Annotated in this window: 223 protein-coding genes, 3 tRNA genes and 1 riboswitch (1 of these 227 running past the window's edge); of the genes, 84 read left to right on the top strand and 142 right to left on the bottom strand. The window is 60.6% G+C overall.

Features of this window, described 5'->3' with window-relative positions:
• On the bottom strand, positions 1–34 hold the 5' portion of the coding sequence (locus tag RG540_RS01130) for a BaiN/RdsA family NAD(P)/FAD-dependent oxidoreductase (RefSeq protein ID WP_038583749.1). 1,148 nt of this gene lie to the left of the window's left edge; only the first 34 of its 1,182 coding nucleotides appear in the window; its start codon is at positions 32–34; its stop codon lies off the left edge, out of view.
• A 126-nt stretch (positions 35–160) separates the two neighbouring features.
• Here RG540_RS01130 and RG540_RS01125 point away from each other — a divergent pair, with 126 nt between their 5' ends.
• From RG540_RS01125 to edd, 5 genes are all read left to right on the top strand, one after another.
• Positions 161–1,600 (top strand): glutamine synthetase family protein, encoded by a 1,440-nt coding sequence (locus tag RG540_RS01125; protein WP_038583746.1) that lies wholly within the window; start codon positions 161–163, stop codon positions 1,598–1,600.
• Positions 1,601–1,610: 10 nt separating this feature from the next.
• Positions 1,611–2,912, top strand: coding sequence for an NAD(P)/FAD-dependent oxidoreductase (locus RG540_RS01120; protein WP_038583744.1), 1,302 nt, complete (start codon positions 1,611–1,613; stop codon positions 2,910–2,912).
• Positions 2,913–3,014: 102 nt separating this feature from the next.
• Positions 3,015–4,487 (top strand): glucose-6-phosphate dehydrogenase, encoded by a 1,473-nt coding sequence (zwf, locus tag RG540_RS01115; RefSeq protein WP_038583741.1) that lies wholly within the window; start codon positions 3,015–3,017, stop codon positions 4,485–4,487.
• A 5-nt stretch (positions 4,488–4,492) separates the two neighbouring features.
• Positions 4,493–5,191 carry a 6-phosphogluconolactonase gene (gene pgl, locus RG540_RS01110; protein WP_038583738.1) on the top strand — a complete coding sequence of 233 codons (699 nt, stop codon included), beginning with the start codon at positions 4,493–4,495 and terminating at the stop codon, positions 5,189–5,191.
• Positions 5,192–5,288: 97 nt separating this feature from the next.
• Positions 5,289–7,106 carry a phosphogluconate dehydratase gene (edd, locus tag RG540_RS01105; protein ID WP_038583735.1) on the top strand — a complete coding sequence of 606 codons (1,818 nt, stop codon included), beginning with the start codon at positions 5,289–5,291 and terminating at the stop codon, positions 7,104–7,106.
• A gap of 73 nt (positions 7,107–7,179) precedes the next feature.
• Here the strand turns inward: edd and RG540_RS01100 are convergent, their stop codons facing one another.
• The 33 genes from RG540_RS01100 to RG540_RS33415 all read right to left on the bottom strand — a co-directional run bounded on the left by RG540_RS01100 (position 7,180) and on the right by RG540_RS33415 (position 42,666).
• The gene (locus RG540_RS01100) at positions 7,180–7,536 is read right to left on the bottom strand and encodes a hypothetical protein (protein ID WP_038539838.1); all 357 of its coding nucleotides are present in this window, start codon (positions 7,534–7,536) and stop codon (positions 7,180–7,182) included.
• Between the two features lie 177 nt (positions 7,537–7,713).
• The gene (locus RG540_RS01095) at positions 7,714–8,802 is read right to left on the bottom strand and encodes an ABC transporter ATP-binding protein (RefSeq protein WP_038583732.1); all 1,089 of its coding nucleotides are present in this window, start codon (positions 8,800–8,802) and stop codon (positions 7,714–7,716) included.
• A gap of 22 nt (positions 8,803–8,824) precedes the next feature.
• Complete coding sequence (bglA, locus tag RG540_RS01090; RefSeq protein ID WP_038583729.1) at positions 8,825–10,480, bottom strand: beta-galactosidase BglA; 1,656 nt, start codon at positions 10,478–10,480, stop codon at positions 8,825–8,827.
• A gap of 28 nt (positions 10,481–10,508) precedes the next feature.
• Positions 10,509–11,666 carry a carbohydrate ABC transporter permease gene (locus RG540_RS01085; protein ID WP_038583726.1) on the bottom strand — a complete coding sequence of 386 codons (1,158 nt, stop codon included), beginning with the start codon at positions 11,664–11,666 and terminating at the stop codon, positions 10,509–10,511.
• Between the two features lies 1 nt (position 11,667).
• A complete protein-coding gene (locus RG540_RS01080) occupies positions 11,668–12,681 on the bottom strand; it encodes a carbohydrate ABC transporter permease (protein WP_038583723.1) in 1,014 nt (337 codons plus the stop codon).
• 92 nt (positions 12,682–12,773) lie between these two features.
• Positions 12,774–14,135 (bottom strand): ABC transporter substrate-binding protein, encoded by a 1,362-nt coding sequence (locus tag RG540_RS01075; RefSeq protein ID WP_038583720.1) that lies wholly within the window; start codon positions 14,133–14,135, stop codon positions 12,774–12,776.
• Positions 14,136–14,272: 137 nt separating this feature from the next.
• Positions 14,273–15,172 (bottom strand): bifunctional methylenetetrahydrofolate dehydrogenase/methenyltetrahydrofolate cyclohydrolase FolD, encoded by a 900-nt coding sequence (gene folD, locus RG540_RS01070; RefSeq protein WP_038583718.1) that lies wholly within the window; start codon positions 15,170–15,172, stop codon positions 14,273–14,275.
• 118 nt (positions 15,173–15,290) lie between these two features.
• Complete coding sequence (locus tag RG540_RS01065) at positions 15,291–17,057, bottom strand: GumC domain-containing protein (protein WP_038583715.1); 1,767 nt, start codon at positions 17,055–17,057, stop codon at positions 15,291–15,293.
• A gap of 95 nt (positions 17,058–17,152) precedes the next feature.
• Entirely contained in the window at positions 17,153–17,797 is a 645-nt protein-coding gene (locus RG540_RS01060) for a hypothetical protein (RefSeq protein WP_038583712.1), read from the bottom strand.
• Between the two features lie 189 nt (positions 17,798–17,986).
• The gene (locus RG540_RS01055; protein WP_038583709.1) at positions 17,987–18,532 is read right to left on the bottom strand and encodes a hypothetical protein; all 546 of its coding nucleotides are present in this window, start codon (positions 18,530–18,532) and stop codon (positions 17,987–17,989) included.
• On the bottom strand, positions 18,532–18,897 hold the full coding sequence (locus RG540_RS01050) for a hypothetical protein (protein WP_038592804.1): 366 nt from the start codon (positions 18,895–18,897) through the stop codon (positions 18,532–18,534). Before RG540_RS01050 ends, RG540_RS01055 begins: the two co-directional genes overlap by 1 nt.
• 25 nt (positions 18,898–18,922) lie before the next feature.
• Positions 18,923–19,474, bottom strand: coding sequence for a rod-binding protein (locus RG540_RS01045; protein WP_038592801.1), 552 nt, complete (start codon positions 19,472–19,474; stop codon positions 18,923–18,925).
• A gap of 159 nt (positions 19,475–19,633) precedes the next feature.
• Entirely contained in the window at positions 19,634–20,035 is a 402-nt protein-coding gene (locus RG540_RS01040; protein WP_038539812.1) for a hypothetical protein, read from the bottom strand.
• A gap of 9 nt (positions 20,036–20,044) precedes the next feature.
• Complete coding sequence (fliR, locus tag RG540_RS01035; protein ID WP_038539809.1) at positions 20,045–20,797, bottom strand: flagellar biosynthetic protein FliR; 753 nt, start codon at positions 20,795–20,797, stop codon at positions 20,045–20,047.
• 28 nt (positions 20,798–20,825) lie between these two features.
• A complete protein-coding gene (flhA, locus tag RG540_RS01030; RefSeq protein WP_038583706.1) occupies positions 20,826–22,913 on the bottom strand; it encodes a flagellar biosynthesis protein FlhA in 2,088 nt (695 codons plus the stop codon).
• Positions 22,914–23,036: 123 nt separating this feature from the next.
• The gene (fliQ, locus tag RG540_RS01025) at positions 23,037–23,303 is read right to left on the bottom strand and encodes a flagellar biosynthesis protein FliQ (RefSeq protein ID WP_007756098.1); all 267 of its coding nucleotides are present in this window, start codon (positions 23,301–23,303) and stop codon (positions 23,037–23,039) included.
• 54 nt (positions 23,304–23,357) lie between these two features.
• Positions 23,358–23,789, bottom strand: coding sequence for a flagellar hook assembly protein FlgD (gene flgD / locus RG540_RS01020; RefSeq protein WP_038583702.1), 432 nt, complete (start codon positions 23,787–23,789; stop codon positions 23,358–23,360).
• Positions 23,780–24,229: a flagellar biosynthesis repressor FlbT gene (flbT, locus tag RG540_RS01015; RefSeq protein WP_038583699.1), complete on the bottom strand. Its 450-nt coding sequence runs from the start codon at positions 24,227–24,229 to the stop codon at positions 23,780–23,782. Before flbT ends, flgD begins: the two co-directional genes overlap by 10 nt.
• Positions 24,226–24,573 carry a flagellar biosynthesis regulator FlaF gene (gene flaF / locus RG540_RS01010; RefSeq protein ID WP_007756114.1) on the bottom strand — a complete coding sequence of 116 codons (348 nt, stop codon included), beginning with the start codon at positions 24,571–24,573 and terminating at the stop codon, positions 24,226–24,228. The genes flbT and flaF overlap by 4 nt, the downstream gene beginning before the upstream one ends.
• 35 nt (positions 24,574–24,608) lie before the next feature.
• Positions 24,609–25,712: a flagellar hook-associated family protein gene (locus tag RG540_RS01005; protein ID WP_038583695.1), complete on the bottom strand. Its 1,104-nt coding sequence runs from the start codon at positions 25,710–25,712 to the stop codon at positions 24,609–24,611.
• 2 nt (positions 25,713–25,714) lie between these two features.
• Positions 25,715–27,184, bottom strand: coding sequence for a flagellar hook-associated protein FlgK (gene flgK, locus RG540_RS01000; protein ID WP_038583692.1), 1,470 nt, complete (start codon positions 27,182–27,184; stop codon positions 25,715–25,717).
• A gap of 45 nt (positions 27,185–27,229) precedes the next feature.
• On the bottom strand, positions 27,230–28,564 hold the full coding sequence (locus tag RG540_RS00995) for a flagellar hook protein FlgE (RefSeq protein WP_038583689.1): 1,335 nt from the start codon (positions 28,562–28,564) through the stop codon (positions 27,230–27,232).
• A gap of 107 nt (positions 28,565–28,671) precedes the next feature.
• The gene (gene rem / locus RG540_RS00990; RefSeq protein ID WP_038539784.1) at positions 28,672–29,343 is read right to left on the bottom strand and encodes a transcriptional activator Rem; all 672 of its coding nucleotides are present in this window, start codon (positions 29,341–29,343) and stop codon (positions 28,672–28,674) included.
• A gap of 280 nt (positions 29,344–29,623) precedes the next feature.
• Complete coding sequence (locus RG540_RS00985; protein WP_038592798.1) at positions 29,624–30,166, bottom strand: transglycosylase SLT domain-containing protein; 543 nt, start codon at positions 30,164–30,166, stop codon at positions 29,624–29,626.
• Positions 30,167–30,254: 88 nt separating this feature from the next.
• Positions 30,255–31,721: a flagellar hook-length control protein FliK gene (gene fliK / locus RG540_RS00980; protein WP_046599549.1), complete on the bottom strand. Its 1,467-nt coding sequence runs from the start codon at positions 31,719–31,721 to the stop codon at positions 30,255–30,257.
• Positions 31,718–32,989 carry a chemotaxis protein MotC gene (gene motC / locus RG540_RS00975; RefSeq protein ID WP_046599550.1) on the bottom strand — a complete coding sequence of 424 codons (1,272 nt, stop codon included), beginning with the start codon at positions 32,987–32,989 and terminating at the stop codon, positions 31,718–31,720. The genes fliK and motC overlap by 4 nt, the downstream gene beginning before the upstream one ends.
• A 2-nt stretch (positions 32,990–32,991) precedes the next feature.
• Positions 32,992–34,314 (bottom strand): MotB family protein, encoded by a 1,323-nt coding sequence (locus RG540_RS00970; protein ID WP_038583686.1) that lies wholly within the window; start codon positions 34,312–34,314, stop codon positions 32,992–32,994.
• On the bottom strand, positions 34,311–34,952 hold the full coding sequence (locus RG540_RS00965) for a DUF3450 domain-containing protein (RefSeq protein WP_038583684.1): 642 nt from the start codon (positions 34,950–34,952) through the stop codon (positions 34,311–34,313). The genes RG540_RS00970 and RG540_RS00965 overlap by 4 nt, the downstream gene beginning before the upstream one ends.
• Positions 34,953–35,220: 268 nt before the next feature.
• Positions 35,221–36,510, bottom strand: coding sequence for a flagellin N-terminal helical domain-containing protein (locus RG540_RS00960; protein ID WP_038583681.1), 1,290 nt, complete (start codon positions 36,508–36,510; stop codon positions 35,221–35,223).
• Between the two features lie 330 nt (positions 36,511–36,840).
• Positions 36,841–38,109, bottom strand: a complete 1,269-nt coding sequence (locus RG540_RS33430; RefSeq protein ID WP_038583678.1) for a flagellin N-terminal helical domain-containing protein — start codon at positions 38,107–38,109, stop codon at positions 36,841–36,843.
• 247 nt (positions 38,110–38,356) lie between these two features.
• Entirely contained in the window at positions 38,357–39,625 is a 1,269-nt protein-coding gene (locus tag RG540_RS33425; RefSeq protein ID WP_038583676.1) for a flagellin N-terminal helical domain-containing protein, read from the bottom strand.
• A gap of 254 nt (positions 39,626–39,879) precedes the next feature.
• Complete coding sequence (locus RG540_RS33420) at positions 39,880–41,145, bottom strand: flagellin N-terminal helical domain-containing protein (RefSeq protein ID WP_038583673.1); 1,266 nt, start codon at positions 41,143–41,145, stop codon at positions 39,880–39,882.
• Positions 41,146–41,400: 255 nt separating this feature from the next.
• Positions 41,401–42,666, bottom strand: coding sequence for a flagellin N-terminal helical domain-containing protein (locus RG540_RS33415; protein ID WP_038583671.1), 1,266 nt, complete (start codon positions 42,664–42,666; stop codon positions 41,401–41,403).
• Between the two features lie 328 nt (positions 42,667–42,994).
• On the opposite strand from RG540_RS33415, the gene RG540_RS00935 reads away from it, so the two are divergent.
• Positions 42,995–44,935 (top strand): O-linked N-acetylglucosamine transferase, SPINDLY family protein, encoded by a 1,941-nt coding sequence (locus tag RG540_RS00935; RefSeq protein WP_051909205.1) that lies wholly within the window; start codon positions 42,995–42,997, stop codon positions 44,933–44,935.
• 60 nt (positions 44,936–44,995) lie between these two features.
• Here the strand turns inward: RG540_RS00935 and fliP are convergent, their stop codons facing one another.
• Positions 44,996–45,733 (bottom strand): flagellar type III secretion system pore protein FliP, encoded by a 738-nt coding sequence (fliP, locus tag RG540_RS00930; RefSeq protein ID WP_038592789.1) that lies wholly within the window; start codon positions 45,731–45,733, stop codon positions 44,996–44,998.
• Between the two features lie 326 nt (positions 45,734–46,059).
• On the opposite strand from fliP, the gene RG540_RS00925 reads away from it, so the two are divergent.
• The 8 genes from RG540_RS00925 (at position 46,060) to RG540_RS00890 (ending at position 53,682) form a co-directional block, all read left to right on the top strand.
• Positions 46,060–47,307, top strand: a complete 1,248-nt coding sequence (locus RG540_RS00925) for a glycosyltransferase family 2 protein (RefSeq protein WP_038583668.1) — start codon at positions 46,060–46,062, stop codon at positions 47,305–47,307.
• 101 nt (positions 47,308–47,408) lie between these two features.
• A complete protein-coding gene (rfbF, locus tag RG540_RS00920) occupies positions 47,409–48,182 on the top strand; it encodes a glucose-1-phosphate cytidylyltransferase (RefSeq protein ID WP_038583665.1) in 774 nt (257 codons plus the stop codon).
• Positions 48,164–49,246: a CDP-glucose 4,6-dehydratase gene (gene rfbG / locus RG540_RS00915; protein WP_051909204.1), complete on the top strand. Its 1,083-nt coding sequence runs from the start codon at positions 48,164–48,166 to the stop codon at positions 49,244–49,246. The genes rfbF and rfbG overlap by 19 nt, the downstream gene beginning before the upstream one ends.
• Positions 49,243–49,803: a dTDP-4-dehydrorhamnose 3,5-epimerase family protein gene (locus RG540_RS00910; RefSeq protein ID WP_038583664.1), complete on the top strand. Its 561-nt coding sequence runs from the start codon at positions 49,243–49,245 to the stop codon at positions 49,801–49,803. Before rfbG ends, RG540_RS00910 begins: the two co-directional genes overlap by 4 nt.
• Positions 49,800–51,023 (top strand): class I SAM-dependent methyltransferase, encoded by a 1,224-nt coding sequence (locus RG540_RS00905; protein ID WP_038583661.1) that lies wholly within the window; start codon positions 49,800–49,802, stop codon positions 51,021–51,023. Before RG540_RS00910 ends, RG540_RS00905 begins: the two co-directional genes overlap by 4 nt.
• Positions 51,020–51,853: an NAD-dependent epimerase/dehydratase family protein gene (locus tag RG540_RS00900; protein ID WP_038583659.1), complete on the top strand. Its 834-nt coding sequence runs from the start codon at positions 51,020–51,022 to the stop codon at positions 51,851–51,853. The genes RG540_RS00905 and RG540_RS00900 overlap by 4 nt, the downstream gene beginning before the upstream one ends.
• A 4-nt stretch (positions 51,854–51,857) precedes the next feature.
• Complete coding sequence (locus tag RG540_RS00895) at positions 51,858–52,919, top strand: class I SAM-dependent methyltransferase (protein ID WP_038583657.1); 1,062 nt, start codon at positions 51,858–51,860, stop codon at positions 52,917–52,919.
• Positions 52,912–53,682, top strand: coding sequence for a cephalosporin hydroxylase family protein (locus RG540_RS00890; RefSeq protein ID WP_038583654.1), 771 nt, complete (start codon positions 52,912–52,914; stop codon positions 53,680–53,682). Before RG540_RS00895 ends, RG540_RS00890 begins: the two co-directional genes overlap by 8 nt.
• Positions 53,683–53,803: 121 nt before the next feature.
• Here the strand turns inward: RG540_RS00890 and RG540_RS00885 are convergent, their stop codons facing one another.
• Genes RG540_RS00885 through RG540_RS00825 form a run of 13 tightly spaced genes read right to left on the bottom strand, consistent with a single transcriptional unit; the run spans position 53,804 to position 62,788 of the window.
• Entirely contained in the window at positions 53,804–54,319 is a 516-nt protein-coding gene (locus tag RG540_RS00885) for a flagellar basal body-associated FliL family protein (RefSeq protein WP_038592785.1), read from the bottom strand.
• Positions 54,320–54,361: 42 nt separating this feature from the next.
• Positions 54,362–55,081, bottom strand: a complete 720-nt coding sequence (gene flgH / locus RG540_RS00880; RefSeq protein WP_038583651.1) for a flagellar basal body L-ring protein FlgH — start codon at positions 55,079–55,081, stop codon at positions 54,362–54,364.
• Complete coding sequence (locus RG540_RS00875; RefSeq protein WP_046599552.1) at positions 55,078–55,638, bottom strand: MotE family protein; 561 nt, start codon at positions 55,636–55,638, stop codon at positions 55,078–55,080. Before RG540_RS00875 ends, flgH begins: the two co-directional genes overlap by 4 nt.
• A complete protein-coding gene (locus RG540_RS00870; RefSeq protein WP_038583650.1) occupies positions 55,635–56,765 on the bottom strand; it encodes a flagellar basal body P-ring protein FlgI in 1,131 nt (376 codons plus the stop codon). Before RG540_RS00870 ends, RG540_RS00875 begins: the two co-directional genes overlap by 4 nt.
• Positions 56,762–57,244: a flagellar basal body P-ring formation chaperone FlgA gene (gene flgA, locus RG540_RS00865; RefSeq protein WP_038583648.1), complete on the bottom strand. Its 483-nt coding sequence runs from the start codon at positions 57,242–57,244 to the stop codon at positions 56,762–56,764. Before flgA ends, RG540_RS00870 begins: the two co-directional genes overlap by 4 nt.
• A 20-nt stretch (positions 57,245–57,264) precedes the next feature.
• Positions 57,265–58,053, bottom strand: coding sequence for a flagellar basal-body rod protein FlgG (gene flgG, locus RG540_RS00860; RefSeq protein ID WP_038539731.1), 789 nt, complete (start codon positions 58,051–58,053; stop codon positions 57,265–57,267).
• A gap of 17 nt (positions 58,054–58,070) precedes the next feature.
• Positions 58,071–58,409 (bottom strand): flagellar hook-basal body complex protein FliE, encoded by a 339-nt coding sequence (locus RG540_RS00855; RefSeq protein ID WP_038583646.1) that lies wholly within the window; start codon positions 58,407–58,409, stop codon positions 58,071–58,073.
• Positions 58,406–58,825, bottom strand: coding sequence for a flagellar basal body rod protein FlgC (gene flgC, locus RG540_RS00850; protein WP_038583644.1), 420 nt, complete (start codon positions 58,823–58,825; stop codon positions 58,406–58,408). The genes RG540_RS00855 and flgC overlap by 4 nt, the downstream gene beginning before the upstream one ends.
• A 4-nt stretch (positions 58,826–58,829) precedes the next feature.
• The gene (flgB, locus tag RG540_RS00845) at positions 58,830–59,216 is read right to left on the bottom strand and encodes a flagellar basal body rod protein FlgB (RefSeq protein WP_038583641.1); all 387 of its coding nucleotides are present in this window, start codon (positions 59,214–59,216) and stop codon (positions 58,830–58,832) included.
• A gap of 53 nt (positions 59,217–59,269) precedes the next feature.
• Complete coding sequence (locus RG540_RS00840) at positions 59,270–59,842, bottom strand: hypothetical protein (protein WP_038583639.1); 573 nt, start codon at positions 59,840–59,842, stop codon at positions 59,270–59,272.
• Positions 59,843–59,849: 7 nt separating this feature from the next.
• Positions 59,850–61,247, bottom strand: a complete 1,398-nt coding sequence (gene fliI / locus RG540_RS00835) for a flagellar protein export ATPase FliI (protein ID WP_407668859.1) — start codon at positions 61,245–61,247, stop codon at positions 59,850–59,852.
• 22 nt (positions 61,248–61,269) lie between these two features.
• The gene (gene flgF / locus RG540_RS00830) at positions 61,270–62,007 is read right to left on the bottom strand and encodes a flagellar basal-body rod protein FlgF (protein WP_038583637.1); all 738 of its coding nucleotides are present in this window, start codon (positions 62,005–62,007) and stop codon (positions 61,270–61,272) included.
• Between the two features lies 1 nt (position 62,008).
• A complete protein-coding gene (locus RG540_RS00825) occupies positions 62,009–62,788 on the bottom strand; it encodes a DUF1217 domain-containing protein (protein WP_038583634.1) in 780 nt (259 codons plus the stop codon).
• A 200-nt stretch (positions 62,789–62,988) separates the two neighbouring features.
• Between RG540_RS00825 and motA the strand changes: the two genes are divergently transcribed.
• The 6 genes from motA to RG540_RS00795 all read left to right on the top strand — a co-directional run bounded on the left by motA (position 62,989) and on the right by RG540_RS00795 (position 68,298).
• Positions 62,989–63,858 (top strand): flagellar motor stator protein MotA, encoded by an 870-nt coding sequence (gene motA, locus RG540_RS00820; protein WP_038583633.1) that lies wholly within the window; start codon positions 62,989–62,991, stop codon positions 63,856–63,858.
• On the top strand, positions 63,858–64,808 hold the full coding sequence (locus RG540_RS00815; RefSeq protein WP_038592776.1) for a FliM/FliN family flagellar motor switch protein: 951 nt from the start codon (positions 63,858–63,860) through the stop codon (positions 64,806–64,808). The genes motA and RG540_RS00815 overlap by 1 nt, the downstream gene beginning before the upstream one ends.
• 73 nt (positions 64,809–64,881) lie before the next feature.
• Complete coding sequence (fliN, locus tag RG540_RS00810) at positions 64,882–65,484, top strand: flagellar motor switch protein FliN (RefSeq protein WP_038583631.1); 603 nt, start codon at positions 64,882–64,884, stop codon at positions 65,482–65,484.
• A 28-nt stretch (positions 65,485–65,512) separates the two neighbouring features.
• Positions 65,513–66,565 carry a flagellar motor switch protein FliG gene (gene fliG / locus RG540_RS00805; protein ID WP_038583628.1) on the top strand — a complete coding sequence of 351 codons (1,053 nt, stop codon included), beginning with the start codon at positions 65,513–65,515 and terminating at the stop codon, positions 66,563–66,565.
• Between the two features lie 213 nt (positions 66,566–66,778).
• Positions 66,779–67,858, top strand: coding sequence for a flagellar biosynthesis protein FlhB (flhB, locus tag RG540_RS00800; RefSeq protein WP_038583626.1), 1,080 nt, complete (start codon positions 66,779–66,781; stop codon positions 67,856–67,858).
• 5 nt (positions 67,859–67,863) lie between these two features.
• Positions 67,864–68,298, top strand: coding sequence for a hypothetical protein (locus RG540_RS00795; RefSeq protein WP_038539694.1), 435 nt, complete (start codon positions 67,864–67,866; stop codon positions 68,296–68,298).
• A 43-nt stretch (positions 68,299–68,341) separates the two neighbouring features.
• Here the strand turns inward: RG540_RS00795 and visR are convergent, their stop codons facing one another.
• The 14 genes from visR to RG540_RS00720 all read right to left on the bottom strand — a co-directional run bounded on the left by visR (position 68,342) and on the right by RG540_RS00720 (position 81,436).
• Positions 68,342–69,088 carry a transcriptional regulator VisR gene (gene visR, locus RG540_RS00790; RefSeq protein ID WP_046599553.1) on the bottom strand — a complete coding sequence of 249 codons (747 nt, stop codon included), beginning with the start codon at positions 69,086–69,088 and terminating at the stop codon, positions 68,342–68,344.
• Between the two features lie 13 nt (positions 69,089–69,101).
• Positions 69,102–69,818 carry a transcriptional regulator VisN gene (gene visN / locus RG540_RS00785; protein ID WP_244446601.1) on the bottom strand — a complete coding sequence of 239 codons (717 nt, stop codon included), beginning with the start codon at positions 69,816–69,818 and terminating at the stop codon, positions 69,102–69,104.
• A 412-nt stretch (positions 69,819–70,230) separates the two neighbouring features.
• Positions 70,231–71,901: a flagellar basal-body MS-ring/collar protein FliF gene (gene fliF, locus RG540_RS00775; protein ID WP_038539686.1), complete on the bottom strand. Its 1,671-nt coding sequence runs from the start codon at positions 71,899–71,901 to the stop codon at positions 70,231–70,233.
• A gap of 163 nt (positions 71,902–72,064) precedes the next feature.
• A complete protein-coding gene (gene cheT / locus RG540_RS00770; RefSeq protein WP_038539684.1) occupies positions 72,065–72,454 on the bottom strand; it encodes a chemotaxis protein CheT in 390 nt (129 codons plus the stop codon).
• 28 nt (positions 72,455–72,482) lie between these two features.
• On the bottom strand, positions 72,483–73,040 hold the full coding sequence (gene cheD / locus RG540_RS00765) for a chemoreceptor glutamine deamidase CheD (protein ID WP_038583617.1): 558 nt from the start codon (positions 73,038–73,040) through the stop codon (positions 72,483–72,485).
• Positions 73,037–73,426 carry a response regulator gene (locus tag RG540_RS00760; RefSeq protein WP_007759259.1) on the bottom strand — a complete coding sequence of 130 codons (390 nt, stop codon included), beginning with the start codon at positions 73,424–73,426 and terminating at the stop codon, positions 73,037–73,039. Before RG540_RS00760 ends, cheD begins: the two co-directional genes overlap by 4 nt.
• Positions 73,427–74,467, bottom strand: a complete 1,041-nt coding sequence (gene cheB, locus RG540_RS00755) for a protein-glutamate O-methylesterase CheB (protein ID WP_038539676.1) — start codon at positions 74,465–74,467, stop codon at positions 73,427–73,429.
• Positions 74,464–75,372 carry a protein-glutamate O-methyltransferase CheR gene (gene cheR / locus RG540_RS00750; protein WP_038583614.1) on the bottom strand — a complete coding sequence of 303 codons (909 nt, stop codon included), beginning with the start codon at positions 75,370–75,372 and terminating at the stop codon, positions 74,464–74,466. The genes cheB and cheR overlap by 4 nt, the downstream gene beginning before the upstream one ends.
• The gene (locus RG540_RS00745) at positions 75,369–75,836 is read right to left on the bottom strand and encodes a chemotaxis protein CheW (RefSeq protein ID WP_038583612.1); all 468 of its coding nucleotides are present in this window, start codon (positions 75,834–75,836) and stop codon (positions 75,369–75,371) included. The genes cheR and RG540_RS00745 overlap by 4 nt, the downstream gene beginning before the upstream one ends.
• A 6-nt stretch (positions 75,837–75,842) precedes the next feature.
• Positions 75,843–78,119, bottom strand: a complete 2,277-nt coding sequence (locus tag RG540_RS00740) for a chemotaxis protein CheA (RefSeq protein ID WP_038583609.1) — start codon at positions 78,117–78,119, stop codon at positions 75,843–75,845.
• Positions 78,120–78,135: 16 nt separating this feature from the next.
• Positions 78,136–78,501 carry a chemotaxis response regulator CheY1 gene (gene cheY1, locus RG540_RS00735; protein ID WP_038539665.1) on the bottom strand — a complete coding sequence of 122 codons (366 nt, stop codon included), beginning with the start codon at positions 78,499–78,501 and terminating at the stop codon, positions 78,136–78,138.
• Positions 78,502–78,503: 2 nt separating this feature from the next.
• Positions 78,504–78,797, bottom strand: coding sequence for an STAS domain-containing protein (locus tag RG540_RS00730; RefSeq protein WP_038539662.1), 294 nt, complete (start codon positions 78,795–78,797; stop codon positions 78,504–78,506).
• Complete coding sequence (locus tag RG540_RS00725) at positions 78,797–80,404, bottom strand: globin-coupled sensor protein (RefSeq protein ID WP_051909203.1); 1,608 nt, start codon at positions 80,402–80,404, stop codon at positions 78,797–78,799. The genes RG540_RS00730 and RG540_RS00725 overlap by 1 nt, the downstream gene beginning before the upstream one ends.
• 465 nt (positions 80,405–80,869) lie before the next feature.
• Entirely contained in the window at positions 80,870–81,436 is a 567-nt protein-coding gene (locus tag RG540_RS00720; RefSeq protein ID WP_038583606.1) for a DNA-3-methyladenine glycosylase, read from the bottom strand.
• A 290-nt stretch (positions 81,437–81,726) separates the two neighbouring features.
• Here RG540_RS00720 and RG540_RS00715 point away from each other — a divergent pair, with 290 nt between their 5' ends.
• From RG540_RS00715 to RG540_RS31005, 6 genes are all read left to right on the top strand, one after another.
• On the top strand, positions 81,727–83,670 hold the full coding sequence (locus RG540_RS00715) for a PrkA family serine protein kinase (RefSeq protein ID WP_038583603.1): 1,944 nt from the start codon (positions 81,727–81,729) through the stop codon (positions 83,668–83,670).
• 186 nt (positions 83,671–83,856) lie between these two features.
• The gene (locus RG540_RS00710; RefSeq protein ID WP_038583599.1) at positions 83,857–85,134 is read left to right on the top strand and encodes a YeaH/YhbH family protein; all 1,278 of its coding nucleotides are present in this window, start codon (positions 83,857–83,859) and stop codon (positions 85,132–85,134) included.
• Complete coding sequence (locus RG540_RS00705) at positions 85,131–86,699, top strand: SpoVR family protein (RefSeq protein WP_038583596.1); 1,569 nt, start codon at positions 85,131–85,133, stop codon at positions 86,697–86,699. The genes RG540_RS00710 and RG540_RS00705 overlap by 4 nt, the downstream gene beginning before the upstream one ends.
• A 208-nt stretch (positions 86,700–86,907) precedes the next feature.
• Complete coding sequence (locus RG540_RS00700) at positions 86,908–87,345, top strand: hypothetical protein (RefSeq protein ID WP_038539647.1); 438 nt, start codon at positions 86,908–86,910, stop codon at positions 87,343–87,345.
• A gap of 298 nt (positions 87,346–87,643) precedes the next feature.
• Entirely contained in the window at positions 87,644–88,399 is a 756-nt protein-coding gene (locus RG540_RS00695; protein WP_244446600.1) for a glycosyltransferase family 2 protein, read from the top strand.
• Between the two features lie 131 nt (positions 88,400–88,530).
• Positions 88,531–90,204, top strand: coding sequence for a sensor histidine kinase (locus tag RG540_RS31005; RefSeq protein WP_157884553.1), 1,674 nt, complete (start codon positions 88,531–88,533; stop codon positions 90,202–90,204).
• A 25-nt stretch (positions 90,205–90,229) separates the two neighbouring features.
• On the opposite strand, the gene RG540_RS00685 is transcribed toward RG540_RS31005, so the two are convergent.
• The 3 genes from RG540_RS00685 to RG540_RS00675 all read right to left on the bottom strand — a co-directional run bounded on the left by RG540_RS00685 (position 90,230) and on the right by RG540_RS00675 (position 94,224).
• Complete coding sequence (locus RG540_RS00685) at positions 90,230–92,353, bottom strand: bifunctional diguanylate cyclase/phosphodiesterase (protein ID WP_038583590.1); 2,124 nt, start codon at positions 92,351–92,353, stop codon at positions 90,230–90,232.
• Positions 92,354–92,600: 247 nt separating this feature from the next.
• On the bottom strand, positions 92,601–93,176 hold the full coding sequence (locus tag RG540_RS00680; protein ID WP_038583587.1) for a cysteine hydrolase family protein: 576 nt from the start codon (positions 93,174–93,176) through the stop codon (positions 92,601–92,603).
• A gap of 139 nt (positions 93,177–93,315) precedes the next feature.
• Positions 93,316–94,224: a LysR family transcriptional regulator gene (locus RG540_RS00675; RefSeq protein ID WP_038583584.1), complete on the bottom strand. Its 909-nt coding sequence runs from the start codon at positions 94,222–94,224 to the stop codon at positions 93,316–93,318.
• A gap of 96 nt (positions 94,225–94,320) precedes the next feature.
• Here RG540_RS00675 and RG540_RS00670 point away from each other — a divergent pair, with 96 nt between their 5' ends.
• The 9 genes from RG540_RS00670 to RG540_RS00630 all read left to right on the top strand — a co-directional run bounded on the left by RG540_RS00670 (position 94,321) and on the right by RG540_RS00630 (position 103,714).
• Positions 94,321–95,199 carry an aldo/keto reductase family oxidoreductase gene (locus RG540_RS00670; RefSeq protein WP_038583581.1) on the top strand — a complete coding sequence of 293 codons (879 nt, stop codon included), beginning with the start codon at positions 94,321–94,323 and terminating at the stop codon, positions 95,197–95,199.
• Between the two features lie 106 nt (positions 95,200–95,305).
• Positions 95,306–96,088 carry a DeoR/GlpR family DNA-binding transcription regulator gene (locus RG540_RS00665; RefSeq protein WP_038583578.1) on the top strand — a complete coding sequence of 261 codons (783 nt, stop codon included), beginning with the start codon at positions 95,306–95,308 and terminating at the stop codon, positions 96,086–96,088.
• Positions 96,089–96,189: 101 nt separating this feature from the next.
• Positions 96,190–97,704: a glycerol-3-phosphate dehydrogenase gene (gene glpD / locus RG540_RS00660; RefSeq protein ID WP_038583576.1), complete on the top strand. Its 1,515-nt coding sequence runs from the start codon at positions 96,190–96,192 to the stop codon at positions 97,702–97,704.
• 40 nt (positions 97,705–97,744) lie between these two features.
• Entirely contained in the window at positions 97,745–98,815 is a 1,071-nt protein-coding gene (locus RG540_RS00655; RefSeq protein ID WP_038583573.1) for an ABC transporter ATP-binding protein, read from the top strand.
• 11 nt (positions 98,816–98,826) lie between these two features.
• Positions 98,827–99,897: an ABC transporter ATP-binding protein gene (locus RG540_RS00650; protein ID WP_038583570.1), complete on the top strand. Its 1,071-nt coding sequence runs from the start codon at positions 98,827–98,829 to the stop codon at positions 99,895–99,897.
• Positions 99,898–99,900: 3 nt separating this feature from the next.
• The gene (locus RG540_RS00645) at positions 99,901–100,767 is read left to right on the top strand and encodes a carbohydrate ABC transporter permease (protein ID WP_038583567.1); all 867 of its coding nucleotides are present in this window, start codon (positions 99,901–99,903) and stop codon (positions 100,765–100,767) included.
• Between the two features lie 16 nt (positions 100,768–100,783).
• Positions 100,784–101,611 (top strand): carbohydrate ABC transporter permease, encoded by an 828-nt coding sequence (locus tag RG540_RS00640; protein ID WP_038583564.1) that lies wholly within the window; start codon positions 100,784–100,786, stop codon positions 101,609–101,611.
• Between the two features lie 16 nt (positions 101,612–101,627).
• The gene (locus tag RG540_RS00635; protein ID WP_038583561.1) at positions 101,628–101,909 is read left to right on the top strand and encodes a DUF2160 domain-containing protein; all 282 of its coding nucleotides are present in this window, start codon (positions 101,628–101,630) and stop codon (positions 101,907–101,909) included.
• A gap of 74 nt (positions 101,910–101,983) precedes the next feature.
• Positions 101,984–103,714, top strand: a complete 1,731-nt coding sequence (locus RG540_RS00630; protein WP_038583558.1) for an ABC transporter substrate-binding protein — start codon at positions 101,984–101,986, stop codon at positions 103,712–103,714.
• Positions 103,715–103,810: 96 nt separating this feature from the next.
• Here RG540_RS00630 and RG540_RS00625 read toward each other — a convergent pair whose 3' ends face one another.
• The 3 genes from RG540_RS00625 to RG540_RS00615 form a co-directional block, all read right to left on the bottom strand.
• On the bottom strand, positions 103,811–105,220 hold the full coding sequence (locus tag RG540_RS00625) for a pyridoxal phosphate-dependent decarboxylase family protein (protein WP_038583555.1): 1,410 nt from the start codon (positions 105,218–105,220) through the stop codon (positions 103,811–103,813).
• A 171-nt stretch (positions 105,221–105,391) separates the two neighbouring features.
• Positions 105,392–105,465 (bottom strand) — tRNA-Gly (locus RG540_RS00620).
• 53 nt (positions 105,466–105,518) lie between these two features.
• The gene (locus RG540_RS00615; RefSeq protein WP_038583552.1) at positions 105,519–106,613 is read right to left on the bottom strand and encodes a 2'-deoxycytidine 5'-triphosphate deaminase; all 1,095 of its coding nucleotides are present in this window, start codon (positions 106,611–106,613) and stop codon (positions 105,519–105,521) included.
• Between the two features lie 73 nt (positions 106,614–106,686).
• Positions 106,687–106,765: riboswitch (SAM riboswitch) on the top strand.
• A 44-nt stretch (positions 106,766–106,809) separates the two neighbouring features.
• Here RG540_RS00615 and RG540_RS00610 point away from each other — a divergent pair.
• The 3 genes from RG540_RS00610 to RG540_RS00600 all read left to right on the top strand — a co-directional run bounded on the left by RG540_RS00610 (position 106,810) and on the right by RG540_RS00600 (position 110,249).
• Positions 106,810–107,994 carry an O-succinylhomoserine sulfhydrylase gene (locus RG540_RS00610; protein WP_038583549.1) on the top strand — a complete coding sequence of 395 codons (1,185 nt, stop codon included), beginning with the start codon at positions 106,810–106,812 and terminating at the stop codon, positions 107,992–107,994.
• Positions 107,995–108,154: 160 nt separating this feature from the next.
• The gene (gene apaG / locus RG540_RS00605; RefSeq protein WP_038583546.1) at positions 108,155–108,547 is read left to right on the top strand and encodes a Co2+/Mg2+ efflux protein ApaG; all 393 of its coding nucleotides are present in this window, start codon (positions 108,155–108,157) and stop codon (positions 108,545–108,547) included.
• Positions 108,548–108,662: 115 nt separating this feature from the next.
• Entirely contained in the window at positions 108,663–110,249 is a 1,587-nt protein-coding gene (locus RG540_RS00600) for a tannase/feruloyl esterase family alpha/beta hydrolase (protein ID WP_051909201.1), read from the top strand.
• Positions 110,250–110,286: 37 nt separating this feature from the next.
• Here RG540_RS00600 and RG540_RS00595 read toward each other — a convergent pair whose 3' ends face one another.
• From RG540_RS00595 to RG540_RS00585, 3 genes are all read right to left on the bottom strand, one after another.
• Positions 110,287–111,276: an Hsp33 family molecular chaperone gene (locus RG540_RS00595; RefSeq protein ID WP_038583543.1), complete on the bottom strand. Its 990-nt coding sequence runs from the start codon at positions 111,274–111,276 to the stop codon at positions 110,287–110,289.
• Between the two features lie 212 nt (positions 111,277–111,488).
• Positions 111,489–112,406, bottom strand: coding sequence for an ornithine carbamoyltransferase (argF, locus tag RG540_RS00590; RefSeq protein ID WP_038539447.1), 918 nt, complete (start codon positions 112,404–112,406; stop codon positions 111,489–111,491).
• Between the two features lie 54 nt (positions 112,407–112,460).
• Entirely contained in the window at positions 112,461–113,657 is a 1,197-nt protein-coding gene (locus RG540_RS00585) for an aspartate aminotransferase family protein (RefSeq protein ID WP_038539443.1), read from the bottom strand.
• 408 nt (positions 113,658–114,065) lie between these two features.
• On the opposite strand from RG540_RS00585, the gene RG540_RS00580 reads away from it, so the two are divergent.
• Together RG540_RS00580 and RG540_RS00575 are read left to right on the top strand one after the other, a co-directional pair.
• Entirely contained in the window at positions 114,066–114,602 is a 537-nt protein-coding gene (locus tag RG540_RS00580; protein ID WP_038539440.1) for a GcrA family cell cycle regulator, read from the top strand.
• Positions 114,603–114,790: 188 nt separating this feature from the next.
• Positions 114,791–115,228, top strand: a complete 438-nt coding sequence (locus RG540_RS00575) for a PACE efflux transporter (RefSeq protein WP_038583541.1) — start codon at positions 114,791–114,793, stop codon at positions 115,226–115,228.
• Between the two features lie 9 nt (positions 115,229–115,237).
• Here the strand turns inward: RG540_RS00575 and phoB are convergent, their stop codons facing one another.
• The 7 genes from phoB to phoR all read right to left on the bottom strand — a co-directional run bounded on the left by phoB (position 115,238) and on the right by phoR (position 122,994).
• On the bottom strand, positions 115,238–115,921 hold the full coding sequence (gene phoB / locus RG540_RS00570; RefSeq protein WP_038539434.1) for a phosphate regulon transcriptional regulator PhoB: 684 nt from the start codon (positions 115,919–115,921) through the stop codon (positions 115,238–115,240).
• Positions 115,922–115,942: 21 nt separating this feature from the next.
• Positions 115,943–116,656, bottom strand: coding sequence for a phosphate signaling complex protein PhoU (gene phoU / locus RG540_RS00565; RefSeq protein WP_038539431.1), 714 nt, complete (start codon positions 116,654–116,656; stop codon positions 115,943–115,945).
• Between the two features lie 45 nt (positions 116,657–116,701).
• Positions 116,702–117,517, bottom strand: coding sequence for a phosphate ABC transporter ATP-binding protein PstB (pstB, locus tag RG540_RS00560; RefSeq protein ID WP_038539427.1), 816 nt, complete (start codon positions 117,515–117,517; stop codon positions 116,702–116,704).
• 13 nt (positions 117,518–117,530) lie between these two features.
• Positions 117,531–118,850, bottom strand: coding sequence for a phosphate ABC transporter permease PstA (gene pstA / locus RG540_RS00555; protein ID WP_038583538.1), 1,320 nt, complete (start codon positions 118,848–118,850; stop codon positions 117,531–117,533).
• Positions 118,847–120,331: a phosphate ABC transporter permease subunit PstC gene (gene pstC / locus RG540_RS00550; RefSeq protein ID WP_038592761.1), complete on the bottom strand. Its 1,485-nt coding sequence runs from the start codon at positions 120,329–120,331 to the stop codon at positions 118,847–118,849. The genes pstA and pstC overlap by 4 nt, the downstream gene beginning before the upstream one ends.
• A 186-nt stretch (positions 120,332–120,517) precedes the next feature.
• Entirely contained in the window at positions 120,518–121,552 is a 1,035-nt protein-coding gene (locus RG540_RS00545; RefSeq protein WP_038583535.1) for a substrate-binding domain-containing protein, read from the bottom strand.
• Between the two features lie 194 nt (positions 121,553–121,746).
• Positions 121,747–122,994: a phosphate regulon sensor histidine kinase PhoR gene (gene phoR, locus RG540_RS00540; protein WP_038592758.1), complete on the bottom strand. Its 1,248-nt coding sequence runs from the start codon at positions 122,992–122,994 to the stop codon at positions 121,747–121,749.
• A 215-nt stretch (positions 122,995–123,209) separates the two neighbouring features.
• On the opposite strand from phoR, the gene ppk2 reads away from it, so the two are divergent.
• Entirely contained in the window at positions 123,210–124,091 is an 882-nt protein-coding gene (gene ppk2 / locus RG540_RS00535) for a polyphosphate kinase 2 (RefSeq protein WP_038583532.1), read from the top strand.
• A gap of 3 nt (positions 124,092–124,094) precedes the next feature.
• Here ppk2 and RG540_RS00530 read toward each other — a convergent pair whose 3' ends face one another.
• The gene (locus tag RG540_RS00530; protein WP_038583529.1) at positions 124,095–125,318 is read right to left on the bottom strand and encodes a hypothetical protein; all 1,224 of its coding nucleotides are present in this window, start codon (positions 125,316–125,318) and stop codon (positions 124,095–124,097) included.
• A gap of 248 nt (positions 125,319–125,566) precedes the next feature.
• On the opposite strand from RG540_RS00530, the gene RG540_RS00525 reads away from it, so the two are divergent.
• Together RG540_RS00525 and RG540_RS00520 are read left to right on the top strand one after the other, a co-directional pair.
• On the top strand, positions 125,567–126,523 hold the full coding sequence (locus RG540_RS00525; RefSeq protein ID WP_038583527.1) for an NAD(P)H-dependent flavin oxidoreductase: 957 nt from the start codon (positions 125,567–125,569) through the stop codon (positions 126,521–126,523).
• Between the two features lie 130 nt (positions 126,524–126,653).
• Positions 126,654–126,729: transfer RNA gene (locus RG540_RS00520), tRNA-Thr, on the top strand.
• Between the two features lie 65 nt (positions 126,730–126,794).
• Here RG540_RS00520 and RG540_RS00515 read toward each other — a convergent pair.
• Complete coding sequence (locus tag RG540_RS00515; RefSeq protein WP_038583524.1) at positions 126,795–127,049, bottom strand: DUF6074 family protein; 255 nt, start codon at positions 127,047–127,049, stop codon at positions 126,795–126,797.
• Positions 127,050–127,419: 370 nt separating this feature from the next.
• Between RG540_RS00515 and RG540_RS00510 the strand changes: the two genes are divergently transcribed.
• The gene (locus RG540_RS00510) at positions 127,420–128,193 is read left to right on the top strand and encodes a siderophore-interacting protein (protein WP_038583521.1); all 774 of its coding nucleotides are present in this window, start codon (positions 127,420–127,422) and stop codon (positions 128,191–128,193) included.
• A 66-nt stretch (positions 128,194–128,259) separates the two neighbouring features.
• Here the strand turns inward: RG540_RS00510 and RG540_RS00505 are convergent, their stop codons facing one another.
• From RG540_RS00505 to RG540_RS00485, 5 genes are all read right to left on the bottom strand, one after another.
• Positions 128,260–128,601: a YciI family protein gene (locus RG540_RS00505; protein WP_244446599.1), complete on the bottom strand. Its 342-nt coding sequence runs from the start codon at positions 128,599–128,601 to the stop codon at positions 128,260–128,262.
• The gene (locus tag RG540_RS00500) at positions 128,591–129,433 is read right to left on the bottom strand and encodes a class III extradiol dioxygenase family protein (protein ID WP_038583515.1); all 843 of its coding nucleotides are present in this window, start codon (positions 129,431–129,433) and stop codon (positions 128,591–128,593) included. Before RG540_RS00500 ends, RG540_RS00505 begins: the two co-directional genes overlap by 11 nt.
• The gene (locus tag RG540_RS00495) at positions 129,426–129,779 is read right to left on the bottom strand and encodes an extradiol ring-cleavage dioxygenase (RefSeq protein ID WP_038583513.1); all 354 of its coding nucleotides are present in this window, start codon (positions 129,777–129,779) and stop codon (positions 129,426–129,428) included. Before RG540_RS00495 ends, RG540_RS00500 begins: the two co-directional genes overlap by 8 nt.
• Positions 129,776–130,483: an alpha/beta fold hydrolase gene (locus tag RG540_RS00490; protein WP_038583510.1), complete on the bottom strand. Its 708-nt coding sequence runs from the start codon at positions 130,481–130,483 to the stop codon at positions 129,776–129,778. The genes RG540_RS00495 and RG540_RS00490 overlap by 4 nt, the downstream gene beginning before the upstream one ends.
• A 245-nt stretch (positions 130,484–130,728) precedes the next feature.
• Positions 130,729–131,760 (bottom strand): uroporphyrinogen decarboxylase family protein, encoded by a 1,032-nt coding sequence (locus tag RG540_RS00485; RefSeq protein WP_038583507.1) that lies wholly within the window; start codon positions 131,758–131,760, stop codon positions 130,729–130,731.
• 162 nt (positions 131,761–131,922) lie between these two features.
• Between RG540_RS00485 and RG540_RS00480 the strand changes: the two genes are divergently transcribed.
• The gene (locus RG540_RS00480; RefSeq protein WP_038583504.1) at positions 131,923–132,627 is read left to right on the top strand and encodes a ribonuclease activity regulator RraA; all 705 of its coding nucleotides are present in this window, start codon (positions 131,923–131,925) and stop codon (positions 132,625–132,627) included.
• Positions 132,627–133,553 (top strand): dihydrodipicolinate synthase family protein, encoded by a 927-nt coding sequence (locus RG540_RS00475; protein ID WP_038583501.1) that lies wholly within the window; start codon positions 132,627–132,629, stop codon positions 133,551–133,553. The genes RG540_RS00480 and RG540_RS00475 overlap by 1 nt, the downstream gene beginning before the upstream one ends.
• A gap of 18 nt (positions 133,554–133,571) precedes the next feature.
• Here the strand turns inward: RG540_RS00475 and RG540_RS00470 are convergent, their stop codons facing one another.
• On the bottom strand, positions 133,572–134,687 hold the full coding sequence (locus tag RG540_RS00470) for an NAD(P)/FAD-dependent oxidoreductase (RefSeq protein WP_038583500.1): 1,116 nt from the start codon (positions 134,685–134,687) through the stop codon (positions 133,572–133,574).
• Positions 134,688–134,813: 126 nt separating this feature from the next.
• On the opposite strand from RG540_RS00470, the gene RG540_RS00465 reads away from it, so the two are divergent.
• The 4 genes from RG540_RS00465 (at position 134,814) to nadE (ending at position 138,790) form a co-directional block, all read left to right on the top strand.
• Positions 134,814–135,764: a D-2-hydroxyacid dehydrogenase gene (locus RG540_RS00465; protein ID WP_038583499.1), complete on the top strand. Its 951-nt coding sequence runs from the start codon at positions 134,814–134,816 to the stop codon at positions 135,762–135,764.
• Between the two features lie 212 nt (positions 135,765–135,976).
• Positions 135,977–136,231 (top strand): acyl carrier protein, encoded by a 255-nt coding sequence (locus RG540_RS00460; RefSeq protein WP_038583496.1) that lies wholly within the window; start codon positions 135,977–135,979, stop codon positions 136,229–136,231.
• Positions 136,232–136,241: 10 nt separating this feature from the next.
• Positions 136,242–137,795: a class I adenylate-forming enzyme family protein gene (locus RG540_RS00455; protein ID WP_038583493.1), complete on the top strand. Its 1,554-nt coding sequence runs from the start codon at positions 136,242–136,244 to the stop codon at positions 137,793–137,795.
• Positions 137,792–138,790, top strand: a complete 999-nt coding sequence (gene nadE, locus RG540_RS00450) for an NAD(+) synthase (RefSeq protein WP_038583490.1) — start codon at positions 137,792–137,794, stop codon at positions 138,788–138,790. Before RG540_RS00455 ends, nadE begins: the two co-directional genes overlap by 4 nt.
• Before the next feature lie 6 nt (positions 138,791–138,796).
• Here nadE and RG540_RS00445 read toward each other — a convergent pair whose 3' ends face one another.
• On the bottom strand, positions 138,797–139,909 hold the full coding sequence (locus tag RG540_RS00445; RefSeq protein WP_157884552.1) for a hypothetical protein: 1,113 nt from the start codon (positions 139,907–139,909) through the stop codon (positions 138,797–138,799).
• A 98-nt stretch (positions 139,910–140,007) separates the two neighbouring features.
• Entirely contained in the window at positions 140,008–140,400 is a 393-nt protein-coding gene (locus RG540_RS00440) for a PRC-barrel domain-containing protein (protein ID WP_038583487.1), read from the bottom strand.
• Between the two features lie 266 nt (positions 140,401–140,666).
• On the opposite strand from RG540_RS00440, the gene RG540_RS00435 reads away from it, so the two are divergent.
• From RG540_RS00435 to pgi, 3 genes are all read left to right on the top strand, one after another.
• Positions 140,667–142,364, top strand: coding sequence for a long-chain fatty acid--CoA ligase (locus RG540_RS00435; RefSeq protein ID WP_038583485.1), 1,698 nt, complete (start codon positions 140,667–140,669; stop codon positions 142,362–142,364).
• Between the two features lie 137 nt (positions 142,365–142,501).
• Positions 142,502–143,746 carry an alpha/beta hydrolase gene (locus tag RG540_RS00430; protein ID WP_155414616.1) on the top strand — a complete coding sequence of 415 codons (1,245 nt, stop codon included), beginning with the start codon at positions 142,502–142,504 and terminating at the stop codon, positions 143,744–143,746.
• Positions 143,747–143,833: 87 nt separating this feature from the next.
• A complete protein-coding gene (gene pgi, locus RG540_RS00425; RefSeq protein WP_038583482.1) occupies positions 143,834–145,459 on the top strand; it encodes a glucose-6-phosphate isomerase in 1,626 nt (541 codons plus the stop codon).
• A 58-nt stretch (positions 145,460–145,517) separates the two neighbouring features.
• Here pgi and RG540_RS00420 read toward each other — a convergent pair whose 3' ends face one another.
• From RG540_RS00420 to pyrC, 4 genes are all read right to left on the bottom strand, one after another.
• Complete coding sequence (locus RG540_RS00420; RefSeq protein WP_038583479.1) at positions 145,518–146,444, bottom strand: carbohydrate kinase family protein; 927 nt, start codon at positions 146,442–146,444, stop codon at positions 145,518–145,520.
• Positions 146,445–146,520: 76 nt separating this feature from the next.
• Positions 146,521–147,216, bottom strand: a complete 696-nt coding sequence (locus RG540_RS00415; RefSeq protein ID WP_038583477.1) for an orotate phosphoribosyltransferase — start codon at positions 147,214–147,216, stop codon at positions 146,521–146,523.
• An 85-nt stretch (positions 147,217–147,301) separates the two neighbouring features.
• The gene (locus RG540_RS00410) at positions 147,302–148,480 is read right to left on the bottom strand and encodes a GGDEF domain-containing protein (RefSeq protein WP_038583474.1); all 1,179 of its coding nucleotides are present in this window, start codon (positions 148,478–148,480) and stop codon (positions 147,302–147,304) included.
• Positions 148,481–148,601: 121 nt separating this feature from the next.
• Positions 148,602–149,645 (bottom strand): dihydroorotase, encoded by a 1,044-nt coding sequence (pyrC, locus tag RG540_RS00405; protein ID WP_038583472.1) that lies wholly within the window; start codon positions 149,643–149,645, stop codon positions 148,602–148,604.
• A gap of 231 nt (positions 149,646–149,876) precedes the next feature.
• On the opposite strand from pyrC, the gene RG540_RS31000 reads away from it, so the two are divergent.
• A complete protein-coding gene (locus RG540_RS31000) occupies positions 149,877–150,803 on the top strand; it encodes a tetratricopeptide repeat protein (protein ID WP_051909198.1) in 927 nt (308 codons plus the stop codon).
• A gap of 4 nt (positions 150,804–150,807) precedes the next feature.
• Here the strand turns inward: RG540_RS31000 and RG540_RS00395 are convergent, their stop codons facing one another.
• The 6 genes from RG540_RS00395 to RG540_RS00370 form a co-directional block, all read right to left on the bottom strand.
• Positions 150,808–151,845 (bottom strand): 4-hydroxyproline epimerase, encoded by a 1,038-nt coding sequence (locus RG540_RS00395; protein ID WP_038583469.1) that lies wholly within the window; start codon positions 151,843–151,845, stop codon positions 150,808–150,810.
• A 15-nt stretch (positions 151,846–151,860) separates the two neighbouring features.
• A complete protein-coding gene (locus RG540_RS00390) occupies positions 151,861–152,568 on the bottom strand; it encodes an SDR family oxidoreductase (protein WP_038583467.1) in 708 nt (235 codons plus the stop codon).
• 81 nt (positions 152,569–152,649) lie between these two features.
• Positions 152,650–154,182, bottom strand: coding sequence for an ArnT family glycosyltransferase (locus RG540_RS00385; RefSeq protein ID WP_080724832.1), 1,533 nt, complete (start codon positions 154,180–154,182; stop codon positions 152,650–152,652).
• Positions 154,183–154,347: 165 nt separating this feature from the next.
• Positions 154,348–154,890, bottom strand: a complete 543-nt coding sequence (gene mug, locus RG540_RS00380; protein WP_038583465.1) for a G/U mismatch-specific DNA glycosylase — start codon at positions 154,888–154,890, stop codon at positions 154,348–154,350.
• A 36-nt stretch (positions 154,891–154,926) separates the two neighbouring features.
• Positions 154,927–155,397: a nuclear transport factor 2 family protein gene (locus RG540_RS00375; protein WP_038583462.1), complete on the bottom strand. Its 471-nt coding sequence runs from the start codon at positions 155,395–155,397 to the stop codon at positions 154,927–154,929.
• On the bottom strand, positions 155,394–156,026 hold the full coding sequence (locus RG540_RS00370) for a pyridoxamine 5'-phosphate oxidase family protein (RefSeq protein ID WP_038583459.1): 633 nt from the start codon (positions 156,024–156,026) through the stop codon (positions 155,394–155,396). Before RG540_RS00370 ends, RG540_RS00375 begins: the two co-directional genes overlap by 4 nt.
• Before the next feature lie 120 nt (positions 156,027–156,146).
• Between RG540_RS00370 and RG540_RS00365 the strand changes: the two genes are divergently transcribed.
• The gene (locus RG540_RS00365; protein ID WP_038583457.1) at positions 156,147–157,064 is read left to right on the top strand and encodes a LysR family transcriptional regulator; all 918 of its coding nucleotides are present in this window, start codon (positions 156,147–156,149) and stop codon (positions 157,062–157,064) included.
• A 122-nt stretch (positions 157,065–157,186) separates the two neighbouring features.
• On the opposite strand, the gene RG540_RS00360 is transcribed toward RG540_RS00365, so the two are convergent.
• The 3 genes from RG540_RS00360 to RG540_RS00350 form a co-directional block, all read right to left on the bottom strand.
• Positions 157,187–157,263 (bottom strand) — tRNA-Arg (locus RG540_RS00360).
• A gap of 138 nt (positions 157,264–157,401) precedes the next feature.
• Positions 157,402–158,898, bottom strand: a complete 1,497-nt coding sequence (locus RG540_RS00355) for a sensor histidine kinase (protein WP_174479273.1) — start codon at positions 158,896–158,898, stop codon at positions 157,402–157,404.
• A gap of 173 nt (positions 158,899–159,071) precedes the next feature.
• The gene (locus RG540_RS00350; protein WP_038583451.1) at positions 159,072–161,099 is read right to left on the bottom strand and encodes a methyl-accepting chemotaxis protein; all 2,028 of its coding nucleotides are present in this window, start codon (positions 161,097–161,099) and stop codon (positions 159,072–159,074) included.
• Between the two features lie 489 nt (positions 161,100–161,588).
• On the opposite strand from RG540_RS00350, the gene rpmH reads away from it, so the two are divergent.
• The 4 genes from rpmH to yihA all read left to right on the top strand — a co-directional run bounded on the left by rpmH (position 161,589) and on the right by yihA (position 164,749).
• Positions 161,589–161,723, top strand: a complete 135-nt coding sequence (gene rpmH, locus RG540_RS31470; protein ID WP_080719113.1) for a 50S ribosomal protein L34 — start codon at positions 161,589–161,591, stop codon at positions 161,721–161,723.
• A gap of 28 nt (positions 161,724–161,751) precedes the next feature.
• On the top strand, positions 161,752–162,144 hold the full coding sequence (gene rnpA, locus RG540_RS00345) for a ribonuclease P protein component (protein ID WP_038539293.1): 393 nt from the start codon (positions 161,752–161,754) through the stop codon (positions 162,142–162,144).
• A complete protein-coding gene (gene yidC / locus RG540_RS00340) occupies positions 162,144–163,949 on the top strand; it encodes a membrane protein insertase YidC (protein ID WP_038539288.1) in 1,806 nt (601 codons plus the stop codon). Before rnpA ends, yidC begins: the two co-directional genes overlap by 1 nt.
• 152 nt (positions 163,950–164,101) lie before the next feature.
• Complete coding sequence (yihA, locus tag RG540_RS00335; RefSeq protein WP_038592743.1) at positions 164,102–164,749, top strand: ribosome biogenesis GTP-binding protein YihA/YsxC; 648 nt, start codon at positions 164,102–164,104, stop codon at positions 164,747–164,749.
• An 85-nt stretch (positions 164,750–164,834) separates the two neighbouring features.
• On the opposite strand, the gene RG540_RS00330 is transcribed toward yihA, so the two are convergent.
• Positions 164,835–165,392 (bottom strand): fasciclin domain-containing protein, encoded by a 558-nt coding sequence (locus RG540_RS00330; RefSeq protein WP_038583448.1) that lies wholly within the window; start codon positions 165,390–165,392, stop codon positions 164,835–164,837.
• Between the two features lie 350 nt (positions 165,393–165,742).
• Here RG540_RS00330 and argB point away from each other — a divergent pair, with 350 nt between their 5' ends.
• Positions 165,743–166,630: an acetylglutamate kinase gene (argB, locus tag RG540_RS00325; protein ID WP_038539277.1), complete on the top strand. Its 888-nt coding sequence runs from the start codon at positions 165,743–165,745 to the stop codon at positions 166,628–166,630.
• 19 nt (positions 166,631–166,649) lie between these two features.
• On the opposite strand, the gene RG540_RS00320 is transcribed toward argB, so the two are convergent.
• Together RG540_RS00320 and RG540_RS00315 are read right to left on the bottom strand one after the other, a co-directional pair.
• Positions 166,650–167,423, bottom strand: coding sequence for an isocitrate lyase/PEP mutase family protein (locus tag RG540_RS00320; RefSeq protein ID WP_038583445.1), 774 nt, complete (start codon positions 167,421–167,423; stop codon positions 166,650–166,652).
• 72 nt (positions 167,424–167,495) lie between these two features.
• Positions 167,496–168,398, bottom strand: coding sequence for a DMT family transporter (locus RG540_RS00315; RefSeq protein WP_038583441.1), 903 nt, complete (start codon positions 168,396–168,398; stop codon positions 167,496–167,498).
• Positions 168,399–168,503: 105 nt separating this feature from the next.
• Between RG540_RS00315 and RG540_RS00310 the strand changes: the two genes are divergently transcribed.
• Both RG540_RS00310 and RG540_RS00305 read left to right on the top strand, forming a co-directional pair.
• Positions 168,504–169,217 carry a pyrimidine 5'-nucleotidase gene (locus RG540_RS00310; RefSeq protein ID WP_038592740.1) on the top strand — a complete coding sequence of 238 codons (714 nt, stop codon included), beginning with the start codon at positions 168,504–168,506 and terminating at the stop codon, positions 169,215–169,217.
• Between the two features lie 109 nt (positions 169,218–169,326).
• Entirely contained in the window at positions 169,327–169,983 is a 657-nt protein-coding gene (locus RG540_RS00305) for an EF-hand domain-containing protein (protein ID WP_038583438.1), read from the top strand.
• A gap of 72 nt (positions 169,984–170,055) precedes the next feature.
• Here the strand turns inward: RG540_RS00305 and RG540_RS00300 are convergent, their stop codons facing one another.
• Entirely contained in the window at positions 170,056–170,922 is an 867-nt protein-coding gene (locus tag RG540_RS00300; protein WP_038583435.1) for an LOG family protein, read from the bottom strand.
• A 136-nt stretch (positions 170,923–171,058) separates the two neighbouring features.
• Here RG540_RS00300 and dapD point away from each other — a divergent pair, with 136 nt between their 5' ends.
• From dapD to RG540_RS00280, 4 genes are read left to right on the top strand one after another with little or no spacing between them, the layout of a single operon-like run.
• Positions 171,059–171,913: a 2,3,4,5-tetrahydropyridine-2,6-dicarboxylate N-succinyltransferase gene (dapD, locus tag RG540_RS00295; protein ID WP_038583432.1), complete on the top strand. Its 855-nt coding sequence runs from the start codon at positions 171,059–171,061 to the stop codon at positions 171,911–171,913.
• Positions 171,914–171,922: 9 nt separating this feature from the next.
• A complete protein-coding gene (dapE, locus tag RG540_RS00290) occupies positions 171,923–173,119 on the top strand; it encodes a succinyl-diaminopimelate desuccinylase (RefSeq protein ID WP_038583429.1) in 1,197 nt (398 codons plus the stop codon).
• Complete coding sequence (locus RG540_RS00285) at positions 173,103–173,723, top strand: hypothetical protein (protein ID WP_038583427.1); 621 nt, start codon at positions 173,103–173,105, stop codon at positions 173,721–173,723. The genes dapE and RG540_RS00285 overlap by 17 nt, the downstream gene beginning before the upstream one ends.
• Positions 173,724–173,756: 33 nt before the next feature.
• Positions 173,757–174,353: a hypothetical protein gene (locus tag RG540_RS00280; protein WP_038592739.1), complete on the top strand. Its 597-nt coding sequence runs from the start codon at positions 173,757–173,759 to the stop codon at positions 174,351–174,353.
• A 13-nt stretch (positions 174,354–174,366) separates the two neighbouring features.
• Here the strand turns inward: RG540_RS00280 and truA are convergent, their stop codons facing one another.
• Genes truA through def form a run of 3 tightly spaced genes read right to left on the bottom strand, consistent with a single transcriptional unit; the run spans position 174,367 to position 176,640 of the window.
• The gene (gene truA / locus RG540_RS00275) at positions 174,367–175,131 is read right to left on the bottom strand and encodes a tRNA pseudouridine(38-40) synthase TruA (RefSeq protein WP_038539246.1); all 765 of its coding nucleotides are present in this window, start codon (positions 175,129–175,131) and stop codon (positions 174,367–174,369) included.
• Complete coding sequence (gene fmt, locus RG540_RS00270; RefSeq protein ID WP_038592736.1) at positions 175,131–176,066, bottom strand: methionyl-tRNA formyltransferase; 936 nt, start codon at positions 176,064–176,066, stop codon at positions 175,131–175,133. Before fmt ends, truA begins: the two co-directional genes overlap by 1 nt.
• 58 nt (positions 176,067–176,124) lie before the next feature.
• Positions 176,125–176,640: a peptide deformylase gene (gene def, locus RG540_RS00265; protein WP_038583424.1), complete on the bottom strand. Its 516-nt coding sequence runs from the start codon at positions 176,638–176,640 to the stop codon at positions 176,125–176,127.
• A 111-nt stretch (positions 176,641–176,751) separates the two neighbouring features.
• Between def and RG540_RS00260 the strand changes: the two genes are divergently transcribed.
• Entirely contained in the window at positions 176,752–177,957 is a 1,206-nt protein-coding gene (locus RG540_RS00260) for a DNA recombination protein RmuC (protein WP_046599586.1), read from the top strand.
• Positions 177,958–178,007: 50 nt separating this feature from the next.
• Positions 178,008–178,907 (top strand): ribokinase, encoded by a 900-nt coding sequence (locus RG540_RS00255; RefSeq protein WP_038583421.1) that lies wholly within the window; start codon positions 178,008–178,010, stop codon positions 178,905–178,907.
• 163 nt (positions 178,908–179,070) lie between these two features.
• On the opposite strand, the gene RG540_RS00250 is transcribed toward RG540_RS00255, so the two are convergent.
• Positions 179,071–180,012, bottom strand: a complete 942-nt coding sequence (locus RG540_RS00250) for a nucleoside hydrolase (RefSeq protein WP_038583418.1) — start codon at positions 180,010–180,012, stop codon at positions 179,071–179,073.
• A gap of 196 nt (positions 180,013–180,208) precedes the next feature.
• Between RG540_RS00250 and RG540_RS00245 the strand changes: the two genes are divergently transcribed.
• Together RG540_RS00245 and RG540_RS00240 are read left to right on the top strand one after the other, a co-directional pair.
• On the top strand, positions 180,209–180,637 hold the full coding sequence (locus RG540_RS00245; RefSeq protein WP_038583416.1) for an Hsp20 family protein: 429 nt from the start codon (positions 180,209–180,211) through the stop codon (positions 180,635–180,637).
• A gap of 44 nt (positions 180,638–180,681) precedes the next feature.
• Positions 180,682–180,939 carry a BQ00720 family protein gene (locus tag RG540_RS00240; protein WP_038539224.1) on the top strand — a complete coding sequence of 86 codons (258 nt, stop codon included), beginning with the start codon at positions 180,682–180,684 and terminating at the stop codon, positions 180,937–180,939.
• Positions 180,940–180,943: 4 nt separating this feature from the next.
• Here RG540_RS00240 and trmB read toward each other — a convergent pair whose 3' ends face one another.
• From trmB to RG540_RS00160, 16 genes are all read right to left on the bottom strand, one after another.
• The gene (trmB, locus tag RG540_RS00235) at positions 180,944–181,645 is read right to left on the bottom strand and encodes a tRNA (guanosine(46)-N7)-methyltransferase TrmB (RefSeq protein ID WP_038539221.1); all 702 of its coding nucleotides are present in this window, start codon (positions 181,643–181,645) and stop codon (positions 180,944–180,946) included.
• An 84-nt stretch (positions 181,646–181,729) separates the two neighbouring features.
• Positions 181,730–182,989 (bottom strand): methionine adenosyltransferase, encoded by a 1,260-nt coding sequence (gene metK, locus RG540_RS00230; protein WP_038583413.1) that lies wholly within the window; start codon positions 182,987–182,989, stop codon positions 181,730–181,732.
• Between the two features lie 184 nt (positions 182,990–183,173).
• The gene (locus RG540_RS00225; protein WP_037079404.1) at positions 183,174–183,590 is read right to left on the bottom strand and encodes a helix-turn-helix domain-containing protein; all 417 of its coding nucleotides are present in this window, start codon (positions 183,588–183,590) and stop codon (positions 183,174–183,176) included.
• Positions 183,591–183,742: 152 nt separating this feature from the next.
• Entirely contained in the window at positions 183,743–185,344 is a 1,602-nt protein-coding gene (lnt, locus tag RG540_RS00220) for an apolipoprotein N-acyltransferase (protein WP_038583411.1), read from the bottom strand.
• A 97-nt stretch (positions 185,345–185,441) separates the two neighbouring features.
• Entirely contained in the window at positions 185,442–186,626 is a 1,185-nt protein-coding gene (locus RG540_RS00215; RefSeq protein WP_038583408.1) for a hemolysin family protein, read from the bottom strand.
• Positions 186,627–186,635: 9 nt separating this feature from the next.
• A complete protein-coding gene (gene ybeY / locus RG540_RS00210; RefSeq protein ID WP_038583405.1) occupies positions 186,636–187,145 on the bottom strand; it encodes an rRNA maturation RNase YbeY in 510 nt (169 codons plus the stop codon).
• Positions 187,146–187,163: 18 nt separating this feature from the next.
• Entirely contained in the window at positions 187,164–188,219 is a 1,056-nt protein-coding gene (locus tag RG540_RS00205; protein WP_007756049.1) for a PhoH family protein, read from the bottom strand.
• A gap of 25 nt (positions 188,220–188,244) precedes the next feature.
• Positions 188,245–189,657, bottom strand: coding sequence for a tRNA (N6-isopentenyl adenosine(37)-C2)-methylthiotransferase MiaB (gene miaB, locus RG540_RS00200; RefSeq protein WP_046599587.1), 1,413 nt, complete (start codon positions 189,655–189,657; stop codon positions 188,245–188,247).
• 43 nt (positions 189,658–189,700) lie between these two features.
• On the bottom strand, positions 189,701–190,504 hold the full coding sequence (locus RG540_RS00195; RefSeq protein WP_155414617.1) for a lysophospholipid acyltransferase family protein: 804 nt from the start codon (positions 190,502–190,504) through the stop codon (positions 189,701–189,703).
• Positions 190,501–190,929, bottom strand: coding sequence for a Fur family transcriptional regulator (locus RG540_RS00190; RefSeq protein WP_038539194.1), 429 nt, complete (start codon positions 190,927–190,929; stop codon positions 190,501–190,503). The genes RG540_RS00195 and RG540_RS00190 overlap by 4 nt, the downstream gene beginning before the upstream one ends.
• 41 nt (positions 190,930–190,970) lie before the next feature.
• Positions 190,971–191,465 carry a GNAT family N-acetyltransferase gene (locus tag RG540_RS00185; protein ID WP_038592724.1) on the bottom strand — a complete coding sequence of 165 codons (495 nt, stop codon included), beginning with the start codon at positions 191,463–191,465 and terminating at the stop codon, positions 190,971–190,973.
• Between the two features lie 17 nt (positions 191,466–191,482).
• Complete coding sequence (gene tsaB / locus RG540_RS00180; RefSeq protein WP_038583400.1) at positions 191,483–192,148, bottom strand: tRNA (adenosine(37)-N6)-threonylcarbamoyltransferase complex dimerization subunit type 1 TsaB; 666 nt, start codon at positions 192,146–192,148, stop codon at positions 191,483–191,485.
• Positions 192,149–192,166: 18 nt separating this feature from the next.
• On the bottom strand, positions 192,167–192,733 hold the full coding sequence (locus RG540_RS00175) for a NifU family protein (RefSeq protein ID WP_038583397.1): 567 nt from the start codon (positions 192,731–192,733) through the stop codon (positions 192,167–192,169).
• 115 nt (positions 192,734–192,848) lie between these two features.
• Positions 192,849–193,328 (bottom strand): universal stress protein, encoded by a 480-nt coding sequence (locus RG540_RS00170; protein ID WP_038583394.1) that lies wholly within the window; start codon positions 193,326–193,328, stop codon positions 192,849–192,851.
• A gap of 135 nt (positions 193,329–193,463) precedes the next feature.
• Positions 193,464–194,528, bottom strand: a complete 1,065-nt coding sequence (gene trpS, locus RG540_RS00165) for a tryptophan--tRNA ligase (RefSeq protein WP_038583391.1) — start codon at positions 194,526–194,528, stop codon at positions 193,464–193,466.
• Between the two features lie 88 nt (positions 194,529–194,616).
• The gene (locus RG540_RS00160; RefSeq protein WP_038583388.1) at positions 194,617–195,024 is read right to left on the bottom strand and encodes a VOC family protein; all 408 of its coding nucleotides are present in this window, start codon (positions 195,022–195,024) and stop codon (positions 194,617–194,619) included.
• Positions 195,025–195,396: 372 nt separating this feature from the next.
• Between RG540_RS00160 and RG540_RS00155 the strand changes: the two genes are divergently transcribed.
• Positions 195,397–195,837: a DUF882 domain-containing protein gene (locus RG540_RS00155; RefSeq protein WP_038583386.1), complete on the top strand. Its 441-nt coding sequence runs from the start codon at positions 195,397–195,399 to the stop codon at positions 195,835–195,837.
• Here the strand turns inward: RG540_RS00155 and murJ are convergent.
• The 4 genes from murJ to mutS all read right to left on the bottom strand — a co-directional run bounded on the left by murJ (position 195,834) and on the right by mutS (position 204,209).
• Positions 195,834–197,402 (bottom strand): murein biosynthesis integral membrane protein MurJ, encoded by a 1,569-nt coding sequence (murJ, locus tag RG540_RS00150; protein WP_038583383.1) that lies wholly within the window; start codon positions 197,400–197,402, stop codon positions 195,834–195,836. The two genes, RG540_RS00155 and murJ, sit on opposite strands and share 4 nt — an antisense overlap.
• 24 nt (positions 197,403–197,426) lie before the next feature.
• Positions 197,427–200,264 carry a [protein-PII] uridylyltransferase gene (locus tag RG540_RS00145; protein ID WP_038583380.1) on the bottom strand — a complete coding sequence of 946 codons (2,838 nt, stop codon included), beginning with the start codon at positions 200,262–200,264 and terminating at the stop codon, positions 197,427–197,429.
• A gap of 111 nt (positions 200,265–200,375) precedes the next feature.
• Positions 200,376–201,407 carry a helix-turn-helix domain-containing protein gene (locus RG540_RS00140; RefSeq protein WP_046599588.1) on the bottom strand — a complete coding sequence of 344 codons (1,032 nt, stop codon included), beginning with the start codon at positions 201,405–201,407 and terminating at the stop codon, positions 200,376–200,378.
• 153 nt (positions 201,408–201,560) lie between these two features.
• Positions 201,561–204,209, bottom strand: coding sequence for a DNA mismatch repair protein MutS (gene mutS / locus RG540_RS00135; RefSeq protein WP_244446704.1), 2,649 nt, complete (start codon positions 204,207–204,209; stop codon positions 201,561–201,563).
• Positions 204,210–204,406: 197 nt separating this feature from the next.
• On the opposite strand from mutS, the gene RG540_RS00130 reads away from it, so the two are divergent.
• Positions 204,407–206,704 (top strand): NADP-dependent malic enzyme, encoded by a 2,298-nt coding sequence (locus RG540_RS00130; protein WP_038583376.1) that lies wholly within the window; start codon positions 204,407–204,409, stop codon positions 206,702–206,704.
• 69 nt (positions 206,705–206,773) lie between these two features.
• Complete coding sequence (locus tag RG540_RS00125) at positions 206,774–207,079, top strand: type II toxin-antitoxin system Phd/YefM family antitoxin (RefSeq protein ID WP_080724831.1); 306 nt, start codon at positions 206,774–206,776, stop codon at positions 207,077–207,079.
• Here the strand turns inward: RG540_RS00125 and RG540_RS00120 are convergent.
• The 5 genes from RG540_RS00120 to RG540_RS00100 all read right to left on the bottom strand — a co-directional run bounded on the left by RG540_RS00120 (position 207,076) and on the right by RG540_RS00100 (position 212,338).
• Complete coding sequence (locus RG540_RS00120) at positions 207,076–207,948, bottom strand: GNAT family N-acetyltransferase (protein ID WP_038583373.1); 873 nt, start codon at positions 207,946–207,948, stop codon at positions 207,076–207,078. The two genes, RG540_RS00125 and RG540_RS00120, sit on opposite strands and share 4 nt — an antisense overlap.
• A gap of 99 nt (positions 207,949–208,047) precedes the next feature.
• Positions 208,048–209,763, bottom strand: a complete 1,716-nt coding sequence (locus RG540_RS00115; protein WP_162182792.1) for a hybrid sensor histidine kinase/response regulator — start codon at positions 209,761–209,763, stop codon at positions 208,048–208,050.
• 120 nt (positions 209,764–209,883) lie between these two features.
• A complete protein-coding gene (gene lspA / locus RG540_RS00110; protein WP_038583370.1) occupies positions 209,884–210,375 on the bottom strand; it encodes a signal peptidase II in 492 nt (163 codons plus the stop codon).
• Entirely contained in the window at positions 210,372–211,232 is an 861-nt protein-coding gene (locus RG540_RS00105; RefSeq protein ID WP_038583368.1) for a TrmH family RNA methyltransferase, read from the bottom strand. Before RG540_RS00105 ends, lspA begins: the two co-directional genes overlap by 4 nt.
• Positions 211,229–212,338 (bottom strand): class I SAM-dependent methyltransferase, encoded by a 1,110-nt coding sequence (locus tag RG540_RS00100; protein WP_038592713.1) that lies wholly within the window; start codon positions 212,336–212,338, stop codon positions 211,229–211,231. Before RG540_RS00100 ends, RG540_RS00105 begins: the two co-directional genes overlap by 4 nt.
• A 175-nt stretch (positions 212,339–212,513) precedes the next feature.
• Between RG540_RS00100 and RG540_RS00095 the strand changes: the two genes are divergently transcribed.
• Complete coding sequence (locus tag RG540_RS00095) at positions 212,514–212,969, top strand: SRPBCC family protein (RefSeq protein ID WP_038583366.1); 456 nt, start codon at positions 212,514–212,516, stop codon at positions 212,967–212,969.
• Positions 212,970–212,985: 16 nt separating this feature from the next.
• Here the strand turns inward: RG540_RS00095 and RG540_RS00090 are convergent, their stop codons facing one another.
• The 3 genes from RG540_RS00090 to sppA all read right to left on the bottom strand — a co-directional run bounded on the left by RG540_RS00090 (position 212,986) and on the right by sppA (position 214,705).
• Complete coding sequence (locus RG540_RS00090) at positions 212,986–213,321, bottom strand: lipopolysaccharide assembly protein LapA domain-containing protein (protein ID WP_038583363.1); 336 nt, start codon at positions 213,319–213,321, stop codon at positions 212,986–212,988.
• A 101-nt stretch (positions 213,322–213,422) separates the two neighbouring features.
• Positions 213,423–213,722 (bottom strand): integration host factor subunit beta, encoded by a 300-nt coding sequence (locus RG540_RS00085; RefSeq protein WP_007759833.1) that lies wholly within the window; start codon positions 213,720–213,722, stop codon positions 213,423–213,425.
• A 26-nt stretch (positions 213,723–213,748) separates the two neighbouring features.
• A complete protein-coding gene (gene sppA / locus RG540_RS00080; RefSeq protein ID WP_038583359.1) occupies positions 213,749–214,705 on the bottom strand; it encodes a signal peptide peptidase SppA in 957 nt (318 codons plus the stop codon).
• Positions 214,706–214,910: 205 nt separating this feature from the next.
• Between sppA and lptC the strand changes: the two genes are divergently transcribed.
• The 6 genes from lptC to ptsN all read left to right on the top strand — a co-directional run bounded on the left by lptC (position 214,911) and on the right by ptsN (position 220,079).
• Entirely contained in the window at positions 214,911–215,579 is a 669-nt protein-coding gene (lptC, locus tag RG540_RS00075; protein ID WP_038583356.1) for an LPS export ABC transporter periplasmic protein LptC, read from the top strand.
• A 12-nt stretch (positions 215,580–215,591) separates the two neighbouring features.
• The gene (locus tag RG540_RS00070) at positions 215,592–216,146 is read left to right on the top strand and encodes an LptA/OstA family protein (protein WP_038583353.1); all 555 of its coding nucleotides are present in this window, start codon (positions 215,592–215,594) and stop codon (positions 216,144–216,146) included.
• A gap of 36 nt (positions 216,147–216,182) precedes the next feature.
• Positions 216,183–216,965, top strand: coding sequence for an LPS export ABC transporter ATP-binding protein (lptB, locus tag RG540_RS00065; RefSeq protein ID WP_080725006.1), 783 nt, complete (start codon positions 216,183–216,185; stop codon positions 216,963–216,965).
• Between the two features lie 191 nt (positions 216,966–217,156).
• The gene (gene rpoN / locus RG540_RS00060) at positions 217,157–218,713 is read left to right on the top strand and encodes an RNA polymerase factor sigma-54 (RefSeq protein WP_038583348.1); all 1,557 of its coding nucleotides are present in this window, start codon (positions 217,157–217,159) and stop codon (positions 218,711–218,713) included.
• 248 nt (positions 218,714–218,961) lie between these two features.
• Positions 218,962–219,537, top strand: coding sequence for a ribosome hibernation-promoting factor, HPF/YfiA family (gene hpf / locus RG540_RS00055; RefSeq protein ID WP_038583345.1), 576 nt, complete (start codon positions 218,962–218,964; stop codon positions 219,535–219,537).
• Positions 219,538–219,614: 77 nt separating this feature from the next.
• A complete protein-coding gene (gene ptsN, locus RG540_RS00050) occupies positions 219,615–220,079 on the top strand; it encodes a PTS IIA-like nitrogen regulatory protein PtsN (protein WP_038583342.1) in 465 nt (154 codons plus the stop codon).
• Positions 220,080–220,281: 202 nt separating this feature from the next.
• Here the strand turns inward: ptsN and grpE are convergent, their stop codons facing one another.
• Complete coding sequence (gene grpE / locus RG540_RS00045) at positions 220,282–220,923, bottom strand: nucleotide exchange factor GrpE (protein ID WP_038583340.1); 642 nt, start codon at positions 220,921–220,923, stop codon at positions 220,282–220,284.
• 117 nt (positions 220,924–221,040) lie between these two features.
• Positions 221,041–222,120 (bottom strand): heat-inducible transcriptional repressor HrcA, encoded by a 1,080-nt coding sequence (gene hrcA / locus RG540_RS00040; protein WP_038583337.1) that lies wholly within the window; start codon positions 222,118–222,120, stop codon positions 221,041–221,043.
• A gap of 176 nt (positions 222,121–222,296) precedes the next feature.
• On the opposite strand from hrcA, the gene rph reads away from it, so the two are divergent.
• From rph to hemW, 4 genes are read left to right on the top strand one after another with little or no spacing between them, the layout of a single operon-like run.
• Positions 222,297–223,013, top strand: coding sequence for a ribonuclease PH (gene rph, locus RG540_RS00035; protein ID WP_038583334.1), 717 nt, complete (start codon positions 222,297–222,299; stop codon positions 223,011–223,013).
• Positions 223,014–223,031: 18 nt separating this feature from the next.
• A complete protein-coding gene (locus tag RG540_RS00030) occupies positions 223,032–223,439 on the top strand; it encodes a VOC family protein (protein WP_038583331.1) in 408 nt (135 codons plus the stop codon).
• Positions 223,440–223,447: 8 nt separating this feature from the next.
• Positions 223,448–224,092, top strand: coding sequence for an RdgB/HAM1 family non-canonical purine NTP pyrophosphatase (rdgB, locus tag RG540_RS00025; protein WP_038583328.1), 645 nt, complete (start codon positions 223,448–223,450; stop codon positions 224,090–224,092).
• Between the two features lie 6 nt (positions 224,093–224,098).
• On the top strand, positions 224,099–225,292 hold the full coding sequence (gene hemW / locus RG540_RS00020; protein WP_038583325.1) for a radical SAM family heme chaperone HemW: 1,194 nt from the start codon (positions 224,099–224,101) through the stop codon (positions 225,290–225,292).
• Positions 225,293–225,303: 11 nt separating this feature from the next.
• Here the strand turns inward: hemW and RG540_RS00015 are convergent, their stop codons facing one another.
• Genes RG540_RS00015 through dnaA form a run of 3 tightly spaced genes read right to left on the bottom strand, consistent with a single transcriptional unit; the run spans position 225,304 to position 228,095 of the window.
• Positions 225,304–225,897 carry a class I SAM-dependent methyltransferase gene (locus RG540_RS00015; protein ID WP_038583323.1) on the bottom strand — a complete coding sequence of 198 codons (594 nt, stop codon included), beginning with the start codon at positions 225,895–225,897 and terminating at the stop codon, positions 225,304–225,306.
• Between the two features lie 9 nt (positions 225,898–225,906).
• Positions 225,907–226,524: a LysE family translocator gene (locus RG540_RS00010; protein ID WP_038583322.1), complete on the bottom strand. Its 618-nt coding sequence runs from the start codon at positions 226,522–226,524 to the stop codon at positions 225,907–225,909.
• Between the two features lie 5 nt (positions 226,525–226,529).
• Complete coding sequence (gene dnaA / locus RG540_RS00005) at positions 226,530–228,095, bottom strand: chromosomal replication initiator protein DnaA (protein WP_038583319.1); 1,566 nt, start codon at positions 228,093–228,095, stop codon at positions 226,530–226,532.

The raw sequence follows: 228,095 nt of genomic DNA, 5'->3' as shown, positions 1-228,095 counted from the left end.
CGCCCAGAACCACGACATCGAATTTCCGCGTCACCGCATGCTCCTTGTTTCAATATCTGCTGTTTTCGATCGGCAACTCAAAGTCAATGGCGTCTCCCCCTCGCCATTCGCCAATCCGTGGTTATGATGGAACATCCGATCAACCTCACCCCGATGTGTCATGCCGCGCAAAAAAAACGCTCCCGCCCTCGCAACCGGCACCGTGGCGAAAGCCGCGACTGCCCAGCCGACGCTCACTTCGCTCAGAGGTGTCGCGGACTGGCGGGAGGCCGCCGCGTGGCTTCGGGCTCGAGGGATAGAGGATATCGAGTGCATCACGCCCGATCTCGCCGGCGTGCCGCGCGGCAAGATGATGCCCTCTTCGAAGTTCACATCGAATACCTCGCTGGCACTGCCGTCCGCCCTCTACCGGCACACCATTTCCGGCGAATACCCCGAGGAGACCGGCACGTTCCGCTACGAGCCGCGCGACAGCGATTTGAAGCTGGTGCCGGATCTTTCGACGCTTTCGGTCGTGCCCTGGGAAACCGACCCGACCGCACAGGTGATTTGCGACATCGTCGATACCGAAGGCAAGGCGGTTCCCTATACGCCGCGCAACGTGCTGAAGAACATCCTCAAACTCTATGAGGAGCGTGGCTGGAAGCCGGTCGTGGCGCCGGAAATCGAATTTTATCTCGTCGCCAAGAACGATGACCCGGACTATCCGCTGCACCCGCCGAAAGGCCGGTCTGGCCGTTCCATCCTCGGCGGCCAGGGTTATTCGATCGCCGGCATCAACGAATTCGACGAGCTGATCGACGACATCTACCATTTCTCGGAAAAGCAGGGCCTCGAGATCGATACGCTGATCCACGAGGAAGGCCCGGCGCAGCTCGAAATCAACCTGCGCCATGGCGATCCGATCGAACTCGCCGACCAGGTGTTCATGTTCAAGCGCACCATCCGCGAGGCGGCCATGAAACACGGCATCTACGCCACGTTCATGGCGAAGCCGATGCAGGGCCAGGCGGGTTCGGCAATGCACATCCACCAGTCGGTGGTCGACATCAAGACCGGCAAGAACGTCTTCTCGAACCCGGACGGCTCGGCTTCCAAGGAATTTTTCCACTTCATCGGCGGCATGCAGACCTATGTGCCGAAGACGCTGGCGATGATGGCGCCCTATGTGAACTCCTACCGCCGCCTGACGCCCGATATGTCGGCGCCGGTCAACAATGCCTGGGGTTACGACAACCGGACCACCGCCTTCCGCGTGCCGGTCTCGGATGCGAATGCCCGCCGCGTCGAAAACCGCCTGCCGAGCTCGGACGCCAATCCCTATCTGGCGCTCGCGGCCTCGCTCGGCTGCGGCCTGCTCGGCATCATGAACGCGATCGAGCCGGGACCGCCGACAGAGGATACAGCCAACGAGGGGTCGATCGAACTGCCGCGCGGCCTGCTCGAAGCCGTGTCGCTGCTCGAATCCGATCCGGCGCTTGCCGGCGTCTTCAGCTCGGAATTCATCGGCCTCTATGCCGGCGTTAAGCGCGGCGAATTCGAGACTTTCATGCAGGTTATCAGCCCCTGGGAGCGGGAATTCCTGCTTCTCAACGTGTGAGGGCTGCTCCTTGGATGAATGGCAGAGCCCGATCGCGCCGGGAATTTCCTGGTATCAGGCAACAGTCGGCGAGCGGCCGACCTATCCGGCACTCGACGGATCGAAGACGGTCGACGTGGCGGTTATCGGCGGCGGCTATACCGGCCTGCAAGCAGCCTATAATCTGGCAAAGGCCGGCATCTCCGTCGCACTGATCGAGGCCAGCCGTTTCGGCGACGGCGCCTCCGGCCGCAATGGCGGGCAGATGGGAACCGGGCAGCGCTGGTGGCCGGAAGATCTCGAAAAGGAGATCGGCTACGAGCGCTCCAGGGCGCTGTTCGACATGGCCGAGAACGCCAAGCGGCATCTTCTCGACTTTGCCGAGGCCCACGGCATCGACATGGAGTACATGCCGGGACAGATGAATGTCTCCCACAAACGGGGCCACGACAAGGATTATCGGGCAACTGCCGAGATCGCAGCGGAGCGTTACGGTTATCCGCACATCTCCTTCACGGATGGCCGGGAGACCGCCGAGCGGCTCGGCACGAAAGACTATTATTGCGGGGTGCGCGATACCGGCACCGGCCATATCCATCCGCTAAAGCTGCTGGTCGGGCTTGCCAGGGTGGCGCAGACGGCCGGTGCGCAGATTTTCGAGATGACCCGAGCGACGGGCATCGAGAAAACAAGAAACGGACCGGGCGGCAAGATCCTGGTCCGGACCCCCAAGGGCACGCTGACTGCCGACCGGGTGCTGATCGCCACCAATGCCTATATCGGCGATCTCGAACCGGTTACATCCGCGCATATCATGCCGATCGGCTCCTTCATCGCCGCGACCGCGCCGCTCGACGATTTCCCCGATGTCCTCCCCGGTGGCGAGGCCGTTGCTGATTCGCGGTTCGTGGTGCGCTATTTCCGCAAGAGCCGGGACAACCGGCTGCTGTTCGGCGGGCGCGAGGTCTATACCTCAAGCAATCCGGCGGACACTGCGAACGCCATCCGCAGGCAGATCGTCGACACCTATCCGGCGCTGAAAGACGTTGAAATCACCCATGCCTGGGGCGGAAATGTCGGGATCACGATGCCGCGCCAGCCTTTCGTGCGCGAAGTCATGCCTGGCGTCACGTCGATCGGCGGTTATTCCGGCCATGGCGTCATGCTGTCAAACTATTGTGGCAAACTTTATGCTGATATGGTCGGCGGCAAGGCGACGGATCTCGACCACCTCGCCGCACTCAAAATTCCTGCCTTCCCAGGCGGGCGTCACATGCGGACCCCACTGCTTTTCCTTGCCCTCACGTGGTTTGCGCTGCGCGACAGGCTCTGACAAGCGGGGGTCCGCAACACACTTCGGAAGCCAATTCGGGCTAGCGTTTTTAAATCGATTAGAATAAGTATGCACCCAACCATGCAGGACGAAAGAACAGCGATGAGCAGCCAGATCATCCCAGTTGAACCCTTTGATTGTATCGTGTTCGGCGGTACCGGCGACCTTGCGGAACGCAAGCTCCTTCCGGCCCTCTACCACCGGCAGATCGAGGGGCAGTTCACCGAGCCAACCCGCATCATCGGCGCCTCGCGCAGTGCGCTTTCGCACGAGGATTACCGCAAGTTCGCCCAGGATGCCCTCAAAGAGCATCTGAAGCAGGGCGAATACGACGAAGCGGAAGTCCAGAAATTCCTTCAGCGGATCTATTACATCTCGGTCGACGCAAAGGCCGAAGGAGGTTGGGCGGAACTGAAGAAACTGCTCGACGACGGCAAGGAGCGTATCCGCGTCTTCTATCTCGCCGTGGCTCCGGGCATATTCGGCCCGATTTCCGAAAAGATCCGTGACCACAAGCTGATCACCAAGTCGACCCGCATCGTCGTCGAAAAGCCAATCGGCCGCGACCTCGCGTCGGCGCTGCAGCTCAACGACATGATCGGCAAGGCCTTCCACGAAGACCAGATTTTCCGCATCGACCACTATCTCGGCAAGGAGACGGTGCAGAACCTGATGGCGCTGCGTTTCGCCAACGCGCTTTATGAGCCGCTGTGGAACGCCGACCATATCGACCACGTGCAGATCACGGTCGCCGAAGCCGTCGGCCTCGAAGGCCGCGCCGGCTATTACGACACGGCGGGCGCGCTCCGCGACATGGTGCAGAACCACATTCTGCAGCTCCTCTGCCTTGTCGCCATGGAAGTGCCCTCCTCGATGAATTCGGAATCGGTGCGCGACGAAAAGCTCAAGGTGCTGCGCGCCCTGAAGCCGATCACCGAGGCCAATGTCGAGCAGATGACGGTGCGTGGCCAATACCGCGCCGGAGCATCCGCGGGCGGTCCGGTCAAGGGTTATCTCGACGAGCTCGAAGGCGGCGTTTCCAACACCGAGACCTTCGTCGCCATAAAGGCCGAGATCGGCAACTGGCGCTGGGCCGGCGTTCCCTTCTACATCCGCACCGGCAAGCGGCTTGCAGCGCGCATGTCCGAGATCGTCATCACCTTCAAGCCGATCCCGCACAATATCTTCGATGCGGCTGCCGGTCGCATTTCGGCCAACCAGCTGATCATCCGCCTGCAGCCGGACGAAGGCGTCAAGCAGTCGCTGATGATTAAGGATCCGGGCCCGGGCGGCATGCGGCTGCGCAATGTGTCGCTCGACATGAGCTTTGCGGAAGCCTTCTCGGTGCGCAATCCGGATGCCTACGAGCGCCTGCTCACCGACACGATCCGCTCCAATCAGACGCTGTTCATGCGCCGCGACGAGGTGGAAGCCGCATGGCGCTGGGTGGATCCGATACTCAAAGGCTGGGAAGCGGCCGGCCAGCAGGTGCAGGGTTATACTGCCGGCACCTGGGGTCCGAGCCAGGCCATCGCCCTCATCGAGCGCGACGGCCGGACATGGCATGAGGGTTGAGGGTCATGACCGCGAAGATGCATGAATTTGCGGATGCCGCAGCCCTCGCCGCCAGCCTGGCGGACGAGGTTGCGGCACAGCTTGAAACCGCTATCCGCGACCGGGGCACCGCCTCGATCGCGGTTTCGGGCGGCTCGACGCCGAAGAAATTCTTCGAGGCACTGGCGACCCGCGATATCGACTGGGGCAAGGTTTCGGTGACGCTGGTCGACGAACGGTTCGTGCCCGCGGACAGCCCGCGTTCCAACCACCTCCTGGTGTCGACGCATCTTCTGAAGGACAAGGCGGCAGCGGCACATTTCATCCCGCTCTACTACGAGGCGCCGTCGATCGATGAAGCGGCCGTGATCGCGACCGAAAAGACCGCCGGCATCGGCCATCCTTTCGACGTGGCGATCCTCGGCATGGGCGGCGACGGCCACACAGCCTCCTTTTTCCCGCATGGGAATAATCTTGCCCGAGCACTCGATCTTTCCAGGCCCCGCGGCGTTCTGACGATGCAGGCGGAAGGTGCCGGCGAAGAGCGACTGACCTTCTCGTTCGCCAGCCTTTCGGACGCCCGGTTCCTGGCGCTGCATATCGAAGGCCAGGGCAAGAAGGACGTGCTCGAAGCGGCAAAGGCCGGCTCCGACGAAACGGACATGCCGATCCGCGCCGTGCTTAACCGAGCCGCTTCGCCGCTGCAGATTTTCTGGGCGCCTTAAAGCGCCGACTTTTCAACGCGAGCAATCCCGGTGGCTTAGGGCCCTCCCCAAGGTCCTGCCCCTCCCGAGCCGGGGTTGAGCACAAGAGGACAAGAACATGGCCGCTCATTCCAGCATCGAGGCAATCACCGCCCGTATCGTCGAACGCTCGAAACCCCATCGTGAAGCCTATCTCGACCGCGTGCGGCGGGCGGCCTCGCAGGGTCCACACCGCTCGACGCTCTCCTGCGGCAATCTCGCCCATGGCTTTGCGGTCTGTTCCCCCGCCGAGAAGGACGCGCTCGCAGGAGACGTCGTCCCGAACCTCGGCATCATCACCGCCTATAACGACATGCTCTCGGCGCATCAGCCCTACGAGACCTTCCCGCCGATCATTCGCGAGGCGGCACGGGAAGCCGGTGGCATCGCCCAGGTCGCCGGTGGCGTGCCGGCCATGTGCGACGGCGTCACCCAAGGCCAGCCTGGCATGGAGCTTTCGCTGTTCTCGCGCGATGCGATTGCCATGGCGGCCGGCATCGGTCTGTCGCACAACATGTTCGACGCGGCCGTCTTTCTCGGCATCTGCGACAAGATCGTGCCGGGCCTCGTCATCGCGGCGCTCAGCTTCGGGCACCTTCCCTCTGTCTTCATTCCTGCCGGCCCGATGACAACAGGGCTACCGAACGACGAGAAGTCGCGCATCCGCCAGCTTTATGCGGAGGGCAAGGTGGGCCGCGCCGAACTGCTCGAGGCGGAATCCAAGTCCTATCACGGCCCCGGCACCTGTACGTTCTACGGCACCGCCAATTCCAACCAGATGCTGATGGAGATCATGGGCTTCCACATGCCCGGCGCCTCCTTCGTCAATCCCGGCACGCCGCTGCGCGAAGCGCTGACCCGCGAGGCCGCCAAGCGGGCGCTGGCGATTACGGCGCTCGGCAATGAATTCACGCCTGCCGGCGAGATGATTGACGAGCGCTCCGTGGTCAACGGCGTCGTCGGCCTGCATGCGACCGGCGGATCGACCAATCACACCCTCCACCTCGTCGCCATGGCCCGCGCTGCCGGCATCCTGCTGACCTGGCAGGATATTTCCGAGCTCTCCGACGTGGTGCCGTTGCTTGCCCGCGTCTACCCGAACGGGCTTGCCGACGTGAACCATTTCCACGCCGCCGGCGGAATGGGCTTCCTGATCAAGCAGCTCCTGAAAACCGGCATGGTGCATGATGACGTGCGCACCGTCTTCGGCCATGGGCTGGAAGCCTATACGGTCGAGGCGAAGCTGGACGCGAACGGCGCAGTCGTCCGTGAGTCCACTCCGAACGAAAGCGGCGACCTCAAGGTCCTGGCGCCGATCGAGACCCCCTTCCAGTCGAATGGCGGCCTCAAGATGCTGAAGGGCAACCTCGGCAAGGCGGTCATCAAGATTTCCGCCGTCAAGCCGGAACGCCACATCGTCGAAGCGCCGGCGATCGTCTTCCACGACCAACATGGGCTGCAGGAAGCGTTCAAGCGCGGCGAGCTCAACAAGGATTTCATCGCGGTCGTGCGCTTCCAGGGACCGAAGGCGAACGGCATGCCGGAACTGCACCGCCTCACGCCGCCGCTCGGCGTGCTCCAGGACCGCGGTTTCAAGGTGGCGCTGGTGACCGATGGGCGCATGTCCGGCGCCTCCGGCAAGGTGCCGGCGGCAATCCACATCACCCCGGAAGCCTGCGATGGCGGCCCGATCGCCAAGATCAAGGACGGCGATATGATCCGCCTCGATGCTGTCGCCGGAACGCTGGAAGTGCTGGTGGATGCCACGGAATTTTCGGCCCGCACGCCTGTCGTCGTCGATCTTTCCGACAACGAATTCGGCATGGGCCGCGAGCTCTTCGCCCCCTTCCGCCGCCATGTCGGCACCGCCGACATGGGCGCCAGCGTATTTGTGTAAACGGGCTGATTGCCGGTAGAAACGAAAACGGCGGCCAAGGAGCCGCCGTTTCCATGTCAGGCCACGAGCCGCGTTACCAGGAGCGGATATCCATCGTCCGGTCGCGATGGTTCGGATGCGTCGAGAATATGAAGATGCGGTCCAGCTCCTTCTTGGTGAGAAGAGACAGGAAACGAACCTCGATCGTGTTGTTGGCATTGGTGCGCATCAGCAGGCAACCGACCTTGGAAATGCGCGCGTCGGGAATGTCGAGATAAAACTGCTTCGGCAGATTATACTGGGTCAGGATGCCGAGAACGGCGCCGCTCATCGAGATCCGGATGACGTCGCAGCGACGCTGCGCCATGTTCATCACGCCATTTTCGGTATATTCGATACGCGCCGCATTCATCGTGTCTTCCATTTTGAACCGGGCTTCCCGGTCGTACATGAAAGACTCTTCCTTGTTCAAAAAGTGATTTTTGTTAATTGGTGCCGCGCTCACGACATCCCTCCATTTCTTTACAGGAGAAAGCTAGCCGGCGAAATTTAACAGAGCGTTTTGAAGTCCCGAATCAGGACAACTCCAAATGCAGATCGCAAAATCACAGTAAACAGACGGTTACTCCTATATGCGATAGGCCTTACCTTCTGCATCGAAGAGGTGCAGTTTCTTGAGGTCTGCTGAAAAGCGCATCGTATCGCCCTTCTTCACCTGCAGAATGCCGGGAATCTTGGCGATGATCGGTTCTTGATCAGCCAATCCTTCGATGTAAAGCAGCGTCACCTCGCCGAGCGCCTCGATGATCGCGATCTGGCCTTCGAAGAGATAATCCTCGCCTGATGCAATCGACAAATCTTCCGGCCGCACCCCGAAACTGGCGGTCTTGCCCTTTTCCGAAGCCGCCGTCGGCACCGGCATGCGCACCGATTTTCCACCCTTCAGCGACACCGTGGTCGCCTCGCCGGTCTCCGTCACGGTGGCCGGGATGATGTTCATCGCCGGCGAGCCGATGAAGCGGGCGACGAAGAGGTTCTGCGGCCGCTCGTAAAGTTCGAGCGGCGGGCCGACCTGTTCGATATGTCCGGCCGAGAGAACGACGATGCGGTCGGCGAGCGTCATCGCCTCCACCTGATCGTGGGTGACGTAGACCATCGTCGTATCCGGCATCGAATCCTTGAGCTTGGCGATCTCGATGCGGGTGGCAACGCGCAAGGCTGCGTCGAGGTTGGAGAGCGGTTCGTCGAATAGGAAGACCTTCGGATTGCGGCAGATGGCGCGGCCGATGGCAACGCGCTGGCGCTGGCCGCCAGATAACGCCTTCGGCAGGCGGTCGAGATAGGGTGTGAGCTGGAGGATGTCTCCCGCCGCACGCACGCGGCGGTCGATCTCGTCACGGCTTTCCTTGGCAATCCGCATACCGAAGGCCATGTTGTCGTAGACCGTCATATGCGGATAAAGCGCGTAGGACTGGAAGACCATGGCGATGCCGCGCCGCGACGGCGGCACGTCATTGACGAGTTGGCCGTCGATGAACATCTCGCCGCCGGTGATGCTTTCAAGGCCGGAGATCATCCGCAGCAGCGTGGACTTGCCGCAGCCTGACGGCCCGACAAACACCACGAACTCGCCCTGGGTGATCTCCAGGTCGATGCCATGCAGCACCTTCACCTGGCCATAGGCCTTGCGGATATCTTTCAGAACGACACCAGCCATGTTTTCCTCCCCTTTGTTCCCGTTATGCGTGATGGGCGAAGAACGCCCCCCAGGCCGGTAATTCGACACGCCTGCCTTCAAGCCCGCTTTCGAAGCCGTGGCCAGTCAGCACTTCCCAATCGCCGGCCGGCAGCTCGGTTGCCGTTTCCGCCGCGCTCATGTTGAACAGGCAAAGCACCGTCTCGTTTCCATATTGGCGCTTGTAGCCGAGAACGGCGCCGTCCTCGGCCAGGAATTCGATCTCGCCCTTGGCAAAAGCCGGGTGCTGCTTGCGGAAGGCGAGGAACCGTCGGTACTGTTCCAGAACAGATGCTGGATCGCCGTACTGAGCGCCCACGGCCCGAAGCTGATGCTCGACCGGGATAGGCAGCCAGGTTTTTTCTGCCGTCGAGAAGCCCGCCTGCAGTGCCTGGCTGTCCCAGACCATCGGCGTGCGGCAGCCGTCGCGGCCCTTGAATTCCGGCCAGAACTGAATGCCGTAGGGATCCTGAAGGTCGGCATAGGCGATGTCGGCCTCGGTCAATCCAAGTTCCTCGCCCTGATAGATGCAGACCGAGCCGCGCTGGGACATCAGGATGGCGGACGCCATCTTGGCGTAACTGTCGCGATCGAGAACGTCGTGGCCCCATCTGCTGACATGGCGCACTACATCGTGGTTGGAAAAGGCCCAGCAGGCCCAGCCATCCGGTGCAGCGATAGAGAATGCCTTTTGCACCTCGGAGACCCGCGCCGGCGTCAGCGGATCGGGCGCCAGGAATTCGAACGCGTAGCACATCTGCATCTTGTCGTTGCCGGACGTATATTCGCCGACGATCTCCAGGCCCCGTTGGCTGTCGCCGACCTCGCCGACGGCGGCAATCGCCGGAAACTCGTCGAGCACGGCGCGGAAACGCCGCAGGAATTCCAGGTTCTCCGGCCGGTTCTTGTCGTAGAGATGCTCCTGGAAGTTATAGGGGTTCACGGCCGGCGCCGTGGAGGCGTTGCGGCGCGAGGGATCGAGCGCCGGGTTATCGCGCAAGTCCTTGTCATGGAAATAGAAGTTGATCGTGTCGAGCCGGAAACCGTCGACGCCGCGCTTCAGCCAGAATCGGGTCATGTCGAGCAGCGCATCCTGGACTTCCGGATTGTGCAGATTGAGGTCCGGCTGCGAGGTCAGGAAGTTGTGCATGTAATATTGCATGCGCGTCGGGTCCCAATGCCAGGCCGACCCGCCGAAGATCGACAGCCAGTTATTGGGTGGCGTGCCGTCCGGCCTGGCATCGGCCCAGACGTACCAGTCCGCCTTGGGATTGAAGCGGCTCGACCGGCTCTCGATGAACCAGTGATGCTGGTCGGAGCTGTGCGACATCACGAGATCGATCATCACCTTGATGCCGAGCCGGTGCGCCTCGGAAATCAGACCATCAAAATCCGACAGCGAGCCGAACATCGGATCGACATCCGTATAGTTCGAGACGTCGTAGCCGAAATCCCGCATCGGCGACGGAAAGAAGGGCGAGATCCAGATGGCGTCCGCGCCGAGCGCTGCGACATGTGGCAGGCGGGCGGTGATGCCCTTCAGATCGCCGATGCCGTCGCCGTTCGAGTCCTGATAGGAGCGCGGGTAAATCTGATAAATAACGGCCCCCCGCCACCAGTCCTTGTCCGGTGCTGCGGGGGCTTCTGCTGAAACGCTCATTCAATGTCCTGTTGTCGTTCGATGTTGATCAGCCGCCCTTGACGGAGCCGGCAAGCAGTCCGCGGACGAGATATCGCTGAAGGGCGAAAAAGACGATAATCGGCACGACGATCGTTATGAAGGCCGAGGCCGTCAGGATTTCCCACTTTCCACCCATTGAGCCCAGAAGCGCGTTCAGAGCGCCGGTGAGGACCAGCTGATCCTTGCCGGTTCCGAGGAAGACCATGGCGACGAGGAGGTCGTTCCAGGTCCACAGGAACTGGAAGATCGAGAAGGATGCGAGCGCCGGAAATGACAGCGGCAGGATGATCTTGACGAAGATTTCGAAATCGCTGGCGCCGTCTACGCGGGCGGATTCGATGATTTCCCGCGGCAGGCCGGAAATGTAGTTGCGCAAAAGATAGATCGCGAGCGGCATGCCGAAGGCGGAGTGCGCAAGCCAGATGCCCGCATAACTGCGAGACGGCACGCCGAAGAAATTACCGATCTCGTTATACATCTTCAGGAGCGGAATGAGCGACATCTGTAAGGGTACGACGATCAGCCCCACCACCAGGGCGATGATGAGGGCGCGCCCGGGAAATTCCATCCAGGACAGAGCGTAGGCGGCAAAGGCTGCGATCAGGATCGGAATGATCGTTGCGGGAACCGCGACCGTCAGGGAGTTGACGAAGGACTGGCCTATCCCTTGAGAGGTCAGCACCGTGCGGTAATTTTCGGTGGTGAAGGATGGCGGCGTCGCGACGGATAGGTAGACGCGTTTGCCGCGGCCCTCGAAAGGCGCGTTCTTGGAATAGGTATAACTGCCGTCCTCGTTGATGGTCAGCGTCTCGCCGTCGCCGATATCGGCGGGCTTTCCTGCTGCAAACTCGGTTGGAGCGGCGACGCGGGTGCCGAAGGCGCGCACGGTGCCGCCCTTCCTGCCTTCGAAGACGGAACCGGAAATGACGTAGCTCGTACCATTCTGCTTGGCTGTCGAAGGCTCACCGAGGCGGGCGGCGCTCGTCTCGGCGGCGCCCGTAAAGGCGGTCCACCAACCCGAAGCTGTAATCTGGCCCGCCTCTCGAAAGGACGTGACGAGGATGCCGAGCGTCGGGATCAGCCAGATGAAGCAGATGACGAGGACGGAGGCGTGGACGATGAGGCGTGGAAGGCCGATACGGCGAAGGCTTACAACTACGCTCATCTCAATGGCCTCCCATTTCCTTGTTCGCCTGGCGGATGTTCCAGATCATGATTGGGGTGACGGCGGCCATGATGATCAGCGCGATGACCGCACTTCGTCCGCTGTCGCCCCCGCCGCGGAACATCCAGTCGAACATCAGGTTTGCCAGAACCATGGTGTTCCACTGGCCGTTGGTCATGGTCAGCACGATATCGAAGACCTTCAGCACCAGAATGGTGATCGTCGTCCAGACGACGGCGATCGTGCCCCAGATCTGCGGCACCATGATCTTCCAGAAGATCTGCCAGCCGCTGGCGCCGTCGATCACTGCGGCCTCGATCGTCTCCTCGGGGATGCCACGAAGTGCGGCCGAGAGGATGACCATGGCAAAGCCGGTCTGGATCCAGATGAGGATCGCCATCAGGAAAAAGTTGTTCCAGAACGGCAGCGAGATCCACACCTGCGGAGAGCCGCCAATGGCCTGCACGATGGCGTTGAGGAGGCCGATCTGCGTTTCGCTGCCACCACGATATTCGTAGATGAACTTCCAGATGACCGAAGCGCCGACGAAGGAAATCGCCATCGGCATGAAGATCAGGCTTTTGGCGAGATTGCCCCACCAGATGCGGTCGGTCAGCACCGCGATGACGAGGCCGAAGAAGGTACATGCCGCCGGCACCACGGCGAGCCAGAGGATGTTGTTGAAGATGGACTGGCGGAACTGCGCGTCCTGGATAGCCCAGCGATAATTCGCGAGGCCGACGAAATTGCCGCCCGACCGGTCGTAGAAGGAAAGGATGAAGGTCGCGACGACCGGATAAACGAGATAGACGACCAGCAAGATCAATGCCGGTCCGAGAAACAACCAGGGACGCACCATGGCGCGGCGATTGAGGTTGACGGAGGCGGCGCGGACATTGTCCACCGGCACGGGAACGACGATCTGCAGGATTTTATCGGAGAGCCAGTAATATAAGGCACAGACGAAAACGCCGGCGATCACGACGCCGACGGCTGAAACGATCTGCGATATCATGGCTCTCCCCTTTTCACCGTTTTATGCGTAGCTTTTTATTGTACCGCGCCGGCCTCCGGCGCGGTCGTATTTGAGAGCCTACTGGGGGAGGCTTATTTCAAACCGTCCCAAGCCTTCTGAATATCGGTCGCGACGGTCTTGGCGTCCTTGCCTCCGACATAATCGATCATGCCGGTCCAGAACGCACCGGCGCCGATCTTGCCCGGCATCAGGTCGGAAGCATCGAAGCGGAAGGTCGTGGCGGTGGTCAGAAGTTCGCCCTGCTTCTTCAGGACATCATTGGCATAGGCATTCGGATTGGCACCCTTGAACGGCGTCAGGAACGACGACTGCGCCATCCAGACCTCGTGGGCAATCGGCGTTTTCAGGAATTCGATGAAGGCCTTGGCGGCAGGCGAATCCTTGGTGATGGCAAACATCGTGCCGGCACCGAGAACCGGCGTTCCGAGCTCCGGCTTCGAAGCATAGGTCGGCAGATAGAAGAAGTCGGCGTCGGTGCCGAGCTTCGTATCCGGCGGGAAGAAGGACGGCACGAAGGATGCCTGATGATGCAGGTAGCATTTCGGCGGAATGCCGAAGAGGCCCTTCGGGCTGTCGCGGAAGTCGGTGGAGGAAACGGCCGCAACTCCACCGCTGACATATTTCGGATTTTTGGCGAACTTGCCGAATTCATCGATCGCGCCAATAACAGCCGGATCATTGAACTTGACTTCATTGCTCACCCACTTGTCGTAGACTTCCGGCTTCTGGGTGCGCAACATCATGTCCTCGACCCAGTCGGTCGCCGGCCAGCCCGTCGCGCCGCCGGAGCCGAGACCGATGCACCACGGAACCCCGCCGTCCTTAACGATCTGGTCGCTGAGCTTGATCAGGTCCTCCATGGTCTTCGGAACTTCATAACCGGCTTCCTCGAAGTTTTCGGGCACATACCAGACCATGGATTTGAAATCGGCCTTGAAGGGGAAGCCGAAATAGGCCTCCTTGCCGTCCTTGCCCTTGTAGGTGCCATAACGGATCCAGTCTCCGCCAGAGCCGTAGTTGGTCTTGACCCAGTCGGAGTTCTCCTGGCCGAGCGAGGTCAGGAACCCCTTGGCGGCAAGATCGGCCAGAAGGCCGGGCTGCGGGATGATGGCGATGTTCGGCGGAGAACCGGCCTGCGTATCGATGACGATCTGCTGCTCGTAGTTTTCCGAGGAGGAATAGCGGCCGTTGATGCCGGTCGCAGCGTTGAAATAGGCCAGAACGCTGTTGAACAGCACTTCGTCCTCGCCGCGCCAAGGGCCGAAAAGCGTCAGGCTCTGCCCTTTGAGATTGGCGTGGGCAGCCTTGAAATCCTCATAGCTCTTCCAGGTAAATTTAGAATCCTGGCCGGGCGCGAATTTCAGCTCCTGAGCAACTGCGCCGCCGGCCACGAGCGCTGCCAGCGCAGTACCGATCCAAAATGATGCCTTCATGAAATAATCCTCCCGTTGTCCCGACTTTTGCTACCTTGCCGGGAGTTCACAACATGGGAGAGATTTAACGCTCTCGCGGAGGAGTCAACCCCTGCGCAGGCCGCGTGGAACAAATGAAAAAATCCGTTCCCGCAGGATCAGAACCTAGGTGCGGTTTTGCCGGCCGTGCGATAGGCGGCGATCACCGTGTTGGCCATCAACATTGCGATGGTCATTGGGCCGACGCCGCCGGGGACCGGGGTGATGGCGCCAGCGACTTCAGCGGCTTCCGCATAGGCCACGTCGCCGACCAGCCGGGACTTGCCCTCGCCCTTGTCGGGGGCGGCAACGCGGTTGATGCCGACATCAATGACGGTTGCCCCGGGCTTCACCCAGTCGGCCTTGACCATCTGCGGGCGGCCGACGGCGGCGACCAGGATATCGGCATTGCGGCAGACGCCGGCGAGATCCTTAGTTTTCGAATGCGCCATGGTAACGGTCGCATTGGCTGCCAGGAGCAGCAGGCCCATCGGCTTGCCGAACAGGTTGGAACGACCGATGACGACGGCGTTGAGGCCCGAAAGGTCACGCCCATGTATACGGTTGACCAGCAGCATGGCGCCGGCAGGGGTGCAGGAGATCAAGCCGGTCTCCAGGTCGCCTGTGGCGATCTTGCCGGCGTTGACGACGTGCAGGCCATCGACGTCCTTTTCCGGCGAGATCGACAGGATGACAGGCTCTGCGTTCAGGTGTTTCGGCAGCGGCAGCTGGACGAGAATGCCGTTGATGGCCGGATCGGCGTTGAGCTCCGCCACCAGCTTTTCCAGCGTCTCCTGGGTGGTGTCTTCAGGCAGGCTGTGCTGGATCGAGTTGAACCCACACTGCTTGGCCATCTTGCTCTTGGAATTGACATAGGCATGGCTTGCCGGATCGTCGCCGACGATGACGACCGCGAGGCCTGGCTTGAGGCCGGTTTCGTGTTCGAGAGAGCCCGACGCCTGGGTCACGGCAGCGATAACGGATGCCGCCGCTTCTTTACCATCGATCACCACAGCCATGCGTACCTCCCGCTTGAAACCGCCACCAATGTATACATGGAGCATGTTCTGAATTTGCCCGCCAACGCCCTATGCTGGTCGCAGACAGCAAATGCAAGCGGATTCGATGTCGCAGGTCTTATCCTCGGGAGGTATTCCGGCGCGCAGAATAGACCTGCACTCGTTCACGCAATTCCGCCATGTCGCGGCGAAGCTCGCGAAGTTCTTCGGCCTTGCGGACCTCCTCCGGCGAAGGAGTCGGACGACGGGCTGCGCCATAGGAGGGGGCATCGGCAAGACGGCCGGCCATGACGGCCGCGACCAGCGGCGGAAGCTCAGCCTCCGCTGCGGGACGACGACTGGCCATCAGCATCTCACGGATGTGATCGGCAAGCGGGCTGTCATTGACCGGCGCCGGATGGCGCGGGCGCCAGGGCCGCTGCTCGTAGTCTGGTCGATCGTAGCCCGGCAGATCGTAGGCCGGATCCTGTTCCTCGGAAAAAAAGTCCTGCTCGTCCAGATGCTCTGCCAGCAGGTCCCGATCGATCATCAGCGCGGGCTCGTCGGTGGGGTCCAGTTCCTCCGTCGAGATTGCCGAAGGCGTGGGGAAGCGCCTGCCCCGGGTCACGAAGGCGAGCCCGATGCCGAGGGAGAAGCCGATCAGCGCACCGATGCCCGAAACCTCGGCCAACGAGGGGCCAAGAGCTGCCGCCGCTGCTGCCTCGGCCGGAACCAGCACGGTCACCTTGGCCGTCGATGCCTTCGTCTCGGTGCCATGAAGCGCGTCGAGATAGTTCCGCCGAGCCTCGTCGACCGCAGTCTCGAGCGCCGTCAGCCGCGCCGCGGATTCGGTAATTTCCTTGTCGTCAGGCTTCTTTACCTGCTTCGCCTTTAGATCGGCCAGATGTTTGGCGGCCGCCGCCTCCTGCTGGCGAAGCGAGGCGCCAAGCTGTTTCAGCGCGTCCTGAATGTCGTTTTTGACATCCGCCAGTGCTGCTTGAGCCGCAGCAAGCCGCGGGTGGCGCGGGCCGAGATCACTCGAAAGCTGGTCGACGGCAAGCTTTGCCTCGACATGTCGCTGCCGCTGGTAATCGAGGCCTGTATATTCGAGACTGTCCGGCAGAGGCTTGTTCAGCACGTCCGAGAGCTTCATGGCCGAGGCCTGTGCCGCCTTCTGTCTCAGGTCGCCAAGCTGCGCCGTCGCCTCGTTTATCTCTGCGACAAGCTGCTGCCCGTTGTCCTCGGTCCGGCGCAGTTCGGCAAGCTTTTGCGCATCCGTCTCGGCGATGAAACCGGCAAGGGCGGCCTCTGCATGCTCAAGCGTCTGGCGCAGCTTCTCCGCCACCGGCGCGGACGACGCTGTGCCGGAGAAGGCGATCTCGTCGTGGAAAGTGTTGACGAGCATGTTGGCGATGCGCGCCGCCTCGGCCGGCTCTTCCGCCGTAACGGAAATCACAAGTCGGCCGGTGCGGCGGTCGTAGCTAGTGGCAATCGCCTGGGAAAGGCGCGCACGTAACCGGTTTTCAGCCTCCGATACCGTCATCGTCTCGCCGGAGACAATATCGGACACGATCCTGACGACACTCGGACGGTCGGCAGAGAATTCGCTGTCGCGGCCAAGGTTCAGGGCACGGATGACATTGTCGAGGCTGGCCTTCGAGCGCAATGCAGCAGCAGCCGCATTGACCGCCGCCTCGCTCGCCGTTTCGATCTTCAGCCTGGTTTCAACGTTGAATTTATGCGGAAACGTATCAATGAACAGCAACGGCAAGAAGACGCCAACCAGCGTGAGGGCGCCGATCTTGAGGACGGCGGATCGCAATCCGGTCGACACGGAACCGGCGCCGGCGAGCGATGCTGCCGGTTTGGGGTTTCGGTCGTCTTCGATTTTCGCTGACTGATACATGGGATGACCGCGCTAATCTGGTGCTGCCGACATCCCGCAGGCAGCCCTCTGATTAAGGCAGTCTAAAATTTCATGGCAAAGAAAGGGTTAACTTGTCAGGCGAAAGACGGTTGCGGCGAAGGAACATCCGCCTTTGGCACCACACGCACAGATTTGCCTTCGATGAAGGTAGACAGTCCGGCCCCGGTCATGACCACCAATCCGGTGCGGACCAAAGCGAGCCGGCGCTCGATACGCCGTTCCTGAGCAAGGCTTGCCGCATCGACGAGGATGAGGTCGAAGCGCTGCGAGATGTCCTGGTCCAGCGCGACCACCGCCACGTCATGCCAGGGCGCATGGCGGGCGAAATGCTCGCGGAGCGCTTCGATACGTCCCGTATCCTCGCCGGCTATGCCGATGCGGTGGCTCTTTTCCATGAAGCTCAGAAGGGCTGGCACGAAGGTCGTGGCCGAAAAACGCACCGGTGCGGGCTTCTCATGCCGCGCCTTGGTGAGGAGGCTGAAAGCACGGCCACCACCCGGCAGAAGCACCCTGCGGCCCAGCTGACTGCGGTAGGCGGGATCGATCATCTGGCGGAGAGTAGTCCGTTCATCTAGGAAGCCGAGGGTGGAGCGGTTGCCGCGCAAGGCGATCAGGCTTTCCACGAGGCCGAGGGTGGCGTTCCATCCGAGATCGCAGACACGCAAACCGAATAGGGTCCGGGGTGACGCGGATGCCAGGAAGTCTCCGGATGCGTTCATCAATGCGCTCCCCATGGGGCAAGACCAATTCTCCCCAAAGGTCTAACAGCGCGCTCTGAAATCGCCTTTAAATCGATCGGTAAAATGCAAGCGATGCCCGTATTTTCGGGGCTTCACAACAAAAAGGCCGGCCATCGCGGCCGGCCGTTATACTCCATGGTGAGCGCCGCCGCGATGCCTCGGGGCGCGTCAGTGACCCGCAGGCGCGGCTTTCGGATCGTCGACCTTCACACCCTCGACAATTTTCTTGCCCGGGTTCGGGTTCTTGTTGCCGCGCGAGGCATTGTTGCGGATGTCTTCCTTCGAGAGATAATCGAGCTGCTCGACCAGGACCTCTGCCACCAGCCCGTCGCCAAGCTTCTTGTTGAAGTCATCCTTGATGCTCGTGCGAAACTTCTCAAGGTTGAAGGCGCCGGGCTTGCTGAGATCGACCATCTGGTTGCCGATCAGCAGCGTGAAAAGCTCGTCAGTCGTCAGTTCGGTGATCGGAAGCTTGGTGTTCTTGATCTTTTCCTTGTCCATCATGAACGAGACGCGGCTCAGGAAATAACCGGTGATCGCGCCGTCCGCGATCATCGGAATGGTAATGGATTCCCCGCGCACCAGGGTCTGAAGCTCCTTGCGCCTGGCCGCTTCGTCGACCGGCGCCGGCGCTGCGGACATCTGCACGGAGAAGTACACCGCCGCAAGCGTGACGATGCAGACCCATAGACCGGTGAGAAGGAGCTTGACCATCAAGCCTCGCTGTAGGTGAACTGTTCTTGGGTGTAGGTACCGTCGTCGTCCGCGTCACGGGCAGCATTCTTCAGAAGATCTGCGACGGCGCGGACGGCGTGGAGATGCGCCTCGACCCGGCGGGCATTAAGGGCCAGCTTGCTCTTCAATCCGTGCATCTGGTCGATATGGCCGGTGGCGAGCTGCTTCGGGTCGGTGCCGCGGAACAGCATGGTCAATTCGTAGAGGCAGCGGCTTTTGTGCGCGTTCGACACTTTCAGGTCGAATTCCGGATCGCGGCCGATCCGCTGATTTTCGTTGTCGATTATCAGCTCCAACCGGCCAAGCACGGTCTTGATGCGATAATCATTCGAAACGACTTCCATATTTTCTGCCCCAGTCTGATGCATATCAGGCCTCACTCTTCTTGCCGACGCCGAGAACCTGCCGCTCGAAATCGGTGATCATGCTCATTGCGCGGCTACGATCAGTTTCATTGGTGGTCGGATTGACCGTGGCCTGACGTTCCGCACGAGCGACCGCCTGCGAGTACATCTGCTCGGCAATACCGACGCCGCCCTTTTTCGACATCTCGTCGGCAATCTTCTCAGCCATCATGCTCTTCCAGAATTCACCGGCAGAGCCCTTGCCGTAAACGTCCTCGGTCTCCTTCGGGAGCATGGAATTCACGAAGGTCGAAAGCACCGAGGCTTCGAACTTGCGATATTCCTCCGGCATTTCGGCAACCTTGTTCGGCGCCTCCGGATTGCCGAGACCCGCCGTCGTGCCGGGTGTATCGATGAATTTCATGGCAGCACCAAAACCCTTGCCGACTTCGGCAAGGCTGGTCGCGGCAAAGGCCGCCTTGTTCGCCTTCAGCTTGGCCTGCGCTTCTTGAACGGCAGTCGGGTCCGCAGCGCGGACGACGTCCATGACCAGATCGCTCGGAGGTGAAATCGCCACGTCAGCTCCCTTCATGACTGCCGCGGACTGCATCCCTAAAGGTGCCCGAGCGCAGCAACAGTTTGAAATGGCACGTGATCCCGCCGGTCTCGATTCGGAGCCGGCAATCAGTGCAATGACGAGACTATGACGTTCGAAGCTTGCTGGAGGCTGGCCAGTCTATTTGACCCGATCGAGGGCGAGCGTGATATCGATGAGCTCGTAGATCGAGTCGTCCGCGGCTTCGCGGTCTTCGTGATCACGGGCGTCCTTCATGTTCTCTTCAAGGCGGTCGGCCTTGGTGCGCTCCTTGAGAACCTTCATCTCCTGGATCTGCTGAACGCCGGCAAGCTGGCGTTCCTTCGTCGTCAAGCGACCGAACCGTTCGGAATAATGCTGCGAGAACTGTCGATGGACCGGGTTCATCGAGCCGATCGCATCTATGACTTCCTCCATCGACTGATTGACCTCCGCGCGATAGCGGGTGGTGGCCGCAAGCTCGTGTTCGGCCATCGTCTCGAGATGCCGCTGGACCGCAACGAGACGCTTGAGCTTGTCCGACCGCTTGACTGGGCCTGCCATTGGCGTCTCCTAGAAGGACCTGAAGATCGGCGCGAAGCCATCCGCATACTGGCGAATGAAGGCGGCGATCGACAGATAGAGAAGGAAAAGCCCCCCCATCAATATGAAGGGCGTCGAGATGAAGAAGATCGGGATCTGCGGCGCCATCTTGTTGATGAGGCCGATCGCCACGTTGAACATCAGGCCAAAGATCAGGAATGGGCTTGCCAGCCGCAGCATGATCACGGTCGACGCCCGCAGGGTATCCGTCAGCGTGATCAGTATCTTCTGCGGATCGATCACCGCACCGACCGGCGTTGCCGTGTAAGAATCGACCAGCGCGCGGAACACGATGTGGTGGAAATCCATCATGAACAGGAGCAGCAGTCCGCTCAGCGTCAGCAGGATAGTCAGCGAGTTTTCCTGCGAGTCTTCGAAAACGTCGTGGCCGCCAGGCGCCGTGAAACCGATCGAGAGGGTCAGGACCGTGCCGGCAAACTGCATGCCGAGCGTATAAAGCCTGGCGATCAATCCATAAACCGTGCCGATCGCGGCTTCAGTGAAGATCAGGCCAAGATAGGTGGCCGTCGGTTCCGACGCTTTCGGGTAGATCTGATCCCAGAGAACCGGCAGCACGGCCATTGACAGGGCAACCGCCACAAACAACCGCACCTGCACCGGCACGCGGCCGCTTCCCAGCCCCGGAAGAACCATCACGCACGTACCCATGCGGCAGAACGCAAGGAAAAGTGCGAGAATGGTCCCCTGCGGGTCGGTAATCATGCGAGAATCGTCCTTTGCGGACAGCCTATCACGAAATGGCGCCGAGTATTTTGATTTCGAGACCCTTGGCGAGTTCTACATGGGAAAGGACCGGCAGGGTCGCGAACAGCCGCTCGATGATCATACGGACGTAGGAGCGCGTTTCCGGCGAGGTGACGAGCACGAAAGGCAGGCCGCGGTCCATGAATTCACGGATGACCTTGGTCGCCTGTTCGCTGAATTCTTCGAGCGTGCGCGGATCGATATCGAATTCGACCACTTCGCCCTTGCCGTCCCGCTTGAGCGCCTGGTGGAACAGCATGTCCCATTTGTTGCCGAGACGGAGCACCCGCAGCACGCCGTTGTCGGCCAGGTCGCCGCAGAGCTGCTGCGACATGCGCACGCGCACATGTTCGACGATCTGCTCCGTCTTGCGGACATGCGGAGCAAGCTCGGCCACCGCTTCTAGGATGAGATGCAGGTTGCGGATCGACACGCGCTCGGCGAGCAGAAGCTTCAGCACCGCCTGCAGGCCTGAATAGGACATGTGCGACGAGCAGATCTCGTCGGCGAGCTTCTTGTATTCCGGATCGAGACGCTCGATCAGGATCTTGACGTCCTTGTAGGACAGAAGCTGCGGAAGGTTGTTGCGGATGACTTCCGACAGGTGGGTCAGCACGACCGAGACGTTGTCGATCGGATGGAAACCTTCACGCTTCAAGTCTTCGGCGAAAGTTTCGAGGATCGACACCGCCGGCATGCCGAAGGCGGGTTCCCGGATCTCGTCGCCCGGGATGCTCGGCTTGCGGCCGGATCCGGTTACGACGAGGACGTCGCCGACCCGCAGGGCGTTGGAGGCGATCGTCGTGCCGTGGATGCGGATCTGGTAGGACTTTTCCTGGATCGAGATGTCGTCGGTAACCTTGATTTCCGGGACCACGAAACCGTATTGCGTCGCGAACTTCTTGCGCATCTTGCCGACACGGAAGGCAAGTTCCTGGTGGGCACCAAGCAACCGGGTGGAGACCTGCTTGCCGAGAGCGAGCTCGATTTCGGAGGTCTTGAGGACCGACTTGACCGAGTCCTTCTCCGCTTCCTTGGTCTGGACGACCTTCTGCTCTTCGTCTTCGCGACGCGCCTTGTTCTCCGCCTCGATGCGGCGCGGAACGAGCCAGGCGCCGAAACCCATCAGGCCGCCGAGTGTCATAAAGGGCAGGAACGGCAGCCCGGGGATGATCGCCAGAAGAGCCATCAGACCGGCCGACATCGAAAGGGCGCGCGGATAGCCGCTCAGCTGGTCGATGACGGCCTTGTCGGTGGAGCCGGCGGTGCCGCCGCGGGTGACCAGGAGGCCGGCAGCGAGCGAAACGATGAGAGCCGGAATCTGCGTGACGATACCGTCACCGACGGACAGCTTCACGAAGACATCGGCGGCTTCGCCGATCTGCATGCCGTGGCGGAAGTAGCCGATGATGATGCCGCCGAAGATGTTGATGGCGGTGATGATAAGACCGGCGATCGCATCGCCGCGGACGAATTTCGACGCACCGTCCATGGCCCCGAAGAAGGAGCTTTCTTCTTCCAGCTCGGAACGGCGGCGCTGTGCTTCCTTCTCGTCGATGATGCCGGCCGAGAGGTCCGCATCGATCGACATCTGCTTGCCGGGGATTGCATCGAGAGTGAAGCGGGCGCCGACTTCGGCGATACGGGTGGCACCCTTGGTGATGACGATGAAGTTGACCGTCACCAGGATCATGAAGACGATCACGCCGATCACGAAGTCGCCGGACATGACCAGGCCCGCAAAGCCCTGGATCACGTTGCCGGCCGCGCCATGGCCCTCGTTGCCGTGCGACAGGATCACGCGCGTCGTCGCGATGTTGAGCGACAACCGTATCATGGTGGCAATCAGCAGGATGGTCGGGAAGGACGAGAAGTCCAGCGGCCTCTGGATCCAGAGCGCCACCATCAGGATCAGCACCGAAAACGCAATCGAGAAGGCAAGCCCAAGGTCGATCAGGAACGGCGGGATCGGCAGGAAGAGGATGCAGAGGATGGCGACGATGCCGCCCGCAAATCCGAGGTCGCGACCGTTGGGGGCTACTTTCGGAATGGATAGTGAAGGTGGTTGCGCCATGACTTTCCCGTCTCTTCATGAGATGGCGGCAGGAAGTACTCCTACCAGTTCATGTCCTGCCTAAAGGGCGAAGCTTGCGCGAAGGTGGGGTAAGCGAAAAAGATCAGGCGGGCAGCAAGCGGGTCAGAACCCGGATTGCACCCGCGAAAACACCAGATTGGCAAAAAGATTGATCTGGCCGCCGATAAACGGCGCAGTAATGCCGATCGTGATCATGATGGCGACGATTTTCGGCACGAACGTCAGCGTCATCTCCTGGATCTGCGTCAGAGCCTGGAGAAATGCAATAACGACACCCACGACCATCGCCACGAGGACCGCGGGACCGGAGGCGATCAGGATCGTCCAGATCGCCGCCTGCATGATATCAAGGGCATCGGCTTCATTCATTGCGCCGGCTCCGTCTGCTGTAAAGTTTCGGCGTCATGCCGAGGTATCTCGCTCTCAGCTACTCGCTGCAGGCTGATTCGAAAGAACGATCCCCGGCTGGATGAGAACCTTATCACCCTTCTCGGTGATCGCCACCAGACCGTCGGAATAGATTTCCACCTGTTTGATGATACCGGTGATCTTGTCGTCGGCGCTGGTGATCGTCTTGCCGATCATGTCGGCAGCCTGCGAGAACGAGGACGCCTGGATCAGCGACTGCAGGTTCGAGTTCATCTTTACGGACTGCTCGACCTGCGAGAAGGTGGCAAGCTGGGCGATCTGCTGGCTCGCATCCATCGGATCGGTCGGATCCTGATACTTCATCTGCGCGATAAGCAGTTTCAGGAAGTTGTCGTAGTTCAGGCCTGCGGCCGACTTGTCGGACGATGCCGCCTTGCCGTCGCCGGCGGCGTAGGGGTTCTTGGTATTGATCGAGTCTACCGCCACGGTGCGATCTCCTTGCGAATCCGCTCGACTGTCGCCGGCGCGATTTCCCGATTGTTGAGGATACGGTCTTCGACGGGGTAGAGCGCGCGGATCGCCTTCAGAGCGTCGAAGGCGCGACCCGATGCAACCATACCGTCGATGCGCTTCAGTTCGGCCAGCATCTCATCGTCGGTAAAGCAGGTCAGCAGCATGGCGACCGACTTGCGGAACAGCGCGTTCGACTGTTCCTTGCCATCCGGATTGATGAGCATCATCTGGGCGATGAAATAGAGCTGCCGAAGCGGCGTTGTCGCATCTTCCGGCTGAAGAACATGGTTCTCCAGCAGGAACGTGACGTCATTGAGAAATTCCAGCGCGACCTTGCGATCAACGCGCAGAACCGCGCCGTTGATGAATATCCGCTCGCCGGATTTCAAAGAGATGCGAAGCGTACTTTTCATTTAAGTCCATCCCTGATGATGGTGGTCACTTCAATAATGCCCTGGAAATTGGTCGATTCACGGTTTCTGATCTTCTCGCATTCCTTCAGTATCCAGATTGCGATCGAGATCAGATCCGCTCGAAGTTCGTTGGCTAACTCGTTGTCCGGATGTTTCAGATCCTCGACGAAACGGATCCAGACACGCCGGGTATAGAACAACGCCTCAACCGTGGTGCGCGTATAGGCTTTCTCATCGCGCGCGGCGATCAGAAGGTCGATAGAGCGATCCAGGGCCTGCCGCTCGCGATCCTTGGCGTTGGCAACGCCGTCCTCCATGATCTCGGCATATGAAAATTGGTACATTCATGTATCCTTCGTCACGAGCCTTCCTTTATTCATCAAAGGAAGTTGGCCAGGCTCAGCTGCTGTATCTTTGCCGTTACTGTATATGCGGTTTCGAGAAGCGTCTTCATCGTATTGAGACGGGTCGCGGCCTCCTCCGGATCGACGTTCTCCATCGATCCGAGACTGGTCGTCAGAATATCTTTCTGCGCCTGCAACCTTTCCTCAGCCTTGGAGACGCGTTCGGTATAGATACCGATCGACGTCCGCTGCTGGTTGATGCTGCCCTCGCTGTTCATCGCCTTGTTGATGAGACTTGTGGTGCGAGTGGCGACCGCGGCCCGGGCATCCTTGTCCATCCCGGTCTGCAAGTATTCCATCGAGATGATCGACGCGAAAGCAAAATTGCGCATGCCCTGACTATTGGCATTGGTAGAGCTTTCGACCACTTCGGTCGGGCTGATGCGGCTCTTCATGTTTTCGTCGCTGGCATCCGAGAAGAAGGTCTTCCAGAAGTCCTGGCCGGCGACGGCCGCCGGATGGGGTGGGCTTGTCAGCGGCGCGGAACCGTTGAACTTGGCTTGCAGATTGTCCAGAAAACCATCCATCTGGGCCTTCGTCATCTGCTCCTTGCTCGGAATTGCATTAGCAGAGAGATATTGCGTGAGCTCGGCGGCGACGGCGGCCTTGGCCGGCGATCCCGGCGCAAAATAATCGTCGAGAGGCTTCACATCGGAATTGATGCCCGAGAAGATATATTCGCCCTGAACGGCAGTGTTAGCGAAGTTCGTGAAGGCGTCGAGGGCGTCGGACATCGCGAGGCGCGCCGTCGCCAGGCTCGTTTCGTCGGCCGAGCTTCCAAGCGTCAGGATCGCACTCTGTATCTTCAGGCCCTGCTCGTTCATGCTCTTGAGCGAAAGTTCAGCGGTCTGGAGACGCTGCGTCGCGAGTGCTGCGGTCGTCAGAAGCGAGTCGGTGCGGCTGATGTCGCGGGAAAGATCGAGAGCGCGCGACGTATTGGCTCCGAGGGTGACGCCGAGATCGGCGTGTTTCTGGCTCACCGCCTCCTGGTTCGCCTTCACCATCTCGCGCTGAACATTCGAGATGGAGTTTCGCATCGTGGTCTGGATCGACAATGTGGAAATGAAAGAGGTCTTCATGATCAGCTCGCAATATCCAAGAGGGCTTTCATCATATCGTCGACCGTCGACATGAGCTTGGCTCCCGCCTTGTAGGACTGCTCGATATCGAGAAGCAGCGACAGTTCTTCGTCCAGGCTGACGCCCGTATTGCTGGAAAATGCTTCAAGACTGCGCGACAGCATGGCTGTCTTGGTCTCGTCGGCGGCGGTCGCCGTGCTGCGAAGCTGCTCGAGCCAGCCCATGGAATCGGCCGCAAATGAGAGGACGTCCGGCGCATCGGCGATTTCCGTGTCCGTATCGAAGACCATCGGGCCGGTCAGGTTCTGGTTGTACTTGTCGAGGAGGTCCCCGTAGCTGCTACCGGCCGTGTTCACGATGTAGGCCGCGCCGTTGATCCCACCGTCGCGCACCTTGTCCGGCGTGCCGGCCGGAGGGACGACCACCGGATTGACGAAGATCTTGGAGGCGAGGCCCGGAACGATCGTGCCGGCAGCGGGAATGGCCGTCTGCTGGACGCCGGCGCCATTCTTGTATGTGAAGAGACCCGTCATCGGCGTCAAAGCGCCGGTCGGCCCGGTTTCCGCAAACGAGGTGATCAGACCTCGGGCGATTTCGTCGAGCTGGCTCTGGAAGGTCGGCGCGATCTTGTCGCGGATCTGCATATGGGCCTGGATCGAGCCCTTGGCGGTGGTGTTGCCCGAATCCCCAGGCTTGAGTGCCACGCCGTCGATATAGACGCCGTTGCCGGACGTCGATGCATCGAAAGCGGCTGTCTGCTGGAATGTCACCTTGCGCGGTACCGCCTCGAACAGCGTCGTGCCGTCCGTGGTGTAGAGCACCATATCATTGCCGCCGCGCGTATAAGACGTGACGCCGACGATTTCCGAGATCTTCTTGACGAGGCCATCGCGCTCGTCGAGAGAGTCGTTCGGGTCGGCGCCGCTGGAGACCGCGTTCTTGACCTGGTTGTTGACGGTCTCGAACTTCGCAAGCAGCGCGTTCAGATCGATGACATTCTGCTTGATCTGATCGTCCGCGTCCTTGCGGATCTGCTGAAGCTTGTCGGAAGCGATATTGAGGCCGGCCGCCACGTCCCGCGCGCTCGAAATGAAGGAGATGCCGATGCCGGTATCGTTCGCCTTTCCGGCGAAGGCATCCAGGTTGTTGCGGAAGGCCGCTATCAGCTTGGCGGGGGAGAGCTCGTTGTCGTTCCCCCCCATCAGGTTCTTGATCTCCTGGAGGCCGTCCAGCACCGTCCGCTGGCCGCTTGCGATCGACGAGCTTGCAATCGTCTGGCGCAGGAGCGGCTCGTTCTGGGACCGTGTAATGTCGCCGATCATGGCCCCGTTGCCACCGGTCACGACCATCGCGGATCGGCGGGTGTAATCGGGGTTCTGTGCATTAGCGATGTTCTTCGCCGATACAGCCGACTGCGTGCCGGAGTTGGTGAAGATCGACTGTGCCGTAGACAATGCTGATGCGAGCGACATTTTTTACTAACCTCTTGAGACTTATTCTCTCGATCGTCCGTCCGATTATCTCTTCAGATTGATCAGGACGTCCATCAGGTCGGAACCGGTCTGGAAGACCTTCGAGTTCGCGGTATAGACACGCTGCGATTCGATCATTTCCGTCAGTTCGCTGGCGATATCGACGTTGGAGCTTTCAAGCGCACCGGAATAGATCTGGCCGAAGGCGCCAGCCTGCGGGAAGCCGATGGTGACGACGCCCGAGTCGTTGGTCGGCAGGTAGACGTTGCCGTTCTGCGGAAGCAGATTGTCGATGCTCGGGACCGTTGCCAGCGCAACCTGGTAGATCGGACGACGACCGCCATCCTGATAGACTGCCGTGACCAAGCCGTCGCCGCCGATTTCGACATCGGTGATCGGGCTCGGCGCGTTGCCGTCGATGATGCCCTTGCCCGGCGTGAAGGCGGTGGCGAACTGCGTCATATCCGAGAGGTCGATAGCGATCGACTGTGCAGGGGTAGCGCCGTCGGTCAAGTCGGTAAAAGTGATGGACTTGTCGGAACCGGTTGGCAGAACAACCGGAGGACCCGCGCTGCCCGGCACGTAGTTGCCGGCCTGGAGCTTATTCGTGTTCGGATCGAATACCAGATTCGCCGTCTGCTTCACCAGGTTGGCAGCTGGAACTCCCACGTAAGGGAAGCCGCCATTCGTGGACTGATCCTGACGGTAGACCGTGACTTCCCATTGGTTGTTGGCAGTCTTGGTATAGTAGAAGTCGTAGAGAACTTTCGCGCCGGCATGATCGTAGGCCGTCAGCGAGCTCTTGTTGGTAATGACGCTACCGGCAACGTTATCGCTCGGCTTGCTACCAGCGGGAACGATAGCCGCCCCCTTATCCAGGTTGGCCGGGAAGCTGCCTGCTGTCGACGGCGAGGACACCATGCCGAAGTCGTTGATGTTGATTTCCTCGAGACCGTTGAAGCCGTTGACGACGGCGGCCGGCGGGTTCGTGCCGTAGGGATAACCCATCAGGTTGAAGCCGGCGGTGTTCTTGAGGAAGCCCGTCGCATCCTTCACGAAGGCACCAGCGCGGGTCAGGTAAGGAGTACCGTTCGGATCGCTGACGATGAAGAAGCCTTCGCCCTGGATGGCAAGGTCGGTCGACGAGGTGGTGTACTGAATGCCGCCCTGATCTGCGATGCTGTAGCGAACGTTGGTTTCGACACCGCCGGAAGAATACGAACCCTGCGTCGAGGGCAGGACCAGCGTGGAGAACGCCGTGGAAGAACGCTTGTAACCGACGGTGCTCGAATTCGCGATGTTATCGCCAACGGTGCCGAGACGGTTTGCCTGAGCGTTCATGCCCGAGACGGCCGTTTTCATCGTGCCGAAAATACTCATAGGAAAATCTCCTTTTTGTCTGATGGAGAGAGTAAGTGGCGGGCCTTGCGTGAAGCTGTCTGCTTACGGTTCCCGCCGAAAATTTGCGGCAAGGCCCTTTTGGAAAATCAGCTCCAGTCGATGCAATAACCAAGGAAACGCTTGGAATCGACCGGATCGAAGCCGAGCTTCTTGCGCAGCTTCTTGCGCAGCTTGCTGATGTGGCTTTCGACGACGTTCTCTTCGACTTCCTCGTCGAAGATGCCGTAGATGGCGTTGAATATCTGGGTCTTGGAAACGCGACGACCGCGGTTGGAGACCAGGTATTCGAGGATGCGGCGCTCGCGGCGCGGCAGGGCGAAGACATCGCCGTCAATTTCCGGATCACGACCGTCGGAGAATACCCGGATCGAACCGATATCGGTGAAATTCGAGATCGCCTTCAGCCGGCGACGGATCGCAGCGGCACGCGCCAGGATCTCGCGGGGATGGATGGGCTTGCGCACCACGTCGTCCACGCCGCTGTCGAAGAAGGCAAGGGTCGCCTCCAAGGATGGCTGATCGCTGACTGCGATCACCGGTGCCATGGACCGATCCCGGATAGCCCGCGGCAGTTCGAGCGTACGCTCGCCCTGACCGATCAGGAAGGCTTCGACCGCGGCGATATCCGAATCAGCCGCCGTGCTCACCCATTCGCCGAATTCTTTTGGATCGAACCCCTGGGACGGAATTCCTTCGCGTCCAAAAAGAGATGTGTATCCGTCTTTCACGAGCTCACGCTCATCAACCACTACGATCATTCGTCCGCCTCCGAATCACTTGTGGTGCTTCAATATCTCTATGGGTACGAATCGGCGGAATCCGAGACAAGCTGTGTGAAGTTAACCAAACAAATTAATAGTTGATTAAGAACCGCACCGCGATTTGCACTAGATGTAGTGGGTGCACCAATTTCGCACACAAATCTCCAGTGGAAAAATTAACGTATCGTAAAAGAAGACTTGCATGACCATTTTTGCCATAAACGCAAGTCGCTGCAATTTTGCGATTCTTTATTTTAACGATTCAACTGCAGATTGCTTAGCTGGCGCAGAACCGGGAAGCGTTGGAGGTCCACTCTCCGTAGCCTGTAGCGACGAGATTGCTGATCACCCGGCAGACATATTGTTTCTGAGCGGGATTGTTATTCGGTCCCGCGTGGTATCGTGCTACCGCCATCGTCCAAGTTTCGTGTTTGTCGTGCAGGTTCCGGAGGAACTTTGCCGCGTATTCAACATTGCGTTTCGGGTCGAACATCTCCTCCGGGGACGAGAAATTTTCGCCGTGGAAGTAGTGGTTGATCTGCATGCAGCCGATGTCGATGAGCTTCATGCCCTGCCGCTTGGCGTCGTAAAAAGTCGTCATCGCCGCCTGCTGCGAGGGCGGGAAAAAGGCCTTTCCCTCGACATTCATGGCATAGGCGCTGAGGCTGCCCTTGCGGCCGGTCTCGGTCAGACCGACCGAATAGAGAATACCTTCCGGTACGCCGTATTTCGCCGCAGCCGCCTGTATTTCCCGTTCGCAGACGCCGGAATTGACAGATGAACCTGCGGCCGGCGTTCTGACGGGCGCGCGGCGCGTGATGGCAGCTCGGCTCGGAGGTGCGGCGGGCGCAGCAGCGCCTTGCTGCGTTCCCCAACCTCCAGAACTGAAGAGCGACCCGGCGTCGGCGTCAAAGGTAGAGCTGACCAGGACGAGCGCCGCCAGGAGCGGTCCCCGCCACATTGTCCGGTGCCGCGTCATTTGCATTTCTCGTCCCCTGATCCGCGGCCTGGCGCTCCCCATTCTGCTGCTGGCCACGACCGGCAGCCTGGCCTTGGCGACCGCCTTCGGCCATGGCCTGCTGGCCCGCCTGGCCGGGTTGCCCCTGCTGGCTGCTGGTACCGTCGGAATCTGCCGTCGGCGCGATGCTGATGGTCACCTGGTCGACGGCAAAGCCCTGCGCACGCAGCGCATCGAGAATACCGCCGCTGTCCTCGCTGAGCTGCCTGTAGGCCGCCCGCGTCTCGACGGTGAGATGAACGTTCAGCTCCTCGCCGTGAAGCCGCAGCATGGCCGTCACCGCGCCGAGATCGTGCGGGTTCATCTGCAGCTTTAGCGTGTTGACGACAGTACCGGTGCTGCTTTGCGCAGCGGCATTCGAAAGAGCCGAACTGGGGCTCATGGCGCCGGCCCATTCCGGGTCACCCGACAACATCGCCGTGAGATTGGCGCCGTTCGAATTCTGTGCGAGCCCGAGGAACCGGCGCGCGTCGAGCACGGTAACGTTTTCCGCGGCCCCGTTCGACGGCACTCTGGGCTCCATGGCGCCGCGCTCGCCTCGACCACCGACAGTCATATCGACATGCTGGTCGCCACGTGCATTGCTGAAACGGAAGACACGGGTGCCGGGAGCGCTCGTGTCTGTATCCAGCGGCGTCGAAAGCGGATCACCGTCCGCCTCACTCCGCACGCCGGCGTGCTTGGGATCCTTGACGGCAAGGGCATCGACTTCGTGCCCGCTACCTTCCTGACCTTTTGCCCGCTTGTTCGGCTGCTGCCCGGGCGCATTCTTCGATATCATCGCGCTGATCTCGCCGACGCTCGTTTCGCCGCTCGTCAAAAGCGAGAGCATGTCGGTGATCTTGGCATCGTCTGCGACCAGCATGGAGAGGTCGAGATCTTCGCTGCCGTCCGTCTCCGTCGCCGCAGCCTTTTCGGATCTGGCGGCGCGCTTGCCCTGAACCTCGTCCGACTTCCGCGCGACGGCTTTCGCGGCCTCCAGGGCCTCGCGAAGCTTCTTCTCGGCAGGGGTCACCTGCTTTTCCTTGAGCCCGTTCGCCGCGGCCTGCTTCAGAGCGCCTGCGGTTTCTTCCGTCTCCTCGATCGGGCGACGGAGTGATTCCGGTTTGATGTCGATGATCGGCTTTGGCTTGCCGTGCTTCACGTCGCCGGCCATACGCTCTTCCGCAGAAGACGCGTGGGCGCCCTCCTCCGGTACGTCCTTATTGTTCGAAGATGCATCGCGGTCAAAACCGGAAAGAGCGTCGGAGAACCCAGAAGAACCATCGGCGCCTTTGCGACCGGCAACACCCTGCTTCGTGGACGAAGCCGCATCAGCCGCGCCAGTCTTACCACCACCAAGAATGTCTGTAATCATTTGGAAGCGTTCTCCTCCTTCAGCATTGCGTCGATAGCACTCAATTTCGAACGACCGCTATCGACGAATGTCTGGAAGGCCGGATCGAATTTGGCAGCGGTGCCGGCCATCGGACGTTCCGTGGCGGAGGCAGGCCCAGCGATCTCATTCCTGGGCAACGCGACTGGAGATTTCGCGTCTTCTGTATTAGTCAGTTTGATAGCTTTATCTTGTGCGAGGCTGTCGGCGGTAGGCCGGCTAACGACCTGCTCTGCCACTGTTTTTGCCGCCTGCCTCAATGCGCGGTCACGCGGCGAAAGAGTTTCCTCGGGAACGTTGGCTATCGCCTGGATGGCCTGCCCGATGTCCTTGGTAGGGATATTGGCAAATCCGCCGTAAAGCTTCGCGAGCGCCTCAGGTGTCGGACTTTTGGCGAGTGTTTCGGCCTTTGCGGAGGCGAGGCGCGCAAGATCGTTCTTGCCGGCGATTGCCGCCGAGCGAGCGATGCGCAGGAAAATCTCGCGGCGCCGGTCGGCGTCCATGAATTCCACCGCTCCGTCGATATCGTCCTGCGTGATCTCACCGAAGTGGCCGACGACCAGCTGCACGAAGAAATCGGCGAATTGGCTGGCATAGGGCGAATGGATGAAACGCCGCGCGTATTTGCGTGAATAGGAGAGCGCCTGGGCCACCATGTTGGCATCGACGGTGATCGCGACCGATCGGCGCAAAGCCGCTTCCTCGATGATCGTGCCCGGCGCCGTCAACCGCGCCCAGTCATAAAAGACCAAAGCGCCCTTCGGATCCTTGGCGACCATCACGTTTCCGCTGACGAGCGAAAGGTAGGGGCCGATCTTCTCGTCGCGATATTCCTTGGCCATTTCGCTCAGGCTTTTTTCGATCAGCGTCCCGCGACCGCCGAGATACTTTCTCAGCCCATCGGCAACGCGGTTGTCGAAATTGCCAGCGACGTCGCGCGAGGCGAGATATTCGAGCGTCGCGGGGTTGCCGCCGCTCATGGCATAGACCAATGCAGCGTCGACATTGCGCGGATCCTCGAAGACCGACGGGTCGGCAGTCCGCAGGCGCTGATCGATCGTTTCCAGCATGAAGCGTTGCATTTCGGCGGCCGAATGGTCGCCGAGCACAACGGAATCCTGCACGAACTGCAGGGACCTGAGCATCGCATAGGGCGCAAGGTCCGCACGATCCTGAGCCGATGCCGCAGGCGCGAGCGCAACCCCGAGCACGAGGCCAGCCGCAACTAAGGACTTTATGCCCACAGCCATCACTATCCCTCGTCCGCCCCGATCAGGATTTCGATACGCCGATTGCCAGCGGCGAGCGGATCCGCCGGGACCTGCAGGCGCCTGTCGGCGAAACCGGAAACCTGCTTGATACGATCCTCCGCCAAGCCGCCATGAACCAGCATATAGTAGGCGCTGTGAGCGCGGGACATGGAAAGACGCCAGTTGTCGTTCTCGGTGCCCTTGAACTGACGGCCGTCGGTGTGTCCGCGCAGGACGATACTGCCCTTGCGGTCCTTGAGGATCTGGCCGATCTTCTCCATCGCCAGCACCATTTCGCGACGCGGTACGGCCGACCCGATATTGAACATCGGGTCGTCGGTCTGGTCCGAAATCGAGACGAGCAGACCGCCTTCTGCAGGCGTTACGACGAGACCTTCCGCCAGCTTGCCGGCAATGCCGGAAATCTGCTGCTGGATTTCCTTCTTCAGCTCGTCGGCAGCCTTCAGCTCGGCCACTTGTTCCGCCTTCGCGCCATCCTCCGGCTTCTGGCCCTTGAGATTGGCCGGCTTCACGGCCTCGGCGCCCGACGGCGTCTGGGGCTTGTCCAGCTGGGTCGGATCCGGGCGCGGAGTTGGGATGGCGACGGCCATCTGGGTCTGTTGCAGCTGCGTCTTGGCTTCCGTGGACTGCGGGGCCTGCTGATATTGCGGAGCCTGCCCCATCTGGGCCAATGGATCGTCGCTCGCCGTGGTCTTGACGGCTTTTTCAGGTCCGTCGGTGCGGGTCACCTGCATCTGTTTGGTCCAAAAGTCCGGATCGAACGGATCGCGATAGGCCTGACCGCCATCGGCACCGGTCGCGGGGCCTGAGTCACTGGCGCCGCCCTCGCCCTTGGCGCTGACATTGGCCTGCTGGCCAACCTGCTGGGCAATTTCGGCAAGAACGGAATAGGGATTTTCGAAGAAATCCGCTTCGGAATAATTGGGTTCGTCGCCGGACGTCGAGGTCATGTCCTCGCCGGTCGCTGCCGCGGAGCCCTGAACGTCACCTTCCGCCTTGACCTTCGACTTCTCGCCCTTCTCCTGACCCTCGGCCGCATCGACCGGCTTTTCCAATCCCTTCGAGGCCGGGGTCTCGTCGGAAAGCTTGATCGGGTTGAAATAGCTCGCCATCGAGGCTTTCGTCTCCTCGTTGGCGGCATTGACCAGCCACATGACGAGGAAAAACGCCATCATCGCAGTCATGAAGTCGGCATAGGCGATCTTCCAGGCGCCACCGTGGACGCCTTCGTCGTGTGCGCCGCCATGTCGCTTGACGATGACGACCTCGTTCTTGCCGTGGTGATGGTTTTCGCCTTCGCTCATCCCAATACCTTCTTCAGACCCGCCAACCACGCAGACATGCGGGTCACAAGGGCGGTTTCGCCGATGTCGACCGCAATATCGAGGTCAGGCGCTTCGATATGGCGCAGGAGCTGGGTGGGCGCTCCAAGCGCAGTTTTCAGTTTTTCGAACAGATGCACCGGACCGCGGACCGTCAATGTGCCGACGTCGCCCTCGAGCATGGCGCCACGGATGATGTCGGCCATGTCGGAGATCGCCTTGGCGACGAGCGCTTCGTCGAGGAGGGGCGACAGGATCCGTGCCGTCTGGTCGCTGACAGCCTGCGCCGTCAGCCCAGCGATTTCCTGAAGTCCCGTCGAGATCGACGCAGCCAGTTCGGTTTCATATTTTTCGCGTAGCGCTGCGATTTCCTGTTCATGTGCGGCGAAAAGTGCTTGCCGCTCTTCGTCAAAACGCTGCTGAAGTTCTTCGGACGCAGCCTCATGACCCTTCGCATAAGCCTCTGTGCGCTCGGCTTCGATATCGATTGGTTCTTCGACCATGGCGGGAAATGCCAGATCGTCTTCGAGACCATCGCCGAAACCATCGGCCGACAGGGATAAAGGCAGGGTCTGCGGCTCGCTGAAATCCTTCAGATAGCGGGCGATCGAAGCACTCATCGTGAGCCCTCCTGCCCTGCCGTCGCCTTTCGTGCGGGGCTCGTCATGAGCCTCCCGAAAGCGCAAATCGTCACCGCTGCAATCATCGTATCATCCCGACAAGGTTGCCATTCATCTGTCCTCGGCGACACAAGACACTTCGCCGGACTTTAACGAAACGGTAGGAAGTTAAACTTGCGCGAGGATGAAGATGCCGTATCGCCTCGAACCTCGCGGACAGGTCCGGCCGACCATTATGGGGCGACGGAGTGACCGGCGCCGCTCAATCTTACCCCTGCCGGAACAACTGCAGGATGTTTTCGGCGTTGCTGTTGGCGATCTGAAGCGACTGAATGCCGAGCTGCTGCTGGGTCTGGAGCGCCTTCAGACGCGTCGACTCTTCGTTCATGTCCGCATCGACCAATCGGCCGACACCCTTGTCGATCACGTCGGTCAGCGAGGCGACAAAGCTCTCCTGCAGATCGATGCGCTTCTGGATCGAACCAAGGCTCGAAGCAGCACTGGTCATGGCCAAAAGCTGTTTGTCGAGGAACCGCTCCATCATATCGAGCACGGCATCCGTGTTCGGCGCCGAGCCAGGGACCATCGTGTTCATCTTCACCACGAGATCATTCAGCTTGTTGATGTCGAGATTGGTGACGGACATCCCAAGTTTTCGATTGTTGAGATTGTTCGCGGCAGTGACGACGAAGTAATATTTTGTCGTGCCGTCATCATGCGCCGGCGTGGTTACCGCGGGCGCCGTCGCCGGATCGGTCGTCGTCACTTGTGCCCATTTACCTTCGGCGACCTTCAGGTAGAAATTACCGCCGACGGCATAGATGCTCGTGTCGATTGTATTCGTGTCGGCACCGATTGCCGTCAGCTGGCTTTCCGTCAGGAACGAGACGGCGTAGGATGCGTTGGTCGCGCCCATCGTGCCATTGCTCGTGGTAATATCGACGGGCGTCTCGCTCTCGGCAACGAACTTGACGGACGAATCCAGAATCCCGAGATTGCCTCCGTTGAGGTCGAAAAGAACGGTCTTGGAATCGAGCGTATAATCGACGGTCTTGACCGCGACATCGCCGGAAGCGGTGCGGGTGAACGACGCGACGACCTGTTTGATGACCGGCCGTTCCTGGGCGTTGGTACCGCCGTCGCTGATATAATCCTGAAGCCAGTTCTCGCCGGAGAAGGTCGCTGAGTCCGAGATGCTCTTCAGCTGTTCCTGGAGCTGGGCGATTTCTTCCTGGATCTTGCCGCGATTGGCGCCGACGCCATAGGCAGCAACGATCTTGGACTTGATTTCGACGACGGTATCGATCGCACTTTCCATCGCCGTGTAGGCCGTATCGACCTTGGCGGCGCCAAGGCCAAGCGCGTCCTGGATCGTCGAAAGCGCGTGATTGTCCGACCGCATCGTCGTTGCGATCGACCAATAGGCGGCATTGTCGGCGGCCGTCTGGACACGCATGCCCGAGGAAACCCGCGCCTGGGTCACTTCCATGCTGCGGTCGATCGAGCGCAGCGTCTGCAGGGCAGCCATAGCGGCGGGATTGGTCAGGATACTGGTCATAGGCCGTGCCTCGGTCAAATATTCTGGGAATCCGGGGTATTTTCACCGGAAACGACGAGAGGCATCATGCGTACCGCCACTCAGCATCACAGAATGCGGGCGGTCTGTCGTTCTTAACAAATCGTTAAGTCGACAGTTAGCAAAGGCAATTGTGGATTGGCAAGATGTTAATGAAGTCTTAATGGCAGTATCCGACAACCGTGCAGGTTTCACGCAAGCCCCGCGCCAAAATGCGGAAAAACCGCGTCCCTTTCGAGACGCGGTCTTCTTTTCCGGAATATTTGCTGCCACGTCAGAGCGGGACGAACCGCTCCTAGCCTAGAGCGCCGCTTACTGACGGAACAGCGACAGAATATTCTCGGAACTGGAGTTGGCGATCGAAAGCGACTGGATCGCCAGTTGCTGCTGGGTCTGCAGTGCCTTGAGCCTGGTCGACTCTTCGCTCATGTCCGCATCCACCAATCGGCCGATACCCTTGTCGATGGAGTCGGTCAGCTTGGAGACGAAATCCTCCTGCATATCGATGCGCTTGGAGATCGACCCGAGTTTTGCCGTCGCGCTGATAAGCGCTTCGAGCTGGCCGTCGACGAAGGAGTTGAGTGCCCCCATGAGGTCCGCGTCGGTGGCCTTGGTCCCCATGCCGAGGTAACTGACACCGTTGGAATTGCGGTAATCGTCCAGCTTGGTGATATTCAGTTCGGAGATCGAAACGTTGGCTGCGTATTTGATGCCGCCCGTTGCGGTTGCGCCAGCCGAGTAGTCGTAGCCCTTGGTGGTGTAGACGGCATCGATATAGGCGCCACCGATCTTGATGAGGTAGGTGCCGTTGGAACCCGAGGTATAGACGCCGTTGGTATCGCCCTTCATGTAGACCCCACCGCCAACATCCTTCCAGATCGCGTCAGTCGCGTATATCGCGGCTGTATTGATCTTGCCGAAGTATTCCTTGTGGTTGGTCGTGCCGTCGTCGAAGTTGATGGAGCGGAAGCCGCTGTAGGAATTGCCGTCGAGCAGGCCGGCGTGGCCGCCGCTCAAGTCGAACAGAACATTCGTTTCGTTCAGGACGACATCCACCGATTTGACCGCAACATTGCCGTCCGGATCACGGATGAACGAGCTGACAACCTGCTTGACGACCGGGTTGGCCGCATAAATGAGGCCTGTAGTGGCGTTCGTGGCGCCACCGACTTCTGCCTGCAGCCAGTTTTCACCGGAGAACGAGGCGGAGGACGTGATGCTTTTCAGCTGATCCTGGAGCTGCGAGATTTCTGCCTGGATCTTCGACTTGTCGACGCCTGCTTCAGAGGCGGTAACGAGCTTGTTCTTGATTTCCTTGACGACGTCGACAACGCTTTCCATTGCGGAATAGGCCGTATCGACCTTGGCAGCGCCGAGACCGAGTGCGTCCTGCACCGCGGAAAGCGCACCGTTGTCGGAACGCATGGTGGTCGCGATCGACCAGTATGCAGCGTTGTCGGACGCGGTACCGACGCGCAGGCCGGAGGAAACTCGGCTCTGGGTGGTCTGCATCTGACCATCGAGATTGCGCAGAGTCTGGAGTGCAGCCATGGCTGCGACATTGGTAAGAATGCTGGTCATTTGATTGCCCCTTGATTGGCTAGATGGAAGGGACATTTCCGGGATCACACCGGTGAACGTTGGCTTGGCCTGATGCCTGTTAACCTCTTCTTCGTCTTGGTTAACCCATCGTTTCGATGAGCTCAGTTAAGGTGGAAATGGTTAACAAAGGTTAAACGGTATTTACGAAAGTTAACAAAAACTACCGGGGCATAAAAAAAGCCGCGCCCGGGAAGGGCGCGGCTCCTTGATGCGACATCTGCGCGTCTTACTGACGGAAGAGCGACAGGATGTTCTGCGAGTCGGAGTTGGCGATCGAAAGCGACTGGATCGCCAGCTGCTGCTGGGTCTGCAGTGCCTTGAGCCTGGTCGACTCTTCGTTCATGTCGGCATCCACCAATCGGCCGACACCCTTGTCGATCGAGTCGGTGAGCTTGGAGACGAAGTCCGACTGCATCTCGAGCCGCTTCGCAACGGCGCCGAGCTTGGCCGCCCCACTGTTCATCGCTTCCAGCTGACCATCGACGAACGAGGTCAGTGCCGCCATGATATCTTCATCTGTGGCTTTGGTACCCAGACCGAGATAGCTGACACCGCTGGAGTCGCGGTAGTCTTCGAGCTTGGTGATGTCGAGGTCGGAAACCGAGATGTCCGAAGCGTACTTGATGCCGCCCGTCGCCGTCGCGCCGGCCGAGAAGTCGTAACCCTTGGTGGTGTAGACAGCGTCGATGTAAGCGCCGCCGACCTTGATCATGTAGGTACCGTTGGAGCCCGAAGAGTAGACGCCGTTGGTGTCGCCCTTCATGAACACGCCGCCGCCGATATCCTTCCACTGGGCAGTGGTCGAGTAGATCGCCGAGGTGTTGATCTTGCCGAAGTATTCCTTGTGGTTGGTCGTGCCATCGTCGAAGTTGATAGCACGGTAACCGTTGAGGGCGTTGGCGTCGAGAAGACCGCCACGACCGCCGCTCAGGTCGAACAGGACGTTCTGTTCGTCGAGAACGACGTTGATGGACTTGACCGTGACATTGCCGTCGCTATCGCGGATGAACGAACCGACGAGCTGCTTGGTGATCTCGGTGCCGGCCTGGATGATGCCGGTGGTGGCGTTCTGAGTGCCGCCGATTTCGGCCTGCAGCCAGTTTTCACCGGAGAACGAGGCGGAGGAAGCGATGCTCTTCAGCTGGCTCTGCAGCTGGGTGATTTCTTCCTGGACCTTGGACTTGTCGACGCCCGGTTCGGAAGCTGCAACCAGCTTGTTCTTGATTTCGGTGACGACGTCGATTGCCGATTCCATGGCGGAATAGGCAGTGTCGACCTTGGCGGCGCCGAGGCCGAGAGCGTCCTGAACTGCGGAAAGAGCGCCGTTGTCGGAACGCATGGTGGTCGCGATCGACCAGTAGGCGGCGTTATCGGACGCCGTGCCGACACGCAGGCCCGAGGAAACTCGGCTCTGCGTGGATTCCATGTCGGACGCGATGCCGCGCAAAGTCTGGAGAGCAGACATGGCTGCAATGTTGGTAAGAATGCTAGTCATTTTAGGTGCCCCTTGAGTGGCTGATTACGAAAAGGGACATCCCGGATTTCACCGGGAACAGCGCACAGCTTCATGCTTGTTAACCATTTAATTTTCTTGGTTAACTCACTGTTTCGATGATCCTAGGTAAACCCAATATGGTTAATGAAGATTGAAACGAATTGGGAAAATGAAGAAGCCGCGTCCGATTTCGGACGCGGCTTCTTTTTGGATCCATAGCGCGGTCAGCCTCCGCGCCATATTTCCAGTTTCGATTAACGGAACAGCGACAGGATGTTCTGCGAGTCGGAGTTGGCAATCGAGAGCGACTGGATCGCCAGCTGCTGCTGGGTCTGCAGTGCCTTGAGCTTGGTCGACTCTTCGTTCATGTCCGCATCCACCAGTCGGCCGACACCCTTGTCGATCGAGTCGGTGAGCTTGGAGATGAAGTCCGTCTGCAGATCAAGGCGCTTCGATACGGCGCCGAGCTTGGAGGCAGCGCTGTTCATCGATTCCAGCTGACCGTCGACGAATGAGGTCAGTGCGGCCATGAGGTCTTCATCACTGGCCTTGGTGCCGAGGCCGAGATAGCTGACACCGCTGGAGTCGCGATAGTCCTTGAGCTTGGTGATGTCGAGGTCGGAAACCGAGACGTCCGTGCCGTACTTGATACCGGTCGTTGCGGTTGCGCCAGCCGAGAAGTCGTAACCCTTGGTCGTGTAGACTGCGTCGATATAGGCGCCGCCGACCTTGATCATGTAGGTGCCGTTGGAGCCCGAAGAGTAGACGCCGTTGGTGTCGCCCTTCATGAACACGCCGCCGCCGATGTCCTTCCACTGGGCAGTGGTCGAGTAGATCGCCGAGGTGTTGATCTTGCCGAAGTATTCCTTGTGGTTGGTCGTGCCGTCATCGAAGCTGATGGCGCGGAAACCGTTGAGGGCGTTGCTGTCGAGAAGACCGCCGCGGCCGCCGCTCAGGTCGAACAGGACGTTCTGTTCGTCGAGGAGGACGTTGATGGTCTTGACAGCTACATTGCCGTCGCTATCGCGGATGAACGAACCGACGAGCTGTTTGGTGATCTCGGTGCCGGCCTGGATGATGCCGGTGGTGGCGTTCTGAGTGCCGCCGATTTCGGCCTGCAGCCAGTTTTCACCGGAGAACGAGGCGGAGGAAGCGATGCTCTTCAGCTGGCTCTGCAGCTGGGTGATTTCTTCCTGGACCTTGGACTTGTCGACGCCCGGTTCGGAAGCTGCAACCAGCTTGTTCTTGATTTCGGTGACGACGTCGATTGCCGATTCCATGGCGGAATAGGCAGTGTCGACCTTGGCCGCACCAAGACCGAGAGCGTCCTGAACCGTCGAGAGCGAACCCTTGTCGGAACGCATGGTGGTCGCGATCGACCAGTAGGCAGCGTTGTCGGAAGCAGAACCGACACGCAGGCCCGAGGAAACTCGGCTCTGCGTGGATTCCATATCGGAACCGATGCCGCGCAGCGTCTGAAGCGCGGCCATGGCTGCAACGTTGGTAAGAATGCTAGTCATATTGATTGCCCCTTGAATGGCTATTTGCAGGAAGGGACATTCCGGAATTCACCGGGAACAGCGGACAGCGTCATGCTTGTTAACCATTTAATTTTCTTGGTTAACTCACCGTTTCGATGGCCAAAGAATGCAGCAATATGATTAAGGAACATTGAAGCGAACCATGGAATAAAAAAAGCCGCGTCCGAATTCGGACGCGGCCCTTTTTGAAGGTCGATGGCGCGGTCAACCGCCGCGCCATTTTCCCTGTGTCGATTAACGGAAGAGCGACAGGATGTTCTGCGAGTCGGAGTTGGCAATCGAGAGCGACTGGATCGCCAGCTGCTGCTGGGTCTGCAGTGCCTTGAGCTTGGTCGACTCTTCGTTCATGTCCGCATCCACCAGTCGGCCGACACCCTTGTCGATCGAGTCGGTGAGCTTGGAGACGAAGTCCGACTGCATATCGATGCGCTTCGATACGGCACCGAGCTTGGCCGCAGCACTGCCCATCGCTTCCAGCTGACCGTCGACGAACGAGGTCAGTGCCGCCATGAGGTCTTCATCACTGGCCTTTGTACCCAGGCCGAGATAGCTGACACCGCTGGAGTCGCGATAATCTTCGAGCTTGGTGATGTCGAGGTCGGAAACCGAGATGTCCGCTCCGTACTTGATACCGGACGTTGCGGTCGCACCAGCCGAGAAGTCGTAGCCCTTGGTGGTGTAGACAGCGTCGATGTAAGCGCCGCCGACCTTGATCATGTAGGTGCCGTTGGAGCCCGAAGAGTAGACGCCGTTGGTGTCGCCCTTCATGAACACGCCGCCGCCGATATCCTTCCACTGGGCAGTGGTCGAGTAGATCGCCGAGGTGTTGATCTTGCCGAAGTATTCCTTGTGGTTGGTCGTGCCGTCGTCGAAGCTGATGGCGCGGAAACCGTTGAGGGCGTTCTGGTCGAGAAGGCCGCCGCGGCCGCCGCTCAGGTCGAACAGGACGTTGGTTTCGTCGAGAACGACGTTGACGGTCTTGACCGAAACGTTGCCCTCGCTGTCACGAACGAACGAACCGACGAGCTGCTTGGTGATCTCGGTGCCGGCCTGGATGATGCCGGTGGTGGCGTTCTGAGTGCCGCCGACTTCGGCCTGCAGCCAGTTTTCACCGGAGAACGAGGCGGAGGAAGCGATGCTCTTCAGCTGGCTCTGCAGCTGGGTGATTTCTTCCTGGACCTTGGACTTGTCGACGCCCGGTTCGGAAGCTGCAACCAGCTTGTTCTTGATTTCGGTGACGACGTCGATGGCCGATTCCATGGCGGAATAGGCAGTGTCGACCTTGGCAGCGCCGAGGCCGAGGGCGTCCTGAACGGTCGAGAGCGAACCCTTGTCGGAACGCATGGTGGTCGCGATCGACCAGTAGGCAGCGTTGTCGGAAGCAGAACCGACACGCAGGCCCGAGGAAACTCGGCTCTGCGTGGATTCCATATCGTTGCTGATGCCGCGCAGCGTCTGGAGCGCGGCCATCGCCGACACGTTGGTGAGAATGCTAGCCATAGTTGATTGTCCCTTTGAACGAAATACCTGGAGGGGGACATACCGGACTGTATATTTTACCGGCACTTCGGTCCGGCATCATGCCAACTCGGTCTCTTCAATCTGAAGGAACACCAAACCCGTCGTGTGAGGCAAATCTCGCAGCATTTCCTTTCTAAGTTCTTTAAACAACGATGGGAGCTAAAAGCCGTTCGACCGATATGATTAACGGAAGATTGACGAAAGTTCCGCTTCAGCGAGGTCGGCTTCATGCAAGCTTGACTTGCCACCATTGTCGGGGAAGCCGATTTGCCGGGACGCCGGCACAACTTTACTGGAGCGGGAAGCCTTGAAACCCCTGAAGATACAACGGCAATACGTCGCAGCACAAAATCACTTCGACAAAAAAGAATATCACGATGTATTGGGCATCCTGAACAAGCTGCTGGATGTTCACAAGGACCCGAGGCACTACGCACTCCTGGGCGCCACTCTGTTGAAGCTCAAGATGAAGACCGAGGCCGCCCAGGCGTTCCAGCTTGCCGGGGGCATGGAATCCCCCCACAAGATGAAATACATGCGCGAAGCCATGCGGCTTCATTTTTCCAATAACGACGACATCAACGTCCTTCGTCTGGGTGCGCGCTTCCTCAAGGAAGCGATCGCCGATCCCGACATGGCCGTCCTGATGTCCGGCGCCCTGATGCGCCAGGAACTGGAGGGCGCCGAAGCCTTCCGCAATACGCTGGCAAGAAGCGAAGAGCCGACACACCGCCAGCTTGCGGCCCGCTCGATCCGGCTGCAGGATCGGAGCGACGAAGAGAACAAGTGCATTCTCGAGATCTTTGAAAAGGATCCCGAAGATCGCATCGTGCGCAATTTCTATCTCTCAGCCATGAGAGACGCCCTCGATTACGAGATCATCCGCAAATACGAGCCTATCCAATTCGAGGAAATCGCCAGAGGCGAATTCGAAGCGATTTCCGACGAGGTATCGCTCTTCAATCTGCGCTGGTGCGACGATGAAAAGACGAACGCCATTGCGGGCGCCAGAATGGGCGAACGAAAGCCCAAGAACAGCGCCTCGAAAAGGCTTGCCATGCCGCATCGCTGGGGCAGCAAATTGCGCGTTGGCTATCTCTCCGCCGACCTTTGGACCGAACACGCCGTTATGAAGGCGCTTCGCGGCATATTGGAATCGCACGACAAGAGCCGTTTCGACATCACGCTCTTTTGTAACGCGCCTGCCGAGCGGCTACGCAACGACAACAACGCCATCCGCGAGGAATGGGGTAGGGTCGTCCGAATCCGCGGCATGACGGATGACGAGGCGGCCGAAGCGATCAAGGCCGAGAATATCGACATCCTGGTCGACCTGCAGGGTCATACTGCCGAAAACCGGGTATTCGTAATGAACCGCCAGACCGCGCCAGTCCATGCGACCTGGCTCGGCTATCCGGGCACTGTGGTCAATGTCGATATCGACTACCTCATCGCAGACAGCACGGTGGTGCCGGAAAGCTCCTTCCCGAACTATTTCGAGAAGGTTGTCTGGATGCCCGAGACGTTCTTCCCGAACGAAGCAGTCCACCGCCCGATGCCGCAGCCGATCGATCGGTCACTCTGCGACATGCCTCAGGACGCCTTCATCTTCTCGTGCTTCCACAGCCACTGGAAATTCACGCCTGCAACGATCGACCTCTGGATACGCGTCCTCAAGGAAACGCCGGAGAGCTATCTGTTCCTGATCTGCCGCGAGCGTTTCGGCGCCAGAAAGAACCTGATCAAGGCCTTCGCGGAGGCGGGCATACCCGAAAGCCGCCTGATATTCGGCGATCGCGTCAACAATTATGCGGCCTATATCAACCGTATCGGCCTGACCGATCTCGGTCTCGATACCTATCCGTATAACGGCCACACGACGACCTCCGAAAAGCTCTGGGCCGGACTTCCGATGCTGACCCACAAGGGCAAGAATTTTGCATCCCGGGTCAGCGAAAGCCTGCTGAATGCGCTCGGCCTGCCGGAAATGGTCGCCGACGATCAGGACGATTTCATTCGCCGCGCGGTCCACTACTACAACAACCGCGAGGAGCTCAAAGAGGTCCGGAAACGGCTCGAGGCAAACCGCTTCACGCACCCGCTGTTCGACGCCGAACGGTATTGCCGGCATCTTGAAACCGCCTACACGATGATGGCCGAGAAGGCCAAGGCCAAGATCAAGCCCGACCACTTCAGCGTTCCTGCTCTCCCGCCGCGGGAAGGCCCCTTCAGCTCACGCAAGAACTGATATGCGAATGGAAACGGCGGGGATCCCCCGCCGTTTCCATTTCAGCAGCTCTGCTGCCAGTCAATTGAAGGAACGAACCAGGCTGCCGACCAGCAGATTCCAGCCGTCGATCAGGACAAAGAAAAGGATCTTGAAGGGCAGCGAGATCGACGTCGGCGGCAGCATCATCATGCCCATCGCCATGGTGATTGCCGCGACGATCATGTCGATGACCAGAAACGGCAGGATGATCAGGAAGCCGATCTCGAAACCGCGCCTGATTTCCGAGAGCATGAAGGCGGGGACCAGGACGCGGTAGTCGATCGCCTGCGGCGTCCCGACCGACTGGTTTCGTTCGCGGGCGATTTCGACGAAAAGCTGCAAATCCTTGTCGCGCGTATTGGCCGACATGAAAACCCGGAACGGTTCCGCGATTCGTTGAACCGCCTCAGCCTCCGTGACCCTGTTCTGAAGAAGCGGCTGGACGCCCTCGTTCCAGGCCCTGTCGAAGGTAGGCGACATGACATAAAACGTCATGAACAGCGCCATCGAGACCAATATCATGTTCGACGGCGCGGTCGACAGACCCATGCCGGAGCGCAAGATCGAGAAGGCGATCACGAACCGCGGAAAGCTCGTGACCATGATCAGAATGCCGGGGGCGACGGAAAGAATCGTCAACAGCCCAAAGGTTCGGATGATCCACGCGGCTGCGGAACCATCGACCGGCAGATTGAGAAGATCCGCGGGCGATTGCTGGGCGAGCGCGAGCCCGGGTGCCGCCATCAGAGCGACGAACAGGAAGATCAGCCGAATCATGCGATCACGAAGGTCCTTTGCGTCACCTTCGATAGTCACCCCGACCAATGCAGGTCAACACCTCAAGCCCGCATCCTGAAGCTCGTGCACAGAAAGCCGCACCAGCCTGACCAAACGACAAGGCTTGGGTTGCCGAACGAGGTCTTCATTCAGCTTGGCGCAAGTCTGGTTGAATAGCGTGAGCTTATGAATGGCTCAAAGCCGCAAAGAGGCCCAACAGCAATGTGAGGGCTCCTCACTTCGGCAAGTCACCGGTGCTTCGGAACGTCAATCGTCTGCGGCGAGCCGGAAGGGCTTGTTCGAGTAAATCAGATCGAGGAAATTCGGTGTCTTCCATTAAACTCAGCATCTGCATCCCCACCTACAACCGTGAAAAACACCTGCACGATTGCCTGGAACGGTGCCATCGCGATTTCCGTTTCGATTTCCCCTATGAAATCGTCATTTCCGACAACGCCTCCACCGACAATACGGGCGCGGTCGCCAAGGAATTCATCGAGCGGGGAATGCCTATCCGCTACGTCAGGGGTGCGCAGAATGTCGGGATGATCCCCAACATGAACAGCGCGCTCAGGCTGGGACGTGGCGAATACATGCTCTATCTCGCGGACGACGATCGCCTGATCCCGCAGGAAGTCGCCAATATCGTTGCCTATCTCGACGAAAACCCGAACATCACGGTCTGCCATGCACCATGGGCGATGTATGACGGCATCAACGAGGTAGAGGGCGGACTGTTCTACACGGTCAACGAAGACAAGGTTTTCCCGCAGAAAAGCTTCGCCGAAGTCTTCAACTATATGTTCAGGGGCCACATCTTCCCTGAAATCGGCATCTATCGCAGCAGCGCTTTCCGGGCCGCGTGGGTTCCGAGAGATATCTGCTTCTACCCGTTCCCCATGCTCGCCCACTTCCTGGACCAGGGCGACATCGCTTTCCGCAAGACGCCCTTCTATCGCCAGGTCATCGTATCCGGCGTCGAACGCGATCGCGTTCAGGGAGGCGCTCAGATCGCGGCAACCGGATGGGACCAGTACCGCGGCGGTCTGGAATATTTCCTCTATTTCGCATCCAAACGCGGCAAGGTCGGCACTTCGCCCGACGAGCGCGCGACCCAGGAGCATCTTTGCAGAAACTTCACGCTGCAGCGAATGGCCGTCTCGATGCGACTGCTCGTCGGCATGCGCGAATACGTGAAGGCGTATGAAGTCTATACGAGAATGGTCTTCGGAGGCTTCGACGAGCATCCGGAAGTTCAGTCCTTCAAGGATGGCGGATTGCTGGCAACGGCGCTGCAGATCCTCGTGTGGCAGGTGAGCGTCACCGCCGGCATCGAAAATCTCGTCATCCACGGGTTTCATGACATCGACACCATCAAGGAACGGCTTTTCAGGGTCGATTTCCCCTTGCGGCTGCAGATGATCGACGAGCCGGCCGCCCCCACGCCGCAGCAACTTGATAATACGGCAGTCCTCGTGCACCTGCCGGAAGAGCGCGACCGTTTCGTGGAAATGGGCTATCTGCCGAACCTCGTGTTCAGCCAGGACGATCTGATCAAGACCATTTTGCTCTAACGGACGAAGGCGTTTTGCCCGATCGCTTGAAAGCCTCCCTTGCATGGCTTGCTGACGGTCGTCGTTTCAATGGATAGCGCGTCAGTTACGGAGAGACGGAATTGAAAGCTGTAATTCTCGCCGGTGGATTGGGAACCCGTATCTCCGAGGAGACGCATCTCAAGCCGAAGCCGATGATCGAGATCGGCGGACGGCCGATCCTCTGGCACATCATGAAACTCTATTCCGCCCATGGCGTGAATGAGTTCATCATCTGCTGCGGATACAAGGGCTACGTCATCAAGGAGTATTTCGCGAATTACTTCCTGCATATGTCGGACGTCACCTTCGACATGGCTTATAACGAAAAGCAGGTCCATCGCCGCAGCGCCGAGCCCTGGAAGGTGACGCTGATCGATACCGGCGAAGCGACAATGACCGGCGGCCGCCTGAAGCGCGTCTCGGACTACCTGCGCAACGAGGAAAGCTTCTGCTTCACCTATGGCGACGGCCTGAGCGACGTGAATATAACCGAGCTCGTCAAGTTCCATCGTTCGCACGGCAGGAACGCGACGGTTACCGCGGTGCATCCGCCGGGCCGTTACGGCGCGCTCGAACGCTCCGGCAACCAGGTTACCGGCTTTGTGGAGAAGCCGCGCGGCGATGGCGGCATGATCAATGGCGGTTTCTTCGTACTTTCGCCGAAATGCATCGACCTCATCGAGGGCGACAACATTCCGTGGGAGTCTGCGCCGATGGCGGACCTTGCCACGATGGGCGAACTGATGGCCTACGAGCACGAAGGCTTCTGGCAGCCGATGGACACGCTGCGCGAAAAGAACCTGCTCGAAGACCTCTGGGCTTCCGGAAAAGCGCCATGGAAAATCTGGCCGTGAGCGGAGGAGCCCAGCCGAGCCGCGGTTTCTGGGAAGGTAAACGCGTCCTTTTGACAGGGCATACAGGCTTCAAGGGAGCCTGGCTCTCCATCTGGCTCGGTCGCCTCGGCGCCGAAGTCACCGGCATTGCCCTGCTGCCCGAAACGCAGCCCAGCCTCTTTGCGCTCGCGCGGCCCGATCTCAGGGAAAGTCATTTCCAGGATATCCGCGATGCGGCCAGGCTCGCCGAACTGGTACGCTCCGCCTCCCCCGACATCGTCATGCATCTCGGCGCTCAGGCCCTGGTGCGCCCGAGCTACCAGGATCCGCTTGGCACGTTCGCGACCAACGTGCTCGGAACCGCCAACCTGCTGGAGGCGGTCCGCTCGGTGCCGTCCGCGCGCGTGGTCGTCGCGATCACCACGGACAAGGTCTACCGCAACCTCGAACACGCCTTTCCCTACCGGGAGACCGATCATCTCGGCGGGCACGATCCCTACAGCGCCAGCAAGGCCGCATCCGAGATTATCATTGCGAGCTACCGCGATTCATTTCTGCGCGAAAAAGGCGTGGCGGTTGCCAGCGCCCGGGCGGGCAACGTGATCGGCGGCGGCGACTGGTCGGCCGACCGTCTGCTGCCGGATGCGGTGCGCGCCTGGCAGTCCGGCAATTCCCTCAGCGTCCGGCGGCCGGAAGCCAAGCGCCCTTGGCAGCACGTGCTCGAACCGCTCTCAGCCTATCTCGTGCTTGCCGAACGGCTGTGGAGCGATCCCTCGATTGGCGACGCCTTCAATTTCGGCCCGATCAGCCATGAAGCTGCACCGGTGCGCCAGGTGATCGAAATCGCCCGCGCCTCCTACGGCCGCGGCGATGTAGAATACGGCGACGGCACCGAGGGACCGCACGAAGCGGGCTGGCTTGCCTTGGAAACGGCCAAGGCGCGGCATATGCTGGGTATCGAACCGCGCTGGTCGCTGGCGGAGGCTGTCGACCGGACGATGAAATGGTATCGTGCGCAGAATGACGGCGCCGACGCCCGCGCCCTTTGCGAGGCCGAAATCGACGAATACGAGGCACGCCCTTGAGCCGCTTCACCGTCACCGATCTGCCGCTTGCCGGCCTGAAGCTCGTCGAACGCCAGAACCTCGGTGATTCGCGCGGCTTCCTGTCGCGCATGTTCTGCGCAGACGAACTGGCGCCGGTGGGTTGGGAAAAGCCGATCGCCCAGATCAACCTGACAATGACGGCCCGCCAGGGCACCGTGCGCGGCATGCATTTCCAACGCCCTCCCCATGCCGAGATGAAACTGGTCAATTGCCTGCGCGGCGCGGTCTTCGACGTCGCAGTGGATCTCAGACGCGATTCGCCAACCTTCCTGAGATGGCATGCCCAGGAGCTTTCCGCCGAGAACCGCCGCTCGCTGCTGATCCCGGAAGGGTTCGCGCATGGCTTCCAAGCACTCACCGACGACTGCGAGCTTCTCTATTTCCATTCGATGCCCTACGCGGCCGGTTCGGAAGGTGCGCTGAACGCGCTGGATCCCGCACTCGCCATCGCCTGGCCGCTGGAGATCACCGAAATGTCGGATCGTGATCGCGGTCATTCCTTCCTGACATCACAATTCACGGGACTGACGCCATGAACTGCCGCCACTGCGGGACCGCACTTCGCTGCGATTTCCTGGACCTCGGCTTCGCGCCGCCATCCAACGCGTATCTCACCGCCGAAGATCTGGTAAAGCCGGAAGTCTATTTTCCCTTGCGGCTACAGGTCTGCGAGGAATGCTGGCTGGTCCAGACCGAGGACTATGCCTCGGCCGAATCGCTCTTCAGTGCCGAATATGCGTATTTTTCCAGCGCATCGACGAGCTGGCTCGCCCATGCAGCCCGTTATGTCGAGATGATCACCTCCCGTCTCGGTCTCGGCCGGGACAGCATGGTCATCGAGGTCGCCTCGAACGACGGTTATCTCCTCAAGAACTTCGTCAAGGCCGGCATACCCTGCCTCGGCGTCGAGCCGACGGCCAGCACCGCCGAAGCTGCCGAGGCGCTCGGCATTCCGGTCCGCCGAGAATTCTTTGGCGAAGCGCTCGGCAAAATGCTGGCTGAGGAAGGCAAGGGTGCCGATCTCATCCTCGGCAACAACGTCTATGCGCATGTTCCAGATATCAACGATTTCACGCGCGGCCTGAAGGCGGTGCTGAAGGCCGGCGGCACCGTCACGCTCGAATTTCCGCATGTGATGCGGCTCATCGAGTACAATCAGTTCGATACGGTCTATCACGAGCACTTCTCCTATCTTTCCCTCTTCACGGTCGGAAAGATCTTCGAAGCGGCGGGCTTACGTATCTTCGACGTCGAGGAATTGCCGACCCATGGCGGCAGCCTGCGCGTCTACGGATGCCATGCGGGTGATCCGCGGCAGACGACAGAGGCGGTTGCCGCACTTCTCGGCGAAGAGCAGCGCCGTGGTCTTCAGACCTCGGCCACCTATGCCGATTTCCAGGCCAAGGCCGAAAAGGTCAAGAACGACGCGCTCGCCTTCCTGCTGGACGCAAAGCGCGAGGGCAAGACGGTGGCAGCCTATGGCGCCGCGGCCAAGGGCAACACGCTCCTCAACTTCGCCGGCGTCAAGCCGGACCTGCTGCCCTATGTCTGCGATGCCGCAGCCGCCAAGCAGAACAAGTTCATGCCGGGCAGCCACATTCCGATCCTGCATCCGGACGAGATCGTCGCGCGCCGGCCGGACTATGTGATGATCCTGCCCTGGAACATCGCGACCGAAGTCCGTCAGCAGCTGGCTTCGCTTGCCGATCAGGGCACCAGGTTCGTAACCGCCGTGCCGGAATTGAAGGTCATATGACGCCACTCGTCCTGCTCACCGGAGGAACAGGTTTTGTCGGCCGGCAGGTACTGCGGGCGCTGACCGAATCCGGTGTGCGCGTCCGGGTGATTTTACGCGAAGGATCAGCGGAAAGCCGGCTTGGCGATCTCTCCGCTGTCGAGAGCATCGTGCGGACGCCGGACCTGTTTCGCGAGCCGGTCGAGTGGTGGGCGAAGACCCTCGAAGGCGTCGATACGGTCGCACATGTCGCCTGGTATGCGGAGCCTGGCAAATATCTGCAGTCGGCGGAAAATATCGTCTGCCTCGAAGGCACGTTACGGATGGCGCAGGGCGCGGCTCTCGCCGGCGTCAAACGGTTCGTCGGCGTGGGCACGTGTTTCGAATATGACGTCTCGGTGGGCATGCTCGCCACCGACACGCCGCTGCGCCCGATCAGCCCCTATGCCGGCGCGAAAGCCGCAGTATTTATGGCTCTGTCGCAATGGCTGCCGCTGCACCGGATCAGCTTTGCCTGGTGCCGACTCTTTTATCTTTTCGGCGAAGGTGAAGACGAGCGACGGCTGTTTCCCTACCTTCGCGCGCAGCTCGCCGCAGGCAAACCGGTGGATTTGACCAGCGGCAACCAGATCCGCGACTTCCTGGACGTTCGCGAAGCAGGAAGGCAGATTGCTGATATCGGGCTTGGCGATAGAACGGGAGCAGCCAACATCTGTTCCGGAATTCCGGTCACCGTGCGGCAGATAGCCGAGCGATTGGCCGACGAGTATGGTCGACGCGATCTTCTGCGATTCGGCGCCCGTCCCGACAATCTGGTGGATCCTCCCTGCGTTGTAGGATTAACGAGGTGATGACATGACAACGAAAGATACCCTGCTGCTTTACGAACAGCCGCAGTTACCGACCTTCCAGAACCGCGTTTATCCCACGGCGGCGGAAGCTAAGAACTGCGCCAAGGGCGACATCCGCCTGGTGCAGGACATGAACACGGGCCTCGTCTACAACGATGCGTTCGACCCGAAGCTCATGGACTACGACGGCAATTACAATAACGAACAGGGTGTCAGCCGGCATTTTCACCAGCATCTGGAAATGGTGGCCGGCATCGTCGAGCGGACGATGGGCCGCGAGAACCTGGTGGAGGTTGGCTGCGGCAAGGGCCTCTTCCTCGAAATGCTGCTCGAAAAAGGCTTCGACCTCACCGGTTTCGACCCCACCTACGAGGGCACGAACCCGCGCGTGAAACGGCATTATTTCGAGGCCGGCGTCGACGTTCAAGGCGACGGACTGATCCTTCGCCATGTGCTGGAGCATATCCAGAGCCCGTATGATTTCCTCGTCGAGCTCTGCAAGGCGAACGGCGGCAAGGGCCGTATCTATATCGAAGTACCCTGCTTCGACTGGATCATGGAACACCGTGCCTGGTTCGACGTATTCTACGAGCACGTCAATTATTTCCGCCTGGCCGATTTCCACCGGATCTTCGGCAATGTCATCGAAAGCGGCCGGATTTTCGGCGGGCAGTACCTTTACGTGGTGGCCGAGCTGGACTCGTTGCAGCCGCCGGTGCGCGAAGAAACCGATCGCGTCGCGTTTCCCGCCGACTTTACCCGCACACTGGGCGATCGAATTGCAGCGGGCGACAGTTCGGCGATCTGGGGCGGCGCGTCGAAAGGGGTGACCTTCTCGCTGCTGAAATCCCGTCAGGGGCAGCCGGTCGACATGGTCATCGACATCAATCCCGCCAAACAGGGCAAATTCCTGCCGGCGACCGGCCTGATGGTGCAATCGCCGGACCAGGCCCTGGCGAAGCTTCCCCACGGCTCGACCATCTACGTCATGAACTCCAATTATCTCGAGGAAATTCGAATGCTGTCTCACAACGCCTATACCTATGTGGGGATCGACAATGAGTGATTTCACCAAGGAAGTTGAAGCCCGCGTCGCTGCCGTCCCTGGAAACAAGGAACTTACCGACAGCGCCGCGCAGTTCATGCGCACGTCGATCGCCTCGCAATATTCCTACAACTATTTCTGGCTCGGCCGGCCGATCATCCAGTATCCGCAGGACATGGTCGCCATGCAGGAGCTGATCTGGACGGTAAAACCCGACCTGATCATCGAGACCGGCATCGCCCATGGCGGCTCCCTCATCCTCAGCGCCTCGATGCTGGCGCTGCTGGAACTGTCGGAAGCGGCGGAAAAGGGCGAAGTCGTCGATCCCGCCAAGCCGAAGCGCAAGGTTCTCGGCATCGACATCGACATCCGCCCCCACAACAAGGACGCGATCGAGGCCCACCCGATGGCATCGCGGATCGAGATGATCCAGGGCTCCAGCATCGCGCCCGAGATCATGGACCAGGTCCGCAAGGTCGCTGCCGGCTACTCGCGCATCCTGATCAGCCTCGACAGCAACCACACGCACGAGCACGTTCTCGAGGAACTCAAGCTCTATGCCCCGCTCACCAGCGTCGGCAGCTATTGCGTCGTGTTCGACACCGTCGTCGAGGACCTTCCGAAGGAACTGGCGGGCGATCGCCCCTGGGGACCAGGCGACAATCCGAAAACCGCCGTCTTCGAATACCTGAAAACCCATCCGGAATTCGAGATCGACAAGTCGGTCGAGAACAAGCTGCTGATTACCGTCGCCCCCGACGGCTTCCTGAAGCGGGTCCGCTAAACGAAAGGATGCTCCTTCGGTAAACCGAAGGAGCAGTCACGATCGGACAGAGATCCGACCCAAACGAACAAAGCGGCCGCTTACAGGCCGCTTTTTTTGTGATTTGTCGTTGAGACGACCGCTATTCGATCACGAAGGAGCGGAACATCACCTTGGCGACCTTGCCCTGCGAGCGAAGATCGACGCGTTCCTTGATGTCGTCCTTGAGATACTGGAAGCCTCGCGGACCCTCGATCTGCTGTAGCGAGACCGTCCGCATATAGGCGAGAATATCCTGGTGGATATTTTCGGCAAGCGTCAGTTCCGGCGGCCCCTTGAATGCAAGCGCGACTTCGAGCCGGATCCAGTTCTCGGACGGATAGGCGAGATTGGTGGTGATCGGCTCGAGGAGAACGACGCCGTTGGCCTCGGTGGAAATATGGGGAAGGCCCTCTTCCTTCTTGCCGGCTTCGCCGTGTTCGCCGGCCGCAGGTTCCGCCTGATGTGCCTGCGCGTTCGGATCCTTCGGCGCGATCATGCCGCCGACAACCCAGCCGCCACCGGCGCCGATCACGGTCAGGATCGCGACGCCCGCAATGACCATGATGGTGCCGTTCTTCTTTTTCTTAGCGTCGGCCGCCTGTGCTTCATCCGCCATGATCTTCAAACCTTCACATCAAGAGACCTTCGCCCGGGTCCGTCAGAAGGGCGAGAACATATCGACGACCTGCTGACCGACCGGCGGCTGCTGGACTTCCGTCAGGCGGCCGCGGCCACCGTAGGAGATGCGGGCTTCGGCGATCTTGTCATAGGAGATCATATTGGTGGAATCGACATCCTGCGGCCGGACGATACCGGCAACGTTCAGAATGCGGATTTCGTGGTTGACGCGCACTTCCTGTGAGCCACTGATCAGGAGATTGCCGTTTTCGAGAATACCGGTGACGACGGCAGCCACGAGCAGCTTCAGGCTTTCGGCACGCTTGGTCGTTCCCTTGCCCTGCGAATCCGTGTTCGAATCCGTGCCCAGATCGCCGGTCGTGCCCGCCTTGGGAGTCCAACCGAACAGATTGCTCAAGTTGGCGCCCCAGGTCAGGCTGGTCGAATTCTTGCGGTTGCGCTCCGTCTCGTTGTCGAACGACGCCTTGTCGTTGATCTTGATGTCGACGGTCAGGATGTCGCCGACATTGAGGGCACGCGAATCCTTGAAAAGCGCGGCCTGGTTGTCGCTCCACAGCGAATAGCCGCTGGCCATCTGCCGCGGCTGCTTCGGATAGGACGACATCTGCGGCGCCTGCGCATATTGCAGGCCGCTCCCGATCGGGCTCATCGCCGGCGCATTGCCGATTTCCTTGATCGTCTGGCTGGAACAACCGGCCAGAAGGAGAACAGCGAGGATTGCGGGAATGCGTTTCGTCATGAGGGTACTTTCGGAACATTGGGAGCGCGTGCTTTCGACGTGTGCGGGTCGGAAGCGCTAGAGATGATCGTCGAGATCATGCCGGCCTTATGCGGATCCATTTCCGCAAGGAAAAGGGCCGATTGACGGGCCGGAAGCTGCATGATGATCGCGGCCGCGACCTCCATGTTCATTTCTCCCAGCTGCGGCGCGGCCGCATCCGGTTTCATCGTCTTGAAGATGTCGACCAGGCCGGCCTGGGCGCGTGCCAGGAAGTCGTTGCGGCGCTTCAACCAGTCCTGATATTCGGCGGTCCGGTCCTGGAGGGCCTTGATGCGGTCGTCGACGTCCGCCTGCAGCTTTTCAAGCTCCTGCTTCTGCAGGAGATAACGCTGGTCTCGCGCGGCATCGGCGATATTGGTGCAGAACTTCTGGATCTCGTCGCTGGTCGACGCTTCGTTGACCGGAGCCGGCTGCTGCGCTCCGACCTGGGAAACCAACGTCAGGACAGCAGCAGCGGCAAGCACCCGACGCGCCAGCTTCTTCGATATGGAAATGGTGAACAGGGTCTCGGTCATTGCAGGACGAGCTCCGCTTGAAGGGCACCAGCGGACTTGATGCCTTGCAGGATAGCGATGATGCCGTCCGGCTTCACGCCGATGCTGTTGAGGCCGGCGACCAGGGTCCTGAGATCCGGACCGTTGAGGAGCGCGACCTGGCCGCCGTTCTTCATCGCCATGATGTCCGTCTGGGGCTGAACCGCCGTCTCGCCGCGCGAGAACGGTTCAGGCTGGATCACCTGCGGGGTCTCGGTGACCTGCACCGTGAGCGTGCCGTAGCTGACCGCGACACGCGAGATCTTCACATCCGCACCGATGACGATCGTGCCGGTCCGTTCGTTGACGACAACCTTGGCCGGCGTGTCGGTTTCAACCACGAGATTCTCGATCTCGGCCATCAGCCGCGTCAGATCAGCGCTCTTCGGCTTCTCGATCACCACTTCCTGGCTATCGCGGGGCTCGGCGATCGGACCACCGTAGCGGCGTGCCGCGAAACTGTTGACGATGTCCGAGACGCGCACCGCGGTCGAGAAATCCGGATTGCGGAGCTGCAGGACGAGGTTCACCGAATCCTTGAACTTGGACGGCAGCTCGCGCTCGATAATTGCGCCGTTCGGCACCCGGGCCGCAGTCGTTACGCCTTCGGTCAGCGTCGCCGCCTGGCCCTGTGCCGAAAACCCGGATACGACCAGTGCGCCCTGGGCCACAGCATAGATCTGGCCGTCGGCGCCGGAAAGCGAGGTCATCACCAGAGTGCCGCCGCGCAGCGAGGTCGCGTCGCCGAGCGAGCTGGTCGTGACGTCGATGCGGCTGCCGGGACTAGCGAAAGGAGGCAGGTTGGCCGTGACCATGACGGCCGCGACGTTCTTGGCATTGGACTGGCTGCCCTGCGTCGAGATGCCGAGGTTCTGCAGCATCGCTTTCATGGACTGGTCGGTGAAGGGAGACGAGCGCAGGCTGTCGCCCGTGCCCTGGAGGCCGACGACGAGACCGTAGCCGATCAACTGGTTGTCGCGGCCAGCCTGCAGGGATGCGATATCCTTGATGCGGGCGGAGACGATGTAGGGGCCATCGGCGGACGCCGGCACGCTCCCCAGCAGGGAGCCTATCACGGCGAGCGTCGTGAGGAAGAAACGAGTTCTCATTTCGTCATCACCTGGATTGTCCCGTCAGCCATGACGGTGCCGCTGACCGTGACGCCTGAATCGATGTTGCGCGCGCGAATGACGTCCCCGACAGCCGCATTCTCAAGCGGCGAGCCGGAGGCCGAAATCGTCATGCTGCCGATGGTGAAGGTCAGGCGAACAGCCTTGCCGCGGGTGACCGCGAAGGCTTCGCGTAGCGCCGAGACCGGAACGGTACGCCCGGCCAACAGCGTGCGCTTTGCCACCATGCCCACGACTTCCCTGGTCTTGCGGGCATAGTCGCCGGCCAGATTCGGATTGGTTACCTGAACCTCATCGACCTTGCCCTCGGTGATCTCTTCGCCGGGATAGATCGTCTGGGTCGGCACGACGGCCGTCCCCATGCCGGCCAGAACCGGCGAGCCCGTTGCGGCGAGAAGAGCTGCCAGGAGCCGCAAGGCCAGCCTGGCGCCAATCGCATTTTTCCGGCGAAACTTCATGTCTGCCCGTCTCCTGTTTATTATTTCAGGTTTTTGCTGACGATCGTAGCCATCTCATCGGCAGTGGTGATGACCTTGGAGTTCATTTCGTAGGCGCGCTGGGCGGAGATCAGATCGGTAATCTCGCGGACGGCGTCGACGTTGGAACTTTCCAGATAGCCCTGCTTCAGGTAACCGAAGCCCGGATCCTCGGGGGCTGCGACGATCGGCTCGCCGGATGCGGCGGTCTGCGCAAACAGGTTGTCGCCGAGCGGCTGCAGGCCGGCTTCGTTGACGAAGTTGGCCGTGGTGAGCTGGCCGATTTCCGTGAAATCCGCGGATTTGCCGACGCGGACCATGACCTGGCCGGTGCGGGTGATCTGCGTTTCGCTGACATCTGCCGGGAAGGTGATGTTCGGCACGACCGCATAACCGTCGATCGTGACCAGCTGGCCCTGGGCATTCTTGTTGAAGGCGCCGGCGCGGCTATAGAGCGTCTGGCCATCCGGGGTCTGGATCTGATACCAGCCGCGGCCGACGATCGCGACGTCGAGATCGTTCTCAGTGTGGGTCAGTTCACCCTGCGTATGGATGTTGCGCACGGCGGACGTCTGTACGCCGAGGCCGATATTGGCACCTTCCGGCACGATCGCCTGGTTGGCCCGGTTCGGCACGCCCTGGGCACGCTCACTCTGATAGAGCAGATCAGAGAACTCGGCGCGGGCGCGCTTATAACCTGTCGTGTTGATGTTCGCGATATTGTTCGCGATGACTTCGAGGTTGGTCTGTTGGGCATCCATGCCCGTTGCTGCGACGGAAAGCGCTCTCATGTCTTCGTCCTCAAACTCTAGATCTGCATTTTCGTGACTTCGAGATAGGCCGACACGATCTTGTCGCGCAGTGCCATGGCGGTCTGAAGCGACTGCTGCGCTTCAAGGACCGCGTCTACGACTTCACGGGTGTTGGCCTTGCCCTGAATGGCCTTGAACGACATCGATTCCGCGCCCTTCAGGCTGTTCATCGTGTCCGTCGCCATGTTGGCCATGACGCTGCCGAAATCCATGCCGGTGTTTTGGCCGGGCGTCGTCGCGATGCCGCCGGCGAGCACGGAGCTGTTTGTGGAACCGACCTCATCGATGCCGTTCGACAGCGAAAGAGAACTAACATTTTGAATTTTATCGATCATTGTCCGGCCTTCAGAAGGTCAATCGTCGCAGCGATCAGTTCGCGCGTCTGTTTGATGGTCTGGATGTTTGCGTCGTAGGAGCGATTGGCTTCACGCATGTCGGCCATTTCGATCAGCATGTTGACGTTGGGCAGCTTGACCATGCCCTTCGCGTCGGCTGCCGGATGGTCCGGATCATACTCCTCGATGAACTTCGAGCTGTCGTTGCCGAGCTTCTTCACCTGCACCACGTCTACGCCGCTCGCCCTGTCGAGCTCGGAGCCGAAGGTAATCGTCTTGCGGCGATAGGGCTCCGCGCCGGGCGTGTCGCCGGTGGAGCGGGCGTTGGCAATGTTTTCGGAAACGATGCGCAGACGTGTCGACTGCGCCTCCATTCCCGATCCAGCGATCTTCAAGGAGGCTGAAAGCGGATCCATTTGCTTACCTCTTCACTAACGTCAGCATCATGCTGTGAAACGATTTCACTAGTCCTGTGCTCAATTCGTATTGGCGTTTGATTTCGCCCGTCTTCGTCAGCTCGTCGGCCAGCGAGACGGTATTGCCGGATTCCTGGACGCCGACTTCGTCGTTCAGTTCCGATGGCTTGATGTCGATCTCATCGCTGAGGTCGTTGCTCGCGAAATGGCCCGGATTGGTGCGAGCCATCGGAACATGCGTGCGGTCCAGCACCGAGTTGAAAGGCGTGATATCCTTCGCCTTGAACTTCGGCGTGTTGGCATTCGCGATATTGCCCGCAACAACTTCCTGACGCACCGAGAGCCAATCGGCCTGCCGGGATGCCATTTCGAACAATTGAATCGGTTGCATGGGCCTGTCTCCATCTTCTGTCCGGAGACTATGCCGGTAAGCTTGCGTCGGACTTACGGACGCGCGCTGCCGCCGGTGTCACGATAAACTTCTCCGCTCGAAGTAATGATCACCCACTTGCCGTCCCGTTGTTCGAGCGTGGCGAGCCTGCTGTTGTTGGGCAGGATCGAGCCTACCCGGACCATGTACATGCCGGAGCCGTCTTCGATGAGCGCGCGGCCATTGGCGACATGAAGCAGCCGGAAATTGCCTTTGCCCGGAAAGGGTTGCTCTTCCCGGACACTACCGGTGTTGCGGGTCTCGCCGAGCGACGAGGCGGTGGCGGTGGTCAGCGCGTCTGTCGGCTCGACGGGCTTCGGCCAGTCGTCCTTGGAACTGTCGGTCATGGCGAGAGGCGATACCGTGACGACCGAGCGGGCAACGCCGGGGGGCAGATCGCGGGTGCGGCCGAGTGCTTCCGTGCGGATGCCGAACTTGTCGGCATTCAGGAAGACGTACCAGGGAAAAAAGGCAGAGGCGGCGGCCAGCGTGATGCCCGTCGCGACGAGGATCTTGTCCCCCAATCGCGACTGTGCCTCTTCCGACTTCGATTGAGCCGCCGCGTCCTGATTGTTCTTGTCGCTCATCGAATAATCACCTTCTTGCTATGGCCGACTGCGGATTGCCCTGCCCCGCCGCCGCCCGGAGCGCATTGGCCAGATCCGCGTAGGCATCAAGCGTCGGCTTTTCTCCCGGCGTCTGCTTCAGGACTTCGTAGATGACCGGCACCTGCTTGATCGCCATGTCGAGATCCGGATCGCTGCCGGCGCGATAACCGCCGATCAGGCGCAGATCGCGGGTTTCTTCGTAGCGGTGGACCAGTGATTTCAGGCGCGAGACCAGCTTTTCCTGATCCTCGGTCCAGGCCTTGCGGGCGAGACGCGAGATCGAGGCGAGCGGATTGATCGGCGGATAGCGGCCCTCTTCGGCAAGCGAACGGTCGAGAACGATGTGGCCGTCGAGAATGCCGCGGGTCGAGTCGGCGATCGGGTCGTTGTGGTTGTCGCCATCGACCAGGATCGAGATGATCGCGGTGATCGTGCCCGTGCCCTCGACGCCCGGGCCGGCACGTTCGAGCAGGCGCGGCAGCTCGGTGAAGACGGATGCCGGATACCCACGTGCGATCGGCGGTTCTCCGGCCGCGACCGCGACCTCGCGGATCGCATGGGCAAAACGGGTGACGCTGTCGGCGATGAACAGGACGTTGTCGCCCTGGTCGCGGAAATGTTCGGCGACGGTGATCGCCACCAGTGGCGCCATCTTGCGGAGCATCGGGCTTTCGTCGCTGGTCGCGACGATAGCGATTGACTTCGACATATGCTCGCCGAGTGTATCCTCGATGAATTCGCGCACTTCGCGGCCGCGTTCGCCGACCAGCGCGATTACCACCTTGTCGAACGCGTCGGCTCTGGCGAGCATCGACAGAAGCGTGGATTTGCCGACGCCGGAACCGGCGAAAATGCCAAGACGCTGGCCGAGGCAGAGCGGCGAGAAGATGTCGATTGCCCGGACGCCGGTCCTGAAACCCTTTTCAACGCGGCTGCGCGTCATGGAGGGTGGCGCCGTATTGGCGATCGAACGGGGATGAAGGCCGCGCGCGATCGGCCCCTTGCCGTCGATTGGCTCACCGAGCGAATTGATCGTGCGCCCGCACCAGCTCTCGTCGGGAGCGACACGAAAGGCACCCTTGCGAATGACAGTATCGCCGATGCCGATCGGCTCGCCGGGTTCGATGGGGCAGACATAGATGATGTCCGGCTCGACGCGAACCACTTCGCCGAGATGGATGCCGGTCGCGCTGCGATGGGCGACGAATTCGCCGAGCCGCACATGTTTCGACAAGCCCGCGACCGTATAATGCCCTGCAGCAATGGTCCTGACATGACCACCATGGGCGACAGAGAAGGCCGGATCGGAGTAACGCGCCGAAAGCCCGGCAAGCTGGCCCAGCTTGCCGCCGTTGATTGCATCGAGGATAGCCGCTTCCATCATGGTGGGCCCTCTTTCCTATCGTTTAAGCGTTGGAACCACCGAGCGTCTTGATCGCAGCGTCCAGCGAAGTCTCGCTGTCGCGCATCAGCGACGAAATGCTTTCAAAAGCGCGATTGACCTGGATGAGCTGGGTCATCTCGCTGATGCCGTTGACGTTGGCCCCTTCGATATAGCCCTGGACGACGGAATTCTTGATGCCCTCGAGAACCGGCTGCGGGGTGTCTACAGTGATGACGCCGGAGTTGTCGTGACGAACGAAGCCCTTGGTGACATCAGCCGTGAACAGACCGAGGCTGGCCACTGGTTGTTCGTTCTGACGAATGATGCCGTCGGAGCCGACGGTCGGAGGACCGCCGTCACGGTTGAGCTGGATCGGCGCGCCGCCTGCATCGAGGACCGCATAACCGCGGATCGAGCGGAGCTGGCCGAGCTCATCCATGGTGAAACGGCCGTCACGGGTCAATACCTTGCCGGCAGGCGTGTCGATCGAGAACCAGGCATCACCCTTGATCGCAAAGTCGAGCGGGTTGCCCGTGCGCTGCATTTCACCCGTACGCGTCGACAGATAGTCGTTGCCTTGGGTGACGAACGCGACCTTTGCGCCGATATCGTTCTGGGTCTTGCTCAGAACCTCGTCGAACTTGACCTCCGTGGAGCGGAAGCCGACGGTGTTCATGTTGGCCATGTTGTCGGCGATCGTGTTCAAGCGACGCTCAAGCGCGATCTGGGAAGAGATGCCGACGTAAAGTCCGGACTGCATATCATTTGCCTCCGAGTTTCAGATTGTTGATCGAGATCAGAAGATCTGTTGAAATCCCGCTCGACGCGGGGGAATTGAAGACGGCGAGCGGGTCATAAGTGTCGGTGGGATTGCTGATCTCCCACATGGCCGTGAACCGCTCGAGGAACTTGTTGACCTTGGTCGGATCCTGGAAATCCTCGATCTTGACCATGTCTTCGATGTACTTGGCCTGACGGTCGAGGTCGGCGCCGATCATCTCATCCGGCATGCCAAGCGCGGTGCGCATGACTTCCGAAAGCGCGTCGTCGGCCAGGACTTCCATGCCGGACTTGATCGTCGGCGCAGTGCGCTCAAAGTAGAGAGCCAGCCGAACGCCCATATTGTCGGCACCGGCATCCTCTTCCAGCGTCTGGCGCTGGAACTTGTCGACGACGCCTTTCTGGGCCTTGTCGAACGACGTGGCGGTCGTACCGAAAGCTGCGAAGTTCAGGGATTCGACCAGTTGCGCATAACGGCTGTCGGACAGCTGGTTGGCGAAATCGGCCTTGTTGTCGGTGCCTTCCGTCAGGACCTTGCGGATCAATGCCTTCGCGTAGCCCATATCCTCGAGACCGTGTGCCTTCAGCGCGTAATTATAGAGACGCGTATCGGCCATGAAGTCGTCGATGTTTTTGATACTGCCGATCTTGGAGAGATAATATTCGGTCTCGCGCGCAACTTCCGGCTTTTCGGCGACACGCTCCAGCGACTTCGACATGTCGCGACTGATCATTGCGTAGCTGGTGTAGGTCGTGATCACGGTAGCTCTACCTAAGTCCGCGGAAGCGGCGAACGTCGCTGCGGAGCCGGCAATCCGGTCCGATCCTAGGCAGAACTAGGCCTGAAGACTTGTGCGAAGCTGTTCGGCACCCGCTTTTATTACCGTCTTCACAGCCAGCCTCACGCAAGCCAGAAGCCTTATCCCCAAGACAAACGAAAACGATCGGGCACAGGTACGCGATGAATATTATTATCGGCTTTGTCATCACCGTTGGCTGTATTCTCGGCGGCTTCATGGCCATGGGTGGCCATATCAACGTTCTCATCCAGCCTTTCGAGCTCATGATCATCGGCGGCGCCGGTCTTGGCGGCTTCATCATGGCCAACCCGATGAAGGTGGTGAAGGATAGCGGCAAGGCGCTTGGAGAAGCCTTCAAGAATGCCGTACCGAAGGAGCGCAACTACCTCGACGTTCTCGGCGTGCTCTATTCACTGATGCGCGACCTCAGAACCAAGTCGCGCAACGAAATCGAAGCCCATATCGACAATCCGGATGAATCGCCGATCTTCCAGACTGCTCCGACGGTCCTGAAGAACAAGGAACTGACCGCCTTCATCTGCGACTACGTGCGCCTCATCATCATCGGCAACGCCCGCTCCCACGAGATCGAGGCGCTGATGGACGAAGAAATCAACACGATGCTCTCCGACAAGATGAAGCCTTATCATGCGATCACCGCGATGGGGGATTCCTTCCCGGCCATCGGTATCGTCGCCGCCGTTCTCGGGGTTATCAAGGCGATGGGCAAGATCAACGAATCGCCGGAAGTTCTCGGCGGTCTCATCGGTGCGGCTCTCGTCGGCACGATGCTCGGTATCTTCCTGTCCTATTCGGTCTGCAACCCGCTGACCTCGCAGATCAAGATCGTCCGCACCAAGCAGCACCGCCTGTACATCATCGTCAAGCAGACCCTGCTTGCCTACATGAACGGCTCCGTGCCGCAGGTTGCGCTCGAATACGGACGTAAGACTATTTCCAACAAAGAACGGCCCTCGATCGACTCGGTCGAGCAGGAAATGATGAATCCTGGTGGAGAAAAGGCGGCATGATGACGTCGAACCAAGCAAACCAATCACCGGCGTCGGGCATGGACCTGGCGCTCCTCGCAAAACTGACCGGGGGTCTCGGCGACAAGAAAACCGTCGAGAAGATCAGCAGCGAATTCGCGCAACTCTACGCGGAATTCCTGCCAGACGTCTTCCACAGCGAAACGGGCATCCGGATCGGCGTCTCTTATGTGAGCTGCACGTCCGGCCTGATGACCGACCTCATCACCGATCTGGGCGATGGGTTTGCGCTTTCCGACGGATCCTTGCGCAACTGGTCCCCGAATTTCGTGCTCGGTTGCGGCAACAGCTTCGTGATTGCACTCATGGAATTGATGCTGGGCTCGGCAGCCGACACGATCATGCAGCCGATCGAACGTCCGCTCTCGGATATCGAGCTCGACCTCGCGGCGATGGTTTTCGAGCGGATCGCCAACGTGCTGCGCTCCGGCGTCAATTCGCAGGGAGGGTTCGAAGCAAACCTTGAACGACCCCATAACGCCGAGGACAGGCCGAAATCGGATGATCTGGCACGCCCGGAATTCGGGGTCTCCATCCGTATGGCATTCGAGCTCGGCTCGGTCATGTCCGAATTTGCCCTGGTCATCCCTCAACGTGCCTTCCTGAAGACCAAAGTCACCGCTCCGCGGGCGAAGGCTCAAGTCAAGGCCAAGCAAGAATGGACGGACCGCATGAATGACCAAGTCCGCCGTTCGCATGTGACCCTCGAGGCCCGTATCCGGTTGCAGAAGCTGACGCTCGGGACGATCTCGCGGCTCGCCGCCGGCGACGTGATCGCTTTCCAGGACAAGCGCGATGTCCAGGTTCAGGTCAGTGCCAACGGCCGGGATATGTACTCTTGCGAATTCGGGCGGTCCGGCGAGCGGTATACAGTCCGCGTAAAGGATAACATCAGCACGGACGACGAGATCCTCCAGCACCTGATAGGCTAGATCCGCGGCGAGCCTGCCGCCGGCGTTTTCGCAAAGGCAGGCTGACGCAAGTTTCAACGGGAATAATCACCGCATGGCTACGAAGAAGACACCTCTCACCGATGACGATTCACTGATGCCCCTCGGCAATGATGCTGATCTGGATCAGGCTATCGACGATCTGCGCGGCGTCTTGAAGACGGACGCCGACGGCGGCGTGCCTGGCTTCGATGCTGATTTCGGCGCATCCGCAACCAGCGACTTTTCGTCCGATGCCCCATCGTTCGGAGGCGGCTTCGAAGCCCCGGCCGATACGTTCGGCGGCGGAGGAAGCTTCGGCGGCGGTAGCGCTGGCCTTGGCGGTGCAAAAAGCTTCGGCGGCAACGATTTCGGCAGCTCGACATCCAGCAGCGCCGCCTATCAGGAGCCGGGCAGCGCGCTCAATGCCAATCTCGACCTGATCATGGATATCCCGATCGACGTCGAGATCGTGCTCGGAACCAGCCGCATGCAGGTTTCGGGCCTGATGACGCTCGAAGAGGGTGCGACGATCGCGCTCGACAAGAAGATCGGCGAGCCGGTTGAGATCGTGGTCAACGGACGCCGCATCGGCAAAGGTGAGATCACTGTGCTGGAAAATGATGACACGCGCTTCGGTGTGAGACTGACGGAAGTACTGAGCACGAGAAGAACCTGATCCCTGTTTGGGACAGAAAAGGAAGACCATGATGGACTTTGAGGATTTCGGTGGCAGCGCCTTATCTACGAAACCGCTGTCCAAGGCCGAAAAGGCCGCGGCGGTGCTCCTGGCTATGGGCAAGGGCGTCGCTGGCAAGCTTCTCAAGTATTTCACCCAGAGCGAGCTGCAGAATATCATTGCCTGTGCTCAGACGCTGCGCGCGATCCCGCCGGACGAACTCCTCGAACTCGTCAACGAGTTCGAGGACCTGTTCACCGAGGGCACCGGCCTTATGGACAATGCCGCAGCGATCGAGGGCATTCTCGAAGCGGGCCTGACACCGGAAGAAGTCGACGGCCTGCTCGGCCGCCGCACTGCGTTCGACGATTACCAGGCCAATATCTGGGACCGCCTGCAGGATGCCGATCCGGCATTCGTGGGCAAATTCCTGTCGCGTGAACATCCTCAGACCGTCGCCTACATTCTTTCGCAGATGCCGTCGATCTTCGGCGCGAAGGTCCTGCTTCAGCTTCCCGACAGCCGCCGCGCCGATATCATGAACCGCGCCGTCAACATGAAGGAAGTCAGCCCCAAGGCAGCACAGATCATCGAGAACCGGGTGATGGAACTGATCGCGGCAATCGAAGCGGAGCGCAATTCGAACGGCTCGAACAAGGTCGCCGAGCTCATGAACGAGCTCGACAAGAACCAGGTCGATACCCTGCTCAGCTCCCTCGAGACGATCAGCAAGGAGTCCGTCAACAAGGTCCGCCCGAAGATCTTCCTCTTCGAAGACCTCATGTTCATGCCGCAGCGCAGCCGCGTCATGCTGCTCAACGACGTCGCAGGCGACATCCTCACGATGGCGCTGCGCGGTGCGACCAACGAGATCAAGGAATGTGTCCTCTCGGCGATCAGCCCGCGCCAGCGCCGCATGATCGAAAGCGATCTGGCGGTCCAGAACATGAACCTCAATCCGCGCGAAGTGGCGATTGCCCGCCGCGCGATCGCACAGGAAGCGATCCGGCTCGCCAATTCCGGCCAAATCTTCCTCAAGGAAGAAAAGAAGGATGGCGACAAGCCGGCCGAGGCGGCCTGAGCTGCCTATTGAGACACCACAAAAGAAGCGGAGCGGGAAACATCTCGCTCCGTTTTCGTTTCAAGCCACCTTTCGCTGTTATTCTCCGGCCACCCACAGTCTTTTTGTTGACTCGATTAGCGACTAGCAGGCGATGCGGTAACATCGCGAGCGGCGGCGGCCGATTCGTTTGAGCCACGTCCTCGCAACCGGAAGACCGATTGGTTCAAAGCCGTGTCCGACGACGATAAAGACAGTAAAACAGAAAACCCGACCGCCAAACGAATGTCGGAAGCGGCAGACAAGGGTAACGTCCCGGTCTCCCGCGAAGTACCGCTTTTCGCCTCGATCCTGGCTTTCTATGTGTACCTCGTCTTCTTCCTCCCCTCCGGCATCGCAAAGATGGCCGAGACGCTGAAAGACCTTTTCGAGCAGCCGGATCAGTGGCGGCTCGAAAATTCGACGGATGTCGTCTCGCTGAGCGTCCATCTTGGCTGGGCCATCGCCGCATTCCTGATTCCGGTGATGCTGCTCTTCATCATTTTCGGGCTTGGCTCCTCGTTCGCGCAGAACATGCCGTCGCTGGTCCTTGAGCGCGTGCGGCCGCAGATTGCCCGTGTTTCACCGACCAAGGGCTTCGGACGGATTTACAGCGTCCCCGGCTTCGTCGAATTCGCAAAGTCGATCTTCAAGATCCTGATCGTGGCGGTGATCATGTATTTCGCGCTGCGCAGCGAATATTTCGCCTCACTCGACGCAATGTTCTCGGATCCCCAGATCATTCTCGTCAAACTGGACGCAATTATCCGCCGAATGGTGATCGTTGTCGTCATGTCGGCGGGCATCCTTGCCGTCGTCGACGTGCTCTGGACGCGGTATCACTGGTACAACGAACTGAAGATGACCAAGCAGGAGGTTAAGGACGAATATAAGCAGGCGCAGGGCGACCCGATCGTCAAGCAGCGCCAGAAATCGGTGGCGCGCGACCGTGCCCGCCGGCGCATGATCAACAACGTCCCCCGTGCGACGCTGGTGATCGCCAACCCGACTCACTTTGCGGTGGCGCTGCGATACGTGCGCGAAGAAAACGACGCCCCGGTCGTCGTCGCCAAGGGGCAGGACCTGATTGCGCTCAAGATCCGCGAAATTGCAGAGGAAAACGGCATCCCCGTTTTTGAAGATCCGCCCATGGCACGCTCCATGTTTGCGCAAGTCTCGGTGGATAGTGTCATTCCGCCAGTCTTTTATAAGGCTGTGGCAGAACTCGTGCACCGGGTCTACGCCTCTCGGTCGCAAAAAAAACGGACACGCTGAGCGTCATGAAGAAATGCACCTACTCCACCGAACGAGAAGAAATCGTCGCACAAGCAATCAGCCCGGTGGCTTCGGAACTTCGCCTGCTCGATGCCGGTGACCTCATCTCGCTTCTCCGTCTAGAGTGCCACAGCAGCCTCGCCGACCTCGTATCTTCGGCAGCGGAGCTTTATTTCCACCCTGGGACCGTCAGTTTCGGTGCTGGCGGCGATTACAAGCTCGAATGGAACGGCAAGCCGGAAGTCGTCCTCGACCTCGAAATTAAGCCACGCGGCGTTTCGGTCTATGCGCGCCTGACGCTGGCGGACCAACTGGCGGCGCTTGAGATCGACCACATTGCATTCCAGGCCCCTTTCGAGGACCCGCACGACAACACCGCGTTCCTTGCACAAAGCCTTCAGGAAGCCAAATTCGTAAAGACCAGCAACTCGCAGATGTGAGGCTGCCGCCGAAGCGTAAGAGACGCGTTCCTGGCCGGATTAGTCAGTGGATATAACCGAGCCTGATCGCCTTGGCGATCGCCTGGATGCGGTTGACCGAATCGAGCTTGACGGTAGCAGAGCCGAGATAGGCGTTGACGGTGTGGACGGAGAGGCCGAGTTTTTCGGCGATCTCTTCGCTGATGCGACCGTCGCCGGCCAGTTGGAGGCAGGCAATCTCGCGTTCGCTCAGTGATTCCGCCGGTACGCTCCGGCGTTCGTCGAGCGCCAGCAGGTCCATGACCACCTGGCAGCTCCTGACATGCTGGTCGATGATGACATCGCTCACCAGCTCCATCGATGTCCCGAAGAAAGCAACATAACCATTGCCGAGGGCGCCCAGGCGTACGGGGAATGCGATCCCCGAAAAGGGAACGGCGCCGGCATCCAGACGATGCGTCAATGGCGAAAATTCGCCGGCATCGGCAAAACTCGTGTTCTCCGAACCGTTCCAGATCAGCGGCAGGAGTGACGTCTCGATGTGGTCCAGCAGCGCCTCGCCATAAGCGCTGATGAGCTGGTTGCTGCTTTCGAGTGCGCCTGCTCCCCAGTTTTCAAGCTCGCATACGAGCTTGCGCTTGTTGGGCAGCCCGGCGCCGGCGATGCGGAAAACCGCGAAATTCCGCGCCTTCAGGTTTTTCTGCATGGCGATGAGCTTCGGGAAGATATCCGACCTGCTCGATGCGCGCTGGAGGCGCAGATACTGGATGCTTCCAGGTCCATCTGCCGTGCCGCTGCGCGAATAACCCATTGAAATTATTTTCCTAAACTAGATTGTTGCGAACGGCGTAGGCAATCGCCTCGGAACGCGTCTTGGTTGCCGTCTTGCGCATCACGCTGGTAATGTAATTGTTGATCGTGTTGCGAGATATCCCGAGGATCACGGCGATCTCGTCGCTGGTCTTGCCCTCGGCAATCCAGAAGAGGCATTCCAGCTCGCGTTCGGTCAGTTCGAAATCACGTTCTGTCCTGGCGTCGGCATTCTCTCCGAAACTGGAGCCGTAGGCGGCGAACAGCCCTACTTCCCTCAACCGTTCCTGCGAGAGGATGATGCCGTCCAGAAACAGCAGCATCAGCGAGAAGCGCGTCCGGCCGACACAGAACGTCAGCGCGCAATACTGCCTGCTGATGTCGTCCGGCGGCACGATGTCGTCCGGCAACAGCGCAAAGCTCGGTGTCAGCAGCGAGAGACATTTTTCGAGTTCGGTGGAACGGGCATAACCGCTCGCAAGTTCCGAGCCGAGGCGCCGCACGAGATCGAACGGCCAGTTGGACGCTACGATAAAATCGAGGCCCTGCTCCTGGATAAGGTCGTAGCGGGCCAGCAGAAAATGAGAAGCGCCGACGTAATCGGCAAGCAGGCGCATGACTGCCTGGACGTTGTTGGATCCCGCCAGAACAGAAAGACGGCGAACCAATTGCTCACGCGATAGTCCCCGGGAGCTGGCAGACTCCGTATAGGAGCGCCCCTCCGTCATCATTTCTACCCCCGACAACTCCATTCGCGATCTGCTCCCCGCCACGTGGCGCATCCATCATGAATGCGCGCGCCGCGGCATGCTGCGATTTCATACAACCCCTCTTGGGCCGAAACGATCCCGAGTTAGACGAATTCTTCAAGGAATACTGTTGGTAGCCGCTCTCATTCGTCGTCCACACCGGAATTTCCAGCCAGCCCCACCCTCCACGGGACCTCGGAAGCCATTGTACGAATCAAGGCCATTGTAGGAGACGCACTACGAATTACCATCGCCTCGACACCGGATTTCCCCAGTTGCGCCATATTGTTCACTGATTCGCTAATGGATAAATCCGCCAAGTGTGCGGCGGGGCTGAAAAGAAATGGGCCGGACAAGGTCCGGCCCATGGCAATCATATTTTCGTGATACCTTGTCACGCTGCCTTTTCGAGCGCCCACTTGCGGAGAATCTTCGCGGCGCGCTCTTCGGAGATTTCGACCATCCGGGCAAGCCGCTTTTCGGGGCCTTCCTTGACGCGGCGGTTGAAGCCCTCGTCGTCGCCACCGCCCAGCATGTCGTTCGAGCTGTCGAAACCGAAATCGGAACCGAAGCCGTCCATGAGTGCCGGGCTGCCGGTCGTAGGCGAGAAGTCGGGAAGTTCGAGACCTGCACCCTCTGCCGCTTCGCCGGCGACATTGGTGCCGCTGACGGTGCGGATGAGCGGGCGAAGACCGAGCCAGACCACCAGGAAAGCAACCAGGACGAAGGCGAGCGAGTTGATGATGCCTCCGACATTCCGGCTCAGCATGTCCATCATGCCCGGACCGCTGGAGGCCTCGCTCAGAAGCTGGTTCTCCAGGAAGTCCATGGCCGTCAGCGTGACGACATCGCCGCGGCCCGAGTTGATGCCGGCCGCGGATGCCACGATCTTCTGCATCTCGGCGAGATAGGCATCGACCTTGGCCTGGTCGGCCGGCTCGCCGATCATTTTGGCGACGCGACCCTTGTTGACGACCACCGCAACCGAGACTTTCTCGATCTGATAGCTGTTGCGCGTCGTGGCGACCGTTTTCTGATTGATTTCGTAGTTGGTCTGTTCTTCCTTCTTGTCGGACTGATCAGTCGATTTCGGACCATTGGCACCACCCGGAGGCGGAGCGGCCTGCGGCACGTTCTGCTCGACGGTCGTAGCGTTGTCATCCTGGGTCTGCTGCGACTTGGACGCTTCCTTGGTGGTCCGGACCGAACGTTCGACGCGGGAGTTCGGATCGAAGACCGTCTCGTTGATCTGCTGGCTGTCCGTGTTCAAAGACGCCGTGACGCTCGAACGGAAATTGTCCATGCCGAGGAAAGGCGCCAGCGCCTTGTCGATATTGTTCTCGATTTCCTGCTGAACGTTCTGGACGATGCTCAGCGATTTGTTCATTTCGCTGCCGCCGTATTCGTCGCCCGATGCAAGCAACTGACCGGTGGAGTCGAGAATTGTGACGTCATCGACGTCGAGGCCGGGGACTGCGGAAGCGACAAGGTGACGAATGGACGAGGTCGCCTTGCGGCCCGTCGTCGAGCTGGCCCGGATCATCACCGATGCGGTCGGCTTCTGTTCACCCCTGCGGAAGTTGCCGACATCCGGCATCACGATATGGACGCGAGCGGCGTTGACGCCGTTGATCTGCTGGATCGACCGGCCGATCTCGCCTTCCAGGGCCCGAACCCGGGTGACTTCCTGCATGAAGGAGGTCAGGCCGAGCGAGCCGACGTTGTCGAAGAGTTCATAACCGGCGTTGGAGCTGTTCGGCAGACCGCGCTCGGCCAGCAGAAGCCGCGCCTTGCTCGTCGAGCCGGCCGGAACCTGAAGGCTCGAACCGTCCGTACCGACCTGGAAAGGCATGTTAGCCTCCGCCAGCGCAATACTCACCTGGTTAAGGTCGGCCTTATCAAGCCCGACATAGAGCGTTTCGTAAGCCGGCTTGTTAACGAAGAGGGCCGCCGCAATAACGATCGCAACTGAAATGACGCCGACAGCGCCTAAAGCAATAAGTCTCGTCTGGCCTAAACCGGCCAGATTTCTAAAGACTTGTGAAAATTGAGCCAACAGATTCATTCTGTTCCCACATCGCCAACTAGGTATTCGAGCCCATGCCCAGTCGCACCTTAGAAAGCGAAGCTTGTGCGAGCGTTTCGCGTGCACAGGGATTCTGGCGACTATGGAGGGCGGGCGGGGTAATCGGCCATCATGGCCGAAACATGCATGTCAGGGCTGGCGATCAGAAGAAATCGAAATCGCCGGCTGCCTTGCTCAAAGGCTGGGAATGGCCGTGGCGCATGCCGTTGGTCAGCGCCTTCTGCATGTCGGCAAGCTTGACGAGATTGAGCGCGGTCGAGACATCGACCATCCATTCGCTCGGAATGCCGCCGGTGATGGTGTCGACGAATTCCGCAAGGCCGCGCGTCTTCTGCACGGCAAGGTCAATGCCCTGCAGGACTTTCAGGCTGTCCGGCGACTGCAGGATTGTTTCTCCGCCGAGTTCCAGAAGCTGCGGCTCGACCCGTTCGATCAGGTATGCCACGTCATGAAGCTCCGAGACCAGACGCATCAGGACTTCTGGAAGAGATTCCTCAAACGGAGCGATTGGCGTCTTGACGATGTCGTTCATGGCTATCTTCGCCCCGAGAAATGATTTTTTAAAAGAACTCGATTGAGCTCTCGACCGGCTTCGTCGGCATGCGTACCGGACGCTGCTCCATCGCCACGGTCCGTTGAGTTTCGGCGCCGGTCAGCGGATACTGACGCGCCCGACCGCTTACCGGCCAGAACTCCAGCTTGCGCCCGTGCTCCCCGCCCGTTGAGGAGCCGACCACCGGGATACCTTCATCCTTTAGAAATTCCATAGCAAATGCAGCATTCTGTTCGCCGACATTCGAAAAGCTGGCAATTGTCTTGGCGCCGCCAAAAATCTTCGCTTCCAACCGGTCTCGCCGGGCTCCCTGCTTCAAAAGACCATTGATCAACAGTTCCATCAGATGCACGCCATAACGCGTCGCATCGCCGCCCGAGGCCATGGAACCGGCGGATCCCGGAAGCAGGAAGTGGTTCATGCCGCCGATACCGGCGACAGGATCGCGAAGACACGCAGCCACGCATGAGCCCAGAATCGTGGAGAGAACAGCGTTCGGGTCGTTTAGGACCTTATATTCCCCCTGAATGATATGGACACGCCTGACTGCAGCGGCGTCATTCATTTCAATGCTCCAAACACCGCTTCGATAGCGGCCTTCATCTTTTCGATCGTGAACGGCTTGGCCAGAACGTTGTTGGCGCCGAGCGACGCAGCCTTCTGAACCAGGGCACGGTCGCCCTGGGCCGTCAGGATGATGAACGCGGCCTTCTTCGTGTTCGGATTGGCGCGAACGGCCTGCAGGAAACCGATCCCGTCCATTTTCGGCATGTTGAAGTCCGAAATGACGAGATGGTGCGGCTGCTCGGCCATGATCTTCATGCCCTGCTCGCCATCGCCGGCAGAAGTGATCTGTTTGAAGCCGAGCTGTGTCAGGGCGTCGCTGAGCAGCAGGCGGCTGGTGACCTGATCGTCGACGATCAGAACTTTGATTTTTTCAGCGATAGACATTTATTCGGTACCTTCTTTTCGGGCAGCAGTTAACTTCAACACTTCTTCTCCTATGGAGCCTAACGGCAGTTGCTGCTCGACAGCCCCCATTTCATGGGCAACCCTCGGCATGCCGTAGACCACACAGGTCTTTTCGTTCTGCCCGATCGTGCGTGCGCCCGCGCTACGCATTCTGAGCAAACCTGCAGCTCCATCGCGGCCCATGCCCGTCAGGATGACCCCGACCGCATTACGACCTGCCAGGTCGGCGACCGAGTCGAAAAGGACGTCCACGGAGGGCCTGTGGCCGTTTACCGGCTCCTTTTCGATCAGCCGGCAACATGGCGCCGACGGATTGACCACCTGCAAGTGTCGTTCGCCACCGGGCGCCAGATAGATCCTGCCGATCTCCAGCCGCGCGCCATCGGTGGCTTCCTGCACCACAGGAGCGCAGATACGATTAAGGCGTTCGGCAAAACTTTTGGTAAACGTGGAAGGCATATGTTGAGTAATTACGGTCGGCGGACAATTTTGCGGAAACTTTTGCAATACCGCGATAAGAGCTTCAACACCTCCAGTTGACGACCCTATAGCCACAACCTTCCGGCCCACCCGGTATTCCGCAGCGGGAGAGGCGGCGATGAAAGGCGTCGGTCCATTCCGGCGGGGTCCGGACCGGGCTGCAGCCTTCACCTTTTCAGCAAGATCCATGAACGGGCGGACATCGCCGGGAGCCGGTTTGCCGACGCAATCGAAGGCGCCGATCTCAAGAGCAGCCAACGTCGCATTGGCACCCTGATGGGTCATTGCCGAGACCATGATTACCGGCATCGGACGCAGGCGCATGATCTTTTCGAGAAATTCCAGCCCATTCATGTTGGGCATCTCGATATCAAGGGTAACGACATCGGGGTTGAGTTGCTTGATCGCGACGCGTGCTTCCAGCGCATCGCCGGCCTGGCCGACGACGTTCACTTCCGGGTCGGAATTCAGAATGGCCGTAATCAGGCCGCGCATGGTGGGTGAATCGTCAACGACCAGGACTCGTGCCGGAGCGCTCATGCTTTTCTCCCTGCGTTCTTACCGGTATACCGATAGGTGGTGATACCGATGTTATCGAACAGGTTCTTGGCGTCGCCGGAAACACGCTCGGAATGGCCTATATAGAGATGTCCGCCTTCGGGCAGCAGCGACGCGAAGCGGGACCAGATTTTCACCTGCGTCGGTTCATCGAAATAGATAACGACGTTGCGGCAGAAGATGATGTCGAAATTACCCTTGAAGGGCCACTGCGCCATCAGGTTCAATTCGTTGAAGGTAATCAGTTTCTTGACGCGTTCGTCAATCTGGAACCTGCGGCGCCCGCCGGCATCGACCTCGCGGAACCATTGCTTGCGCATGGCTGGCGTCATGGTTTCGAGGGCGTTCTCGTCGTAGAGACCGGCACGGGCCGCGGCCAGGATCTTCGGGTCGATATCGGTCGCCAGGATACGGAAATCGAGATCGGCCGCGTTGGGAAGCAGCGACAATACGGTCAGCGCAATCGAATAGGGCTCCTGCCCATCCGAACAGGCGGCCGACCAGATGCGCACGCGACCGCCGCTCTTGGCGCGGTTGATAAGACCCGGCAGAACCTCGTCGCGCAGGTGCTCGAAATGATGGTTTTCGCGGAAGAAGCGGGTGAAGTTGGTCGTCAGATGCGACAGCATCTCGCGGCGGGCGGCAGCACCTTCGGGCGAGGCCACCAGAACGCAATAGTCCTTGAAGCCGCGCAGACCCAAGGCCCGGATATGCTTGGAAAGGCGGGAATAGACGAGCGAGGCCTTGGAATCATTGAGATAGATTCCGGCATCCGCGTAGATCATCGCCGAAATGTCGGTGAGGTCGCGGCGCGTCAGCGGATATTCTCCGCTTGCGAGCACCTCATCCGGTGATTGTCGGCTTTCGATGGCGCCCAAGGGCTTCATGCAGCGTCGCTTTCCTGGTCGGGGAAGAGGGCGTCCAACTCGATCATGCAGATCATCCGCTTATCGATGGCGAGAATCCCCCGGGCATATTGTCTCTCCAGATCGGAGGAGACTTCCGGTACTGGCTGGATATTCTCGTCGGTAATCGTAAGGATATCGGAAACGGCCTCGACGAGGAGACCAACAATCTTGGCCTTCATCTGCGCCACGATAATCACATGGCGCGCCGTCGGCTCGGCATCCTTCATGCCAAGCCGGGCCGAAAGGTCGATAATCGGCAGGACCGCGCCGCGCAGATTGATAACACCCATGACATAGGCGGGCGCATGCGGCAGCGGGGTTGCCTGGGTCCATCCGCGAATTTCGCGGACGGACATGATGTTCACGCAAAATTCCTGATCGCTGATGCGAAAAGCGATCAGCTCCTTGCTTCCCGGGACCAGATTTTTCACGGCATACGACATAATAACTCAACCCGTGGCGGCTAACGACATTTCAGGTTTCATGGACTGGCCTCGAGACGCTGCGACGACCGCATCGACGTCGAGGATGAGAGCGACGCGACCGTCACCGAGAATGGTGGCTGCGGCAATGCCCGGAACGTGAGTGTAGTTTGCCTCGAGCGACTTGATGACGACCTGGCGTTGGCCCTGGATGGCATCGACCATCAGGGCGCGCTGGCCGCCGCCTTCCGATTCGACCAGCAGCGCGACACCTTCGACCGGATTGGCCTGGGTGGCGCGGTAGTTGAGGACCCGGCCCACATCGACCAGCGGGCAGAACGAGTTGCGGATCGAGATAAGCCGCTGATTGGCGCCGAAGGAATGGATGGCGGCAGCCTCCGGCTGCAGCGTCTCGACGATGGCGGTGAGCGGCACCACCAGCGTCTGGCCGGCGACCGTGACAACCATTCCGTCCAGAACGGCAAGCGTCAGCGGCAGGCTCATGGTGAAGGTCGAGCCGTAGCCCGGCCGAGAAGAGATCGAGATACGGCCGCCGAGCGCCTGGATCGAGCGCTTGACGACGTCCATACCGACGCCGCGACCGGAAATGTCGGAGATCTTATCGGCGGTCGAGAAACCCGCCATGAAGATCAGGTTGTCGATCTCGTCATCCGACAGGTTGGCGTCGGCTGCGATGATGTCGTTGTCGATCGCCTTCTGGCGGACGCGTTCGCGGTTGATGCCGGCGCCGTCGTCGGCAAGTTCGATCAGGATGCGGCCCGAACGATGTTTTGCGGTCAGCTTGATCGTGCCTTCCGGATCCTTGCCGGCGGCCTCGCGCTTTTCGGGCGACTCGATGCCGTGGTCGACGGCGTTGCGGATCATGTGGGTCAGCGGTTCGGCGATCTTGTCGATGACCGTCTTGTCGACTTCGGTGTTTTCACCTTCGGTGACCAGGCGGATCGACTTGCCGACCATGTCGGCCACTTCGCGGACGATACGCGACATGCGCTGGAAGACCGGCTTTACCGGCTGCGCGCGGATCGCCATGACCGAGTCCTGGATCTCGCGGGTGAGCTGCTGCAGCTCTTCGAGGCCCATGTTGACGGCCGATGTACCGGTCGCGTCGTTCTCGACGACGCTCTGGGAGAGCATCGCCTGGTTGATGACGAGTTCGCCGACGAGATTGATGAGACGGTCGACGCGGTCGAGATCGACACGGATCGTCTGGCCAGCACCGGCTGCTGCGGCAGCGGCATTGTTCTGGGCGGCAGCTGCTGCGGCAGCCGATTCCTTCCTCTCGGCGGCACGGGCCGTCCTCGAGACGTTGCTTGCGGTCTCGGCAGCGGATACGGCCGCAGCGACGGCTTCTTCCGAAACGCCCCGTTCAGCGGCCTTTTCCTCGTCTTCCCCACCAGCGGAGTCATCAAGGATCGACAGATCGAACGGAACCGGGACCATCGGCAGTTCCTCGTTGGAAGATGCCTCTTCGGCAAGCTTCACTTCGAGGTCGCAATCCCATTCCGCGAATTCGAAGACGGCACGGATGTCGTCTTCGCTCCTGGTGGTCCGGATCGAGATCTTCCAGCTGAAATAGGAGGCCTCCGGATCCATCTTGTCGAGGGTCGGCAGATCGTCCGTGTCGCAATTGATGCTCATCTCTCCCAGACGGGACAGATCGCGCAGCAGGAGCGCTGCCTCGTTGCCCTTGGAATAAAGTTCGCGACGCGGCTTGAAGGAGACTTCGTAGACCGAGCCTTCAATTGCCGGCTCATCGTCCTCGCCGAAACCGTCGAACGAAAAGGGGACCGGCTGAAAGCCGCTGTCGTCGCTCGGTTTGGGAAGGTCAACTTTCGCCACGGGAGCCGGGGCAGCCTTTGCGGCCGGTTTCGGGGCGTCGTGGCCGGAGGAAGAGGGTGACCCGCCATGGGCGAGCGCCTCAAGTTCCTTGACGAGGCTGCGGCTTCTCGATTCGTCGACGCCGCCGCCGTCACGCGATGCGCTGACGAGATCGGCCAGCACGTCTGCCGACTTCAGCATGACCTTCAGGACGTCCTGCGTCGGCTCGAGCTTGTTGGAGCGTACGCAATCGAGCGTCGTCTCGAAGACGTGGGCGAAGGAAACCAGGTCGTCCAGACCGAAGGCGCCAGCACCCCCCTTGATGGAATGAACGGCACGGAAAACGGCGTTCACCGTTTCGGGGTCGCGATCCCCGTCGTTCAGCTTGAGAAGACCCGACTCCAGTTCTGCGAGTTGCTCTTCGCATTCCTGAAAGAAGATCTCTTTGATTTCGTTCATATCCATCGGGGGAATTCCTGGCTCAGGCGGTTACACGCTCGATCGCATCAATCAGTTTGGCAGGATCGAAGGGCTTGACGATCCAGCCCGTCGCGCCGGCCTGCCGGGCCCGGTTCTTCTTCTCGGCATCGCTTTCCGTCGTCAGGACGAGGATCGGAACGGCGCGATATTTTTCGTTGCGGCGAACGCCTTCGATGAAACCGAAGCCGTCGAGGCGCGGCATATTGATATCCGTGACGATGACGTCCGGATTGCAGCCCTCGAGGACTTCGAGGCCTTCAATGCCGTCTTCCGCCTGAATTGTCTCAAAGCCTGCGTTATTCAGGGTCACCAGAAGCATGTTCCGGATCGTCCGTGAGTCATCCACGGTCAGTACTTTCTTCTTCATTGCTAGATCTCCTTAGCAACCAAATTTTCGTTATTAATGCCGATGAGTTGCATCGTCTTCTGAAATGCATCCGAAGCCTTCTCGACGAGAAAGGACTTCTTGTCTTCTTCCCAAGCCTTGACGCCAGCGACCAGAACCTGGGCGCACTGGACACCGACCCGCTCGACGCCCGAGGCGTCGATCTTGAGATCGCTGCCCCGCATGGAGACCAGCTTGCCGTGCAGGTTCGAGGCCTCGTTGAGGTCCAACACCGCGGCCAGCTTCAAACTTCCAGCTCCAGCCTTCTTTGCTGCCATCAGCTTATTCCTTGTCGTTTCTGAAAGAGGTATTCGCCGTCATCCGGCCGCTCGGTCGCCATCGGCGCGATCGGGACCAAAGTCGGCTGAGGTCTTGGAACTGCAGGGCGGCGCGCATCCGCATAGCGGTTCTGCCGCTCGATCCGGAACTCGCGGACCGTGCGGCCGAGTTCCAGAATAACGGTATGGAGTTCGTCGGCGCCCTCGCCCGCGCGGGACGCGAGGCTGGCGTTCGAGGCGACGTGTTCGCTGACCGAACCGATCTCAGCGGTCAGCCGGTCGAGGCCGACGGCCTGTTCGCCGGTGTCGCGGGCAATACCGGCGATCGCGTCGTTGATGTCGGACACCTGGCGAACGATGCCGCCGATCGCGTCCTGGGTGCGGTGAACCATGTCGACCCCGGCATCCACCTGGGCCTTGGTGCCGTTGACGAGCGCCTTGATCTCGCGTGCTGCGTCGGCGGAGCGCTGGGCGAGCGCGCGCACTTCCTGGGCAACGACGGCAAATCCGCGGCCGGTCTCCCCGGCGCGGGCCGCTTCGATACCGGCGTTCAGCGCCAGCAGATTGGTCTGGAACGCGATGTCATCGATGACGCCGATGATCTCGCCGATCTTTTCAGCCGAGGATTCGATATCGGCCATGGCGTTGATCGCGCGGCCGACAACCTCGCCGCTTGCCTCGACCGAACGACGCGTCTCGGCGGCGGCCTTTTCGGCGGCGGCCGTCTCGGCGGCGCTGCCCTTGACCCTGGCGGTCACGTCGAGGAGCACGCGTGCCGCCTCCCTGAGGCGGGCGGACTGTTCTTCCGAAGCGGTGGCAAAAGAGCGAGCCCCCTCAGTGAGGGCCTGCGTCAGCGCCCCGGCCTTCTGGCCATGGCCATCGACCCTCTCGACCGACGAGCGCATGCCGGCGACTGCCTGATTGAGCAGATCGGCGAGTTCGCGATAGGCATCCGGCACGTCGTCGGCAAGACCTGCCGTCAGGTCGCGGTCGGCAAGTGCCGTGATGACGTCGGTAAAAGTTTCGATCGCTTGCGCATGATCGGCTTCGCGCTGTTCGGCGAGCGCGCGCTGGTGCTTCTGGCGCTGTTCGTTGAAGCGGAGCGAGACGGCAATCTCGACATCGACCATCACCAGGCGGGTGATCGCGCCGACGAGATCGAGCAGCTCCTGCTCCCGTTTGCGGCCGCCCGGCAGCAGCGACTTCGGAGCAAGGTCGACGATCGCGCCGGCGATCAGATGTTCGAGCATGACCGCGTGGCCGGCGACGTGCCAGCGCGGGTCGAGGCCCATGCGGCTCTCGGCATCGGACAGAACCTTCACCCGCTCGGCATAAAGCGCGTCGAAACGGGCATCGGTCAACACGCCCCAATGGGAAGCCTGCAGGTCGTGCAGCCGTTCGATCTGCTGCTCGCTCTCGAAATTGCGGGCGGCTTCCGGAAAGGATTGAAAGCGGTGGAAGAGGTCGCGCAGGCCGGTCTTCAGATGCCGGTCGAGCTGCGGGCGGCAGCGGCGCAGCAGATCGCGCAGTTCGCCGTCGAGGCCGGCAAATGCCAGTCTCTCGCCCAGGCTGCCTGCCTGGCCACGTCGCGCCTGATCCGATGGCATTTCCTGCACCAAAACCGTCCCCAAAATTATTTAAGCCAATCCCCGGAGAGGATCAGCGGCATGCAAGCTGCTGTCAGCCAGCGCCTGGATGAACGGGGGATGCTCGCCAGACCGGATTCGATATCCGTCGGGCATGGGCAACGCGGTCACCACGGGCTTTGCTGGATTTTCATGAGCGGATACCGGATTGGACCGGTACGGCTTTGCGGCTTCATGCCTGGTGGGGGACCGCAGTCATCCCATTTCGCCGTGGTCTCTAATATGTATGGTTAATTCCTTGCCTGAAGGTTAATGGAAGGTGGAAGCATGCCTGTTTTGCTTCAGGCAGGCGCATATTACCCGCTATCAGGGTATTCGCTTCGGCATTGCTCGGTGGTTACGGTTTTTCTCAAATCGCCGCTTGAACGTCGGCCAACCCGCCTTGTCTCCCATATCAGCGAGCGGCTGCAACGGATAAGCTTTAACTCAAAGCGCCATGCCACCCTTGCCGGTGAACTTCTTGCTGATATGCAACGAGCCGGAAAGACCGAAACGCCAGGGCAGATCGATAGCCTGGGAGATGCCGATCCGCCGACCGGTGACGATCAGCGGTGGTGTTTTCGGCAAAGTGAACTCGAACGGTGACGCAAACAGCGGCAGGCCGTTGTGCTCGATGGTGATGCCGAGCGCCTGGCAGAGGCGGCCCGGACCGGAGCAGAGGAGCAGCGGATCGGCAAGACCGCGCCTTTTCTCCATTTCCTGAAGGCCGCTGACCGGCTGTAAGGCCCTGATCAGCACGGCGCTACCGGGCCGGCAGACAAAATTCAGGCACCAGTGAATGCCGTAGGAACGGTAGACATAAGCGTGTCCCGGTGGGCCGAACATCACCGCGTTTCTCTGCGTGGGCCCGCGAAAACTGTGGGAGGCCGGCTCGTCCGGCTCATAAGCTTCCGTCTCGACGATCACGCCGCCTGCACCGGAGACGTCGAGTTCGACGCCGATCAGATCACGCGCCACCTCCACGGAGCCTCTGTCGAAAAACTGTTGGTCCATAAAAAAGCCCGTTTCGGCCACCTGGTATGGGCATCCATAAACGGCAAAACACGACTTGTCTTCCCTACCCACCGGAACCGTAGGAGGCCGATTGCGGCCGACCAGACAAGCCCACACTTGCTGTTTGCCAAGTCAGCACGGATTTGTGGACGCACATTTTTGTGCATTGCCATGAAAACGCTCCGGGTGTCGTATTAGGTTTAGAAACATCTTGATTCTCAATAGATTGCCGCAGCGTTTTCAATCTTTGCGGCAGTCGAGCAGTAGCGCAACCCTGACTGGAGTAGCCTATGCCGAGTGAATCCTTGTTCGATGCCTTCACCAGGAACTACGAAGCGCGGCGCGAGACAGACATGTCGATCGCCGAGTATCTGGCGATTTGTAAAAAAGATCCGATGGCCTATGCCAACGCCGCCGAGCGGCTGCTGGCGGCGATCGGCGAGCCGCAGATGGTCGACACGGCCAAGGATGCCAGGCTCGGCCGGATCTTCATGAACCGCACCATCCGGGCCTATCCGGCTTTTGCCGGTTTCTTCGGCATGGAAGAGACGATCGAGCGGATCGTTTCCTTCTTCCGGCACGCGGCGCAGGGCCTCGAGGAGCGAAAGCAGATTCTCTATCTGCTCGGACCGGTCGGCGGCGGCAAATCTTCGCTTGCCGAGCGGCTGAAGCTGCTGATGGAGGCCAATCCGATCTACGTGCTGAAGGCCGGCGACGATATCAGTCCAGTCTTCGAAAGCCCGCTCAACCTCTTCGATCCGGTGGCGATGGGGCCGATGCTGCTCGAGCAATACGGCGTTCCGACCCGGCGCCTCAGCGGGCTGATGAGCCCCTGGTGCCTGAAGCGGCTCGATGAATTCGGAGGCGACATAACTCGTTTCCGGGTGGTGAGGCTGCAGCCCTCGCGGCTGCGCCAGATCGGGATCGCCAAGACCGAACCGGGCGACGAGAACAACCAAGACGTCTCGTCGCTGGTCGGCAAGGTCGATATCCGCAAGCTCGAAAACTATTCCCAGAACGACTCGGATGCCTACAGCTATTCCGGCGGGCTCAACCGCGCCAATCAGGGCGTGCTCGAATTCGTCGAGATGTTCAAGGCGCCGATCAAGATGCTGCATCCGCTGCTGACGGCGACGCAGGAAGGCAATTACATGGGCACCGAGAATATCGGCGCCATTCCCTTCTCCGGCGTCATCCTCGCCCATTCGAACGAGGCGGAATGGCAGAGCTTCAAGGCGAACAAGAACAACGAGGCGTTCATCGACCGCATCTGCGTCATCAAGGTTCCTTATTGCCTGCGGGTGATGGAAGAACAGCATATCTATGAAAAGCTGATCGAAGGTTCGGAGCTTGCGGATGCCTCCTGCGCACCGGCGACGCTTGAGATGCTGGCACGGTTTTCCGTGCTCTCGCGGCTACGCAAGCACGAAAACTCTACCTTCTTCTCCAAGATGCGTGCCTATGACGGCGAGAGCCTCAAGGAAACCGATCCGCGCGCCCGCAGTGTTCAGGAATATCGGGACGCGGCCGGCGTCGACGAAGGCATGGACGGAATATCGACACGTTTTGCCTTTAAGGTTCTAGCTTCGACCTTCAATCACGATACGACGGATATCGGCGCCGATCCGGTTCACCTGATGTATGTGCTGGAACAGGCCATCCGCCGCGAACAGTTTCAGGAGGAAACCGAGAAGCGGTATATCGAGTTCATCAAGGCAGACCTTGCCCCGCGTTATGCGGAGTTCATCGGCAACGAGATCCAGAAGGCCTATCTGGAATCCTATTCGGATTATGGCCAGAATCTTTTCGATCGTTACGTCGACTATGCCGACGCCTGGATCGAGGACGTCGATTTCAAGGATCCGGATACCGGACAGCTTCTCGATCGCGAACTCCTGAACCAGGAACTGACCAAGATCGAAAAGCCGGCGGGAATCGCCAATCCGAAAGATTTCCGCAACGAGATCGTCAAGTTCTGCCTGCGCTCGCGCGCCAACAACGGCGGCAAGAACCCGTCCTGGGCGAGCTACGAGAAGATCCGGGAAGTGATCGAGAAAAGAATGTTCTCCCAGGTGGAGGACCTTCTGCCGGTGATCTCCTTCGGATCGAAAAAGGACGGCGAAACAGAAAAGAAACACAGCGAGTTCGTGTCGCGCATGACGGGGCGCGGCTACACCGAAAGACAGGTTCGCCGTCTGGTGGAGTGGTACATGCGGGTCAAACAGGCAGGTTAGCGTCTGTACTCAATTAGGATTTGGAACGCAGCATGCAAGAAAACCGTTCAGTTCCTTAAACACACAAAGGTGGACGTCATCTCCGTCATTGTGTGTGACGACAGGACGTAGGATTGTGGCATACTGGGTTGTGCGGCGTCCGAAACCTAGTTGAGTACAGACCCTAATGCTCATGCAGGAGCCAACATGCACATCATCGACCGGCGGCTGAACCCGCGCGGTAAAAGTTTGGAAAATCGACAGCGGTTTCTGCGGCGCGCAAAGGACGCCGTGCAGCAAGCAGTCAGGCGATCCCTGCAAAGCCGCAGTATCCGTGATGTACTCGATGGCGGCGAAGTCAGCCTCCCGATCGGCGGCATGGGCGAGCCGAGTTTTCGCCGGGCCGAAGGCGGGATTACGGATCATGTCCTGCCCGGCAACCGGGCCTTCGTCGAAGGCGATATCATTCCCCGCCCTCCGGGCCAAGGCGCCGGCAGACCCAAGGAGGCCGGCCAGGGCGATGGTGAAGACGGCTTCCGCTTCGTTCTGACGCGCGAAGAATTCCTCTCAGTTTTTCTGGATGACCTCGAACTGCCCGAACTCGCCAAGCGGCGGCTTAGCGAAACCGAGGAGATGAGCCCGGTGCGGGCCGGTTACTCCATTTCGGGTTCCCCTTCCAATCTCTCCATCGACCGGACGACGCGGCTCGCCATGATGCGCCGCATCGCTCTCAAGCGCCCCAAGCCTGCCGAAATCGAGGCACTACAACGCCAGATCGACGAATCTGAGAACGAGGAGACGCGCCTGTCGCTGGAGGCGGAACTCAAGTCGCTGACGGACCGGATCCGGCGCATTCCATACGTCGATCCGCTCGACGTGCGCTACCGTCGTTTCGACAACGAACCGAAACCGGTTGCGAAGGCGGTGATGTTCTGCCTGATGGACGTGTCTGGATCGATGTCGGAGCATATGAAGGATTTGGCCAAGCGCTTCTATCTGCTGCTCTATCTGTTTCTTTCGCAGCGTTACGAAAAGGTCGAGATCGTCTTCATCCGCCACACCGAGAAGGCCGAGGAGGTCGACGAGGACACCTTCTTCTACGGCCAGGCGACCGGCGGCACGCTGGTATCGAGCGCGCTTGCAGCGATGCGCTCCATCATTGCCGCACGCTTCGATCCCACCGAATGGAACATCTATGCCGCACAGGCCTCGGATGGCGACAATTCCTATCGGGACGAAGCTCCGACCGGCCATCTGCTGAAGCACGAGATTTTGCCGCTCTGCCAGTATTTCGCCTATATCGAAGTCGATGAGGAGGGTGGCGATTCCTCGGTATCCAATTCCCCCCTCTGGCGCCTTTATGAAAGCATCCGGTCCGGTTCGGCAACGCTTGCGATGCGCAAGGTCTGCCGCAAGAACGAGATCTTCCCGGTCTTCCACGATCTCTTCCAGAAGCGTTCGACACAGACGAAGGCGGTGCCATGACTCAGGCGGCTATGCAGAAGGATCGACTGCTCTTCGAAGGCGCGGACTGGGATTTCACGACGCTCCAGCGCATCCACGATGCGTGCGAGGAAATCGCGATCGGGGAACTCGGGCTCGATGTCTATCCAAACCAGATCGAGGTGATCACCGCCGAACAGATGCTGGATGCCTATTCGTCGACGGGCATGCCGCTGTTTTACCGCCACTGGTCGTTCGGCAAACACTTCGCCCACCACGAAGCCTTCTACCGCCGCGGCATGCGGGATCTCGCCTATGAGATCGTCATCAACTCGTCACCCTGTATCTCCTACCTGATGGAGGAGAACACCGCGACGATGCAGACCCTGGTGATCGCCCATGCGGCCTTCGGCCATAACCATTTCTTCAAGAACAACTACCTGTTCAAGCTGTGGACGGATGCCGAGGGCATTCTCGATTATCTCGATTTCGCCAAGGGTTATATCGCCCGCTGCGAGGAGCGTTACGGCGAAACAGCCGTCGAGCGGACCCTCGACGCGGCCCATGCGCTGATGTCACATGGCGTACACCGTTATGCCGGCAAGACGAGACTCGACCTGCGCCAGGAGGAAAAACGCCAGCAGGAACGGCGCGCCCATGAAGAGCAGATGTTCAACGACCTCTGGCGCACTGTGCCGACGGGCCGCAAGCGCGACGCGGCCGACGTCGATCTCGAAAGACGGCGCGCGGCGCTCGGCCTGCCGCAGGACAATCTGCTCTACTTCCTCGAAAAATCCTCACCCCGGCTGCAACCGTGGCAACGGGAGATCCTGCGCATCGTTCGCCACGTCGCACAATATTTCCATCCGCAGCGCCAGACCAAGGTGATGAACGAGGGGACGGCGACCTACGTCCATTACCAGATCATGGAAAGGCTGCACGACCGCGGGCAGATCAGCGACGGCAACTATTTCGAATTCCTGAAATCACATACCAATGTCGTGTTCCAGCCGACCTATGACGATCGGCGTTTCTCCGGCTTCAATCCCTATGCCATCGGCTTCGCCATGATGCAGGATATCGAGCGGATCGTGACCAAGCCGACCGACGAGGATCGCGAATGGTTCCCCGATATCGCCGGCCGCGGAGATCCGATGCAGGTCCTGCGGGGCATCTGGGCCGACTACCGCGACGAGAGCTTTATCAGCCAGTTCCTGAGCCCGCACCTGATCCGCAAGTGGCGCCTTTTCCAGCTCTACGACGATCCGCAGATGAGCGAAGGGATCCTGGTTTCGGCGATCCACGACGAGCGCGGCTACAAGCGCGTCCGCCGCCAGCTGGCGCGCGAATACGATATTGGCTGGACCGACCCGAGGATCGACATCATCGATGTCGATCTCGCCGGCGACCGCCGCCTTCTGCTGCAGCACCGGGCGCCGAACGACTGGGTTCTCGAGGACAGCGAGACCCGGCAGGTTCTGCAACATCTGGCGGATCTGTGGGGATACGACGTCATGCTGCAGGAAATCGACAGCGCCGAGAAGGTGGTGAAGGAACATGCCGCCCATCCCCGCGAAATCCTTCATAAGGGTGACCTTTTCTCCTGACGACAGCGCACGAGGCAGGTCTCTGCCGATCCGGCAACTCCAGGCGCGGCGGGACGCCATGGCGACGTTGATCCCCGCTCATCAATTTTGATTACAGGAACGGCCGGATCTCCTGCCGATGGCCAATCGTGATTGGACATCAAAAGCGGTCAGGATCAAAATAACGGTTGGGCGACGGGCATCTATTTTGTTCAAATAGGAGGCCGTAATGGAGCAACGTGCAGTCGATCAGCTGAAGACTATCGCCAGGATAAACCGCAGCTATCCCGACTTCCAGATGTCCAGCAGCGAACGGCTCGAACGGTGGGCCGAGATTCTTGAGCTCAACCCCGACCGATCCCTTTCGACATTTCGGGAAACCGAATATCAGCCAGATGAAATAAGGGCCGCCATGCGCGGCGACGGGACGGCGATTGCTGTCGCGTTCGGGGATCCCGTGCTGCGCGCCGCGGGGATGAGAGACGACACCTATGGGGAAGCCAGGCGGTTTTTTGAACTGTCAGACCGACAGATCCACAAACTGGTCTGCTTCTGCCACTTCGGAGCGCATGTAAGCGCAAGCACAGTCGCCCATCAGGTGCGGTCCATCGCCACCCGCAGATCCAGCGGTCCCCTTGCATACCTGGCTTCTTTCTTCAGAAGGTAGCCTTGTCGCTTCGTCGAACACGATCAGACTGCGCCTTGCCGGGCGATTGCCCGATACCTCGGCGTTGCCGCTTACCGTTGCGGGAACGGCCGATGGTTGATGCCGCGTTCTGAAAGCTCGAGGCGACCCGATGCGGCCTTTGCCGGTCCATTTTGACCGCGGCGGCCACGCGCGGCGAGAACAGTTCGTGTCGTAACCCACACCGTTGTGGGCGAGAGGATTGCATGTCCCCCAGAAGGTGGCGACCTTGCCGCCACTATGGTATTTGGACCGAACTCTCTAGAGAGCTCCGGTTTCAGTGGGATATGCTGCGTTGGCGAATTTTAGTCTGGATTTGTGCATCGTTGCCGGCAGAAGGCCGGATTTGCTTGAGCAGACATTGGAAAGTTTCTCGAAGCGCTGCTTTGCTCATTTCTCCGTCTCGAATGTCCTCGTCAACATGGATCCGATCTTCGGAACCGAAGAAGATGAGGCCGAGTGCCTGCGGGTCGTCTCGAACTACCTGCCGTCCGCTTCCTTCTTTAGGCCCGCCGAGCCGGGCTTTGGCGCCGCGGTCAAGCGTCTCTGGTCCAATACGCATTCGGATTACGTGTTCCACCTCGAAGACGACTGGATCGCGCTGACGGACCTCGGCGAGGAGATTTTTGCCCCGTTTGCAGATCCGGCCGTAATGCAGGTATCCTTTCACACGGCTGACCAGAACTGGAACATCGCAAAAGACGGCCATCTTCACGAGAGAAACGAATATACTCGGTTTCTCGGCATAAAAATCCCGCTGTTTCGGACTTTTCCGAAATTCACGACGTCACCTTCCATTCTTCGCGGTTCGTTCGCCCGGCAGGCTTCCAGCCTGATGGACGCCTCGCGGGATCCAGAAAAACAATTCTATTCCGGCGTCAACGCAGAGCTGGAGCAGTTGGCGGCGCCGCATAAGAACTATATTTTTTCTCCCCGGCAGACACCGGTCATCCGGGACACCGGACGAGAATGGAGAGACAACCGCAAGATCAAAAAAGTCATCGAGAATACGACTTCCTATTGGGTCAAGGAATGATTTTGGGTGCCCCGACAAGCACGTCCTCAGCAATTCGGCATGGGCGAAAAACCCGCCATATACAGGTCTCTCTTCGATTTCTCTTCGGCTAAAACAGCCCCCCTTGGTTTCAGCATTCGGTAACGCTCCGATTGTACATTAGGCACCGATCAAATTACGCGAGTAGACCTGGACCCTTGCGAATGAACCAAGACTCCGCCATCGGACCTGATCTGCACACATCCCATCGCGAACTTTTGGAAGACCTTTTCGAAGGCGCCCCGAGACCCACAATCATCAAGGACGAAGAGTCACGCTTCCTGTTCCTCAACAGCACGGCGTGCGAGATGTTCGGCGTCGGCCTCGGCGACATACTTGGCCGCACCGACCGTGACTTCTTGCCCGCAGGCGAAGCCGAACGGATCCGAGAGATGGATGCGGGAGTGCTGGCTACCGGTGAGGAGCTGCTGTTCGAGGAGAATGTCACCGGTCCGGATGGTTCGGCCCGGACGCTTCTGACACACAAGCGGCGGTCCTTCTTACCAACGGCTGCGGGGAAGAAGCCGATCGTGATCGCCGTCATTTCCGACATTACGGAGCTCCGCCATGCCGAGAAGGTCCTGCGGGCAAGTGAGGAACATTATCGGTCTCTCATTGAGCTGCATCCCCAGACACCGTGGTTAGCCGACGCGCTGGGCAATGTCGTCGAAGTCGGCCCCGGGTGGCAGAACGCCTCCGGACGGGAAGTCGGCGAAGCCCTGGGGCGCGGGTGGGAGAAGACCTTGCATCCGAAGGACCTGCCTGAGGTCATTGCCAAATGGGAGTTCTCGGTCAAGACCGGCGCACCGTTCGACATGATCTACAGAATCGGGACAGCGAGGGGGCGGTATCGGTGGTATCGGAACCGCGCGGCAGCTCGGCTCGACGGCAACGGCGGGGTCGTCCGCTGGTATGGGCTCCTTGAGGACGTCCATGACCGGCAACTTGCCCTCAAGGCGCTTCAGTCCAGCGAGCGGAGACTGCGCCAGCATCGGGACGAGCTCGAAAAGATCGTTCTCGACCGAACGGCGGAAGTTCAGGAAAAGAATATCGAGCTGGACCGCCTTCTCCAGCACGAACGGGGTATCAATGCGCTGCAGCGCCGTTTCGTCGGGATGATATCGCACGAGTTCAGGACGCCTTTGGCCGTGATCGACGGAGCGGCCCAGCGGCTCACGCGGACAAAGACGGCTGTGACTCCGCAATTCCTGGAGGGCAAGGCCCTGCAGATCAAGGGCGCAGTCGCCCGCATGGTCGAGCTGATGGAAAGCATCCTCGCCGCCGGGCGGTTGGAGACCGGGACCATTGCCATCAACAAACAAGCCAGTTCGCTCAGCGCTATACTTCGTCAATGCATTGCAAGCCGAGCCGAGCTCAGCAAAAGCCACACGATCAGCCACAATCTGGATGCAATCCCAGCGCTGCAGATGATCGACAGGGACGCAATAGAGCGGGTTTTTTCCAATCTGCTGTCGAACGCGGTCAAATATTCACCCGCCGGTTCCAACATTCATGTCAGCGGAGGGAAGGACGGTGGGCGAGTTATTGTCGGCGTCAGCGACTCCGGCATCGGCATGGATGCCGACGACCTGCCGAAACTGTTCGAACCCTACTTTCGCGCCCGCAGCGCCACCGGAATCGCGGGAACGGGGATCGGTCTCAATATCGTCAAGGAAATTGTCGAATTGCACGGAGGGGCGATCTCGGTCCGGAGCATTCTGGGACGAGGTACGACCTTCACGGTCGAGCTGCCGTTCGAAGAAGTCAGGCAACAGCAGTCGGCGTAGGGCTTCGCGTCACGAGAAGAGCTCTTTATGCGGCAATCGATGAAGCGAGCCAGGATACAAGTTCGTCTCGTCCCATGGGCCTGCCCACCAGGTAGCCTTGCAGCTGATCGCAACCGGCAACTCGAAGGGCGTCCGCTTGATCGGCGGATTCGATGCCTTCCGCCGTGACCGGAATTCCGAGCGCCATAGCCAAGGAGATCGTGGCCGTCAGGACGTTCCGGCCAGTGCTCCCATCATCCATGGCTTGTACCAAGGAGCGATCGATCTTCATCCGGTCAAAGCCGAATTCACGAAGCGTGCCGATACTGGCATAACCGGCGCCAAAATCATCGAGGGCAAAACGGATGCCGGCTGATTTCAGGGCGGTGATGGAGCGTCGCGCCTGCTCGGGGTTAGACATCAGAACCGCTTCGGTGATCTCCAGTGTCAGTCGAGAAGGGTCAAAACCCTCCTCTTCCAGAACGGCGAGCACATCCCCCGCAAAGTTGAGGTTGCACAGCTGGATCGGAGAGACATTGACCGACAAGGAGAGCGGAGCCCACGCCTTCGACGCCACGATGGACTTTCGAAGCATCTGGAGGCCCAGGATATCGATCAATCCACATTTCTCCGCCAGCGGTATGAAGGCGTCCGGGCCGATTGCTCCTTCGGCGCGCCTCCATCTTGCCAGCGCCTCCACACCTGTGATGTCTCCGGAGGCCGCCGAAGCCAGAGGCTGGAAGACCGGCTGGATCTCATCCTTCTGAAGTGCGCGCCGAAGCTCGCTTTCCAACGCCGCGATCTTCTCGCGCTGGCGGTCAAGATCTGGATGGTAGATGATCGCGCATCCCCTGCCCGTTTCCTTCGCTTCATAAAGGGCCATATCCGCCCGACGAAGGAGTTCGTGCGCATCCTCTGCGTCATCACGGGAAGCTACCCCAATGCTCGCCCCGATTTCGATCGTACGGCCTTCGATGAAAAACGGCTTTTTGAGACGTTCAAGAAGTTGGTCGTCAAGCTCGGCGAGGTTGGCGGAGCCCAGCTGGATAAGAGCGAATTCATCACCGCCCAACCGCGCGACACCAGCCGCGTCGGGATGAATATCACGCAGGGCTTCCGCCACCAGCCTGATCAGCTGATCGCCGATCGCATGTCCCCAGGCATCGTTGACAGCCTTGAAGCCGTCGAGATCGATAAGGTGCAAAACCAGCATTCGGCTCTTGTTAGCCTGCATCAGCCGGTCCATTCCCTCAATCAGACCGAGCCTGTTCAAGAGACCGCTGAGACTATCATGGGTGGCCTCGTGCCGGGCGCGATCAGCCAAGCTCTTCAAGCGGCGCGTTTCCGACCAGCCTGCATACAGGACACCGACCAGATAAACGCCGAGGACTGCGATCGCGGCGGCAATAAAGGGGCGCACCTCGTCGAAAATCGTATTCCCGGGAGCGGCACTTGGCCAAGCCAAACGCGCGACTTCAATTCTGTCGATATCCGTCAGCGGCAAATTCAGGAGATCGGCTGCTGGCCTGTAGGTTATGTGGAGTTCCGGGAGCTGATGATCTTTGGCCATCTCGGCCACGACTTCGGAAGTCAGGGTCTTGAAGAAGCTGAGGATATAGTACTGCGAATCCTCAACCTGTGATCCGAACGGCTGAACCGCTTCCGACGCGACTGCAATGATATCGTCGCCGCTTCTGAAGAAGTTGACGGTGGGGTCCATACCAGGCCGCGCGGCTGATTCCGTTTGCCCCAGAAATTTTGCACCAAGATATTCGTGCGGATCTATTATATTGGCTTTAAGATAGGCGATGCTCTTACCGCCTGCCGGGGCTGTCAGCACGACCCCGTCATAGAGCGCGTAGTCCGCGCTGGTCTTGCCCCAATTCTCATAAGTCCAAGCGTCGCGATCCCCTTGCGTTATCGCCTTGTAGGCCTCATCCCAAACGGCATTGTCCCGCACCGTTGCCGCAAGTTTTCCCTTGAACGACGAGACGGCAGCCTCTGCCGCCAATATGGCTCTGTTGTCATCGAGCGCGTTTGCGGAACTGCGCATGCGGTCAACGACATGAGCACCCATCCCGCCAAGGATCACGGCGACAAGAAGGAGTAGCGACGTGGCAATGAAAACGGAGTAGCCTTCACGGCTCTCCTTCGGTCGGCGTGCGAGCATGACAGATCCCAGCTTTATTGAATTGCCCAAGGCTGCAGAAGACGTCATGTCCGCGTTGCGCTGCACGCATCAAATAGCATGTACGAATATTAAAAATCACTAAAGTACTTAGTCAACGACTCGTTAATATCTCGACAGAGAGCGGATCCCGGATAATGAAACAGGGCAGGCCGTTCGGGTACGAACAGGCTGGAGAGTTCCGCAGAGCGAACCCCTAAGTCACGACCAATTCAGTCGGACCAGCATTCTAAAGCTCCCGCAGGAACTCTTCCGTGGTTGTCAGACGCAACTGAACAGAGAAGCGGTCTCCCAGAAGTTCGAGCGACGCATCATGTGTGTCATCGGCTCCGCTGCAGACGGCATCCTTCAGCACGACCACGCCGTACCCAAGATCGATGGCGCCAAGCGCTGTGGCGAGGACGCAAACGTCGGTCTCACCACCGGTCAGGACCACGGTTTCGATACGCTTTTTCAGCAGCATTCGGTGCAACTCTCCGCTTACCCAGGGAGAATAAGTCATCTTGTCAAATATGCCCGCAGGAGGGACAAGGAGCTTCAATGAGGGGATCAGGTCGACAAGGCCGGGATCAAGATGCTCGCGTGTCATCATCCGCCACTTTTCATAATACACACGCCACATCCCCTCCGTCGTTTCGGGGCGCGTCGGCGTCACGAACCTCGTAAAGATGGTATTCTCAGGATGGCGGCCGGATAGCTCCTGGATCTGCGGCGATACTTCGCGCATCCAGGGCACGTGCCATGGGGTGTCTTCAGCGAACATCCGCTGCATGTCGATGCAAAGATGAATCCAATTACCAACCATTTCATTCTCCGCGCGCCTCCTCAACGCCCGATCGGGAACGTGGTTCCTATCGGCGACTGGCAGCAGGATCTGATGCCGACGGACGGAAATTCGATATCGGAAATGGCGCGCGATTGACGCTAAATACGCGCCCCGCCCGTCACCGTTGATTGGACGAAACCTTAACGAAATCGATGAAGGCCCGCAGCGGCGCTGGTACGAGCCGCCGGCCGGGGTAATAGAGAAATGGACCGGAGAATTGCTGCCACCATGGCTCGAGCACGGGTTCGAGTGAGCCGTTGTCGAGATGGGGCCGCAGCCAGTCCTCGAACAGCGACATGATACCGGTGCCGGCAATCGCTGCATCGACGGCAAGATCGGTTGCCGCACCCACCTGCACGATCAGCGGTCCTGTCGGATCGACCCGCACCACTTCGCCGTCCCGCTCGAATTCCCAGAGTATCATTGCGCCGCTCGCAAAACGCCCGCGTATACAGGCATGGCCAAGCAGATCGCGGGGATGATCGGGGCGGCCATGGCGATCGAGATATGCCGGGGATGCCGCGGCCGCGAAGCGCTGCAGCCGCGGACCGATCGGCACCGCAATCATGTCCTGCTCCAACCGCTCGTCGTAGCGGATGCCGGCGTCGCATCCGGCAGCCAGCACGTCGACGAAATTGTCATCGGCGACGATTTCGAGCCGTATGTCGGGATAGGCCGCGAGGAACGCCGGGATGATCGCCGGGAGCACCAATCGGGCGGCGCTGACCGGTACATTGAGACGTAGCGCGCCGGCAGGCTTGTCGCGAAACCTGTTGATCACGTCGAGGGCAGCATCGACCTCGGTAAGCGCTGGGGTCAGTCGAGCCAGGAGACCTGCCCCTGCCTCCGTCGGCACCACGCTGCGTGTCGTGCGATTGAGGAGCCGCACCCCAAGTTGGGCCTCGACCCGCCGCACCGCCTCGCTCAATCCCGATGCGCTGCTACCCGTGGCGCGCGCACCCTCGCGAAACCCACCAGCGCGCGCCACCGCCACAAAAGCATTCAGATCACCCAGGTCGATTTTCATCGTTCGAAATTCCGCACGGCCTGTGCCGATTGTACCGGATTTTCGTGCGGCCTCTCAAGGCCTATATCCACATCATCTTGAACAGGAGATATTCCCATGTCGAATATAGATCAGGCAGGCACATTTATCCTCGGCGACCGCAGCGTGAAACGGCTCGGCTATGGCGCCATGCAGCTTGCGGGCAAGGGTGTCTTCGGGCCGCCGAAAGATCACGACGCAGCAGTGGCGGTGCTGCGCGAGGCGGTCGCGGCTGGCGTCGATCATATCGATACCAGCGATTTTTATGGTCCGCACGTGACCAATCAGATCATCCGGGAGGCGCTTCATCCGTATCCCGAAGATCTGGTGATCGTCACGAAGATCGGCGCCGTACGCGGGGATGACGGTTCATGGAACCCGGCATTTTCAGCTAACCAGCTGACTCAGGCCGTCCACGACAACCTGCGCAATCTTGGTCTCGACGCCATGGACGTCGTCAACCTGCGTATCATGTTCGATGTTCACGGCCCGGCAGAAGGCTCGATCGAAGCGCCCCTGACGGCTCTGGCCGAACTGCAGCGCAAGGGGCTTGTTCGCCATATCGGGCTCAGCAACGTGACGCCGACACAGGTAGCGGAGGGTCAACGGATCGCCAAGATCGTCTGTGTGCAGAACCAGTATAATCTCGCTCACCGGCAAGACGATGCCATGATCGACGATCTCGCTCGCGATGGCATCGCCTATGTGCCGTTCTTCCCGCTCGGAGGCTTCAGCCCGCTACAGTCGTCGATCCTGTCGGACGTTGCCCAGCGCCTGGACGCGACGCCGATGCAGGTCGCACTTGCCTGGTTGCTGCGTCGGGCACCGAATATTCTGCTTATCCCGGGAACCTCGTCCGTGCCCCACCTGCGTGAAAATCTCGCCGCGGCTGAACTGCAGCTGTCGGACACCGTGATGACGGAGCTCGAAGGCGTATCCGGCGTCCTCGCCGACTGAAGACTTCTGATAGCACTCGCATCCGACCCCGAAAAATCGGTCTACGGCCTTTGCCTTCACGCGCGCTTTCGTTAGAAGTGAAAGAAAAGCGAAACGGAGGGGTCGGATGTTTATTACGGATCGTCAGGCCAAGATTGTCGAACGCGCGAAAACTGCGGGCCGGGTCCTCGTCGACGACTTGGCGGCAATGTTTTCGGTGACCTCGCAGACGATCCGCAAAGATCTGAATGATCTATGCGACAAGCAAATTCTCACGCGTATCCACGGCGGCGCTACCCTTCCCCGCAGTAACGAGAATGTCCGTTACGACGCACGCCGGCAGATCGCCGCTGCGGAAAAGCAGGCGATCGGCGTCGCCGCCGCCAATCTTATTCCGGACAACGCTTCGCTCTTCATCAATATCGGCACCACCACGGAGGCGGTCAGCGAGGCGCTGGTCAATCATCGCGAACTGATGGTAATCACCAATAATATCAATGTGGCCAATAGGTTGCGCCTTCTGGACGAAATCGAGGTGGTCATTGCCGGCGGTGTCGTTCGTCAGTCAGACGGTGGCATTGTGGGTGAAGCCGCAGTCGACTTCATCCGCCAGTTCAAGGTCGACTATGCGATTATCGGCGTTTCGGCGATCGATCCGGATGGCGCCCTTCTCGATTATGATTTTCGCGAAGTGAAAGTTGCCCAGGCAATCATCGCCAATGCCAGACACGTGATTTTGGTCGCCGACTCGACAAAATTCGAGCGCACTGCGCCCGTGCGCATCGGCCAGATCTCACAGGTCCAAACCTTTATCACCGACCATTGCCCTTCGCCGTCGATCCGAGATGTATGCCTTGTGAACGGTGTGGCGCTCGTGGAAACTTCGAAAGACGAGGAATTGGATTTATAGCCCCGGAGTTTCATTTGACATTCGGAATATTTTCGATTTAATCCGTTTCAGGTTCACAACGTTTGTGGATTGCTGTCCATTTCGGTTCGGCGAGGGGAATGATGGGCGAGGAAATCCACGACATCTTCGTGATCGGCGGCGGCATCAACGGCTGCGGCATTGCACGTGATGCGGCCGGGCGCGGTTATTCCGTTGCGCTTGCGGAGATGGACGATTTTGCCTCGGGCACCTCTTCCGGCGCCACCAAACTCATCCATGGCGGCCTGCGTTATCTCGAACATTACGAATTCAGGCTGGTGCGGGAATCGCTGATGGAGCGCGAAACCCTCTGGGCGATGGCACCGCACATCATTTGGCCGCTGCGCTTCGTCCTGCCATACCACAAGGGCGGCATCCGCCCGGCATGGCTGATCCGGCTGGGCCTGTTTCTCTACGACCATCTCGGCGGTCGAAAGCTGCTGCCGCCGACCGCCGTGCTGGACATGCGCACCGACCCGGCCGGGAAGCCTCTGAAGCCGCTTTTCACCAAGGCATTCGAATATTCCGACGGCTGGGTCGACGATGCCCGGATGGTGGTGCTGAACGCCCGGGATGCAGCCGATCGCGGTGCTTTGATCCTGCCGCGCACCCGGGTGGTTGCCGCTCGTCGGGAAGGCGGCCTCTGGATGATCGAAACAGTCGGCACCAGCACGGGACGGGCAGAGACCTACAAGGCCCGCATGCTGGTGAATGCTGCAGGTCCCTGGGTGGATCAGGTAATCCGCGAGGCGCTCGGCAACAATGACGCCCGCCATGTGCGCCTTGTCCAGGGCAGCCATATCGTGGTGAAAAAGAAGTTCGAAGGATCCCGGGCCTATTTCTTTCAGAACCGGGACAATCGCATCATTTTCGCGATCCCTTACGAAAACGACTTCACCCTTATCGGTACGACCGACCGGGACTATTCCGGCAATCCGAAAGACGTGAAAATCTCCGAAGAGGAGACGACCTATCTCTGCAATGCTGCGAGCGAGTATTTTCGGGAGTCGGTCCGGCCGGCAGACATTGTCTGGACCTATTCGGCGGTTCGCCCGCTTTTCGACGACGGTGCCTCAAAGGCGCAGGAAGCAACGCGCGACTATGTGCTGAAGCTCGACGACACCCAGGGTGCGCCGTTGCTCAACGTGTTCGGCGGCAAGCTGACCACCTATCGCCGGCTTTCGGAACATGCGCTCGAGAAGATCGCCGAAGCGATCGGAGCAAAGGGCCGGCCCTGGACGGCGAAGAGCCACCTGCCGGGCGGCGATTTTGCGGCCCAAGGTTACGAGCAAGAAGTAGCGAAACTCAAGGCCCGCTATCCATTTCTGGAGGAACGGCATGCGCGGCGACTGGTGCGCCGGTATGGAACCCGCGCCGGGATGATCCTCGACAGGGCGGCCAAGATGGAGGATCTTGGTCACCACTTCGGCGGCGATCTCTACGAGGCCGAGGTCAAATATCTTATCGACCGTGAATGGGCCATGAGTGCGCAGGACGTGCTCTGGCGGAGAACCAAAGACGGTTTGCGGCTGAGCGAAACTGAGAAAGAGTATCTGGAGGAGTACATGGCTGCTGTCCCGGCAAAAATGGCCGGATAAGCGGCATGTGTTCCCGGTGTGAGGAGGCACGGGAACTCGAATGCTGGAAATGCGCAACGTCGCCAAGATGGTGGGTGGTGAATATCATATTCATCCGACCAATCTTGCACTGGATCGCGGCTCGCTGAACGTATTGCTTGGCCCGACGCTCTCGGGCAAGACGTCACTCATGCGATTGATGGCTGGGCTTGACCGTCCCACCAGCGGCTCCGTGTATTTCGACGGCGCCGATGTCACCGGGGTTGCGGTGCAAAAACGCAATGTCGCGATGGTCTATCAGCAGTTCATCAACTATCCGGCCTTGACCGTCTACGAAAACATCGCTTCGCCGATGCGTATCGCCGGCAAGGACGCAACGACGATCGACCGGGAAGTCCGCAAGGCGGCGGAACTTTTGAGATTGACGCCTTATCTCGATCGGACGCCGCTCAATCTTTCGGGTGGGCAGCAGCAGCGTACGGCGCTCGCCCGCGCCCTCGTCAAGAATGCCAGCCTGGTGCTGATGGACGAGCCGCTCGCCAATCTCGACTACAAACTTCGCGAGGAACTGCGCGAGGAACTGCCGAAGATCTTCGCGCAATCCGGCGCCATCTTCGTTTATGCGACGACCGAACCGTCCGAAGCCTTGCTGCTCGGCGGCAATACGGCAACGCTCTCGGAAGGACGGATCACCCAGTTCGGGCCGACGATCGAGGTCTATCGTCGCCCGGCAGACCTCGTGACTGCCAAGACATTTGCCGATCCCCCACTCAACTTCATCGATGTAGTCAAGTCCGGCGGCTCATTCCAGTATCTGGGAACAGACAGCCTTGCCGTGCCATCGCATCTCTCCAGTGTGCCGGACGGCCCGGTGACGATCGCCTTTCATCCCCATCACCTGGGGCTCACGGCGCAGACAGGCAACGCAGCGAGGCTCAAGGCTCAAACGCAGATCTCGGAAATCACCGGCTCCGAAAGCTTCGTCCATATGCACTATAACGGTGTGCGCTGGGTCATGCTCGCTCCCGGCATCCACGATATCGACCCGGATACGGAAATCGAGCTCTTCCTGGATACCCGTCATCTGATGGCTTTCGGAACAGACGGCCGCGCCATCGCGGCGGCGGCTTGAAGGAGGGGAACATGGCACGCATCACGCTCGATCACATCCGCCACGCCTACGGTCCCAATCCGAAATCCGACGTGGCTTACGCGCTGCGCGAAGTCGATCACGAATGGGCCGATGGTGGCGCTTATGCCCTGCTCGGCCCCTCCGGCTGCGGCAAGACCACCCTGCTGAACATCATTTCCGGCCTGCTGCAGCCGTCCCACGGTCGTATTCTGTTCGATGGCAACGACGTCACCAATCTTTCCACGCAGGAACGCAACATTGCCCAGGTTTTCCAGTTTCCGGTGATCTACGACACGATGACCGTTTACGACAACCTGGCATTTCCCTTGCGCAACCGGGGCATCGCCGAGCCGGATGTCAATCGCCGCGTCCGCGAGATGCTTGACATCATCGATCTCTCCGACTGGTCGAACCGCAAGGCCCAGCGGCTCACGGCCGATCAGAAGCAGAAGATTTCGCTCGGGAGAGGTCTCGTCCGCAACGACGTCAACGCGATCCTTTTCGATGAACCCCTGACGGTCATCGATCCGCACATGAAATGGGTGCTCCGCTCCCAGTTGAAGCGCTTCCACAAGCAATTCGGCTTCACCATGGTCTATGTCACCCATGATCAGACGGAGGCGCTCACCTTCGCGGACAAAGTTGTCGTGATGTACGACGGGCAAATCGTTCAGATCGGAACGCCGGCCGAGCTCTTCGAGAGACCGAGCCATACGTTCGTTGGTTATTTCATCGGCTCCCCCGGCATGAACGTGATGCCCGCCGAGGTCCATGGCAGCACGATCACGCTCGGGGGTGAGACAATCGCCCTCGACCATGCACCGAAGATTACTGCGGGAGACCGGGTCGAGCTCGGCATTCGACCGGAATTCATTCGCATCGGCCGGGAGGGAATGCCTGTCACGATAACGCGCATCGAAGATATCGGCCGGCGCAGGATCGTCCGCGCGAGCCTTGCGGGGCAACCGATGGCGATTGTCGTTTCCGAGGATGCAGAGATTCCGGCTGAGGCTCGCGTCACCTTCGATCCCGCTGCGCTGAATATCTATGCCAATTCGTGGCGCGTTGGCAGGGAGGCCTGAACCATGGAAAAGACGTGGAACAACAAGGCCTGGTTTCTGGTGCTTCCCGTGCTCCTGCTCGTCGCCTTTTCGGCGGCCATTCCGCTGATGACCGTGGTGAATTATTCGGTCCAGGATACGTTCGGCAACAACGCGTTCTTCTGGGCCGGTACCGACTGGTTCGACGAGATCCTGCATTCTGCCCGTTTCTGGGAAGCTCTGCAGCGCAATCTGCTTTTCTCCTTCATCATCCTTGCGCTCGAAATTCCGCTCGGCATCTTCATTGCCCTGAACATGCCGAAGAAGGGTATTGGCGTTCCGGTCTGCCTAGTGCTGATGGCTCTTCCGCTTCTTATCCCGTGGAACGTCGTCGGCACGATCTGGCAGGTTTTCGGCCGCGTCGATATCGGGCTCCTCGGCCACACGCTGGCGGCGCTCGGCGTAGACTACAATTACGTGCGCGATCCTCTCGATGCCTGGATCACCGTCATCGTCATGGACGTCTGGCACTGGACGAGCCTCGTCGTGCTCTTGTGCTACGCCGGTCTCGTCTCCATTCCGGATGCCTATTATCAGGCGGCCAAGATCGATGGCGCTTCCAGGTGGTCGGTCTTCCGCTACATCCAGCTGCCGAAGATGAAGCGGGTGCTGCTGATCGCCGTCCTGCTGCGCTTCATGGATAGTTTCATGATCTATACGGAGCCTTTCGTGGTGACCGGTGGCGGCCCGGGAAACTCGACGACCTTCCTGTCGATCGATCTCGTCAAGACGGCGGTCGGGCAGTTCGACCTCGGGCCGGCCGCCGCCATGTCGATCGTCTACTTCCTCATCATCCTGCTGCTGTCATGGATCTTCTACACCGTGATGACCAGCAGCGACGCAGACACCTGAAGGAGGGAGGAAAACCATGGCGAAGACAATCAAATACAAGCCTGCAGGCAATCTCTCCTGGCTGGTCTCGACGATCTACATCATCTTCCTGCTCCTGCCGATCTACTGGCTCGTCAACATGAGCTTCAAGGAGAATGCCGAGATCACCGGTGCATTCTCGCTCTGGCCGCAGAACCCGACGCTCAGGAACTACATGGTGATCTTCACAGATCCGTCCTGGTACAACGGCTACATCAATTCCATCATCTATGTGGTCCTGAACACCTTGATTTCGGTGCTGGCGGCATTGCCGGCTGCCTATGCCTTTTCGCGCTATAGGTTCCTCGGCGACAAACATCTGTTCTTCTGGCTGCTCACCAACCGCATGGCGCCGCCCGCCGTCTTCGCCCTGCCCTTCTTCCAGCTCTATTCCGCCTTCGGCCTCATCGACACGCATATCGCGGTCGCCCTCGCCCATTGCCTGTTCAACGTGCCGCTTGCCGTCTGGATCCTGGAAGGCTTCATGTCGGGCGTACCGAAGGAAATCGACGAGACCGCCTATATCGACGGCTATTCGTTCCCGCGGTTCTTCGTGAAGATCTTCATGCCGCTGATCGCCTCGGGCATCGGGGTCGCCGCCTTCTTCTGCTTCATGTTTTCCTGGGTGGAACTGCTGCTCGCCCGTACGCTGACGACGACTGCCGCCAAGCCCATTTCCGCCATCATGACGCGCACCGTTTCCGCCTCCGGCATGGACTGGGGCGTGCTGGCAGCGGCCGGCGTGCTGACGATCGTTCCCGGCGCGCTCGTCATCTATTTCGTCCGCAACTACATCGCCAAGGGCTTTGCCCTCGGGCGGGTCTGACAAGGAGGAACCACACATGAACTTTTCATGGATGGCCTGGACGCTTCCCACGGCGCTGTTCTTTCTGACGATCCTCGCTCTGCTCGTCGGCATGAGCATCTGGGAATATTTTGCGCCGGGCGGTTCGCCCAGGATCGGCATCCTGCGTTTCGAGACGACGCGGGGAGACCGGCTCTTCATCTCGCTGCTCGGCGCAGCATTCATTCATCTTGCATGGCTGGGGCTGATCGGCCCCAACCTGTGGTGGGCTCTTGCCCTCGCAGTGGCCTACGCCATCGGCGTCTTCCGCTTCGTTTAAGGCAAGCTGAAAAGGTGGCGGGAAAACCGCCGCCCGATACGGAAATTGCAATCGCAAAACTCTGGGAGGATAAAATGCGACGGCATCTTATGACAACGACAGCGGCAATGCTGCTGGCTCTGACCGGTTCCGCCTATGCCGGCATGGATGAGGCAAAGCAATTCCTGGACAAAGAAGTCGGCGAACTTTCGACGCTTTCCCGTGCCGAACAAGAAAAGGAAATGCAGTGGTTCATCGATGCGGCGAAACCTTTTGCCGGCATGGACATCAAGGTCGTTTCCGAAACCCTGACGACGCACGAGTATGAATCGAAGGTTCTGGCGCAAGCCTTTGCCGCAATCACCGGCATCAAGGTCAGCCACGACCTGATCGGTGAAGGCGACGTCGTCGAAAAGCTGCAGACGCAGATGCAGTCGGGCGAGAACATCTACGACGCCTACGTCAACGACTCCGACCTGATCGGCACGCATTGGCGTTATCAGCAGGCCCGCTCGCTCACCGACTGGATGGCGGGAGAAGGCAAGGACGTCACCAATCCCGGCCTCGATCTTGAGGACTTCATCGGCCTCAAGTTCACCACGGCGCCGGACAAGAAGCTCTACCAGCTGCCGGACCAGCAGTTCGCCAACCTCTACTGGTTCCGCTACGACTGGTTCAACGACGAAAAGAACAAGGCCGATTTCAAGGCGAAATACGGCTACGATCTCGGTGTTCCGGTGAACTGGTCCGCCTATGAGGACATCGCCGCCTTCTTCACCGGCCGCGAGGTCGGAGGCAAGAAGGTCTATGGTCACATGGACTACGGCAAGAAGGACCCCTCGCTCGGATGGCGCTTCACCGATGCGTGGCTGTCCATGGCGGGCAACGGCGACAAAGGCCTGCCGAACGGCCTGCCCGTCGACGAATGGGGTATCAAGGTCGACGAGAAATCCCGTCCGGTCGGCTCCTGCGTCGCGCGCGGCGGCGATACGAACGGCCCGGCGGCCGTCTACTCCATCCAGAAATACCTCGACTGGCTGAAGGCCTACGCACCGGCCGCCGCCCAGGGCATGACCTTCTCGGAATCCGGACCGGTGCCGGCTCAGGGCGAGATTGCCCAGCAGATGTTCATGTACACGGCCTTCACCGCCGACATGGTCAAGGCAGGCCTGCCTGTCATGAATCAGGACGGCACGCCAAAATGGCGTTTCGCACCGTCTCCGCACGGGGTCTACTGGAAGGACGGCATGAAGCTCGGCTATCAGGACGTCGGCTCCTGGACGCTGATGAAGTCCACGCCCACCAACCGCGCCAAGGCGGCCTGGCTCTATGCCCAGTTCGTCACCTCGAAGACGGTGGACGTCAAGAAGAGCCATGTCGGTCTGACATTGATCCGCGAGAGCACCATCCGCCACAAGAGCTTCACGGATCGCGCGCCTAAACTCGGTGGTCTGATCGAGTTCTACCGTTCCCCGGCTCGCGTCCAGTGGTCGCCGACCGGCACGAACGTGCCTGACTATCCGAAGCTCGCGCAGCTCTGGTGGCAGGCAATCGGCGATGCGTCGTCGGGCGCCAAGACCGCCCAGGCGGCCATGGACTCGCTTTGCTCCGAGCAGGAAAAGGTCCTGCAGCGCCTGGAGCGCGCCAAGGTCCAGGGCGACATCGGACCGAAGCTCGCCGAAGAACACGATCTCGCGTATTGGAACAAGGATGCCGTCGCGAAAGGCAACCTCGCTCCGCAGCTCAAGATCGCAGCCGAGAAAGAGAAGCCCGTTACCGTCAACTACGACGAACTTGTAAAGAGCTGGGCTGACACCAAGAAGTAAGCCGGTTCGCCGGGCGCTCAGGGCGCCCGGCGACCACCGACTGCAAAGTCTCCGTCCGCCAGCGCACCTGCTGCTGGGCGGAGTGCCTGCCGCAGTTTAGTTGTCCAACCGCTCATTCCGGAACGCTGCCGACACCGTCTCCGCAGCCAGCATCGCCGTGTTTGCGTCAGTCTGATAGTTGCTTACAGAAATCCGCATGACGTCGATCCCTCTCCACTTGGCTCCTGTCACGAAAATCGTTCCTTCGCGCTGTAGCCGCGCGATAGTTCGTCTCGTTATATCTTCGGCATCGGTTGCCGAGAGATCCGAGCCGAAGCGGCAGATCACCTGGTTTAGGTCGACGTCGTTCAAAATCTCGACGCCCGACTCGCGCGACAGATGCTCGGCAATGATCCGCGCGGAGGAACAACAGCCTTCGACGAGACGGGCGATGCCGTTTCGGCCGAGATGCTTCATCATTGCCCAAGTAGCAAAACCGCGTGCTCGTCTTGAAAGCTCCGGCACATAATGTGACGGGTCACGCTCTCCCTCTGCGGCAATGGGGAGGTAACTGGCAGCGATCGTCATGGCGCGGCGATGGGCGACTTCGTCCCTTACAATCGCATAACCACTATCATAGGGGGTCTGGAGCCACTTATGGCCGTCGGTGGCCCAGCTATCGGCCAACTCCACTCCGGGACAAAGGTGCCGCGTCGAAGGGGAAGCTTTGGCCCACAGGCCAAATGCGCCATCCACATGCACCCAGGCATCCCTGCTTCGGGCGACCGGGATAAGTTCGGCGAACGGATCAAAGGCCCCCGTGTTGAGCTGTCCGGCCTGAAGGATGGCGATCGTTGGACCAGCCGTTTTATTGACCGCTTCCTCGAAACGGCTGGCAAGGATACGTCCCTGCGGATCGGTGGCTACCCTGACAACGCGGTCATGCCCAAGCCCCAGGAACTGCAAGGCTGAAAAAACCGTCGTGTGGGCATCGTCACCGATGATAACGGTGATCGGCGGCGCGCCGAAAAGCCCGTCTGCATCGGCGTTCCAGCCGACTCGCCGAAGCACTTCGCCTCTCGCGGTGGCCAGACAGCTGAAGTTGGCGACAGTCGCTCCTGTCACAAAGCCCACGGAAGATTGCGCAGGCAGGCCGAGAACGTCCAGGAGCCAGGTGGCTGCCACCTTCTCGAAGGATGCGGCGGCAGGAGACGCTGTGTGATTGCCCGCGTTTTGCCCCCAGGCGCTCGTGAGGAAGTCTGCCGCCACGCCCATCGGATGAGAGCCACCAATCACCCAGCCAAAAAAAGACGGCCCGGTCGTTCGGTGGAGCCCCGGCTCTGCCTTTTCCACGAGCTGCAGAAGGACGTCTTCCATCGACAGCGTCTCCTCCTGGAGGTCTTCGACGAGCGTCGCCAGGCATTCCTGGTATTGCAGTTGCGGCCGGTGGAGTTGAGGGTCGACATGGCGGAAGCCGGCGGCCAGATGCGCCGCCTGCGCGAAAAGTGCGTCTATGCCGTCGGCCATGGACTGCGTCCCCGTGTCATCGCGACTGTGATGGCGGCTTGTAATGCATGCTGTTGGGATCGGAGCTCCCTGCGCCAACTTACCACGCGATGGTCAATTCCGCTAACCTGGCCGTCCATCATCAAGCGACGGGAAATCGCTGATAGTCTACAGGCCGGACAAAGGGGAAAATGGAGCGGGTGAAGGGAATCGAACCCTCGTATTCAGCTTGGGAAGCTGCTGCTCTACCATTGAGCTACACCCGCGTCAGGTTTCAGACTTCCAACAGACGGCCTCGCCTGTCAAGCCGGAGGTGGGGTCAGGCGCGAAAATGCTTGGACAGTTTGAGGCCCTGGGCCTGGTAGTTGGAGCCGAGGCCCGTGCCGTACATGCCTTCGGGCTTGTCCATCATGTGTTCGTAGACTAGGCGGCCGACGATCTGGCCGTCTTCGAGGATGAAGGGCACTTCGTGGCTGCGCACTTCGAGCACCGCCCGGCTGCCCCGTCCCCCTGCCGCCTCGTGGCCGAAGCCCGGATCGAAGAAACCGGCATAGTGGACGCGGAACTCGCCGACCAGCGGATCGAAGGGCGTCATCTCAGCGGCATAGAGCGGCGGCACGTGCACCGCCTCGCGCGAGACGAGGATATAAAATTCATCCGGATCGAGGATCAGTTCGTTGCGGCCGCGGCTGTAAAGCGGTTCCCAGAAATCGAAGATGTCGTGCTGGGCCTTCTTGTCGACGTCGACGACGGCCGTGTGGTGTTTGCCGCGATAACCGATCAGGCCGACGCTGTCGCCGGAAAGGTCGATCGACAGGGCGATGCCGCCGCCCGAGACATTTGGCTTGGCGGATGCGACCAGGGTTTCGTCGTTGTGGAGTTGCAGAAGGTCCGGCTCACTCAGCAGCGCATTGCCGACCCGGAAGCGGATCTGCGACAGACGCGAACCGCGGCGCACCACGATCGGGAACGTACGGGGCGAGATTTCGAGATAGAGCGGCCCGGAATAACCGGTCGGGATCTTGTCGAACTCCTGGGCGTAATCGGTGATGACGCGGGTAAAGATGTCGAGCCTGCCGGTGGAGCTTTTCGGATTGGCGGAGGCAGACATATTGGCCGGCAGATCGAGCCGTTCCATCAGCGGCACGATGTAGACGCAGCCGGTTTCCAGCACGGCGGCGTCGGAAAGATCGATAACGTGCAGCTTGAGGCGATCGAGCTTATCGGAGACCAGGCTCGTCGGGCCCGGCATGAAGCTGGCGCGGACGCGAAAAGCCTTGGCACCCAAGCGCAGGTCCAGGCTTGCCGGCTGGATCTGGTCCCGGTCCAGCTCACGTTCGGAAATCAGCCGTCCACTGTCGAAAAGCGCCGCGATCGCGCGGTCCGCCAAAATTCCCGTTTCGCGAGCCATCATGTCTCTCTCAAGTTTTCGAGGCGACAAAACCAAATGCGAGCCATTGACGCAAGCGGGACGCGGCGCTATGCCAATCTTATCCCGTGGTGATTTGGCCGGTCGGCTTGCAGCCACGTTAAATAAGTGGCTAAAAAGACCGGGTGCGAAACCGGTCTGCTTATGCGACCGGTTTTTTTGTTCTGAATGGGGAACACGCATGACTAAGAATTGGCGCCCGGCAACTCAACTCGTACACGGCGGCACGCTGCGCTCGCAATATGGCGAAACGTCGGAAGCGATCTTCCTGACACAGGGTTTCGTCTATGACACGTCTGAAGCAGCGGAAGCGCGCTTCAAGGGCGAGACCGACGGCTTCATCTACGCGCGCTACGGCAGCCCAACCAACGACATGTTCGAGAAGCGCATGTGCATGCTGGAAGGCGCCGAAGACGCCCGCGCCACAGCGTCCGGCATGGCTGCCGTTACCGCCGCGATCCTTTGCCAGCTGAAGGCCGGCGACCATATCGTCGCTGCCCGTGCCCTGTTCGGCTCCTGCCGCTGGGTGGTCGAGACGCTCGCTCCGAAATACGGCATCGAATGCACGCTGGTCGACGGGCGCTTCCTGGAAAACTGGGAAAAGGCGATCACCCCGAAGACCAAGGTGTTCTTCCTGGAGAGCCCGACCAACCCGACGCTCGAAGTGGTCGATATCGCCGGCGTCGCCAAGCTCGCCAACCAGATCGGCGCCAAGGTCGTCGTCGACAACGTGTTTGCGACCCCGCTCTACCAGAAGCCGTTGGAACTCGGCGCGCATATCGTCGTCTATTCGGCCACCAAGCATATCGACGGCCAAGGCCGCTGCCTCGGCGGCGTCGTGCTATCCGACAAGGCCTGGATCGACGAGAACCTGCACGACTATTTCCGTCATACGGGCCCGGCCATGTCGCCGTTCAATGCCTGGACGCTGCTGAAGGGCATCGAAACCCTGCCGCTGCGCGTCAAGCAGCAGACCGAGAGCGCCTCGAAGATCGCCGACTTCCTCGCCGACCAAAAGCAGGTCGCAAAGGTCATCTATCCGGGCCGCAAGGACCATCCGCAGGCCGATATCATCGCCCGGCAGATGAAGGCCGGCTCGACGCTCGTCTGCTTCGAGCTGAAGGGCGGCAAGGACGCGGCCTTCAAGCTGCAGAACGCGCTGGAGATCGTCAGGATTTCCAACAATCTCGGCGATTCCAAGAGCCTGATCACCCATCCGGCGACGACGACCCATAAGAACCTGACGGACGAGGCCCGTGCCGAACTCGGCATTTCGCCCGGCACCGTGCGTCTGTCGGCCGGCATCGAGGATACCGACGACCTGATCGAGGATTTCGCTCGGGCGCTTTCAAAGGCCGGCATGTAAGCCTTGGCTTTCCGGGGTGGTGGATCGACCAGAAATTCACCATCCCGGTTATCCTTAACTTCAACTAATGCCCATACTCGGTTGTTCAAACCGCGAGAATTCTTGACGTTGCGGCGCCTCTGTACAATATCGAACCAAGTTAGATTTGTTGAGGTGTCGCATGTATCGCGCCCGGACAAGAGATATCGATGTCGCCGTCGAGCCCTATTATCTGGAGGAGCAATCCAATCCGGAAGAGAGCCGTTATGTCTGGGGCTATCGCATCGTCATCGAAAATCATTCGTCGCTCACCGTGCAGCTCGTGCATCGCTACTGGAACATTACCGACCAGAACGGCATCGTCGACGAAGTGGACGGGCCTGGTGTCATCGGTGAACAGCCGCGGCTGAAGCCCGGCGACAGCTACGAATATTCTTCGGGCTGTCCGCTCGACACCCCATCCGGCCTGATGTTCGGCCACTACGACATGCAGACAGACGACGGCGAAACCTTCGAGGTGACGATCCCGGCTTTCTCGCTGGATTCACCAGGCCTGATGCGCGTCCTCAACTAGACCGCGCCACCGACGACAACCTACAGGTTATGGGTGGCGGCGGTTTTTCTATTTGTTACCCCTTTCCTCCTGCGGCATCTTGGCTCCGTCAAACGGTCTTTGGGAGGAGTACTTGATGACACGATCCACTTCGCCGGTCATTCTGCTGGTGTCCTGCGCGTTAATGACGCTTACGGCCTTTACGCCAGGGCTCGCACAAAACAAAAGCAGTTTCATCGATCAGAAGGACAGGCCGGATTTCGCTTCCGCCACCGTCTCGCCGCAGATCGCCTGCGGCATGCTGAACAGCCAATCCTTTGCCGAGGTCGCGACGCTGAAAGCCACGCATGTCGCGAGCGTCGGCAACGTGCCAGGTCATTGCCAGGTGACGGGCTATATCCGGCCGCAGGTCCGTTTCGAAATCACCCTTCCGGACAACTGGAACCGCCGGCTCTACATGTTCGGCAATGGCGGGTATGCCGGCGAAGACCTTGCCGCGGCGTCGCGGATCGCCACCCGCAATGCGGCACTTACGAAAGGCTTTCTCACCGTCCAGCAGAACACCGGCCATGATGCGGTCACCTACAAGCTCGGGGATTTTGCACAAGACCTTGGCCTCTTGATCGACTACGGCTCACGCGCGGTGCATCTGACGGTCGACACGGCCAAGACGATCGCCGCGCGCTATTACGACCGGCATCCCTCCTTCTCCTACTGGGACGGCTGCTCGACCGGTGGACGCCAAGGGCTGATGGCGGCGCAACGGTATCCGGCCGATTTCGATGGCATCCTCGCCGGAGCGCCAGTCCTCGATCTCACCAATACGCAGATCTGGGGCGTCTGGAATGCACGAGCGCTCCTCAAGGCTCCGATCAGCCGGGCCCAGCTTCCGGTGCTCGCCAAGGCGGTGATGGACAAATGCGATGCGATCGACGGTGCCAAGGATGGGCTGATCGCCGATCCGCGCCAATGCAATTTTGATCCGGCCAAGGACCTGAAGATCTGCGAGGCCGGCGGTTCTGACTGCTTCACGCCTGCGCAGGTGGACACGCTGAAGACGCTGGCGGGCGGAGTGAAGATCAAGGGAGAGACGATTTTCCCCGGCGTGCAGTTGGGCACCGAGGGTGTCGATCCGAGCGGGGTCAGCGGCTGGGACATGTGGATGGTATCGGAGCAGGGGCCGAGCCGGCAGCTGGCCTATGGCGAGACCTTCGTCAAGAACATGGCGATGCTGCCCGCCTCCGGAAAAGCGATCGACTGGAAGACCTTCGACTTCGATGCCGAATATCCGAAGATCGGCGCCATCCGAGAGATCGTCGATGCGACCAATCCGGACCTCAGCGAGTTCCAAAAACGCGGCGGGCGGATGATCACCTATTTCGGCTGGTCGGATCCGGCGCTGAACCCGATGATGGGCGTGAACTATTACGAAGCCGTCCGCAAGCAGATGGGTGCCGACCGGACAGCGGAATTCTACCGGCTATTCATGGTGCCCGGCATGTTCCATTGCACCGCGGGCTACGGCACTGATGCCTTCGACGCTTTCACGCCGCTGATGGACTGGGTGGAAAACGGCAAGGCACCCACGGTGATCCAGGCAAGCCAGATCAAGGACGGCAAACCGGCGATGACCCGGCCGCTCTGCCCCTACCCGCAATCGGCCAAATATTCCGGCAACGGCGATGTGAAGGATGGCGCCAACTTCGAATGCAAGATGCCCTGAAACGAAAACGGCGGGAGGAAACTCCCGCCGTGTGACTTCAGGCTGCAGCGAATTCATCCGCCTTGTAGCGATAGGTGGTCGAGCAGAACTCGCAGGTGACAGCGATCTCGCCGTCTTCCTCGCTTGCCTCGATCTCCTCAGCGCTGAAGCCCGAGAGGATGCCCTTGATCTTGTCGCGCGAACAGCTGCAGCGGTCGAACACCGGGTGCGGCGCGTAAACCCGGACGCCGCGCTCGTGGAAAAGGCGGAACAACAGACGCTCGATCGCAACCCGCGGGTCGGTCAGCTCGTCGGTGTCGATCGTTTCCACCAGCGTGCGGGCTTCGGCCCAGGAATCGTCCTCGGCGAATTCGAAATCGCGCTCATCGCCGTCGCCGCCATGCAGGTCCGGCTGCCGCATGCGCTCGGGTGCCTGCGGCAGGAACTGCGCGACCAGCCCGCCTGCCCGCCAGTTGTGACGCGGCTTGCCATCGGCATCGCGATCGAAGAGCTCGGCAACACCGAGGCGCACCCTGGTCGGGATCTGCTCCGACTGGCGGAAATAGACACCGGCGATCTCCTCCAGCGATGAGCCGTCCATCGGCACGATGCCTTGATAAGGCTGCATGCCGCGACCCTGGTCGATGGTGAAGGCCAGTACGCCGTGCCCCAGGAGATCGGCCGGTGAAGTCTTGCCTTCCGTGACGGCGGCCGCCAGTGCCTCCTCGTCGTAGCGGGCGTAGGCACGAAGACTGTCGGGCGTCGAGAAATCAGCGACCAGCAGATCGACGGGACCGTCGCCCTTGGTCTGCACCGTGAATTTGCCGTCGAATTTCAGCGATGTGCCGAGCAGGGCCGTCAGGACGATCGCCTCGGCAAGCAGCCGCGCGACGGGGCCTGGATATTCGTGGCGGCTAAGGATGGAGTTGAGCAGCGGCCCGAGCTGGACCGCCCGGCCACGCACGTCGAGACCGTCCACCTGGAAGGGAACGACCCGGTCGTCTCCGGCAAAGTCGAGTTCGTTGAGTTCCACAGTCGCTTCCGCCATGACTTCACTCCTTCGCGCCGACCCAAAAACCTTTACACAAGCGCCAGCCCGAGCGGAACCGCCGGCCGGAGGAAAAGACGTCGACGATGTGTGTTGAAACGCCAGTCCAGAAGACGGCGTATTGTTGAAAGCCGACAGATGGGGGATAGCGGGGCGGAAATCAAGGTTCTATCGCCGCCGCTTTCCGCATCCGCCTCGTCCGGGACTTGCGTTCAGACCGCGCCGAAGCACCAGGCGAGAATGGATTTCTGCGCGTGCAGGCGGTTCTCAGCCTCGTCGAAGACCACCGACTGCGGGCCATCGATGACCTCGTCGGTGACTTCCTCGCCGCGATGGGCCGGCAGGCAGTGCATGAACAGCGCCTCTTTGTCGGCCCGCTTCATCAGGTCGGCATTGACCTGGAAGGGCTGGAAGACGTTGTGGCCGCGCGCCTTGTGCTCCTGGTTCATCGAAACCCAGGTGTCGGTGACGACGCAATCGGCGCCGGCAACCGCCTTTTCGGCGTCATGACAAAGCATGATGTTGCCACCGTTGTTGCGCGCCCAGTTGAGGAACTTGTCGGCGGGTTCCGACCCCATCGGCACCGCCATGTTCATCCGATAGCCGAAACGGGCAGCACCTTCCACGAAGGAATGCAGCACATTGTTGCCGTCGCCGGTCCAGGCGACCGTCTTGCCGGCGATCGGCCCGCGATGCTCCTCGAAGGTCATGATATCGGCCATGATCTGGCAGGGATGCGTGTCGTCGGTCAGGGCATTTATGACCGGTACGGTCGCGTGTTCGGCAAGCTCCAGCATACGGGCGTGGTCCGTGGTGCGGATCATGATGGCGTCGACGTAACGCGACAGAACCTTGGCGGTGTCGCCGATCGTCTCGGCGCGGCCGAGCTGCATTTCAGTGCCCGACAGGAACAGCGTTTCGCCGCCGAGCTGGCGCATGCCGACATCGAAGGATACGCGGGTGCGGGTGGAAGGTTTTTCAAAGATCATCGCCAGCATCTTGCCGGCGAGCGGCTTTTCCGCCGTGCCGGCCTTGGTGGCCTGCTTGCGGGTCTTCGCGTCGTCGAGAATGCTGCGCAGATCAGCCGGGGAAACGGCGGAAAGATCGAGGAAATGCTTGGGAGATGCCATGTGATGTTCCCTGTGAAGTGGGAAACCTACAACGGCATCCCCCTTTTTGCCCGCTCAGGCCGATTTCTTCATTTCCGAGGCGGAGAGCTTTTCCGCCGCTTTCTCGATGCGGGAAAGACCCTCGCGGGCTTCCTCCGCTGTGACTGTGAGCGGTGGCAGGAGACGCACCACGTTGTCACCGGCCGGAACGGCCAGCATATGTTCGCCGCGCATGGCGGCAACCAGGTCGCCCGCCGGCACCTTTGCCTTCACGCCGAGCAGCAGGCCTTCGCCGCGGATGTCCTCGATGACGTTGGGGAAGCGATCCTTGAGGCTGGCTAGCCCCTGCCGCAAGACCAACGTGACGTCGCGGACATTTTCCAGGAAGCCGTCCCCCAGGATCACGTCGAGCACGGCATTGCCGACCGCCATGGCCAGCGGGTTGCCGCCGTAGGTGGTGCCGTGGGTGCCGGCTGTCATACCGGACGCGGCTTCCGCCGTGGCAAGGCAGGCCCCGAGCGGGAACCCGCCGCCGATGCCCTTGGCGAGCGCCATGATGTCGGGCGAAACGCCCGTCCATTCATAGGCGAACAGTTTGCCGGTGCGGCCGACGCCGGTCTGGACCTCGTCGAAGATCAACAGCAGGCCGTTGTCGTCGCAGATCTGCCGCAACGCAGCCAGGAATTCCTTTGGAACCGGCCGGATGCCGCCCTCGCCCTGGATCGGCTCGATGAGGATCGCTGCGGTCGCATCGGTGATCGCAGCCTTCAGAGCATCCATATCGCCGAACGGCACCTGATCGAAGCCTTCAACCTTGGGGCCGAAACCTTCGAGATATTTCGCCTGGCCGCCGGCAGCGATGGTCGCCAACGTCCGGCCATGGAAGGCGCCCTCGAAGGTGACGATGTGGAAGCGTTCCGGATGGCCCTTCACGAACTGGTAGCGGCGCGCGGTCTTGATGGCGCATTCGAGCGCCTCCGCACCGGAATTGGTGAAGAACACCTTATCCGCGAAAGAGTTGTCGGCGAGGCGGCGCGACAGCGTCTCCTGGCCGGGCTGCTCGAAGAGGTTGGATGTGTGCCAGACCTTATCGGCCTGTGCCTTCAGTGCGCCGACGAGGTGCGGATGGCCGTAACCGAGTGAGTTGACGGCGATGCCCGCGCCGAAGTCGAGATATCGCTCTCCACTTTCCGTCACAAGCCATACGCCCTCGCCGCGTTCAAAACGCAGCGGAGCCCGGGCAAACGTGTCGAAAAGCGCGGCTTCAGCCATGGCGACATCACTCCTCTAGGCAGTCAAAAAAGGCCGACAAAACCGGCCAGAAAAACCAAAAATGCCGCCCACTGGGCGGCGGAGGCACTATCGTGGTTTAGGCCGTCAATGTCAACAAAGCTCGGTGTTTTAGGCGTGTTACGACCGGAAACCGACAGGTGCTGGCTTCTGTGACAAAAAAGACTCTCCATCACAGCAAGTTGGGGAAAACCACGAAATCGAATCCCGCAGATTCCTCCGACTCTTGCCACGGAGTCAGCCTCACACTAGGTTAAAGATCAATTACTAGACTGCATGCGGCGGAACTAGTCACCTCAAGCATAGATATAGTGGGTGCTGTGAAATGATTTTCGCAGTAAAGGTGGACGGATTCTGCATGCCAGCGGCGTTCAAAGGCGGAGAACGGGCATGAACTGGACAGACGAGCGTGTCGAGAAGCTCAAAAGATTGTGGTCGGAGGGCCTGAGTGCCAGCCAGATCGCTGCACAACTGGGAGGCGTAAGCCGCAATGCCGTGATCGGCAAGGTGCATCGCCTCTGCCTGCCGGGCCGCGCGAAAGCCGGCGGTACGGTTGCGACCGGCCGCGCATCGGCTGCCAAGCGGACGACATCGGCGCCGCGGGCTCCGAACTATGCGTCGCGCGTCACGACCCGGACCGTTACCCGCGCCGTCGGCGCGACGATGGTCAAGGAAGAGATCGAGATCGAACCCTACCAGGAGATGGAATATCGTCCTGCTTCCAACGTGGTGGTGCCGATCTCCCGTCGCCTTGCATTGACGGAACTCACCGAGCGCACCTGCAAGTGGCCGGTCGGCGACCCGCTCAAGGAAGACTTCCACTTCTGCGGCTGTGAATCCCCGGATGCATCGCCCTATTGCGGTTATCACGCAAAGCTCGCCTACCAGCCGGTCAACGAGCGCCGCAAGGTTGCCGCTCGGGTCTGAGCGGCGGCGCGACACGAGGGCGAAATCGAAGGCGGGCTCAAGGCCCGCTTTTTTGTTGTGCATGGCAGATATGCCGGCCAAGTCTTGCTCCGGATCGGCATTACGCCTATCTAAAAGGCAGCGAGGACGACCTCCCCCATTCGGGCAGAAACTCCGGGACGGCCCGGAAAGCACCCCAGGAGGTCATCATGCGCACGACACGCGACCGTATCCGCCATGCCATCAGCTTCGAACTGATCGGGCTTGCTCTCATCACACCGCTCGGCTCCTTCGCCTTCGGCATGCCGGCCGCCGATATCGGCGTGGTCGGCATCGGCAGCGCGACGATCGCCACCGGCTGGAACTATCTCTACAATCTCGGCTTCGACCACCTGATGCAGCGCTTTACCGGCGGCACGCAGAAAAACACCGCCATACGCGTGGCGCATGCGGTGCTGTTCGAACTTGGACTGCTGATCGCGCTTCTGCCGCTGATCGCCTGGTATCTCGGTATAAGCCTCGTCCATGCGCTGACGATGGACGTGTCGTTCGCAGTCTTCTACGTGGTCTATGCCTTCGTGTTCAACTGGGCCTACGACCGGATCTTTCCGTTGCCGGAATGGCAGCGGCAGACCGAGGCGGCTTAAAGCCGCCTCTCAGGATTCCATTGAATAACCCGCGCCGCGGACGGTGCGGATGACATCCTGCATATTGGAGAAGTTGAGCGCCTTCCTGAGACGCCCGACATGCACGTCGACGGTGCGCTCGTCGACATAGATGTCGTGACCCCAGACGCCGTCCAGAAGCTGCGACCGCGAGAACACGCGGCCGGGCGAGGCCATCAGGAATTCCAGCAGGCGGAACTCGGTCGGGCCAAGGCGCACTTCGCGGCTCTTGCGGTGAACGCGATGAGTTTCCCTGTCGAGTTCGATATCGCCGCAGCGGAGCACGCTGGAGAGCACTTCGGGACGGGCGCGGCGAAGCATCGCCTTGACGCGGGCCATCAGCTCCGGCGTCGAGAAAGGCTTCACCACATAGTCGTCGGCGCCGGTGGCGAGGCCGCGAACACGTTCGCTCTCCTCGCCGCGGGCCGTCAGCATGATGATCGGCAGGCGCTCGGTTTCCGGGCGCATGCGCAGCCGGCGGCAGAGTTCGATGCCGGAAACGCCGGGCAGCATCCAGTCCAGGATCAGGAGGTCGGGTACCCGCTCCTGAAGCCGAATTTCGGCTTCGTCGCCCCGCAAAACGGTATCGACCTCATAACCCTCGGCTTCCAGATTGTAGCGAAGAAGCACGCTCAGCGCTTCTTCGTCTTCTACGACAGCAATTTTCGGCAGCATTCTTGGTCTGCTCCGTCAGTTCTATTCGGTGATCGCGCCGAGCGTGTTCGACGAGTCGTCCTTCGGACGATCGCCTTCCGGCTGGGCACCGGTCGTCATGTAGTAGATGGTCTCGGCGATGTTGGTGGCGTGGTCGCCGATGCGCTCGATGTTCTTGGCGCAGAACAGCAGATGCGTGCAGGTGGTGATGTTGCGCGGATCCTCCATCATGTAGGTGAGGAGCTCGCGGAACAGCGAGGTGTACATCGCGTCGATTTCCTCGTCGCGGCTGCGGATCGCCTCGGCCTTTTCCGCCGAACGCGTCGAGTAAACGTCGAGGACGTCCTTGAGCTGCACGAGGGCGAGGTCGGAGAGATGCTCCAGGCCGCGGGCGAGCTTGCGCGGCACGCCGGTGCCCTGAACCGCGATGACGCGCTTGGCGGTGTTCTTGCCAAGGTCGCCGACGCGCTCCAGATCGGAGGCGATGCGCAACGAACCGACGATCTCGCGAAGGTCGGCTGCAACCGGCTGGCGTCTGGCAATCGTGATGATCGCCTTGTCACCGATCTCACGCTCGGCGTGATCGAGGATCACGTCGTCGGAAATGACCTTCTGGGCGAGTGCGGCGTCGGAATTGACCAGCGCGCGCACGGCGTCCGAGCACATCTGCTCGGCGAGTCCGCCCATTTCAGAAATGCGGCGGCTCAAGTATTTCAGTTCGTCGTCATAAGCCGACAGGATATGGGTCGATGCCATCTTCTAGTCCTCAAAATTGATTTTCAGGCGGCACAGTCGGCTGGGTCAGCCGAAACGGCCCATGATGTAATCCTGGGTGCGCTGGTCGTCGGGATTGGTGAACATCTTGTCGGTGTCGTTCTCCTCGACGAGCTGGCCGAGATGGAACATGGCGGTGCGCTGCGAGACGCGGGCAGCCTGCTGCATCGAGTGCGTCACGATGACGATCGTGTAGTTGGCACGAAGTTCATGGATGAGCTCTTCTACCTTGGCGGTCGCGATCGGATCGAGAGCCGAGCATGGTTCGTCCATGAGGATGACTTCGGGCGACACGGCGATCGCGCGGGCGATGCACAGACGCTGCTGCTGACCGCCGGAGAGACCGGTGCCGGATTCATGCAGGCGATCCTTGACTTCGGTCCAGAGGCCGGCGCGCTGCAGGCTCGCCTCGACGATCTGATCCATGTCGGCCTTATTCTTGGAAAGGCCGTGGATACGCGGACCGTAGGAAATGTTCTCGTAGATGGTCTTCGGGAACGGGTTCGGCTTCTGGAAAACCATGCCGACGCGGGCGCGAAGTTCCACGACGTCGATGTTATTGTCGTAGATATCGTCCGTGTCGAGGGTGATCTTGCCGGTGACGCGGCAATTCTCGATCGTGTCGTTCATGCGGTTGAGGCAGCGCAGGAAGGTGGACTTGCCGCAACCGGAAGGACCGATGAGAGCCGTCACAGTGTTTTCGCGAACGTTGAGGTTCACGTCGAAAAGCGCACGCTTTTCGCCGTAATACACCGAAACGTCCTTGCCGATCATCTTGTGGGAAGCATCGCTCATCTTTTGGTCCAGCGCCTTTTCAACTGCCGATTCTGACATCATATTCATTGTCATACTCCTTCTACCAGCGCCGCTCGAAGCGACGCCGCAAGAGAATTGCGCCAACATTCATTAGGATGAGGAACAGGAGCAGGATGATGATTGCTCCCGAGGTACGCTCGACGAACGCGCGCTCAGCTTCGTTCGCCCACATGTAAATCTGGACCGGCAGCGCCGTCGACGGGTCGAGCGGCGTGGTCGGATAGTTGGCAACGAAAGCCACCATGCCGATCAGGAGCAGCGGTGCGGTTTCGCCGAGTGCGTGGGCCAGGCCGATGATGGTGCCGGTCAGGATGCCCGGCATGGCAAGCGGCAGGACATGGTGGAAGATCGTCTGCATCTTCGAGGCGCCGAGCCCGAGGGCGGCGGCGCGGATCGATGGCGGCACGGCCTTCAAGGCGGCGCGGGTCGCGATGATGATCGTCGGCAGCGTCATGAGGGTGAGCACCAGACCGCCGACGAAGGAGGCCGAGCGCGGCAGGCCCATGAAGTTGACGAACACCGCCAGACCGAGCAGACCGTAGACGATAGAGGGAACGGCCGCTAGATTGTTGATGTTCACCTCGATCAGATCGGTGAACTTGTTCTTCGGGGCAAATTCCTCGAGATAGATCGAAGCGGCGACGCCGATCGGCAGCGCCAGGACAAGCACGATCAGCATCATGTAGAACGAGCCGATGAGTGCGACGCCGACACCGGCTGCTTCCGGACGGCTCGATGCGCCGTTGACGAAAATGCCGCCGTTGAAGTGCTTGGCAAGGGCTCCGCTGTCGGAGAGCTTTGTCATCCAGCCGAGCTGCTGGTCGTTGATCTTGCGGTTCTCCTGGCTGACATCGAGGTCGATCTGGCCCTTGTAGGCCGAGTCGATATCGCCGGAAGCAAGCAGTCTTACCGTCTGCGTCGTGCCGATGATCGCCGGATTGGCGATGACCAGGTCACGCAGCTGAACGCGGACACCATCCGACAGCATCTGGCCGACTGCGCGGGCGGCGACACGGTCGTCGACGCTGACGTTGAGCAGCTTGGCGAGAGCGTTGCGGGCGACGACCGGATAGTTGGCCGTCATCAGCTTCTGAGGATTGGTGGCACGTTCGTTCTGCGGGTCGATGATCTGCTGCGAGAACTCGACCGGCATCGTGATCATGGTCTGCTGGAAGGCTGTGTACCCCTTGGAGACCACCGACCACAGGAGAAGCATCAGGAAGATGATGCCGAAGGAAAGCGCGGCGATGCCATAGGCACGGAAGCGACGCTCGGCGGCATAACGGCGCTTGATGCCGATATCGCGACGGACGGACTTGGCCTTGGAGATGCCGGCGGCGGGAGAAACCACATCGGTCATTCGTACTGCTCCCGGTATTTGCGCACGATATAAAGCGCGTAGATGTTGAGGCAAAGCGTGATGGCGAAAAGCGTGATGCCCAGCGCGAAGGCAACCAGGGTCTGCGGCGAGGTGAACTCAAGGTCACCCGTCAGCTGGTTGACGATCTTGACGGTCACGGTCGTCATCGGCTCGAAGGGGTTGATCTGCAGGCGGGCGGCAACACCGGCCGCAAGCACGACGATCATGGTCTCGCCGACAGCGCGCGATGCGGTCATCAGGAGTGCACCGACGATGCCCGGCAGAGCGGCCGGCAAGACGACCTTCTTGATGGTTTCCGAACGGGTGGCGCCGAGGCCGAGCGAGCCGTCACGCAGGGCACGCGGCACCGCCGTGATGATATCGTCAGACAGCGAGGAGACGTAGGGGATCAGCATGATACCCATGACGAAGCCGGCCGTCAGAACGCTCTGTGCCTGAATGAAGTTGGCATAGTCACCGGTAACGAGGCCGTTCAGCTGCGAAGAGATATCGCGGAGGAACGGTCCGACCGTGGTCAGGGCGAAGAAGCCGTAGACGATGGTCGGAATGCCGGCGAGCACTTCGAGCAAGGGCTTGGCAACCGAGCGGACCTTCGGCGATGCGTATTCCGACATGTAGATTGCCGAAAAGAGGCCGATCGGAACCGCGAAGAGCATCGCGACGAAACCGATATAGAGCGTGCCGAGCAGCAGCGGAATGAGACCGAACTGACCTTCGGAGCCGCCAGAACCGGCAGCCGCAAAACGCGGATCCCAAACCGTGCCAAAGAAGAATTCCCAGGCGGGAATAGCGGTGAAGAAGTGGGCCGCTTCAGTCAGCATCGATGCGACGATGCCGACCGTGGTCAGAATGGCGATCGAGGAGGCGACGACGAGGCTGCCGAGAACCACCTTTTCCACCCGGTTGCGGGCGCGGAACCGCGGCGCAATCTGACGATAGGCGAAGAATGCCCCGCCGATGGAAACCGCCAGCACGACCATCGTCATGAGGATGCGGCTGACGAAGGTCATCCTGTTCAGGACAGCGGCGGCCTTGACCATGAAGGGCTGGGGATCGCCCGCAAGCGGAACGCCCTTGGCCCCAAGCGCAGCACGCAGCTCGACCGGATTATTCTCGACGCGGGCAATCTCGTCGCCGGTCAGCGCATTCATGCCTCGGGCGATCGAGGTGATCATGCCGTAGCTCAGGCCCTGCTCGGCCTGCGATTGGGTTTTCACCTCCTCGGGAAACGCACCGCGGACCGAGGAGCTGATATAGATCGGGCTGGCGACCAGCCAGACAAAGAGAATGACGACGGCCGGCAGGATCGCCCAGACAGCGACAAAAGAACCGTAATATCCAGGCCGTGAATGAAGTTTGGAGGAAATCCCTCCGACCAGCGCCATTGAATATCGGGCACCGGTGACGTAACCGGCTATGCCGATTATTGCCAAAATCAATAATATTAGTGATGTGTTCATCATAATCCCCCGGCGTACCGCCTTCGGCGGCAACCCATCACCGCCCAGCTCCGTTCATCGGAACCGATCGCATTCGCCATCGCGCCCTGCGCAACACCATCGCCACAAAACCGACGATTCCGCCGATGCAAAAGCCATCGATCGGAAGAGAAAACGGCGCCGCCAAAAGCGGCGCCGGTCTTTGGATTACATGGCCTTGCCGGCGGCAAAGTCCTTGCGGGCCTGTTCGCGCTGTGCGTCAGGAGCAGCAACCAGGCCGTACTCGATGAGCGGCGAGTCAGGGCCGATCATGTCGTCGGAAAGGAAGAACTCGACGTATTCCTTGAGGCCCGGAACGACGCCCAGGTGAGCCTTCTTCACGTAGAAGAACAGCGGACGGGAAACCGGGTAGGTGCCGTCGGCGATGGTGGCCGAGGTCGGCTTGATGCCGCGCATGGTGGCGACCTTCAGCTTGTCGGCGTTGTTTTCGTAGAAAGCGAGGCCGAATACGCCGACGCCGGTCTTGTTGGCAGCGATACGAGCGAGCGTCTCGGTGTAGTCGCCGTCGATGTCCACGGCAACGCCGTCCTTGCGAACAGCAACGCAGGCCTTGGCCTGGGCAGCCTTGTCAGCGATTTCCTTGGCGATGACGTCGGTTGCGCCGGCATCCTTGCAGCCTGCGGCCAGAACGTTCAGTTCGAAAACTTCGCGGGTGCCGTGCTTTTCGCCCGGGATGTAGGCAGCGATCGGGCCCTTCGGAAGCGTCGGGTTGATGTCCGACCAGTTCTTGTAGGGGTTGGCAACAAGCTTGCCATCAACAACGACCTGAGCAGCGAGAGCCTTGTAGAGGTCCTTCGGCTCCAACTTCATGTCGCCGTTGCTGCTGGCGGTCGCGAAAACGATACCGTCGTAACCGATGCGGATTTCCTGGATGTCGGTGACGCCAGCTGCCTTGCAGGCTTCGGCTTCAGACTTGTTGATCGGGCGCGAAGCGTTTGCAACGTCGATCGTGGCTTCGCCAACGCCCTTGCAGAATTCCTTAAGGCCGGCGCCGGTGCCGCCCGACTCGACGATCGGGGTCTTGAACTTCGGGAAGGCTTCACCAAAAGATTCGGCGACGATCTTCGCATAGGGAAGAACAGTGGAAGAACCGGCAACCTGGACCTGGTCGCGTGCAGCGGCAGCGCCGGCAAACGCAACGGAGGCCACCAAGGCAGCTGCAGAGAGTTTAAGGATGTTCATGAGGAATCTCCCGTCATGGGCTTGTGTGAATGCGGACGGCGCTGGCTCTCGCTCTCGCCAACGCTCGGCCCGCTTGTCTTAGCCGCTGTAGCACCTCTCTTTTATGTCAGTTCGGTGAAACATTTGTGACATATCAACGCATTGATATTTCAACGGAAATTTATTGCACAGCTTTGCAGCGAGAAGTCTTTATGTCAGAATCTGACGGTGAACTCGCTTCCCTTGCCGACTTCCGACTTGACGATCAGACGTGCTCTGTGGCGGGTGAGGATGTGCTTGACGATTGCAAGGCCGAGGCCCGTCCCTTTCTTGGAACGGCTGTCGGCCACGCTGACCCGGTAGAAGCGCTCGGTGAGCCGCGGAACGTGCTCGGCCGGAATGCCCGGCCCCTGATCGACAACGGTCACTTCCACCGGATCGGAGGCGCCGTTGCGCAGATAGACGTCCACGAACTTGCCTTCCTGGCCATATTTGCAGGCGTTCTCGATCAGGTTTTCGAAAACCTGGACGAGCTCGTCGCGATCGCCTAGAACCTCCACCTTACCCTCTGGCAGGTGCATGCGGATTTCTACCCCGAGATCATCGGCGAGTGGCACAAGCGCATCCCGCACATGACCGATCAGCGGCTTCAGGTCGATCGTCTGGTCCGGAGCGATATGGGATTTGAGCTCCAGGCGCGACAGCGACATGAGATCGTCGACAAGGCGGCTCATGCGCGTTGCCTGGTCGAACATGATGGCGAGGAACCGCTCATGCGCGGCCGGATCGGAGCGCGCCGGCCCCTGCAGGGTCTCGATGAACCCTCGCAGCGAGGCAAGCGGGGTGCGCAGTTCATGGCTGGCATTGGCCACGAAATCGGAGCGCATCCGGTCGATGCGGCGCAACTCCGAAATGTCCCTGAATGAGAGGAGATAGAGCTTCTGCACCACGGCTTCCGAGCTTTGCTGCATCGGCTGACCGAGATCGATGGGTGCGATGCGTAGGGTATAGACACGCTCGGAGGGCAGCCGTTCGGAATGCTCGATCTGGTTCGGCTCGTCGGTGGCAATGGTTTCGCGCACCATGTCAAGAATGCCGGGCGACCGCAGCCGGGCCGAAAGATGCGATCCGGGGGAAAGGGTACCAAAGGCCTTCTCGGCCGCCTTGTTCTGGTAGAGGACGGTTATATCGTCGCCCAGCACGAAAGCCGGAATATCGAGCGCACTGAGCGTTGCGGCCACCTGAGGCAGCGGCTGGAAACCAAGCCGCTCTTCCTCGACGATCTCCGGGGCCGGCGGCGGAAGGACGACGGGCTTACGCCCGACAACGACCAGCACCAGCAGCAGCCAGCCGATGAGCACGCCCACCCAATCCATTCCGACTAGAAACGCGATCGTTGCCAGAAGGGTCAGAAGCAGCAACAGCGGTCGCTCCTGCCGAGCCCTCGCAGCAAGCGTGCCCAGACCCCGACGCCATTTCTCCAGTACCGACCCCACAGACAGACTCGCAGCTTTCACAGGTTGAACACGCGCTCATATATCCCCTGCATGACAGATATACATCGCTTCCGAGTGCGCATCGCAAAAATGACGCTATCCGGACTGTAGCGGAATTTCCAACTTGCGTTACATATCGGCTACCGCCCACGCGCGGCGGAACGATCGGAGGAAGCATAATCATGGCGGATGAGACCGAAAGCCGGGCAGTCAGCATCGACATCAACGGCAAGCTCAAGCGGTTCGATATCGACGACCCAGTACTGCCGGCCTGGATCGAAGAACACGCGCTCGGTTCAGGCGGATATCCCCATAACGATAAGCTGGACAAGGACAAATACGCAAAGCAGCTGGAAAAGCTGCAGGTCGAGCTTGTCAAGGTGCAATTCTGGCTGAAGGCGACCGGCAAGCGGATGATGGCGCTGTTCGAGGGGCGCGATGCGGCCGGCAAAGGCGGCACGATCTTTTCGATCAATGCTTATCTCAATCCGCGTTCGGCCCGCGTGGTGGCGCTCAACAAACCGACGGAGACCGAGGCCGGCCAGTGGTATTTCCAGCGCTACATCTCGCATTTCCCGACCTCGGGGGAGATCGTGCTGTTCGACCGCTCCTGGTATAACCGGGCCGGCGTCGAGCCGGTGATGGGCTTCTGCACGCCGCAACAATACAAGGACTTCATGAAGGCGGTGCCGCGCTTCGAAGACACGATTTCCGACGAAGGCATCATCTTCTTCAAATTCTGGCTGGATATCGGCCGCGAGATGCAGCTCAAGCGTTTTCATGACCGGCGCCACGACCCGCTCAAGATCTGGAAACTGTCGCCGATGGATATCGCGGCATTCAACAAGTGGGACGCCTATACCGAGAAGCGCGACGCGATGCTCGAAAAAACCCACAACAAGGAGACGCCGTGGGCCGTCGTGCGGGCCAACGACAAGCGCCGCGCCCGCCTCAACGTCATTCGCCATATCCTGCTGTCGCTCGACTATGAGGGCAAGGACAAGGACGCTGTCGGCGAGATCGACGACAAGATCTTCGGTTTCGGCCCGAAGTTCCTCAGCTAAAGATCATTGCCCCGGCAGGATGCGCACCGAATAAAGCAGCACCGCCCGGTCGGCGCCGTCGATGCCGCTGTTGAAGACCAGGCGGCCGGGCCGGTTGGGCGCGAGCGACCGCTCGAAGGTTACCCGGAAGAGGGCCTCCAGCTTCTCCTGCGTTGCCGTAAAGCGATGACGGCTGCAGCTGCCGAGGCTTCCGAAATCGCAGCGGACCGACAGCTGCGCGGAACTGTCCTGCCCCGATTGCAAGGTCAGCGCCACCGTCGAACTCTTGCCGGCCATTTCGCGCAGCACTTCCGGTGATACTTCGACCGAGACATCGCCGCCCTCGCCTGACGTTACCGATGCGATGCGGACGGCCTGCCCTTCCGAGGCAGCGACCGTCTCGACTTTCGCCTGGCCGCCGGCTTTCATTTCCGCCGCCTTGGAGGGCACGAAGACTTCTACCCATTCATCCGAGAAGCCGCGGCGCGGATCGAAGGCGACCGGGCCTCCCGATCCCTGGCCGGCGACCGAGCGGTCCGCCGACTTCGTGGCTTCCTCGATGATCGATTGCACCAGGCCGGATTGATAGAACCACCAGCAGGCGCCGCCGACCACGCCGAGGGTGATGCCCCAGGTCAGGAGATGCGACAGGAAACCGCGACGCTTTCGCGGTTTGGCGGCCCGCTCCGGGGGGACGTGCAGTCCGCTATCGGATGACGGGCGGGCGTTCCTGTTCGTCCTGCCCGGCTTTGCCGCTTTCGCCTGAGGTGCCGGTTCGAATGGCTCGGCTTCGATCCGCTCGCCGCGCGCGGGGCTGATGCCGCCGAGATCGCCGGGAGACATGGCCGCGGCAGCTGGTGCGCGCGTCCCACCAGAAACGGTATCGACAGGCGGCGCGACAGCTGGCGGCGCCGACCGTTGCTGTGCTTCCGGCCGCGGGCGGGCCTCCATGACCGGAGACTCCACTGCCATCGGTTCTGCGGCATATGGCAGTTCCGGTTCGAGTTCAACGGCGGGACCCGGCACCGGCTCGGCCAGGCGCTCGACTTCGCTCATTTCGATCTCGTGGATCTTCCGCTCCAGAAGTTCATGCTGCTGCATGATGATCAGCCGGTCGGTAACGCCCTGCTTGCGAAGGCCGGCGTCCAGCGCCTGACGCGCCGACTGATAAATACGCGCCCTGATCTCCCGGTCCGCCCGGTTCGAGCGATCCAGTGCGTTCCTGATGGCCGTTTCCAAACCGCTCACTGCCGGTCCTTCTTCATACTCTTACCCACTGCGCGGGAGTTTACGTTTCGGTAACCTCTCCGCCGCGGAACTGCAAGCACCGCATTCGACTGCACCATCGCCAAAAATAAGGACAGGATATGTCGGGAGCCTTTGCCGGGCATCCCGGAGTTCTGCTTCGAAAATCTTTCCACCGGCTTTTCGAGGCCTCCGCGATCTGGTAGACGGATTTACGTTTGCGTAAAGGTCAATCGGGAGGTTCTTGATCCATGCTTCCAGCAGTCCTCAAGGACAGGCTTCGCCTGCCCGTGATCGCGTCGCCCCTGTTCATCATTTCCCATCCGGAACTGACGCTGGCGCAATGCAAGGCCGGCGTCGTCGGCGCCTTCCCGGCGCTCAATGCGCGGCCGGAAAGCCAGCTCGACGAGTGGCTGGCCATGATCACCGAGGACCTCGCCACCTATAACGCCGCCAACCCTGAAAAGCCCGCCGCACCCTTCGCCGTCAACCAGATCGTCCATACGTCCAACAAGCGCCTGGAGCACGACCTGATGATGTGCGTGAAATACAAGGTGCCGATCGTCATCTCCTCGCTGGGCGCCGTGCCGGAGGTAAATGCCGCCGTGCATTCCTATGGCGGCATAGTGCTGCACGACATCATCAACAACCGCCACGCCAATTCGGCGATCCGCAAAGGAGCCGACGGACTGATCGCGGTGGCAGCCGGTGCCGGCGGGCATGCCGGCACGCTGTCGCCTTTCGCACTGGTGCAGGAGATCCGGGAATGGTTCGACGGACCCTTGCTGCTCGCCGGCGCGATCGCCACCGGCGGCGGCATTCTTGCCGCCCAGGCCATGGGCGCCGACATGGCCTATATCGGCTCGCCCTTCATCGCCACGAAGGAGGCGCGCGCCGTCGAGGGCTACAAGCAGATGATCGTCGATTCGAACGCCGCCGACGTCGTCTATTCCAATTATTTCACCGGTATCCACGGCAATTATCTCAAGGGTTCGATCGCCGCCACCGGCATGGATCCGGATGCGCTTCCGGTCGCCGATCCGTCCAAGATGGATTTCGACCAGGCGGTCAGCGGGCCTAAGGCCTGGAAGGAGATCTGGGGCGCCGGCCAGGGCGTCGGCGCGGTCAAGGCGGTGGTTCCGGTCGCGGAACTCGTCGACCGGCTGGAAAACGAATACCGGGCGGCGCGCGAGCGCCTCGCAGTTTAAACTAACGGCCGGATAATAACCGTCTTTCCAGGAAAATCGTCGCGAAGCCAAAAAGCCCGCTTGAAATCGCAGGTCATTGCCTGTATCAGCCGCATCACTCGCAGCCCCGGCTAAACCGGTCGCTGCCCGTGCCGCTTTAGCTCAGGTGGTAGAGCACATCATTCGTAATGATGGGGTCGCAGGTTCGAGTCCTGCAAGCGGCACCACTTATCTTCAAGTTGTTCCATAGCGCCTGCATCGCCGATATCTCCGCGCGAAGGACGGCGCGGGTTTAACCCGCCACGAGGCTCGTCTCGTCGTCGAGGCAATCGCTTTGGAGCTGCATCTGGACGGCGTGCATGAAGAGACCGGCTTGGCGAGAGATTTCCTCGTCTGCCGCGCCCTGGGCTTTGAGAGCCGCAGCAAAACCGGCCATTTCCGATCGCCAGAAACGGTTCGCTTGTTCGCCGTGAAGCCGCAGAAGCGCCTCAGCGCAGCGTTTTACGTCAGCGGAGCGCCGATCGGCGGGGAATTGCAGCAGCGTCATGCCATCTCCATATTGTCGGGCGAATCGCCCAGGGATCGCAGCACATTGGCCGCCAGTCCTTCACAAAGGCTGAACGACTGGAGTTATCTGGTGCGGGGAAGGTGGATGTCGAGGCCACCGCTTTGAAGACGACAACTATCCGATTGCTGTTGCTTACAGTTTCCCCGTTGGGAAAATTACGGGAGTTGGTGTTCGCCACCCTTGCCGTATGGGCATTGCCCGCCTAACTAAAGTTCACACTGCGAGTGCCGAAAGGCTTCGCACGTAAGCGTTAACGTCACTCAACGCGCTGATCGATCGGGCATTGCCGGTTTCGGTCTGCGCGGCTGTGTCCGGCAGGTCGATATCGAAATCCCGTGAAAGGACTTAGATGAACGACCTTACGACCCAAGACCAGATTTCCTCCGCCCCCAAGATCGAGCGCATCCGTCACGAACTCAAGCGTCGTGTACTGACGGTCGAAACCGTCGAGCGCATCACGCCGCAGATGCTGCGCATCACACTGACCAGCGAGGATCTTTCGGATTTCGTCAGCGCTGCGCCGGACGACCACGTCAAGATATTTCTGCCGACAGCTGCCGGTGAACCGGAGCGCCGCGATTATACGCCTCGTCGCTACGATCAGGGGGCCAAGTCCCTGGTGCTCGATTTCGCCGTCCACGATGCCGGTCCTGCCACGCGATGGGCGCTGGATGCCGGACCGGGCAGCACGTTGTCGATCGGCGGTCCGCGTGGGTCGGCCGTCATCTCGGGCGTGAAACGCTGGCTGCTGATCGGCGACGAGACAGCGCTTCCTGCCATGGGCCGCCGTATCGAAGAGGCCGGCGGAGATGCCGTCATCACGAGTATCGGGCTGGTCGCCGGGCCTGAAGAGGAACAGGTCTTCGAGACGCAGGCGTCGCTCGAGACATTCTGGGTGCACCGCCCCCTTTCCCACGCCACGGACGCCTCCGGGCTGATCTCACTACTCGATACGATTGCGCTTGAGCCCGAGACCTTCATCTGGGTCGCCGCCGAAGCTTCGGTTGCCCGGGCGGCTCGAGCCTATCTGGTCGAGAAGCGCGGATATCCGCTCACCTGGATCAAGGCCGCCGGATATTGGGCCGAGGGCAAGGCGGATGCCCACGAGACGATCGGGGACTGAACCAAATGACAAAAGGCCGCGCATCCTGGCTTGGATGGCGCGGCCTTTTCAATGCCCGAAATGGGATTAGCCGTGCTTTCGCGGGGTCATCGGGTCGCTGATCCGGGCCGCCTGGAACGTGTCCGGCAGCTGCGTCAGCTCGATCGCCGAAACGATTCCGGCGCGATTGAAGGGATCGCCTTGCGCAAAAGCTTGCGCCTCTTCGAGGCTCGCGGCCTCCAGGATGCCGAAATTGCCGAGCGCGGAACCGCTCTCATCGACGAGGGCCGAGCCTATCAGGACGGTGGCATGGCCTTCTCCGCCCGACTGGACCCAGGCCCGGTGTGACGGGCGGTGGGTATCGCGAACGGCGTCCTGGCCTTCATGGTGCAGGCAGCGCATCAGGAAAAACATCGGATCAGGCCGCATTTTCCAGCACGACCATGCCGGCGCCGGTCATCGATGCCGGGGCGTGGTAGTGCTTGTGGAGGAGGTTGACGTCGCTGTTCATCGCGGCGCGCATGACGAGCCACATGATCAGCTCGGCGCCTTCGGAGCCGAACTGTTCGACGTAGTCCTCGCGGCTCATGGCGCGGTAGGGTTCCGGATTTTTGGCGATGCCGTCCAGCCAGGCGCGGTCGGCTGCCTGGTTGATAAAGCCGGCACGGGCGCCCTGCAGCTGGTGCGACAGGCCGCCGGTGCCGAGGATGACGACGCGTTCGTCGCCCGGCCAGCTTTCGATCGCTTCGCGCAGGACCTTGCCCATGTCCCAGCAGCGCTGCGGGGTGGGGATCGGATACTGGATGGTGTTGACCCAGATCGGCAGGACCTTCACCGGCCAGGCTTCCGGCCGGCCGAAAAACAGTTCCATCGGCACCTGCAGGCCGTGATCCACCTCGATTTCGCGGCAGACCATCGGGTCGAAATGGCGCTCGACCAGCTTGTCGACAAAATGCCAGGAGAAATCGACCGCTCCTTCGAATGCCGGAATGGCGCGCGGACCCCAACCTTCATCGACGGGACTGTAGGTTTCGGCGACGCCGACAGCGAAGGTCGGCACGCGGTCGAGGAAGAAGGTATTGCCGTGATCGTTGAAGACGACGACGGCGATATCGGGCTTGGCGTCCCGCATCCATCGCTTGCCGACTTCGTAACCGTCGAAAAACGGCTTCCAGTCCGGTGTGTCGCGCAGTCCCTTGTCGAGCGCAGCACCAATCGAGGGAACGTGGCTCGTTCCAAGCCCACCGATGATCTTAGCCATTGCGCTTTTTTCCCAATCTCAGATGCAGGAAGTCTTCGTGTTCCATGCTGGCCTGCGCCGCACCGATCCTGGTGATCGGGGTCGGATCGACCGCCGAGATCTTCAGGATGAAGAACAGGTTGCCACCGAGGCGTACCATCTCGTGCCAGTCGCGGCCCATCACTGCGGACTTCTCGTGGGCGCTCAGGCCGAAACCGTCGAGATAGGCCTCTTCATCGGCCTTGAAGGCGGCGCGGTTGGCGGGCTGGCCAAGCGCCATCGCCATCTTGTTGATCCGGTAGCCGCGGATCGAGCCTGCCCGGTCGAAGAGGGGGGTATCCGGTATCGTAGCTGCTGCTTCACTCATTGGGATTCTCCAAATCTGCGCGCCAGCCATTCGGTGATGGCAGCGGTGGTTTCCACGGGTCGCTCGACGGGAGCGAAATGCCCGGCATTTTCGATGGTGACGAGCTCCGTATCCGGCGCTGCGTCGGCGATTTCCTGATGCTGGGCGATCGGGCTCCAGCCATCCTGGCGAGCGGCGACAAGCAGGACAGGACAACGAAGATCGGCGATATAGGCGCTGGCGTCCGGGCGATCGATGAGGGCGCGAATGTGGCGCTCATGAACCTGCGAACCTGCCCTGAGGACCATGGCGTGGAGGCGTCCGATCAGGTCCTTGTCACCAACCCGGGCAGGGTCGAGCATCGGCGGCAGCCATTGCTGCGCCAGTTCCTCGATACTGCGGTTGCCGAGATCGATCATCTGCTGACGTTTGATCTCCTCGCCTTCGCGCTTGGGATGATGACCGGTATTCGCCAGCACGAGACCACGAATCCGGTCCGACGCCATGCGAGCCATTTCCAGGGCGACGCGGCCTCCCATCGAGTGGCCGACAGCAACGATATCGCCATCCGTCTCCTCGAGAAGCGTTCGAGCCATACCGGTGATCGATGTGCCGTCAGAGAGATCGGCGTGATGAACCGGCATGACGCCAGACGCCGCTTCGGCCAAGGGCGCCCAGACGATGGCGTCCGATACAAGCCCGGGTATGAGAACAAGGGTCGTCATGATCTTCCTATCGGACCAGCCTGTGTGAGGCAGATCGCCCAACCGCAAGCCGAAAATCCTCTGGCGCAATGTATACATGGATTCTATTTGGGATACAATAGTCTGTAAAATAAGCCAATCATGGTCACAATTTACATATTTGGGATACATATCCCCGATATCGCGTGTGCTCAGACGCCAAGACCGCAAAAAAAGGGCGATTGCCGCAGCAATCGCCCCTGTTATCCACGCACTCAATTGGAAGATCAGGCAGTCTCGCCGAGTTCCCGGCGCATGATCTTGGCGCCCTCGACCATCGCCTTCATCTTGCCGAAGGCGACCTCGCGGGGCAGGTATTTCATGCCGCAATCGGGCGCGACGATGATGTTCTTCGCCTCGACGTAAGGCAGCGCCCGGCGGATGCGGGCCGCGACGATTTCCGGAGTCTCGATATTCATGTCCGACAGGTCGATGGCGCCGAGCATTAGCGTCTTGCCGGAAAGGCCGGTCAGCGTCGAGCAATCGAGGTTCGATTGCGCGGTTTCGAGCGACACCTGATGGCAGGAGCAGCCGGAAAGCTGGGTCAGGAAGGAATAGCCTGACGGCCGCTCGTGGATGATGGCCGCATAACCGAAGCAGATATGCACAGCCGTCGTGCCCTGGACGCCGTCGAGCGCGCGGTTGAGCGCCGCGAGACCATACTGTTCCGCCTTCTGTGGCCGGGCCTGCATGTAGGGTTCGTCGATCTGCACCACATCCGCGCCGGCGGCGAAGAGATCCCGGATTTCGGCATTCACCGCGTCGGCGTAGTCGTAGGCGGCCTCCTCTTCCGACTTGTAGAAGTCGTTCTGGGCCTGCTGCGACATGGTGAATGGGCCGGGAACGGTGATCTTGATCTTGCGGTCCGTGTGGCTGCGCAGGAATTTCACGTCCTCGGCCTCGACTGCGTGCTTGCGGCGGATCTTGCCGGTAATGCGCGGAACGGGGTTCGGGTGGCCGGAACGATCGAGCGCCGAGCCCGGATTATCGAGATCAACGCCTTCGAGCGCGGTCGCAAAGCGGTTCGAATAGCTCTCGCGGCGGATCTCGCCATCGGTGATGATGTCGAGGCCAGCCTCCTCCTGAGCCTTGATCGCCATGATCGTCGCGTCGTTCTGTGCTTCGGCGAGGTATTCCTGGGGGATGCGCCAGAGCTCCCTGGCGCGGACGCGGGGCGGGAAACGGCCCGCAAGCTTGGCCCGGTCGATCAGCCATTCCGGCTGCGGATAACTGCCGACGAGTGTCGTTGGAAAAAGCACTGTCTCATCCTCCCATGTGTCAGTGTTGAAAGACGTTATACCTCGACAGACGGCTGTCGTGTCAATAACGACAGGGCGTTAGTTCCTTGACGAACGAGAAGCCGCGACCGAATATCGCCCGCCGCCTGCGAAGGCGGCATTCAAGAATCCCAAGGAGAATTCATGCCGCTGGACCCCAAGATCATCGAGACGCTGAAGGGCGTCTCCACCGCCACGCTGACCACGGTGCTTTTGAAGAAGGGCCTGCGCAATGTCTGGATGCGCGGCACGAAGCCGCTGAAGCCGGGCCAGGGCCGCGTCGTTGGGCCGGCTTTCACGCTGCGTTTCGTGCCCGCCCGCGAGGATCTGGCGACGCCGGAAAGCTGGGCTTCGCCGATCTCCACCCGCGCGGCGATCGAAGCGATGCCGGAAGGCTGCGTTGCGGTCGCGGATGCGCTCGGCGTCACCGATGCCGGCATTTTCGGCGATATTCTCTGCTCCCGGATGGCGAAGCGCGGCGTGGCCGGGCTTGTCACCGACGGCGTGATGCGTGATGCCGAAGGCGTGCTTGGCAGCGGCATGAAGGTCTGGTGCGACGGCATCGCCGCTCCACCTTCCGTCGCCGGCCTCACCTTCGTTGGCTGGCAGGAGCCGATCTCCTGCGGCGGCGTTGCCGTTTTCCCGGACGATATCGTCGTCGTGGATGATGACGGCGCGGTGCTGATCCCCGCCAAGCTGCTCGACGCGGTTGTCGCCGAGGCGCCGGAACAGGAACGCATGGAAGGCTGGATCATGACCGAGGTCGACCGCGGCGTGCCACTGCCGGGCCTCTATCCGATGAACGCCGAAACGAAAGCCCGCTATCAGGCCTGGAAGGACGCACAATAGTGACTTTCGGGATCGAGACCAAAGGCGTCTACGCCATCGCCACCACGCCGTTCTTCGAAGACGGATCGATCGATTTTGCCTCGATCGACCGGCTGACGGATTTTTATGAAGAGAGCGGCTGCACCGGCATCACCATTCTCGGGATCATGGGCGAAGCGCCGAAGATGGAGCCGGAGGAAAGCCGCGCAATCATCAAACGCGTCGTCTCTCGCGCCAAAGTGCCGATCATCGTCGGCGTCTCGGCGCCGGGCTTTGCAGGGATGCGGTCGCTGGCGCGCGATGCGATGGACATGGGTGCTGCCGGCGTGATGATCGCCCCGACGCCGGCGCTGCGCACCGACGACCAGATCGTCAACTATTTCGCCGGGGCTGTCGAAGCGGTCGGCGACGACGTACCGTGGGTGCTGCAGGATTATCCGCTGACGCTGACGGTCGTCATGTCGCCGGGCGTGATCGCCAGGATCATCACCAACCACCCATCCTGCCTGATGCTGAAGCACGAAGACTGGCCGGGTCTCGAAAAAGTGTCGAAGCTGCGCGCCATGCAGAAGGCGGGCGAACTGCGCCCCTTCTCGATCCTTTGCGGCAACGGCGGCGTGTTCCTCGATTTCGAACCGGAACGCGGTGCCGACGGCGCAATGACCGGCTACGGCTTCCCCGACATGCTGACGGAACTGATCGGCCTATTTGCCGCCGGCAAACGCGAGGAGGCGCATGACCTGTTCGATGCGCATCTGCCATTGATCCGTTACGAGCAGCAGGCCGGCATCGGTCTGGCGATCCGCAAACACGTGCTGAAACGGCGCGGCGTCATCACCTCGGATGCGCAGCGCAAACCGGCCCAGATGCTTTCCGCGACCGCCAAGGCGGAAGTTGACTATCTGCTCACCCGTCTCGCCAAACACGACAGGCGCGCGGCGTTTTGAGGCTGCAAGCGCCTGCCCTTATCGCAAGGTCAGGCGCTCCACCCTCTCCGCGATCGCCATGGAGGCGGTGAGGCCAGGGCTTTCTATGCCGTAAAGCGCGGCATAGGCCGGGTGGCCGGTCGTTTCAGGCCCCTGAATGATAAAGTCGCCGACCCCTCCCCCGTTCGGACCGACTATTTTCGGCCGCATGCCCGCATAGGCAGGCTGCAGGGCGCCGTCCGGCAGATTTGGCCAATAGCGGCGGATCGCTCCATAGAACTTGTCGGCGCGGCGGGGATCGACGTCGTAATCGATCGTCTCCACCCATTCGACATCCGGGCCGAACCGTGCCTGGCCGGCGAGATCGAGAGTCAGGTGGACGCCGAGCCCGCCGGTCTCCGGCACTGGGTAGATCAGCCGTTCCGCCGGCGCGCGGGCGGTCAGCGAGAAATAACAGCCTTTCGCATAGTGGCGCTCGGGGATAGTTCTCCTGTCGAGGCCGATCATGCTTTCGGAGATCGCCCAGGCGCTTAAGCCGGCCGAGTTGACCACCAGGTTCGCCTCGATCTCCACGGGATCGCGGCCGCCGACCGAAAGCCGCACCGTATCGGATAGAAGCTCGCCGCCAAGGACGGGCGAGTTCAGCACGACGCTGCCGCCGTGCGCTTCGATATCGGCGATATAGGCTTCCATCAGGCCGTGGCTGTCGATGATGCCGGTCGAGGGGGAGACGAGTGCTGCAAAGCCCGTGATCTGCGGCTCGAGGCGGGCAAGTTCGGCGCCGTCGATCAGCCGGCAATCGTCGACGCCATTGGCTTGCGCCTGTTTCAGCAGTTTTTCGAGATAGGCAACTTCGGCTTCGTTCGAGGCGACGACCAGCTTGCCACATCGCTTGTGCGGAATATGCCGGTCGCGGCAATAATCGTAGAGCTTCTCTTTGCCGGCGACGCAGAGTTCGGCCTTGAGGCTGCCGGTCGGATAATAGAGCCCGGCGTGGATGACTTCGCTGTTGCGGGAAGAGGTGATGCTGCCGGTCATCGGCTCGGCTTCCAGGAGCACGACCTCGCGCCCGGCGATTGCCATTTCGCGGGCCACCGCCAGCCCCACCACGCCGCCGCCGATGACGGCGCAATCGAGCGTCAACACTTCACCCATGCCATTCTCCGCACTTTTGCCTTCCGGTCGGCGGGCGGGATGATATACGAGAAATCCATTGCGGCCAGCGCTTCGGCCGCCGTGGTTCGATTGGGAGGAGTTTCAAATCATGCAGGAATTTTCGCGATGAAGGTCGTGTTTCTGGACCGCGACACGATCGGCCCTTCGGTGACGATCACCCGGCCCGCGTTCGCTCATCAATGGGTTGAGTACGGCAAGACGGCGCTAGGGGATGTGGCCTCCCGTATTGCGGATGCCGATATCGTCATCACCAACAAGGCGCCGGTGCGCGAACAGTCGATCGCCAATGCCCCGAAGCTGAAGATGATTGCGGTTGCTGCCACGGGTTATGACGTGATCGATCTGGCCTTCGCCAAGGAGCGCGGCATCACCGTCTCCAACGTGCGCGGTTATGCGGTCAACACCGTGCCGGAGCATACATTCGGCCTGATCTTCGCGCTGCGCCGCTCGATCGTCGGTTTCCGCCAGGACGTGATCGCCGGCGAATGGCAGCGCGCCAACCAGTTCTGTTTCTTCAACCATCCGATCAAGGATCTGGCCGGTTCGACGCTCGGCATTTTTGGCCGCGGCACGCTCGGCAAGTCGGTGGCGAAGATCGCCGAGGCGTTCGGCATGAAGGCCATCTTCGCGGCCCGGAAAGATGCGGAAAAGGTCGAGCCCGGCTACACGGCCTTCGACGAAGTGTTGGAAACGTCGGACATCATCACCTTTCACATGCCGCTGACGCCGGCGACCCGCGACCTCATCGGCCTGCCCGAGTTCCGAAAGATGAAGCGGCATCCGCTGATCATCAATACCGCCCGCGGCGGCCTAGTGAACGAGGCCGATCTGGTGACCGCGCTCGACGAGGGCCTGATCGGCGGCGCCGGTTTCGACGTGCTGACCAAGGAACCGCCGGCACCGGACAATCCGCTGCTGACGATCCTGAAACGACCGAACTTCATCCTCACTCCGCATGTGGCCTGGGCGAGCGACGAGGCGATGCAGACACTCTGGGCGCAGGTCATCACCCATGTCGAGAACTTCGAAAAGGGCTCGCCGTCCAACGTGCTCTGAGGTGAGACATTCGGGAGAGAGGTCATGACATCCGCCATTTCCCATCGCCGCTTGTCGGATTGCAGCCTGGAGATGAATTCGCCCATAAACGACACATTGTTAGAAACGTATTTTCGACTTTAGCAAAACGTTCAGGGATAGTCTGGAAGATGCCTTTTCAATCGACCGCGCCGCATCCGCGCGGCAAAAACTATTTGTGGAGAGGGCCGTCGATGGCGGAAGCAATCGAAAATAGCGTGCGCGAGTTCATCGCGGAGAATTTTCTCTTCCGGGCCGACGCGCAGGTTTCCAACAACCAGTCATTGCTCGAAAGCGGCGTGATCGATTCCACCGGCGTGCTCGAACTGATCGCCTTCCTGGAACAGACCTACGGCATCACCGTGGCCGACGAGGAAATCGTTCCGGAAAACCTCGACAGCATCGACAACATGACCAGCTACCTCACGACCAAGCTGGCAGCGGCCTGAGGCTGCGCCGATGCGCATAGAGGCCCGGCTCCGCGACAGCGCCAGACGTTTCGGCGACAAATGCGCGCTCATTGCGGGCGACACCCGGCTGACCTATGCGGAACTCGATGCCTCATCCGACCGGCTCGCCGCCAGCCTTGCCCGCAGCGGCGTCAAGCCCGGCGACCGGGTGCTGATGGTGCTGGACAACGGCCATGAGGCGGTCATCAGTTTCTTTGGCCTCTGGAAGGCGGGCGCCGTGCCCTGCCCGCTTTATTCGTCGATCAAAGCCGAAAAGCTTTCAGTCATTCTGAACAGCACCGAGGCTTCCGCGATCATTACCCAGGCACGTCAACGGGCAACCGTGAATGCGGCCATTTCCATGACGAAGATGCAGCCGCTGAGGATCGTCGCGCAGGCGGATGCCGGCGAAAATCTCGGGCATGGGTTGCGGTTCGAAGACCTGGTCAGCGGTGAGGTTTCGGTTCCGCTCAGGGACTTCGAAAACACCGAGGCGCTGGCGCTGCTGCTCCACACCTCGGGCTCCACCGGCCAGCCGAAGGGCGTAATGCTGACCCACGCCAATGTCGGCGCCGCCTGCGAGGCCATCGTTGCCTATCTCGGCAATACCGCTGAGAACGTCGTGCTCAGCGTCCTGCCGCTGTCCTTCGGCTACGGCATCACCCAGGTGGTGACGATGGTGATGGCCGGGGGTACGCTGGTTCTCGAAAAGAGCTTCGCCTTTCCGCGGAAGATCCTCGATCGGCTGGCAGAGGTGAAGGCTACGGGTTTCCCGCTCGTGCCGCCGATGGCCGCCCTGATTACCGGCATGAAGGATCTGGAGCCGGGTTTCCTGCCGCATCTGCGCACCATCACCAGCGCCGCCGCGGCCATGCCGCCGGCCCTTGCCGAGCGGTTGCAGCAGCTTTTCCCGGATATCCGGCTTTTCCTGATGTACGGCCAGACGGAATGTCTGCGTGCGACCTACCTGCCGCCTGAAGAGGTTTCCCGAAGGCCGCTTTCTGTCGGCCGCGCCATTCCCGGCACCAAGGCTTTCGTGATCGACGAGGACGGACGTCCCGCTTCCCCGGGCACGATCGGTGAACTTGTCGTCGAGGGACCACATGTGATGTCCGGTTACTGGGGCAGCGGCCTGACCTCCGTGCGTGCACTTTCGCCCGTCGCAGACGGTAGGCGGCTGCATACGGGCGACCTCTTTCGCGCCGATGCGGACGGTTTTCTCTATTTCATCAGCCGGCGCGACGACATTATCAAGACACGCGGCGAAAAGGTCAGCCCACAGGAAGTCGAGCGCGCGCTCTATACGCTGCCCGGCATCAAGGAAGCGGCGGTTGGCGGCATCGCCGATCCGATCTTCGGCCAGGTCGTCCGCGCTTATGTGGTGGTTGAGGACGGCGTGACGCTTACCGAACGGGAAATCATCCGCCACTGCGCTCAGTTGCTCGAAGATTACATGGTGCCGAAAAGCATCGAATTCCGCGACGCGCTGCCGCGCACGACGAGCGGCAAGATCCGGCTCGGCGCGGATGAAACAAACACAGCCACACGGGGGAATGTCGCATGATCCAGAGCCTGAAGCAGGCCCAAAGGGCGGAGAAATTCTCGGCCGAGACGCTGAAGCTCGATGCGGAGGCCGCGATCGAACGCATCTGCGGCTGGCTGCGGGAGACAGTGCTGAAGGATTTGCGCAAACGCGGCGCAGTGCTCGGCTTGTCCGGCGGCATCGATTCCAGCGTCACCGCGGCTCTTTGCGCCCGCGCACTCGGTCCGGGCAAGGTGACAGGCATCTTCATGCCGGAACATGATTCCGATCCGGGCAGCCTGAAGCTCGGCAAGGCGCTTGCAGAGGCGGTCGGCGTGGAGACCGTGCTCGAAGATATCGGTCCGGCGCTTGCCGCGGCCGGCTGTTATACCCGCCGCGATGGCTTCATCCGCCAGATCGTTCCGGAATTCGGTGACGGCTGGGGCTGCAAGGTGGTGCTGGAAAATGCTCTGACCGGCCGCGGTTACAACATTTCCTGGCTGGTGGTCGCCAATCCGGCCGGCGAACAAAGCCGCCATCGCATGCCGCTCGAGGTCTATCTCGGCATGATCGCGGCCGCCAACATGAAGCAGCGCACCCGCAAGCAGATCGAATATTATCATGCCGACCGGCTGAATTTTGCCGTCGCCGGCACGCCGAACCGGCTCGAATACGACCAGGGCTTCTTCGTGAAGAACGGCGATGGTGCCGCCGATTTCAAGCCGATCGCGCATCTCTACAAGAGCCAGGTCTATCAGCTTGCCGAAGCCCTCGGCGTGCCCGCCGACATCCGCCGGCGCCCGCCGACGACGGACACATGGTCGCTGCCGCAGGGCCAGGACGAGTATTATTTCTCGCTGCCCTATGACCGGATGGATCTGTGCCTCTACGGGCTAGAGAATGGCATATCGCGGGAAGAAGTCGGCGACGCCGCGGGCCTGACGCCGGACGAGGTGGACGCCGTCTGGCGCAATATCGCCGCGAAACGCAAGGTGGCGGAATATCTGCATGCCGAGCCGGTGACGATGCTCGGCTGAGAAGTCTCACTCGAACCGGTCGCCGATCAGGCGCGTCCAGCTTTCCCCTGCGAGGCCGCTGATCAGCGCCTGGCCGGACCTGATCGGTTCCAGCAGGCTCTTGTCGCGCGCCTGCGCGACATAGAAGGAACGGCCGTAGAATATCGTCTTGCGGCTCATCAGCGCCGGGATCAGCCATGGATGTCCGCTGCCGCGTATGCCGGAGCATCCTATCTCGTAGGCGTGCGCGAACAGGTCGTCCACGAGGTCCGGGGTCGCATTCGGGGCCGATAGCGCCTGCAGCAGCCAGGCGATCTCGCCGGGACCGGCGAAATAGACGTAAGCTGCAACCGGCCGGCCGTCGGGAGCAAAGCCGACGCGCCATTCCGGATAGCCGAAATTCCGCTTGTTTTCCGCCTGATCCAGGAACCACGCCAACGAACGATCATCCCAGCGCGGACGAAGGGGATAGTTCAAGGCAAGCGCCGGAAGCGCCGTGCCGAACTGCTCGCGGGTGACATCGCGGAACGTGATCTTTGAGGCGCCGCGTTCGGCCGGCCGAAGAGGCGTCATACGGACCAAAGCCGAGCCACGGTCGGCGATCCGGCCGAAGGGACGCAGGAGGGCCGCGGGACGCAACCGCCTGGCCAGGATCTCGACCGCTGCGGAGGCGGGACGCAGGATGCGCAGCCAGTTCATGCTGTAACCGGGATCGAGAGGATGGCCGGCCTTCTGCCACATGCCGAGCGCGGTGGCATTGGCGGTTTCGGTAAGCGAGATATCCTGCGGACCGGCAAGGAAGGAGCGCAACAGCCGCGCGCCGGCGAGTGGATTTTCCTTCGGATTCCGAACCATCATAGAACCTGCAAAGGCTGCGCGAAGCGGCCGGCCATCGAGCTCCAGCCGCGACGGAAAGACGCCGATGAAACCGGATACCCTTCCATCAGCCTCCGCAAACACCTTCGACCGGATGTCGGGCTCAGCCCAGGGATGATCGAAAAAGGCTTCTTCCAGATAGGCGATCAATGAGGGCGACGGCGCTTTCGACTTGCGAAACGTCTCCTGGAAAAGCTGCGCTACCGCTTCGATATCACCGCGCTCGAAATCGCGGACCGTGCCCGCTTCCGTCTTTCCCGTCATCGCCGTCCCCTTGTCGCGAGGACCTTGCATCAGGAGAATTAAATAAACGAAAAGAGGCCCCGCAACGCGGAGCCTCCGGAGTTCCATTGGCGTGACGCCTACATCCAGTACGGCGGAATGCCGTAATAGTCGTAGATCGTCCGGCCCTTGTCGTTGTACCAGGTATCGTCATCCAGATCGCGGTAACGCGGGGCGCCGGTGATCTGGTCCTTGGTCAGGTCGATGCGGTAGCCGTCGAGCTGTTCGTCGTAACGAAGCTTTTCCCAGGGCAGCGGGTAATAGTCGTCGCCGATACCCAGAAAACCGCCGAAGCTCAGGACCGCATATCCGACGCGGCCGCCGCGCTTTTCCAGAAGCACTCGGGCGATAGAGCCTATATGCTTGCCGTCGGCGCCATAAACCTTCGTCCCTTCCACCTTATCGCTGGCGATCAGCGACGGGGTATCCTTGACATAGGGGTCCTGTCCGGCTCGTGGTTCTTGATGCAACATTGCGCGCCTCCTTTGTGATTCCTCATGCATTTTATTAGGTTGGGAAAACGCCATACCCTTTCGGATGTTCCGTTGTTCGTCCAAATACACTCGCCCATGCCGTCTTTGACGTTTACGTCAAAGTAAGATAGCTGTTTATATCTGTGTCTATGGCTTGATGCTACCGTGGCATGGCATAAGCTGTTGTTCGCGGGAAGGTGGAGGACCTGACCCGCACGCGCCGGGAAAGCGCGGGATAACAAGAAAAACGATAGAGGAGGTCCAGCATGAACGAAGTCACCGCACGTACCGGTGCCAATCCGCCCAAGATCTGGCTTGCCTCCTACCCGCCGACAGTGCCGGCCGAAATCCCGCCGCTGCAGCATCAATCCCTCGGAGCACTGTTCGAGGAAAGCTGCGCGCGCTATGCCGACCGCGCCGCCTTTTCGAGCATGGGCAAGGCGCTCACCTACCGAGCGCTCGAAGGGGAAAGCCGCAAGGTCGCCGCCTGGCTGCAGGCCCAGGGCCTGGTCAAGGGCGATCGCGTGGCGGTGATGCTGCCGAACATTCTCCAGAACCCGGTGATCGTCTACGGCATCCTTCGCGTCGGCATGGTCGTCGTCAACGTCAACCCGCTCTATACGCCACGCGAGCTGGCCTACCAGCTGAAAGATGCCGGTGCCAAGGCGATCTTCGTGCTCGAAAACTTTGCCCATACGGTGCAGCAGGCCTTGCCGCAGACGGAGATCAAGCACGTGGTCGTCGCCACGATGGGCGACATGCTCGGCTTGAAGGGCCATATCGTCAATCTGGTCGTGCGCAAGGTGAAGAAACTCGTGCCGGAATGGTCGCTGCCATCAACCCGAAGCTTCAAGCAGGTGATTGCCGAAGGCACCCGGCAGACGATGAATGCGGTCGAGGTCTCGCCTCGCGATATCGCCTTCCTGCAGTATACGGGCGGCACGACCGGTATTTCCAAGGGCGCCATCCTCACCCATGCCAACCTGCTCGCCAACAAGGAGCAGATGGCCCTGTGGCTGGAGACCGCCTTCCTCAACAAACCGCGCCCAGAGCAGATCCAGTTCCTCTGCGCCCTCCCGCTCTATCATATCTTTGCGCTGACGGTGAATTCGCTGATGGGTGTCGCGACCGGCAGCCACAATATCCTGATCGCCAACCCGCGCGATATTCCGGCCTTCGTCAAGGAACTGCAGAAATACAAGATCCATGTCTTCCCCGGGCTCAACACGCTGTTCAATGCGTTGATGAACAATCCGGACTTCCAGAAGCTGGATTTCTCCTCGATGATCCTCGTTTTTGGCGGCGGCATGTCTGTGCAGCGGCCGGTCGCCGAACGCTGGCTGAAGATGACCCATAGCCAGATCACCGAGGGTTACGGCCTGTCGGAAACCTCGCCGGTCGCCACCGCGAACCGGCTCGACGCCACCGAATTCAGCGGCATGATCGGACTTCCCATCTCGTCCACGGAAATCTCGATCCGTAACGACGACGATTCCGAGGTGGAACTCGGCGATGTCGGAGAGATCTGCATCCGCGGCCCCCAGGTGATGGCCGGTTACTGGAACCGCCCGGACGAAACCGCCAAGGTCATGACGGCGGACGGTTATTTCCGGACCGGCGACATGGGCTACATGGACCGCCAAGGCTATACCAAAATCGTCGACCGCAAGAAGGACATGATCCTCGTCTCCGGCTTCAACGTTTATCCGAACGAAGTCGAGGAAGTCGTGGCAACCCATCCCGGCGTGCTGGAATGCGCGGCGATCGGCGTGCCGGACGAACATTCCGGCGAGGCCGTGAAGCTCTTCGTGGTCAAGAAGGATCCGAACCTGACGGAGGCGGACGTCAAGGCCCATTGCGTGACCAACCTGACCGGCTACAAACGCCCGCGCTTCATCGAATTCCGCACCGAGCTGCCGAAATCCAATGTCGGCAAGATCCTGCGGCGGGAGCTGCGCGGCTAACCTACCGTTGCAACGCTGCGACAGATGACGACCAAGCGTGTGCAGTAAAGCCGGAATCCTTCCGTTAGCGGTGGACGATGCGGCAGTCCTTGATTAGCCCTTTCCGCGGGGGCTGGGCAAAGCATGTTGGAGTTCGCTTGGAAAGCCGCGCCGGATTTTCGTTTCATGTGATCGCCGTTCTCACGGTGCTGAGCGTTCTTGCAGGCTGTGCGGGGCGCCCCGAAGGCGTGCTCATTCCGACCCAGACGCAGGCAGCCGGGACCTCGAAAGTTGACGTGCTGGTGGCAACTACGCGACGCCCGACAGAGACGCCCGGCGTGCTGTTTTCCGGCGAGCGCGGCAAGGAACCTGTCGTTACCGAAATTGCAGTCTCCATCCCGCCCGACAAGGCTCGCGAGATCGGGCAGGTGCAGTGGCCATCGAAGCTGCCTGCCAATCCGGCGAAGGAGTTCGCGACGGTTTCCGTGACGCCACTCGCCGCCCCGGCGGCCCAATCCTGGCTCAAGGGCCACCTGGGCAAGAGCCGTCGGGTCTTCGTCTTCGTGCACGGGTTCAACAACCGCTACGAGGACGCAGTTTATCGCTTCGCCCAGATCGTCCACGACTCCAATGCGGATGTGGCTCCGGTCCTTTTCACTTGGCCGTCTCGCGGCAGCATCTTTGCCTATAACTACGACAAGGAAAGCACCAACTATTCCCGCGATGCGCTGGAGGAGATGCTGCGGCGGCTGGCGAAGGAGCCTGGCGTCGGCGAGATCACCGTCATGGCCCATTCGATGGGATCATGGCTGACCGTCGAGGCGCTCCGACAGATGGCGATCCGCGACGGCAGGGTGGCGCCGAAGATCCAGAACGTCATCCTTGCCTCCCCGGATCTCGATGTCGACGTGTTCGGCCAGCAGCTTGCCGAGATCGGCGAAAAGCGGCCACATTTCACGCTGTTCGTCTCCCGCGACGATCGGGCGCTCAGCCTGTCGCGACGGATTTCCGGCAATATCGACCGGCTCGGCCAGGTGGATCCGACTGTCGAACCCTATCGCAGCGAATTCGAGAAGGCCGGCATCGTGGTTCTCGACCTCACGGCGCTCAAGACCGGCGACCGGCTGAACCACGGAAAATTCGCCGAAAGCCCGGAGGTGGTGAAGCTGATCGGCAACCGGCTGATCGCCGGGCAGACGGTGACCGACTCAGACGTCGGGCTCGGCGAGACGCTCGGCGCCGTGGCCCTCGGCACGGCTCAGACCGTGGGCAGCGCCGCCAGCGTAGCCGTCAGCACGCCGATCGCCATCTTCGATCCGACCACCCGCCGGAACTACAAGGACCAGGTCGACCGCTTCGGCAACTCGATCGGCAACGCCGTCGAGACGGCGGTTGGACAATAAACGCATCGCCGCCACGGCCGTGCTTGATTTGACATCAAAACGGAATAGGTTCCCGATCATCCCATTTCGAGTGCCGAGGAATCACCCATGCAGGCCATCGTCCAAGACCTGAAGTCCACCGTCGCGAAAACCAATGCCACGGATATCCGCGCCGCCTTCGCGGCCGATTCCGGCCGTTTCGCCAAGTTCAGCGCCGTTTTCGACGATCTCCTGATGGACTATTCCAAGACGGCCGTGAACGACGAGATCATGGCGCTGCTCGAAAAGCTGGCAGATGCCGGCGGGGTTGCCGCCAAGCGCGAAGAAATGTTTTCGGGCGTCGCGATCAACTTCACCGAAGGCCGCGCCGTGCTGCACACGGCACTGCGCAACCGCTCCAATACGCCCGTTCTGGTCGACGGCAAGGACGTGATGCCGGATGTCAACGGCGTGCTCGCCGCCATGGGCAAGTTTGCCGACGGCATCCGCTCGGGCGCGCTCAAGGGCGCGACCGGCAAAAAGATCACCGATATCGTCAATATCGGCATCGGCGGCTCCGATCTCGGCCCGGTCATGGTCACCCTGGCGCTGGCGCCTTTCCATGACGGCCCACGGGCGCATTTCGTCTCCAACGTCGATGGCGCGCATATCGCCGACACGCTGAAGCTGCTCGACGCGGAAACGACGCTGTTCATCGTCGCCTCGAAGACCTTCACCACCATCGAGACGATGACCAATGCAGCCTCGGCGCGTGCCTTTATCGCCGACAAGCTCGGGGAAGCAGCCGTCGGTCATCACTTCTGCGCCGTCTCCACCGCGCTCGACAAGGTCGCCGCCTTCGGCATCGACAGCGACCGCATCTTCGGGTTCTGGGACTGGGTCGGCGGACGTTATTCGATCTGGTCGGCGATCGGCCTGCCGCTGATGATCGCTGTCGGGCGTGAGAACTTTGGCAAGTTCCTGGATGGCGCACATGCGATGGACACGCATTTCCGCACTGCCCCGGTGCGCCAGAACCTGCCGATGCTGCTTGGCCTGATCGGCTTCTACCACCGCAACGTTCTCGGTTATCCGTCGCGCGCTATCCTGCCCTATGACCAGCGGCTGCTGCGCTTCCCGGCCTATCTGCAGCAACTCGACATGGAATCGAACGGCAAGGGCGTGACGATCGACGGCACGCCGGTCGAGGGCAACTCCGGTCCTGTCGTCTGGGGCGAACCCGGCACCAACGGCCAGCACGCCTTCTATCAGCTCATCCACCAGGGCACGACCGTTATCCCGGCCGAGTTCATGATCGCCGCCAACAGTTTCGAGCCGCATCTGCGCCACCAGCACGAGCTGCTGATCGCCAACGTCCTGGCGCAGTCGGAAGCGCTGATGAAGGGCCGCACGTTCGAGGAGGCCAAGAAGCAGCTGACCGACAAGGGCATGGATGACAAGCAGGCCGATTTCATCGCGCCACATCGCGTCTTCACTGGCAACCGCCCTTCGATCACCTTCGTCCACGACAAGCTGACACCGTTTGCGCTCGGCCGGCTGATCGCGCTCTACGAACATCGGGTGTTCGTCGAAGGCGTGCTCTTCCGCATCAACTCGTTCGACCAGTGGGGCGTCGAGCTCGGTAAGGAACTGGCGACCGGCCTGCTGCCCGTCGTGGAAGGCAAGGAAAGCGCCAGCAGCCACGATGCCTCGACGCAGGGGCTGCTGAAGGCACTGCTGGCTGCCCGGAAATAACGTTTCGGCCCCTATCAGGGGGCCGAGCTATTTTCCTTTGCGGACTGGGGATAGGACCTCACAGACCGATCTCATGGGCGAAAGGCGGGTTGGCGCCCGCCCGCGATACCGTGACGGCAGCGGCCTTTGCGCCGAGTGCGAGAGCTTTGCTCACGGCATCCTCGGTCAAGCCCGCGACCTTTTCCTTGGTCAGCAGGTCCTGCATCTTCAGCGAGGCCAGAATGCCCGCATCGAACGTATCGCCTGCGCCGACTGTATCGACCACCGTCACGCGCTCGCTCGGCACCGAAACCTTGAAGTTTTTGGTATAACCGGTGGCGCCATCCGCACCACGGGTGAGGACCACCAGCTTGGCGCCCTGCTCCAGCCAATGCGCAGCCAGCGCGTCATGGTCGCCCTGCATGCCGAACCAGTCTAGATCCTCATCGGAAAATTTGATGATGTCGGACATGGCGGCCATCCGGCGGACGCGGTCCATGTGTTTTGGTTTGTCCTTGATGAAGCCGGGGCGGATATTCGGATCGAAGGAGATCACCCGTTTGCGGTATTCGCGAGCCATCAACGCCTCGTAGGTCGCGCCGCAGGGTTCGGGGATAAGGCTGATCGCGCCGAAATGCATGGCCTCGCAGTCATCGCCGAGCGCCGGCAGGTCAGCCTCGGTGATCATCCGGCCGGCAGTGCCTTCGTCGTAGAAGGCGTAGGTCGCCTGGCCGTTGACGAGTTTCACGAAGGCAATGGTGGTCGGGCGAGAAGAGACAGCCGCAAGGCTGTAGTCCACGCCGCTCTTTGCCAGCGTGTCCCGCAGGACATCGCCCATCAAGTCATCGGAAATGCCGGTGAAAAACGCGGTCGGCTGGCCAAGCCGCCCGAGCGCAATCGCGGTGTTGAAGATCGCGCCGCCCGCGTAAGGCGCAAAGCCTTTTTCACCGAGCGTGGTGTCACGCGGAAGCATATCGATCAGGGCTTCGCCGCAGCACAAAATCATAAAAATCCTCCCGCGCGCTTTCTCAGCAATTTTCAATCGATTAAGCGAGCTTTTGCCAAAAGGCCAGAGCAAAAAATCAGAGAGCGATCTCGCTGACGCCGCCATTGCGTCCCGACCAGGCCAGCGGCGCGTCGAGGAAGGCCTCGACTTCCGAGAGCGTGTTGTCATCGAAAAGCTTGCCTTCCCTGGCTGCCGCCAGGACGTTGCGCCAGGTGGCGATGTGATGCAGCTTTACCTGGCCGTTCGAGAAACGCTCGTAGGCTTCCGGGAAAATATCGTAGAAGAAGAGCGCGATGCCGTGATCAACGGTAGCGCCGGCGGCGCGGATCGCATCGATGAACTTGAACATGCTGCCGCCGGCGGTCGTCAGGTCCTCGATGACCAGCACACGCGCACCCTCCGGCATATGGCCTTCGATCTGTGCATTGCGGCCATGGCCCTTCGGCGCCTTGCGGACATAGATCATCGGCAGGCCGAGCCGCTCGGCAAGGAATGCGGCAAAGGGGATACCGGCCGTCTCGCCGCCCGCGATGCAATCGAACTTTTCAAAGCCTGCTTCACGCATAACGGTAGCGGCCGCGAAATCCATGATCGCCGAGCGGATGCGCGGATAGGAAATCAGCTTGCGGCAGTCGATATAGACGGGGCTCATCAGGCCGGAGGCGAACTTGTAGGGCTTGTCGGCGCTGAAATGAACCGCTCCGATCTCCCAGAGCATCTTTGCCATCAGCTCGGCCATTACGCCGCGGTCCGGAAATGTGGTTTGAATCATGCGCCCGCTCCTTTTGTCAAAACCACGCGCCGCAATAGCAGCATGCGGCAGAGTATGCCAGACGATGTGGAAAATAAGGAGGGGATCAGGCGGTGGTGCGGGTTTCGGTCAGGTCCACCGGCCGCAGATAGCCCGCGACATGCACGCGGTCGCGGCCAGCCCGCTTTGCTTCGTAGAGCGCGTTATCGGCGAGGCCGAGTACGGTTTCGAAAGGTTGGCCGGTCGGGGCACCGACGGCCACACCGGCGCTGACAGTGCATTTCAGCACCGCCTCGCCGATGACGGTCTCGCGAGCGGCGAACCGGCGGGAGATGTCACTGGCGATCCGCTCAGCCCGTCCGGGGAGAACTCCGTCGAGGATCATCACGAATTCCTCGCCGCCAAGCCGCGCGACGGTATTGCGAATTTTCATGCCGCTCGTGAGATCTTCGGCAAACAACCTCAGCACCTGGTCACCGGCAGCATGGCCATGCTGATCGTTGATGGACTTGAACCGGTCGATATCGAAAACGATGACCGCGGTCGACGAACCGAGCGTGCGATGGGCATGCTGCTCGAAGAGAGCGCGGCGGTTGAGAAGCCCCGTCAGAGCATCGGTCATCGCCTCGTGGCGATGGTGGGTCGCCATGCGCCACTGGTGGAGCGCCAGCGACAGCGCGCCGATGCCGGTCATGCCGGCGATGCAGACAGCGATATTGAGGTTTTCGGCCCAGTTGTCGGGCGCGTGGCCCAGCACCCATTGTTGCCCGTCGATCAGGACGACGGCACATAGCGCGAAAGACACCGCGGTGGCGGCGTAAAGTACTGCCATTCCGATGAGCGGTCCCGGCGCCTCCCGGCGTGCGCGCCAATATTGCCTGGCGGTTTCGAGGAGCAGCCCGGCCGTGGCAAGGTTCATGACGATGAACCCGAGGCCGTCGAAGCCAGCAATCATCAGCGGCAGGCCAAAAGCCACGGAAGCGGCGGTGATGGCACCGGCCGTTATCCAGGGCCGGGTCCCGCTGCGGAACTGCACCGATGCCGCATAGATCGTGCCGAACCCCGCCATCAGGAACGTATAGGCGATCGAGGCACCCATAACGTCGGCCTCGACGGTATAGGAACTATAGGCGAAAATGCCCGAGACAGTGAGGCAGAGCGCGATGACAAGGGTGAGAAGGAAGGAATCGGTGCGACGTGAGTACCATGTACCGAACAGCGTCACCATCAGGCACGCCGCCGAGACGCCCAGCGCGAGCAGAAGAGAATGGTAGTCGAGCATCATGCCTAGCTCTCTCTTCGGGTACATCCCCGCGGGAAAATCTTGGGCGCCAAGCTAAGCCCGGATTCTATCCAAAAGGTTACCGGATCGATCTGGATACCATCAATCCGGATACCATTAGCATTTACTTATCAAACACATGCCAATGAAGCGGGAACATCGGATCGAAGACCGTGATTGGCCCGGCGCCGCTATCGCGCTTGTCCGGAAACTTCACCGGCTCGTCGCGCTTTTCAAGCGTGATAATCTCTTCATTCGGCTTCAGGCCATACCAGGCCGGGCCGTTGAGCGAGGTGAACGCCTCCAGCTTGTCGAGCGCATTGTCGTCCTCAAACACATGCGCAAGGCAGCTCATGGTGTTGACCGACGTATAGATGCCGGCGCAGCCGCAGGCGCATTCCTTCAGCGGATCGACATGAGGGGCGGAATCGGTGCCGAGGAAGAAGCGCGCATCACCGGATGTCGCTGCCGCGCGTAGTGCGAGGCGATGGTTCTCGCGTTTGGCGACGGGCAGGCAGTAATAGTGCGGGCGAATGCCGCCGACCAGGATGGCATTGCGATTGATGATCAGGTGGTGGGTGGTGATCGAACCGGCGAGATTGCCCTTCGACGACTTGATGTAATCGATGCCGTCGGCAGTCGTCACATGTTCCATGGTGACTTTCAGTTCCGGCAGGCGTTTGCGCAACGGATCGAGCACGGTCTCGATGAAGACGGCCTCGCGGTCGAAGATGTCGACTTCCGGCGTGGTCACCTCGCCGTGCACGCAGAGTGGTAGGCCGATCTTCGCCATCCGCTCCAGAACCGGCATTGCCTTGTTGAAGTCGCGCACGCCGCCATGGGAATTGGTCGTGGCGCCAGCGGGATAAAGCTTCACGGCTGAGATCAGGCCGCTCTTGCCTCCCTCTTCCACATCGTCCGGATCGGTATGCTCCGTCAGGTAGAGCGTCATCAGCGGCTCGAAGCGGTCACCTGCCGGAAGGGCGGCGAGAATGCGCTCACGATAGGCCTTGGCATCCGAGGTCGTCACCACCGGCGGCACCAGGTTGGGCATGATGATGGCACGCGCGAAATGCCGGCTGGTATCGCCGATCACCGCCTGCAGGACGTCGCCGTCACGCAGGTGCAGGTGCCAGTCATCGGGGCGGCGGAGCGTGAGCGTTTTCATAGGAAGCTTCCGGACGTGATCGATTTGTCCGCCATAACATCAATGGCTCGGCCAAAACAATCCGATCATGCGAGGAACCTACAATCCAGCAGGCCCGATGCAGATTACTTCTCACGCAAACGTGCGGGATCCAGAGGTTCATCACGCATGAAAGATGAAAGGCACACGGAACCGGCGCCCGCTTGCAGCGTTCGTTAAGCAATCTGAAGAATCAGTAAATCGGAGCGAACAATGAAATCCCGCTTCTCCAAAGTCAACAGGGGTTTTGCGATTGCCACAGGTACTGCAGCAGCGCTCTGCGCGCTGACGGTTTCGCTAGGCGCCGAGGAGCGGGCCAACCTGCAGCTCGCGTCCGCCATGCAGACGGAGTGCGATCGCCTCGCCGGCAGCCCCTACGATCAGCAGCGCAACGGCGAATTCGCCCCGGTTGGCATTTCCGATATAGACGGCACCGCGGTCGATGCCTGCCGCATGGCCTATGACACGACCGGCAACCCGCGCTTCGCCTATCAGCTCGGCCGGGCTCTCAACAAGACCCAGCAGGCCGGCCAGGCGATGAGCGCGTATGACGTTGCGGTTAAGGCCGGATATCCCGCCGCCAAGGTCAATTTCGGCATGCTGATGGGCCGGCTCGGCGACGAGCGATCCGAATTCCAGTTCTATACGGAAGCCGCCAACAGCGGCAACGTTCTTGCCGCCTACAATCTCGGTGTCGCCTATCGCGATGGCCTCGGCACCCAGCCGGATGTCAAGCGGGCGCTCAGCTGGTTTGAAAAGGCGGCAGCGGAAGGCGACGATACCGCCGCCTTCAACATTGGCGCGATCTATGACGAAGGCCATCTGGTAGAGCAGGACGACCAGACGGCGATCGCCTGGTACGACCTCGCGGCCCAGCGCGGCAATGCCGATGCGATGATCAATCTCGGGCTGATGTACGAAGCCGGCGAAGGCATCGAAGCAAATGCTCTGAAGGCTGCCGAAATGTACGGCAAAGCTGCCGAGAAGGGCGACGTCTTCGGCGCCTACAAATTCATGCAGATGCAGGAGCTGGGTGTTGTCCCGGGCCCGAGCGCCCCCGCAACGACCGAAGGTGTCAATTCGCTGGTGCTGAAGCCGGGCGACATGGAACAGACGACCGGCAACGGCAAGGAAATCTGAAAGCTCAGATTTCTCCGGCGGACGGCCCCCATACGTCGGTCATCGCAAAGCCGTCCGACAGCGGATCGAACGGATCGAGTGCGATCTGATGCAGACCGAAGGTGAACCCGCGGCCGGTGATCGTCGGAATGATCGCCGGCTTTCCGGCGACCTCCGTTTCGGACGCCAGTCCCACCTCGAACTGGGAACCGATGATCGAGCGTGACTTGAAGACGTCCCCCACCTTTACCTTGCCGCGCGCATGAAGCGCTGCCAGATTGGCGGAATTGCCGGTGCCGCAGGGCGAACGGTCCGCCCTCCCCGGCCACATCGTCGTGCAGGTGCGCACTGTACCGTCAGCCTCCGTATTGCGGAACATCACATAAGCGACGCCTGAGATTGCCGGAATTTCCGGATGCACGACCTCGACCTGCCTGTTGATCAGGTCCTTTAGCACCATGCCCGCCTGGACGAGCGCCGCCGCATTGCCCTTCTCGATGGTCAGGTCGATCTGGCCGACATCCACCAGTCCGTAAAAGATCCCGCCATAACAAAGGTCGAGGGTAATCTCGCCCCATGACGGGGTCTGAACCTTGACATCGAGCTGATGCACGAAGGACGGCACCATGGTGAGCTTCACCTTTTCGCAACGCCCGTCGCGGCAGGTGGCGGTCGCACGCACGAGGCCGGCCGCGGTTTCCAGAATGACGACGGTTTCAGGCTCCTGCATTTCGACAATGCCGGATTCCAGAAGCGCCGTCGTCACGCAGATCGAGTTCGACCCGGAACTCGCATGCGCCTGGTCCGGCTGCAGGATGATGAAGGCGGCGTCCGCATCAGGATGCTTCGGCGGCAGCAGCAGATTGACGGAGCCGATCGGCGCTCCGCGCGGCTCGAGGCAGAGGAACCGGCGAAGCTCGTTGCCCTTGGGATCGGTGTTCAGCCAGTGAAGCTGGGCGGCAACCGTTTCGCCCGGGATCTTCGGCACGCCGCCGATTGCGACCTTGCCGATCTCACCCTCGCAATGAACGTCCAGCAGCTGGATCGTGCGCTTCCATCTCATCCCATATGCTCCCGATCAGACGTGGCGAGTTATACCGCCATCAACGCGGATGTTCTGGCCGGTGATGTATCCCGCACCATCCGAAAGGAGGAAGGCGGCTGTCTTCGCAACTTCTTCCACCTGTCCGACGCGCTTCATCGGTACCTTTTCCGCCGTCCCCGGCTTATGGTCGAGGCTGTCGATGAACCCCGGCAGGATGCAGTTCATGCGGATATTGTCGGCCGCATAGCGATCCGAATAGAGCTTTGCGAAGGCACCTGCAGCTGCACGATAAGTGCACGAAACCGGGAAGACGAGCGAGGGCTCGTAGGCGGCGAAAGTGGTGATGTTGACGAAGGCGCCCTTGCCTTGGCTCAGCATGACCGGAGTCACCAGGCGCGCCATGCGCACCAGTGACAGGATCATCATGTCCGAACCGAGCGTCCAGTCCTCGTCGCTGATATCGAGCAGGTCGCCCTTCGGCGGATGGCCGGTATGATTGACCACGGCATCGATGCGGCCATAGGTCTTCATGGTGAGGTCGAAAATCGCCTGGATGTCCTCGGCCTTTTCCGCGACGCCCCGCGAGGCGACGCCGCCGAGCTCGGCTGCCAGCTTCTCGCAGCTTTCCGAGGGCGACATCAGTGCAAGCTTGTAACCCTGAGCGTGCAGTTCGCGGGCGATCGCCTCACCCATGCCGCGCCCGCCGCCGGTAATCAGCGCGACCTTTTCCATCTCAGCCATCGGAATCTCCTCTAAGCCTTTGTCGCCTGCAAACAGGCTTCCCGAACAGATATATCAGCATCGCCGGTTTGCCTACCGTCTTCAGCGAAGCCAGAGATAACCGAGGTTGAGTTGAATTTTACCGTCGCCGTAATAATAAGGCCGGGAGAGGGATTTTGCAGGCGTTGGGGTCAATCCGAGCGTCTCGATGGAGGAAAGATCGATCGGCGGCGAGCCAGATGCCGACCCTTCGTCGGTCCAGATCGCCAGAACTGGCCCCTTCACGGCGTTAGGAGCCGGGAATCCCGCGATCGGCTGCTCCGAATTGATGACCGGCACATCGGGAAACTGTAGCCGCATGTTGCCAGCCAGGTTCATGCCGGCCGCAATGATCACCACCGGTCGACCTTCAGCTTTCAGAGCCTCGGCGACGGATGCAAACGGATAGTTGATCCGGGTGTAGCCGCCGGTGAGCCCGCCCGTCAGTGTCTTCCCCGCCAGCGGCACCAGCGTCACGAGCATGATGACGGCGAAGACGGGGACGAAGCGCCTGAGATGGGACGTGGTATCAACGCCCGCTCGTTCCAGCTTCAGAAGCAGATAAAGCGGCAAAGGCAGAAGATAGGGATCGAGCCAGCGCTCCGTAATCTTGGTCGTCCCGGTGAAAAGGATGACGAGCACGACGCCGAGCAGGCCCACCGCCATCATCAGCCCCAGAAGACGCGTCCAGCGGTCGCCTGCCTTCAGCGATTGCCTGAACTCCCTTTTAAAGGCGACCGCGAAGATGACGACCGTCAGCGCGCCGAACGCCACGCAGGCAAGCATCAGCGAGCCGAGGGCGCGTACAATACGAACGGCGCCATGCGGTATGTTCGCCTCGACCATCTTGCCGATCGTGCCAGATGTCGCGAGATCGAGGTGGCCGAGAAGCCAGAGGGCGTGCGGGAGGACGATGACCAGGCTGACGATCGCAGTCGCCAGGATGCGCGGATCAAAAAGACGGGGGCGCCATTCCCTGTCGCAGAATACGGCGATGATGGTAGCGGCGGGCAGCAGCGCGAAATTGTATTTCGAGATCGTGCCGATGCCGATCGCGACTCCAACGATGAGGTAGCCCTGCCAATCCGCCCGGACAAGGGTTCGGAAGAGCCCGTAGAGGAACAGCGCCGTCGCCATCAGCACCGCGACGGTGTGGGTCAGATCCTGCTGTGGCATGTAGGAGAGTTGCGGCAGGGTGAGCAGGCTCAACATCGCCAGCGCCGCAAAGCCGGGCCGCGTATGGAGCTCGCGGGCGGCCATGCCGAAAAACACGTAGCACAACAGCAGCATCAGGAATTTCGGCAGGGTCAGCGAGAAAAGCGAAATGCCGGTCACGCTGACAAAGGCATTCTGAACCCAGTTGTAGAAAGGCGGCTGCGGCCCGTAACCGGCCAGCCAATATTGCGAAAACAACGCCTGCTCGGCCTCGTCCAGCGTCAGCGCGTTGGGAAGCGCCAGGCGAACAGCGACGCTCAGCAAGAAATAGGCGCCGAGAAAAAGCGCCGCAGGCCCAAGGCCACCGGCCAGAAGCCCTGCCAGCCGGCCGGGCTTTTTCAACTCTTCGGAACGCACCGCGTCCACGCTCCCACGATTCATTTTCTCTTCTTCAGGAAAACCTCATGTAGCATGCACGTGACACAACCTGGAGCGCGGATCAATAGAGCCTCGTGCTCCCCGCTCGACGATCCGCCGGAAATTATCCGTTCGCTGGAGCGCGTTCGAGAAAGCTTCAGACGCGTGAAACAACGCTTTTTGAAGCGCTCATTCGGAAAACCGCCGGTTCATCCAATCAACCAGAGATGACGAGCGGGAGGTTCTCAGCGCCGTATAGGCCTCAACAAGATCCACAAGGCTGAAGCTGCGATTAAGGCCGCTCGGGTTCGGCAAAATCCACACGCCGGCACCGCAAAATCGGGAGGTCTGCGGTCCCCAGTCGACTTTACCGCCTTCGATCGCCTCGTAGGCGGCCTTGCCGAGAAACGCTATGGTCTGAGGTCGAAAGTGCTCGAGCTTGGCGCGAAACGCATCTGCGGATTTCCTGAACTCGTGATGCTGGAGTTCGGCAGCACTGCGGGTCGCGCGATTGACTGCGGCGGTAACGCCGCAGCCAAAATCGAGCAGGCGCCGGTCCTCAGCCGCCGAGATTTTCTCGGAGGTAAAGCCGGAGAGATGGAGTACAGACCAGAAGCGGTTCGACGCCGATCCGAAGTTGTGGCCGGTGACGGCCGCTTTCAGACTTGGGTTTATGCCGCAGAAGACGATCGGCAGCCCTGGGGCAAGAATGTCGAAAGACGACAGTTCCATGGCGGGTGAAAGATGTCCCTAAAAATCCCCTGGGGGTCAAAAGCCCAGATCGCTAAGGCTGGGATGGTCGTCCGGCCGCCGGCCGAGGGGCCAGTGATAGCGGCGGTCGCTCTCGCGGATGGGTGCGTCGTTGATGGAGGCGAAGCGCCGGCGCATCAGGCCGTTTTCGTCAAACTCCCAGTTCTCGTTACCATAAGAGCGAAACCAGTTGCCGCTGTCGTCGTGCCACTCGTAGGCGAAGCGTACGGCTATGCGGTTCTCGCCAAAACCCCACAGCTCCTTGATGAGCCGGTAGTCCAGCTCTCGTTGCCATTTGCGCGCGAGGAAACCGACGATCGCTTCACGCCCCTGGACGAATTCGGCGCGGTTGCGCCAAAAGCTATCGACAGTATAAGCCAGCGCCACGCGGGCCGGGTCGCGGCTGTTCCAGCCGTCTTCCGCAAGCCGGACTTTTTCGACAGCCGTTTCCAGCGTGAACGGTGGCAGTGGAGGACGTTGATCGCTCATTGGGTATCTCCAGGGGTGGCAAGGCGAGCACGCAGCTCGACGTTTTCGGATTCGAGCTGGGCAAGACGCTCCCTCAAAGGACGAACCGCTTCGTTGACTTCTCCCTCGGTGAAGCGAGGCGTGATGTGTTGCGGACAGTTCCAATCAAAACTCTCGAGCCGCAGCCGGAAAATACGCTCGATCCTGGCCCGGTAATTCGGGTCGGTGACCAGCATAGTCAGTTCAGGATCCGCGTCGAGCGCCACCTCTTCGACATGCGCGTAGATCTTCAGCCGGGCGCGATGCGCGTAGTCCATCAGGAAGAGGCTGACCCGGTCGTTCGCTGCCACATTGCCGGTGCTGATGTACTGGCGATTGCCGCGGTAATCGGCAAAAGCCAATGTGCGGTCATCGATCACCTTCAGGAAACCGCTCGGACCGCCCCGATGCTGGACATAGGGCCAGCCGGTTTCCGAAACCGACGCCATGTAGAAGCTGTCGCGGGCGGCGATAAAGGCCGCTTCGTTTTCCGTCAGTCGATCGAAGTCGCGATCGCCGTTGAAGTTCTGCCAGATGTGGTCGACGCCCATCGCTTTCTGTGCGGCCCGGACGCTGGGGGTTATGGCAATATCGAGAAAGCCATAGGACATGATGGACCTCCTTCAGGTCAGGAGCCGCGACCGGCGAGTTGGTGGAGACAATGCCTCTTTTCACAAATCTGCAGAATAGAGTAATATTGGAACTCATCTTACCAAAAAATGGAAAAGCGGATGGATCGCTTCGAAGCCATGTCAATGCTGCTGGAGGTGGTGGACAAGGGTAGCCTGTCTGCCGCAGGCCGGGCGCTCCGAGTTCCCGTGCCGACGCTCAGCCGGAAGATCTCCGAACTCGAGGCGTCGCTCGGTGCGCGCCTGCTGATCCGTACGACCCGCAAACTAACCCTGACCGACGCGGGCGCCACCTATGTGGCGGCCGCGAGGCGTATTCTCGAGCAGGTCGAGGATGCCGAACGCGAGGCAGCCGGCGAGTTCACCGCGCCGAAGGGTGAACTGGTCATCACTGCCCCGGTCATGTTCGGCCGGCTGCATGTCCTGCCCATCGTCATCGACTTCCTGGCGCTGTTCCCCGAGATCAACATCCGCCTGCTGCTCGCCGATCGCAACGTCCATCTCGTCGACGACCATGTCGATATGGCCGTCCGGATCGGGCAGTTGCCGGACAGCGCATTGGTCGCGACGCGGATCGGATCGATGCGGATGGTCACCTGCGCCAGCCCGGCCCTGCTGGCGGTCGATGGCGTTCCGCAGACACCCGAGGACCTTCGACGGATGCCATGGGTGACGTTCGAAGGGCCAATCCCATCGCCAATTCGGCACATGTTGTCGGCGGGATCAGGCACGACCGCTGGGATGATCGCTGCACCCCGCCTTTCGGTCTCGACTGCCGAGGCCGCCGCGGAGGCCGCGATGCGCAATGTCGGGGTGACGCGGCTGCTCCACTACCAAGTGGAAGACGCGATCAAAGCCGGTGCGCTCCGGATCATCCTGGAATCATTCGAGCCAGAGCCGGCCCCCATCCATCTCATCCACGCCGCGCGTGGCCAGATGCCGCTCAAGATGCGCAGCTTCCTGGATTTCGCGACACCGAGGCTGCGCCAGGCACTCGGCAGGATCAGCTCCGCCACTTGAGGCATTGCATGACTGCGATCGAAAGCCGCGAAACATGGTCGCCGGTTCAATACTTTGAGGAAGATTGCTTCGGGCCGCCAGACCATGAAAGGACGCCTGTAGCGTCGTCTAGCGAAAAAATATGGCGCACCCGGAGCGATTCGAACGCCCGACCCCCAGATTCGTAGTCTGGTGCTCTATCCAGCTGAGCTACGGGTGCGGCTGCAAGCAGTGCGTGACCGCTTGCGTGGCGATCCTCTAAAACGTCCGCATTCCGATTGCAAGCGATTTTACCGCAGGCAACGTCATTTTGCTGTCACTTCTCGCTCAAACCGTTGAGAAGCAACATTTATTTGCATCAGGCCCGAACCCGGTAGTCCTCCAGCGACACCGGACGATCGGGAATTTCTATCCTGAACTGCGTGCCGGGTCCTGGTTTTTCGACAAGCGCGATCGTGCCGCCATGGGCCAGGACAAGCTCGCGGGCGATAACCAGGCCAAGGCCTGTGCCGCCCGACCGCGCCGAACCGCGGAACGCAGAAAACAGGTTCTCGCGGGCCTTTCGCGGCATGCCCGGGCCGGTGTCGTCAATGGTAATGCTGACGACGCTGCCCACCCGGTGCGCGGAGACCGTTACCCGGCGAACCATGGACGCATCCTGCGGATCGAAATTCACCAGCGCCTGGACGGCGTTCCGGCAGAGATTATGGATGACGCGGAAAATCTGCTCGCTATCGCAATCCACCTCCAGATCAGCGGCGATCTGGTCCAGGAACTCGATGCCTATTTCCGGATCGATCGCCAGCATGTCGCGCACGTCCTGGGCCAACGCGGCAAAGCGGATGCGGCGGCGGCGGGGTGCTGCTTCGGAGGCCTGCCCATAGGCCAGGACTTCGCTCGTATAACCTACCGCCCGGTCTATGGTGCGCAACAGTTTAGGGGCGAAACTCCTCACCATCGGATCGTCGACGTCCGTCAGGCGGTCCGACATCAGCTGCGCCGATGCCAGGATGTTGCGCATATCATGGTTGATCTTGGACACGGCGAGGCCAAGATCGGCTAGGTTCTTCTGCTGTTTCAGGATGCGCTGCAATTGCGCCTGCATGGCGGTGAGGTGACGGCCTGCGACGGCAAGTTCGCCCCGGGAGCGATCGGCGCTAAAGACGCGGGCGGGATCGTCCGGCTGTTCCGAGAAAAGCTGCATGCTATGGGTGAGCCGCCGGATCGGCATGATCATCATGCGGTTGATGGCGAGGAAGATCAGCACCGCGGTGATCAGGGAGATCAATAGCGACAGCAGAAACATCGTCTTCGAATATTTCAGCATGTCCTTGCGCAGGGCGTCATCGGTCATGACCAGTTCGATGATCATGTCGCTGTCGCCGATCGGACCATAGACGCGCATGACCCGGCGACCGCCGAAGACGAGCGTGTCGACTGCATCGCACATTGCGGAGACCAACGGGGTGTTGGCGAGATCGAACACCTGATCGATCTGGGGCTGCGTGTCCGTGGCAGCCAGCAGCCGCGAGGTGCCGTCCTTGCGCAGCGCGATCACCTTCGTGCCGGTCGCGAGCAGCGTGTCGTCCTGCACGGCGCGGGGAAGCTCGGCGGGCTGCAGTCCGTCGATGACGATGCCGGCGGCGGCGGCGGTATCCAGACGATCACGCAGCCAGTTCATCCGCATGGTTGCGACGGAGGGGACGAAGATCAGCACTTCGGCCATCATCACGAAAATGACGGTGAGCCACAAAAGCCTGCCGGAAAGGCCGCGGAAAAGACGCGGCATCGTTTCCGGACCTGCGCCTTCCGGCGAGGACCCCGAGCGCCCCGAGGTATGAACCTCGTCGTCCATGCGGATCTCCATTTCCGAAATACTGGACCCGCCGGATCGGAGCAGGCACAGGGATGATCAGCCATTCTAGGGCTTCAGCGGTTTTTTACCAGCCCCTTTGCCGCAGTGCAAAAGAGAAAGCGGAGAGGGTTGCCCATCTCCGCTTCCTTATTCGGTTGCTAGGTGAAACTGGATCAGAATTCTTCCCAATCCCCGGCAACGGCTGCCGTTGCGGTGGCCGTTCCGCCGAAAGCCCGCGAGAGTGCGCCAGTCATCGCCTTCACCGGAGAAACGCGCGGCCGATGAACCGCAGCCGCCGCGACGGGCCGCGGGGCCCTGACCGGTTCGGCGACGCGCTCGCTCTCCTGGCCGATGTCGAAATTGGAGACCAGCGCAAACAGACTGTCGGCCTCGGAAGAAAGGGTCTGGGTCGCGGCCGACGTCTCTTCGACCATGGCGGCGTTCTGCTGGGTCACCTGGTCCATCTGGTTGACGGCGCTGCTGACCTCACCGAGCCCGGTCGCCTGCTCGCGGGAGGCGACGGCGATCGAGTGGATATGGTCGTTGATGCTCAAAACGCGGGTTTCGATTTCCGACAGCGCTTCGCCGGTCTTCTGGACCAGCATCACGCCTCCGGCGACTTCCTCGCCGGATTTGCTGATCAGCGCCTTGATGTCCTTTGCGGCACTTGCCGAGCGCTGGGCGAGTTCGCGAACCTCCTGGGCAACAACGGCAAAACCTTTGCCGGCTTCGCCTGCGCGGGCTGCCTCGACGCCGGCGTTCAGAGCCAGAAGATTGGTCTGGAAGGCGATCTCGTCGATGACGTTGGTGATCTGCGCGATCTCGCGGGAGGCCTGCTCGATGCGGCCCATAGCGTCGACGGCACTGCGCACCACCTCGCCCGACTGGACCGCGCTCTGCTTGGCCTCGCCGACCATGACGGTTGCCTCGTGTGCCCGCTCGGTCGAACTCTTGACGACGGCGGTGATCTGCGCGAGCGCGGCTGAAGTTTCCTCCAGCGCGGCGGCCTGCTGTTCGGTGCGGCGAGACAGATCGTTGGTCGCCCGGCTCAGCTCGGCGGCGCTCCCGTTGATAGAGCCCGTGGCGGTGCGGACATTGCGCATCGTGCCACGCAGCGTATCCATGGTGCCGTTGACATTGTGCTGCAGCTCGGCAAATGCACCCTTGAACGTGCCCCGCATGCTGTCGGTGAGGTCGCCGTCGGCAAGGCTTTTTACGACGCGCCGGGTTTCGGACACCCCGGCATCGACGCTCTCAACGAGCATGTCGACGTCACGGGCGAAACGGTCGAGGCTCTCCTCGCCCCATTGCTTGTCAATACGACGGGTGAAATCTCCGTCCGCGGCGGCCGCGACGACGGCCGCCATGCGCGCCTGCAGATCGTCGCTCTTGCCGCGCATGGTCGCTTCGGACGCATTCATGCGCGCGACCTCGATGCCGTTCTTGCGGAAGATCTCGATCGCGGCGGCCATATCGCCAATCTCGTCGGCGCGATCCGCCCCGCCGACGACCGTATCGAATTCGCCGGCAGCAATGTGTTTCATGGACCGGGTCAGATCCGTGATCGGATGGCTGAGTTGGCGGCGTCCCAGGTAAAGGCCAAAACCGGCACCGGTGGCTACGCCTGCCAGGGTAACTGCGGAGACGAGTATAAAAAGGGTCTGCGTGAAGTTGTTGAGTTCTTCATTAACGGCGGCGAGAACGGCCTTGTCGGTGGCGACGATCGCATCGATCTCGACCTGGTAAGCTTTACGGTTGTTTCGGTTGGCGTCGTTATTGCCCTGCTCGTTGGCCGCAGCCGGGCTCACCTCCCGACCAAGGCGGGCTGTCTCGGTCCGAAAGCCGGTGAACTCCTTGGAACGAGCGAGCAGTTTGTCGAATGCGACGCGTTCATCGGCAGGGACGATCTTGTCCCAATCCTTGAGAAGCTTGCCCATCTCATCCAGGTAACCGAGGATACCGTCGCCGAATTTTCCGCCCTCCTTGATGTCCTTCGACATGTAGACGCCTCGGGAGTCCATCACGACGGCCGTGACGAGCCGGTTAAGGTGCTCGCCCTTGTGGGCGCGGTCTGCGGCCAGTTCATATTGAACCATCATCTGCCGATATTCCGCCATGGCAAACAGCGCCATTCCGCCAATAAAGCAGGCCACGAGGCTCATCAGACCGACGAGGAGGTTGATTTTCCCTCGAATTCTCATTTCTTTCCCTTCCAACGCGACTTATCGTGTGAGGAAGGGCTGGCTCGTAACCAGCTTCTCTTCCATTCAATGCTAAAATTAGCCTTTAGAAATTAAAGAAACGCTTAGAGAAAAAGGTATCTGCGCAGCCTTGGAGGGCATGATTTCTCCCGGCGCTCTCAACGGTTGAGAGATTTGACGTTTGATAGGGAAGATGCCTCACATCTTATATTTCTTACCCCTCAATTCATGGGGGAAATATTAGCGCAGCCGCACTGCAATGTCGCAGCGGGGCGCTTTGATAGAAGATCAACCGGCTCTCGGCTTACGAGCAAAAAAGCCCGGCAGCGATTGACTTTTCCGGCGGAGTCCTCTTATAAGCCGCCCACGTTCAGCTCCGGCGGGCTTGCACGCATGCGGCCGCCTGCGCAGATCGTTTTTCCGAAGCGCTCTTGCCGTCGTGATGACGGCAAACTCCAAGAAGGGCCGCACACCGCGGTATTAAAATAAATGAAGCGTACCTATCAACCGTCCAAGCTTGTTCGCAAGCGCCGCCACGGATTCCGCACCCGTATGGCCACCAAAGGTGGTCGTCTGGTTCTCTCCGCACGTCGCGCCCGTGGCCGCAAGCGTCTCTCGGCCTAAGGCCTGAGATGCCCGAGACGACCGGGCGATGACGACTGAGACAAAGAACGAGAAAACTGTCGGGCGGCTTAAAAGCCGGCCGCAGTTCCTTGCCGTCCGGGAAGGCGAAGCCCGCCGGGGCCGGAACTTCCTTCTGGAAGTCCTTGATCGGAACCAGCCGGACGAAGCGCCGCGCGTCGGTTTCACCGTTACCAAGAAACATGGCAACGCGGTCGAACGCAACCGCATGCGCCGCCGCCTCCGCGAGGTGGTGAGGCAATCTGCCGGATTTGCAATGAAGAACGGACACGACTATGTGATTGTCGCGCGGCGGGAGGTGCTTAAGGCCCCCTTTGCGGATATGACGGCTCAGCTTATCGAGCGTATCGAAAGCAAGCCGAGACCAAAGCGGTCCGAGGAGACCCGTTCCAGGAAAGCATGATGGAAAAGAACCGCAATTACTTCATCGCGATCGCGCTCTCGGTGCTGATCGTTCTTGCCTGGCAGTTCCTCTATATGAACCCGAGGATGGAAGCCCAGCGGCGCGCCGAAGAAGCCAGCCGTGCGCTTCAGGGCGAGAGCGCCCAGCCTGTTTCGCCGGAAAGCCCCGGCGCTCAGAGTGGTTCCGGCGTACTGGGGAACCTGCCTGGCGCGAACCCGGCAACTGCAGCACTCTCCCGCGATCAGGCGCTGGCCCGGTCGCAACGCGTACAGATCGAGACGCCTGCTCTGATCGGCTCCATCAACCTGACCGGCGCCCGTTTCGACGACCTCAAGCTGCGTGAATATCGTGAAACCGTCGACGAAAAGAGCCCGATCATCACGCTGTTCTCGCCATCCGACACGACGGATGGCTATTTCACGGAAGTCGGGTATATCCCGAATGAAACGATCGGCACGGCTCCCGGTACCGGCACGCAGTGGACGCTCGCAAGCGGCGGCAAGCTGACACAGCAGACCCCGGTGACGCTGACCTTCACCAACGAGAAGGGCGTCACCTTCACGCGCACCGTCTCGGTCGACGACCATTACATGCTGACCGTTGCCGACAAGATCGACAACAAGACCGCCGCCCCGGTGACGCTGACGCCTTATGGCCGCGTCATCCGCAACAACAAGCCGGCTACGCCTGCCGTCTGGGTCATCCACGAAGGCTTCATCGGTGTGATGGGCGAGAGCGGCAGCCTCAACGAGCATACCTACGCCAATATCGAAAAAGAGCAGTACACCAACGAGAAGGCCAAGACCGGCTGGCTCGGGATCACCGACAAGTACTGGGCTGCCACCATCGTGCCACCGCAGACGCTGCCCTATGTGGCGCGCTTCTCGCATTTCACCGGCGGTCAGGCGAGCTATCAGGCTGACTACAAGGGCGATGACCTGACGGTTCAGCCGGGCCAGTCGACCGAGATCAAGAACCTCGTCTTCGCTGGCGCCAAGGAAGTGCCGCTGGTCTCGCGCTACGAGACGGAATTCGGCGTTCCGCAGTTCAACCGCCTGATAGACTGGGGATGGTTCTACTTCATCACCAAGCCGATGTTCCAACTGATGGACTTCTTCTTCCGTCACGTGGGCAATTTCGGCGTGGCGATCCTGCTTACCACCATCGTCGTCAAGACGCTGTTCTTCCCGCTGGCCAGCAAGCAATACGCTTCGATGGCCAACATGAAGCGCATGCAGCCGAAGATGGAAGAGCTGAAAGCCAAGTTCGGCGACGACCGAATGGCCCTGCAACAGGCGACGATGGCGCTTTACAAGGAAGAAAAGATCAACCCGATCGCCGGCTGCTGGCCGGTCGTCCTGCAGATTCCGATCTTCTTTTCGCTCTACAAGGTCATCTACGTCACCATCGAAATGCGGCACGCGCCGTTCTTCGGGTGGATCCAGGACCTGTCCGCCCCCGACCCGACCTCGCTTTTCAATCTCTTCGGCCTGCTGCCCTACGACGTGCCGCATGCCTTGATGATCGGCGTGTGGCCGCTCGTCATGGGCGTTACCATGTTCCTGCAGATGCGCATGAACCCGACGCCGCCGGATCCGACCCAGGCAATGATCTTCACCTGGATGCCGCTGGTGTTCACCTTCATGCTGTCGTCCTTCCCGGCAGGTCTCGTCATCTACTGGGCCTGGAACAACACGCTGTCGGTGACGCAACAGGCAATCATCATGAAGCGCCATGGTGCGAAGGTGGAGCTGTTCGACAATCTGAAGGGCCTCTTCCGACGAAAACCGGCGCCGACAAAATAGCGCCTGCCGATAAGCGAATGAGAACCCCGGCTCGTCCGGGGTTTTTCTTTTAGGGAAAGGGCTGAAAAGCCCAAAAGCTTGACATTGCCGGCCAAAACCTTGAAGCCGTGCCCTTCGACAAAACAGGACGACCAGAACCGATGCCCGCAGACATGAGCACGGACGACAAACCGCTATTCGGCCGCCCCTGGATCTTCATCCGCGGCGTGCCCTCGATGAAGTTCCTACCCCCGGAAGGCCCGCTGGAAGTCGCCTTTGCCGGCCGCTCGAACGTCGGCAAGTCGTCGCTGATCAATGCGCTCGTCGGCCAGAAGGCTTTGGCGCGCACCTCCAATACCCCCGGGCGAACCCAGGAGCTCAACTATTTCGTGCCAGACGGCTATTCCGGAGGCGGAGACGACCTGCCCCCCATGGCGCTGGTCGACATGCCGGGTTACGGCTACGCGAAGGCCCCGAAAGAGAATGTGGACGCCTGGACCAAGCTCGTCTTCGACTATCTGCGCGGCCGCGCGACGCTGAAGCGCGTCTATGTGCTGATCGACAGCCGCCACGGCATCAAGAAGAACGACGACGAAGTCCTGGACCTCCTCGACAAGGCCGCCGTCTCCTACCAGATCGTGCTGACCAAGACGGACAAGATCAAGGAACCAGCCGTGGTGAAGCTGCTGGCCGAGACTCAGGAAAAGGTCCGCAAGCATCCCGCCGCCTTCCCGTTCGTGCTCTCCACTTCGTCCGAAAAGGGCAAGGGGATAGACGAACTGCGCCAGGCGATTGCCGAAACCGTCGGCCGCCCGGTCTGACGCTGTTCTTGAAACGGCAGATCCGGCCACCCCCAGGAGAGGCGACCGGATACTGATGTAAAAGCCCCAAACGCGTAACCGGCTTTTACATTTTCGGCAGCAGAACCTTGTCGACCACGTGGATGACGCCGTTCGATTGCTTGACGTCGGCGATCGTGACATTGGAGACGCCGCCCATTTCGTCGGTGAGCGTGATCTTGCCCATGCTTTCCTTGGCTTTCAGGATGCAGCCGCCGACGGTCTTGACGTCATGCGTGCCCTTGTCGTCCTTGATCATCTTCTCGATGGCGGTGGACATGGCGCTGATCGCGACCACATGGCAGGTCAGCACCTTGGTGAGCTGAGCCTTGTTTTCCGGCTTCAGCAGCGTTTCAACAGTGCCCTTGGGCAGTGCCGCGAAGGCTTCGTTGGTCGGCGCGAAGACCGTGAACGGACCCTTGCCCTGGAGCGTATCGACGAGGCCAGCAGCCTTGACGGCCGCGACGAGCGTCGTGTGGTCCTTGGAATTCACGGCGTTTTCGACGATGTTCTTGTTTTCATACATGGCAGCACCGCCGACCTTCGGGTTGGCGGCGAAGGCGGTGACAGTGGTGGCGGACATAACGGTCGCGATGGCGAGCGTGCGGAATGCGGTCTTCAACATGATGGCTTCCTCTCAACGAATCTTGTTGCCCCGGCGCGGACGCGCGCCTCCCAAGGCCTGACGTCCCGACTTTGCGGAGACATCACAAGAGACGGGAGCCGGAGAAGAAGAGTTTCAGCGGCAATGAGAAAGCCGAAAATAAACTATTAAACCTTTGGTTTTATTATCCTATATTTACGGCATTGCCCCCAATTTACGGGACCAACATGTCCCCAACTTGCGTTCGTGCCGGCGTGTGGTGCTCCATTGACCTGCACCGCTCCGTCGATTGCGCGATAATCTCCGGACTTATTATTTCCTCTGTCAAAAACATGCGCTAAAAGGCCACACTCAATATTCAGGGGTATCCCATGACGGCTTCCGAAAGTGAACTTCAGGCAAAGCTTCTGGCGCAGGCGCTGCCTTATATGCAGCGTTACGAAAACAAGACGATCGTCGTGAAATACGGCGGTCACGCCATGGGCGATACCGAGCTCGGCAAGGCGTTCGCGGCGGATATCGCGCTTCTAAAGCAGTCCGGCGTCAATCCGATCGTCGTGCATGGCGGCGGCCCGCAGATCGGCGCCATGCTGACGAAGATGGGTATCGAATCCAAGTTCGAAGCCGGCCTGCGCGTCACCGACCAGAAGACGGTCGAGATCGTCGAAATGGTTCTCGCCGGCTCGATCAACAAGGAAATCGTCGCGCTGATCAACCAGACCGGCGAATGGGCGATCGGCCTTTGCGGCAAGGACGGCAACATGGTCTTCGCCGAAAAGGCCAAGAAGACCGTCATCGATCCGGATAGCAATATCGAGCGGGTTCTCGACCTCGGCTTCGTCGGCGAGGTGGTGGAAGTTGACCGCACGTTGCTCGACCTGCTCGCCAAGTCGGAAATGATCCCGGTCATCGCCCCGGTTGCTCCGGGCCGCGACGGCGCGACCTACAACATCAATGCCGACACGTTCGCGGGCGCCATCGCCGGCGCGCTCAGCGCCACCCGTCTGCTCTTCCTCACCGACGTTCCGGGCGTCCTCGACAAGGACAAGCAGTTGATCAAGGAACTGACGGTCGCCCAGGCCCAGGCTCTCATCAAGGACGGCACGATCTCCGGCGGCATGATCCCGAAGGTCGAGACCTGCATCGAGGCGATCAAGGCCGGCGTGCAGGGCGTCGTCATCCTGAACGGCAAGACCGCCCATTCGGTCCTGCTCGAAATCTTCACCGAACACGGCGCCGGCACACTGATCGTACCCTGATCGCTGATGCCTCCAATGCTCAGCCGGCGGCGGTGAAAACCGCCGCCGCGTCTTCCTTCAGCTTCACCATCATCGCCCGGTAGGGACCCGGCCCGTAGCTGACCCGGCCGACACCAAGTTCACCAAGACGTTTCGGCGACGGAACGCCACTGAACATCATGATGTTGACCGGAAGCGGCGAGGCCTTGCAGAGCGTCTCGATCAACCCCTCATCGGCCAGTCCCGGCGCAAAGAAACCGTTGGCCCCAGCCTCGGCATAGGCTCTGGCGCGTTCGATCGCCTGATCGAGAAGCGCGGCATGCTTTGTCCGGTCGCCTTCCTGAAGGAAAAGATCGGTCCGGGCGTTGATGAAGAACGGCATATCGCGTGTGTCTGCCAAGGCCCGGATGGCACGGATGCGATCGGCCTGCTGCTCCACGGGATAGATACCGCTGCCGCCGATGACCTGATCCTCGAAATTGATGCCGATCGCACCCGCGTCAATGACCCTGGCGACATTTGCCGCCAGCTCGGCCGGATCTTCCGCATAACCGCCCTCGAAATCCACCGAAAGCGGCAGGTCGACGGCCGCGGTGATCGATTTCGCCGTGGCAAGCAATGCATCGAGCGGCAGGTTCTCGCCGTCGGCATACCCTTGCGCTGCGGCGACCGACCAGCTTCCGGTGCCGAGCGCCTTCGCCCCAGCATCCGCAACCGCCTTGGCAGTGCCTGCATCCCAGATGTTGTAGATGATGACCGGGTTGCCCTTCTGGTGAAGTGCTGCGAACGCGGCTGCCTTGTCGCTCTGAGACATCGAAGATCCTCCCGTTGATAGGCTTACCTTAACCGGATTCGGTGACGGATGCCGCCGCAAATCGGGCGGCGATCAGGAAAAGATCAGCCCCAGAATGCCGCAGACGATCAGCGAGCAGCCGAACACTTCCATGCGGTTCACCCGTTCATGAAAGAGGAAATAGGACGCCATGAACGTGAAGACGAGCTCGATCTGGCCGAGAGCGCGGACATAGGCGACCTGCTGCAGGGTCATGGCCGTGAACCAACCGGCCGAACCGACGACGCCAGCCAGGCCCACAAGAGAGGACGACCGCCACGAGAGAACGACCTGGACGATCTCGCGCTTGTCCTTCCAGAACATCCAGACCAGCATGAAAGCGGTCTGGAAGGTCGTGACACAGGCGAGCGTCACGGCAGCCTCCATGACCGGGCCCGGACCACCGAGCGACAACGACGCGGTGCGGTAGGACACCGCCGAAATACCGAAGACGGCACCCGAGGCGATGCCGATGAGGGCGGTGCGGCTGGTCATGGCGACCAGCATGTTGCGCCAGGACAGCGGCATGCGCGCCATCGAGATCGTCATCACGCCGGTCACGCCGACGATGATTGCGGCAACCGAGCCCGGCGTCAGCTTTTCGCCGAGCAGAATGAAGCCGAATATGGCAGCCTGCACCGGCTCGGTCTTGGAATAAGCCGTTCCGACCGCAAAATTCCTGAGCGAAAAGAGATGCACCAGCATCATGGTCGCAAAGATCTGCGCCAGCCCGCCGATCACCGCCCATAAGGCGAAGATCCAGTTCAGCGTCGGAAACGGATAACCGACGAAATAATGGAGGCAGAGGACATAGAGGATCGCGATCGGAAAACCGTAGCCGAAGCGCACGAAGCTCGCTCCGCGCGTGCCAAGAGACCCCTGTAGATGCTTCTGCAGCGCAGAGCGCAGGTTCTGCAGGAAGGCGGCGGCGATGGTGATGGGGATCCAGAGTTCCATATGCTGGCGGTATCACGCGTTCCGGCAGATCGCCAAGGTCGGTCGCGGCTGAAAGCGTTCGTCTTTTTCGTTTTCTTTGCCGCTGAGGCGGTGCATAAAGCGGCCATGGAAAAAAAGCCGCAGACCTTGCCCGATCCCGCCGATTTCGCCCACGTCCGCAACTGGGTGTTCGATCTCGACAACACGCTTTATCCGCATCACATCAATCTGTTCGCACAGATCGACAAGAACATGACGGCCTATGTGCAGGAATTGCTGCAGCTGGAGCCGGCGGAAGCGAAAGCGCTGCAAAAGCAATATTACCATGAGCACGGCACGACGCTGCAGGGCCTGATGCTGAACCATGGCATCGAGCCGGACGGGTTTCTCGAACAGGCGCATGCGATCGACTATTCGGCGCTCCTGCCGCACCCGGAGCTCGGCGAGGCGATCAAGGCGCTTCCCGGCCGCAAGTTCATCTTCACCAATGGCAGCGTGCCGCATGCGGAAGCGGCGGCGCGGGCACTCGGCATTCTCGATAATTTCGACGACATATTCGACATCGTTGCGGCCGACTACGTGCCGAAGCCGGCAGGCGCGACTTACGACAAATTCGCCAGCCTGCACCGGGTCGATACAAAAAGTGCTGCGATGTTCGAGGACCTGCCGCGCAATCTGCAGGTGCCGAAGGCGCTCGGCATGCGCACCATCCTTCTGGTGCCCCGCAATCTGGATGCGGTGCTGATGGAACGTTGGGAAAAGCTTACCGATGAGGACGATCACATCGACTATGTGACCGACGACCTGACGGGTTTCCTCACCGGTCTCAACATCCGCTAACGTTTTATCGCCATTACGAAAAGTTCATCCACATTACGGATGTTTAAGTGGTTTTGACCGCGGCGGTCTCTATCTTCAGGCTATCGAAACAACCTGAAGGACCACCACAATGACCGCAAGAAAGATCGTTCTGGCGACCCTCGGAGCAGCGCTGATCGCCGGCGCAGCCATCCCGGCCTTTGCAGCCCCAGGGCGTGATGGTCCCGACCGCCATAATGGTCCCGGCCGCGCCATGATGCAGGATGTGATGTTCGTCCGCCTGCTGAAGAACGCCGATGCCGACAAGGATGGCAAAATCTCCAAGGACGAGATGACTGCCTTCCAGGACAAGCTCTTTGCGGCCATCGACGCCAACAAGGATGGCACCCTCACGCGCGGCGAAATGTTCGACTATCGCCAGGCGAAGATGGAAGAGTTCCGCAAGAACAACCAGCCGGAAGTCGCCAACACCGCGGACAAAAAGGACGACCAGTCCAACCGCGACATGGCCGATCGGCGCGACGACCATCGCCGTGACCGCGATCATTCCGCCTGGAACCGCGACGGCCAGGGCCGCCATGGCTGGGGCCGCGAGGACGCCCGCTGGGAACGCCCGCATGGCCGCCAGATGATGGGCCAGGGGATGTTCCGCATGGTCGATGAAGACAAGGATGGCAAGATCACCAAGGCGGAAGCTTCTGCCGCATCCGACAAGCTGTTCGCCCGCATGGACACCAACAAGGATGGAACCATTTCCATCGACGACCTGCCGGACCGCCCCCTCTAGTTCTCCGCCCCTTGGAACTAGTTCCGACAGTCGTCCAAAAGACCCGCCCCTTCCCCCAAGGGGCGGGTTCTTTTATTTTTCGGTATCGTAGAAATCCGAGATGATCTTCCACGCCTCTTCCGCGGTCTCCACGAAATTGATGAGGTTGAGGTCGTCCGGAGCAATGGTCCCGAATTCCGCGAGCGCGCCAAAATTGATGATGCCGCGCCAGAAGGCTTCGCTGAACAGGATAAGCGGCATGCGTTCCATGCGCTTGGTCTGGATAAGGGTCAGCGCCTCGAACATTTCGTCCAGCGTGCCGAACCCGCCGGGGAACACCACGACTGCCTTGGCCCGCATCATGAAATGCATCTTGCGGATGGCGAAATAGTGGAAATTGAAGCTGAGCTCCGGCGTTACGTAGCGGTTCGGGGCCTGCTCGTGGGGCAACATGATGTTGAGGCCGATGCTCGGCGCGCCGGCGTCAGCCGCGCCACGGTTGCCGGCCTCCATGACGCCCGGCCCGCCGCCGGTCACCACCACATATTCCTGATGGTTGTAACTTGCGGAATGCCTGCCGCAGAGGGCGGCGAACTTGCGCGCCTCCTCGTAATAAACCGAAGCCGCCTCGAGGTTCTGGCGCTGCGTATCGTTGCGGGCGGCCCAGGCGCTCTGGCCGGGCGCCGGGATGCGCGCGCCGCCGAACAGCACCACGGTCGATTTGATGCCGCGCTCGGCGAGCGCCATTTCGGTCTTCATCAGCTCGAGTTGGAGACGGACGGGGCGAAGCTCCTCGCGGCTAAGAAACTCGTCATCCGCATAGGCGAGGCGATAAGAGTGCGATTCCGTCTGCGGCGTCCTCGGCTGGACTGCGGCGTCGTTTTTGTCCGCCTTGTTGTCCTTCAGCGGATCCCAGGCCCCGTCCTTGCGTCGCGGGCCATCCTTTTTCGCCTTTGCCATTCGCATGATCCTTCCGGCGTCAAATGCATTGACGCCAATTCACATTGACGCTTGAGTGGCGGTCGCTTAGATCAAAAGACACCAAATGGCCACCTCTCCCACCATCACGATACAGAGTGACGTTTAAGGATTTCCCATGAGCAGCCCCGACTTCTCTTCCCTCGAAAAGACCATCGAGACCGCCTTCGACAACCGCGACGGCGTGACTGTTTCGACCAAAGGGGAAATCCGCGATGCGGTCGAGGAAGCGCTCAACCTGCTCGACAGCGGTCAGGCGCGGGTTGCAAGCCGCGGCGAAGGCGGAACCTGGACCGTGCACCAGTGGCTGAAGAAGGCCGTTCTGCTGTCCTTCCGCCTCAACGACATGGAAGTTGTCAAAAACGGCCCCGGTGCCTCCACCTGGTGGGACAAGGTGCCTTCCAAGTTCGAGAACTGGGGTGAAAACCAGTTCCGCGCTGCCGGTTTCCGCGCCGTGCCGAACGCTGTCGTGCGCCGCTCAGCCCATATCGGCAAGAACGTCGTGCTGATGCCATCCTTCGTCAATCTCGGCGCCTATGTCGACGAAGGCACGATGGTCGACACCTGGGCGACGGTCGGTTCCTGTGCCCAGATCGGCAAGCATGTGCATCTTTCCGGCGGCGTCGGCATCGGCGGCGTGCTGGAGCCGATGCAGGCCGGCCCAACCATCATCGAGGACAATTGTTTCATCGGCGCCCGCTCGGAAGTGGTCGAAGGCTGCATCGTCCGCCAAGGCTCAGTGCTCGGCATGGGCGTGTTCATCGGCAAGTCGACCAAGATCGTCGACCGCGCCACCGGCGAGATCAGCTATGGCGAAGTGCCGCCCTACTCGGTCGTCGTCGCCGGCACCATGCCGGGCAAGCCGTTCCCGAACGGAGACATGGGACCGGGCCTCTATTGCGCCGTGATCGTCAAGCGTGTCGACGAGCAGACCCGTTCCAAGACCGCTATCAACGAACTGCTGCGCGACTGATCCGATAAAATGTCTGCTGCCGATCCCATTGCCAATCTCCAGACGCTGACCCGCTGCCGCTCGGTGACACCTGCCGAGGGCGGCGCGCTTGCAGCGCTTGAGGCGATGCTGCTTCCGCTCGGATTCAAAGTCGAGCGGATGGTGGCGACGGAACCCGGCATGCCGGACATCGAGAACCTCTATGCCCGGCTCGGCACCGACGCCCCGCATCTGATGTTCGCCGGGCATACGGACGTGGTGCCGCCGGGGGATGAAACGTCATGGAGCCGGCCGCCGTTTGCCGGCGAGATTGTCGGCGGCGAGTTGTTCGGGCGTGGCGCGGTGGACATGAAGGGTGGCATCGCCTGTTTCGTCGCAGCGGTCGCCCGCCATGTCGAGCAGCATGGCGCGCCAAAAGGTTCGATCTCCTTCCTGATCACCGGCGACGAGGAAGGCCCGGCCGTCAACGGCACCGAGAAGCTGCTGAAATGGGCGGTCGAACGGGGCGAGACCTGGGATGCCTGCCTGGTCGGCGAGCCGACCAATCCGGATGCGCTCGGCGACATGATCAAGATCGGCCGGCGCGGTTCGGTCTCCGGCAAGGTCACCGTCTTCGGTGTCCAGGGCCACGCGGCCTATCCTCATCTTGCCGACAATCCGGTGCGCGGCCTGCTGCCGCTCGCCTCAGTGCTGATGAACCCGCCTTTCGACGGCGGCACGGCGGAATTCCCGGCCTCCAATCTGGAAGTGACCTCGGTCGATGTCGGCAATCCGGCGACCAACGTCATTCCGGCCAAGGCGGCGTTCGCCTTCAACATCCGCTTCAACGACACCTGGACCGCCGATACCGTCAAGGCCGAGATCGTCAGGCGGCTCGACGCAGCAGCGATTGGTAGCCCGCTTCGCCCGGAGCGCGATCCGGCGCGCTATGACATCACCTGGGCAGAACGCCCGAGCCACGTGTTCCTGACCCGCAACAATGCCCTGATCGCTTCGTTATCGGGTGCCGTCGAAAGCGTGACCGGCAAGGTGCCGAAGCTTTCCACAACCGGCGGCACGTCGGATGCCAGGTTCATCAAGGATTATTGCCCGGTCGTCGAATTCGGCCTTGTCGGGCAGACCATGCATATGATCGATGAGCGCGTAGCCCTTGCCGATCTGGAGACGCTCACCCAAATCTATGGGACCTTCATCTCCCGCTGGTTCGATAATGCCCTCCTATCATGAAGTCAGGCTCTACCTCGGCGGTCTCTGGCTGCTGATCAGAGGCGATGCGCGCGGCCTGCGGCCGTTCGACATTTCGGACCAGGGCGTATTGCGTTCGTTCTGGGCGGTCGGCTGGTGCGCGCCGGCATTGATTGTCGGCTGGATCTTTCGGCGGATGGAATACCTCCGTCATTTCCCTCAACGCGAGGACTATTCCTTTATCTTTTTCCTGAAGATGCTGGTCCTCGAAGCGGCCCAGTGGGTCGTGCCGGCCGCGGCGCTCATCGCCCTCGGCTTCATTCTACGCTTCATGCCGCTCGTGCCGATCCTGATCGTGGTGCGCAACTGGTTTGCCGTCCCGCTCGCTTATGCGATCCATGCGGTTTATTCGCCCATCGCTTTCCTATCTGCCCAGCAAGGTGGCGCCATGGGGCTTGCCGGTTACGCTTCGATAATTCTGGCGGCAACCATTCTGATCGCCGCGCTTTTCCTCGCCTGGTGCATTCTAAGAACAGTCATGGGCGGCCCGGTGATGACCCGCATTGCCACCCTGGGACTTGTGCTCCTGACCGACATGCTTGTTGCGCGCGAACTGGAGAATATCATGGGGGTTTCGTTAACCTGATGCGTGATTTCGCCGTTTTGCGAGGAGGCCGCCTTGCCCTCCTATCCTGAAGTCAGACTCTATCTGAGTGGTCTCTGGCTGCTGATCCGCGGCGATGCGCAGGGTTTCCGCCTGCTCGACATTTCCGACCGCGGCATGATGCGCTCGTTCTGGGCGTTCGTCTGGTGCCTGCCGGGCGCGTTCATCTCGTGGCTGTGGTGGCGCGACTATCTGCTCGAAGGCATGCCGTCCGGTGCCCGGATCGGCGGGATTTTCTTCGTTCGCATGGCAATGCTGGAAATCTTCAACTGGCTGGTGCCGCTGATCCTTGCCGGCGTACTCTGCTCGCTTCTCGGCATCGCCCGAAAGTTTCCGGCGGTCGTCGTCACCGTCAACTGGCTCTCGGTTCCGTTTGCCTATCTCTACGGCCTGCTGAGCCTGCGCTTCCTGTTGCCGTCCAGCCTCGATACCGCCTTGGCGCTGGTCCATTTCGCGCTGCTGATCGTCATGATCGTCGCGATATCGCGGGTGATGCGGATGATCTGCGGACCGCAGCCGCTGATGATCACCACGCTGGTGCTGGTGCTGATCGTGCCGAGCATGCTCCTGACCGAAGCACTGCAGCGTTTCCTCGGCATCTACCCGCTCTGACGAAGCTAGCGCTTCAGGGCTCTACGGGGTCGCCTGGATAATCGACCCGCATGAAATAAAGTCCCTCCGGCGGCGCCACCGGCCCGCAGGCCTTGCGGTCCCGCGCGTCCAATGCTGCGCGGACATCCGCCGGCGTCATGCGGCCTTCGCCGGCCAGTTTCAGTGTGCCGGCGAGCGACCGTATCTGATTGTGCAGGAAACTCTGTGCCGTCGCGCGGATTTCGATCAGGTCGCCGCTGCGCGTGACATCCAGTATGTCCAGCGTGCGGACGGGGTTTTTCGCCTGGCAATGAACCGAACGAAAGGTCGTGAAATCGTGCTTTCCGACCAGCGTCTGGGCGGCAGCATGCATGACTTCATGATCCAGATCCTTGGTGACCCACCAGGCACGCTTGGCATCCAGCGCCAGCGGGCCGGCTCGTGAAATGATACGGTAGAGGTAGTATCGCCGGACAGCCGAAAAGCGAGCGTCGAACGTATCATCGACAACCTGCACGCTGACGATGGCGACTTTCTCCCTGGCCATGCCGAGATAGGCATTCAGCGCGTCGCGCAGCCGGTGTGGCTGCCACGACCGCGTGAGATCGACATGCACCACCTGTCCGCGCGCATGCACGCCGGAATCGGTGCGGCCGGCGCCCTTGACCACCACGGTCTCCTTGGTCAGGGACAGGATGGCATTTTCAAGCGCCGACTGTACCGAGTGGCCGTTCTTCTGCTTCTGCCAGCCGACATAGGGCGTGCCGTCATATTCGACGGCCATGCGGAATCGGGGCATCAGGAGAGCCTCGTGCCCGGCCCAAGCGGCGTCCCGCGCAGGAACTCCGCCGCGGCCAACGGCTTGCCGCCGGCCTTCTGCAATTTGAGGAGCTTCACCGCATCCGCGCCGCAGGCAACGGTCAACGCTTCGTCCAGAACCGTTCCGGGCTCGCCCTGCCCCTCGCCGACTTCCGAGCCGAGAACCTTTACGCGCTCCGGCCGGCCGTTGATCTCCGCCTCGAACCATGCGCCCGGAAACGGCGACAGACCGCGAATGTGGTTATGCACGTCATCTGCGGGCTTCGAAAAATCGATGCGCGTCTCACCCTTGTCGATCTTGGCGGCATAAAGCGCGCCTTCCGGCGATTGCGGCGTCAGCGGCAGGTCGTCGGCTGCGAGTTTCCCCATCGCCTCGACCATGGCACGGGCTCCGACCAGCATCAGCTTGTCGTGCAGCTCGCCCGCCGTCATGTTCTCGCTGATTTCCACTTCCCTCGACAGTGCAACGGGACCGGTATCGAGGCCCTTTTCCATCTGCATGACCATCATGCCGGTCTTCTTGTCACCCGCCATGATCGCCCGCTGGATCGGCGCGGCACCGCGCCAGCGCGGCAGGAGCGAAGCGTGGCCGTTGTAACAACCGAGCTGTGTGCCCGTCAGGATCGCTTCCGGCAGAAGGAGACCGTAGGCGACGACGACGGCAACATCCGCCTTGAGTGCGCGGAATTTCTCGCGCTCATCGGTATCCTTGAAATTCGCCGGCGTAAAAACGGGAATGCCCAGCAGTTCGGCGGCCTGATGGACCGGCGACTTCACCAGATCGAGCCCGCGGCGGCCACCCGGGCGCGGCGGCTGGGTATAGACGGCGACGATCTCATGGCCCGCATGTTTCAGGCTCTGCAACGTCGGCACGGAAAATTCCGGCGTTCCCATGAAGATGATGCGAAGAGACATGGACATTCCGCGTCTCAAGAGACCGCGCCTTCTTAACTCGGATCGCCCGAGCGACGGTTCAGACCGCCTTGGACTTGGCAGCCTTGGTGAATTTCTTGATCACCATCTCGCGCTTCAGGCGGGAGATATGGTCGATGAAAAGCACGCCATTCAGGTGATCGATCTCATGCTGCAGGCAGGTGGCGAGCAGGCCGTCGGCCTCCACCACATATTCCTTACCGTCGCGGCCGAGATGCTTGACGCTGACGGTCGCCGGGCGTTCCACCTCGGCATAATATTCGGGAATGGAAAGACAGCCCTCTTCATACACCGCGATTTCGTCGGAGGATTTGACGATCTCCGGATTGATAAAGACCTGCGGCTGCTTTTCCTCACCCTCACGTGCGATGTCGACGACGAGCAGACGGCGCGGCACGCCGATCTGGATCGCAGCAAGGCCAATGCCCGGCGCGTCATACATCGTCTCCAGCATGTCGTCGGCGAGCCTCAGAAGCTCGGCGTCAACACGCTCTATCGGCTTGGAAACCTGACGCAGGATCGGGTCAGGCAGAATAATCAGAGGCTTGATCGTCATGGCTTCCCATAACCCATCTTTTTTTCCGAAGGAATAGAAATTACGGCAGGAGGAAGCGAGATGTTCACGTTTTGATCTTTTCAAGCGGCAAATTTCTGTTAGTTTCCCGCCATGAATAATCTTGTTGCTGGCCTTTCCCGTTTCTTCGACGATCCGCGCGCTGCCATCGTGGCGGTGATGTGTGGAGCGGCATTGCTACTGTTATGGCTGTTCCTGGTCCGGCGCGCATCGTTTCGGCGGCAGGAAGATGCGGCCTTGCGAGCGATGGAAGGCGAAGCCCGGCTTTCTGAACTTCTGAGAGCGCAGAGCGAGATGCAGGGACGGTTGTCGGCAATGGCGGAGACGCTTTCAACGCGGCAATCGGAACTCAACCAGTCGGTCAGCCAGCGGCTCGACGGCATGACGCACCGGATCGGCGCGACGATTACCGAACAGACCAAATCGACGCACGAGAACCTGCAGCGGCTTCAGGAACGGCTGGCGGTGATCGACGCCGCCCAGAACAATATCCAGACCCTCGCCAAGGACGTTGTCGGCCTGCAGGCGATCCTCTCGAACAAGCAGACGCGAGGCGCGTTCGGTCAGGGCCGAATGGAAGCGATCATTGCCGACGGATTGCCGATGGGCGCCTACGGTTTCCAGACTACGCTTTCGAACGGCACCAGGCCGGACTGCACGATCAGGATGCCGAACGGCGCGCCACCTCTGGTGATCGATGCCAAATTTCCGCTCGAAGCCTGGAACGCTTTTCGCGAGGCAGCAGCGCCCGAAGCCAGAAAGGCGGCCGCCCAGGCCTTCAAGCGCGATCTCGAAGTGCATATCCGCGATGTTTCGGAAAAATACCTGATCCCGGGCGAAACGCAGGAAATGGCTTTCCTTTTCGTGCCGTCGGAATCGATCTTCGCGGAGATCCACGAACATTTCGAAAGCGCTGTGCAGAAGGCGCAACGTTCCCGCATCGTCATTGTCTCCCCTTCCCTGCTGATGCTGTCCATCCAGGTCATCCAGGCCGTGCTGAAGGACCAGCGGATGCGCGAGCAGGCACACCTCATCCAGGGCGAAGTGGCGCTGCTGATCGAGGATCTTTCCCGCCTCGACGACCGCACCCGCAAACTTCAAGCGCATTTCTTTGCCGCGCAGAAGGATGTCGAACAGATCCTCACCTCCACCGACAAGCTCAACCGCCGCGGCGCCAAGATAGAGGCTCTCGAATTGGAGGCGCCCCACGAAGCCGAGGTGGCTCGCGATCGGCCCCAGGCCAAGGCGGTCGAAAGCCGTACCGGCCTGCTCAAGCTGCGGGTGGTTGACGAGGAGTGATCCTCTCGGGCAGTGTCGCGCGACTTTAATTTACGCAAGCAGGCCTGCCCATGATCACCGTCCTCGGCTCCATCAACATGGATCTCATCGCCACGACCGAACGTCTGCCCCAGCCGGGCGAGACGGTTGCGGGATCGAATTTTGCGACGGCCGCCGGTGGCAAGGGCGCCAACCAGGCGCTCGCAGCATGCCGTGCCGGAAGCGCCGTGCATATGGTTGGAGCCGTTGGGGAAGATGGTTTTGCTGCGCCGGCGCTGGCGCTTCTCGATGACGCCAAAGTCGACCTCTCCGCGGTCGCTCATGTAACCGATCCAACCGGCACGGCCTTGATCCTGGTGGGCGGCACGGGCGAAAACATGATCGCGGTGGTGGCCGGCGCCAACGGTACGGTGAGCACGGCACAGGCCGAAGCGGCGGTCGAAGCCATGAAGACCGGGGACATCCTGATGCTGCAGCTCGAAATTCCGGCCGAGACGGTAGAGACCGCGCTCAACGCGGCGCGCGCCAAAGGCATTCAGACGGTGATTAACACCGCGCCGCTGACCGGCGATGCCGCCCGGCTGGCCCGGCTTGCAGATATCGTCGTCGCCAATGAAACGGAATTCGAATTGCTGGCCGGAAGCCCGATCCCGGATGCCGCCGCGCGCCAGGAGATGTTGAAAAAACTGCATGCGGAAACCGGCCAGACATACGTCGTGACGCTCGGCGGCGACGGCGTGGTCGCGATCCGCGACGGAGAGGTCATCGCCGCCGAGGGATTGAAGATCGAACCGGTCGACACGGTCGGCGCCGGCGACACGTTTTGCGGTTACCTGGCTGCCAGCCTCGAACAGGGGCTGGATTTTGCGAAAGCGCTTCGCCGCGCCGCAGTGGCCGGTTCGCTCGCCTGCCTCAGCCGCGGCGCCCAGCCGTCGATCCCGCCTGCCGGGGCGGTTGATGCAAGGGTCTAAGCTGGCCAGCCCGGGCGTCAGTCGGTATTTTCCCGCGTTGCGATGGCGGGCATCTGCAATTGGCCAAGGTGAAGACGCCCATTTTCGGTCGTGATCTCTATCTCCGCGGGCCGTGAATGGATCACGATACACGCGTATGACAACTGGCATCGGCTGCGATCGCTCAGAGCCGGGCAACCCGCTCCGTCAGCAATTCGAAAAAACCATCGGCATCGACATGGCGCATGACCTTGGCGTTCGGCTTGCGGCCGGAGACGTGCCACCAGTCTACTACAGTCATGCCGACCGTCAGCTCCGATTGCGTTTCGATCTCGACATTGCAGTCCCGGCCCGAAAAGAGCTCGGGCTTGATGAGGTAGGCAATGACCGTCGGATCATGCAGCGGTCCGCCATCGGAACCGTATTTTTCAATGTCGAAGCGCTCGAAAAAGGCAAGCCACGCGACCAGGACCTCCGCCGGACGGGTGCCGAGCGCGGCGATCTTCTCGACCCGGGCTTTGGTCGTCAGCAATTGGTGGGTGACGTCGAGCGGCAGCATGACGATCGGCATGCCCGAGGCGAAGACGGTCTTTGCCGCTTCGGGATCGACATAGATGTTGAATTCGGCAGCCGGCGTGATGTTGCCGCCCTCGAAAAAGCCGCCGCCCATCATCACCAGTTCCTTAGCGCGCCCCGCGATGTCCGGCGCTTTCTCAAGAGCGAGCGCGATATTGGTGAGTGGCCCGAGCGTGCAGAGCGTTACCGTTCCGGCCGACTCGGCGCGCAGGGTCTCGATGATGAAGTCGACCGCATGCGTTGCTTTCACCGACATTGTCGGTTCGGGCAATTCGATACCGTCGAGGCCGGTCCTGCCATGGACGTGCTCGGCGGTCACCTGTGGTCGCACTGTCGGCTTCAGCGCGCCTTCATAAACCGGCGCATCCGGCCTGCCGCAGAGTTCGCAGACGATCCGGAGGTTGCGGCTGGTGTAGGAAAGCGGCACGTTTCCGGCGACCGCGCAGAGACCAAGCACCTCGATCTCGTCCGGGCTCGCAAACGCAAGCATGATCGCCGCGGCGTCGTCCTGACCCGGGTCCGTGTCGATGATGATCTTCCGGCGCTGCATGGATGCCCCCTTGTCTCCGCGGGTAGTGGTCTACAACCTTACGTTCTGTCAAGTGCTACATGACCCCGCAGAGCAATCGTAACAACCGGCACTGGCGCTGATCCTTGCGGTCACCCCCGGAACCTCCCATATAGTGGCGGAGTTGGCGGGCCGCCCGACGGGCGCCGACATGGTCGCTTGTTGCAAGGACTGTACGATGAGCCGAATGACGCCGTTTGCGAGCCCCCTGCTTCTGGGCTTCGACGCCATGGAAAAGACACTCGAACGCCTTGCAAAGGCGAACGACGGTTATCCTCCCTACAATATCGAACGCATCCGCGCCGACGCTTCCGGGGCTCCCGAACGGCTGCGAATCACGCTGGCCGTCGCCGGCTTTTCCGAAGCCGAGCTTGATGTGACGACGGAAGAAAACCAGCTCGTCATCCGCGGGCGTCAGACGGAGCAGGGTGAGCGCGACTATCTTTATCGCGGCATTGCCGCCCGCCAGTTCCAGCGTATGTTCGTGCTTGCCGACGGAATGCAGGTCTCCGGCGCTTCGCTCAAGAACGGTTTGCTCTCTGTCGACCTTATCCGCCCCGAGCCCGCGCGCATGGTGCGAAAAATTAACATTTCCGTCTCAGAGTAGGTCAACGGCGCCAATGCCGTTGCCCCTCAATGCTGGAGGCTGGAATGCTCCTGAAAGAAGCGAATACGCGTTTGACGCTGTCCGAACTTGCTCATCTGGGTGCTGGAGAGGTCGGATATATTCGCAAGATGCGGTCGGACGAAGTGTCCCGCTGCTTCCCTGAAGCCCCGGATATCGATCCCAGTCTCGATCTTTGGGCCCTGTTCGGCGCAGATGGCACGCCGATTCTTCTGACCGACAATCGCTCCAGCACCTTCTTCAAGGCAGCTGAAGACGACTTGAAGACCGTCAGCCTGCACTGACCTTTCAGGCTTTCCTGAATGTCAGATAGGCCGAGGAACGGCCTTCTCGGCGGGCCTTGTTTTCGTATCGCGTACCTGGCCAGCCGGCGAAGGGCGTCAGCCAGTCGGAAGATTGCTCCGCCTGCCATTGAAATCCGCCATGGTCGCGGCAATGGATCAGCGTCCAGTTGACATAGGTGTCGATGTCGGATGCGAACAGGAACAGACCGCCCGGCTTCAGCACGCGGTGGAATCGGTCGAGATTGACCGCAGATACAAACCGCCTTTTCCAATGTTTCCGCTTCGGCCACGGGTCCGGATAGAGCAGGTCGATGCGATCGAGCGATGCATCCGGCAGCCAGTCGAGCACCTGCGTGGCGTCGTCGTCATAGACCCGGATATTCTTGAGCCCCAGTTCGTCGACGCGCGACAAAAGCTTCGCCATGGAATTGACGAACGGCTCAACTCCGATGAAGCCGGTTTTTAAATTTTCCTGCGCGCGGTGGACGAGGTGCTCGCCGCCGCCAAAGCCGATCTCCAGCCGCAGCTCCTCCACGGGAATGGGAAATATCTCTGAAAGCGCGGCGGGCGCGGGCGCCGCAAGATCGAGCTTCAGTGCAGGCAGCAGAGTTGCAATCCCTTCCGCCTGGCGCTCGCGGAGCTGCTTGCCCTTGCGGCGTCCGAAGAAGGCTTCGGTGCTGCGGCTCGGGTGCTGCGGTTCGGTCATGGGCTGGTCTCTCACGATAAAAGCGGGCGTCTCCGTCAGGAGGCACCCGCTTTACAGTTTTATGGAGCTATCCGTAAAGGCCAATCAGGCTGCCTTGAGGGGCTCTTCCTTCAGCGCATCCTTGAGCGGCTTCGCCAGATCGGTCTTCTCCCAGGAGAAGGAACCGTCGCGGCCGGCCTTGCGGCCGAAGTGGCCATAAGCGGACGTCTTGGCGTAGATCGGCTTGTTGAGGTCGAGATGGCGGCGGATACCGGTCGGCGACAGGTCCATGACCTTGCGGATGGCCGCTTCCACCTGGTCTTCCGTCACGCCCTTGCCTGTGCCATGCAGGTCGACATAGATCGACAGCGGCTGGGCGATGCCGATGGCGTATGCGATTTGAATCGTGCAACGATCGGCAATACCGGCAGCAACGACGTTCTTGGCCAGATAGCGGGCAGCGTAAGCGGCCGAACGGTCGACCTTGGTCGTGTCCTTGCCGGAAAATGCGCCGCCGCCGTGGGGAGCCGCGCCACCGTAGGTGTCGACGATGATCTTGCGGCCGGTAAGGCCAGCGTCACCATCCGGGCCGCCGATGACGAACTTGCCGGTCGGATTGATGTACCACTTGCAATCCTTGGCGATCGGCAGGTCGCCGAGCGCTTCACGGATATAAGGTTCCACGACCTCGCGGACCTTCTTGGAATCCCAGCTCTCGTCGAGGTGCTGGGTGGAAAGAACGATCGAGTCGACCGCGGCCGGCTTGCCGTTTTCGTAACGCACGGTCACCTGGCTCTTGGCGTCCGGGCCGAGCTTGCCGGCATCGCCTTCGCCCTTCTTGCGGGCGGTGGCGAGCAGCTGCAGGATCTTGTGGGAATAATAGATCGGTGCCGGCATGAGATCCGGCGTTTCCTTGCAGGCGTAACCGAACATGATGCCCTGGTCGCCGGCACCTTCATCGCCCTGCCTGTCGGCGGCGCTGTCAACACCCTGCGCGATATCAGCGGACTGGGAATGCAGCAGCACGTCGATCTTGGCCGTCTTCCAGTGGAAGCCGTCCTGCTCGTAACCGATATCACGGATAGCCTTGCGGGCGGCGGACTTGAACTTCGAGGGATTGATGACGTCCTTGCCGTCCTTGTCCTTCTTCATCAGGCTCGGCGGCAGGCGGACTTCGCCAGCGATCACCACACGGTTCGTGGTCGCCAGCGTTTCGCAGGCAATGCGCACGGTCCAGGGATCGACGCCGGTCTTGGCCGCTTCGCGGTACACAAGATCTACAATTTCATCGGAGATACGATCACAAACCTTGTCCGGATGGCCCTCGGCAACGGACTCGCTGGTGAACAGATAACTTGCGCGCATTACGGGATTCCCCTCAAAGAAACGACGCACCTGTGTAGTGATTTTCACCGACAAACACAAGCGTACAACGACATAAATATATCTTTATGTCTACAAGTTAGACATTCCCGCAACACCCGTCACCTCGGGACAGGCAACAAAAAAGCGGCCTTGCGGCCGCTTCCGTGCTGATATCGAATGGTCGTTATTCGACCTCGGCATCCGCTGCCAGAGCTTTTACGAGATCAACCACACGCCGACGAACTTTCGGGTCGGAAATCTTCACGAAAGCCCGGTTCAGTTGCAGGCCCTCGGAGGAGGAGAGGAAATCGACCACGTAGTTGGAGCTCGAGGCTTCTGCCATGCCGCCCTGACCGCCCTGATCGCCCGGCGCATCCTCGAAGAAGAAGGAGACCGGCACGTTGAGAATGCTGGAGATGTTCTGCAGACGGCTCGCGCCGACGCGGTTGGTGCCTTTTTCGTATTTCTGAATCTGCTGGAACGTAATGCCAAGGCTTTCGCCCAGCTTTTCCTGGCTCATTCCGAGCATGGTCCGGCGAAGGCGAATCCGGCTCCCGACGTGAATATCGATCGGGTTCGGCTTCTTTTTGTTTTCAATCATAACGATGTCCTGACGACGTTTGTTGTTTAATCCTCACAACCCGGTCTGCGTGTGGTGATACACTTCGCGCGGCTGGTCACAACAGGCTCAACGTTTGAAGCATATGGCGAGACGAAAGGCTGAGACCACTATGCAATTTTAGGGGTTTTTGGTCAATTCGTCCGAAAATTAAAACCAACGCGCGAGACGCCTGCAATCAACAACATCCCTGCAAGAACCAACCAGAAGTGCTGCTCCCGAGCTTTCACATCCCAATGCGAGATTGAAATACTGCCCAAGGTTGCGTCAATCACGCCTTTTTGATTGTAGTCCATACCCCGTATCAGCCTTCCGAAGGGGTCGACGACCGCCGAAACGCCAGTATTCGCCCCGCGAATCAGCGGCAGGCCATTTTCGACGGCGCGGATTCGAGCCTGCTGGAAGTGCTGATACGGTCCCGGCGTCGCTCCGAACCAGCCGTCATTGGTAATATTCAGAAGCGCGCTCGCCCGCTCCACGTCCGGCCCAATCTCGTCCGGGAAAATCGCTTCGTAACAGATCAGCGGATAGAAGATCCTGCCGCCCGGCAGGGTCAGCATGGCCCGCACGGGCGCGGCACTAAAGCCGCCCGGCATGGCGATGGCATCGGGAATACCGAGATTGCGCAGCAGATCCTCGTAGGGAACATATTCACCGAACGGGACCAGATGCAGCTTATCGGAGGCCGAAACGATCTGGCCTTGGCTGTCGATCACATAGATGGAATTGTAAAAACGCGGCGCGAAGCCCGCGCCCGCATCCTCCGAGCGGACCGCGCCGGTGATGAGGACCTGACCATCCTGCAGCACCTCGGCAATGCGGGTCAGCGCATCCGGGTTCTGGGTCAGAATAAAGGGCACCGAGGTTTCGGGCCAGACGATGATGTCCGGCCGCTTGCCACCGTTCTCGGGCGGCAAAGCCGACAGCGCCAGATGTTCCTCGAAGATCGCCGCCCGTTCGGCGTCATCCAGTTTTCGCGCCTGGTCGATCACCGGCTGGACGATGCGGACGACCGGCTGGCTATCGGCGGCCGGAGCCAGCGCGGCGTCGGCGATGTGCAAACGATAGGCGCCATAACCGAGATGGGCGGCAAACAGCAAGGCCGCGAGCGTTAGCCCGGTCCGCATGCCCTTTTTAGTGCCGATCAGGGCGGGGGCTGAAAACACGAAGACGGCAAGAACCGTCACGCCGAAAATGCCGAGCACCGCCGCCGATTGCATCATCAGCGGCATCGGCATCGCGCCATAACCGACCGCATTCCAGGGGAAACCGGTAGCGACGAAGCCACGCAGCCATTCGGCAAGGCCGAAACCGAAGGCGAGCGAGGCCATCCGCCCGAAACCATCCGACCAGAAGATGCGGGCGATCGCCGTCGCAAGACCGTAAAATAGGGCAAGATAGGCAGGCAGGCCAAGAACCGCGAGCGGCAGCGCCCAGGCAAACTCGTCGGCTTCCACCAGCAGCGCATTGCCAAGCCACCAGAGGCCGGCGACGAAATAGCCGAAGCCAAAAACCCAGCCGATCCAGAAGGCCGAACGAAACCGCGCGAACCATCCGCCATCCGGATTGCCGGTGGAACCGTCCATCAGCCAGACGAGCAGCGTGAAGGAGATGAAGAACGCCGCGAAGAAACCGAAGGGCGGCAGCGCGAGCGCACCGATCGCTCCTGCGAGAAAAGCAACGACGACGCGCGGGAAGCCCCAGAGAAGCATGATCCTGCCCGCCAGCCGCTCCATCTATGTTCCCTTCCGCCCCCGAATCAGCGGCTGCAGTCTTTCAAAAAATGGCGGGCTTGTCGTGAGGTCAAAGAGGCGCGGACACTTCAGGGATCACTCAGGCCTGGTGATTGCGTCCGTCGGCGTCCTGAGCGGATGGCGCCGGCAGCAGGGCAGTCGTCGGCGTCTGATCGGTGAGCAGCATCTCGCCATCGCCTTTCTGCCGGCGGCGCGCGAGCGTGCGCCTGCGCAGGATCCGTACGCGCTTGATGCGGCGAGGATCGGCCTCCAGGATCTGGAATTCGAAGCCGGGCACCGCCTGCACCACCTCGCCGCGCACCGGAATACGACCAAGCGCGGAGAAAATCAGGCCACCCAGCGTATCGACGTCTTCAAGGCGGTCGCGAATGTCGAAATCGGAACCGATCGCCTTGGCGATCTCTTCGAGTTCGATACGCGCATCGGCGACGAACACATCCTCGCTGGTGCGGGAGAACATCACCTCTTCATTGTCATGTTCGTCCTCGACATCGCCGATCACCATTTCGACGATGTCCTCATGGGTGACGAGGCCGTCGGTCCCGCCATATTCGTCGATGACGAGCGCCAGCTGGGTACGCGCCGCCTGCATGCTCTGCATCAGGTCGGAAGCGAGCATCGACGGCGGCACGAACAGGATCTTGCGGATCAGCCCGGCTTCGGCAACCGTCTGTTCGAGGTCGACGCGGCCGAGGTCGAAGGCAGGCCGCGGGGTGCGCACCGTCTTTTCAGCCTTTTCCGGCTTGTCGGTGGCAAGCGGCATCGGCTGGGTGGGTGCAGCGCGCGCACTGGTGCGGCGTTTGTTGCGGGCCTGCTTGGCGAGATAGGAGAGGAGGTCGCGGATATGAACCATGCCGCGCGGGTCGTCGAGCGTGTCGTTGTAGACCGGCATGCGCGAGCGACCGGTTTCCTCGAAATGGATCATCAGCTCGCCGATCGTCATGGTCATGTCGACCGCCTCGATATCGGCACGCGGCACCATGATGTCTTCGACGCGGATTTCGCGGAACCGGAGAATGTTATGCAGCATCGCCCGTTCCTCGGGCGAGAAGGCGTTGCTGATATTGGTATCGGTCATCAGCGCGTCGGCGAGGTCCTCGCGGAGCTTCTCGCCCTGCGACGGCCTGAGCAGCCTGACGGCGCGCGACCAGAAAGAGCTTTGGTGTTTCTGAGCTTCCGCTCGAGACGGACTACTGCCCTCTTCCGAGGAACTCGAGTCGGCGTCCTTGCCCTCACGGGTCGGGTTTGTCGAAAAGTCGTTCATTGGTCCAGACTATATTATCGGGTCCTGCCCCGCATAGGGGTCAGATAGGCCAAGGGCGGCCAAAATGCGAGTCTCCAACGCTTCCATTCTTTCCGCGTCGTCCGTTTGCATATGGTCGTAACCGAACAAATGCAGGAAACCGTGGACGAGCAGATGGGTCAGATGATCATCGAAACTCTTGTCGAGATCAACCGCTTCCCGCTCAACCGTCTCGCGCGCGATAACGATATCTCCCAGCATCGGGCCCGGCATCTTGCCTGGTTCGAGCGGAAAAGCCGGGAAAGACAGCACGTTGGTCGGCTTGTCCTTGCCGCGCCATTCGGCGTTGATCTCCTTGATCGCCGCGTCGCCGGTAAAGACCAGCGACAATTCCGGTGCGACTTTCGGGAATGGCTGCTTCTCTTCCTTCGCTAGGAATTCGGCAGCCGCCCCAAGCGCTTTTTCACTCAGGGCAAAAAGGGCCGGCTCTTCGGGCCAGCCCTCGTCTTCAATACTAATCTGTATGTCGAGTTGGGGCATAAGGTTTGGAGCCGACCATTACCGATCGACTTCCTCGCTTTCCTCGTGGACGGCATATTGCGCATCATAGGCCCGGACGATGCGGCCAACCAGCGGATGGCGGACCACGTCAGTATCCTTAAATCGGATCACCGAAATACCCTCGACACCCTTCAGGATCTGCAGCGCTTCCACCAAGCCTGATTTCACGCCGCGCGGCAAATCGACCTGGCTCGGATCACCGGTGATGATCATCCGGGCATTTTCGCCAAGACGGGTCAGGAACATCTTCATCTGCATCGACGTGGTGTTCTGCGCCTCGTCGAGGATGACGGCGGCGTTTGCGAGCGTGCGGCCGCGCATGAAAGCGAGCGGCGCGATTTCGATGACGCCGGCGGTGATCGCCCGCTCCACCTTGTCGCCCGGCATCATGTCGTAGAGGGCGTCATAGAGCGGCCGCAGATAGGGATCGACCTTGTCCTTCATGTCGCCGGGCAGAAAGCCCAGGCGCTCGCCGGCTTCGACGGCCGGCCGCGACAGGATGATGCGATCGACAGCCCCGCGTTCCAGAAGCTGGGCGGCATGAGCGACGGCGAGATAGGTCTTGCCGGTACCGGCCGGGCCGACGCCGAAGACAAGCTCCGACCGTTCCAGCGCCCGCATATAGGCGTCCTGGGTGGGGGTGCGCGCGACGACCGTCTTTTTCTTGGTGGAAATCTGGCTCATGGAGAGCTTGGCTTTTTTCTCCAGCGTCGGCAGCTGCAGCTGGTCGTCGGCCGCCTGCGCCATGCGGATCGCACCGTCGACGTCGGATGTCTCGACCGAGCCGCCCTTCTGGATGCGTTCGTAGAGGAAATCCAGCGCCCGGCGCGCCTGGTTGGTCGCCGTCAGATCGCCGGAGATGGCCACCGAATTGCCGCGTGCCCTGGCATCGATGTGAAGCCGCTCTTCGAGAAGTTTGAGATTCTGATCGAATTGCCCGAAAAGCTCGCTGGCGAACCTATTGTTCTCGAACGTCAGGACAAAGTGATTGGCGTCGGTAGCGGCGGTGCGGGGGTGGCGCGCGGATGAAGAAACCAATTCACGTCCGTTCAAGTAGGGCAAGCTCCTCGATGTTAGCTCAGGCTCCTATTAAACTCTCTGCCGGGTCGGCAAACAAGCTGTTCGGGCCGGTTCCACTGATTCGTACCTGGATAATGTCACCGATTTGCGATGTTTTTGCATCAACATTCACAGATTGAAGCCAGGGAGAACGTCCGATTATCTGTCCTGGCATGCGACCGGGCTTTTCCAGCAACAGGTCGATGACTTTTCCGACACAGGATTTGGCGAATTCGGCCTGCTGTTTCAAGAGCAGGGCCTGCAATCTTTCCAACCGCTCCGCCTTCACCTCTTCCGACACCTGATCGCCGAGGTCGGCGCCGGGCGTGCCGGGACGGGTCGAATATTTGAAGGAATAGGCCTGAGCGTAATTCACGTCCTCGACGAGGCGGAGCGTGTCTTCGAAGTCCTTCTCCGTCTCGCCGGGGAAACCGACGATGAAATCTCCGGCGATGGCGATATCCGGCCGGGCTTCTCGGATGCGCTCGATCAAGCGGAGATATTCGGCACCCGTGTGGCGGCGGTTCATGGCTTTCAGAATGCGGTCCGAACCGGCCTGAACCGGCAGATGCAGGTAGGGCATCAGGGTGCGCAGGTTGCGATGGGCCTCGATCAGCCGGTCATCCATGTCGCGCGGGTGGCTGGTCGTGTAACGCAGACGCGCGAGCCCTGGGATTTCCGCCAGGCGATAAAGCAGGTCGCCGAGGCTCCATTCGCCGCCTTTCGGGCCTTCCGCACGCCAGGCGTTGACGTTCTGGCCGAGCAGCGTGATCTCGCGCACACCGCCATCGACGAGCCGCCAAGCTTCGTCGACGATCTGCTGGACGGGGCGGGAAACTTCCGAACCGCGGGTGTAAGGCACGACGCAGAAGGTGCAGAACTTGTCGCAGCCTTCCTGAACGGTGAGGAAGGCGGTGACGCCGCGGGCGCGGATCTTCGCCTTCTCGGTAACCGGCAGGTGCTCGAACTTGTCCTCGACCGCATATTCGGTATCGACGACAGGCTTTCCGCCGCGGGCGCGTCTCAGCGCTTCCGGCAGGCGATGGTAGGTCTGCGGGCCGATCACCACGTCGACGGCCGGCGCACGGCGGATGATTTCCTCGCCTTCGGCTTGGGCGACGCAGCCGGCGACGCCGATCATCAGCTCCCGGCCTTCGGCAGCGCGTGCCTTCTTCATGTCGCGAAGACGCCCGAGCGCCGAATAGACCTTGTCGGCCGCCTTCTCGCGGATGTGGCAGGTGTTGAGGAGGATGAGGTCGGCCTCGCCCATCTCTTCGGTCGTAACGTAGCCTTCGCCCGCCAGCGCATCGCTCATGCGGCCTGAATCATAGACATTCATCTGGCAGCCGTAGGTCTTGATGAAGACCTTGCGGGAATTCGGGCGCGGGGCCTGCTCGTCGGCGGGCACGGAAAGGGAGACGTGTTCGTTCATGGCTCGCTCCATACCGCAAGAAGACCCGGAAATGAAGCGTTTCCTATAGCGCTTCGTAGTCACGCCCCCGCAGATGGCGGATCAGCATGCGCCGAAGCCGGCTCGTCACGGCCATGCTCAGATGCTTACGGTTGTCGCCGGCGCGGAATTCGATCGTCTCGCCAAAAGCAACGTCCACGTCGAGCGCTCCTTCCTTCAGGACGCCGAGCAGATGCGGCACCAATTCGATATCGCCCGGCCAGGCGGCGATCGGCCGATGGTAACGGCCCATGGCCATGCCATGAATGCGGGTATAGGCGATCGCCACCGGCTGGACATGCACGACACCTTCCGGCGTGTGCTGGACCGCGGCGGCGGCGGCCCCGAACAGCGACGACTTCACCTCCAGAAGCCGGTTGCCGTCGGAGGTGGTGCCTTCGGGAAAGAGCACGACGATCTCGCCGGCCGCCATCCGTTCGGCAATCTCGTTCACCTGGTCGCCGGTCCGACGCTTCTGCTCGCGAGCGACGAAGATGCTCTTCTGCAGCTTGGCGAGCGTGCCGAAGACCGGCCATTCCGACACTTCCATCTTGGCGATGAAGACCACGTCGGCGATCGCCCCGAGCACAAGAATATCCTTCCACGAGGCGTGATTGCAGGCAAGCATCAGCGGCCGGCGACGCTCCAGCGTTCCGTGAACATGGATACGGATGCCCAGCAGGAAACACGCGGTCCGATGCCAGCAGCGCGGGATATAGCGGCGGATCTTGAGGTCGAGGGCGAGGCCCAGGAGCTGGAACGGCCACAAAATCAGCGTAACTGCGAAAAGAACGACAAAAACGAAGCCGATCCGCGCCCAGGTAATCACTTATCGTCCTTGTCCAGCGGGATGCCGTAGAGCTCCAGCCGGTGGCCGACGAGACGGAAGCCGTGCTCCCGGGCGATGCGTTCCTGTAGCGCCTCGATTTCCGCCGAGCGGAACTCGATGACGGTACCGGTCTTGAGATCGATCATATGGTCATGATGTTCTTCAGGCACGGTCTCGTAACGCGAGCGGCCGTCGCGGAAATCGTGACGTTCGATGATCCCCTCGTCCTCGAACAATTTTACCGTGCGGTAGACCGTCGAGATCGAGATACGGGGGTCGACTTTCGAGGACCGGCGATAGAGTTCCTCGACATCTGGATGGTCAACGGATTCCTGCAGGATACGCGCGATCACGCGGCGTTGATCCGTCATTCGCATGCCCTTTTCGGCACACAGCTCCTCCAGGGTTTTGGAAAGGTCTGTCATGTCGTTTTGGCTTTCGAAACGTTCCCGTAGAAACTAACGGACTAACGAAGAACGCGGCTCATGACAAGCGCCGTGGAGCGCGTCCCATCCGGCCCGGCATAATAGGCGGGGCGTTCGCCCACTTTGCGGAAACCGAGCTTGCGGTAAAGCTCGACGGCAGGGCGGTTGGCTGCCTCCACTTCCAGGAACATGCTCTCCCCGCCGCGCGACGCCGCCTCGCGCAAGGCCGCCTGCATCAGACGCCAGCCGAGCCCCACTCGGCCGAATTTCTCGTTGACGGCGACCGTCAAAATCTCTGCCTCGCCGGCCGCCTCACGCGAAAGAACGAAACCGCCGAGCGGCTTCGAGAAGAACGCATTGGTCTGGCGGGCGATAAAACCGAAGACATTGTGCTGCAGGAGGAGGTTCTGGAATTCGCCATCGCTCCATTGGCGCGGAAACCGCTGGCCATGCAGCTCGGAGATCTCCAGGCAATCGCCGGCCTCCATCGGCACGACTTCGAAATACGGCTTCCAGGTCAGATAATCGTCGAGCATCGGCGCAGTCTGTACATTCACGAACGGGCAAGGGCGAAACCGGTCTGCGGTTTCGCATCGGGTCCCCGAAGATACAACGGTTTAGGGCGTTGCGCATCCGCAGGTTTTTCGGCAGCGATGCGCGCGACGACGGCAATGTCGAAGCGATCCCGCCCGTCATATTCGGCCACTCCCTTACCAAGGGAATGCTCTACCCAGGAGCCGGTCATTGCTGCCGAAAGAGACTGGGCAAGTTCCGAAGCATCCTCCGGCGAAAGCGCTGCGGGTTGGCTCAACGCCTCACCCTTGGCGGAAAACGCCTGAGTGTAGATCTCGTTGCGTTTGGCATCCATGGCAACCACGACCGGCTGGTCGGGATGTTCACCCAGAAACTTGAGCGCCAACGCCTCGAGCGTGGTCACGCCGACCGACTCGACGCCGAGCGCGAGCGCGAAACCACGGGCGGCGGCGACGCCGACGCGAATGCCGGTGAACGAGCCCGGGCCGATGACGACCGCGACGCGCTCGACGGCTTTGAGGGGAAGACTGGCGGCGGCGAGCGCTTCGTCGATGACCGACATCAGCCTTTCGGCATGGCCCTTGCCGATCGTCTCGGTGACTTCAGACAGCATTTTGCCCGCGGCGCTGTCATAGAGCGCTGCGGAGCAATCCACCCCGGCGGTATCGATGGCGAGAATAATCATTCAACGGTGCCGGCGGGCTCAGAGAGCTTCGACGGCCTGCACTTCCGGAACGAAATGCTTGAGCAGGTTCTGTACGCCATGCTTCAGCGTCGCCGTGGAAGACGGGCAACCCGAGCATGCGCCCTTCATGTTGAGGTAGACCGTGCCGTCGCGGAAACCCTTGAAGGTAATGTCGCCGCCGTCCTGGGCGACGGCCGGGCGGACGCGGGTTTCGAGCAGTTCCTTGATCGTCGCGACGATCGTTTCGTCGTCCTCGTCGAAGAACTCACCTTCCACGTCGGATGCTTCCGCAAGCGTGGACGTACCACCCATGACCGGCGCGCCGGACATGAAATGCTCCATGATGGAACCGAGGATCGCCGGCTTCAGGTGCTGCCATTCGGCGCTTTCCTTGGTGACGGTGATGAAGTCGTAACCGAAATAGACGCCGGTGACGCCGGAGATGCCGAACAGGCGCTCGGCCAGCGGAGATGCTTCCGCCTCGCCGGCATTGCGGAAATCGGCAGTGCCTTTATCCATCACGACTTTGCCAGGCAGGAACTTCAGGGTCGCCGGGTTGGGGGTGGCTTCCGTCTGAATGAACATCTCGTCTCTCCTGGGGCACGACGCCCCTCGCAAATTTAGAACTCTTCCAAAGAAGATAAGCCGTATCAGCTTTTCGTTCAAGTGCTCCTTTGCCTGCGCAAGATCAAGTCCGCAATCAGGCCAGCGCGTCGATTTCCTCGGCCGTGAGCGTGTCCGGCAGGACGGTGACGGGGATCGGGAAGGCAGCAACGGCGGACACCAGGGGTCCAGGCCCTTCCTTGGTGGAACCGGCCGCCAGCACAAGGACCGCGATATCGCGGTCTTCCTCGACCAGCAGGATAATCTGTTCGCTGGCGTTGCCTTCGCGGATGACGATTTCTGGATCGATACCGATCGTATCGCGCACCTTCTGGGCGGCCTTTGCCATCACCGCGTCCGCTTCTTCGCGGGCCTCGGCGCGCATGATCTGCTCGACGCCCAGCCATTGCTGGAAATCGCCCTCGGGAATGACGAAAAGCAGAACGAGACCCCCGTTGGAGTTCTTGGCGCGGCGTCCGGCGTAATGAACCGCCTTTTCACATTCCGGCGTGCCGTCGATGACGGCCATGAACTTGCGCCGGTGCCCTTCAAGCCGCGAAAGCCGTTTCGAAACCATGCTTCCCCTCCTTCGCATGTAGTCGACCGAAGCAGTCGTGATGCGGAACTTATACCAACCGAAAAAAATGAAAACCCGCCACGAATGCCGTGGCGGGTATGCAATCTTTGCGTGACTTGAAAGACGCCGATAATCTCAGCGCAGGAAGCCGACGATGTCGAAGACATCTCCCATGACCTTTTCGGCGCGGGCGCGGGCGCGCTCGCCGCCATCCTTGAGGATGGCATCGATATGGGTCGTGTCGTCCATCAGGCGGCGCATTTCGGACGTGATCGGCGAAAGCACGTGCACGGCGAGATCCGCAAGCGCCGGCTTGAAGACCGAGAACTGCTGGCCGCCGTATTCCGCGAGAACGTCGGCCTTGGTCCTGTCGGCAAGGGCTGCATAGATGCCGACGAGATTGTCGGCTTCCGGGCGGCCCTTGAGGCCTTCGAGTTCACTCGGCAGGCCTTCCGGATCGGTCTTGGCCTTGCGGATCTTCTTGGCGATCTCTTCGGGGTCGTCCATCAGGTTGATGCGCGACAGGTCCGAAGGATCGGATTTCGACATCTTCTTGGTTCCGTCACGCAGCGACATGACGCGCGGCGCCGGCCCGTCGATCAGCGGCTCGACCAGCGGAAAGAAGCCGTGGATCGGCTCCTCGCCGACGACCATGTCGACACCGGTGCCGGCGGCGCGGATCTTCTCCTGGAAGTCGATATTGAACTTCTGGGCGATATCGCGGGCAAGCTCAAGGTGCTGCTTCTGGTCGTCGCCGACCGGCACGTGGGTGGCGCGATAGACGAGAATGTCGGCCGCCATCAGGCTCGGATAGGCGAGCAGGCCGAGCGAGGCGTTCTCGCGATCCTTGCCGGCCTTGTCCTTGAACTGGGTCATGCGGTTCATCCAGCCGATGCGGGCGACGCAATTGAAGACCCAGGCAAGTTCCGCATGTTGCGGCACGGCCGACTGGTTGAAGACGATATGTTTCTTCGGGTCGATGCCCGAAGCGATGAAGGCAGCGGCGATCGAGCGTATCTGTCCCCGCAGGTCGTCATGGACGAGCTGGGCGGTGATCGCGTGCAGATCGACGACGCAATAGATGCAGTCGTTGTTTTCCTGCAGCGCCACGAACTTGCGGATCGCGCCGAGATAGTTGCCGAGATGGAGATTGCCGGTCGGCTGGACGCCGGAAAAGACAAGCGGCTTGAAGGTATTCATATCGTCCTCAATTAGGCTGGTGGAGGGCCCCAGACCCAAAGGGTCATGTTGCTAACGCGCGGGCTTATGCACGGCGAAGCGCGGAGGATCAAGAGGCCGCGGAAACCGCGTGTTCAATCAGATCCCAGGTGTTGCCGTAGGGATCGGCAAATACCGCCACCGAGCCGTAAACCTCGTGCCTCGGCTCTTCGAGAAACCGGACGCCCTTGGCCTTCATGGCGGCATAATCGCGGGCGAAGTCGTCGGTCTTCAGGAAGAAGCCGACCCGGCCACCGGTCTGGTTGCCAATTGCCGCTTTCTGCATGTCGGTGGCGGCCTCAGCCAACAGCAGCGCAGCTCCTTCGCCGCCCTTCGGCTTCACCACGACCCAACGCTTGCCCTCCGGCTGCACGCTGTCTTCCAGGCAATCAAAGCCGAGCACATCGCAATAGAAATCCTTCGCGCGATCGTAATCGTCGACAATCAGGGCCACGAGAAACAGCGATTGGACAGGCATGCGGAAGCTCCGAATTCGAGTGATTAAGCCACCCGCGGGTTGCCGGCCGTGGTGGCTTTGGCGGTGCGAGGAGCTCCATTCAGGAGGCCTCGCGAAACACTACAGCGACAAAAGAGCAGTCCACATATCATTCGAGGTAGGGCCGAGAAACACCTACCTCATTAGGCGTACAACTCCTAAGTCAATACGCCTAATGGGAAAATTTTTCTCCACCCATCTCCGAATAGATTAACGGATGCTAGTCTTTTAGGCAGGCAGAATCCCATTTCTGAGCAAAAGCCTCCTTATTCGCGCCCATTTTGGAAAGGAAATACCCAAGCGTATCACAGTTAACCGGTCATGAACGACACGGTCTGTTCACGGGGGATACCCATGCGCATCATATTTCGCGTCGCGCTTTCCTGCCTTTTGACGCTAGGGCTCACTGTCGCCGCCGAAGCCGGCGAAAACCAGAAACGCAGAAGCACTTCCTTCAAGCACGATTATTCAGCTTTCTTCACCGTGCAGCGGATCAGCGTTCGCACGAGTTGTTTTCCGGAAAAACTGGGGGCCATCCTTGCGCATATCGCGCGCGAGACCGGCCATAAGCCTATGGTCACGTCCGGCCATCGGCCGCATTCCGGCGGGTCTCAGCACAGTCATTGTTATGCGGCCGATATCCGGGTGCCGGGTGTGTCTGAGCGAGCGATCCTCGCCGCCGCGGCCAGCGCACCGGGTATCGGCGGCATCGGCCGCTATTGCAACGGCATCGTGCATGTGGACGTCGGACCGAAACGCCAATGGGCGTATTGCGGAGGGCGGAAACGAGGCTAGGTCTTCGGTTTCCGTTGCACGTTCCGGCGTATCATGCCGATATCGGCGCCACCGATCAGGAAGGCGCAGGCGAAATAGACGGCCATCGCCAGGACAAGCAGGCAGGCAAGTGCCGCGACCTGATGGATCAGCAGCGCATTCGGGGTCAGCCACACCCCGGCATAGCGAAGCGCAAAGATCAGCGCTGCGGACATGATACCTGTCGAGACGAGCAACAGGGCCGTGCGCTTGGCGAGCGCCCATTCCCAGGTGAGATGACCGCGCCAGACGAGCGTCGAAAACAGCAGCACGGTGTTCGTCCAGCCGGCTGCAGCCTCGGCCGTCGCAATGCCGCGCTCGGCGATCAGCGGGAAAAGCGAAATCGCCAGGCCCGAATTGATGACGACCGAGAGCATGGTGAACCGCATCGGCGTCCTTGTGTCCTCGCGGGCATAAAAACCGGGCTGCAGCGCCTTGATCAGCACGAAGCCCGGCAGGCCAATGCCGTAGATTGCGAGGATGGAGGCGACGACCGAGGTATTTTCGGCGGAGAAGGCGCCGCGCTCATAAAGCACGCGAATGATCGCGTCCGACAGGATCCAGAGCCCGGCCGCAGCCGGAAGGGTCAGGAACAGCACGAATTCGATCGAGCGGTTCTGGGTATTGGCAGCCTCCTTGAGGTGCCCGCCCTTCAAGGCACGCGCAAGTTCCGGCAGCAGCACGACGCCGACAGCGACGCCCACCACACCGAGCGGAAGCTGGTAGATGCGGTCGGCATATTGGAGGGCGGCGATCGCGCCTTCCTTGCCGGACGCGATCGCCTGGCCGATGATCTGGTTGATCTGGGTGATGCCGCCGGTCACGGCCGCCGGCACCGCCAGCACGAGGAGGCGTTTGACGTTCGGCGTCATCTTCGGGCGGCGGAAGCCGATATTGATCCCCGCATGGCGCACGCCGGCATAAACGACGGCAAGCTGCAGGAGGCCGGCCGCCAGCACGCTCCAGGAGAGATACCAGGCGATGGTCAGCGGATCCGCATGGATCCAGAGGCCGTAGAACAAGGCACCGATCATCACCACGTTCAGGAAAACCGGGGCGATGGCGGCAGCAAAGAAATGATGCAGCGAGTTCAGCATGCCGCTCAGCATCGCCGTCAGCGACATGCACATCAGATAGGGGAACATAACCGCCGCTAAGCGGATGGTGATGGCGGTCTTTTCGGGATCGTCGGCGAAGCCCGGCGCGATGATCCATTCCACCAGCCATGGCATCATCAGTTCCATGCCGATGGTGATGATCATCAGAGCCGAGAACAGAACGCCGAAGACTTCTTCCGAAAAACGCTTGGCACCCTCGACGCCGTTCGCCTCGATCTCTTTCGAAAACAGCGGCACGAAGGCGGCGTTGAAGGCGCCCTCGGCAAACAGCCGGCGGAAGAGGTTCGGGAAACGGAAGGCGGCGTAGAAAACGTCGGCCATTGGGCCGGTGCCGAGTGCCGCCGCCATGAAGGTCTCGCGAGCAAAACCGAAAATCCGGCTGCCGAGGGTCGCTCCGCCGACTGTCGCGAATTTTCGAACAAGGCTCATTGGGCGAGGCTCATCGCAGGGAACTCACACGTTTGCCTTGGACTTGCGCGGCTGCGACGCCTGATCCGGATTGGGGGCCGGCGCAATCATGCCCATCGGCATGCCGCTTCTCAGTTCATCCTCCTGCTCGGACATCACAGCCTTCAGCCGCGCCGCGATATTACCCTGGCGGTTCTCGTTCACGACCTTTTGGCCGACGAGATCGGTGACATAGAAGGTATCGATGACCTTTTCGCCGAAGGTGGTGATGCGTGCCGAATGGATGTCGAGCGAGAGATCGGCGAGCACGGCGGTGATATCTGCCAGCAGGCCGGTACGGTCGAGGCATTCCACCTCGATGACCGTGAACTTGTTCGACAGGCCGTTCGAGAGAATGACCGACGGCGGAATGGTGAAGGTCTTGTTGCGCTTGCGAGACTTGGCGCGCGTCGCGATGACTTCCGGCAGGCGCTTCTTGCCCGACAGCACGTCCTCGATCATCCGGCTGATCGTGCCGGCGCGGCGCAATTCGTCTTCGTCCACCGGGAATTCGCGGTTGATCAGAATGGTGTCGAGCGCCCGGCCGTCGGAGGTCGTGAAAATCTGCGCATCGGCGATGTTGGCGCCCGCCGCGGCGCAGGCGCCGGCGATGATCGACAGCAGGCGCGGATGGTCTGGCGCCAGGACGGTGATCTCGGTGATGGCGTGGAAACTGTCCGTCCGCACCATGGTGGCGAGCGCCTGGCCTGCCTTGTCGGTGTCGCGGAGGAACTTCGTGTGACGGACCTGGTCGTCCAGCGAGACCGACAGGAGGTAGGGCTGGTAGTGCAGTTTCGAATAGGTGCGGCGGTCCTTGGCGCTCCAGTCGGCCAGTGCCTTGAAGAGTTCCTCTTCGGCAACCTTGGCACGCTCCTTGCGCGATACCTCGGAGAAACCGCCCGAGAGCAGCAGTTCGGTCTCGTAATAGAGCGTGCGCAGCAGCTGGCCCTTCCAGCCGTTCCAGACACCCGGGCCGACGGCGCGGATATCGCAGATGGTCAGGATCAGGAGCAGCTTCAGCCGGTCCATCGACTGTACCTTTTCGGCGAAGTCGGTGATCGTCTTGCGGTCGTGCAGGTCGCGGGTCTGGGCTGTCATCGACATCAGGAGATGCACTTCGATCAGCCAGACGACGAGTTCGGTCTGCTTGGCATTGAGGCCGAGACGCGGGCAAAGCTTGCGGGCGATGCGGGCGCCGGCGATCGAGTGATCCTCCTGGCGGCCCTTGGCTACGTCGTGCAACAGCACGGCGACGTAAAGCGCCTCGCGCTCTTCGACGCTCGGCATCACCTTATTGGCGAGCGGGTGGATATCGGCGGCCTTGCCCCTGTCGACTTCCGAGAGCGCTTCGACGGAGCGGATCAGGTGCTCGTCGACGGTATAATGATGATACATGTTGAACTGCATCATCGCGACCACCTTGCCGAATTCCGGAATGAAGCGGCCGAGCACGCCCGCCTCGTTCATCCGGCGCAGCATCAGCGCGGGATCACGCCGCGAGGTCAGCATCGAGAGGAAAAGCCGGTTGGCCTCCTCGTTCTCGCGCACGTCGTTGTCGATCAGCGAGAGCGAGCGGGTCATGCGCTTCAGGGCATCGGGATGGAGTTCCAGCCCGTTGATATCGGCCACATGGAAAAAGCGGATGATATTGACCGGATCGCGCTTGAAGACGTTCGGATCGGCAAGCGTGATGCGGCCGCGGTCCACGACGAATTCCACGGTGCCGGGGATCTTGTGGAGACGCTTGGTGAAACGCGAGATGACGCGGTTGGTGAGGCCGGGTGCCGCCTTCGCCTGCTGCTCTTCGAGTGCTGCACAGAGAATGCGGGTCAGATCGCCGACATTCTTCGACACGAGGAAATAATGCTTCATGAAGCGCTCGACGGCGGAGAGGCCGGGGCGCGAGTGATAGCCAAGGCTCTCGGCAATCTCGCGCTGGATGTCGAACGAAAGACGTTCCTCGGCCTTGCCGGTCAGGAAATGCATCTGGCACCGCACCGCCCAGAGGAAGTCGTCCGCCTTTTCGAACGAGCGGGCTTCTTCGCGCGAGAGAACCCCGAGCTTCACCAGTTCGGTCGTCTCGCGGACACGGTAGTAATATTTGGCGATCCAGAAGAGGGTGTGGAGGTCACGCAGGCCGCCCTTGCCTTCCTTGACGTTCGGCTCGACCAGATACCGCGTATCGCCGGCCTTCTCGTGACGATTGTCGCGTTCGGCAAGCTTGGCGGCAATGAATTCCGGACCGGTATCGGCGACGATTTCCTTGTCGAAACGGCTCTCGAGATCGTTCACCAGCGCCTCGCGGCCGCAGATGTAGCGGCTTTCGAGGATAGCGGTGCGGATCGTCATATCCGTCTTGGAGAGACGGATGCATTCTTCAACGGTGCGGGTCGCATGGCCAACCTTGAAGCCCATATCCCACAGCACATAGAGCAGGAACTCGACTGCCTTGCGCATGGTCTCGGTATTTCGCGGAGGCAGCAGGAACAGGAGGTCGATGTCCGAACCCGGCGCCAGCGTGTCGCGGCCATAACCACCGACGGCCGCCACGGCGATATCGGTGCCCTCGGTATAGAGGCCTTCGGCGATCGTCTCGTAAAGAACGCGGATCAACTGGTCCTGGAGCCAGGAGATGCGGCGGGCGCAATTCAACCCGCTGCCGTCCTTGGAGAGAAGCTGCCGGGCCTTTTCGCGGCCCTCGACGCTTGCCCGGCGCAGCAACGGCAGAAGCGCCGCCCGCAATTCCAGCTGGGGGCGATCCTTGTCCTTGACGATCGCCCTGCAATCGGCCCGAAGACGGGCCACGTCGAGAAGTTCAGAAAAATCGATGTCGTGTCTGGCCATGTTATCCTGCCGGTGCCCGGCCTGCGGGGGAGGCTATAATCTTTTTGAGGCACCTTGACCAACGATTATCATCATCGGACGTTTCAAAGTTGTTGCTTCCCGCTTTGAAGTTCAAGGCCGTGTTTTTATCGCACCGCCGTCTTGTGCGGCCCTTGCCTCGGCTCTCCATTGCTTGGGGCTCATGCCCGTCACGCGGCGGAATTCACGATTGAAGTTGGACTTCGTCGAGAAGCCGACGTCCAGCATCACCTGGATCACCGTCCGTTCGGTCTCCCGCAGGAGGCGGCAGGCTTCGGCGATACGGCGATCGTTGACGAACTGCGAGACATTCAGCCCCGTCACACGATTGATGGCGGCAGAGACCTCGCGGGCCGGAAGCCTCGCCTTGCGGGAAAGCTTCGCAAGGCTCAGATTCTCGCTCTTGTAAAGCTCGCCCTCTTCCAGAGCCGCCTCGATGCGAGATAGCGAGATCTTATCTTCTTCCGTTGGCTCGACGGAAGGCGAAGCAGCAGTCGGTTTGGCCGACGAGAAATCTGGTGAAAAATAGTAGACGATCACCGCGGCCATCGCCGCGAGGTTCATGATCGTAACCGCCAACGGTACATCGCGTGCGCCGTAGATATTGGTATAGACGGCCAGCGCGGCATCGCTGACAGCGAAGAACAGCATCAGCCCTGCGGTCAAACGAGCAGCGCGCAACGCCGGACGAACCCGCTGCAGGGAGGCTTCGGCCATCAAGTCGTCTCCGCCCGAGACCGTCTGCCTGTAAAGCGCAACGCCGTAGCCGAAGAAGATCACCAGCAGCAGTGGATCGACAAGATCGCGGAAGAAACCAACCGCCACTGCCACGACGCAGGGCACCACGGCGTGCAACCAAGGCTGCTCTAGAGGTTTTGCGGTCAGACCGCGGAACGCCAGGAAGGCAAGCGGTGGCATGATGGACGCGGTAATCGGCAAAAAGGGCACCAATCCGTCGACTCCGTAGCCAAAACGCAGCCCGACCCCAACGCCCTGGAAGGCATAGAGCACAAGGAACGCATAGAAATAACGACGCGTTCCGGGCAGTTCGACGCCCTTCAGGCTGCGATAAAGCGTCAGCGCGAAGACGAGGCCGGCAAGAAAAGGCAAGGGAACGGACAGCACGCAGGATACCCGATGAAACGGCTTCGATCACGATCTGGAAGGCATTAGCATGTTCAGGCTGAAATGGCATGCGGATCGAGGGTCCGAAGGAGGCGATCCCCGGCGCGGTCTCTCACCTCCTAAATCGCGCACTCTGAACCCGTTGTCGAAACGTCAGGCCTTGAGCTGCTTCTTCAGCGCATAAAGCGCGTCCAGAGCCTCGCGGGGAGTCATGTCGTCCGGATTGATGGCCCTCAGCGCATCCTCGACCTTGGAGGGCCCGGCGCGCTTGGCTTCTTCGCGGCGGACTGCGACCTGGAAGAGCGGCAGGTCGTCGATCAGCTGGCTCGCAGGGTTCTTACGGTCGGAATCCTCGAGCTTGGTCAGCACGTCGCGGGCGCGGGCGACCACCGAGTCGGGAAGACCCGCCAGCCGCGCGACCTGGATGCCGTAGGAACGGTCGGCAGCGCCGGGACCGACTTCGTGCAGGAAGATCACCTCCCCATCCCATTCCTTCACCCGCATCGTGGCGTTGGAAAGCCGGTTCAGCTTCTCCGACAGTACGGTCAGCTCATGGAAATGGGTGGCGAACAGGCCGCGGCATCTGTTTGCCTCGTGCAGGTGCTCGACCGCCGCCCAGGCGATAGACAGGCCGTCGAAGGTCGCGGTGCCACGGCCGATCTCGTCGAGGATGACCAGCGAACGATCGCTCGCCTGGTTGAGGATGGCGGCCGTCTCGACCATCTCGACCATGAAGGTGGAACGGCCGCGGGCCAGATCGTCCGAAGCGCCGACGCGCGAGAAGAGCCGGTCGACGATGCCTATATGGGCGGAGACCGCAGGCACGAAGGAACCCATCTGCGCGAGGATGGCGATCAGTGCGTTCTGGCGCAGGAAGGTCGACTTACCGCCCATGTTCGGGCCGGTCAGCAGCCAGAGCGCACCGAACTCGCCGCCATTATGCGGCGAGAGATCGCAATCATTGGCGATGAACGGGCCGACGGACTGTCTGCGTAGCGCCTGTTCGACCACCGGGTGGCGACCACCTTCGATCGCGAACATGCGCGAGTCATCCACTGTCGGACGGCGATAACTCCACTCATCGGCGAGCATGGCAAGGGCCGCCGCGACGTCGATCACCGCCAGCGCGCGGGCACCGGCCTTGATCGTCTCTGCCTCCGAGGTCACGGCTGCGACCATGCTGTCGAAGGCTTCGAGCTCTATCGTCAGCGCCTTGTCAGCGGCATTGGCGATGCGGCTTTCGAGATCGGCAAGTTCCGTCGTCGTGAAGCGCATGGCGCTCGCCATGGTCTGGCGGTGGATGAAGCGTGCCTTGCCTTCAGGCGTATCGGTCATCGTCCCGGAATTGCCGGCCGTCACTTCGATGAAGTAGCCGAGGACATTGTTGTGCTTGATCTTCAGCGACTTGATGCCGGTCTCCTCGGCATATTGGAGCTGGAGCGCGGCAATCACCCGCCGCGACTGGTCGCGCAACGCTCGCACCTCGTCGAGGTCCGAATGGGCGCCATCGGCGAGGAACCCACCGTCGCGCTTCAGAAGCGGCAGTTCCCGCGCCAGCATGTTGCCGAGCATGGATTCCAGATGAAGTGGCAAAGCCTTCAGGTCGTCGAGTGCTTGCCCCAGCTCCTCGGGCAACATCGCCTTGTCGAGAAAGGCCGCGACACCGCGGGCCGCTTCCAGCCCCTGCAGGATACTGCCGAGATCACGTGGGCCGCCGCGGTCGAGCACCAGGCGCGACAGGGCGCGCGGCATATCCGGCACGTGTTTCAGCCCGGAGCGCAGCTCGCTGCAGAGCGTGGGCTCTTCCAGCAGGAAAGAGATGGAATCGAGACGCCGGTTGATGCGGTCGGGATCAGTCAGCGGCGACATCAGCCGTTCGGCGAGCAAACGAGCGCCGCCGCCGGTCACGGTGCGGTCGATCGCCTTCAGGAGCGTGCCTTCACGCTCCCCGGACAAGGTCTTGGTCAGTTCCAGATTGCCGCGGGTCGCGGGGTCGATGAACAGCGTCGAGGCGCCGCTTTCGCGTTCCGGGCGGCCGAGCGGCGGCCGTTCGGCGATCTGGGTCTTTTCCACATAGGCGACGGCGGCCGCGGCGGCGGCGAGTTCTGCACGGGAAAAATTCCCGAAACCGTCGAGCGTGCCAACACCGAAATAGCGGGTAATGCGACCCTCCGCACTGGCGCTGTCGAATAGTACGGACGGCTGCGGCACCGCGACCTTGCCGAGCACGTCGAAGACGGGTTTGAGCTCGGCATCATGAAACATCGTATCCGGCAGGATCAGTTCGCGCGGATCGATGCGCAGGATATCGGCGAGCAGCCGCGACTGATCGGTCTCGGCGAGCCGGAAGACGCCGGTCGAGATATCGATCCAGGCGAGCGCCAGAAGCGGTTCGGCGGCCCCCTTGATGCGGGCGAGCGCCATCAGGTAGTTCGACTCGAACGGTGAGAGGAGCTTCTCCTCTGTAATCGTGCCGGGTGTCACCAGCCGCACGACATCGCGTTTCACCACTGATTTCGAGCCGCGTTTCTTGGCCTCCGCCGGGTCTTCAACCTGTTCGCAGACAGCGACGCGGAAACCGAGCGAGATCAGCTTCTGCAGATAGTCGTCGGCGGCATGCACCGGCACGCCGCACATCGGGATTTCGCGGCCGAGATGCTGGCCGCGCTTGGTGAGCGTGATGCCGAGCGCGCGAGACGCATCGACCGCATCCTCGAAGAAGAGCTCGTAAAAATCGCCCATCCGATAGAAGAGCAGCGAACCCGGATTATTCGCCTTGATCTCGATATATTGCTCCATCATCGGCGTTGCCGAGGCGCGGCTTTCCTCCGAGGCAAGCTCGGCAGTATTCAGGGCGTCGATGGGGAATCTTTCAAACTGGGTCACGGAACCGATTTTTTGTTGCGCGCTGGAACTTGCGACACTATCGATGAAGACACCTGAAAGACAACATCTGCCGCGGCCTAGAGGACGGCTGCCCACAAAAAGCTGGAGGAGACATGCCTGCTAAGGACAAGGCCACGGAGAAGGCCGCACGTTCGCGCGCTTCCGTAACCGAACAGGAAGCACTCGATTTCCATTCGGAAGGCCGCCCCGGTAAACTCGAAATCAATCCCACCAAGCCGATGGCGACCCAGCGCGACCTGTCGCTTGCCTATTCGCCGGGCGTTGCCGTGCCGGTCTTGGCAATCGCCGCAAATCCGGCAACCGCCTATGACTACACCACGCGCGGCAACATGGTGGCCGTCATCTCCAACGGCACGGCGATCCTCGGTCTCGGCAATCTTGGGGCGCTCGCCTCGAAACCGGTGATGGAAGGCAAGGCCGTGCTGTTCAAGCGCTTCGCCGACGTCGACGCGATCGACCTTGAGGTCGATACGGAAAACGTCGACGAATTCATCAACTGCGTGCGCTTCCTCGGCCCTTCCTTTGGCGGCATCAACCTCGAGGACATCAAGGCGCCGGAGTGCTTCATCATCGAAAGCCGCCTGCGCGAGTTGATGGACATCCCGGTTTTCCATGACGACCAGCACGGCACGGCGATCATCGCCGCCGCTGGCCTGATCAACGCATTGGAACTGACCGGCCGGGACCTCAAGACTACCAAGCTCGTCTGCAACGGCGCCGGCGCCGCGGCAATCGCCTGCGTCGAACTCATCAAGGCGATGGGCTTCAGCTCGGAAAATATCATCCTGGTCGACACCAAGGGCGTCATCTACCAGGGCCGCACCGAAGGCATGAACCAGTGGAAGTCCGCCCATGCGGTGAACACCACCAAGCGGACCCTCGCCGAGGCCATGAAGGACGCGGACGTCGTGTTAGGCCTTTCTCAGAAGGGGGCCTTTACCGAAGAGATGATCCGCTCGATGGCGGACAGGCCGATCATCTTCGCGATGGCCAATCCCGATCCGGAAATTACCCCGGAAGAGGTCGCCCGCATTCGCGACGACGCAATCATGGCGACCGGACGTTCGGACTATCCAAACCAGGTCAACAACGTCCTCGGTTTCCCCTATATCTTTCGCGGCGCGCTCGACGTCCGGGCAAGCCAGATCAACGATGCGATGAAGATCGCCGCCGTCAATGCGCTCGCCAATCTCGCCCGCGAAGACGTGCCGGACGATGTCGCCGCCGCTTACCAGGGCAACCGTCCCCGCTTCGGTGCACAATACATCATCCCCGTTCCGTTCGACCCGCGCCTCATCTCCGCGATCCCGGTTGCCGTCGCGGAAGCGGCGATGGAAAGCGGCGTCGCCCGCAAGAACATTGCCGACCTGGCCGCCTATGGACGCGAACTTTCCGCCCGTCGTGATCCGATTGCCGCGACGACGCAGGGTATCTACGAACGCGTTCGCCGCTTTCCGAAGCGGGTTGTCTTCGCCGAGGCCGAAGAAGAGCAGGTCATGCGCGCGGCGATTTCCTTCACCACCCAGAAGCTCGGCACTGCCATTCTTCTCGGCCGCGACGACGTTATCCGCGCCACGGCGGAAAAGGCGGGGATCGACCTCGACCGCACCGGCGTCGAAATCGTCAACGCGCGTCTTTCCAACCGGCTCGATGCCTATATCGATCATCTCTACGCTCGCTTGCAGCGCGAAGGCTTCCTCTATCGCGACGTCCAGCGCCTGATCCACAACGATCGTAACCATTTCGCCGCGACCATGGTCGCCATCGGAGATGCGGATGCGATGGTGACCGGCACGACCCGCAATTATGCGACGGCGCTTCAGGACGTCCGCCGCTGCATCGATCCGAAGCCGGGGCACAAGGTGATCGGGGTATCGCTGGTGATCTCACGCGGCCGGACGATCTTCGTCGCCGATACCGCCGTCCACGATATGCCGAATGCTGAGGATCTCGCCGATATCGCGGTCGAAGCCGCGCGCGTCGCAAAGCGCATGGGTTACGAGCCTCGCGTCGCGATGCTTGCTTATTCCACCTTCGGGCAGCCGATCGGCGAACGTTCAGAGCGGGTTCGCGAGGCGGTCAAGATCCTCGACCAGCGTCGCGTGGATTTCGAATATGACGGCGAGATGGCGGCGGACGTGGCGCTCAACCCGCATCGGATGGAGCAATATCCGTTCAGCCGGCTCTCGGGAACAGCCAACGTGCTCGTCATGCCGGCGATCCACTCGGCCTCGATCTCGACCCGCATGCTGCAGGAACTCGGCGCTTCGACCGTGATCGGTCCGCTGCTCGTCGGCCTCGACAAATCGGTACAGATCACCTCGATGGGTGCAAAGGACAGCGATATCGTCAACATGGCAGCAATCGCCGCTTACAACGCTGGGACGTAAGTGGTTTTCTTGCAATCAACCTCCGAGCGGACTAAGTTTAGTGAACTCAGTCCACTCGGAGGTTTGCTTGTGAAAACTATCAACATTCATGAAGCCAAAACCCATCTGTCGCGCCTCGTCGAAGAGGCAGCAAACGGCGAAGCTTTCGTCATCGCCAAGGCCGGTAAGCCGACGGTGAAGGTCGTACCTCTGGAAGAAGAGCCGAAGAAGAAGCGGAGAATCGGCGATCTTGACGGTCAATTTTTCATTCCCGACGATCTGGACAAGGGAATGGACAAGGAGATCGAGGACCTGTTTTACGGCAACCATAGCCAAATACAGCGGCCCGATCCGGTTCGTCCGATAGACGAGGAGCGTTTCGAGAAACGTCGTTAGCTCGCGAACCGTCCCGCGTCAGCGCCGAAGTGGCTGATGTAGCGGTCGGAGATCGAGGCGATCGGCAGGACAATCAGCACGTCGGTGGTGTTGAAAGCGTGGTCGATGACCGCGCCGTCGCCTACCATGGCGCCGAGGCGCAGATAGCCCTTGATCAGCGGCGGCAGCAAGGAAAGCGCCTTGCGGGTGTTCACGTCCTCCATTGGCATCAGGTCCATCGGGCGATAGAGTTCCGGCAGTGCCGAAACCGCCCAATCGCCCTTGGTCGAGACCGTATGGTGCAGGAAAGACAGCGCCATGGCGTGTTCTTCGGGCGAAACGCCCGGGAAGGACGCGCAGCCGAACATGGCGTTCATGCCGTGCTTCAGCGAATAGGCCCAATTGCCCTGCCAGAGCAATTCGACGGTGCGCTTGGTGCGGTAGTCCGGCAGTACGCAGGAGCGGCCGAGCTCCATGAACTGTTTGTCGGGATGACGCGCAAGCAGCGGCTCGATGTCGAATTCCGACGCCGAATAGAAGCCGTTATTGGCTAACGCCACTTCCTGGCGCAGCAGGCGGTAAGTGCCGACGATCTGGTCTTCAATGTCACCCTCGATTGCGTTGTCGACGACCAGAAGGTGGTCGCAGATCGCATCAAAGGCATCGACATCGCGGCGGCGGCGCATGGCGTCGGGGCTGAGTGTCGCGTGCATTTCTTCAACGAAGACGCGATAGCGAACCGCCTGCGCGGCATCGATTTCACGCTCGCTGCGGGCAAGCCGAGTTTCGAGCGTGCCAATGCGGCCGAAGACATCGCCGCTTACCGGAGCAGAGGCCGGCGCCTGGTTTGTTTCAGGTATCACTTCACGGTTCAGGAGTTCGATTGCCAAGGTGATTCTCCCCGTCCCGGTTTGATCACCGCCTTAAATCACTTCTCTGCGACAAGAACGTGACATCCATTGTCATAATAGGTTCCAGGAATGGTCGCGTCAACGCGCCTGTTGGCGCTCGGTGGAGAGAACTCCCAAAATTCGGACCTCCTCCAGCAGCGTCAGCGGATCGACCGGCTTTGCGAAGACGCGGCTGGCCCCGTTCAGAAGCGCCTCGCGATGTGTCGCCTCACGGCTTTCGCCCGTCAGCACGATCACCGGAACCAGAGACCGAACGCCGTTCTGCTCCTCGCCACGCAGTGCCGCCAGGAGATTGAAAACATCTCCTCCAGGCATGTACATGTCGGAAATGATAAGATCGAGCGGCGTGTCCCGGTTGAGTACCGCCTCGATCAGTGTGGGGAAATCACCGACGAGACGGACGCGATGCCCGGCCTTTGTCAGAACCGAGCGGATGATCAGCGCATTGACGGGATCGTCCTCGCCGAGCAGCACGTCGAGCCCTTCGCCATGCTTTTCGATGACGGGCGGCGCCGGCATGGCCTGGTTGTCATTCAGCGCGTCGCGTGTGCCGAAACCGCGCAGGCGGCCGCTTAAGACATCGATCAGGGATTTTTCCCGAAGCGGCCGGATGAGCCACGCGTCGAAGAAATCCTGAGGCTGGGAAGCGCGTTCCTCTGGATTGACGAGCAGGATGCGATGAAGCGGCGCATGCGCCTTTTCATTGGCATAATCGGAGGCAAGCCGGTGATCGACGATCAGGTCGGTATAGGGCAGCGGCCCAGTCTCTGCTCGGTCGATCAGCATCTGCGCGTCGGCCGTGTTGGCGACGTGCCGGCAGCGGCCGCCAAGCGTTTCGATCGTCGCGACCGTCGCCTTCGCGGCTGGCCCTTCCGGCGCCAGAAGCAGAACGCGCGACATCGCGAGCAATTGGTTGCGTTGGCCTGTGCCCGATTGCGCCGTTTCCGCGAAATGCAAGGGGAAGCGGATGGTGAACGTGCTGCCGACCCCCTTCTGGCTGGCGACGGAAAGCGATCCGCCGAACTCCGCCAGGATTCGGGAGGCAATACCTAGACCGAGACCGGTGCCGCCGCTGCGTGCCTCCGCGGAGCCTGCCTGCTCGAACTCACCGAAAACTTGGCTCAGTTCCTCCGGCGCCATGCCGGGACCGGTATCGATGACTGCGATAGCGACATTGCCGTCATCGACCGCAGCCTGCACCAGTACGCCGCCATGGGCGGTGAATTTCACGGCATTGCCGATGACGTTGAAAAGCACTTGCCGGATACGTCCCGGATCGAAATCGAGGAGGTCGGGCAGATCAGCGGCCACCGTCGCGGCGATCTCGATCCGTTTCTCGTGGGCGCGTGGCGCCAGCATCTCGACGACGTTTTCGATGAGATGACGGAGATTTTCCGCCCGGTTGTTGAGCCGGAAACGGCCGGCTTCCAGCGTCGAATAGTCGAGGAGATCCTCGACGAGCTGCGCCAGGGCATAACCGGACTGGCGAATGCCACTTAGATAGTTCTGCTGTTCCGCAGTCAGCTTGGTCTGGCCGAGAAGATGGGTCATGCCGAGAATGCCGTTGAGCGGCGTGCGGATTTCATGGACGACGGTGGCGATCTGCCGGGATTTCGCAGCGCTGGCCGCCTCGGCATTCTTCAAGGCGTGCTGAAGCCTGGGAACCGTGCGCTGGCGGCGCCACTCGGAGATCCGGGAAAAGAGCGAGGCAAATACACTGCGTGGTGCACGTTTCTCCTCACCCGGCTGCACGCCAAAAGCGGGCACGACCTTTTCGACCACGGGTTCGGCCATGCCGGCCGCCGGGGAAGACCCGAACGCCTTGGAGATACGTTCATGTATGTCGGCGATATCTCGCATTGGGAAAGACTAACGAGGTTTCTTTCCCAATCCTTAGAGCAATCAGGTAAAATTTTACTGATCGACCTTTTTCGGCCCGACCAGCTCGTCGAGGATCACCAGGCCTGCCCCGATGGTGATGAAACTGTCCGCCAGGTTGAAGACCGCGAAGGACCAGGTCTCGGTGTGGAACAGGACGTAGTCGATCACATGGCCATAGGCGAAACCATCGATCAGGTTGCCGACCGCGCCGGCGATGATCAACGTGAACCCGGCATGGGCGAAAGGCCGCTCCTTCGGGGTGCGGCGCCAGAGCCAGAGCACGAATGCGACGATCAGCACCCGCATGCCGACGATGAATTCCCGCTCCATGCCGGACAGAAGGGAAAAGGCGACGCCGAGATTATAGGTACGGTAGAGCGCCAAAAGCGGCAGCAGCGGCACCGCTTCCTGCATCGGAAGATAATTCTCGACGGCGATCTTCACCACCTGATCGAGGACGACCGCGACGACGATGACGATCAGAGCCACTAGTGGCCGCGAAAGAAGGGCTACGCGTCCGGTCATTTCTTGTCGTCCAAGGTCAGCAGATGGCGGCGGGCCTCGAAGAGCATCACGGCGGATGCGACGGCGAGGTTGAGCGAGTCCGCCCTGCCCTGCTGGGGAATGCGAACGGTGCGATCGGCAGCCTTAGCAAGATTGTCCGGCAGGCCAGACTGCTCGTTGCCCATCAGCAGCACGACCGGCTTTTTCGAATAATCCACGGTGCGATAGTCGACGGCGCCGGCGAGATGGGTCGCCACGACCTGGGTGCCGGAGCGCTTCTGCCAGCTCAGGAATTCTTCCGCCGAACATTTGACAACCGGCACCGCGAAGACCGAACCCATGGTGGCACGCACGGTTTCCAGCGAAAACGGGTCGGTGCATTCGCCGACCAGGATCACCCCGGTGGCGCCTGCGGCATCGGCGGTGCGGATAATGGTGCCAAGATTGCCGGGGTCGCGCACGCGGTCGAGCGCCACCAGCGTCTCGTCCCTGCCCGGCCTCAGATCGTCGAGTTTCTTCCAGCGCTGCTCGAAAATGCCGACCACCATCTGCGGATTGTCGCGGCGGGTGACCGACGAGAGCACCTTCTCGCTGACCTCCAGCACCAGCCCGCCATGGGCGACCGTCTTGGCCGCCACCTGCTCGACAAGCGCCTTGCCCTTGGCCGCCTTGGCATAGACCAGCGTGCGGATTTCCCAGCCCAGCTCCAGTGCGTCGATGACGAGCTTCAGGCCCTCGGCCATGAAGGTGCCGCTCTCTTCGCGGTCCCTCTTGTTGGTGAGCGCCTTGATGTCCTTGATGATCGGATTGGAAAGCGAAGTGACTTCCTTCACATGGCCGACCCGTCGTGGTCCGGATTTCTGAAAATCGTCGGTCATGCCGGCACCCAGCGACTGAAAAGAGATGTGGAAAGCGCGCGGCCCGGCGTCTTGCCGTCCAGCCCCGCCTCACGGATGACGAGCTCGCCCGATTCCACGACGCCGCCGGCGCCGCGCATCGTCTCGCGCATCAGTTCATGGATGGAGTAGAAGCTGGCGCGGATGGAATAAGCGGTCAGCACCAGGCCGATCGCCTTCGAGGACAGCAGTTCGCGGCAGATGTCGAGCATCAGCGGCAAATGATCGAAAAGCTGCCAGACTTCACCATTCGGACCCCGGCCGAATTTCGGCGGATCAGTGAGGATGATGTCGTAGCGGTTGCCGCGACGCTCCTCGCGCAGGATGAACTTCATGGCGTCCTCGCAGATCCAGCGGATCGGCGCCTTGTCGAGGCGTGCGAGCGACTGGTTCTCGCGCGCCCAGCCGATCGCCTTTTTGGAGGCATCCACATGGGTAACTTCGGCGCCGGCAGCTGCCGCGACCAGCGAGGCAACGCCCGTATAACCGAAGAGGTTCAGCACCTTCACCGGGCGTTTCGCCTCCTCGATGCGGTTCTTCATCCACTCCCAGTGAACGATCTGCTCCGGGAAGACGCCGACATGGCGGAAGGACGTGAAGCGGCCGAGGAAATCGGTGCCGAGCAGCGACAACGGCCAGGTTTCGCCAAGAGCTTCCCTGGTGAAGCGCCAGCGACCCATGCCGTCCTCATCCGTATCGCCGGTGAAGAGTGCATCCGCCTTTTCCCAGACGTGGCCGGCAAGCGACGGCTGCCAGAGCGCCTGGGCTTCCGGCCGGACGATGCGGTAGGGGCCGTATTGCTCGAGTTTCAGCCCGTTGCCGCTGTCGACCAGGTGAAAATCACCGGCACCGGACGATTCGAGAATGATCGGCACGCGCTCAGGCGGCCGCTCGCCGCTGCGCGGCAAAAGCGGGCGGGTTTCCGCCGGTGCTGCGGCCGGCGCGGGTTTCGCGGCCCTTTCCTGCAGCCGCGGGACCTGCTTGACTGCCGCTGGTTTTGCGGCGGCGTACCCGCGGGAGGACCTGTTGCCGGCATCGCTCCGGGCTTTTTCACCCGGCCGCCTTTCCTTGTTCTTCAATACGTTCATCCGCTTGGATTTTTGAGACTTGGGCAGCAGATAGCATTTGCCGGCCATTCTTCAAAGCCGGGGAGCCGATGGCGGCGTGTTTTATTGAAGCCCCGGCATGTCCGCCTTTTGTCCCCCTTGGCAAAGATCATCGCCCTTGCAATAAGTCTAGCAACGGTGGACGGAGGATCATCACATGGATATGGGCGGCGAAGAACGTATTGCAGCACCTCGCGAGGTGGTCTGGGCGGCGTTGAACGACCCGGAAATCCTTCGCCAATGCATCCCCGGTTGCCAGACGCTCGAACAAAAGTCTCCAACCGAGCTTTCCGCAACCGTCAAGCTGAAGGTCGGCCCGGTCTCGGCGAGCTTTTCCGGCGAGGTGACCCTCTCCGACATCAACCCACCGGTGAGCTACACGATCTCAGGCGAAGGCAAGGGCGGTATCGCAGGTTTCGCCAAGGGTTCCGCCACCGTCACGCTGGTTGACGACGGCAGCGACACGCTGCTTCGTTACTCCACCAAGGCTCAGGTGGGCGGCAAGATCGCGCAGCTCGGCTCACGACTGATCGATTCGACCTCGCAGAAGCTCGCCGGCCAGTTTTTTGCGGATTTCAACAAGGCCGTCGTAGCCAAGGCCGCGCAAGCCTGATTTACTTTGCCTGAATTCATTTCGAAGGAAGTTGCGCCGAGGCAGGCCGTCCAGCGACGGCCGCCTTATGCTCGTTCTGCCATCGGACCGCTTCGCGCGCTTCGACGCGAGCCTGTTTGCGGTGCTTGCCCTGGCTCCACCAGGTCACGAACGAGCCGATGAACAAGCCGACCAGCAAGGCCAGGAACAGAAACAGGAAGAAGGGTGCGCTGACCGCCAACATGCCGTCTTCAGGCCGGAAGGGGTTCAGCGCCAGGGTGACCATCTGGCGATTCGCGACTGCGAGCACGATCAGCACGATGCCGAGCGGCACGAAGACCACGAGCGAGACGATCCTTTTGAACTTATCCATCTGAATCTCCGGCAGCAGACTGCCTGCTGTTTACCAGCATCTGTTGCAGAATAGGCGCGCTTTGTGGGGTTTCAAGGGCGGCGAAAGCCGCGCCCGAAGGATCAATCCTCTTCGTCGTCCAGACCCGGATTCAAGCGCTCGCGCAGTTCCTTGCCTGTTTTGAAGAAAGGAACCCATTTCTCCTCGACAAAGACGCTCTCGCCGGTGCGCGGGTTGCGACCGGACCGGGAGGGACGATTTTTCACAGAAAACGCGCCGAAGCCTCGCAGTTCGACACGATTTCCGCCTGCCAGGGCATCTGTGATCTCGTCGAGCACGGCATTGACGATGTTCTCGACGTCGCGGTGGTAGAGATGCGGATTGCGAGCCGCAACGATCTGCACCAGTTCTGACTTGATCACGGTTGCCCCCTGAAAAGTTTAGATTTTTAACCGCGCCCAACCTGCCAAACGGAGACAAGACCGTCAAGAAACAACTTGTCGGCGCCGAAGACGCGAAGGACGTCGGGAGTGATTGCCTGGCCGAGACCGGAGAGGTTCAACATCTCGCTGATGGCACTCGCGAGCCAGAAGGACGAGGAAGAACTACGCTCCTTCCAGTCCACGATCGGCAGGTCCTTCGAGATGCCCCGTGATTCCAGATAGTCGCGGATGTCCTCCTCGCCGCCAAGCTTGTCGACCAGCTTGACGTTGAGTGCCTGGCGACCGGTGAAGATCGTGCCATCCGCGAGCTTCAGCACCTCGTCGCGCGGCATCTTGCGGCGATCGGCAACGAGATCGACGAACCATGCATAGCTGTCCATCACCATGCTGCGGATCATCGTCTTGGCTTCCTCGCTCGCGGGATGGAAGGGCGACGGCTCGGCCTTCAGCGGCGCCGACTTGATCTCTTCCAGCGAGACACCAATCTTCTTCATCACCTCATCGACCTGCGGATATTGGAAGATGACGCCGATCGAACCGGTGATCGAGCTTTCGCCCGCGACGATCTGGTCGCCGGCGGTGGCAATCATATAGCCGGCAGACGCGGCCAGCGTGCGGATATCGGAAACGACCGGCTTCTTTTCGGAAACCTTGCGGATCGCCTTGAAGATGCGCTCGCCGCCATAGGTCGTCCCGCCCGGCGAGGAAATCGAGACGATCAACGCCTTGGCCTGGCTGCTCTCGGCAATCTTGGCGAGGCGCTCCAGCAATTCCTTGTCATCGGTGATCAAACCGGAGATTTCGATGCGGGCGACATGAGGCAAGGCGGATCCGGCACTCTCGCCGGCAACGGCACGGTAGAGCGCAAAACCGATGCCGACCAAAAAAACAAGAGCAACGACCCGCCAGAAACTCAGCTTGCGGCGCAGGGAGCGCCGGTCCGCGATTGCCATTTGATCCATAAAATCACCCTTCGAGATGAACCGTCGTTGCTAAATAGGCTCTCTAGCGTGTTTTGCAGCGGCTCACATCACGTTTTTATGTTGCCCATTATTGTTTGTTGATTGAATAAAAACCATATTGGCGGACAAAGCAAAGCTCCTACCTGTTCCATCGGCATTGCCGAGATGGGCATGGAGACGAGCTAGAAGGAACAACCCGGCACTCATGCTGCAGCATATTCGAAAAACGGCAGGCTTTACTGCGGCGCTGGAGCCGCGCGCGGATGCCTATCAGGCGGCGCTGGCGCATTCCTCGCTCGTGCGTAAACTCAAGATACTGCTGCCGATCCTGGCCGGCGTGATTTCGGCCGCCTTCATCGCTATCTCGATTGTCCGCGCCTACCTGCCGGAAAACCTTTCGATTGAAAACGCCCGGATCGAAAACGGAAAGATCGTCATGGAACGACCGGCGATCTCCGGCCGCAACAAGGACGGCATCAGCTACTCGATGACCGCAAACCGTGCGCTGCAGGATATCAAGAACTCGAACATGATCACGCTTGAGGACGTCAAGGCCGCCGTGCCGGTCAACGACGACGTTATCGCGCGGGTCATCGCGACCGGCGCCGACTTCGACCGCGGCACGGACATGCTCGATCTCAACTCCCCGTTCGATGTCAATCTGAGCAACGGGATCACCGCCCGCTTCAAATCCGCCCATCTCGATATCAACGCTGGTGTGATGAATTCACCCGAGCACGTCGATATCGCCATGAAAGAAGGCTCTATCGTTGCAGAGTCTTTAAAGATAACGGATAAGGGACATACCATCACCTTCAAAGGCCAGGTTCGCGTCCATCTCGATCCAGCCACCATTCGCAACCAAGGCAAATAGAGCCCGGCCGTCATGATCAATCGCCGCCTTCTTACACGCAATGCCGCAGTTCTGATCGCGGCAGGATTTATTTCCTGTCTAGCAGCGACCGCACATGCCCAGACGACCACCAGCCAGATGGAAGGCCTGAAGCTTTCCGGCGACCAACCAATCCAGATCCAGAGTGACCAACTCGAGATCAAGGAGCAGGAAAAGAAGGCCTATTTTACCGGCAACGTCCAGGTCGTGCAGGGCACGACCACGATGAAGGCGGGCAAGATGACGGTTCTTTATACGGGTGAAGGTGGCTCGGTGACCTCGGGCAACGCCAATATCGACAAGATATTCCTCGACGAGACGGTATTTCTGACCTCGGGAACGCAGCAGGCGACCGCCGAGAAGGGCGAGTTCGACATGAAATCCCAAACCTTCGTGCTTTCCGGCAAGCAGGTCGTGCTCTCCGAAGGCCCTAACGTCTTCAAGGGTTGCAAACTCACCGTCCTGATGGAAACCGGCCAGGCCAAGCTCGACGCCTGTGGCGGGCGCGTTGAGATCCTGCTCGACCCGAAATCGCGGCCAAAGCAATAATAGACATTTGACGTGAAAATACCGTTCATCACCAGTCTGTCGGCAAGGAAGCCGTCCGCGCCCGAACCCTTCGTCGTACGCGATAAAGCGCGCTACGAGGGTACGCTGGTCGCGCATGGGCTTTCGAAGACCTACGACACGCGTCGCGTCGTCAACGGCGTGTCGCTGGTCGTGCGCCGTGGCGAGGCCGTCGGACTGCTCGGGCCGAACGGCGCGGGCAAGACGACCTGCTTCTACATGATCACCGGCCTGGTGCCGGTGGACGAAGGCATGATCGCGATCAACGGCAACGAAGTCACCCGCATGCCGATGTATCGCCGCGCCCGGTTGGGCGTGGGCTATCTGCCGCAGGAAGCATCGATCTTCCGCGGCCTGACAGTCGAGGAAAACATTCGCGCGGTGCTGGAAGTCCACGAGCCCGACAGGGACGAGCGGGAACGTAAACTCGACGAGCTGCTGGAAGAGTTCCATATCAGCCAACTTCGGAAAACAGCGGCCGTTGCGCTTTCCGGCGGTGAGCGCCGACGTCTTGAAATTGCCCGAGCGCTGGCGACCGACCCTGCCTTCATGCTGCTCGACGAACCTTTTGCGGGCGTCGACCCTATTTCGGTTTCCGACATCCAGAACCTCGTGCGCCACTTGACGGCACGCGGGATCGGCGTTCTGATAACGGACCACAACGTCCGCGAAACATTGGGCCTGATCGACCGGGCCTATATCATCCATGCGGGCGAAGTACTGACGCACGGCCGCGCAGACGACATTGTCAACAACCCGGACGTCCGCCGCCTCTACCTCGGCGACAAGTTCAGCCTCTAGACGCTGTTCCGGTCGCTGCAGCGCGCCAAAGAAATTTACTTTCCCGCACTGCAGCGCTTGACCAAATCTTTCAAAAAAGCAATTCTTGTGCCAGATGCAAATTTGGCCTTGTGGAGGCTTGGCCGAAAGCGAGCGTCCGCCATCCATGACCGGGTGGTTCAAGGGGATTGCACGGGAGTTTCGCGTCCGCCATGGGTTTATCCGCTAATCTTTTCCTACGCCAAACCCAATCGCTGGTGATGACGCCGCAGCTGATGCAATCCATCCAGCTGCTGCAGATGACGCATTTCGAACTCAACCAGTTCATCGCCCAGGAAGTCGAAAAGAACCCGCTGCTCGAAATTACGTCAAACGAGAGCGAAAACGACGCGGAAACAGGCTTCGACAGCGCCGACGACTTTGCCCCGACTGAAGACCGCGAGAGTTCGGCAGTGGCCGAAGTCGATAGCGGCTGGTACGAGGGGTCCTCTTCCATCAGCGCCGAAAGGCTCGGCGAAGGGCTCGACACGGGCTTCGAGAACGTCTTTCCCGACGATGGTCCGGCGCGGCGCGCCGATGCGCCGGAGCTGCTCAGCCAATGGAAATCGATGCCGGGCGGCGAGTCTGGCGAAGACTACGATCTGGATGATTTCGTCGCCGGTCAGGTGACGCTGCGCGACCACCTGAACCAGCAGATCCCTTTCCTGATCATCGATGCGGCCAACCGCCTGATTGCCCAACATCTCGTTGATCAGCTGGACGAGGCCGGTTATATGCTCGGCGACATCGAGGAGATTGCCGCCCGCCTGGGCAGAAGCGTCGAGAATGTAGAAGCCATCCTCCGCTCGCTGCAGACGCTCGATCCGCCGGGCGTCTTCGCGCGATCGCTCAGCGAATGTCTGGCAATCCAGCTTCGGGAAAAGGACCGACTCGACCCGGCCATGGATGCGCTGATCAGACATCTGGATCTGCTGGGCAAACGCGACTTCGCCTCGCTTCGAAAGATCTGCGGCGTCGACGACGAAGACCTCATCGACATGCTGGCAGAAATCCGCTGCCTCAACCCCAAGCCCGGCGCCGGCTTCGAGCGCGGCATGTCTGAGACGATTTCGCCGGATATCGTCGTGCGCGCAGCGCCCGACGGCAGCTGGGTGGTCGAGCTCAATCCGGACACCCTGCCGCGTGTCCTGGTAAACCACAGCTATTTCCAGACGGTGTCCAAGCACTGCCCGAAAAACGGGGACGACCACAACTTTCTTTCCGAATGCATGCAGAATGCCAATTGGCTGACGCGCAGCCTCGACCAGCGGGCCAAGACGATCATGAAGGTGGCGGCCGAAATCGTCCGGCAACAGGATGCCTTCCTGATCCACGGCGTCGATCACCTGCGCCCGCTCAACCTCAAGACCGTCGCCGAAGCGATCAAGATGCATGAATCGACGGTCAGCCGCGTCACCTCCAACAAATACATGCTGACGCCGCGGGGGCTGTTCGAGCTCAAATATTTCTTCACAGTGTCGATCGGCTCGGCGGAAGAAGGCGGCGACAGCCATTCGGCGGAGGCCGTGCGCCATCGGATTCGCCTGCTGATCGCCCAGGAAACGCCTGAGACGGTGCTCTCCGACGACGATATCGTCGTCAGCCTGAAACGCGGCGGGGTCGAGCTCGCGCGCCGGACCGTCGCGAAGTACCGCGAGGCGATGAACATTCCTTCTTCCGTCCAGCGCCGTCGCGAAAAGCGCGCGATCGCCGGGGTCGCGGCGTTCTGAGAAACCGGCGAAACACCCGGGTTTCCACAGGCCTACGTAGAAATCCCGAGGCCCGCTGCCGTTGACATTTAAAACATCGGGCGCTAGAAGCCCGCCGCAACTGCACGGGACATGGCACGAAACGTATCCCATTATCCAGACAGGCATCGATTGCAGCAATTTGGCCCAGTCGCATGTGAACGGCTTGGATGCGGGGACGGCTTGGCGTAGACTGGAACACGCAAGTCACGACAAGAAGGAAGAACTCCATGAGTGTGCGTGTATCCGGTAAGCATATGGAAATTGGCGATTCGTTCCGTCAAAGGATCGAGGACCAAATCGGAGAAGCGATTACAAAATACTTCGACGGAGGCTATTCAGGCCAAGTCATCGTGGAAAAGGCTGGTTCGCGCTTTTCTGCCGACTGCAAGGTGCATCTCGATACCGGGATCGTCCTGCATGCGGCTGGCGAGGCGAATGATCCGCAGATCAGTTTCGACGCCGCAGCACAGCGGATCGAAAAACGTCTGCGCCGCTACAAGCGGCGGCTCAAGGATCATCATGCCGGCAACCATGTGAATGGTTATGCGGAAGTTGCCTACACTGTTATGGACAGCGTACCGGATGAAGGGGAGGAAGTGCCCGAGGATTTCGCGCCGACCATCGTCGCGGAAAGTTCGAAGCAGTTGAAGACGATGACGGTCGCAAGCGCCGTCATGGCACTTGATATGACAGACGAGCCTGTTCTTCTGTTCCGTAGCCCCGGCAAGGAACATCTGAACATTGTGTACCGCCGCAATGACGGCAATATTGGCTGGATCGATTCCACCAATATCAAGAACTAACAACTTGGGGAGAGCGTCGGAGACGGCGCTCCCCTTCGCCTAGGGCACAAGCTCTTGCGGCACGAAGGATGAAGAGAATGGCATTGGCAGATTTGCTGCAGCAAGATGCGATTATTCCTGCCCTAAAGGTAAACTCCAAAAAGCAGCTATTGCAGGAGCTGGCGGTCAAGGCTTCCAAGTTGACGGGCGTGAGTGAACGAGAAATCTTCGACATCATCCTGCAGCGCGAAAGGCTCGGCTCCACCGGCGTCGGCCACGGCATCGCCATCCCGCACGGCAAGCTCAACAGCATCTCGTCGATCAAGGGTATTTTCGCGCGCCTTGAAGCCCCGGTCGATTTCGAAGCGCTCGACGACGAGCCGGTCGATCTGGTGTTCCTGCTGCTCGCGCCCGAAGGCGCCGGCGCCGACCACCTGAAGGCCCTGTCGCGTATTGCCCGCGTGTTGCGCGACCAGGATCTCGTCGCCAAGCTGCGCAAGACCGATTCCGCTTCGGCGATCTACGCATTCCTCAACGAGGAACAAGCCAACCACGCCGCCTGACGGCATATGCATTCGTGGGGACGAAACAAACTGCCCGGCCGCTGTCAAAGCGCCGGGCGGTTTTGTTTTTGAGCCGTATTTTGCAGGGGTTACGCGCGAAAACTCGACCGATCAGAACAATCGACAATCAGACGATGAAACATCAACGGGGACCGGCCGGCGTAAAATGAGGAGCAGGCTTTACCCCTGCTCCTCAAAGGCTTCAGGCGCTCTTCTCACCGGCGGTTTCTGCCGAAGCTTCCGACTTCGGACCACCTTTTGCGACACCCACCATGGCGGGGCGCAGGACGCGTTCGCCGATCGTGAAGCCGGCCTGAACGACCTGGACGACAGTATTGTTCGGGACGGCAGGGTTCGGGATTTCGAACATCGCCTGGTGGAAGTTCGGATCAAACTTCTGGCCTTCAGCATCGATCTTCTTCACGCCGTGGCGCTCCAGAGCGGACAGCATCGAGCGTTCAGTCATCTCGACGCCCTCCAGGAGCGTGGTCAGCGAGGCATCTGCCGTGGCGCGCATTTCGGTCGGCACGGCGTCCAGCGCCCGGCGCAGGTTGTCCGAAACGGCGAGCATGTCGCGCGCAAAGCCGGCGGCGGCGTAGGACTTAGCGTCCTTGATTTCGCGTTCGGTGCGGCGGCGCAGGTTATCCATCTCGGCGGCAAGCCGCAGGAAACGGTCGCGCAGCTCGTTGTTTTCGGCCTTCAGCAATTCCAGCGGATCAGGTTCGGCGGCAGGCGCCTCGGCATTCTTCTGGTTGGCCGCGTCCTCAAGAGCAGATGCTACGGCTTCCGCAGTGTTCTCCGCGGCAGTTGCGTCAGGTCCGTTCTTGTTGGTTTCGTCGGTCATGACGGTCTCCGGTTATTCTTGGCTTCGATTTACGGGCTTGGATTTGTGCCCGATATCGAGGTTTAAGGTGGAAAAATCAAGGCTTGCTGGGAAACTTGGGCGGTCCGGCCGCAAAATTCAGCGCGACAGCCTGGCAAGCAGCTGCGCGGTGTAGTCCACCATCGGCACGATACGGGAATAGTTGAGCCGCGTCGGCCCGATGACACCGACGGCACCGACGATCCGGTCCTCGCCGTCACGATAGGGCGCCACGATGAGCGAGGAGCCAGAGAGGGAAAACAGCTTGTTTTCAGAGCCAATGAAGATCCGGACGCCCGGCCCTTTTTCTGCGAGATCGAGAATCTCGATCAGGCTGTCCTTCTTTTCGAGATCATCGAAAAGCAGCCGCAAACGATCGAGATCCGCGACATCCGCCAGGCCTTCAAGCAAATTGGCGCGGCCGCGGACGATGAGCTGGGTCGGTTTGCCTTCCTCGCTGTCGCCGGACCAGACCGCAAGACCGCGCTCGACCAGTTCGTGCGAGAGCGCATAAAGCTCTCCCTGAACCTGGTCCTTGAGGGTCTTCAGCTGGCCGCGCAGTTCCGGCAAGGTCTGGCCACTCAGGTGGGCATTGAGGAAATTGGCCGCTTCGGTCAACTGCGACGACGTCACGCCGGCGGGCAGCTCGATGATACGGTTTTCGACCTGATTGTGATCACCGACCAGCACGGCGAGCGCCTTGGTCGGCTCGAGGCGGATAAACTCAACATGCTTGAGGACGGGATCGCTCTTGGTGGTGATGACGATGCCGGCGCCGCGCGAGACGCCCGAGAGCATGCGGCTTGCCTCCGCCATCAGGCTTTCCATCGGCTGGTCGCGGTCGGCCGGGCGGATCTGCCGGTCGATGTTGGCACGCTCCTCGGCAGACAGGTCTCCGACCTGCATGAAGGCGTCGACGAAAAACCGGAGCCCTGACTGGGTCGGCAGGCGGCCAGCGCTGATATGCGGGGAATAGATGAGGCCGAGTTCTTCAAGATCGCTCATCACATTGCGCACCGAAGCCGGTGACAAAGAGATGGGCAGCAACCGCGAAAGATTGCGGGAGCCCAGCGGCTCACCGTTTTCCAGGTAGCTTTCCACGATGCGGCGGAAAATTTCGCGCGAACGGTCATCGAGCACAGAGCCGCTGTCCCTACCCGTCGATGCCGAAAATCCCATCTAGACCTTCACCGTTCCGTTGATCATTCGATAAAATATAGTCATTCGACGCGCCTTCTCCAAAGGGAAAATTGCGCCAGCCACGATCATTCGCTCGTACACTCATTAGGGCTTTTTCTTTGCAAAAGCTTGGCCGGGGCCGTAGAAGGCGGAAACAGAAATCCAGGGAGTGAAACATGCGGCCTTCAGGCAGACAGTTGAACCAGATGCGCAAGGTCTCGTTCGAGCGCAATTTCTCCAAGCACGCGGAAGGTTCCTGCCTCGTCAAGTTCGGCGACACGCATGTGCTCTGCACCGCGAGCCTCGAAGAAAAGACGCCGCCGTGGCTGCGCAACAGCGGCAAGGGCTGGGTCACCGCCGAATACGGCATGCTGCCGCGCGCTACCGGCGACCGCATGAAGCGCGAAGCCGCCGCCGGCAAGCAGGGCGGCCGCACCCAGGAAATCCAGCGCCTGATCGGTCGGTCCTTGCGCGCCGTCATCGATCTCGAAGCACTCGGCGAAAAGCAGATCACCATCGACTGCGACGTCATCCAGGCGGATGGCGGCACGCGCACCGCTTCGATCACCGGTGGCTGGATTGCGCTCTACGACTGCCTGAAGTGGATGGAAGCCCGCTCGATGACCAAGGTCGACAAGGTGCTCAAGGACCATGTCGCGGCGATCTCCTGCGGCATCTTTGCCGGCCAGCCGGTAATCGACCTCGACTATATCGAGGATTCGGCTGCCGAGACGGACGCCAATTTCGTCATGACCGGTTCCGGCGGAATCGTCGAGGTGCAGGGCACGGCGGAAGGCAAGCCCTTCAGCCAGGAAGAGTTCCTGAAGCTGCTGGCGCTCGCTCAGGACGGTACCCAGGAACTGGTGGCGATGCAGAAGCAGGCGATTGCCTGAACCTGAAAGAGGTGCGGTTTGATTGAAGGCATTCTCGAAACCGCGCTCTACGCCGCTGATCTCGATGCCGCCGAAGCATTTTACGGCGGCATTCTCGGCCTAGAGAAGGTGCGGCGCGCCGGCACCAGACATGTGTTCTTTCGTTGTGGGCCGGGCATCCTGCTGATCTTCAATCCGGCTGAGACGATCAAGCCACCGCCCGCCGATTCGCTACCCGTACCGCCACATGGCTCGATGGGACCGGGGCATATCTGCTTTCGCATGACCGGCGACGCGATTGACTTGATCAGGGAAAAGCTCAACAAGGCAGGGATTGCCATCGAAAGCGATTTCCGCTGGCCGAACGGTGCCCGCTCAATCTATTTCCGCGATCCGGCCGGCAACAGCCTGGAATGCGCAGAGCCCAGGCTCTGGAATATCGAATAGGAATTATCATGCGCAAGCTCGATACCAAGACGATCGTCGTCGCCAGCCACAATGCCGGAAAGATCCGCGAAATCGCCGAATTGATCGGCCCCTTCGGTTTCTCGGCCAAATCCGCCGCCGAACTGCAATTCGAAGAGCCGGACGAGACGGGCACGACATTCGAGGAAAATGCCGCGATCAAGGCACTCGCCTCCGCCCGGGCCTCCGGCCTGCCCGCACTGTCTGACGATTCCGGCATCGTCATCGACGCGCTCGACGGTGCGCCGGGTGTCTATACCGCCAACTGGGCGGAGCGTGAGGATGGCAGCCGCGATTTCCAGATGGCGATGGAAAAGGTCGAGAAGGCGCTCGAAGAACGCGGCGCGACCAAGCCGGAACAGCGCGGTTGCCGCTTTGTCAGCGTTCTCTGTCTCGCATGGCCTGACGGACACACGGAAATGTTCCGGGGCGAAGTGGAAGGCACTGTAGTGTGGCCGCCGCGCGGCACCCAGGGTTTTGGTTATGACCCGGTCTTCCAACCGGAAGGCTATGATATTACCTTCGGTGAAATGAGTAGTGATCAGAAACACGGCTGGAAACCTGGCGAACCGGAAGCGCTTTCGCATCGCGCCCGTGCCTTCAAGCGTTTCGTCGAAACCTGCCTGGAGGCTTGAGGCATTTTGAACTCAGCCGCTCCCCTTCTGCGCGACACCCTTCTGCCCGATACCGGCGAGCCGGGCTTTGGCGTCTATGTGCATTGGCCATTCTGTGCGGCCAAGTGCCCCTATTGCGACTTCAACAGCCATGTGCGCCATCAGCCCGTGGACCAGCCGCGTTTCACCGCCGCCTTCCTGAAGGAGATGGAAGTGATGCGGCGGATGAGCGGGCCGAAAACCGTCACCAGTATTTTCCTCGGCGGCGGTACGCCGTCCCTGATGGACCCCGCCACGGTCTCGGCGATCCTCGACGGCATTGCCAGGCATTGGCATGTGCCCGACGGCATCGAGATCACCATGGAGGCCAACCCTTCGAGCGTCGAGGCGACCCGCTTCCGCGGCTATCGCGCTGCCGGGGTCAACCGTGTCTCACTCGGCGTGCAGGCGCTCAACGATCCGGACCTCAAGTTCCTGGGTCGGCTGCATGACGTCGCCGATGCCCTGAAGGCGATCAAACTGGCGCGGGAGATCTTTCCGCGCATGTCCTTCGATCTCATCTATGCCCGGCCGAAACAGACGGTCGAGGCCTGGGAAGCGGAACTGAAGGAAGCGGTTTCCTACGCGGTCGACCATTTGTCGCTCTACCAGCTCACCATCGAGGAAGGCACGCCTTTCTATGGCCTGCACAAGGCCGGCAAACTGATCGTGCCGGATGACGACCAGTCGGCAGCCCTCTACGAGGCGACCCAACAGATCACCGAGGGGTTCGGCATGCCGGCCTACGAGGTTTCCAACCACGCCCGCCCCGGTGCTGAAAGCCGCCATAACCTGACCTATTGGCGCTACGGCGACTATGCCGGCATCGGACCCGGCGCCCACGGGCGTCTGATGCGCGGTAGAAACAAGATCGCGACCTCCACCGAACGTCGTCCGGAAACCTGGCTGGAGCAGGTGGAACGCGTCGGCCACGGGATGCTGGACGAAGAAATCCTTGGCTTCGAGGAACAGGCCGACGAATTGCTACTGATGGGCCTGCGCCTGCGGGAAGGCGTCGATCTCGCCCGCTGGCAGCAGCTTTCCGGCCGGGACCCCGACCCGATCCGCGAGGAAAGGCTGCTGGAACATGGCTTCATCGAGCGGATCGGCAACTCGCGGCTGCGCTGCACGCCGTCCGGAATGCTGATCCTCGACGCGGTGGTTGCCGATCTGGCTTGCTGAAACCCCGGCGTTTAAGCCTTTACCGCCAGGACATGCAGCCAGTCGGTCGGCTTCTTGTCGTAGCCGCTGCCCTGCACCTCATCGATATCGACAGAGGTCCAGGCGAAAGCCTCATAAGCTGCCCTTAGCCAAGCCTTGGACGGGTAATTGTAATAACGCCCGAGGCCGTCATGTCCCTCGGCTTCGCCAGCCTTGAAACTCGCATAGAAGACGCCGCCTGGGCGCAAGGACTCGTGGATGCGGCCGAGAATGCCGCCGAGTTCCGCCCGTGGTGCATGCAGCAGGCAGGCATTGGCCCAGACGCCATCGAAAGCCGAGACCGCGTCGATATCCCCGAAACGCAGTACATCGACCGGCCTGCTCAGATGTTTGGAAGCTTCCTGCGCCATCTCCGGCGTGCCATCCGTCGGCGTGGCGTCGAAACCCCGCGCGATCATGACCGCGCTATCCCGCCCGCTGCCGCAGCCGAGTTCGAGGATGGCAGCGCCAGGTACAAGTTTCGACAGGAAGCTATCGAGGCGGCGTGTGTTTGGTGCAGAGCTCTCCGCGTAAGCCACCGCGTTTTCGCTGTAAAAGCTCGCCGTCGGATCCTTTTCCAAGGCCATGCGTGATCCTCAGCGCTGCGACATCAGCAGCTTGGTGCCAAAGCCGACAAAAACCATGCCGACGCCCAGATCGATCTTCTTCTTTGCCTTCAGATAGGCTGCGGCCACTGTTCGGTGGGTGATCAGCGCGACAAGGAAGGAATAATAGATGGTCGAAACGGTGACCATGACGGCGATCGCCGCCAAGCCATAGAGGAAGGGCGTTCCGACCGGCATGGTCGCGGCAAAAAGGCTGGCGACGAACAGCGCCGATTTCGGATTGGCAAGATTGGTCACCAAGCCCATGCGATAGGCGGTCTTGAGCGGCACGTCGATACGCGCCGCCGCTATGTCAGCCGACTGGCGTGACTTTTGCGCATCCAGGAATATCTTCAATCCGAGCCAGACAAGATAAAGTCCGCCGACGATCTTCAACGCCACATAGGCGAAAGGTGCCGCCTGGAAGAGGACATTGATCCCCAACCACCCGGCAAGACCCCAGCAGAACGTGCCTGTAATGGTCCCCATTGCCGCGAGAATCGGCACGCGACGTGGCGCGGTCAGCGCATAACGCATGACCAGAAGCGTATTGGGCCCCGGCGTTATGCACGCCACGGCCCAGATCATTGCAACAGAAAGCAGAAACATGGATTTTAAGCGTTGTTCTCGTTGATCAGCCGTTTCAGCAGTTCTACCTCGTGGCTGAGCTTCGTGTCACCCGAAATCAGCTCCTCGATCTTGCGGACCGCATGCAGGACGGTCGTGTGGTCCCTGCCGCCGAAACGGCGCCCGATCTCCGGAAAAGAGCGCGGCGTCAGCGTCTTCGACAGATACATGGCGATCTGGCGCGGCTTGACGATGACGCGAGTGCGGCGGTTGGAGACCAGTTCCTGGCGCGACACATTATAATGGCGGGCGACGATGCGCTGGATGTCCTCGATGCGGACGCGCTTGGCCTCGCCGGCACCCACCAGATGCGCGAGCAGTTCATCGACACGCTCGATCGACAGGGAAGGCTCGAAGGAACGGCGGAACAGGAGCTGATTGAACGCGCCTTCCAGCTCGCGACCGCTGGCGGTGACATTTCTCGCCACGTGGCTGAGGATTTCCGCCGGGATATCCAGCGACGGATCGTCCTGGCGGGCAGTCGCCAGGCGGCCCTTGATCATTTCGAGACGCATCTCGTAATCCGGCGCTTCGACTTCGATCGCCACACCGCCCTGCAGACGTGAACGAACGCGCGGATCGAGCGATTCCAGCTCCCAGGGCGCACGGTCGGCGGCAACCACCACCTGCTTGGCGCTATCGAGCAGCATGTTCAGGAGATGGCAGAACTCGTTCTGGATCATCTTGCCCTGCAGGAACTGCATGTCGTCGATGATCAGCAGATCGATATTGCGCAGCGAGTCCTTCAGCGTCAGTGCATCATTGTCGCGGATCGCGGTCGCGAAACGCCACATGAAATATTCCGCCGTCAGGTAGACGACCCGCGGCATGCGCTCGCTGCCGACCGCCGCATTGGCGATCGCCTGCAGAAGATGCGTCTTGCCGAGGCCGACGCCGGAATGAATGAACAGTGGATTGAAACGGACCGCGCTGGCGCCAGCTTCGGCGATCGTCTTGGCGGCAGCAAGCGCTACCCGGTTCGACGGGCCTTCCACGAACGTATCAAAGGTAAAGCGGCTATCGAGCGGTGAGCCGAACAGCGGGCCTGGAACGTGGGCCGAACGCGCAGGAGAAGCCGACGGCGACGGGAAAGCGGCAATCTTGCCGATCTCGCGGGGAGCCTGAGAGCGCGGGAAGGAGGTCGCGACGACGGGCTCCGGCGCAAGAGTGCGCTCTTCACTTGCCACAAGTACCTTGGTGTTGCGGCTTGCGCTGCGCACCAGGATTTCCACCTTCAGGATTTCCGCGTCTTCCGCCTGGAATATGGTGGTGATCTGATCGAGGTAACGATTGTTGATCCAGGATTTCAGAAAAGTGGTCGGAACCGTGAGCCGAACAACGCTCTTCGAAACGGAATGCAGCTTCAGGCGTCCGAACCAGCTCGCATAAACATCCTGGCCGACCTGTGCCTTCAAACGCGTGCTAAACCGCTCAAAAAGAGCATTATGCTTCATCTCCGTCGTTTCCCCTGCCGCCTGGGAGCAACTTGAATCAAATCCTTGCCGTGCGTGGTCCCCATTACCTGCACGGGCCGATATAGTATTCATATGCAT

The sequence above is a fragment of the Neorhizobium galegae bv. orientalis str. HAMBI 540 genome, from assembly GCF_000731315.1.
Lineage (GTDB): Bacteria > Pseudomonadota > Alphaproteobacteria > Rhizobiales > Rhizobiaceae > Neorhizobium > Neorhizobium galegae.
Note: the sequence above shows the minus strand (reverse complement) of the source record. Positions and strands in the feature narration are given on the sequence as shown.

Excerpts from the sequence above, each read along its gene's own strand:
- RG540_RS01125 (WP_038583746.1), top strand. The coding sequence starts at position 161 with ATGCCGCGCAAAAAAAACGCTCCCGCCCTCGCAACCGGCACCGTGGCG.
- zwf (WP_038583741.1), top strand. The coding sequence starts at position 3,015 with ATGAGCAGCCAGATCATCCCAGTTGAACCCTTTGATTGTATCGTGTTC.
- pgl (WP_038583738.1), top strand. The coding sequence starts at position 4,493 with ATGACCGCGAAGATGCATGAATTTGCGGATGCCGCAGCCCTCGCCGCC.
- edd (WP_038583735.1), top strand. The coding sequence starts at position 5,289 with ATGGCCGCTCATTCCAGCATCGAGGCAATCACCGCCCGTATCGTCGAA.
- RG540_RS01100 (WP_038539838.1), bottom strand. The coding sequence starts at position 7,536 with ATGTACGACCGGGAAGCCCGGTTCAAAATGGAAGACACGATGAATGCG.
- RG540_RS01095 (WP_038583732.1), bottom strand. The coding sequence starts at position 8,802 with ATGGCTGGTGTCGTTCTGAAAGATATCCGCAAGGCCTATGGCCAGGTG.
- bglA (WP_038583729.1), bottom strand. The coding sequence starts at position 10,480 with ATGAGCGTTTCAGCAGAAGCCCCCGCAGCACCGGACAAGGACTGGTGG.
- RG540_RS01085 (WP_038583726.1), bottom strand. The coding sequence starts at position 11,666 with ATGAGCGTAGTTGTAAGCCTTCGCCGTATCGGCCTTCCACGCCTCATC.
- RG540_RS01080 (WP_038583723.1), bottom strand. The coding sequence starts at position 12,681 with ATGATATCGCAGATCGTTTCAGCCGTCGGCGTCGTGATCGCCGGCGTT.
- RG540_RS01075 (WP_038583720.1), bottom strand. The coding sequence starts at position 14,135 with ATGAAGGCATCATTTTGGATCGGTACTGCGCTGGCAGCGCTCGTGGCC.
- folD (WP_038583718.1), bottom strand. The coding sequence starts at position 15,172 with ATGGCTGTGGTGATCGATGGTAAAGAAGCGGCGGCATCCGTTATCGCT.
- RG540_RS01065 (WP_038583715.1), bottom strand. The coding sequence starts at position 17,057 with ATGTATCAGTCAGCGAAAATCGAAGACGACCGAAACCCCAAACCGGCA.
- RG540_RS01060 (WP_038583712.1), bottom strand. The coding sequence starts at position 17,797 with ATGAACGCATCCGGAGACTTCCTGGCATCCGCGTCACCCCGGACCCTA.
- RG540_RS01055 (WP_038583709.1), bottom strand. The coding sequence starts at position 18,532 with ATGGTCAAGCTCCTTCTCACCGGTCTATGGGTCTGCATCGTCACGCTT.
- RG540_RS01050 (WP_038592804.1), bottom strand. The coding sequence starts at position 18,897 with ATGGAAGTCGTTTCGAATGATTATCGCATCAAGACCGTGCTTGGCCGG.
- RG540_RS01040 (WP_038539812.1), bottom strand. The coding sequence starts at position 20,035 with ATGGCAGGCCCAGTCAAGCGGTCGGACAAGCTCAAGCGTCTCGTTGCG.
- fliR (WP_038539809.1), bottom strand. The coding sequence starts at position 20,797 with ATGATTACCGACCCGCAGGGGACCATTCTCGCACTTTTCCTTGCGTTC.
- flhA (WP_038583706.1), bottom strand. The coding sequence starts at position 22,913 with ATGGCGCAACCACCTTCACTATCCATTCCGAAAGTAGCCCCCAACGGT.
- fliQ (WP_007756098.1), bottom strand. The coding sequence starts at position 23,303 with ATGAATGAAGCCGATGCCCTTGATATCATGCAGGCGGCGATCTGGACG.
- flbT (WP_038583699.1), bottom strand. The coding sequence starts at position 24,229 with ATGAAAAGTACGCTTCGCATCTCTTTGAAATCCGGCGAGCGGATATTC.
- flaF (WP_007756114.1), bottom strand. The coding sequence starts at position 24,573 with ATGTACCAATTTTCATATGCCGAGATCATGGAGGACGGCGTTGCCAAC.
- RG540_RS01005 (WP_038583695.1), bottom strand. The coding sequence starts at position 25,712 with ATGAAGACCTCTTTCATTTCCACATTGTCGATCCAGACCACGATGCGA.
- flgK (WP_038583692.1), bottom strand. The coding sequence starts at position 27,184 with ATGTCGCTCGCATCAGCATTGTCTACGGCACAGTCGATCTTCACCAAC.
- RG540_RS00995 (WP_038583689.1), bottom strand. The coding sequence starts at position 28,564 with ATGAGTATTTTCGGCACGATGAAAACGGCCGTCTCGGGCATGAACGCT.
- rem (WP_038539784.1), bottom strand. The coding sequence starts at position 29,343 with ATGATCGTAGTGGTTGATGAGCGTGAGCTCGTGAAAGACGGATACACA.
- fliK (WP_046599549.1), bottom strand. The coding sequence starts at position 31,721 with ATGATTACAGACATTCTTGGTGGTGGTAAGACTGGCGCGGCTGATGCG.
- motC (WP_046599550.1), bottom strand. The coding sequence starts at position 32,989 with ATGGCTGTGGGCATAAAGTCCTTAGTTGCGGCTGGCCTCGTGCTCGGG.
- RG540_RS00970 (WP_038583686.1), bottom strand. The coding sequence starts at position 34,314 with ATGAGCGAAGGCGAAAACCATCACCACGGCAAGAACGAGGTCGTCATC.
- RG540_RS00965 (WP_038583684.1), bottom strand. The coding sequence starts at position 34,952 with ATGAGTGCTTCGATCGCCCGCTATCTGAAGGATTTCAGCGAGCCGCAG.
- RG540_RS00960 (WP_038583681.1), bottom strand. The coding sequence starts at position 36,510 with ATGACCAGTATCCTGACCAATCCCGCCGCTATGGCTGCCCTGCAGACG.
- RG540_RS33430 (WP_038583678.1), bottom strand. The coding sequence starts at position 38,109 with ATGACCAGCATTCTTACCAATGTCGCAGCCATGGCTGCACTCCAGACT.
- RG540_RS33425 (WP_038583676.1), bottom strand. The coding sequence starts at position 39,625 with ATGACTAGCATTCTTACCAACATTGCAGCCATGTCTGCTCTCCAGACT.
- RG540_RS33420 (WP_038583673.1), bottom strand. The coding sequence starts at position 41,145 with ATGACTAGCATTCTTACCAACGTTGCAGCCATGGCCGCGCTTCAGACG.
- RG540_RS33415 (WP_038583671.1), bottom strand. The coding sequence starts at position 42,666 with ATGGCTAGCATTCTCACCAACGTGTCGGCGATGGCCGCGCTCCAGACG.
- fliP (WP_038592789.1), bottom strand. The coding sequence starts at position 45,733 with ATGATTCGGCTGATCTTCCTGTTCGTCGCTCTGATGGCGGCACCCGGG.
- rfbG (WP_051909204.1), top strand. The coding sequence starts at position 48,164 with ATGGAAAATCTGGCCGTGAGCGGAGGAGCCCAGCCGAGCCGCGGTTTC.
- RG540_RS00905 (WP_038583661.1), top strand. The coding sequence starts at position 49,800 with ATGAACTGCCGCCACTGCGGGACCGCACTTCGCTGCGATTTCCTGGAC.
- RG540_RS00900 (WP_038583659.1), top strand. The coding sequence starts at position 51,020 with ATGACGCCACTCGTCCTGCTCACCGGAGGAACAGGTTTTGTCGGCCGG.
- RG540_RS00895 (WP_038583657.1), top strand. The coding sequence starts at position 51,858 with ATGACAACGAAAGATACCCTGCTGCTTTACGAACAGCCGCAGTTACCG.
- RG540_RS00890 (WP_038583654.1), top strand. The coding sequence starts at position 52,912 with ATGAGTGATTTCACCAAGGAAGTTGAAGCCCGCGTCGCTGCCGTCCCT.
- RG540_RS00885 (WP_038592785.1), bottom strand. The coding sequence starts at position 54,319 with ATGGCGGATGAAGCACAGGCGGCCGACGCTAAGAAAAAGAAGAACGGC.
- flgH (WP_038583651.1), bottom strand. The coding sequence starts at position 55,081 with ATGACGAAACGCATTCCCGCAATCCTCGCTGTTCTCCTTCTGGCCGGT.
- RG540_RS00875 (WP_046599552.1), bottom strand. The coding sequence starts at position 55,638 with ATGACCGAGACCCTGTTCACCATTTCCATATCGAAGAAGCTGGCGCGT.
- RG540_RS00870 (WP_038583650.1), bottom strand. The coding sequence starts at position 56,765 with ATGAGAACTCGTTTCTTCCTCACGACGCTCGCCGTGATAGGCTCCCTG.
- flgA (WP_038583648.1), bottom strand. The coding sequence starts at position 57,244 with ATGAAGTTTCGCCGGAAAAATGCGATTGGCGCCAGGCTGGCCTTGCGG.
- flgG (WP_038539731.1), bottom strand. The coding sequence starts at position 58,053 with ATGAGAGCGCTTTCCGTCGCAGCAACGGGCATGGATGCCCAACAGACC.
- RG540_RS00855 (WP_038583646.1), bottom strand. The coding sequence starts at position 58,409 with ATGATCGATAAAATTCAAAATGTTAGTTCTCTTTCGCTGTCGAACGGC.
- flgC (WP_038583644.1), bottom strand. The coding sequence starts at position 58,825 with ATGGATCCGCTTTCAGCCTCCTTGAAGATCGCTGGATCGGGAATGGAG.
- flgB (WP_038583641.1), bottom strand. The coding sequence starts at position 59,216 with ATGCAACCGATTCAATTGTTCGAAATGGCATCCCGGCAGGCCGATTGG.
- RG540_RS00840 (WP_038583639.1), bottom strand. The coding sequence starts at position 59,842 with ATGAGCGACAAGAACAATCAGGACGCGGCGGCTCAATCGAAGTCGGAA.
- fliI (WP_407668859.1), bottom strand. The coding sequence starts at position 61,247 with ATGATGGAAGCGGCTATCCTCGATGCAATCAACGGCGGCAAGCTGGGC.
- flgF (WP_038583637.1), bottom strand. The coding sequence starts at position 62,007 with ATGCAGTCCGGACTTTACGTCGGCATCTCTTCCCAGATCGCGCTTGAG.
- motA (WP_038583633.1), top strand. The coding sequence starts at position 62,989 with ATGAATATTATTATCGGCTTTGTCATCACCGTTGGCTGTATTCTCGGC.
- RG540_RS00815 (WP_038592776.1), top strand. The coding sequence starts at position 63,858 with ATGACGTCGAACCAAGCAAACCAATCACCGGCGTCGGGCATGGACCTG.
- fliN (WP_038583631.1), top strand. The coding sequence starts at position 64,882 with ATGGCTACGAAGAAGACACCTCTCACCGATGACGATTCACTGATGCCC.
- fliG (WP_038583628.1), top strand. The coding sequence starts at position 65,513 with ATGATGGACTTTGAGGATTTCGGTGGCAGCGCCTTATCTACGAAACCG.
- RG540_RS00795 (WP_038539694.1), top strand. The coding sequence starts at position 67,864 with ATGAAGAAATGCACCTACTCCACCGAACGAGAAGAAATCGTCGCACAA.
- visR (WP_046599553.1), bottom strand. The coding sequence starts at position 69,088 with ATGGGTTATTCGCGCAGCGGCACGGCAGATGGACCTGGAAGCATCCAG.
- visN (WP_244446601.1), bottom strand. The coding sequence starts at position 69,818 with ATGATGACGGAGGGGCGCTCCTATACGGAGTCTGCCAGCTCCCGGGGA.
- fliF (WP_038539686.1), bottom strand. The coding sequence starts at position 71,901 with ATGAATCTGTTGGCTCAATTTTCACAAGTCTTTAGAAATCTGGCCGGT.
- cheT (WP_038539684.1), bottom strand. The coding sequence starts at position 72,454 with ATGAACGACATCGTCAAGACGCCAATCGCTCCGTTTGAGGAATCTCTT.
- cheD (WP_038583617.1), bottom strand. The coding sequence starts at position 73,040 with ATGAATGACGCCGCTGCAGTCAGGCGTGTCCATATCATTCAGGGGGAA.
- RG540_RS00760 (WP_007759259.1), bottom strand. The coding sequence starts at position 73,426 with ATGTCTATCGCTGAAAAAATCAAAGTTCTGATCGTCGACGATCAGGTC.
- cheB (WP_038539676.1), bottom strand. The coding sequence starts at position 74,467 with ATGAGCGCTCCGGCACGAGTCCTGGTCGTTGACGATTCACCCACCATG.
- cheR (WP_038583614.1), bottom strand. The coding sequence starts at position 75,372 with ATGAAGCCCTTGGGCGCCATCGAAAGCCGACAATCACCGGATGAGGTG.
- RG540_RS00745 (WP_038583612.1), bottom strand. The coding sequence starts at position 75,836 with ATGTCGTATGCCGTGAAAAATCTGGTCCCGGGAAGCAAGGAGCTGATC.
- RG540_RS00740 (WP_038583609.1), bottom strand. The coding sequence starts at position 78,119 with ATGGATATGAACGAAATCAAAGAGATCTTCTTTCAGGAATGCGAAGAG.
- cheY1 (WP_038539665.1), bottom strand. The coding sequence starts at position 78,501 with ATGAAGAAGAAAGTACTGACCGTGGATGACTCACGGACGATCCGGAAC.
- RG540_RS00730 (WP_038539662.1), bottom strand. The coding sequence starts at position 78,797 with ATGGCAGCAAAGAAGGCTGGAGCTGGAAGTTTGAAGCTGGCCGCGGTG.
- RG540_RS00725 (WP_051909203.1), bottom strand. The coding sequence starts at position 80,404 with ATGCCATCGGATCAGGCGCGACGTGGCCAGGCAGGCAGCCTGGGCGAG.
- RG540_RS00720 (WP_038583606.1), bottom strand. The coding sequence starts at position 81,436 with ATGGACCAACAGTTTTTCGACAGAGGCTCCGTGGAGGTGGCGCGTGAT.
- RG540_RS00715 (WP_038583603.1), top strand. The coding sequence starts at position 81,727 with ATGCCGAGTGAATCCTTGTTCGATGCCTTCACCAGGAACTACGAAGCG.
- RG540_RS00710 (WP_038583599.1), top strand. The coding sequence starts at position 83,857 with ATGCACATCATCGACCGGCGGCTGAACCCGCGCGGTAAAAGTTTGGAA.
- RG540_RS00705 (WP_038583596.1), top strand. The coding sequence starts at position 85,131 with ATGACTCAGGCGGCTATGCAGAAGGATCGACTGCTCTTCGAAGGCGCG.
- RG540_RS00700 (WP_038539647.1), top strand. The coding sequence starts at position 86,908 with ATGGAGCAACGTGCAGTCGATCAGCTGAAGACTATCGCCAGGATAAAC.
- RG540_RS00685 (WP_038583590.1), bottom strand. The coding sequence starts at position 92,353 with ATGCTCGCACGCCGACCGAAGGAGAGCCGTGAAGGCTACTCCGTTTTC.
- RG540_RS00680 (WP_038583587.1), bottom strand. The coding sequence starts at position 93,176 with ATGGTTGGTAATTGGATTCATCTTTGCATCGACATGCAGCGGATGTTC.
- RG540_RS00675 (WP_038583584.1), bottom strand. The coding sequence starts at position 94,224 with ATGAAAATCGACCTGGGTGATCTGAATGCTTTTGTGGCGGTGGCGCGC.
- RG540_RS00670 (WP_038583581.1), top strand. The coding sequence starts at position 94,321 with ATGTCGAATATAGATCAGGCAGGCACATTTATCCTCGGCGACCGCAGC.
- RG540_RS00665 (WP_038583578.1), top strand. The coding sequence starts at position 95,306 with ATGTTTATTACGGATCGTCAGGCCAAGATTGTCGAACGCGCGAAAACT.
- glpD (WP_038583576.1), top strand. The coding sequence starts at position 96,190 with ATGGGCGAGGAAATCCACGACATCTTCGTGATCGGCGGCGGCATCAAC.
- RG540_RS00655 (WP_038583573.1), top strand. The coding sequence starts at position 97,745 with ATGCTGGAAATGCGCAACGTCGCCAAGATGGTGGGTGGTGAATATCAT.
- RG540_RS00650 (WP_038583570.1), top strand. The coding sequence starts at position 98,827 with ATGGCACGCATCACGCTCGATCACATCCGCCACGCCTACGGTCCCAAT.
- RG540_RS00645 (WP_038583567.1), top strand. The coding sequence starts at position 99,901 with ATGGAAAAGACGTGGAACAACAAGGCCTGGTTTCTGGTGCTTCCCGTG.
- RG540_RS00640 (WP_038583564.1), top strand. The coding sequence starts at position 100,784 with ATGGCGAAGACAATCAAATACAAGCCTGCAGGCAATCTCTCCTGGCTG.
- RG540_RS00635 (WP_038583561.1), top strand. The coding sequence starts at position 101,628 with ATGAACTTTTCATGGATGGCCTGGACGCTTCCCACGGCGCTGTTCTTT.
- RG540_RS00630 (WP_038583558.1), top strand. The coding sequence starts at position 101,984 with ATGCGACGGCATCTTATGACAACGACAGCGGCAATGCTGCTGGCTCTG.
- RG540_RS00625 (WP_038583555.1), bottom strand. The coding sequence starts at position 105,220 with ATGGCCGACGGCATAGACGCACTTTTCGCGCAGGCGGCGCATCTGGCC.
- RG540_RS00615 (WP_038583552.1), bottom strand. The coding sequence starts at position 106,613 with ATGATGGCTCGCGAAACGGGAATTTTGGCGGACCGCGCGATCGCGGCG.
- RG540_RS00610 (WP_038583549.1), top strand. The coding sequence starts at position 106,810 with ATGACTAAGAATTGGCGCCCGGCAACTCAACTCGTACACGGCGGCACG.
- apaG (WP_038583546.1), top strand. The coding sequence starts at position 108,155 with ATGTATCGCGCCCGGACAAGAGATATCGATGTCGCCGTCGAGCCCTAT.
- RG540_RS00600 (WP_051909201.1), top strand. The coding sequence starts at position 108,663 with ATGACACGATCCACTTCGCCGGTCATTCTGCTGGTGTCCTGCGCGTTA.
- RG540_RS00595 (WP_038583543.1), bottom strand. The coding sequence starts at position 111,276 with ATGGCGGAAGCGACTGTGGAACTCAACGAACTCGACTTTGCCGGAGAC.
- argF (WP_038539447.1), bottom strand. The coding sequence starts at position 112,406 with ATGGCATCTCCCAAGCATTTCCTCGATCTTTCCGCCGTTTCCCCGGCT.
- RG540_RS00585 (WP_038539443.1), bottom strand. The coding sequence starts at position 113,657 with ATGGCTGAAGCCGCGCTTTTCGACACGTTTGCCCGGGCTCCGCTGCGT.
- RG540_RS00580 (WP_038539440.1), top strand. The coding sequence starts at position 114,066 with ATGAACTGGACAGACGAGCGTGTCGAGAAGCTCAAAAGATTGTGGTCG.
- RG540_RS00575 (WP_038583541.1), top strand. The coding sequence starts at position 114,791 with ATGCGCACGACACGCGACCGTATCCGCCATGCCATCAGCTTCGAACTG.
- phoB (WP_038539434.1), bottom strand. The coding sequence starts at position 115,921 with ATGCTGCCGAAAATTGCTGTCGTAGAAGACGAAGAAGCGCTGAGCGTG.
- phoU (WP_038539431.1), bottom strand. The coding sequence starts at position 116,656 with ATGGCATCGACCCATATCCTGTCGGCTTATGACGACGAACTGAAATAC.
- pstB (WP_038539427.1), bottom strand. The coding sequence starts at position 117,517 with ATGAATATGATGTCAGAATCGGCAGTTGAAAAGGCGCTGGACCAAAAG.
- pstA (WP_038583538.1), bottom strand. The coding sequence starts at position 118,850 with ATGACCGATGTGGTTTCTCCCGCCGCCGGCATCTCCAAGGCCAAGTCC.
- pstC (WP_038592761.1), bottom strand. The coding sequence starts at position 120,331 with ATGAACACATCACTAATATTATTGATTTTGGCAATAATCGGCATAGCC.
- RG540_RS00545 (WP_038583535.1), bottom strand. The coding sequence starts at position 121,552 with ATGAACATCCTTAAACTCTCTGCAGCTGCCTTGGTGGCCTCCGTTGCG.
- ppk2 (WP_038583532.1), top strand. The coding sequence starts at position 123,210 with ATGGCGGATGAGACCGAAAGCCGGGCAGTCAGCATCGACATCAACGGC.
- RG540_RS00525 (WP_038583527.1), top strand. The coding sequence starts at position 125,567 with ATGCTTCCAGCAGTCCTCAAGGACAGGCTTCGCCTGCCCGTGATCGCG.
- RG540_RS00515 (WP_038583524.1), bottom strand. The coding sequence starts at position 127,049 with ATGACGCTGCTGCAATTCCCCGCCGATCGGCGCTCCGCTGACGTAAAA.
- RG540_RS00510 (WP_038583521.1), top strand. The coding sequence starts at position 127,420 with ATGAACGACCTTACGACCCAAGACCAGATTTCCTCCGCCCCCAAGATC.
- RG540_RS00505 (WP_244446599.1), bottom strand. The coding sequence starts at position 128,601 with ATGCGGCCTGATCCGATGTTTTTCCTGATGCGCTGCCTGCACCATGAA.
- RG540_RS00500 (WP_038583515.1), bottom strand. The coding sequence starts at position 129,433 with ATGGCTAAGATCATCGGTGGGCTTGGAACGAGCCACGTTCCCTCGATT.
- RG540_RS00495 (WP_038583513.1), bottom strand. The coding sequence starts at position 129,779 with ATGAGTGAAGCAGCAGCTACGATACCGGATACCCCCCTCTTCGACCGG.
- RG540_RS00490 (WP_038583510.1), bottom strand. The coding sequence starts at position 130,483 with ATGACGACCCTTGTTCTCATACCCGGGCTTGTATCGGACGCCATCGTC.
- RG540_RS00480 (WP_038583504.1), top strand. The coding sequence starts at position 131,923 with ATGCCGCTGGACCCCAAGATCATCGAGACGCTGAAGGGCGTCTCCACC.
- RG540_RS00470 (WP_038583500.1), bottom strand. The coding sequence starts at position 134,687 with ATGGGTGAAGTGTTGACGCTCGATTGCGCCGTCATCGGCGGCGGCGTG.
- RG540_RS00465 (WP_038583499.1), top strand. The coding sequence starts at position 134,814 with ATGAAGGTCGTGTTTCTGGACCGCGACACGATCGGCCCTTCGGTGACG.
- RG540_RS00460 (WP_038583496.1), top strand. The coding sequence starts at position 135,977 with ATGGCGGAAGCAATCGAAAATAGCGTGCGCGAGTTCATCGCGGAGAAT.
- RG540_RS00455 (WP_038583493.1), top strand. The coding sequence starts at position 136,242 with ATGCGCATAGAGGCCCGGCTCCGCGACAGCGCCAGACGTTTCGGCGAC.
- nadE (WP_038583490.1), top strand. The coding sequence starts at position 137,792 with ATGATCCAGAGCCTGAAGCAGGCCCAAAGGGCGGAGAAATTCTCGGCC.
- RG540_RS00445 (WP_157884552.1), bottom strand. The coding sequence starts at position 139,909 with ATGACGGGAAAGACGGAAGCGGGCACGGTCCGCGATTTCGAGCGCGGT.
- RG540_RS00440 (WP_038583487.1), bottom strand. The coding sequence starts at position 140,400 with ATGTTGCATCAAGAACCACGAGCCGGACAGGACCCCTATGTCAAGGAT.
- RG540_RS00435 (WP_038583485.1), top strand. The coding sequence starts at position 140,667 with ATGAACGAAGTCACCGCACGTACCGGTGCCAATCCGCCCAAGATCTGG.
- pgi (WP_038583482.1), top strand. The coding sequence starts at position 143,834 with ATGCAGGCCATCGTCCAAGACCTGAAGTCCACCGTCGCGAAAACCAAT.
- RG540_RS00420 (WP_038583479.1), bottom strand. The coding sequence starts at position 146,444 with ATGATTTTGTGCTGCGGCGAAGCCCTGATCGATATGCTTCCGCGTGAC.
- RG540_RS00415 (WP_038583477.1), bottom strand. The coding sequence starts at position 147,216 with ATGATTCAAACCACATTTCCGGACCGCGGCGTAATGGCCGAGCTGATG.
- RG540_RS00410 (WP_038583474.1), bottom strand. The coding sequence starts at position 148,480 with ATGATGCTCGACTACCATTCTCTTCTGCTCGCGCTGGGCGTCTCGGCG.
- pyrC (WP_038583472.1), bottom strand. The coding sequence starts at position 149,645 with ATGAAAACGCTCACGCTCCGCCGCCCCGATGACTGGCACCTGCACCTG.
- RG540_RS31000 (WP_051909198.1), top strand. The coding sequence starts at position 149,877 with ATGAAATCCCGCTTCTCCAAAGTCAACAGGGGTTTTGCGATTGCCACA.
- RG540_RS00395 (WP_038583469.1), bottom strand. The coding sequence starts at position 151,845 with ATGAGATGGAAGCGCACGATCCAGCTGCTGGACGTTCATTGCGAGGGT.
- RG540_RS00390 (WP_038583467.1), bottom strand. The coding sequence starts at position 152,568 with ATGGCTGAGATGGAAAAGGTCGCGCTGATTACCGGCGGCGGGCGCGGC.
- RG540_RS00385 (WP_080724832.1), bottom strand. The coding sequence starts at position 154,182 with ATGAATCGTGGGAGCGTGGACGCGGTGCGTTCCGAAGAGTTGAAAAAG.
- mug (WP_038583465.1), bottom strand. The coding sequence starts at position 154,890 with ATGGAACTGTCGTCTTTCGACATTCTTGCCCCAGGGCTGCCGATCGTC.
- RG540_RS00375 (WP_038583462.1), bottom strand. The coding sequence starts at position 155,397 with ATGAGCGATCAACGTCCTCCACTGCCACCGTTCACGCTGGAAACGGCT.
- RG540_RS00370 (WP_038583459.1), bottom strand. The coding sequence starts at position 156,026 with ATGTCCTATGGCTTTCTCGATATTGCCATAACCCCCAGCGTCCGGGCC.
- RG540_RS00365 (WP_038583457.1), top strand. The coding sequence starts at position 156,147 with ATGGATCGCTTCGAAGCCATGTCAATGCTGCTGGAGGTGGTGGACAAG.
- RG540_RS00355 (WP_174479273.1), bottom strand. The coding sequence starts at position 158,898 with ATGGACGACGAGGTTCATACCTCGGGGCGCTCGGGGTCCTCGCCGGAA.
- RG540_RS00350 (WP_038583451.1), bottom strand. The coding sequence starts at position 161,099 with ATGAGAATTCGAGGGAAAATCAACCTCCTCGTCGGTCTGATGAGCCTC.
- rpmH (WP_080719113.1), top strand. The coding sequence starts at position 161,589 with ATGAAGCGTACCTATCAACCGTCCAAGCTTGTTCGCAAGCGCCGCCAC.
- rnpA (WP_038539293.1), top strand. The coding sequence starts at position 161,752 with ATGACGACTGAGACAAAGAACGAGAAAACTGTCGGGCGGCTTAAAAGC.
- yidC (WP_038539288.1), top strand. The coding sequence starts at position 162,144 with ATGGAAAAGAACCGCAATTACTTCATCGCGATCGCGCTCTCGGTGCTG.
- yihA (WP_038592743.1), top strand. The coding sequence starts at position 164,102 with ATGAGCACGGACGACAAACCGCTATTCGGCCGCCCCTGGATCTTCATC.
- RG540_RS00330 (WP_038583448.1), bottom strand. The coding sequence starts at position 165,392 with ATGTTGAAGACCGCATTCCGCACGCTCGCCATCGCGACCGTTATGTCC.
- argB (WP_038539277.1), top strand. The coding sequence starts at position 165,743 with ATGACGGCTTCCGAAAGTGAACTTCAGGCAAAGCTTCTGGCGCAGGCG.
- RG540_RS00320 (WP_038583445.1), bottom strand. The coding sequence starts at position 167,423 with ATGTCTCAGAGCGACAAGGCAGCCGCGTTCGCAGCACTTCACCAGAAG.
- RG540_RS00315 (WP_038583441.1), bottom strand. The coding sequence starts at position 168,398 with ATGGAACTCTGGATCCCCATCACCATCGCCGCCGCCTTCCTGCAGAAC.
- RG540_RS00310 (WP_038592740.1), top strand. The coding sequence starts at position 168,504 with ATGGAAAAAAAGCCGCAGACCTTGCCCGATCCCGCCGATTTCGCCCAC.
- RG540_RS00305 (WP_038583438.1), top strand. The coding sequence starts at position 169,327 with ATGACCGCAAGAAAGATCGTTCTGGCGACCCTCGGAGCAGCGCTGATC.
- RG540_RS00300 (WP_038583435.1), bottom strand. The coding sequence starts at position 170,922 with ATGGCAAAGGCGAAAAAGGATGGCCCGCGACGCAAGGACGGGGCCTGG.
- dapD (WP_038583432.1), top strand. The coding sequence starts at position 171,059 with ATGAGCAGCCCCGACTTCTCTTCCCTCGAAAAGACCATCGAGACCGCC.
- dapE (WP_038583429.1), top strand. The coding sequence starts at position 171,923 with ATGTCTGCTGCCGATCCCATTGCCAATCTCCAGACGCTGACCCGCTGC.
- RG540_RS00285 (WP_038583427.1), top strand. The coding sequence starts at position 173,103 with ATGCCCTCCTATCATGAAGTCAGGCTCTACCTCGGCGGTCTCTGGCTG.
- truA (WP_038539246.1), bottom strand. The coding sequence starts at position 175,131 with ATGCCCCGATTCCGCATGGCCGTCGAATATGACGGCACGCCCTATGTC.
- fmt (WP_038592736.1), bottom strand. The coding sequence starts at position 176,066 with ATGTCTCTTCGCATCATCTTCATGGGAACGCCGGAATTTTCCGTGCCG.
- def (WP_038583424.1), bottom strand. The coding sequence starts at position 176,640 with ATGACGATCAAGCCTCTGATTATTCTGCCTGACCCGATCCTGCGTCAG.
- RG540_RS00260 (WP_046599586.1), top strand. The coding sequence starts at position 176,752 with ATGAATAATCTTGTTGCTGGCCTTTCCCGTTTCTTCGACGATCCGCGC.
- RG540_RS00255 (WP_038583421.1), top strand. The coding sequence starts at position 178,008 with ATGATCACCGTCCTCGGCTCCATCAACATGGATCTCATCGCCACGACC.
- RG540_RS00250 (WP_038583418.1), bottom strand. The coding sequence starts at position 180,012 with ATGCAGCGCCGGAAGATCATCATCGACACGGACCCGGGTCAGGACGAC.
- RG540_RS00245 (WP_038583416.1), top strand. The coding sequence starts at position 180,209 with ATGAGCCGAATGACGCCGTTTGCGAGCCCCCTGCTTCTGGGCTTCGAC.
- RG540_RS00240 (WP_038539224.1), top strand. The coding sequence starts at position 180,682 with ATGCTCCTGAAAGAAGCGAATACGCGTTTGACGCTGTCCGAACTTGCT.
- trmB (WP_038539221.1), bottom strand. The coding sequence starts at position 181,645 with ATGACCGAACCGCAGCACCCGAGCCGCAGCACCGAAGCCTTCTTCGGA.
- metK (WP_038583413.1), bottom strand. The coding sequence starts at position 182,989 with ATGCGCGCAAGTTATCTGTTCACCAGCGAGTCCGTTGCCGAGGGCCAT.
- RG540_RS00225 (WP_037079404.1), bottom strand. The coding sequence starts at position 183,590 with ATGATTGAAAACAAAAAGAAGCCGAACCCGATCGATATTCACGTCGGG.
- lnt (WP_038583411.1), bottom strand. The coding sequence starts at position 185,344 with ATGGAGCGGCTGGCGGGCAGGATCATGCTTCTCTGGGGCTTCCCGCGC.
- RG540_RS00215 (WP_038583408.1), bottom strand. The coding sequence starts at position 186,626 with ATGAACGACTTTTCGACAAACCCGACCCGTGAGGGCAAGGACGCCGAC.
- ybeY (WP_038583405.1), bottom strand. The coding sequence starts at position 187,145 with ATGCCCCAACTCGACATACAGATTAGTATTGAAGACGAGGGCTGGCCC.
- miaB (WP_046599587.1), bottom strand. The coding sequence starts at position 189,657 with ATGAACGAACACGTCTCCCTTTCCGTGCCCGCCGACGAGCAGGCCCCG.
- RG540_RS00190 (WP_038539194.1), bottom strand. The coding sequence starts at position 190,929 with ATGACAGACCTTTCCAAAACCCTGGAGGAGCTGTGTGCCGAAAAGGGC.
- RG540_RS00185 (WP_038592724.1), bottom strand. The coding sequence starts at position 191,465 with ATGCTCGACGATTATCTGACCTGGAAGCCGTATTTCGAAGTCGTGCCG.
- tsaB (WP_038583400.1), bottom strand. The coding sequence starts at position 192,148 with ATGATTATTCTCGCCATCGATACCGCCGGGGTGGATTGCTCCGCAGCG.
- RG540_RS00175 (WP_038583397.1), bottom strand. The coding sequence starts at position 192,733 with ATGTTCATTCAGACGGAAGCCACCCCCAACCCGGCGACCCTGAAGTTC.
- RG540_RS00170 (WP_038583394.1), bottom strand. The coding sequence starts at position 193,328 with ATGGTTTCGAAACGGCTTTCGCGGCTTGAAGGGCACCGGCGCAAGTTC.
- trpS (WP_038583391.1), bottom strand. The coding sequence starts at position 194,528 with ATGAATACCTTCAAGCCGCTTGTCTTTTCCGGCGTCCAGCCGACCGGC.
- RG540_RS00160 (WP_038583388.1), bottom strand. The coding sequence starts at position 195,024 with ATGCCTGTCCAATCGCTGTTTCTCGTGGCCCTGATTGTCGACGATTAC.
- RG540_RS00155 (WP_038583386.1), top strand. The coding sequence starts at position 195,397 with ATGCGCATCATATTTCGCGTCGCGCTTTCCTGCCTTTTGACGCTAGGG.
- murJ (WP_038583383.1), bottom strand. The coding sequence starts at position 197,402 with ATGAGCCTTGTTCGAAAATTCGCGACAGTCGGCGGAGCGACCCTCGGC.
- RG540_RS00145 (WP_038583380.1), bottom strand. The coding sequence starts at position 200,264 with ATGGCCAGACACGACATCGATTTTTCTGAACTTCTCGACGTGGCCCGT.
- mutS (WP_244446704.1), bottom strand. The coding sequence starts at position 204,209 with ATGATGGAGCAATATATCGAGATCAAGGCGAATAATCCGGGTTCGCTG.
- RG540_RS00130 (WP_038583376.1), top strand. The coding sequence starts at position 204,407 with ATGCCTGCTAAGGACAAGGCCACGGAGAAGGCCGCACGTTCGCGCGCT.
- RG540_RS00115 (WP_162182792.1), bottom strand. The coding sequence starts at position 209,763 with ATGGCCGAACCCGTGGTCGAAAAGGTCGTGCCCGCTTTTGGCGTGCAG.
- lspA (WP_038583370.1), bottom strand. The coding sequence starts at position 210,375 with ATGACCGGACGCGTAGCCCTTCTTTCGCGGCCACTAGTGGCTCTGATC.
- RG540_RS00105 (WP_038583368.1), bottom strand. The coding sequence starts at position 211,232 with ATGACCGACGATTTTCAGAAATCCGGACCACGACGGGTCGGCCATGTG.
- RG540_RS00100 (WP_038592713.1), bottom strand. The coding sequence starts at position 212,338 with ATGAACGTATTGAAGAACAAGGAAAGGCGGCCGGGTGAAAAAGCCCGG.
- RG540_RS00095 (WP_038583366.1), top strand. The coding sequence starts at position 212,514 with ATGGATATGGGCGGCGAAGAACGTATTGCAGCACCTCGCGAGGTGGTC.
- RG540_RS00090 (WP_038583363.1), bottom strand. The coding sequence starts at position 213,321 with ATGGATAAGTTCAAAAGGATCGTCTCGCTCGTGGTCTTCGTGCCGCTC.
- sppA (WP_038583359.1), bottom strand. The coding sequence starts at position 214,705 with ATGGATCAAATGGCAATCGCGGACCGGCGCTCCCTGCGCCGCAAGCTG.
- lptC (WP_038583356.1), top strand. The coding sequence starts at position 214,911 with ATGCTGCAGCATATTCGAAAAACGGCAGGCTTTACTGCGGCGCTGGAG.
- RG540_RS00070 (WP_038583353.1), top strand. The coding sequence starts at position 215,592 with ATGATCAATCGCCGCCTTCTTACACGCAATGCCGCAGTTCTGATCGCG.
- rpoN (WP_038583348.1), top strand. The coding sequence starts at position 217,157 with ATGGGTTTATCCGCTAATCTTTTCCTACGCCAAACCCAATCGCTGGTG.
- hpf (WP_038583345.1), top strand. The coding sequence starts at position 218,962 with ATGAGTGTGCGTGTATCCGGTAAGCATATGGAAATTGGCGATTCGTTC.
- ptsN (WP_038583342.1), top strand. The coding sequence starts at position 219,615 with ATGGCATTGGCAGATTTGCTGCAGCAAGATGCGATTATTCCTGCCCTA.
- grpE (WP_038583340.1), bottom strand. The coding sequence starts at position 220,923 with ATGACCGACGAAACCAACAAGAACGGACCTGACGCAACTGCCGCGGAG.
- hrcA (WP_038583337.1), bottom strand. The coding sequence starts at position 222,120 with ATGGGATTTTCGGCATCGACGGGTAGGGACAGCGGCTCTGTGCTCGAT.
- rph (WP_038583334.1), top strand. The coding sequence starts at position 222,297 with ATGCGGCCTTCAGGCAGACAGTTGAACCAGATGCGCAAGGTCTCGTTC.
- rdgB (WP_038583328.1), top strand. The coding sequence starts at position 223,448 with ATGCGCAAGCTCGATACCAAGACGATCGTCGTCGCCAGCCACAATGCC.
- RG540_RS00015 (WP_038583323.1), bottom strand. The coding sequence starts at position 225,897 with ATGGCCTTGGAAAAGGATCCGACGGCGAGCTTTTACAGCGAAAACGCG.
- RG540_RS00010 (WP_038583322.1), bottom strand. The coding sequence starts at position 226,524 with ATGTTTCTGCTTTCTGTTGCAATGATCTGGGCCGTGGCGTGCATAACG.
- dnaA (WP_038583319.1), bottom strand. The coding sequence starts at position 228,095 with ATGCATATGAATACTATATCGGCCCGTGCAGGTAATGGGGACCACGCA.